The organism is Acaryochloris thomasi RCC1774 (assembly GCF_003231495.1).
Taxonomy (GTDB): Bacteria; Cyanobacteriota; Cyanobacteriia; order Thermosynechococcales; family Thermosynechococcaceae; genus RCC1774.
This window is the reverse complement of the sequence record NZ_PQWO01000001.1, coordinates 281741-512426: the sequence shown is the minus strand read 5'-3', so window position 1 is coordinate 512426 and position 230686 is coordinate 281741. Positions and strand designations below refer to the sequence as shown.

At 50.6% G+C, this 230686-nt stretch carries 205 protein-coding genes, 4 pseudogenes and 1 riboswitch (2 of these 210 cut by a window edge); of the genes and pseudogenes, 102 read left to right on the top strand and 107 right to left on the bottom strand.

All coding sequences use genetic code 11. The features are described 5' to 3' along the window. Positions 1-637 carry the 3' portion of a glycine oxidase ThiO gene (gene thiO, locus C1752_RS02465; RefSeq protein WP_110984451.1) on the top strand. 470 nt of this gene lie to the left of the window's left edge, so the window shows 637 of its 1107 coding nt (coding positions 471-1107); its start codon lies beyond the left edge, outside the window; it ends in the stop codon at positions 635-637. Here thiO and C1752_RS02460 read toward each other — a convergent pair. Beyond that, positions 630-1466 carry a prephenate/arogenate dehydrogenase gene (locus C1752_RS02460; RefSeq protein ID WP_110984450.1) on the bottom strand — a complete coding sequence of 279 codons (837 nt, stop codon included), beginning with the start codon at positions 1464-1466 and terminating at the stop codon, positions 630-632. The genes thiO and C1752_RS02460 overlap by 8 nt on opposite strands. A gap of 127 nt (positions 1467-1593) precedes the next feature. Continuing rightward, positions 1594-2589 (bottom strand): M14 family zinc carboxypeptidase, encoded by a 996-nt coding sequence (locus C1752_RS02455; RefSeq protein WP_110984449.1) that lies wholly within the window; start codon positions 2587-2589, stop codon positions 1594-1596. Between C1752_RS02455 and C1752_RS02450 the strand changes: the two genes are divergently transcribed. Continuing rightward, positions 2588-3241 (top strand): YqiA/YcfP family alpha/beta fold hydrolase, encoded by a 654-nt coding sequence (locus tag C1752_RS02450; RefSeq protein ID WP_110984448.1) that lies wholly within the window; start codon positions 2588-2590, stop codon positions 3239-3241. The two genes, C1752_RS02455 and C1752_RS02450, sit on opposite strands and share 2 nt — an antisense overlap. A 17-nt stretch (positions 3242-3258) precedes the next feature. Here the strand turns inward: C1752_RS02450 and C1752_RS02445 are convergent, their stop codons facing one another. Further along, a complete protein-coding gene (locus tag C1752_RS02445) occupies positions 3259-4689 on the bottom strand; it encodes a transporter (protein WP_110984447.1) in 1431 nt (476 codons plus the stop codon). Positions 4690-5154: 465 nt separating this feature from the next. Here C1752_RS02445 and C1752_RS02440 point away from each other — a divergent pair, with 465 nt between their 5' ends. Together C1752_RS02440 and C1752_RS02435 are read left to right on the top strand one after the other, a co-directional pair. Next, positions 5155-5613, top strand: coding sequence for a PPC domain-containing DNA-binding protein (locus tag C1752_RS02440; RefSeq protein ID WP_488656247.1), 459 nt, complete (start codon positions 5155-5157; stop codon positions 5611-5613). Between the two features lie 407 nt (positions 5614-6020). Further along, positions 6021-6425 carry a hypothetical protein gene (locus C1752_RS02435; protein ID WP_146242258.1) on the top strand — a complete coding sequence of 135 codons (405 nt, stop codon included), beginning with the start codon at positions 6021-6023 and terminating at the stop codon, positions 6423-6425. A 113-nt stretch (positions 6426-6538) separates the two neighbouring features. Here C1752_RS02435 and rppA read toward each other — a convergent pair whose 3' ends face one another. Further along, complete coding sequence (gene rppA / locus C1752_RS02430) at positions 6539-7255, bottom strand: two-component system response regulator RppA (protein ID WP_110984444.1); 717 nt, start codon at positions 7253-7255, stop codon at positions 6539-6541. Positions 7256-7348: 93 nt separating this feature from the next. On the opposite strand from rppA, the gene C1752_RS02425 reads away from it, so the two are divergent. After that, positions 7349-7546 (top strand): hypothetical protein, encoded by a 198-nt coding sequence (locus tag C1752_RS02425; protein WP_110984443.1) that lies wholly within the window; start codon positions 7349-7351, stop codon positions 7544-7546. On the opposite strand, the gene C1752_RS02420 is transcribed toward C1752_RS02425, so the two are convergent. The 3 genes from C1752_RS02420 to C1752_RS02410 all read right to left on the bottom strand — a co-directional run bounded on the left by C1752_RS02420 (position 7533) and on the right by C1752_RS02410 (position 10026). Next, positions 7533-8246, bottom strand: coding sequence for an HAD-IA family hydrolase (locus C1752_RS02420; RefSeq protein WP_110984442.1), 714 nt, complete (start codon positions 8244-8246; stop codon positions 7533-7535). The two genes, C1752_RS02425 and C1752_RS02420, sit on opposite strands and share 14 nt — an antisense overlap. 78 nt (positions 8247-8324) lie before the next feature. After that, positions 8325-9260, bottom strand: coding sequence for a DUF1350 family protein (locus C1752_RS02415; protein WP_110984441.1), 936 nt, complete (start codon positions 9258-9260; stop codon positions 8325-8327). Positions 9261-9282: 22 nt separating this feature from the next. Continuing rightward, positions 9283-10026, bottom strand: a complete 744-nt coding sequence (locus tag C1752_RS02410) for a hypothetical protein (protein WP_146242257.1) — start codon at positions 10024-10026, stop codon at positions 9283-9285. Positions 10027-10181: 155 nt separating this feature from the next. On the opposite strand from C1752_RS02410, the gene thrS reads away from it, so the two are divergent. Then, a complete protein-coding gene (gene thrS / locus C1752_RS02405; RefSeq protein ID WP_110984439.1) occupies positions 10182-12002 on the top strand; it encodes a threonine--tRNA ligase in 1821 nt (606 codons plus the stop codon). A gap of 23 nt (positions 12003-12025) precedes the next feature. On the opposite strand, the gene C1752_RS02400 is transcribed toward thrS, so the two are convergent. From C1752_RS02400 to C1752_RS02390, 3 genes are read right to left on the bottom strand one after another with little or no spacing between them, the layout of a single operon-like run. Then, on the bottom strand, positions 12026-12364 hold the full coding sequence (locus tag C1752_RS02400) for a HepT-like ribonuclease domain-containing protein (protein WP_110984438.1): 339 nt from the start codon (positions 12362-12364) through the stop codon (positions 12026-12028). Next, a complete protein-coding gene (locus C1752_RS02395) occupies positions 12354-12644 on the bottom strand; it encodes a nucleotidyltransferase family protein (protein WP_110984437.1) in 291 nt (96 codons plus the stop codon). Before C1752_RS02395 ends, C1752_RS02400 begins: the two co-directional genes overlap by 11 nt. A 22-nt stretch (positions 12645-12666) precedes the next feature. Beyond that, positions 12667-15066: an NACHT C-terminal helical domain 2-containing protein gene (locus tag C1752_RS02390; protein WP_110984436.1), complete on the bottom strand. Its 2400-nt coding sequence runs from the start codon at positions 15064-15066 to the stop codon at positions 12667-12669. Positions 15067-15710: 644 nt separating this feature from the next. Here C1752_RS02390 and C1752_RS02385 point away from each other — a divergent pair. After that, positions 15711-15917 (top strand): annotated as a pseudogene (locus tag C1752_RS02385) (His/Gly/Thr/Pro-type tRNA ligase C-terminal domain-containing protein); the annotation flags it as partial. Positions 15918-16135: 218 nt separating this feature from the next. Here the strand turns inward: C1752_RS02385 and C1752_RS02380 are convergent. The 3 genes from C1752_RS02380 to C1752_RS02370 all read right to left on the bottom strand — a co-directional run bounded on the left by C1752_RS02380 (position 16136) and on the right by C1752_RS02370 (position 21255). After that, positions 16136-16960, bottom strand: coding sequence for a WecB/TagA/CpsF family glycosyltransferase (locus C1752_RS02380; RefSeq protein ID WP_110984556.1), 825 nt, complete (start codon positions 16958-16960; stop codon positions 16136-16138). A gap of 714 nt (positions 16961-17674) precedes the next feature. Next, positions 17675-19132 (bottom strand): mechanosensitive ion channel family protein, encoded by a 1458-nt coding sequence (locus tag C1752_RS02375; protein ID WP_110984435.1) that lies wholly within the window; start codon positions 19130-19132, stop codon positions 17675-17677. A gap of 65 nt (positions 19133-19197) precedes the next feature. Continuing rightward, positions 19198-21255, bottom strand: coding sequence for an adenylate/guanylate cyclase domain-containing protein (locus tag C1752_RS02370; protein WP_233501269.1), 2058 nt, complete (start codon positions 21253-21255; stop codon positions 19198-19200). 243 nt (positions 21256-21498) lie between these two features. Between C1752_RS02370 and C1752_RS02365 the strand changes: the two genes are divergently transcribed. The 6 genes from C1752_RS02365 (at position 21499) to C1752_RS02340 (ending at position 27102) form a co-directional block, all read left to right on the top strand. Further along, entirely contained in the window at positions 21499-21894 is a 396-nt protein-coding gene (locus tag C1752_RS02365; protein ID WP_110984433.1) for a VanZ family protein, read from the top strand. Continuing rightward, positions 21891-22553 (top strand): HAD hydrolase-like protein, encoded by a 663-nt coding sequence (locus C1752_RS02360; protein WP_158534991.1) that lies wholly within the window; start codon positions 21891-21893, stop codon positions 22551-22553. The genes C1752_RS02365 and C1752_RS02360 overlap by 4 nt, the downstream gene beginning before the upstream one ends. Positions 22554-22820: 267 nt before the next feature. Further along, positions 22821-23600 (top strand): CsgG/HfaB family protein, encoded by a 780-nt coding sequence (locus C1752_RS02355; RefSeq protein WP_110984431.1) that lies wholly within the window; start codon positions 22821-22823, stop codon positions 23598-23600. Between the two features lie 150 nt (positions 23601-23750). Beyond that, a complete protein-coding gene (locus C1752_RS02350) occupies positions 23751-25190 on the top strand; it encodes a TldD/PmbA family protein (RefSeq protein WP_110984430.1) in 1440 nt (479 codons plus the stop codon). Continuing rightward, on the top strand, positions 25187-26524 hold the full coding sequence (locus tag C1752_RS02345) for a TldD/PmbA family protein (RefSeq protein WP_233501268.1): 1338 nt from the start codon (positions 25187-25189) through the stop codon (positions 26522-26524). Before C1752_RS02350 ends, C1752_RS02345 begins: the two co-directional genes overlap by 4 nt. 68 nt (positions 26525-26592) lie before the next feature. Beyond that, positions 26593-27102 (top strand): type IV pilin-like G/H family protein, encoded by a 510-nt coding sequence (locus tag C1752_RS02340; protein WP_158534990.1) that lies wholly within the window; start codon positions 26593-26595, stop codon positions 27100-27102. A gap of 71 nt (positions 27103-27173) precedes the next feature. On the opposite strand, the pseudogene C1752_RS28260 reads toward C1752_RS02340, so the two are convergent. Further along, a pseudogene (locus C1752_RS28260) lies at positions 27174-27317 on the bottom strand (IS630-like element ISAcma28 family transposase); the annotation flags it as partial. A 136-nt stretch (positions 27318-27453) separates the two neighbouring features. Here C1752_RS28260 and C1752_RS02335 point away from each other — a divergent pair. After that, on the top strand, positions 27454-28170 hold the full coding sequence (locus C1752_RS02335; protein WP_158534988.1) for a hypothetical protein: 717 nt from the start codon (positions 27454-27456) through the stop codon (positions 28168-28170). An 80-nt stretch (positions 28171-28250) separates the two neighbouring features. Here C1752_RS02335 and C1752_RS02330 read toward each other — a convergent pair whose 3' ends face one another. The 4 genes from C1752_RS02330 to C1752_RS02320 all read right to left on the bottom strand — a co-directional run bounded on the left by C1752_RS02330 (position 28251) and on the right by C1752_RS02320 (position 32107). Then, positions 28251-29750 carry a high affinity choline transporter 1 gene (locus C1752_RS02330; RefSeq protein WP_110984427.1) on the bottom strand — a complete coding sequence of 500 codons (1500 nt, stop codon included), beginning with the start codon at positions 29748-29750 and terminating at the stop codon, positions 28251-28253. 88 nt (positions 29751-29838) lie between these two features. Then, positions 29839-29958: riboswitch (guanidine-I (ykkC/yxkD leader) on the bottom strand. Positions 29959-30499: 541 nt separating this feature from the next. Then, positions 30500-31567: a DUF3326 domain-containing protein gene (locus tag C1752_RS02325; RefSeq protein WP_315865233.1), complete on the bottom strand. Its 1068-nt coding sequence runs from the start codon at positions 31565-31567 to the stop codon at positions 30500-30502. Beyond that, positions 31564-31728, bottom strand: a complete 165-nt coding sequence (locus C1752_RS28850) for a DUF8621 family protein (RefSeq protein ID WP_199464252.1) — start codon at positions 31726-31728, stop codon at positions 31564-31566. The genes C1752_RS02325 and C1752_RS28850 overlap by 4 nt, the downstream gene beginning before the upstream one ends. A gap of 52 nt (positions 31729-31780) precedes the next feature. Then, positions 31781-32107 (bottom strand): 2Fe-2S iron-sulfur cluster-binding protein, encoded by a 327-nt coding sequence (locus C1752_RS02320; RefSeq protein ID WP_110984553.1) that lies wholly within the window; start codon positions 32105-32107, stop codon positions 31781-31783. Positions 32108-32371: 264 nt separating this feature from the next. Between C1752_RS02320 and C1752_RS02315 the strand changes: the two genes are divergently transcribed. Beyond that, complete coding sequence (locus C1752_RS02315) at positions 32372-33121, top strand: FHA domain-containing protein (protein ID WP_233501266.1); 750 nt, start codon at positions 32372-32374, stop codon at positions 33119-33121. Positions 33122-33156: 35 nt separating this feature from the next. Here C1752_RS02315 and C1752_RS02310 read toward each other — a convergent pair whose 3' ends face one another. From C1752_RS02310 to C1752_RS02295, 4 genes are all read right to left on the bottom strand, one after another. After that, a complete protein-coding gene (locus tag C1752_RS02310; RefSeq protein ID WP_110984426.1) occupies positions 33157-33645 on the bottom strand; it encodes a hypothetical protein in 489 nt (162 codons plus the stop codon). Positions 33646-33670: 25 nt separating this feature from the next. Continuing rightward, positions 33671-34951 (bottom strand): ATP-binding protein, encoded by a 1281-nt coding sequence (locus tag C1752_RS02305; protein ID WP_110984425.1) that lies wholly within the window; start codon positions 34949-34951, stop codon positions 33671-33673. A gap of 146 nt (positions 34952-35097) precedes the next feature. Beyond that, positions 35098-35472: a late competence development ComFB family protein gene (locus tag C1752_RS02300; RefSeq protein WP_110984424.1), complete on the bottom strand. Its 375-nt coding sequence runs from the start codon at positions 35470-35472 to the stop codon at positions 35098-35100. A 507-nt stretch (positions 35473-35979) separates the two neighbouring features. Next, on the bottom strand, positions 35980-37554 hold the full coding sequence (locus tag C1752_RS02295; protein ID WP_110984423.1) for a peptide ligase PGM1-related protein: 1575 nt from the start codon (positions 37552-37554) through the stop codon (positions 35980-35982). A 294-nt stretch (positions 37555-37848) separates the two neighbouring features. Here C1752_RS02295 and C1752_RS28845 point away from each other — a divergent pair, with 294 nt between their 5' ends. Then, positions 37849-38016 carry a hypothetical protein gene (locus tag C1752_RS28845; protein ID WP_199464251.1) on the top strand — a complete coding sequence of 56 codons (168 nt, stop codon included), beginning with the start codon at positions 37849-37851 and terminating at the stop codon, positions 38014-38016. Positions 38017-38032: 16 nt separating this feature from the next. Here the strand turns inward: C1752_RS28845 and C1752_RS02290 are convergent, their stop codons facing one another. From C1752_RS02290 to gloA, 4 genes are all read right to left on the bottom strand, one after another. Further along, a complete protein-coding gene (locus tag C1752_RS02290) occupies positions 38033-38401 on the bottom strand; it encodes a DUF4870 domain-containing protein (RefSeq protein WP_110984422.1) in 369 nt (122 codons plus the stop codon). Positions 38402-38520: 119 nt separating this feature from the next. After that, positions 38521-39411: an ATP adenylyltransferase family protein gene (locus C1752_RS02285; RefSeq protein ID WP_110984421.1), complete on the bottom strand. Its 891-nt coding sequence runs from the start codon at positions 39409-39411 to the stop codon at positions 38521-38523. A 290-nt stretch (positions 39412-39701) separates the two neighbouring features. Continuing rightward, on the bottom strand, positions 39702-41360 hold the full coding sequence (locus C1752_RS02280; protein ID WP_110984420.1) for an iron uptake porin: 1659 nt from the start codon (positions 41358-41360) through the stop codon (positions 39702-39704). A gap of 297 nt (positions 41361-41657) precedes the next feature. Then, a complete protein-coding gene (gloA, locus tag C1752_RS02275) occupies positions 41658-42080 on the bottom strand; it encodes a lactoylglutathione lyase (protein ID WP_110984419.1) in 423 nt (140 codons plus the stop codon). Between the two features lie 171 nt (positions 42081-42251). On the opposite strand from gloA, the gene eno reads away from it, so the two are divergent. After that, positions 42252-43532: a phosphopyruvate hydratase gene (eno, locus tag C1752_RS02270; RefSeq protein ID WP_110984418.1), complete on the top strand. Its 1281-nt coding sequence runs from the start codon at positions 42252-42254 to the stop codon at positions 43530-43532. A gap of 21 nt (positions 43533-43553) precedes the next feature. Here the strand turns inward: eno and C1752_RS02265 are convergent, their stop codons facing one another. Then, on the bottom strand, positions 43554-43769 hold the full coding sequence (locus tag C1752_RS02265) for a hypothetical protein (RefSeq protein ID WP_199464250.1): 216 nt from the start codon (positions 43767-43769) through the stop codon (positions 43554-43556). Positions 43770-44476: 707 nt separating this feature from the next. Here C1752_RS02265 and C1752_RS02260 point away from each other — a divergent pair. Genes C1752_RS02260 through C1752_RS02245 form a run of 4 tightly spaced genes read left to right on the top strand, consistent with a single transcriptional unit; the run spans position 44477 to position 49633 of the window. Further along, positions 44477-45739: a DUF3747 domain-containing protein gene (locus tag C1752_RS02260; protein WP_110984416.1), complete on the top strand. Its 1263-nt coding sequence runs from the start codon at positions 44477-44479 to the stop codon at positions 45737-45739. 56 nt (positions 45740-45795) lie between these two features. Beyond that, on the top strand, positions 45796-47442 hold the full coding sequence (locus C1752_RS02255) for a M16 family metallopeptidase (RefSeq protein WP_110984415.1): 1647 nt from the start codon (positions 45796-45798) through the stop codon (positions 47440-47442). 21 nt (positions 47443-47463) lie between these two features. Next, complete coding sequence (locus C1752_RS02250) at positions 47464-48972, top strand: M16 family metallopeptidase (RefSeq protein WP_110984414.1); 1509 nt, start codon at positions 47464-47466, stop codon at positions 48970-48972. Next, complete coding sequence (locus tag C1752_RS02245) at positions 48920-49633, top strand: CPBP family intramembrane glutamic endopeptidase (RefSeq protein WP_110984413.1); 714 nt, start codon at positions 48920-48922, stop codon at positions 49631-49633. Before C1752_RS02250 ends, C1752_RS02245 begins: the two co-directional genes overlap by 53 nt. A gap of 171 nt (positions 49634-49804) precedes the next feature. On the opposite strand, the gene leuB is transcribed toward C1752_RS02245, so the two are convergent. Together leuB and C1752_RS02235 are read right to left on the bottom strand one after the other, a co-directional pair. Next, the gene (leuB, locus tag C1752_RS02240; RefSeq protein WP_110984412.1) at positions 49805-50896 is read right to left on the bottom strand and encodes a 3-isopropylmalate dehydrogenase; all 1092 of its coding nucleotides are present in this window, start codon (positions 50894-50896) and stop codon (positions 49805-49807) included. 48 nt (positions 50897-50944) lie between these two features. Beyond that, positions 50945-51610: an SCO family protein gene (locus C1752_RS02235; RefSeq protein ID WP_233501262.1), complete on the bottom strand. Its 666-nt coding sequence runs from the start codon at positions 51608-51610 to the stop codon at positions 50945-50947. Positions 51611-51784: 174 nt separating this feature from the next. On the opposite strand from C1752_RS02235, the gene C1752_RS02230 reads away from it, so the two are divergent. Beyond that, positions 51785-52255 carry a DUF2141 domain-containing protein gene (locus tag C1752_RS02230; RefSeq protein ID WP_110984410.1) on the top strand — a complete coding sequence of 157 codons (471 nt, stop codon included), beginning with the start codon at positions 51785-51787 and terminating at the stop codon, positions 52253-52255. A gap of 52 nt (positions 52256-52307) precedes the next feature. On the opposite strand, the gene rfbC is transcribed toward C1752_RS02230, so the two are convergent. Further along, positions 52308-52871: a dTDP-4-dehydrorhamnose 3,5-epimerase gene (gene rfbC, locus C1752_RS02225; RefSeq protein ID WP_110984409.1), complete on the bottom strand. Its 564-nt coding sequence runs from the start codon at positions 52869-52871 to the stop codon at positions 52308-52310. Positions 52872-53019: 148 nt separating this feature from the next. Here rfbC and C1752_RS02220 point away from each other — a divergent pair, with 148 nt between their 5' ends. Further along, positions 53020-54546: a YifB family Mg chelatase-like AAA ATPase gene (locus tag C1752_RS02220; RefSeq protein WP_110984408.1), complete on the top strand. Its 1527-nt coding sequence runs from the start codon at positions 53020-53022 to the stop codon at positions 54544-54546. A 47-nt stretch (positions 54547-54593) separates the two neighbouring features. Here C1752_RS02220 and C1752_RS02215 read toward each other — a convergent pair whose 3' ends face one another. Genes C1752_RS02215 through folB form a run of 3 tightly spaced genes read right to left on the bottom strand, consistent with a single transcriptional unit; the run spans position 54594 to position 57868 of the window. Beyond that, positions 54594-55001: a Nif11-like leader peptide family natural product precursor gene (locus C1752_RS02215; RefSeq protein ID WP_146242256.1), complete on the bottom strand. Its 408-nt coding sequence runs from the start codon at positions 54999-55001 to the stop codon at positions 54594-54596. Between the two features lie 17 nt (positions 55002-55018). After that, the gene (gene priA / locus C1752_RS02210; RefSeq protein ID WP_110984406.1) at positions 55019-57496 is read right to left on the bottom strand and encodes a primosomal protein N'; all 2478 of its coding nucleotides are present in this window, start codon (positions 57494-57496) and stop codon (positions 55019-55021) included. Between the two features lie 3 nt (positions 57497-57499). Further along, positions 57500-57868, bottom strand: coding sequence for a dihydroneopterin aldolase (gene folB, locus C1752_RS02205; RefSeq protein WP_110984405.1), 369 nt, complete (start codon positions 57866-57868; stop codon positions 57500-57502). Between the two features lie 162 nt (positions 57869-58030). On the opposite strand from folB, the gene C1752_RS02200 reads away from it, so the two are divergent. Next, a complete protein-coding gene (locus C1752_RS02200) occupies positions 58031-58762 on the top strand; it encodes a metallophosphoesterase (RefSeq protein WP_110984404.1) in 732 nt (243 codons plus the stop codon). 35 nt (positions 58763-58797) lie between these two features. Here the strand turns inward: C1752_RS02200 and C1752_RS02195 are convergent, their stop codons facing one another. From C1752_RS02195 to C1752_RS02175, 5 genes are all read right to left on the bottom strand, one after another. After that, on the bottom strand, positions 58798-59802 hold the full coding sequence (locus C1752_RS02195) for a phosphoribulokinase (protein ID WP_110984403.1): 1005 nt from the start codon (positions 59800-59802) through the stop codon (positions 58798-58800). A gap of 283 nt (positions 59803-60085) precedes the next feature. Further along, entirely contained in the window at positions 60086-60409 is a 324-nt protein-coding gene (locus C1752_RS02190) for a DUF3082 domain-containing protein (protein WP_110984402.1), read from the bottom strand. Between the two features lie 100 nt (positions 60410-60509). Beyond that, positions 60510-62729, bottom strand: a complete 2220-nt coding sequence (locus C1752_RS02185) for a GGDEF/EAL domain-containing response regulator (protein WP_110984401.1) — start codon at positions 62727-62729, stop codon at positions 60510-60512. Positions 62730-62792: 63 nt separating this feature from the next. Beyond that, the gene (locus C1752_RS02180) at positions 62793-65114 is read right to left on the bottom strand and encodes an ATP-binding protein (protein ID WP_110984400.1); all 2322 of its coding nucleotides are present in this window, start codon (positions 65112-65114) and stop codon (positions 62793-62795) included. After that, positions 65114-65527, bottom strand: coding sequence for a response regulator (locus tag C1752_RS02175; RefSeq protein ID WP_110984399.1), 414 nt, complete (start codon positions 65525-65527; stop codon positions 65114-65116). Before C1752_RS02175 ends, C1752_RS02180 begins: the two co-directional genes overlap by 1 nt. 297 nt (positions 65528-65824) lie before the next feature. On the opposite strand from C1752_RS02175, the gene sds reads away from it, so the two are divergent. From sds to bchI, 3 genes are all read left to right on the top strand, one after another. After that, positions 65825-66793, top strand: coding sequence for a solanesyl diphosphate synthase (gene sds, locus C1752_RS02170; RefSeq protein WP_110984398.1), 969 nt, complete (start codon positions 65825-65827; stop codon positions 66791-66793). Between the two features lie 49 nt (positions 66794-66842). After that, positions 66843-67481 (top strand): signal peptidase I, encoded by a 639-nt coding sequence (lepB, locus tag C1752_RS02165; protein WP_110984397.1) that lies wholly within the window; start codon positions 66843-66845, stop codon positions 67479-67481. Positions 67482-67556: 75 nt separating this feature from the next. Continuing rightward, the gene (gene bchI / locus C1752_RS02160) at positions 67557-68660 is read left to right on the top strand and encodes a magnesium chelatase ATPase subunit I (RefSeq protein WP_110984396.1); all 1104 of its coding nucleotides are present in this window, start codon (positions 67557-67559) and stop codon (positions 68658-68660) included. Between the two features lie 3 nt (positions 68661-68663). Here bchI and C1752_RS02155 read toward each other — a convergent pair. Then, a pseudogene (locus C1752_RS02155) lies at positions 68664-69665 on the bottom strand (ABC transporter ATP-binding protein); the annotation flags it as partial. A gap of 421 nt (positions 69666-70086) precedes the next feature. Here C1752_RS02155 and C1752_RS02150 point away from each other — a divergent pair. Then, positions 70087-71226: a response regulator gene (locus tag C1752_RS02150; protein WP_110984394.1), complete on the top strand. Its 1140-nt coding sequence runs from the start codon at positions 70087-70089 to the stop codon at positions 71224-71226. On the opposite strand, the gene C1752_RS02145 is transcribed toward C1752_RS02150, so the two are convergent. Continuing rightward, the gene (locus C1752_RS02145; protein ID WP_110984393.1) at positions 71227-71967 is read right to left on the bottom strand and encodes an amino acid ABC transporter ATP-binding protein; all 741 of its coding nucleotides are present in this window, start codon (positions 71965-71967) and stop codon (positions 71227-71229) included. It lies immediately after the preceding gene. Between the two features lie 67 nt (positions 71968-72034). Here C1752_RS02145 and C1752_RS02140 point away from each other — a divergent pair, with 67 nt between their 5' ends. Continuing rightward, the gene (locus tag C1752_RS02140) at positions 72035-72994 is read left to right on the top strand and encodes a serine hydrolase (protein ID WP_233501261.1); all 960 of its coding nucleotides are present in this window, start codon (positions 72035-72037) and stop codon (positions 72992-72994) included. On the opposite strand, the gene C1752_RS02135 is transcribed toward C1752_RS02140, so the two are convergent. Beyond that, entirely contained in the window at positions 72978-73865 is an 888-nt protein-coding gene (locus C1752_RS02135) for an alpha/beta fold hydrolase (RefSeq protein ID WP_110984392.1), read from the bottom strand. The two genes, C1752_RS02140 and C1752_RS02135, sit on opposite strands and share 17 nt — an antisense overlap. Positions 73866-74234: 369 nt before the next feature. Between C1752_RS02135 and C1752_RS02130 the strand changes: the two genes are divergently transcribed. The 6 genes from C1752_RS02130 to C1752_RS02105 all read left to right on the top strand — a co-directional run bounded on the left by C1752_RS02130 (position 74235) and on the right by C1752_RS02105 (position 77497). Then, complete coding sequence (locus C1752_RS02130; RefSeq protein WP_110984391.1) at positions 74235-74522, top strand: hypothetical protein; 288 nt, start codon at positions 74235-74237, stop codon at positions 74520-74522. A gap of 72 nt (positions 74523-74594) precedes the next feature. Continuing rightward, entirely contained in the window at positions 74595-74786 is a 192-nt protein-coding gene (locus C1752_RS02125) for a hypothetical protein (RefSeq protein ID WP_110984390.1), read from the top strand. Positions 74787-74877: 91 nt separating this feature from the next. Next, positions 74878-75192 (top strand): carbon dioxide-concentrating mechanism protein CcmK, encoded by a 315-nt coding sequence (locus C1752_RS02120; RefSeq protein ID WP_110984389.1) that lies wholly within the window; start codon positions 74878-74880, stop codon positions 75190-75192. A 118-nt stretch (positions 75193-75310) separates the two neighbouring features. Further along, complete coding sequence (locus C1752_RS02115; protein ID WP_110984388.1) at positions 75311-75661, top strand: carbon dioxide-concentrating mechanism protein CcmK; 351 nt, start codon at positions 75311-75313, stop codon at positions 75659-75661. Positions 75662-75673: 12 nt separating this feature from the next. Then, positions 75674-76750: a RuBisCO accumulation factor 1 gene (locus C1752_RS02110; protein WP_110984387.1), complete on the top strand. Its 1077-nt coding sequence runs from the start codon at positions 75674-75676 to the stop codon at positions 76748-76750. Positions 76751-76918: 168 nt separating this feature from the next. After that, on the top strand, positions 76919-77497 hold the full coding sequence (locus tag C1752_RS02105) for a Uma2 family endonuclease (RefSeq protein WP_110984386.1): 579 nt from the start codon (positions 76919-76921) through the stop codon (positions 77495-77497). Positions 77498-77504: 7 nt separating this feature from the next. Here the strand turns inward: C1752_RS02105 and C1752_RS02100 are convergent, their stop codons facing one another. Further along, positions 77505-78797, bottom strand: a complete 1293-nt coding sequence (locus C1752_RS02100) for an AAA family ATPase (protein ID WP_110984385.1) — start codon at positions 78795-78797, stop codon at positions 77505-77507. 357 nt (positions 78798-79154) lie between these two features. Between C1752_RS02100 and C1752_RS02095 the strand changes: the two genes are divergently transcribed. The 4 genes from C1752_RS02095 (at position 79155) to C1752_RS02080 (ending at position 81912) form a co-directional block, all read left to right on the top strand. After that, entirely contained in the window at positions 79155-79688 is a 534-nt protein-coding gene (locus tag C1752_RS02095) for a hypothetical protein (RefSeq protein WP_110984384.1), read from the top strand. Positions 79689-79823: 135 nt separating this feature from the next. Beyond that, entirely contained in the window at positions 79824-80279 is a 456-nt protein-coding gene (locus C1752_RS02090; protein ID WP_110984383.1) for a HugZ family pyridoxamine 5'-phosphate oxidase, read from the top strand. A 136-nt stretch (positions 80280-80415) separates the two neighbouring features. Next, a complete protein-coding gene (gene ccmP, locus C1752_RS02085) occupies positions 80416-81057 on the top strand; it encodes a beta-carboxysome protein CcmP (protein WP_110984382.1) in 642 nt (213 codons plus the stop codon). Between the two features lie 6 nt (positions 81058-81063). Beyond that, positions 81064-81912, top strand: coding sequence for a pentapeptide repeat-containing protein (locus tag C1752_RS02080; RefSeq protein ID WP_110984381.1), 849 nt, complete (start codon positions 81064-81066; stop codon positions 81910-81912). On the opposite strand, the gene C1752_RS02075 is transcribed toward C1752_RS02080, so the two are convergent. Both C1752_RS02075 and C1752_RS02065 read right to left on the bottom strand, forming a co-directional pair. Next, entirely contained in the window at positions 81909-82196 is a 288-nt protein-coding gene (locus tag C1752_RS02075) for a hypothetical protein (RefSeq protein ID WP_110984380.1), read from the bottom strand. The two genes, C1752_RS02080 and C1752_RS02075, sit on opposite strands and share 4 nt — an antisense overlap. Before the next feature lie 124 nt (positions 82197-82320). After that, the gene (locus C1752_RS02065; RefSeq protein ID WP_110984378.1) at positions 82321-82761 is read right to left on the bottom strand and encodes a thiol-disulfide oxidoreductase DCC family protein; all 441 of its coding nucleotides are present in this window, start codon (positions 82759-82761) and stop codon (positions 82321-82323) included. A gap of 349 nt (positions 82762-83110) precedes the next feature. On the opposite strand from C1752_RS02065, the gene C1752_RS02060 reads away from it, so the two are divergent. Further along, positions 83111-83509 (top strand): hypothetical protein, encoded by a 399-nt coding sequence (locus C1752_RS02060; RefSeq protein WP_110984377.1) that lies wholly within the window; start codon positions 83111-83113, stop codon positions 83507-83509. On the opposite strand, the gene C1752_RS02055 is transcribed toward C1752_RS02060, so the two are convergent. From C1752_RS02055 to C1752_RS02045, 3 genes are all read right to left on the bottom strand, one after another. Continuing rightward, positions 83484-84125: a CAP domain-containing protein gene (locus C1752_RS02055; protein ID WP_146242255.1), complete on the bottom strand. Its 642-nt coding sequence runs from the start codon at positions 84123-84125 to the stop codon at positions 83484-83486. The two genes, C1752_RS02060 and C1752_RS02055, sit on opposite strands and share 26 nt — an antisense overlap. Positions 84126-84309: 184 nt before the next feature. Continuing rightward, positions 84310-85134 carry a Tab2/Atab2 family RNA-binding protein gene (locus C1752_RS02050; protein ID WP_110984375.1) on the bottom strand — a complete coding sequence of 275 codons (825 nt, stop codon included), beginning with the start codon at positions 85132-85134 and terminating at the stop codon, positions 84310-84312. Then, on the bottom strand, positions 85134-85946 hold the full coding sequence (locus tag C1752_RS02045) for a mechanosensitive ion channel family protein (RefSeq protein ID WP_110984374.1): 813 nt from the start codon (positions 85944-85946) through the stop codon (positions 85134-85136). The genes C1752_RS02050 and C1752_RS02045 overlap by 1 nt, the downstream gene beginning before the upstream one ends. Positions 85947-86194: 248 nt before the next feature. Here C1752_RS02045 and C1752_RS02040 point away from each other — a divergent pair, with 248 nt between their 5' ends. Further along, positions 86195-86521 (top strand): hypothetical protein, encoded by a 327-nt coding sequence (locus C1752_RS02040; RefSeq protein WP_110984373.1) that lies wholly within the window; start codon positions 86195-86197, stop codon positions 86519-86521. Here the strand turns inward: C1752_RS02040 and C1752_RS02035 are convergent. Beyond that, entirely contained in the window at positions 86518-88692 is a 2175-nt protein-coding gene (locus tag C1752_RS02035) for a hybrid sensor histidine kinase/response regulator (RefSeq protein ID WP_110984372.1), read from the bottom strand. The genes C1752_RS02040 and C1752_RS02035 overlap by 4 nt on opposite strands. A 187-nt stretch (positions 88693-88879) precedes the next feature. Between C1752_RS02035 and C1752_RS02030 the strand changes: the two genes are divergently transcribed. The 3 genes and pseudogenes from C1752_RS02030 (at position 88880) to C1752_RS02025 (ending at position 94891) form a co-directional block, all read left to right on the top strand. After that, positions 88880-93205 carry a cobaltochelatase subunit CobN gene (locus tag C1752_RS02030; protein WP_110984371.1) on the top strand — a complete coding sequence of 1442 codons (4326 nt, stop codon included), beginning with the start codon at positions 88880-88882 and terminating at the stop codon, positions 93203-93205. A gap of 168 nt (positions 93206-93373) precedes the next feature. Further along, a pseudogene (locus tag C1752_RS30445) lies at positions 93374-93748 on the top strand (VanZ family protein); the annotation flags it as partial. A gap of 147 nt (positions 93749-93895) precedes the next feature. Beyond that, positions 93896-94891, top strand: coding sequence for a hypothetical protein (locus C1752_RS02025; protein ID WP_233501258.1), 996 nt, complete (start codon positions 93896-93898; stop codon positions 94889-94891). 58 nt (positions 94892-94949) lie between these two features. On the opposite strand, the gene C1752_RS02020 is transcribed toward C1752_RS02025, so the two are convergent. Next, a complete protein-coding gene (locus C1752_RS02020) occupies positions 94950-95171 on the bottom strand; it encodes a hypothetical protein (RefSeq protein WP_110984369.1) in 222 nt (73 codons plus the stop codon). 384 nt (positions 95172-95555) lie between these two features. On the opposite strand from C1752_RS02020, the gene ggt reads away from it, so the two are divergent. Together ggt and C1752_RS02010 are read left to right on the top strand one after the other, a co-directional pair. After that, the gene (gene ggt / locus C1752_RS02015; RefSeq protein WP_199464248.1) at positions 95556-97340 is read left to right on the top strand and encodes a gamma-glutamyltransferase; all 1785 of its coding nucleotides are present in this window, start codon (positions 95556-95558) and stop codon (positions 97338-97340) included. A gap of 108 nt (positions 97341-97448) precedes the next feature. Then, positions 97449-99035, top strand: coding sequence for a glycosyltransferase family 39 protein (locus C1752_RS02010; protein ID WP_233501256.1), 1587 nt, complete (start codon positions 97449-97451; stop codon positions 99033-99035). A 30-nt stretch (positions 99036-99065) separates the two neighbouring features. Here C1752_RS02010 and C1752_RS02005 read toward each other — a convergent pair whose 3' ends face one another. The 3 genes from C1752_RS02005 to C1752_RS01995 form a co-directional block, all read right to left on the bottom strand. Then, the gene (locus C1752_RS02005) at positions 99066-100073 is read right to left on the bottom strand and encodes an NAD-dependent epimerase (protein WP_110984366.1); all 1008 of its coding nucleotides are present in this window, start codon (positions 100071-100073) and stop codon (positions 99066-99068) included. Positions 100074-100394: 321 nt separating this feature from the next. After that, positions 100395-101699, bottom strand: a complete 1305-nt coding sequence (locus C1752_RS02000) for a DUF3747 domain-containing protein (protein ID WP_110984365.1) — start codon at positions 101697-101699, stop codon at positions 100395-100397. Between the two features lie 154 nt (positions 101700-101853). Then, positions 101854-103125, bottom strand: coding sequence for a metallophosphoesterase family protein (locus C1752_RS01995; protein WP_110984550.1), 1272 nt, complete (start codon positions 103123-103125; stop codon positions 101854-101856). Positions 103126-103230: 105 nt separating this feature from the next. Here C1752_RS01995 and C1752_RS01990 point away from each other — a divergent pair, with 105 nt between their 5' ends. The 3 genes from C1752_RS01990 to C1752_RS01980 all read left to right on the top strand — a co-directional run bounded on the left by C1752_RS01990 (position 103231) and on the right by C1752_RS01980 (position 105733). Then, positions 103231-104247: a hypothetical protein gene (locus C1752_RS01990; protein ID WP_110984364.1), complete on the top strand. Its 1017-nt coding sequence runs from the start codon at positions 103231-103233 to the stop codon at positions 104245-104247. A gap of 52 nt (positions 104248-104299) precedes the next feature. Further along, on the top strand, positions 104300-104917 hold the full coding sequence (locus C1752_RS01985; RefSeq protein ID WP_110984363.1) for an HAD family hydrolase: 618 nt from the start codon (positions 104300-104302) through the stop codon (positions 104915-104917). 303 nt (positions 104918-105220) lie between these two features. Further along, positions 105221-105733, top strand: a complete 513-nt coding sequence (locus C1752_RS01980; RefSeq protein WP_110984362.1) for a DUF1993 domain-containing protein — start codon at positions 105221-105223, stop codon at positions 105731-105733. A gap of 72 nt (positions 105734-105805) precedes the next feature. Here C1752_RS01980 and C1752_RS01975 read toward each other — a convergent pair whose 3' ends face one another. The 5 genes from C1752_RS01975 to msrA form a co-directional block, all read right to left on the bottom strand. After that, complete coding sequence (locus C1752_RS01975; protein ID WP_110984361.1) at positions 105806-106411, bottom strand: hypothetical protein; 606 nt, start codon at positions 106409-106411, stop codon at positions 105806-105808. 249 nt (positions 106412-106660) lie between these two features. Next, the gene (locus C1752_RS01970) at positions 106661-107557 is read right to left on the bottom strand and encodes an RluA family pseudouridine synthase (RefSeq protein WP_110984360.1); all 897 of its coding nucleotides are present in this window, start codon (positions 107555-107557) and stop codon (positions 106661-106663) included. A gap of 8 nt (positions 107558-107565) precedes the next feature. After that, complete coding sequence (locus C1752_RS01965) at positions 107566-109008, bottom strand: carotenoid oxygenase family protein (protein ID WP_110984359.1); 1443 nt, start codon at positions 109006-109008, stop codon at positions 107566-107568. Between the two features lie 72 nt (positions 109009-109080). Beyond that, a complete protein-coding gene (locus tag C1752_RS01960; RefSeq protein WP_110984358.1) occupies positions 109081-109614 on the bottom strand; it encodes a pentapeptide repeat-containing protein in 534 nt (177 codons plus the stop codon). Between the two features lie 394 nt (positions 109615-110008). Further along, positions 110009-110662 carry a peptide-methionine (S)-S-oxide reductase MsrA gene (msrA, locus tag C1752_RS01955; RefSeq protein ID WP_110984357.1) on the bottom strand — a complete coding sequence of 218 codons (654 nt, stop codon included), beginning with the start codon at positions 110660-110662 and terminating at the stop codon, positions 110009-110011. 203 nt (positions 110663-110865) lie between these two features. Between msrA and smc the strand changes: the two genes are divergently transcribed. From smc to C1752_RS30165, 4 genes are all read left to right on the top strand, one after another. After that, the gene (smc, locus tag C1752_RS01950; RefSeq protein WP_110984356.1) at positions 110866-114525 is read left to right on the top strand and encodes a chromosome segregation protein SMC; all 3660 of its coding nucleotides are present in this window, start codon (positions 110866-110868) and stop codon (positions 114523-114525) included. 396 nt (positions 114526-114921) lie between these two features. After that, a complete protein-coding gene (locus C1752_RS29175; protein ID WP_315865232.1) occupies positions 114922-115569 on the top strand; it encodes a M23 family metallopeptidase in 648 nt (215 codons plus the stop codon). Between the two features lie 434 nt (positions 115570-116003). Next, positions 116004-117962 (top strand): molecular chaperone HtpG, encoded by a 1959-nt coding sequence (gene htpG / locus C1752_RS01940; RefSeq protein ID WP_110984354.1) that lies wholly within the window; start codon positions 116004-116006, stop codon positions 117960-117962. Between the two features lie 130 nt (positions 117963-118092). Beyond that, positions 118093-118257 carry a type II toxin-antitoxin system HicB family antitoxin gene (locus C1752_RS30165; protein ID WP_146242262.1) on the top strand — a complete coding sequence of 55 codons (165 nt, stop codon included), beginning with the start codon at positions 118093-118095 and terminating at the stop codon, positions 118255-118257. A 4-nt stretch (positions 118258-118261) separates the two neighbouring features. Here the strand turns inward: C1752_RS30165 and C1752_RS01935 are convergent, their stop codons facing one another. Together C1752_RS01935 and C1752_RS01930 are read right to left on the bottom strand one after the other, a co-directional pair. Further along, entirely contained in the window at positions 118262-119125 is an 864-nt protein-coding gene (locus C1752_RS01935) for an NAD(P)-dependent oxidoreductase (protein WP_110984353.1), read from the bottom strand. A gap of 65 nt (positions 119126-119190) precedes the next feature. Further along, positions 119191-119565: a YybH family protein gene (locus C1752_RS01930; RefSeq protein WP_110984352.1), complete on the bottom strand. Its 375-nt coding sequence runs from the start codon at positions 119563-119565 to the stop codon at positions 119191-119193. A gap of 130 nt (positions 119566-119695) precedes the next feature. Here C1752_RS01930 and C1752_RS01925 point away from each other — a divergent pair, with 130 nt between their 5' ends. From C1752_RS01925 to C1752_RS01910, 4 genes are all read left to right on the top strand, one after another. After that, positions 119696-120592 carry a LysR family transcriptional regulator gene (locus C1752_RS01925; protein ID WP_110984351.1) on the top strand — a complete coding sequence of 299 codons (897 nt, stop codon included), beginning with the start codon at positions 119696-119698 and terminating at the stop codon, positions 120590-120592. A gap of 98 nt (positions 120593-120690) precedes the next feature. Continuing rightward, the gene (locus tag C1752_RS01920; protein ID WP_199464247.1) at positions 120691-121194 is read left to right on the top strand and encodes a DM13 domain-containing protein; all 504 of its coding nucleotides are present in this window, start codon (positions 120691-120693) and stop codon (positions 121192-121194) included. Between the two features lie 158 nt (positions 121195-121352). Continuing rightward, the gene (locus C1752_RS30440) at positions 121353-121433 is read left to right on the top strand and encodes a hypothetical protein (RefSeq protein WP_353962722.1); all 81 of its coding nucleotides are present in this window, start codon (positions 121353-121355) and stop codon (positions 121431-121433) included. Beyond that, entirely contained in the window at positions 121402-121725 is a 324-nt protein-coding gene (locus C1752_RS01910) for an acyl-CoA thioesterase (RefSeq protein ID WP_353962721.1), read from the top strand. The genes C1752_RS30440 and C1752_RS01910 overlap by 32 nt, the downstream gene beginning before the upstream one ends. Before the next feature lie 51 nt (positions 121726-121776). Here C1752_RS01910 and acsF read toward each other — a convergent pair whose 3' ends face one another. Further along, complete coding sequence (acsF, locus tag C1752_RS01905) at positions 121777-122811, bottom strand: magnesium-protoporphyrin IX monomethyl ester (oxidative) cyclase (protein ID WP_110984348.1); 1035 nt, start codon at positions 122809-122811, stop codon at positions 121777-121779. A 273-nt stretch (positions 122812-123084) separates the two neighbouring features. Between acsF and C1752_RS01900 the strand changes: the two genes are divergently transcribed. From C1752_RS01900 to C1752_RS01880, 6 genes are all read left to right on the top strand, one after another. Beyond that, complete coding sequence (locus C1752_RS01900; protein ID WP_110984347.1) at positions 123085-124263, top strand: sensor histidine kinase; 1179 nt, start codon at positions 123085-123087, stop codon at positions 124261-124263. Further along, positions 124260-124904: a response regulator transcription factor gene (locus C1752_RS01895; protein WP_110984346.1), complete on the top strand. Its 645-nt coding sequence runs from the start codon at positions 124260-124262 to the stop codon at positions 124902-124904. The genes C1752_RS01900 and C1752_RS01895 overlap by 4 nt, the downstream gene beginning before the upstream one ends. A 172-nt stretch (positions 124905-125076) precedes the next feature. Beyond that, positions 125077-125250: a hypothetical protein gene (locus C1752_RS28255; RefSeq protein WP_158534985.1), complete on the top strand. Its 174-nt coding sequence runs from the start codon at positions 125077-125079 to the stop codon at positions 125248-125250. Between the two features lie 91 nt (positions 125251-125341). Then, positions 125342-126253: a GNAT family N-acetyltransferase gene (locus C1752_RS01890; protein ID WP_110984345.1), complete on the top strand. Its 912-nt coding sequence runs from the start codon at positions 125342-125344 to the stop codon at positions 126251-126253. Positions 126254-126284: 31 nt separating this feature from the next. Beyond that, positions 126285-127907 (top strand): cyclic peptide export ABC transporter, encoded by a 1623-nt coding sequence (locus C1752_RS01885; RefSeq protein ID WP_110984344.1) that lies wholly within the window; start codon positions 126285-126287, stop codon positions 127905-127907. 338 nt (positions 127908-128245) lie between these two features. Continuing rightward, positions 128246-128881 (top strand): vWA domain-containing protein, encoded by a 636-nt coding sequence (locus tag C1752_RS01880; RefSeq protein ID WP_110984343.1) that lies wholly within the window; start codon positions 128246-128248, stop codon positions 128879-128881. A 58-nt stretch (positions 128882-128939) separates the two neighbouring features. Here C1752_RS01880 and tsaE read toward each other — a convergent pair whose 3' ends face one another. The 3 genes from tsaE to C1752_RS01865 are packed head-to-tail and all read right to left on the bottom strand — an operon-like array spanning position 128940 to position 130752. Then, positions 128940-129404, bottom strand: a complete 465-nt coding sequence (gene tsaE, locus C1752_RS01875) for a tRNA (adenosine(37)-N6)-threonylcarbamoyltransferase complex ATPase subunit type 1 TsaE (RefSeq protein ID WP_110984342.1) — start codon at positions 129402-129404, stop codon at positions 128940-128942. A 3-nt stretch (positions 129405-129407) separates the two neighbouring features. Then, complete coding sequence (locus tag C1752_RS01870; protein WP_110984341.1) at positions 129408-130091, bottom strand: SDR family oxidoreductase; 684 nt, start codon at positions 130089-130091, stop codon at positions 129408-129410. Then, positions 130084-130752 (bottom strand): HEAT repeat domain-containing protein, encoded by a 669-nt coding sequence (locus C1752_RS01865; protein WP_110984340.1) that lies wholly within the window; start codon positions 130750-130752, stop codon positions 130084-130086. Before C1752_RS01865 ends, C1752_RS01870 begins: the two co-directional genes overlap by 8 nt. 424 nt (positions 130753-131176) lie before the next feature. On the opposite strand from C1752_RS01865, the gene C1752_RS01860 reads away from it, so the two are divergent. Next, positions 131177-132988 (top strand): iron uptake porin, encoded by a 1812-nt coding sequence (locus tag C1752_RS01860; protein ID WP_110984339.1) that lies wholly within the window; start codon positions 131177-131179, stop codon positions 132986-132988. Between the two features lie 398 nt (positions 132989-133386). Here C1752_RS01860 and C1752_RS01855 read toward each other — a convergent pair whose 3' ends face one another. Further along, entirely contained in the window at positions 133387-134472 is a 1086-nt protein-coding gene (locus C1752_RS01855; protein WP_110984338.1) for a metallophosphoesterase family protein, read from the bottom strand. A 49-nt stretch (positions 134473-134521) separates the two neighbouring features. After that, the gene (locus C1752_RS01850; protein WP_233501255.1) at positions 134522-135805 is read right to left on the bottom strand and encodes a site-2 protease family protein; all 1284 of its coding nucleotides are present in this window, start codon (positions 135803-135805) and stop codon (positions 134522-134524) included. Between the two features lie 223 nt (positions 135806-136028). On the opposite strand from C1752_RS01850, the gene C1752_RS01845 reads away from it, so the two are divergent. Beyond that, a complete protein-coding gene (locus C1752_RS01845; protein WP_110984336.1) occupies positions 136029-136313 on the top strand; it encodes a hypothetical protein in 285 nt (94 codons plus the stop codon). A gap of 149 nt (positions 136314-136462) precedes the next feature. Further along, positions 136463-136705, top strand: coding sequence for a hypothetical protein (locus tag C1752_RS01840; protein WP_110984335.1), 243 nt, complete (start codon positions 136463-136465; stop codon positions 136703-136705). A 51-nt stretch (positions 136706-136756) separates the two neighbouring features. Here the strand turns inward: C1752_RS01840 and rph are convergent, their stop codons facing one another. Continuing rightward, positions 136757-137476, bottom strand: a complete 720-nt coding sequence (rph, locus tag C1752_RS01835) for a ribonuclease PH (RefSeq protein WP_110984334.1) — start codon at positions 137474-137476, stop codon at positions 136757-136759. 371 nt (positions 137477-137847) lie between these two features. Between rph and C1752_RS01830 the strand changes: the two genes are divergently transcribed. The 5 genes from C1752_RS01830 (at position 137848) to gntT (ending at position 143202) form a co-directional block, all read left to right on the top strand. After that, a complete protein-coding gene (locus C1752_RS01830; RefSeq protein ID WP_110984333.1) occupies positions 137848-138384 on the top strand; it encodes a P-loop NTPase family protein in 537 nt (178 codons plus the stop codon). A 46-nt stretch (positions 138385-138430) separates the two neighbouring features. After that, the gene (gene dcd / locus C1752_RS01825; RefSeq protein ID WP_110984332.1) at positions 138431-139030 is read left to right on the top strand and encodes a dCTP deaminase; all 600 of its coding nucleotides are present in this window, start codon (positions 138431-138433) and stop codon (positions 139028-139030) included. 89 nt (positions 139031-139119) lie between these two features. After that, positions 139120-139491: a hypothetical protein gene (locus C1752_RS01820; protein ID WP_110984331.1), complete on the top strand. Its 372-nt coding sequence runs from the start codon at positions 139120-139122 to the stop codon at positions 139489-139491. Positions 139492-139651: 160 nt separating this feature from the next. Continuing rightward, a complete protein-coding gene (locus C1752_RS01815) occupies positions 139652-141820 on the top strand; it encodes a PhoX family protein (protein ID WP_110984330.1) in 2169 nt (722 codons plus the stop codon). Positions 141821-141849: 29 nt separating this feature from the next. Further along, positions 141850-143202, top strand: coding sequence for a guanitoxin biosynthesis MATE family efflux transporter GntT (gene gntT, locus C1752_RS01810; protein WP_110984329.1), 1353 nt, complete (start codon positions 141850-141852; stop codon positions 143200-143202). A 7-nt stretch (positions 143203-143209) separates the two neighbouring features. Here the strand turns inward: gntT and C1752_RS01805 are convergent, their stop codons facing one another. The 9 genes from C1752_RS01805 to C1752_RS01765 form a co-directional block, all read right to left on the bottom strand. Beyond that, positions 143210-144172 (bottom strand): DnaJ C-terminal domain-containing protein, encoded by a 963-nt coding sequence (locus C1752_RS01805; RefSeq protein ID WP_110984328.1) that lies wholly within the window; start codon positions 144170-144172, stop codon positions 143210-143212. A 123-nt stretch (positions 144173-144295) separates the two neighbouring features. Continuing rightward, positions 144296-146305 (bottom strand): molecular chaperone DnaK, encoded by a 2010-nt coding sequence (gene dnaK / locus C1752_RS01800; RefSeq protein ID WP_110984327.1) that lies wholly within the window; start codon positions 146303-146305, stop codon positions 144296-144298. Positions 146306-146451: 146 nt separating this feature from the next. Continuing rightward, positions 146452-147024, bottom strand: coding sequence for a plasmid pRiA4b ORF-3 family protein (locus tag C1752_RS01795; RefSeq protein ID WP_110984548.1), 573 nt, complete (start codon positions 147022-147024; stop codon positions 146452-146454). A gap of 46 nt (positions 147025-147070) precedes the next feature. After that, positions 147071-148153, bottom strand: a complete 1083-nt coding sequence (egtD, locus tag C1752_RS01790) for an L-histidine N(alpha)-methyltransferase (protein WP_110984326.1) — start codon at positions 148151-148153, stop codon at positions 147071-147073. 374 nt (positions 148154-148527) lie between these two features. After that, positions 148528-149811: an SUMF1/EgtB/PvdO family nonheme iron enzyme gene (locus C1752_RS01785; RefSeq protein WP_110984325.1), complete on the bottom strand. Its 1284-nt coding sequence runs from the start codon at positions 149809-149811 to the stop codon at positions 148528-148530. Positions 149812-150001: 190 nt separating this feature from the next. Further along, positions 150002-150328 (bottom strand): HesB/IscA family protein, encoded by a 327-nt coding sequence (locus C1752_RS01780; protein WP_110984324.1) that lies wholly within the window; start codon positions 150326-150328, stop codon positions 150002-150004. 15 nt (positions 150329-150343) lie between these two features. After that, a complete protein-coding gene (locus tag C1752_RS01775; RefSeq protein WP_110984323.1) occupies positions 150344-150751 on the bottom strand; it encodes a phosphomannose isomerase type II C-terminal cupin domain in 408 nt (135 codons plus the stop codon). A gap of 192 nt (positions 150752-150943) precedes the next feature. Continuing rightward, entirely contained in the window at positions 150944-152704 is a 1761-nt protein-coding gene (locus C1752_RS01770) for a phosphodiester glycosidase family protein (protein ID WP_233501254.1), read from the bottom strand. Between the two features lie 235 nt (positions 152705-152939). Beyond that, positions 152940-153707, bottom strand: coding sequence for an ABC transporter permease (locus C1752_RS01765; RefSeq protein ID WP_233501253.1), 768 nt, complete (start codon positions 153705-153707; stop codon positions 152940-152942). Between the two features lie 214 nt (positions 153708-153921). On the opposite strand from C1752_RS01765, the gene C1752_RS01760 reads away from it, so the two are divergent. Continuing rightward, a complete protein-coding gene (locus tag C1752_RS01760; protein WP_110984321.1) occupies positions 153922-154521 on the top strand; it encodes a hypothetical protein in 600 nt (199 codons plus the stop codon). Between the two features lie 81 nt (positions 154522-154602). On the opposite strand, the gene C1752_RS01755 is transcribed toward C1752_RS01760, so the two are convergent. After that, on the bottom strand, positions 154603-156189 hold the full coding sequence (locus C1752_RS01755) for a glucose-6-phosphate isomerase (RefSeq protein WP_110984320.1): 1587 nt from the start codon (positions 156187-156189) through the stop codon (positions 154603-154605). A gap of 147 nt (positions 156190-156336) precedes the next feature. Between C1752_RS01755 and proB the strand changes: the two genes are divergently transcribed. The 4 genes from proB (at position 156337) to C1752_RS01735 (ending at position 161155) form a co-directional block, all read left to right on the top strand. Continuing rightward, entirely contained in the window at positions 156337-157455 is a 1119-nt protein-coding gene (gene proB / locus C1752_RS01750) for a glutamate 5-kinase (protein WP_110984319.1), read from the top strand. Positions 157456-157579: 124 nt separating this feature from the next. Further along, complete coding sequence (locus C1752_RS01745) at positions 157580-158512, top strand: bifunctional riboflavin kinase/FAD synthetase (protein WP_110984318.1); 933 nt, start codon at positions 157580-157582, stop codon at positions 158510-158512. A gap of 63 nt (positions 158513-158575) precedes the next feature. Continuing rightward, positions 158576-159484, top strand: coding sequence for an AAA family ATPase (locus C1752_RS01740; RefSeq protein WP_110984546.1), 909 nt, complete (start codon positions 158576-158578; stop codon positions 159482-159484). Positions 159485-160069: 585 nt separating this feature from the next. Continuing rightward, a complete protein-coding gene (locus tag C1752_RS01735; RefSeq protein WP_146242254.1) occupies positions 160070-161155 on the top strand; it encodes an NADH-quinone oxidoreductase subunit E in 1086 nt (361 codons plus the stop codon). A gap of 143 nt (positions 161156-161298) precedes the next feature. On the opposite strand, the gene C1752_RS01730 is transcribed toward C1752_RS01735, so the two are convergent. After that, a complete protein-coding gene (locus C1752_RS01730; protein ID WP_158534984.1) occupies positions 161299-162060 on the bottom strand; it encodes a sulfotransferase domain-containing protein in 762 nt (253 codons plus the stop codon). A 715-nt stretch (positions 162061-162775) separates the two neighbouring features. Here C1752_RS01730 and C1752_RS01725 point away from each other — a divergent pair. Further along, a complete protein-coding gene (locus tag C1752_RS01725; RefSeq protein WP_110984315.1) occupies positions 162776-164302 on the top strand; it encodes a glycoside hydrolase family protein in 1527 nt (508 codons plus the stop codon). Between the two features lie 78 nt (positions 164303-164380). Continuing rightward, on the top strand, positions 164381-165772 hold the full coding sequence (gene trmFO, locus C1752_RS01720) for an FADH(2)-oxidizing methylenetetrahydrofolate--tRNA-(uracil(54)-C(5))-methyltransferase TrmFO (RefSeq protein WP_110984314.1): 1392 nt from the start codon (positions 164381-164383) through the stop codon (positions 165770-165772). Between the two features lie 79 nt (positions 165773-165851). Here trmFO and C1752_RS01715 read toward each other — a convergent pair whose 3' ends face one another. Next, the gene (locus C1752_RS01715; RefSeq protein ID WP_110984313.1) at positions 165852-166670 is read right to left on the bottom strand and encodes an alpha/beta hydrolase; all 819 of its coding nucleotides are present in this window, start codon (positions 166668-166670) and stop codon (positions 165852-165854) included. Positions 166671-166775: 105 nt separating this feature from the next. Here C1752_RS01715 and ruvB point away from each other — a divergent pair, with 105 nt between their 5' ends. Further along, a complete protein-coding gene (gene ruvB / locus C1752_RS01710; protein WP_110984312.1) occupies positions 166776-167885 on the top strand; it encodes a Holliday junction branch migration DNA helicase RuvB in 1110 nt (369 codons plus the stop codon). A gap of 16 nt (positions 167886-167901) precedes the next feature. On the opposite strand, the gene C1752_RS01705 is transcribed toward ruvB, so the two are convergent. Both C1752_RS01705 and C1752_RS01700 read right to left on the bottom strand, forming a co-directional pair. Then, positions 167902-168339: a DUF6918 family protein gene (locus C1752_RS01705; protein ID WP_110984311.1), complete on the bottom strand. Its 438-nt coding sequence runs from the start codon at positions 168337-168339 to the stop codon at positions 167902-167904. A gap of 128 nt (positions 168340-168467) precedes the next feature. Further along, entirely contained in the window at positions 168468-168803 is a 336-nt protein-coding gene (locus C1752_RS01700) for a thioredoxin family protein (RefSeq protein WP_110984310.1), read from the bottom strand. Between the two features lie 380 nt (positions 168804-169183). Here C1752_RS01700 and C1752_RS01695 point away from each other — a divergent pair, with 380 nt between their 5' ends. The 7 genes from C1752_RS01695 (at position 169184) to C1752_RS01665 (ending at position 175818) form a co-directional block, all read left to right on the top strand. Beyond that, a complete protein-coding gene (locus C1752_RS01695; protein WP_110984309.1) occupies positions 169184-169615 on the top strand; it encodes a response regulator in 432 nt (143 codons plus the stop codon). Between the two features lie 14 nt (positions 169616-169629). Continuing rightward, positions 169630-170898 (top strand): ATP-binding response regulator, encoded by a 1269-nt coding sequence (locus tag C1752_RS01690; RefSeq protein ID WP_233501252.1) that lies wholly within the window; start codon positions 169630-169632, stop codon positions 170896-170898. 20 nt (positions 170899-170918) lie between these two features. Next, a complete protein-coding gene (locus C1752_RS01685) occupies positions 170919-172004 on the top strand; it encodes a hybrid sensor histidine kinase/response regulator (RefSeq protein WP_110984308.1) in 1086 nt (361 codons plus the stop codon). Positions 172005-172530: 526 nt separating this feature from the next. Continuing rightward, a complete protein-coding gene (locus C1752_RS01680) occupies positions 172531-173577 on the top strand; it encodes a hypothetical protein (protein WP_110984307.1) in 1047 nt (348 codons plus the stop codon). Positions 173578-173809: 232 nt separating this feature from the next. After that, a complete protein-coding gene (locus tag C1752_RS01675) occupies positions 173810-175066 on the top strand; it encodes an S-layer homology domain-containing protein (RefSeq protein WP_110984306.1) in 1257 nt (418 codons plus the stop codon). A gap of 246 nt (positions 175067-175312) precedes the next feature. Then, positions 175313-175582 (top strand): hypothetical protein, encoded by a 270-nt coding sequence (locus C1752_RS01670; RefSeq protein ID WP_110984305.1) that lies wholly within the window; start codon positions 175313-175315, stop codon positions 175580-175582. Beyond that, positions 175579-175818, top strand: a complete 240-nt coding sequence (locus C1752_RS01665) for a DUF1830 domain-containing protein (RefSeq protein ID WP_110984304.1) — start codon at positions 175579-175581, stop codon at positions 175816-175818. Before C1752_RS01670 ends, C1752_RS01665 begins: the two co-directional genes overlap by 4 nt. 153 nt (positions 175819-175971) lie before the next feature. Here the strand turns inward: C1752_RS01665 and C1752_RS01660 are convergent, their stop codons facing one another. Both C1752_RS01660 and C1752_RS01655 read right to left on the bottom strand, forming a co-directional pair. Then, positions 175972-176904, bottom strand: coding sequence for a bestrophin family protein (locus C1752_RS01660; protein WP_110984303.1), 933 nt, complete (start codon positions 176902-176904; stop codon positions 175972-175974). 67 nt (positions 176905-176971) lie between these two features. Next, positions 176972-177883 (bottom strand): mechanosensitive ion channel family protein, encoded by a 912-nt coding sequence (locus tag C1752_RS01655; protein ID WP_110984302.1) that lies wholly within the window; start codon positions 177881-177883, stop codon positions 176972-176974. A gap of 441 nt (positions 177884-178324) precedes the next feature. Between C1752_RS01655 and C1752_RS01650 the strand changes: the two genes are divergently transcribed. Continuing rightward, on the top strand, positions 178325-178825 hold the full coding sequence (locus tag C1752_RS01650; RefSeq protein ID WP_110984301.1) for a response regulator: 501 nt from the start codon (positions 178325-178327) through the stop codon (positions 178823-178825). Here C1752_RS01650 and C1752_RS01645 read toward each other — a convergent pair. Together C1752_RS01645 and C1752_RS01640 are read right to left on the bottom strand one after the other, a co-directional pair. Next, entirely contained in the window at positions 178755-179147 is a 393-nt protein-coding gene (locus C1752_RS01645; RefSeq protein ID WP_110984300.1) for a Na-translocating system protein MpsC family protein, read from the bottom strand. The two genes, C1752_RS01650 and C1752_RS01645, sit on opposite strands and share 71 nt — an antisense overlap. 51 nt (positions 179148-179198) lie before the next feature. Continuing rightward, entirely contained in the window at positions 179199-179606 is a 408-nt protein-coding gene (locus C1752_RS01640) for a Na-translocating system protein MpsC family protein (protein WP_110984299.1), read from the bottom strand. Between the two features lie 413 nt (positions 179607-180019). Between C1752_RS01640 and C1752_RS01635 the strand changes: the two genes are divergently transcribed. From C1752_RS01635 to C1752_RS01615, 5 genes are all read left to right on the top strand, one after another. Beyond that, on the top strand, positions 180020-181498 hold the full coding sequence (locus C1752_RS01635; RefSeq protein ID WP_110984298.1) for an alpha-amylase: 1479 nt from the start codon (positions 180020-180022) through the stop codon (positions 181496-181498). 414 nt (positions 181499-181912) lie between these two features. After that, positions 181913-182338 carry a CsbD family protein gene (locus tag C1752_RS01630; RefSeq protein WP_110984297.1) on the top strand — a complete coding sequence of 142 codons (426 nt, stop codon included), beginning with the start codon at positions 181913-181915 and terminating at the stop codon, positions 182336-182338. A 48-nt stretch (positions 182339-182386) separates the two neighbouring features. After that, positions 182387-182749, top strand: coding sequence for a hypothetical protein (locus C1752_RS01625; RefSeq protein ID WP_110984296.1), 363 nt, complete (start codon positions 182387-182389; stop codon positions 182747-182749). Positions 182750-182800: 51 nt separating this feature from the next. After that, the gene (locus C1752_RS01620) at positions 182801-182983 is read left to right on the top strand and encodes a CsbD family protein (RefSeq protein WP_110984544.1); all 183 of its coding nucleotides are present in this window, start codon (positions 182801-182803) and stop codon (positions 182981-182983) included. A gap of 159 nt (positions 182984-183142) precedes the next feature. Beyond that, complete coding sequence (locus C1752_RS01615) at positions 183143-184423, top strand: mechanosensitive ion channel family protein (protein WP_110984543.1); 1281 nt, start codon at positions 183143-183145, stop codon at positions 184421-184423. A gap of 308 nt (positions 184424-184731) precedes the next feature. Here the strand turns inward: C1752_RS01615 and C1752_RS01610 are convergent, their stop codons facing one another. Next, a complete protein-coding gene (locus C1752_RS01610; protein WP_110984295.1) occupies positions 184732-185616 on the bottom strand; it encodes a mechanosensitive ion channel family protein in 885 nt (294 codons plus the stop codon). After that, positions 185616-186752 (bottom strand): ArsR family transcriptional regulator, encoded by a 1137-nt coding sequence (locus C1752_RS01605; protein WP_110984294.1) that lies wholly within the window; start codon positions 186750-186752, stop codon positions 185616-185618. Before C1752_RS01605 ends, C1752_RS01610 begins: the two co-directional genes overlap by 1 nt. A 275-nt stretch (positions 186753-187027) precedes the next feature. Here C1752_RS01605 and C1752_RS01600 point away from each other — a divergent pair, with 275 nt between their 5' ends. The 3 genes from C1752_RS01600 (at position 187028) to C1752_RS01590 (ending at position 190392) form a co-directional block, all read left to right on the top strand. Further along, the gene (locus C1752_RS01600) at positions 187028-188200 is read left to right on the top strand and encodes a mechanosensitive ion channel family protein (protein ID WP_233501250.1); all 1173 of its coding nucleotides are present in this window, start codon (positions 187028-187030) and stop codon (positions 188198-188200) included. Beyond that, positions 188197-189345, top strand: a complete 1149-nt coding sequence (locus C1752_RS01595; RefSeq protein WP_110984293.1) for a mechanosensitive ion channel family protein — start codon at positions 188197-188199, stop codon at positions 189343-189345. The genes C1752_RS01600 and C1752_RS01595 overlap by 4 nt, the downstream gene beginning before the upstream one ends. Before the next feature lie 72 nt (positions 189346-189417). Beyond that, entirely contained in the window at positions 189418-190392 is a 975-nt protein-coding gene (locus C1752_RS01590; protein ID WP_110984292.1) for an RpoD/SigA family RNA polymerase sigma factor, read from the top strand. 24 nt (positions 190393-190416) lie between these two features. On the opposite strand, the gene C1752_RS01585 is transcribed toward C1752_RS01590, so the two are convergent. The 6 genes from C1752_RS01585 to C1752_RS01560 all read right to left on the bottom strand — a co-directional run bounded on the left by C1752_RS01585 (position 190417) and on the right by C1752_RS01560 (position 198718). Next, the gene (locus tag C1752_RS01585) at positions 190417-192348 is read right to left on the bottom strand and encodes a hybrid sensor histidine kinase/response regulator (RefSeq protein WP_110984291.1); all 1932 of its coding nucleotides are present in this window, start codon (positions 192346-192348) and stop codon (positions 190417-190419) included. 22 nt (positions 192349-192370) lie between these two features. Next, complete coding sequence (locus C1752_RS01580) at positions 192371-192826, bottom strand: response regulator (protein ID WP_110984290.1); 456 nt, start codon at positions 192824-192826, stop codon at positions 192371-192373. A 176-nt stretch (positions 192827-193002) separates the two neighbouring features. Continuing rightward, positions 193003-194118 carry a sensor histidine kinase gene (locus C1752_RS01575; protein ID WP_110984289.1) on the bottom strand — a complete coding sequence of 372 codons (1116 nt, stop codon included), beginning with the start codon at positions 194116-194118 and terminating at the stop codon, positions 193003-193005. Between the two features lie 338 nt (positions 194119-194456). Further along, positions 194457-195671 (bottom strand): sensor histidine kinase, encoded by a 1215-nt coding sequence (locus C1752_RS01570; RefSeq protein ID WP_110984288.1) that lies wholly within the window; start codon positions 195669-195671, stop codon positions 194457-194459. Between the two features lie 4 nt (positions 195672-195675). Continuing rightward, on the bottom strand, positions 195676-196137 hold the full coding sequence (locus C1752_RS01565; protein WP_199464246.1) for a response regulator: 462 nt from the start codon (positions 196135-196137) through the stop codon (positions 195676-195678). Then, a complete protein-coding gene (locus C1752_RS01560; protein ID WP_110984286.1) occupies positions 196127-198718 on the bottom strand; it encodes a hybrid sensor histidine kinase/response regulator in 2592 nt (863 codons plus the stop codon). Before C1752_RS01560 ends, C1752_RS01565 begins: the two co-directional genes overlap by 11 nt. A 399-nt stretch (positions 198719-199117) precedes the next feature. Here C1752_RS01560 and C1752_RS01555 point away from each other — a divergent pair, with 399 nt between their 5' ends. Beyond that, entirely contained in the window at positions 199118-200248 is a 1131-nt protein-coding gene (locus C1752_RS01555) for a baeRF3 domain-containing protein (RefSeq protein ID WP_158534981.1), read from the top strand. 131 nt (positions 200249-200379) lie between these two features. Here the strand turns inward: C1752_RS01555 and C1752_RS01550 are convergent, their stop codons facing one another. Then, positions 200380-201102, bottom strand: a complete 723-nt coding sequence (locus tag C1752_RS01550; RefSeq protein WP_233501249.1) for a DsbA family protein — start codon at positions 201100-201102, stop codon at positions 200380-200382. A 401-nt stretch (positions 201103-201503) separates the two neighbouring features. On the opposite strand from C1752_RS01550, the gene C1752_RS01545 reads away from it, so the two are divergent. From C1752_RS01545 to C1752_RS01530, 5 genes are all read left to right on the top strand, one after another. Next, positions 201504-209990, top strand: coding sequence for a GAF domain-containing protein (locus C1752_RS01545; protein WP_110984283.1), 8487 nt, complete (start codon positions 201504-201506; stop codon positions 209988-209990). A 17-nt stretch (positions 209991-210007) separates the two neighbouring features. Further along, complete coding sequence (locus C1752_RS01540) at positions 210008-210646, top strand: response regulator (RefSeq protein WP_110984282.1); 639 nt, start codon at positions 210008-210010, stop codon at positions 210644-210646. A 184-nt stretch (positions 210647-210830) separates the two neighbouring features. Further along, positions 210831-211736, top strand: a complete 906-nt coding sequence (locus C1752_RS01535; protein ID WP_110984281.1) for a helix-turn-helix domain-containing protein — start codon at positions 210831-210833, stop codon at positions 211734-211736. Positions 211737-211839: 103 nt separating this feature from the next. Continuing rightward, complete coding sequence (locus C1752_RS28245; protein WP_158534980.1) at positions 211840-211983, top strand: hypothetical protein; 144 nt, start codon at positions 211840-211842, stop codon at positions 211981-211983. Positions 211984-212013: 30 nt separating this feature from the next. After that, positions 212014-212757 (top strand): sensor histidine kinase, encoded by a 744-nt coding sequence (locus C1752_RS01530; protein ID WP_110984280.1) that lies wholly within the window; start codon positions 212014-212016, stop codon positions 212755-212757. Positions 212758-212785: 28 nt separating this feature from the next. Here C1752_RS01530 and psbQ read toward each other — a convergent pair whose 3' ends face one another. From psbQ to C1752_RS01465, 13 genes are all read right to left on the bottom strand, one after another. After that, the gene (psbQ, locus tag C1752_RS01525; RefSeq protein ID WP_110984279.1) at positions 212786-213844 is read right to left on the bottom strand and encodes a photosystem II protein PsbQ; all 1059 of its coding nucleotides are present in this window, start codon (positions 213842-213844) and stop codon (positions 212786-212788) included. A gap of 505 nt (positions 213845-214349) precedes the next feature. Then, positions 214350-215711 carry a cytochrome P450 gene (locus tag C1752_RS01520; protein ID WP_110984278.1) on the bottom strand — a complete coding sequence of 454 codons (1362 nt, stop codon included), beginning with the start codon at positions 215709-215711 and terminating at the stop codon, positions 214350-214352. A gap of 85 nt (positions 215712-215796) precedes the next feature. Next, positions 215797-216867: a VOC family protein gene (locus tag C1752_RS01515; RefSeq protein WP_110984277.1), complete on the bottom strand. Its 1071-nt coding sequence runs from the start codon at positions 216865-216867 to the stop codon at positions 215797-215799. Positions 216868-217325: 458 nt separating this feature from the next. After that, positions 217326-217769 carry a PIN domain-containing protein gene (locus C1752_RS01510; protein ID WP_110984276.1) on the bottom strand — a complete coding sequence of 148 codons (444 nt, stop codon included), beginning with the start codon at positions 217767-217769 and terminating at the stop codon, positions 217326-217328. Further along, positions 217766-217999, bottom strand: coding sequence for a hypothetical protein (locus tag C1752_RS01505; RefSeq protein WP_110984275.1), 234 nt, complete (start codon positions 217997-217999; stop codon positions 217766-217768). The genes C1752_RS01510 and C1752_RS01505 overlap by 4 nt, the downstream gene beginning before the upstream one ends. Before the next feature lie 96 nt (positions 218000-218095). Then, positions 218096-219631 (bottom strand): GMC family oxidoreductase, encoded by a 1536-nt coding sequence (locus C1752_RS01500; RefSeq protein WP_110984274.1) that lies wholly within the window; start codon positions 219629-219631, stop codon positions 218096-218098. A gap of 31 nt (positions 219632-219662) precedes the next feature. Further along, the gene (locus C1752_RS01495) at positions 219663-220979 is read right to left on the bottom strand and encodes a 2Fe-2S iron-sulfur cluster-binding protein (protein ID WP_110984273.1); all 1317 of its coding nucleotides are present in this window, start codon (positions 220977-220979) and stop codon (positions 219663-219665) included. Positions 220980-221092: 113 nt separating this feature from the next. Continuing rightward, positions 221093-221926: an MIP/aquaporin family protein gene (locus tag C1752_RS01490; RefSeq protein WP_110984272.1), complete on the bottom strand. Its 834-nt coding sequence runs from the start codon at positions 221924-221926 to the stop codon at positions 221093-221095. A 23-nt stretch (positions 221927-221949) separates the two neighbouring features. After that, positions 221950-222207, bottom strand: coding sequence for a hypothetical protein (locus C1752_RS01485; protein ID WP_110984271.1), 258 nt, complete (start codon positions 222205-222207; stop codon positions 221950-221952). A gap of 78 nt (positions 222208-222285) precedes the next feature. Then, complete coding sequence (locus tag C1752_RS01480) at positions 222286-224949, bottom strand: MGH1-like glycoside hydrolase domain-containing protein (protein ID WP_110984270.1); 2664 nt, start codon at positions 224947-224949, stop codon at positions 222286-222288. A 128-nt stretch (positions 224950-225077) separates the two neighbouring features. Next, on the bottom strand, positions 225078-227102 hold the full coding sequence (glgX, locus tag C1752_RS01475) for a glycogen debranching enzyme GlgX (RefSeq protein WP_110984269.1): 2025 nt from the start codon (positions 227100-227102) through the stop codon (positions 225078-225080). Positions 227103-227140: 38 nt separating this feature from the next. Next, on the bottom strand, positions 227141-227941 hold the full coding sequence (locus tag C1752_RS01470) for an SDR family oxidoreductase (protein WP_110984268.1): 801 nt from the start codon (positions 227939-227941) through the stop codon (positions 227141-227143). A gap of 142 nt (positions 227942-228083) precedes the next feature. Next, on the bottom strand, positions 228084-228977 hold the full coding sequence (locus C1752_RS01465; protein WP_110984267.1) for an alpha/beta fold hydrolase: 894 nt from the start codon (positions 228975-228977) through the stop codon (positions 228084-228086). A 92-nt stretch (positions 228978-229069) separates the two neighbouring features. Here C1752_RS01465 and tsaB point away from each other — a divergent pair, with 92 nt between their 5' ends. Beyond that, positions 229070-229711, top strand: a complete 642-nt coding sequence (tsaB, locus tag C1752_RS01460; protein ID WP_158534979.1) for a tRNA (adenosine(37)-N6)-threonylcarbamoyltransferase complex dimerization subunit type 1 TsaB — start codon at positions 229070-229072, stop codon at positions 229709-229711. An 83-nt stretch (positions 229712-229794) separates the two neighbouring features. On the opposite strand, the gene hmpF is transcribed toward tsaB, so the two are convergent. Further along, positions 229795-230686: the 3' portion of a pilus motility taxis protein HmpF gene (gene hmpF / locus C1752_RS01455; RefSeq protein WP_110984265.1), read on the bottom strand. The gene runs 803 nt beyond the window's last position; only the last 892 of its 1695 coding nucleotides appear in the window; its start codon lies off the right edge, out of view; the stop codon is at positions 229795-229797.

Below are 230686 nucleotides of genomic sequence, written 5' to 3'. Positions count from 1 at the left end.
TGGAGTTCAGCTTTTTGATGGCATAACGGTGAAAAAGATTCAGCATGATGCCCACCGGATTACGCAGGTTGAGACAACGGCTGGCGATTGGCAGGCCCAGACCTATGTGCTGACTACCGGGGCTTGGTCTGCAGATCTGCTGCCGGTACCGGTTTTTCCGCGTAAGGGGCAGTTGCTCTCTGTCAAGGCACAACCCCATGCCGTTCGGCTCAATCAGGTCTTGTTCGGTTCCGAAATCTACCTGGTGCCGCGCCAGGGGGGCCAGATTGTGGTGGGGGCCACGAGTGAAGATGTGGGTTTCGCGCCCCACAATACCCCTGCGGGTATTCAGCAGCTTTTGACGGCGGCGACTCGTCTATTCCCGGGTTTTGCCGACTACGTGATGGAAGAATTTTGGTGGGGCTTCCGACCCACGACACCGGATGAGCTGCCGATTCTAGGGGCGAGTCCCTATGAGAATTTAGTGCTTGCAACCGGACATTATCGCAACGGCATTTTACTCACTCCAATTACTGCTGCGCTGATTGCTGAATTGGTTCTAACGCAAACGACAGATCCTTTGCTGGAATCCTTTAGCTGGGAGCGCTTCGGCTCCTTGGGATGTCAGCATGATGCTCTAACCGCGACGGCTACATGAATTGAGGGCGAATCTTTTGTGTTTGGATGCACTGGGCTTCTAGCGTGTCCCAGTCGCCTTGCTCAATGAGCTGGGTCAACTGGTCTAGGGTCTGGCGATAGGCTCTTAAGGATTGCAGCAGTGCATCCGGGTTGTGTTCGGCCATCATGCGGGTGAGTTCGGGGTTGCCGCCTCCGACTCGGCTGGTGTCGCGGAAGCCCGAGCTGGCGAGATCTTGAGCGAGTTTGAACACGTCTGAGTCAGTCTCTTGGAGGCAGGCTGCGATCAGGGTTGTGCTTGCGATCGCAGGTAAATGAGAAATCCAGGCCACCGCGCGATCATGTTCTGCGGGGGCACATTTATACACCGTTCCCCCGAGGCTTTGGACAAGGGGTTCAACAATGGGGATAATCTCTGCTGGTGTTTCATCAACGGGTGTCAGCACATAGGAATTACCCTGAAATAAGTTTGACTGCGCGGCTTCAATGCCTGCCGCCTCAGTCCCAGACATGGGATGGCCTCCTAAAAAACGAGGCCATAGGGGATGAAGAGCATCGACGACAGAGGCTTTCACCGACCCAACATCGGTAACAATAGCATCGGTGTATAAATAGGGAATAAGCCGCTCAACAACGTTTCGCATCGATCCCAACGGTGTACAAATAAAAACAACGTCTGCTGTTGACAACAGCGACAGATCGTCGCTAGCTTGATCGACCGCTCCCCGCTGCAGCGCCAGCTCACAGGTCTGAGGCTTCCGGCTGACGCCTAAAACCTGGTGGCCTAGAGCACGGAAATCAAGTCCGAGGGAACCACCGATGAGACCTAAACCAACAATGCCAATTTTCATACAGGGAGAGAATGGGGCGTGGGACATGGGCAATAGCTACTCTATACACGCTTCTATTGACCGAAGCTGATCTAGCCCTGCCCTCCGCCCGAGCAAGAGAGATGACATTGACTGACCATTCGTGAGCTTATGCGGTAACGATATACTGAGCAACAGATTCAATAAAAGTTTTTATGATGAACAATTGGGTATCCAAGCTAATTTCTTGAAATGCATGGTCGATATGGCCTGTCCGACTGAATCGACGATTGCATTGATCAATTTCAGATAGTGAAACGTTACTTAGCGCAGGACAGACGGCCAAGGGTATCTCCGAGACTCCAATGAACTGAGGCTGAAAGTGATGCGCGATGAAGGCAAGAGAATTGCTAGGCTTTTCTGGATCTAGCTCTTCGACATTAGGAATAGCCACTTCTAGAAATCCTGGAGACAAAACTGTTTGAGTTTCTCCGGTCGGATCATGAGTCAAGAGTGGAATGTAGTCGGGCGTCGCAGCAGCAACGCAATCTGCTACATGACCAACACAGCGCGTCTCAGTACCACTGCCCACGTAGAAAAACAGTCCTGGCGAAATTAAACCTGCTGAGTGCAAGGAAAAGTAAGCGTCAATCTGAGCAGATCGTTGAATCCACTGACGAATAGCGACGCATTCAGGGTAAGTTTTGTCAGTAAAGTGCCCTTCTAGATCACGGTTTTGATTCACGCTGAGCAAATCGTGCAAAGTAGGGGTTACTGGTAATGCTTCTGCGTTTCGATGTAGAAAATCTGGATCAACAACTGGTACGATCTTAAATTTCACACCTAGAAGAGGCTGTCGTACCAGGTCTTGAATCATAGATACAGCAGCAAGTGGGCCAATAATCTCATCAGCATGACAGCCTGCAATGATAACGATTGTACGGGTAGCAGGTTTATCGCCTACTGTCACTCCATAGAGTGATCTTCCCTCACCTGAAACACCAATTTCTTCGATCTGTGTGCCTAGAGCTTTGGTTCCCAAAATAAGGTTATCAAGTTGCTTTAGATCAGTCCACTCCATTGCAACACCAACACATTTGCTTCTTAAAGATAGCAATCTCAAAGGCCAATATGACTTTACTGACCCTTTCTGGGCTGTTCCCATGAATTATCTGTACTTGCACGGCTTTGCTTCGGGGCCGCAGTCTCAGAAAGCGCAATATCTTTGTGATCGCATCCAATCCCTCGGCTTCAGCCTTCAGATCCCTGACCTAAATCAGGATGATTTTTTACACCTGACCCTTTCCCGCCAGATCCAGCAAGTTCATCAGATTTTGGATACAGCAACCCCCTGGACAATCATCGGCTCTAGCTTTGGCGGACTAACGGCAGCATGGGTGGCTCAGCGACAGCCTGCTGTGCAGCAGCTTATTCTATTGGCTCCCGCCTTCGGCTTTCTCAATCACTGGCTCCCGATTCTGGGCGAAGCTCAGCGGCAGCAGTGGCAGGAGCAGGGAACCTTAGCGGTCTATCATCACAGCGCTCAGCAAGCCTTGCCGCTGAGCTACCGATTTTTTGAAGACCTCTCAACCTATCGAGATGACGAGCTACAGCGCCCTGTCCCCACCCTGATTCTGCATGGAACCCAAGACACCACGATTCCAATCACCGCAAGTGAGAAATATGCCGTTCAGCGATCTGGAACCAGACTCATCCCCCTTGAAACTGACCACGCCATGACCGATGCCCTCGAACAGATCTGGACTGAGATGAAGCCCCTGATCAAGGATGACAACCACCTGTCGGGCAACGGCTAGACAAAGGCTTCCCATGTCTAGGGCTTAAAAGCCTTTTGCCAGCCCACCGTAATCGTAAAATCATTCTCAAGCTGAGGCCCAGAGAGAGACTGGAAGATAGGCAGTCCTGCTTCCAGAGCAAAGCGATGCCCCTTGAGAAATCCCTTTTGAGCAAGAAAATTGAGTCCCACACTCAGATCAACCCGAGAACCACCCCGCAACTCTGGATCAATAGTAGGAATCAGCGGTGGCTCTAATAGGTTCCCCGGCGCTAAACGGGGATCTTCGCCGACGTTATTGCCTAAGATTCGTCCCTTCAGCCGTAATGATGTACTGATAGACTTTGACCATTTGCGGGCACCCCAAGCGGTCAAGCTAAGCTGGTTCCCGAGTCGGTACTCTTGGACATTGCGGCCCAGACGAATCGTGCCCATTCCCTGACCACCCCAAGACCAACTGCCAGCTTGACCGAGATAAGTGATACCAGGCATCAAATTAAACGTGCCAGACCCGGTCTGCATCGGGTAGGGCAAGACCTGATTTGGGCCAGCAGGCGTTGCATCTTTCTCACTAATGGAGCCAGTCGGGAAGCTAATGCCAGCGTTGAAATGTATTCGTTGATTACTGCGATCAAAGACTTTGTATAGCCCCGACAAACGAATATCACCAAACCCTTCAGAGTTAGTAGTAAAGTTCGTGCCCATCCGCGTGAGGTGATCCATGCTTTTGATCACGTAGGGAGCCATCACCATCAGCGTCAGCTCATCCGTTGGCGCATACATGGCCCCGAACATATGCATCTCAGTGGTCATCCGGAGCGGAGTGATCTGAAAGTCGGCCAAAACTTCCTCGGGAGTGAGATTATTCCTGCCGTCTAGATTCCCGCTCATCCCCATCCGCATATAGCGATAGGACAGCATAACTTCGCTTTTGCTGTGGGTATGGTCGCCCATCACCCCGATAGGAGCGTGACTGTCAGGACGGCCTGGATCCCATTTGTTGCTGCGAGTTCCGGCTTCGTCTCCTTCCGGATCGTTAGGGGCATCCGCTAGCAGGGTTGCGTTTTGGAACCCTGCGGCCAACACTTCAGAAAGTCGGCGTTCTGATGAAGCGTCACTGAAGGGATGCTCCGTCCCTGACATTGTTAGGGGCGAGAAGCTAACCTCTGGAGATATTGCCGGAGTCTCTATCGCATTGATTTCTTCAGCATGAATCTGAGGATTGATTGCTTGAGGAGCAGAGCCGAAGAGGTGAGCAGCATCGGCGATATTCTCCACCGAACGCACTTCTAGATTGGCTGGCTGTAAATCCTGCACATTCTGCGAGGCTGAGTTAGGACTTGTTGAGGTAACCGTCTCAGCTGTAGAAGTTAGCGTCGGCTCTGGTGAAGTTGAGCGAGGCTGAGGAAAGGACGGTGTTTCAGCCCAACTCAATTTGGGAAACACTAGGGTAATTAAACCACCACTCACTAATGTTAGAAAGAACCTGCTGAGTCGAATGTTATTTTGTCTCAAAGAATGAACCACTAAACCGATGAAGTCATGATAAGTGAAAGACTTCTCTCCTCGGCTTTGTATGACTGACCGTCAAACGAAAAACAATCTTAAATCTTAAATACTTAGATCAAGAAAGCGACTAGAAAATGAAATTCTGTCTGGCTATAAGCCCCTCTCCATAAGAGAATCATGAAGTATTTAGTGTTCGACGACTTGTCGTAGAATATTAAATCTGTAAAGTAGGTTTTTGGCAACTGAGTGACGCGAGAAACTCTGCCTAAATTTCAAAAAAAGAGTAGATAGTAGTACGACGACTGACCGAGGAAGCGGCCTTTCTTTCTGTCAAGGATCAAGAGGACTAGAATGATTGTTGAACGGCTCTGTTCGTAGTCACCAACCCTTAGGCCGTAAATGCTTGCACACAGATAAGCCCTATTGATGAGGCAGAGAATGATACATTCGCCGAGAGTGAGTTGCCTTGCAAGAAATCAAGCCTCTCTGGAAACTGTTGCGTTGCGGCTTGCTCCTGGGGCAGATGTTCGCCGTGAGCTGCTTGAAATCGCAAAGCAAGAAAAAATCAGTGCCGGTACCGTATTGAGTGCCGTTGGCAGTTTATCCCACGTCTACTTGCGTTTTGCTGACGCCAAGACGCCTACAAAATTGCCCGGTAAGCACGAAGTCTTGACTCTATCAGGAACGATAGGAGTAGACGGCGTACATTTACATATGATGGTTGCCAATCAACAGGGCGAGTGCAAAGGCGGTCATCTTGTTGAAGGCTGTCTTGTTTATACAACGTTAGAGTTAGTGATTGCCTTGATGCCCGAAGTCAGATTCCGGCGACAAGTCGATCCAGACACCGGTTTTCGAGAACTGGATATATCCACGAACCTATAATCGTCTTAATTTAGCTGTTCTGCATCTCGGGAAAGCTGATCGCTTGTCGAAAGATTTAGCGATCGCCCTGCTGCACTTCTAAGGAAAAATAGCAGCCAAAGGCGCAGCAAATAACCCAAAAGCTGAACAACTGAGTCACAAAAGATTCCCACATTGTTCATTCTCCAAAATGTCTGGATCTGCCGATGACACAGCAGATCCATCTGTCGCAGTGTACCCCTGACCTAATTATCGCTAGAGACTCTAGCTTTTACGCAGAATATTCAGATTTTATTTACTAAAAGAAAAAATGAGTTAGGGTTGGGAGCTCCATTAGGACTCTGAGCTTTTGTCCATATTGATGGGCACACTTGTTTAGAAGGCTTCAGAGCAGCACTAGAAGGTTCATCATTGGTGGAGTGGGAGTAATGAGTCTCGGGTCACGCATTGTAATCGCAGCCGTATCCTTAGTTTGTGCCTTGATGTTTTTTCTGACAGCCCTTGACCCCAGTGGCTTACCGTCAGGAGCCTTGGTTTTTTATGGAATGGCCGCGGTTTATGTGATTATCACCGTTGCTTGTCTTTTCCCAAAAAGTCATCCTGTTACTCTGCGTCTTATTGGCGGATTGATTTTGAGCGCCTACGTTATTTATGTGTTTGATAGTTTTCAAACTCAAAATTTTACTCGAGCAGTGATGGGCTTTTTAGTCTGGGGGCTGCCCTCTGGCTATTTGGCGGTTACAGGAAAGTATCCTTCACGGGGTAAAGGAGCGGCAGGGTTTAATGGTGCAGAGAAAAATACTCCCCGAAAGAGGCGGTCTATCTCTTCATAAGGCTGTATCACTAAGATATTAACGACTCCAGCACTGCACGAGATGCTCAGTATAAACAGCACTCGGTTCTGTTGCCGCTTTTGCTTTCGCCGATGATCGTTGCTATTAATCCGTTAGGGGGCTGCGGCGCTAAACCAATATCCTTTGCCATAGATGGTGTGGATCAGGGCTGAGGCTTTAGGGCTTCCAAGTTTGCGACGCAGCAATCTGATTTGCGCGGCTAAGACGTTGCTGTTGGGGGTCTCTCCTGCAGGCCAGAGCTGTTGGTAGATCTCTTCATGGGTCAAAAGCTGCTGGGGATGCTCCATTAGATAGGCCAGCAACCGGCTTTCTTTATCTGAAAGTGCGATCGCAAGTCCCCCTCGATAGGCAACCTGACTCTCTAAATCTAGCTCTAAGCCTTCGCTCTCAATCCGCTGAGTTGTTGAGTCTTCCTCAATGGATTTTGCTAGCTGTTCGGTGCGCCGGATCAGTGCCCTCACTCTAGCGAGGAGTTCCCGTAGCTCAAAGGGTTTGACGAGATAGTCATCAGCCCCCGCATCAAGACCCTGGACGCGATCGTCTAGGGTATCTTTTGCAGTCAAGAACAGGACTGGGGTTGTAATGGCTTGCGATCGCAACTGCTGGCAAATCTCTAAACCACTCTGGTGAGGTAGCATCCAGTCGAGAATGAGTAGCTGGTAAGGGCTGCCCTGCTGTTCATGGTCTTGGATCAGCTTTAGGGCCGTCTCACCATTATCGGCAATCTCAACGCTATAGCCCTCCCGCTTCAGGAGGCGGCTGAGGGGTTTCGTCAGCTCTACTTCATCATCGACAAGCAGAATGTGCATAGTTTGCGGATCGGCCCAGGCGACTACAATGATTTTAGGGTTTTCTGCCCCGGTCCCGATCCCCTGTGGGGGATTCAGTCAAGAACGTAAATTATGACGACTAACGCCACCGCTAATCTTTGGATTTTTCTGGTCAAGATTTTGGTTCTGTCAGCCGTAATTTCAGTGGCGATTAGGTATCTGGGACCGCTGCTGCCTCTTCCGGCAACCAGTAGCGTGGCTTTGGCGCTTGTGCTGAGTCCTACCGTGATTATGTCTGTGGCTTTAGCTTGGCGGGCTAATCAGAGCTAAACTGCAGTTCCGCTAGACTTTTGATGCTGTCTGCCGATGACCGCTCAGGCTCAATGGAGTCTTCTTTACGGTAGAGCCAAACGGCCTGCAGACCCGCAGCTTTGGCCCCTTGATAGTCTTCTGACCAACTATCGCCAATGTGGATGGCTTGTTCAGGGCTGCATTTGTGTTTTGCGATCGCAACTTCAAAAATATCCGCCTGAGGTTTTGCTGCTCCCACCGCCGTAGAGATCGTCACAGACGTGAAGAACTGAGCCAAGCCTAGGACGTCTAGAACGGAATGCAGCCGAGTATCGAAATTAGAAATGACGCCCAGCTCAATCCCCTGCCGCTTCCACTGCTGCAGCGTTTGCAGAACTTCGGGATAAACAATCCAGGGATCGGGCTTAGCAAAGTGATCAAATAGAACTTTGAAGAAATCATCAAAGTTAGCAAACTGATCAATGACACCCACCTTCGTAAAGCTTTGATCTGCGACTGCCTGCCACCAAGCAAACTCACGAGCCGGAATCTCTGCTGGCTTTACTCCAGGGAATGCGGCTCGCGGTGCGGCTAAGAAGCTCTCGATAAAAGCCTGATTGAGTTGTTGTGCATTGACCTGCACTCCGGCCTCAGCAGCAAATCGACCATAGATTTCACCAACGGTCCCTCGGATGCCAAATAGCGTACCAACGGCATCAAGAAAAATGGTGTGAGGCATTGAGCTGGGAGATGAGAGCACAGTTATTCACTATTAGAGAATTCCTGGGCGATTGTAACGGAATACAAGGGGGTGAGTCTAAGGTGCCGAGGAAGTGAGTACCTCTTTAGCTTCAGCTTTGGCACGGAGTGTTTGAATTTGAGCGACAACAATTTCAGCAATCTCCTTTGTTTTAGGCGACCAAGGCCGACCGTGCCCTCCTGCAAGAACGTTTTTTGATGTTAACGGTTTGTTATCTTGCAGAATCGAAAGTAGAGCAGGTACCGTTTTTGGATTCTTGTCTTTGCTGTTACGATTGCCTGCACAAGTATCGGCCTGAAAATCAATCAATCCAGTGAGGTTGAATAAGCTGTTGTCGCCAATCAGTTTTAGGGTCTCTTCTTGAGTGGGTGTAGCCCCCAATCCAAGCCCATCAATAAGTTGAGGTAGAAAGGGAAGCGGAATCGCATCTTTCGTGTCACTGATGACTGGAGCCAGCAGTATAGAAACTTGATCGATAATTGTCTCTACAGGTTGATCATCGGCTTGAGCCGCTGATTCAATCAAAGAGCGGTAGCCTGTCTTAATTTGTGCGATCTGAGAACCCGGATTTGCTGTGAGTTTATTGATGCATTTTTGGAGATGTTGGGGATCGCGTTGCCACTCAATGAGCAATTCTAGTAGTGCAATATACTTGCATCCTAAGCTGTGGCCGACCCAACTATATTGGGTCCGGTCTTGATATAGCTCGATTGTCTGATCAGAGACTCCAGCAGATTGACTGATTTTGCAGAGTTCTTGACGTATTGCTTGCTGCTCTTTGAGTAAGCTTAAGGCAACCGACCAGTGTCGAAAGGTAAAGCGAAATGGTAGGGCAACGATTGTATATTCCTGGTCAAATAAATCCTGCAGTAAGCTCTTATAGAACCAAGTAGGGTAACTCCCAACCAGTGTTCCTCCAATAAATTGAATGACCCCTTTAGGGCTGGGGTGTCGTGCAACCCAGCTATTAGAAATTGGGCGAAAGTTAGGCATGAGAGTTCCCCTGAGCTTGTTTTTACTGAGTCTTGAGAGTTAAAAGGCCACTATTCTGCACGGCTAAACCGTAGGAAAGTTGACCAATATCAAGATCTTTCCCGTCTTCTAGACTTCTGAAAAATGTTCCTCGATGCTCGGCAGAGACCAAAACATCAGCCCTCCCTGTAGGAGTATTATCAGATGCAAGACGCAGCTCTGCGTAGCCTCTTGCCTCGAAGTTAGCTTTAGTAAGAAGATCCATATCCTTGATAAAATCAGGCTGCAAGATAAGAAGAATAGTGTCTCCCGAGGCTAGGGATAACTTATCAGTTTTATAGCGATCTTTTTCGTTCTGTATAGGAGCTATCCTTCCTGCCATATCTTTGCTGTTTCCAACAGGATCGACAAAGGTGATAAATTTTTCGATTCCTAATCCTTTTGGCAGTTTAAGAGTAAAGATGACTTCTAGCTCGATCTTGAAACTATTCGTATTTGCTAATGTGAGAAAATAACCCTGGATTATCTTTCTTCCTAGCTTTTCTAGTTTTGGATCGATTGGAACACCCTTAGGAGGTTCAGGTAATTGAGATTTGAGCAGTAGTTCAAATGTGGAAATAAGCATATGAAACTCCCATTGACGATCACGTACGAGTACACATTGCTCTGGTTGTTCAGAAGATATGCAACGCATGGCTAAGATTTTGTGCTGTGGACATTGCTTATCCAATACCGGCTTTATCGAGACAGGATTAGTAAGGGAAAGGTGTTGAGCTGAGTTGTACACACGCCAATGATTCTCTGCGAGACCCGTCAGCCTTGAAACAATTTTCTAAGTTGTTCCACCCAGGTGGAGGTACTGATAAATGTTCGTAGGTATAAAGCTCAGCAGGTTCGATAAGATAGAACGGTTCCCTGAGATAGGTCTAAGTGACGCCGCCCATGTCCGCTGCAGAGCAAACCGAGCAACAGCCTGAAAAAATCCATCTGCCTCGCACCAGTGAGTCAGACGATCTCAAAAAGATCCGCCATACGACCTCGCACGTGATGGCGATGGCGGTGCAAAAGCTGTTCCCCGGGACGCAGGTGACGATTGGCCCCTGGATCGAGAATGGTTTTTACTACGACTTCGATACCTCTGCAGCCTTTACCGAAAAAGATCTCAAGGCGATCAAGAAAGAGATGGTGAAGATCATCAAGAAGAAGCTGCCGGTGATTCGAGAAGAGGTGAGCCGCGAAGAAGCTGAGACCCGCATCAAGGCTCTAGAGGAACCTTACAAACTAGAAATCCTCGCTGATTTACAGGAACCGATCACGCTCTATCATCTGGGCGATCAGTGGTGGGATTTGTGTGCCGGTCCCCATGTGGAAAGTACAGGCGATCTCAACCCAAGGGCGATCGCTCTCGAAAGTGTAGCGGGAGCCTACTGGAGAGGTGATGAAACCAAGGCTCAACTGCAGCGCATCTATGGCACAGCTTGGGAAACACCTGAGCAGTTAACCGAGCACAAGCGGCGTAAAGAAGAAGCAGCCCGCCGCGATCACCGCAAGGTGGGTAAAGAGCTAGGGCTGTTTATCTTTTCTGATTTAGTGGGGGCAGGACTACCGCTGTGGACTCCGAAGGGGACTGTGTTGCGATCGCAACTCGAAGACTTTCTCAAGGGCGAACAAACAAAACGCGGCTACCTCCCGGTGGTGACGCCCCATATTGCCCGCGTGGACCTGTTCAAAATCTCGGGTCACTGGCAAAACTATCAAGAAGATATGTTCCCGCTCATGAGCGAGAACGACGAGGATCGCGCCTCAGAACATGGCTTTGTCATGAAGCCCATGAACTGCCCATTCCACATTCAAATCTATAAAAATGAACTGCGTTCCTATCGAGATCTGCCGATTCGGCTGGCAGAATTCGGCACGGTCTATCGCTATGAGCAGTCCGGTGAGCTGGGCGGCCTCACGAGAGTGCGCGGCTTCACCGTTGATGACTCGCACCTCTTTGTCACGCCCGATCAGCTGGATGATGAATTTCTCAAAGTCGTTGATCTAATTCTGTCGGTGTTCGATAAGCTGCAGCTTAAGAACTTTAAGGCCCGACTGAGCTTTCGAGATCCAGAGTCAGACAAATATATTGGCTCCGATGAAGCCTGGGAGAAGTCTCAAAATGCGATCCGCCGCGCAGTAGAAACGCTGGGGATGGATTACTTTGAGGGCATTGGTGAAGCCGCTTTCTACGGCCCCAAGCTGGACTTTATCTTCCAGGATGTTTTGGATCGCGAGTGGCAGCTCGGTACCGTGCAGGTGGACTATAACCTACCGGAGCGGTTTGAGCTGGAGTACGTGAATGCAGAGGGCGATCGCAGCCGTCCGATCATGATTCATCGTGCGCCTTTCGGTTCTTTAGAGCGTTTAATCGGCATTCTGATTGAAGAGTATGCTGGGGACTTTCCGCTGTGGCTAGCGCCTGAGCAGGTACGTTTGCTAACGGTGAGTGAGGTTCACTTGCCCTTTGCTCAGAAAGCTGTGGAGCAAATGCAGGCGCAGGGGATTCGAGCGCAGGTGGATACGTCCGGCGAACGCTTGGGCAAGAAGATCCGTAATGCGGAGAAAGCGAAGATTCCGGTGATGTCGGTGATTGGCGACAAGGAGGTGGAAGCCGACAGCCTTAATATTCGGACTCGAGTGTCGGGTGAGTTAGGGGCGATGCCGATGGCTGAAGTGCTGGAGAAACTGGGGGATGCGATCTCAACCTATTCGGCGTTTTAGATCACCTCAAGATTATCTGTTGTTTAATTTTCTTGGATAACGAGCTGAATTTGCTCGAATAGTTCTGGTACTTTATTCAGCACAACATCCCAAAGTGTCTCGTCTTCAAGACTAAAGTAGGCATGGGCTAAAATATCGCGAAGACCAGCAATCTTCCTCCACTCCACGGTTGGATACTGTTCGCGAATATCAGGAGGAATTTTCTTGACGGCTTCGCCGATAATTTGTAAGTTGCGAACAACTGCATCATAAGTCCGTTCGTCTTCTATAAAGCCTTCAAAAGTCATATTTAGAGTGTAGCGCTGTACTTTAGTGCAACTTGCGCAAATATCTTCAAGGTAAAGCTGAACACTACGCGACACGAATGGCTTCCTTCTCGACAGCTTGCCGAATTTGAGGCTTCAGCATTTTGTAGCTCACTAAGTCAACACTTTGTCCAAAGCAGTCTTCGAGGTAAAACTTAAGATCCATATAGCGATCAAAGGTAGGTGCTTCTAAAAAGTCAACAAGGATATCAATATCACTATCTAGATGAGCTTCATCGCGGGCTACCGAACCGAAAACAGAAACAGATCTAATGCCGAAGTCCTTGATATTCTGTTCATATTGCTTCAGGATGTTAATGACTTGTTCTCTTCTCATGATTTTATAGATTTTAATGAGCTTACTGTTTTATATCTTTCTTCTTGAATGATTTATAGCTTTTAATCTCGATAATAGGTAGCAGCAGTGTATTTTCAATTTCTTCTCGAACTGTAGAATTAGTATCGGACGATTTTTTTAAACAAGCAACAAGGATCGCATTAGCCTCCAAGTATTTAATTATGGAATTTGTTTGGGCATTATTAAAACCACTATGAATTCCATAGATATCAGCTTCAAGATATGAAGTCAGAGCTACATTCAATTTAGATACCCAACTCGAACCATTGCTTTGCCACCACTCATCCCATACTGTATCGCTATCTGACGATTCAAATTCAGTTAGATTTTCTCTAAGTTTTTGCAAAGCACTCCATACAGAATAATCAAGGTCATACAAAAGTGAAAGGGCTACATCAATAGCTTGAATTAACTCCCTGGACCAAGCAGCACGGTTATAATCGAAAAGGTTAGTTTCAGCCCAAAGATCCCACAAGCCCTGAGTATCTAAACTTTTTGAACGAAGCAGTAAGAAGATCAGTATGCTGTCTAAATTAGAAAAACTAGAATAATTTAGTTCAAAAGCATGAGCTATTTCTTCTGCGTAACAGCAACCATAACCTACCGTTCCCCAGTAGAAAGCCCGGATCGCTGCTTTCTTATATAAATCACTTTCATGACTTGCTCTTTTATATATCCATTTAACAAACTTCTGTATATCCTGATCCTCTGATATTGAGTTATCAATTACATGCTTAATATTCAGTAAAAAAGTGTCTATCTCTGGGATCATTTCAGAAACGAGCAAAATAACTTCTTTCCAACGACTCTCTAAGATTTTTCGAGATAGATTAAGTAATAATAATTCTCTGTGAGTGCTTTCGACGATTTCTCTTGAGACAAAATACTCATGAAAAGTCAGATGGGAAAATGAATATACTTCATGTGCGCGTTCTACAATTAACCCATTCTGAGCTTGGATATAATTCATAAACCTATCGATATCTAGTCTGTCTAAATTTGGCACAGATGATTCTATGAGGAATTTTTTAATTATTTTTTTTGCATAGTCAACGTCAAAAAAATATTTTTCTTCCACGAATGATACGTAGGCAATATAGCTAAATAATTTTTCTTTCTGTCCTATTGAAAGCTCTGTATAAAGTGTGCTGCCATTTTTTTCCCTTTTCTCTTGCTTAACTAGGGTTTTGACAGCATCACGGTATAGTCTTGAGCGATCATGTGGGAATTTGCCTAGATCTTCAAAAATCAAGCATAGCAATGCTAATAGTTTGGGAGTTTTCGCAAGCTCTAGAATTTGCGAGTTACTCTTTAATTGCTTCAGAAAATCGTCTGCATTGATTTTGCTCTTATTCCTGCAAAACCACTTCGTGGCAAAAGCTTTAATCTCTGGATCTTCCAAATCATCAATTTCTATATCTATAAAGTTTAGGTTGTGTTCTTCTGCTGCAATACGGCAGGTAACTATGCAACTATTCTCGATGTATTTTTCTGAGAATTTCTTTATCTCTGTCGTCACTCTAGATATATCAGAAACATAAACCTCATCTAATCCATCTAATAGAATCAATATATTCCCGTTGATTAGAAGCTTTTCGAGATATTTTCTCTCTTTATCTAGAAAATCTTGGCGTATATATTCTAATAAGCTAGGCTGACCCTTGGCTTCAGAAAATTCTTTTAAAGTTATGAGTATGGGAATGCATTGAGATTTAATTCCTGCTCTAATACACTGAACTGCAAGATACTTCAGTAAAGTTGTTTTTCCAGATCCAGGCTTTCCCAGAACTAATAGATTCTTGTAATCTCTAACTGCATCTAAAATTGGTACGTGTTTCTCCTTAATTGGGCCACGACTGAAACGATCGACATCATCAGGATATATTGGCTGTCGAATCATAACTTCGACGTTTTCGTATGTTAGATTGACTTCGTCGTATGGCTTTCTCCTCATTATTTCGATGAATTCTAGTTGTTTACGTCTAGTTACCTTTTCCAGGATATTAATGCTGATATAGATATCATCTAAGTCAATAGGCTTTTCAAGATTTAAAACTTTTATTTTCCCGTGATTTCTTGTGATTCTTGGCCGAATATCATCTCGAATATTCTGAATAATCTTCTCAAGTGAATCTTCATCTTTAGGAGCTTGAGCTGCTTGATCAGTAACTGTCTCAATCTGTTGCAGACCGCACACGATCCGCCAGTCAAGCCCTAATGTCTTGCAAATCGTCACAAAGTTCTCATTTCTAATCGTCTTGCCATTGAAAAACTTGCTTATTGGTGGACGAGTTAATCCCAGTCGCTCTGCCAACTTGGTCTTAGTTAACTGCATCTCTATCAGGGCAATCTCAGCCCGCCGAATTCCTTCAGGCGTAGCGATAAGGTTGAGATCGTTCATGATTTTGTTTCAATCAGCACCAATAGACTTAATTTAACGTTCTCAAAGCCAGATATCTTAATCTCGTACAAAACTATTACGGTACGTTTACACAAGTTGTACAGTGCAGAAGCCCTGGGTTTACGTCATATCAGCGATTCTCAAAGGGTCGTTTTGAATCCTGATGACTCATGCTCTACCTACTGCTCGACATTATTCTTGGACTACTCGAATTTATACTGCTGACTCTAGCAACCTTACTCAGCCCAGACAATGCGCTTCTTCCTTGTCTGCTTCGGTTATTCTTTCAGATCTTGGAAATCTGCTTCCACCACCTGCTCAAATAAGCCATCCATGAGCCGTTATCGCTTTTGCCTATCCCAAAAGCTTTTTCTTGCAACTCCTGAGCAGGCATCACAGCACCAACGTGAGCTTGATCGTTCTGCACTGCAAGCTTGAGGGGAAAGAAATACCAGGCTCATACTGACAATCTTCCTACGAGAGCAGACTGCAACACACGACTTGGAAGGTTAGCGTTCAATCATAAGGCTGAAATCCAGCATTCTCGTTGAAACTATGAAAATGTCTGTACTCTGAAGCCTATATTTGGCAAGGCTTTTAAAACAACCTTCCAAGTTGTGTGCAACAACCAAAACACACCACAGGTGAATACCTCCGGTGAGCGCTTGGGTAAAAAGATTCGCAATGCGGAGAAGGCGAAAATACCGGTGATGTCGGTGATTGGTGATAAGGAAGTTGAAGCCGAAAGCCTTAATATTCGGACCCGTGTGTCAGGCGAGCTGGGAGCGACGCCCATTGCTGAAGTGCTGGAGAAATTGGGAGATGCGATCGCAACCTATTCTGCGTTTTAAATTGTCTGATGGCTCTATACAAGAAAACCCCCTCATCAAAATCTTGATGAGGGGATGAATACCCAAATGATTCCTTGTTAGCCTAACCGCTACCTTTCTCGTTCATTCAGAGTGAATTTACGGAATATGAGCTGAAATCGACCAGATTTTAGATTTAAATTAGGAATAATTGAGCCTAGGTCCGTGCCGTTAATGATGCATTGCAGTTGCGGAGTTACTTAGACTTGCGATCGCTTTAGATATCCATTGGCAACCTTATGCTGCAGTGCCTGCTTCAGTGCTAGGTATACAAACAAAGGAATCGTTGTTCCATAGCGCTTCCATAGGCGCGTTGGCTCCTGCACTAAGCGATATAGCCACTCTAAGCCAGACTCACGAATCCAGCGGGGCGCTCTTTTTTGGATGCCAGCATAGACCGGAAATACGCCGCCGACGCCCAGCATGACGGCCCGAATACGGCCCTTATGTTGAGCAATCCACGCCTCTTGTTTGGGACAGCCGAGCGCCAAAAATACGAGACCTGCTCCACTAGCATTGATGCGTTGAATCAGCTCATCATCCTCTAGAGTCGTGAGTGGTCGAAACGGTAGAGGTTCCATGCCCGCAATCTGCAAATCAGGGAACTCATCCTCTAGCTTGATCTGCATCTGCCGAAGTACAGCGGACTGAGAACCTAACAAAAAGATACTGGTCTCTTGACGTGGTGCTGCCTCACAAAGAGACAAGAAAATATCCATCCCCGCCACCCGGTTTTGCCTGAGCGCCCCCATCACCTTCATCATCCAGACCAGAGGCATACCATCCGGTGTGACCAAATCAGATCTTCTTAAAACTGCCCGAAATTTAGGGCGTCGGTAAGCTTCAACCAGCATATGAGTGTTGGCAACGCAGACCGTCTTACTCAAGCGAGACTTTGCCCAATGCAGAATCACTTTCATCTGGTCGTCAAAGGGCAAAGCTGTGACGGGCGAACCAATGACGTTGATCTTTGGCAAAGTGCCTGCCTTTGTTCCTAAAGCTTGATGTTTTAGTTGATGAAGCATCGGACTATTAAAATAACGGCTTAGCTCAAATGTTGCAGCGTTAGACTCAAGCATAGTCTTAGAGTCTGCGACCATCGATGATTTAAATCACTATAAAACTGGAAATACTCAGAATAATCTCTTGCAGTCTTGTCAGAAAGACCGCACTCTAAAATTTAGATATTTATGACGCTTCGTAGCACGCGTAAACAGCATCAAAGCTTTTGCTTTCTACAGTGCTGCTTCCGACCTTGAAGATCCAACAACAAAACAAGAGTTTTGATCCGCGATATTAATAAACCCAGTAGAACTAAATTGATCTACTGTTTTCCCCCTACAGCAATATATTGCTGCCAATACCGAATCGCAACTGTGTTCATTTACACGTTAGTCAACACCACTAATGATGCTTCCTGATGTAAAAAGAACTCATTCCCCCCTAAAAAGCTGACATTCAACGGATTAATATCATCCCGAGCGTCAACAATTGATTCATACCTTAGTGGTTAGAGTCAAATATATTAAGGTATTTATTTTTCTACCCTGCCCCAATATAACTCCCCTCTTCCCCAACGGCAACATTGCTGGCATGGTGGCTCGCGGGCAAGCTTTTTCTCCTCTTGTTTGCGAGATAGAGTGAGGTTGATGACGCGCAAATGAGACGATTCAATCTGTTAGAACGCTCTTAGCAAGAGGGATGGAGTTGTCGTTGAGTAATGTGTCAAATCACGCTCGTTAACCCACTCGGGATGAGGGCTGCCGGACTAACTCAATGGCGCTACGACGAGCTTCAATGACAGCTCCCATTTCTTGGGCGAGGCGGGGCGTACGAGCCAACATAATATGAAGTGCCTCGGTTTCGAACACCACAACTTCCAGATCATCTAAGGCAATGACAGTGTTAGGCGTGGGTTCGTTGCTCAGGAGCGTGAGGGTGCCAAAAAATTCGCCCCGCGCAAAGCGATCGATTTCCGTTTCAAGGCCCCGATTGTTGACGCTAACCTTAACTTGACCTTTGAGAATGAGGTGAAGTTTAACGCCAGTATCGCCTTGGCGGATGATTGTTTCTCCTTGACCAAAGCTTTTGACTTCCAGATCGGGCAGCAAATCAGTCAAGGTATCTGACTCGACTATGGCAAAGGAAGGAAGCGATCGCAACTCCTCCAGCATCCTTGTGCGTTCCGTTTCGAGATTTGCAGGCTCCATTTGCTGATGAAACACAGTCCGAATCGGGAACGGAATATTCAAGCCATAGCGGTTGGCGGCATACCAAACCCTTGTCATAAATTCATCGCGAATCTGCGGCACTTTTGAATAGTCAGCCAAGAATAATCGCACCCGATAATCGATCGAAGAATCGTTATAGTTAATCGTCTGAATCACAGGGGGAGGCTTCTCTAGCACGCCCTTCGTCGCCAGTGCCACCTCCAACATCACCCGCTTAACCTTATTGGGCGGATCGTTGTATGAAAAACCGACATCTACGGGTTCCACATGCATTTTGATCGGTTGATTGTAGTTTTTAAAGATTTCCTTCGCCAGTACAGAGTTTGGAATAATCAGCATCTCCTGTTCGCGCGTCATCAGATGCACCGCTCGCCAGTTCACCTCATTGACCTTACCCACCGTCTCGCCAAGCTGCAGCCAGTCCCCCACCTTAAAGGGACGACCAAACAGCAGCGCAATCCCAGAAAATAAGTTGCCCAGCGTGTCCTGAAGGGCCAGACCGATAACGATCGAGCTGACGCCTAAAGCCGTGATCAAGCCCCCTAGATCGGTCTTCCAGACAAGAGAAAGGACCAGGGCTGTCCCCATCAAAATCAGGAAAAAGCGCACCAGATCCCGCAGCAGCTTGGGCACCTGAGCCTGCCATGTGTTGGACCCCGCCTCCACAAACAGCATGATGTTGACGAACGATAGGCCCATATTCATGGTGGCTAACAGCAGCAGCGTCTGCACCAGGCGAATGGGGGTTAAATCGGGATCTAATCCCATCACCTGAGTGACGAATAAGAACAGGACGAGGGTCGGCATCACCCAGTTACGGATAATCTTGAGCGTATTAGCGAGCGCTTTGCGCTGCCGCTGCAGCTTTAAAATCCCCTCGTTGAGACCCACCATCGCTAGCGGGAAACCCACCATCAACCCAATGCTCCACAGAAGCCAGGGTTGCTGAAGAATTGCTTCAATCATTGTTCTTGTTTTGAATCGGTTTAGAGTATTCTTCCGAATGCATTGCAGATGGACGATTTAGCTTGTTATACCTTGATTAGCCAAGTCTCTAATCCCTCTTTCTTGCCCAGAGAAGTCTCGTTGACATGACGGAACTCATAAAAATCTTTGAGCTGATCATGAATGCTGGCCGTGACCTGAATCGAGTCGCCCTGGCCCTCCGTCTGCATATGATGGGCGATGTTGACTGTATCGCCCCATAAATCATAGATAAACTTGCTGCGTCCCACGATTCCAGCGACCACGGGGCCAGAATTAACGCCAATCCGGGCCTGCAACTGAGTTTGACGGGTTTGATTAAATCGCTGGACGATCTGCACCATTTCCGTGGCAAAATCGACAACGCGCTTGGTGTGATCAAGCCTCGGGACAGAGAGGCCGCTCACGGCCATATAGCCACTGCCAATGGTCTTCACTTTCTCAACACCGTGCCGGTCAGCCGCCTCATCAAAGGCACTCACCAATTCATTGAGCAAAGCCACCGTCTCATCCGCAGAGACGGTTTCTGCGAAGTCAGAGAAGCCGAGGAGGTCAGCAAACAGAACCGTCACGTTGGGGAAGCTATCGGCAATCTTATCTTCTCCCTTCTTAATGCGTTGAGCCACCGGCCCCGGCAGGATGCTAAGCAATAATTCCTCGTTTTCTTGACTGGTTTCCTGCAGTTGCTGCGTTTTTTTCTGCAGAACCTGCACCATTTGATTGAAAGACTGCGCCAGCTCGTGGAACTCATCCTTAGAGTCAATTTCGACCTTGACGTCAGTGTTGCCCTTGCTGAACCGATCAAAGCCCTGGTTTAAGAGGCGGATGGGCCGCACGAACAGATGAGAAAGCAGCAAAGCCGCTAGCGTCACGACCAGAACAATCAGAACGGTCGTAATTAAGACCCGCCTTTGGAAGGCTTGGATCGGGGCAAATGCTTCTGATTCGTCAATTTCAGCCAGCAAGACCCAGTTATGATCCCCCTCAAGTGGCCCATAGGCACTAAGGACCGGAATGCCGCGATAATCATCAACGATGCGAGTGCCTCGCTGACCCTGCAGGGCCGCCTCTACAGCTTCGGTCTTAACTTCCTGATTTAAGATCGTTGATTCCAGCTCTCGAATACGCTCAATTTCAGACTTAGGTACTCCCTGTGTTTCCAAAGCTGCGAAATATTTTTCAGGCTCCTCTGTCAAAAAGCGCGAGTCAGAACGCATAAAATAATCAGGCCCGACAACATAGGTCTCACCTGAATCGCCCAATCCTACCTCCTTCCAGCGGGCGCGACTGGTCATAATGTTATTCAACTCCACAGAAGACGCCTGAAGAGCAAGCACTGCAATCATTTTACCGTCCTTAAAAACCGGCGTCGCCTGAATCGCGGCTGGATCATTATGAGAGGGGCGATAGGGTTCAAAATCGACAAACGCAACGAACTGATCTTCACCTTCTTCGACCACCTTACGAAAGGCCTTTGCAAGTACGCTCTCGGAGAATGGGCCGGTCTTCAGATTGGTCGCAAAATCAGTTCCCTTATAGGTGGTGTAGACCACATTGCCTGTCTCTGGATCGATAATAAATAAGTCTTCTAGCTCATAGGTTTCAACATATTCCCGTAAAAAAGGATGGAATTGCTGATGTACCTTGCTAAAGGTGCTGCCGTCTTGGGGATTATCAATTAATACCTTTTCCTCAAAGTCAGAGGACTTAATCGTGTACTGGTACTGCAGATATCGATCCTGTGGGGTAGAGGGTTGATAGGTTGCAGCGTTGGGTTCGCCCTGAGAATTTTCTGCGAGCTTGGGGATGAACTCTTTTTCGTAGTACTGGCTAATGGCTATATTCCACTGAGGCGGGATGGATGCCTTCGTCAGCTCGTTATAGCTGCCTTTAAAGGCCTGGGCAGCCTGAATCAGTGTAGGGTTTATGCTCAGAACGTGAATCTGCCGATCCGTCCGTTGACTGAGATCTTGCAGTTCCTGGATTTTAGCTTCTCGTAGGCTAGTGAGCTGATTAAAGATGCTGCGCCTGAGCGCTGTTTTGCCGCTCTCATAACCGATGAGGGCAATCACCAAAATCGAGCTGATGCTCACGGCCAACAACATAAGAGTCGTCTTGGACTGAATGCTGAGATTCCTGAGCACTAGTGAATTTCCCTTTTTACAGATAATGAAGGAGCCTTACTGGATAGTTAAGCACAAAGCCAATGTTATCAAGCCTTTCCCGCGAAGAACATGCCATATCAGTAGCAGAGTGGCTTTTTCTGCGGTATTCCATCTCAGGCTAACTTTTGTCGCATCTCGGTAAGGGCACAAAAGTAGAGGAAGAGGGGTCTCAATGGATGGTATTTGCGATCGCAAGCTTCAAAGAGGAATTCAGGCCCAGTGTCAACGCTGTTGAAATTTATTTTTGGGCTGCTGTTAGCAGTCGCAACTCACCAAACTCTAACGCCCAAAGCGATTGACGCATTCGATTCCCCTCCAGATAAGCTGGTGCATTTCCTGTGCTGGGCTGTCTTATCTGCGGCGCTATATTTGGCATTTCATCAAGCGGGTCGCTACAGAACTCTACTCATGGCTTTATTTGGATATTCTGTCATCTTAGAGATTGGGCAACATTGGGTGCCCGGTCGGCATTTCTCTGGCGAAGATATGATTGCCAACGGCATCGGCTGTTTGTTCATGTATGCCATTGTCAAACTCATTGAATGGCGGTGGCCTGCCGTCAAAGCAAAAGAGACATGAAACTCCTTATTTTCGACTTCGACGGCACCCTCGTCGATTCCCTTGAAATTTTTATTGAAGCCACTAATTGTCTTGCCAAAAAGTATGGGTATTCTCCCATTGAGACCAGCCAGATTCCTCAGATTCGTGCGCTCAGTTCGCGAGCGCTCATTCAACAAATACCGGTGGCCCGCTGGCGACTACCCTTTTTTCTGCAAGGTCTGCGCCAAGAAGTCAGTAAGCTAGCGACTCAGATTCAGTTATTTGACGGCGCGAAAGAAGCACTCACTGACCTTAAAAACGAAGGCTACTGCCTCGGAATTGTGACGTCTAACGCTCAATCAACCGTGGAAAACTTCTTGGTAACCCAAGATCTCAATACTCTATTTGACTTTGTTCACGCAGGACGTGGCCTTCTGGGTAAAGCAGGCACTCTGCGGCGTCTGGTCAAACGATATCGTCTCCAGCCATCTCAAGTCATCTATATCGGAGATGAGACACGAGATATAGAAGCTGCACAGCAGGTCCAGATTCCCTCAATTGCAGTTAGCTGGGGCTTCAATAGCCGAGTTGTTTTAGAACAGCAACAGCCGGATATGATCATTGACACCCCTGATGACTTACTTCTGGCCGTTCAATCTTGTCTTGTAGAAAACGCTTCACATTTCTCACATCAATAATTTTATATGCTAGGCTTGTGTCCTAAATCTAGGATTTTGGGGTTATTGGGGTCTTTTTTTCATTTATTTCAAAGCTAACGGCTTAATGTAGAGCGATTCTGAGCTATCTGAAAAATGGCTCAATTTCTGGTGCTCTTAAACTAGTCGCTTGCTTAAGGGGTTCTATAAGCAGATTCACTCTAATGGATTGCTTGAAAGAGAGATTAGAAATAGATCCCGGCGTTGCAATACTCTCGCTCTCCAGTCTTTATTATTAGCAGAATCACTATGCAACTATTTTCTACATTCAAATCTGCCGCCGTACAGGGGGCTGTTGCGCTTGTTGTTATAGGCGCTGGGTTCACTGGGACAGCAGCTATCGCCCAGACTAAACCCACTATCTCAGTGCCAGAATTTAAGAATGAGACTACTTGGTGGTGGTGGAGAGGGGGCACCTCAAGGGAACTTGCAGATGCATTGAGTAACGAACTATCTGCAACAGGCAGCTTCAAAGTTGTTGAGCGTCAAAAGCTGGATGCAGTCCTTGATGAACAGGAGCTGGCTGAATTAGGTCTTGTGCGTCAAGGGACCAGAGCTAAGACGGGACAACTGACAGGCGCACAGTATGTTGTGCTTGGCAAAGTAACTTCTTACGAAGAAGGGGTCAACAAAAAGTCGCAGGGTGCCAACGTCGGCGGTATTAATCTGGGCGGGATTCGCCTAGGCGGTGGTGGACGCAAGAAAAAGCAGCAGGCGTATGTTGCAATTGATTTGAGAGTTGTTGATACGACAACGGGTGAAGTGACTCACTCACGGACCGTTGAGGGACGGGCAACCTCAAAATCTAAGGGCGTTAGCGGTGGCGTCAGTCTGCTCGGCGTCAACGTTGGTGGTGATGACTCTGAAGAGAGTCGGGCTCCTGTCGGTAAGGCGCTGCGCGCTGCATTAATTGAATCAACCGACTATCTTTCTTGTGTCATGTATGAAAAAAATGGTTGTGAAAGCGACTACCGGGCAAAAGATAGAGGCCGTCGGGAAAGAACAAAGGGCGTCCTTGACCTTGATTAGAAGGCAAGACAAAGTATGGCTTTTGAGTTGAGTCTTTATTCCGTAGAGGCTCAACTCTTCTCAAACTTCCTTGAGCCGTAGCCATCAGCAACGCATTACAGCCTTGAGACACGTTAAACTAGCCGAACGTTCTGTCTCAAGGCTGCAGCTATGGAGTTTGATTTACACACAGCCCTCAACGCGCTCGATCTTGATGCTGATTGGGTAGGGCTTCGTCAGGTTTCAGAAACGACCCATACTCATTTCGTCCGTGATGCAAAACCTCAGGCAAATGGGCGTAGCCAGACAAAAGGTTTGATGGTTGAAGTGTTGGCCCAGGGGCAATTTGGCTACGCTGCTACGAACCATCTCGATTCGGCTAGCATTCAGGCGGCTGCAGACCGAGCGCTTCAGCAGGCCACTGCCACCGCCCAGTGGGGAGTGCATGAATTTACTGCAGACGTACGACCCGCCACTACAGGGACGTATCAATCGCCTGTGCAAAAGCCCTATGATCATTTGAAGGTTGCAGACCTCACGGATTTGCTAACTCAGGTCTGCCAAACGCTAAAGGTTTCTGACAAGATTGTCCGCACCAGCGCTTTTGCTCAAGTTTTAGAAACCGAGCAAAAATTCGTCAGCAGCAACGGGGCTGATATTGAGCAAACCCTTTGGATCGTGATTACTGATTACGGCGTTACGGCCCAGGATGGCGGCATCACCCAGAAGCGGACAGATAACGGCTGGTTTGCCCGCTGCTATCAAGGCGGGGTTGAGGTGATGGACTCTCAAGCGATTTTGAGTCGCTGTCAAAACATCGGTGAGCAAGCCGTCGAACTCCTGACGGCGGAGGAATGCCCTACGACCACAACGACGCTGGTGCTGGCACCCGACCAAATGATGCTGCAGATTCATGAGAGCGTCGGTCACCCATTAGAGCTAGACCGGATTCTAGGAGATGAGCGCAACTACGCAGGGTCGAGTTTTGTAAACTTGGCGGACTTTGGCGATTTGGTCTATGGCTCTCCGCTGATGAATATTACCTTTGACCCCACAGTTTCAGAAGAATTGGGTAGCTATGCTTTTGACGATAGCGGCCTTGAAGCCAAGCGGGAGTATCTGATCCGCAACGGCAAACTGATTCGTGGGTTGGGGAGCTTAGAAAGTCAGGTCCGCACCAATACGCCGGGGGTTGCTAACTCCAGGGCTTCTTCCTGGAACCGTGCCCCTATTGATCGAATGGCGAACCTTAATTTGGAGCCGGGGCACAGCACCTTTGATGAGATGATCGAGTCTATCGAACACGGCGTGTATATGGAGTCCAATCGGTCTTGGTCGATTGATGACTATCGCAATAAGTTTCAGTTTGGCTGTGAGTACGGTCGCCTAATTGAAAATGGCAAGTTTACGAAAACGCTGCGGAACCCGAACTATCGCGGGATTACCAATGATTTTTGGGGCAATCTGGATCAGGTGGGAGATCGCAGCACCCTGCAGATCTACGGCACGCCAGCCTGTGGGAAAGGCGAACCGAATCAGGTGATCCGAGTGGGGCATGCCTCGCCGGTCTGTGCCTTCAAAGAGATTGAGGTATTTGGAGGTGTGGCGTGAATTTGCTAGAAACGTGGGAATCGACCTTTAATCAACTGGGCGATATTTTGCTTGAGAATCTCATAAGCGATGAGCAGCTCGTGATTGAAATGGGTGGCGAGCAGAGTCACTTCATGCGCTTCAACAAGGCTCAGGTGCGCCAGTCAGGTATTGTTACTGACGCTACCGTAAAACTGCGGTTGATTACTGAACAGCGGACGGCCTATGCCTCATTCCCGTTTACAGGCGATTTGGCAATTGATAGTGCTGCCGGTCTAGACAATCTGAGCTATCTGCGTGAGATTATTCCTCAGTTGCCCGAAGATCCCTATGTGATTTTGCCTCAGAATCAAGGCTCTAGTCATGAGGTGTATGCAGGGCAGCTTTTACCGCCTGAGCAAGCGGCCACTGCCATTCTAGAGAATATGGGGAATGTTGATTTTACGGGGCTATATACATCGGGACCGGTGGTGCGAGCAAACCGCAATTCTGCGGGACAAAAGCATTGGTTTGCGACAGAAACCTTTGTGCTGGACTACTCGATGATTACACCGACTGAGAAAGCGGTGAAATCTATCTATGCAGGTGCGAACTGGCAGCAAAAGCAGTACAAAGAACACATTGCCCAATCGAAAAAGCAGCTCGTCGTTATGGAACGGCCAGTCAAAACGGTGCCGCCGGGTAAATATCGGACTTACTTTGCACCTGAGGCTGTGGCAGAGATGATTTCAATGCTGTCTTGGGGGGCTGTCAGTGAGGCTTCCATGCGCCAAGGCGGGAGTGCTCTAGCGAAGCTGCGAGAAGGAAAGTCACTCTCATCAAAACTATCTTTGAGAGAGAACTTCCATTTGGGTACGGTGCCTCGCTTCAATGATCTGGGAGAAGTTGCACCGGAGGATGTACCGATTGTGACGGCAGGCCAGCTTACAAATACGCTAGTGAGTTCCCGGACGGCGAAGGAATATGGGGTATCAAGTAATGCGGCTGCGGGTTCCGAGGGAATGAGATCGGCAGAGATGCTGCCAGGGAAGCTGGCTTCGGAAGATATTGTGACGCAGTTAGATACGGGGCTGTATCTGTCGAATTTACATTATCTGAACTGGAGCGATCGCAACGGTGGTCGCATCACAGGCATGACCCGCTTTGCCTGCTTCTGGGTAGAAAAAGGCGAAATTAAGCAGCCGATTAAAGACTTGCGATTTGATGAGAGTCTCTATTCTTTTTGGGGCGAAAATCTAGAGGCGATTACCGACTTTCAAGAGCTAGTTCCTGAGGTGGATACCTATGAGGCGCGATCGTTAGGTGGTGCAAAAGTGCCTGGAATGCTGGTACAAGATTTTACCTTTACGCTTTAAATTAGAATCGAAGTCTGGTGCATTATTCGATGCAGATTGAGGAATGTTTATGCCCGTCTAAATCGAGAATGTGTGATGACTCAAATGCCGGACTCAATGCCCCAACGCCACAAAAGAAAGGTAATTTTCCAGTCCTTGTCTGGATTTTAGGCGGGTGTGTTTGTCTCACTTTGGGTGGTTCCTTTGCGATGATTTTACTTGCGATCGCACTTCCTTTTTCCCTCAATCAGATTGATATTGCTAGGGATGAAGCTGATGCTGCTAGAAATGAAGTCAATACAGAAAAAGAATCTGAAGCTAAATCAAATTTGGGCACCTTGAATCGGGCACAGCAAGCCTTTCACTTAGAAAACAGTATTTTTGCTCAAGAACTCGAGACCCTGGATGCTCGGCCCAGTGGTCAATACTTTACTCATCAAGTTGTCCCTCAAACAAATTCAAAAAGTGCGATCGCAACAGCAACTCCCGTACGATCTGTGTTGAAGAGCTACACAGGCTTTGCATTCATCTTGGGTTCTACTTCTGCTGAATATAAATTCGTTTCAGGGATCTGTGATACCAATTTCCCTATCAGATGACCCGCATGGCTAAGGCATCCAAGATGTAGGAATATCCCGCCAGCGAGGTAATAGTCTCCCTGGAGAGTCTATTGATAGCGTGTTGTGACTTGACCACTTTTGAGCCAGTAGAGTGCATGAGTCTGTTCTTGGTGACGGGCTGATGCTTGTTGATGAAGAAGCGACTTGAGGGTGTCTTCGCTTTCGGTAATCTCAATTTTCAATACGCCGGCCATCAGAACAATACTCTCTCAATAGAGACCCTTCCAATGTAGGTCATACATATTTGGTATTAGATATCAGAACTTTTGTCTCAATGCCCATAAGATTGAAGAGTTGTCAGCTCCAACCGGTTATATCTCTCCAGCCCCTATGAGAATGTTCAAGCTAAAGGTCATCCTATCTTTGACGTTGATCAGTGCCTTAAATGCACACCGCCCAGCAGCGAGCAATGAGCCACCCGGTCGATGGACGAAAGTAAATGAGCAGACCCTCCGGTTTGTCGGCCAAATAGATAAGCGAACAGCAGCCAGCTTCAAGCAAATCGTCACCCCTGAGATCACAACGGTTGTTGTCCAGTCGGGGGGGGGAGACACTGACACGGCTCTCCAGGTCGGTCAAGAGATTCACAGACGCCGGCTCAATATTATTGTCGATGGCAGATGTGGCTCATCGTGCGCAAACTATTGGTTTGTAGCAGCAGCTCATAAAACCGTTACTAAAGGCTCTTGGGTCGGTTTTCATGGCAATCCGTCCTCATCACTGCTTTACTATGACCGCCGCCAGTTTGATCAAGCCTTTCTCGACTCCTTAGCTGCATTTGCCCAGCAAGAAAGCATTTTCTTCAAAAACCTCGGCGTTGATATTGAGCTTGTGCAGCGTTCCTCTACGATTACCGTGGCTTTCAATCGTCCCGCCTATCTCCCTTCCCCTCAGCAGCTCGATTGCTTCGGTGTCTCAAATCTAAACATGTGGTATCCAAGCAGTACGGCAGAGAAAAACTTGCTTTGGGGAGCAGGGGGGAATGTTGTGATCACACAAGAAGTTGAGGCCAGTCCAAAGCTTTCAGATATGTTGTGTCATGACTGATAACCCCTCAAGAAGGGTTATCAGTCATCGTTTCGTCTTGAAGTATTTTCCTTTCAGATGGCTCGTCTTAACAACCTGATCTACAGAGCACGTGCTTTCTCTCGGAGTTTTGCCTGCGGCTGTTCAACTGTCAGTGGCTTGTAGGTTTGTCTAGATACGACAACAAAAGCAACTAAACCCACAATTGGGCTGATTAGGGTGGGAAAACCGTCGAAATCAGTAGTAAAGAGAGCATTGGGGATATGAAATAGCGTATTATCAATCCCAAACATAGTCGGCACTAGCGCAAACAGAGTCAGCCGGGTAATTGACCCAGCAATGATGCAGGCCAACGCTCCTTGGCGGGTAGATCGCTCCCAGAACAGCCCACCCAGAAGTGGGACGACCAGCCCCGCAAAGCCTAGGTCAAACCCCAGCAGCAGCAGTACGCCCGTCTGAGGGACCCGCAGACCTAAAAATACTCCCAGCAAGGTGATCACGATAGCTACCAAGCGAGTCACAATGAGCAACCGATCCCCCCCTCCTCCGTGAGTCGCTCCATGACGAATACCGAAGACATTATGAGCCAATACCGAAGAAGTCCCTAAAATAGCTCCATCGGCTGTGGAGAGAGAGGCCGACAAAATAGCTGCCAATACTAATAGGCCCAGTACAGGCGGCACAACGTTTTGCAGTAGGGCAAACAGGACTGGCCCCTCGGCGACTACACCGGCCTGTTCGAGGATGCTGTTTGCAGACAGAGCAATGATCGAAAAGGGAATCCCCACAATTAAGGTGCCAGCAGAGGCTACATAACAGGCTTTTTGTGCAGTTTCTGGGCTTTCTGCTGCAAAAATTCGAGCCATGAAGTCAATCGCGACCATATTGCCAAATCCCAATGCCAGCAGGCTGGCCCAATTAACCGCAGCGCCTGAACTGACTAGCGTCAACTGCTCGAAAGCTAGAGGACCAGTGCCAGGCGCAATGTCTAGGCCAAAATTAACCAGTACGTAAACGAGCAAACCCAAGGTACCGACTAGAGCAATCAAAATTTGGATCGCATCGGTATAAGCCACTGCAAAGAGACCACCCGACACAGTGTAAGCAAACACCAGGGTCGCCAGCAACGTAATGCCACCGACGTAGCTCATCCCTAAAAACGTCTGGAACATAAAGCCCCCCGCAACGAGGTTCCCCGCCAGCAGGAACGAAAAGCTGACCGACATAATGCAGGCCGCGATCAGCTCGACGGTACGACCGTACTTAACCCGATAAAAATCGGGGATAGTAATTAGCCCCATGCGATTCATGGGCTTAGCTAAAAAAGTTGCCGTTAAAAATAAGCACAAAGATAATCCAATCGGTAATGCAGCTCCCGCCCAAAAACCAAATTCTGCAGATAAGTCTGTATTCCCCAAGGTAGCGTTGGAGTCAATCGACTGGGCCATTAGCGTAGCAGCAGCCAATGGCAAAGCTAGTCCTCGGCCAGCCACTAAAAAATTGACGCTATCGCCTTTAATTTGCTTAGAAGCCCAAACTCCGATGCCTAATGTTCCCAAAAGAAAAGTAACAATTCCCCAGGAAAAAACTGTATGTTCCATTTACTTGTCTCCAAATATTGAAAATTCATACTGATAGCTACAACAAAGCCCGGAAAAAACCGGCGACCTCAATGAAAGGTCAACAGGCTTCTCCCGGGCTTTTATCCCTCCGTGAACCAGACTAGGCAATATATAGGCCCTGCTGGCTGTATCTCTTGGACCAAACACTCAATCCACAGATTAAGCTGGAACCCTAGACACAAAATTCTATTTTTATTTTGCTCAAGTTCAATGATTAAAAGCTCTGCAAAACAAACAGAGAATCACCATTTCTTTCTTAAGTCCTTTGCACTTTATATCAGTGGGACATAGAGGAATAAGTGTTTATTTATACTAATAGACCTCGATTAGTGTCAGCAGATCTTGACTTTTGTGACTAGCCAATTAGAACTTACCAAAAAGTCTATAGATTGAATTCTGGAATCCACTAGTTGTCAGAATCGAAGAGATTCATCACTGGTTTCTAAAGCAGTTTAAAGATGCTTCAAGACAGCGTTCAGTATGAATGTTGCATATATGCGGCAGTCTCCTTGGGACAAGTGACTCTGAGCTGAAATCACCTTGCATTAAGCACTCATACGAACTCGAGTTCGTCATCCGTTGAGGCCGACAGCAACACATTATCAAAATTGGGAAATATCAGGAAATTGCCGCCTATGCCTTTTAATGGGGATTTTATCTCGTCAGAGCTGTCTATTTCGTTGTTTTACAGCTCAAAAGGAGGAGATAGCCAAGATACCGCTATGTACCTAATTATTCGAGGTAAGGCACGCAACTTTACCCAATGCAGGCGTCAAGGCTGAGATATCTAGCCCTGCTCGCTGGGCAGCTAAAACGCCCATCGCTTCTAAATATGAACGCACCTTGGTCACTTCAATTCCCAATTCATCTGGCGTGACCTGCAACGCAGTCGGGTTGTTCACGGCAATGATGCGAGTCGGTTTCTGACTAAGGCTGAGTATGGCACTCCCTCCGCAAGCAGTCTCAGGTACCACGATCGCATCCAATCCTTCCGCCCACAGGTCCGCTGCTCCTCGCTGCTGAACAAACTGCGGTGCACGGCTCAGGCCCACCAGAACCGATGACAGAAACGTATAGCCTAGTTCCTCCGCTGCTGAACGCGGACTCACCTGTGGATCCACAGGCAATGGCTCTAGTGCTGGAGCATGGGCACAGGGAATTTGAAAGGTTCGCACAACTAAATGACTAATGACGGCTTCTGCACCCGCAAGAGGGTCAACCCCTTGACCCTGACGATAGCTCTGGAGTGCTTCGGCTTCAATGTCGTCGGGGAAGCGAGCGACCACGGCGATCGCATCTGCCCCCAGTTCATTAATCGATCGCTCCACCGCCCGCAGTAGGCTATCCGGATTTTCAATGGTTCCCCAGGTTGCTCCCGAAGCCGCTGTCTTCAGGGTCACGTTGAGGGGCGCATCGGTGAGAATTGCATCGGTCAACTGTAGCCCTAGAGTAGCGCGGGCGGCGTCGGCAACCTGAAGATGGCGTAAACGCAAGTCAGGTTCAATGCCTTGGTCGAGTACTAGGCCCACGCGGTTGCTGCGTACAGGTCTCAATCCCCAGTTGCCCGCAGCATATTGATCGAGGCCATAGCCTTCGACGTAAAGTGCGTTTTCGATGGGCCAATAAAGCTGCGCCCCGTTCATGACATTGGGATGGGTGATGATGCGATCGCAAACCGAAGCAATCCCACGCGCCACCGGTAGGGCATCCCCAGCATAGCCCCCAATCTCAGCCCCAATCCCCGTTGGGACGACTAGGGCAACAGTGAACGGTTGCTCAGTCCGTCGGCTAATCAATCAGCTAAAACAACCGCTTCAACTTGGGCCTTCTCGTCCTTGACCGCCGTGACCGCCCATCGGAGAGGCTCTCCCTGCTCCTTGAGTTGGGCTTCAATCGCTTCTGGTAGCGCTTGAGTGGCCTGCAGATCAACTTCAGCCGTAATAAAATGCGTGGTCATTGGACCTCCAAACTCAATAAGTATTCTTTTACTGCGAACCCGATACAGATTGCTAAGATTGCGTTTGCCCGAACTGGCGCTCGTAAACCTCAGCTTCCTTACCTGTCTCAACTTTTAGGTCAGACCGAGGATACGCCACACAGAGCAGCGCATATCCATCTTCCAGTAATTCGGGTCCCAAACCCATGGCATCATCTTGGGCAACCTTGCCATCGCCCAGGATCAAAGCCGCACAGGTTGTACAAACCCCCGCGCAGCAAGAGCTAGGCAGGTCAACATCTGCAGCATAGGCCGCTCTCAAAATCGTTTGGTCCTCTGGGACAGCTAGCGTATGCACCTCACCGTCATGATGAAGTTCTACCGTGTACGTATTGGGCATAGCGTAGAAGCAGGGCAAAAGAAGTTCGGATATATTATTTCACATTCTCGGCAGACTCATCTTTGCCAATCTCTTCGGGGTATCGCAGTATCCGTATTGAGTCAAAATCGTAAAACGGCTAAGATCCATGCCTGCCTTGGGAAATATCTCTTAGCTCAACCCTATCCGGCTGCAGCAAAGCTGAGTCTTGTGACTTGTGATCGACATCACGCTCACGCCTAATTTTTAATGCCTCAATAGAAGAGAACCCTTGGTATATATCCCGTGACTGTATCTCCGTCTTCTACTGCAAAAAAAAGCAAAAAAATTGCGCCTGAACGGCATGTTCTGGTGATCGATAACGGTAACCGACGCGCCATTTCACTAGATGCAGCTGCCTATTCCATTGGTCGAGATCCCTCTAACGCCATCGTACTGGACACCGTCACCGTCTCTCGTAAGCACGCGATTCTCCTTCGCTTACCGATTCCCGGAGAGAATCGCTATCGCTATCGCCTCATTGATGGCGACTCTAACGGACAGCCAAGTGCCAACGGCGTGTTTGTTAATCAACAGCGCTGTAATTCGCACGAGCTTGTCAACGGAGACATCATCGGCCTAGGCCGCAAAATCCAGGCATCTTACTTAACAGTGACCATGGAAGAAGCGGAATTTGCGCAGTACTTAGAATCGATCGAATTTCACAGCCTCAAAAAGTCGAACTTAGTCGACAGTCGCGCGACACTGGTTGCCGATATAGATGCTGACTCCACAGGCTTATCTGATGCGCCACACAACTCATCATCCCCTGAACCAGACTTTAAGAGTACGATGATCGAAGAAGAGCCTGACTTGAATCCTATCGAGCCGAAGAAAGGCAACCTTCAAGACTTCATTGCTCACCACCGGCTTAAGATTTTGCTCGTATCGGTTCTCATTACAACGGCATTAGGTCTGGCCGGGAAAATGGCAAGCACCCAGTCTCAAGAACAGCAGAAATCCAGCACTCTTTCGACATCTGTTCTCTATGCCTAATCTTCCGCTGGATGGACACCCAAGCGTTTCTACCGTCAGGGGTGACCAAAGAAGAATGGGAGACGAGTTGCAATCGGATCGGTCACATCTTCCTTTGCAACATAGGCCCAGTACTCACTGAGAAAATGGATTTGTCTCAGGCCCACCAGTAAATTTAGGCCCGGAACGAACAGCCACCATATCCGCAACGGCGGCTGTAGCTCAGCCTGTGCATAAAGCTTATTGATGGTGCGATAAAGCCGAAACTGCACAATATAGATCCACACAACTCCCAGAAGTGAGAACCATCCAAACCACCCCGGCACGTCTGGATCCCAGAGCCGCAGAGCTTGGGGCAGCAGTACACCAATGCCAAAGGGGGCGAGACACCGCGCCCCAGACCAGCCTTCTCCCTGATACTGTCGCAGCTCTTCTTGAATAGTCCACTTGTAGTATCCGTAGTAGGCAAGGCCAGTGGTGATCGAAAAAAGGATAACTTTCCACAGGGGGCGCGGCTTGCCGGGATACGCTTCTAAGCTTGGCATGAACAATCGAGTTGCTAAGGGGTCTTCATGATAAATCAATCGTCTGGAGAAAATCGACAAATTGGCGGGCGGTTCTACCTGATCGCCCATTTTGGCGGGTGGCCCACTGCAGTGCCCGGAAGTCTAAATCATCGCTTGCTAAGTTCAAGTCTGCCTGCTGAGCTAAGTGATGGACAATTTGAAGATAGGTCTCTTGGTCTGCAGGTTCAAAAGTGAGGGTCAAGCCAAAGCGATCGCAAAGCGACAGTTTTTCCTGCACCGTATCCCAGTTATGAATTTCATCAGCATCACTGGGACGAGGGCGATCGCCAAAGAATTCCCGAATCAGGTGGCGACGATTTGAGGTGGCATAAACCACAACATTGGTGGGCCGAGCCGTCAGGTTCCCTTCTAAGACAACCTTGAGGGCTTTGTAGATTCTTTCATCGGCCTCAAAGGACAGATCATCAACAAAAATAATGAACTTCTGGGGCCGTGACCGAATCTGGTGCAGAATCTGGGGCAAAGATGGCAGATCAGACTTTCCTAGCTCGATGAGTCGCAGATTGCGGTCTCCATACTCCGTTAACAGAGACTTGATTAGGGCCGACTTACCCGAGCCTCGACTACCGTAAAGCAAAACATTGAGAGCGGGTTTGCCCGCCAGTAGCGCCTCTGTATTCTGCACTAGCCGATCGCGCTGGGTTTCATAACCCACCAACTGCGTCATAGACACTGCATCAGGCTCCGTTAGCCCCACTAACTGCTGCCCTCGCCACTGAAAAGCTCGATACTGGGCAAACAGTCCTGTACCGTACCGTCGGTAGTGCTGTGCGAGCGTGGGCAGTGCCTCTGCCCAATCTGTCACCGTCTCAAAGGGTGTTTCAGCGCCAAGATTGCCCCAAGGCACCATTGGCACCAGATTCCCCAATTGTTTTTCGAGTGCTTGCTGAAGTTGCTGTTCTGGATCTGCAAATAACTGCTGCAGCAGACGCAAATCATGCTGAGCTGCGGTGATTAAAGCCGAAGGAAGCTGGGTCAAATCGGCAGCCTGCATCTGCAGCGTTAGGGGATTTTCGGCCCAGAGAATCTGTTGAAGACCGTAGTTCAGCCATCCAGGATAGTCTTTGACGACGGCATAGTACCAGTCACAGTAGGCACGCAGACAGATTTCCTGTGTGGAGATTCCTCCCACTTCTTGCTGCTCTAAGGCTGAAAGTAATTCGATAAAGGCTAACCCTGGCCCCGTCTGTAAAATGGCCTGATAGAGCAATAGTGAAGCGGCTTTTTGCTTAATCTGGGCAAAGGGGCTGATGGGTTCAATCATTCGTCTACATCTAAACGCTAATCTGCTGACGCTGCTGAATCGAGCAGGCCATGATCACAAACTAGCCTATAAACTGCAGTTTCAGGGCTGAGGCTAGCAGCGACTGCATTGCGATAGATGCAGTTAAGACACGTTGCAAGAAAGACTTAGAAGAGTTCACCTTCCATTGGTAGTCTTTCTAAAGCCATGCGCGCCAATTGTGCTTCGGCCTCTAGATCTTCTTCGGGCAACAAGGGCGTTGTGAGTCTCAGGGGCTTGCTCGTCACAATTTCTAAGCCTTTGTGGACTGCAGCTTTTAAGTGCTGACCAAATTCTTTCTGTGCCCGTTGTTTCTGGCGATAAAGACCTTCTTGACTCGAAGCGTAGAGGGGGGGCACTCGATTAAGAGCGTAGGTTGCAACCTCAGTGATGTTGATTTTCTGAGATCGATAGGCCGGATTTTGATTAAGCTGGCTCTTGATTTCTTCCGCGACTAGCGCTTCCATTACATTCTTGTAGATTTGTGCTTGATAAAAAGACATAGCCGCTAGCCTCGGTTTAGGTAGGAGTTAGATCAGGTTCAGACTCAGAGAGTAAATATCCGTTGCGACGCAAGCTCATCTTGTAGAAGGAGTCTTGCACAGCAATTAGAACTACCGTCTTTTACGTGAACCTCACTCAGCTAAAGATGGGAATCTAGTGAGAAGAGATATTGAGCGTAAAAAGGCTGAATTAACGAATCTTTCCATATTTAGAATGGACCAAAAGAACCGATGAACTATCAGTGGTTCTACTGAGTTTTCTATTCAAATTTTTTTGAGCCAGAAATCTAGTCTCTCTCTGGCCCGTATATTTACATAGGAGAACTAATTTTGCTGTTTTTCCAGGCATATGCCCCAAAATGGAGCTATGGCAGTATTCAGCTGAGTTAGGACAGCTCTGCTACATCGTGTCTCGGTTTCAGGCATCACAGTGTTCTGATCAATCTGTATGGCACTATATATTTTTAGTCAAGCATCAAGAGTGTTCGAGCTTCCGAAGCATTTTGTTCAATGGCTCCAGCCAATTGGCAAAGTGGGCGATCGCCTCGCACTATTCAATGCTGGAGTGGCGGTCTCAAGATCTAAAACGTCAATAACCTGACGATATATAGCATCAGCTTGCTCTGGAGTATTCCCAATGCTGGTTAAACCTAGCTTGCCAAACTCGGATAAGCAGCCCATAAGATGAAAGACGGTCCCCGTTTCGCTACCGGTTTCAAAATGCAAGTGATGGTCAGCAATAATATCCATCAGGTCGTTGGGCAATAAGCCTTGATAGAGATCTTTGCAGAGATTATCGGTGGCGACGTAGCATTTTGGTAAACCCTGTTGACCAAAAAATTCACCCGTTTGATGATCATAGGTCCCGTTGGTAAGCAATTTCAGGGTCATAAAGGGGTGGGTGGTCCCCCCCTTGCGTAGATTGATCTCAATGGCATGCAGATCCCAACAGGTTTCACCTGTGTCAGATTGATGGGGCACTGCAACGAAATCAACGCTATAGCGCTCCAAAACCCCTTTTTGGGCGAGGTACTGTCCTATCTTTAGGCCTAGATCTTGAAGCTGGAGGCGATAGGCTGCATCGGCAGGAAAACGACAGCCAAGGTATATTTGTCCACTGGGTCCGCCAAGGATTTGATCGTGGGTAGACAAGATCTCGACGCTGCCAGCAGGGGTTACACGACCCTGAACGCTAGGTGAACGTTTATTTTCACCTTCGACAAATGCTTCGACAATTGCGCCGAGCTTCAGGATGCGATCGCAAAAATGGGGCCAAGTTTCGCCCTCTGCTTCAAAGGCAAGCTGAGGCATGCGATCGCCAATAATAGCTAGCCGATCGGCAAACGTTAGATCAGACTGCGGCACATCCTGGAGGTTAAGCAACGCATTCCCCTCGCCCGAGAATCCCTGATTGAGCTTCACCACCATCCGTTTCAGGTGCGGCTGACGCGACCATAATTCCGCTGCCGCCTTCACCAAATCCTCCGGCGTTTGCATCAACAAACTGCCATCCGGGTGGGGCACCATGCAGTCTGCAAAAGCTTCCCGGCTGCCGCTCTTGGTTCCCCAGTGCAGCAAATCAGGATTCGCTGCGAGGAGTGGAATATCAAGCTGAAGCGATAATTCCCGCTCCAGCTCTGTCGAGTTGAAGCAAACCATGTAGGAGCGATGAGGCCGAAGAGACTGACGAATGCGATCTAGTAGACGCGGCCGATCTAACAGCTTCTGGCTCAAAGACTTAGCCGACTGATCATAAATCGGCAATAGTAACAGGCGATCACGCGCATGGGAAAACGGAATGCCGGGTAAAAGCTGCAGATAATAATCAATTACGATCGGCGGCAGTGGCTGAGACGTGACATAAATTAGCCGCGTCTGTGGATGACGCAGGCGAATGAGCGAAAACAGCAGTCGCTCTTCATAATGCAAAAAACCATCAATTTTTTGTAGCTCCTGCTGATCCAAACTAAAAGAAGGAATCACCAAAATATCGGCATCTTCCTGCTCTAGTTCCTCAATCGACTGCCAGCGTTCGGCCAGTTGGGCCTGCAGTTGCTTGAACTGCTCAGATCGATCCTGCATTCCACTCCTCTCTCACATACCCAGCTTCAGCTTATCGGTTTACCCGTCACAACTGAGGACAACAGCGGCTACAGACATCGCCATTACCACAGAAAGAGCTGTTTCAGTTCCGTAGTTTCCCAGAGGTTAAAGGCAAAATAGATCTGCCACATTAGAGAAAGAGCGCTGAAGTGAACCGGAAAACAGTACTGGATCTCTTACCTTCACCCAGTTTCACTCATCAGCAAAGGTTAGGCTGCCCAACTTGTTATTTTGTCGATTACAAACTACTCTGATCCCTGCACTTCCATGTATGTGTCATCTCAACAAAATCAATATCTCAAGCAAATTCGTCAAGTCATGACCCACCCTTTTTTCACGGGGCAATGTCCTGAGTGCGAGCAGAAACTGCAGCTTGTGGACCGAGTCATCGGCCAGAGCCACTGCTCAAGCTGTGGCTGGACTGATGAAGCTGAGAGCTAACAACACAGCCCTCTCTTTATAGAAGCCGGAAAATAAAAGGATATCGGTAGCTCTCGTCAGGATTACTCCAGCAGCTTGCGATCGCAACAATCGGCACAATCCAGGTCATAAACAGCAAGAATGCAGCCACTAGCCAAATCAGGGGAAGCAAAATAATGGTCCACCAGAAAAAACTAATAATTCCTGCAATCAGACCGTAGAACCAGATATTGAAGTGATAATTCAGAGATTCCTTAGCGCTTTCTTTGACGACCGGGTCATCAGAAACCGTCAAAATGGCAAAGGGAATCCCCGCCGACAGGACAAGAGGGCTGAAAAAAATAGCCCCGTGGCAAAGAGAAGACAAGAGCCTGCGCTTATCTGAATCGTAGGTGTTAAGGACCATCAACGCGATCTCCGTAAGGTAGCTGATCCTTTATAAAGGTCTAGACGACTTTGGATAAAGCATCGGCAACGACAGCCTTATAATATCGTTTTCAACTCAGCCCTCATAGTGGGGAAAACCTACCTGGGGTATGTAACCTTCTGGAGCAGGGACATCGGGCCTATCTGCTTAAGCCGCTCAAGCTGGTCATAATCTCGAACAAACAGCGAACCGGCAAACCCCAAAGCATTGACAGAAATGTGAGCGTGAGATTCTTGCGATCGGGGAACCAGCAACATCCAACGACGAGTCACCAGAAGACTGTAGGGCTGGGGATGATCTTCTGCGGACAACTCGGCGGCTTCGTATAGGCTGCGATAGCTTTGTATCAGCTCCGTTGCGACGGCCTGAGATGATGCCGTCCAGTCCACAGACAGGGGCGCAATACCGTGCAAGAACGGCAACTCTAGCATCCCTTGAGTGATAGAAGGAGTCATTGTCAGCGCCTCAAGCGGCGTCGCGAAGATGTCGTTCTCGATGAGGGGCAGCGGCACAATCTGAAGATGTTTATGGCCTTGACTGGCTCCAGCAGTCCGACCTCCGTTGTAGAACGCAAGACCATCCACTTCGGCGAGACAGCTCGCCAGTGCCTTAAAGTCTGGCAGCGTTAACCAGCTCTCTTGTGGCTCAAAGTGACGGGTAATAATTAGCAGATGATGGTCAACAACATTGAATTTATTCAAGAGTGCCACATGCGTAGAGGACACATCCGCAACAAATAATTCTTCTTCGTAGGGCAAAAAAGGATTACGCTTGTTCTTCGACTTTTTGGCGACCGACACTTTACGAGCAATGTTATCGGACACCCGAACAATAAAATTTAGACCCTGCTGCTCAATTCTTTCAGTAGTGGTGGAAATAGACTGCAGTGCCCCACAGGTTATCGCCTGCTGAGTTCGATAAACAATCTGATTCCAAAGTCTTCCTGGCACTAGCGTACTGGATCGCCTTTCCGATTCTGCTGAGGTCATCCTTCTCTCCTCATCTGCCTGGACAGTTTAACCTGCTGCTGTTGTCAAAAAGAATTCATTTGCCCCAGCCCAGTCTATCGATAAGGCTATCCCTTACCCACAAGGCTTGAAATCTACTATCTGGCTTATATTCTCCCCCTTTTTCAAGGGGGGCTGGGGGGGATCTAGCTCATCGCTGTGTAACAATCGTCATCCAGCCACTAACCTATAGAAAAAGCGCTTCCAACGGAGTGGAAGCGCTTTTTCTATTGAACGTCAGTTGAACATCAACTGAAGATCACATTGAGGTTTTAGAAAGAGAAGGTAGCTCGAACTAAGCCCTGAATGATATCCGCACCAGTGACGCCACCGGGGTTGCCGATGTACTGCACTGAAGGAGTGATAGAAATATTATCGTTAACAGGCACGCGGTAGAAGCTCTCAACGTTGAATTGAGTGAATGGTGAGCCACCGTTTGCAACACTAGGGTCAAGGAAAGGCTGACCGAAGGCGGCAGCTAGCAAGGAACCAGGGATGAGTAAATCTTTGACACCCGCACCAACCTGATAAGACTGAACGAGGTTGTCGCCACCGAACAGATCTTGGTTAACAGCAACGGCCTCATTCTGAGGATCGATGGAGATACCGTAGCGGCCAAAGAGGCCGATGCGGCCAAAGCTCACTTCAGCGTTCACACCAGCGACCTGCTGCTGAATGCTGTTGACTTCAGAGAAAGTACCCTGTAGACGAATTGCATAGCTGTTGGCACCATCAGCGCCAAAGGCATTCGCGAACTCAACTTCAGCAGAGGCTTGGTGATCGCCGAAGCCTAATCCGCCGCCACCGACACCGGTTGCCTGGTCGCCATCAGCGGCAACATACACACCACGAACGCTCAGAGGTCCGCCGTTGAAGTTGTAGTCAAAGGCTGCACCCGCACCACCATTCAAATCAACGCCGTCGTTGATAATCAACGGGTTGTTAATGAAGAAGCCAGAGGCGAAATCTTGAGCTGAGTTGTTGGCGTAGCTGTTGAAGTCGATGAAGTCACTGGGGAAGATGTTGGTACCCACTGTCACAGTGAGGTCGTCTCCAATCGGCTTAAAGGAGTAAGCCAAGCGCCGCAAAGTGACGTTAGTGCCAATGCCAGCAAAGTCAGCGGCACCTAGGTCGATTTGTCCACCTAGACCGTTGGCGGGCAATGCAGGGTTACCATTCAGACCAGCGGCGGTGAAGAAGTCTTGACCGCCGTTACCGACTTCTAACTGTGTTTGTAAGAGGTCATCACCAGAAAAACTAGTGTTGAAGTTGAGACGAACTCGTGACAGGGCAGAAGCTCGTGAGTTGTTGAAGGGGTCAACACCGTCGATGACATCGCCAAACTGAGCAGCCAAGACGGCTTCACCCTGAAGTTTGGTAGTGGTTGAAAATTGCTGTGCTTCAACAGTATCGACGCGGGCCTCAAGACCATCAACGCGGCCTCGGAGAGTAGCTAGTTCAGCAGCAAACTCATCCTGTAGCGCTTTAACGGCATCGAGATCAGCTTTGGAAGCAAAGCGATCGCTAATTTGGTCTAGGCAAGCATTTAGAGCTGCAGCCATTTCGTAACGAGTGGCAGAGCGGTTGCCGCGGAATGTTCCGTTGGGGTAACCCGCGATACAGCCGTAGCGCTCAACCAAAGACTGAAGTGCCTGGAAGGCCCAGTCTGTAGGCTGCACATCGGATAGCTGGGATACAGAAGTTACCTGGCCAACAGAGTCAGAACCACTGTCTTCCATCAAATCAGAGACGGAAGTTGTTGCAGACTGGTCAGCGAGCAGAAGAGGCTGATCAACAGCGCCTTCAGCAATGGCAGATACTTCGTTCGTGGATGCTTCGTTAACGGAAGTGTCGGCAGCATTAGCAGGGACAGCTTGCGCTGCGAACCCTAATAAGCTGAGACTTCCTGCAATTAGATATGTCTTTTTCATGAAATTTACTCCTCACTCATCTATTTAGTCAGAGGCTTACTAGTTCCCCTGATTTGGCTACTAGATACTTTCAACGCGGACCAGAACGGTATTGAGCTGAAAGAAACTGCACCAAGAAAAGCTTACGTTGCGATCGCAAACACACTATTTTGCGATGGAAGGAAATAATGAATCCTTCGATACAAAGCTTTTCTCCTTACATAAGGTAAGTTAAACGATTTTGATAGCGAAGCCAAGAGCGTATATGACAATTTATTTTTTGGCTTGACGTTCCCCCCTCAGTAGAGCAGTGAACCTTTAAGTACGAGCAGCGGCCATTGTTGGTTCTTCTACCTTTGACTTCGTTTGGATCAGCTCTACTTTATAGCCGTCTGGATCCTCAACAAAGGCAATGACGGTTGAACCATGTTTCATCGGCCCCGGCTCGCGAGCAACCTTACCCCCTAGACCCTTAATAGCGTCACAGGTCGTGTAAATATCATCAACTCCTAACGCGACATGGCCGTAAGCATCCCCGAGATTATAACTATCGACCCCCCAGTTGTAGGTTAGCTCCAAGACAGCTTCCTCTGATTCCTTGCCATAACCGACAAAAGCCAAGGTAAATTCACCGCCGGGGTAATCCTTGCGGCGCAGCAGATCCATGCCCAAAACATCGCAGTAGAAAGCGAGAGACTTGTCTAGATCGCTGACTCTCAGCATTGTGTGTAAGATTCTCATAAAACCCTCAGTTTTTTTATTTGTTAATTGCGTTTTCAGGCAGTTACATTCTGGCGTAATGCCCCTACCATGTTTTAAGGTATCTCTTCTTGATTTTGCTGGTGATCTGTTGGTCTCGCCAAAATCAGCGAGTTAGAGTGTGCCGCCCGTGATCGGATAAACAATAAATTTATGCAAGAAACAGACATCGCCGCCATTGATGCCCGCGAAATTCTAGACTCGCGGGGCCGTCCAACTGTAGAAGCAGAGGTTGTCCTGAGCTGCGGAGCCTATGGTCTCGCCCAGGTTCCCAGCGGTGCCTCCACCGGCAGTTTCGAAGCGCACGAGCTGCGCGATGGTGATGCCAGTCGCTACGGTGGCAAAGGTGTACTGCAGGCTGTTGAAAATATTCGGGACACTATCGAGCCCGAACTCTTGGGATTAGATGCCCTCAATCAGGCAGAAATTGATCAAACCATGATCGCCCTAGATGCCTCAGCCAATAAGTCCAGTTTGGGTGCCAATGCAATTTTGGCGGTGTCTTTAGCGACAGCCAAAGCTGCAGCAGACGTCATGGATCTACCGCTCTATCGCTATCTAGGTGGTCCTTTGGCTCACGTCCTGCCCATTCCATTGATGAACGTGATTAATGGGGGGGCCCACGCCAACAACAACGTGGACATTCAGGAATTCATGATTGTTCCCCACGGTGCCCCGACCTTTAAGGAAGCATTGCGCTGGGGCGCTGAAGTTTTTGCCACCCTCAGTCAGGTTTTAGCCAGCCAAGATCTGCTCACAGGCGTCGGGGATGAGGGTGGATATGCACCCAATCTCAGTTCAAACCAAGCCGCTCTAGACCTGCTCATGAGCGCCATCGAAAAAGCAGGCTATCAACCCGGGAAGCAGATTTCTCTAGCTCTTGACGTCGCAGCCAGTGAATTCTACAAAGACGGCCAGTACACCTATGACGGGGCAACCCACACCCCTGCAGAACTAATTGATTATCTAGCAGGGCTGGCTTCAGCGTATCCAATTGTCTCCATCGAAGATGCCCTCCACGAAGATGACTGGGCTTCGTGGAAACAGCTGACCACGACATTAGGTGATCGCGTACAGCTAGTGGGAGACGATCTATTCGTTACCAATCCAACCCGTTTGCAGCAGGGCATTGATGAGCAGGCCGCCAACGCCATTTTGATTAAGCTCAACCAGATTGGCTCTCTTACAGAAACATTAGAAACAATAGATCTAGCGACTCGCAATGCATTCCGGTCAGTGATCAGCCATCGATCAGGAGAAACGGAAGACACCACGATTGCAGATCTCGCCGTAGCGACTCGCGCAGGTCAGATTAAAACAGGTTCGCTCTGTCGGAGTGAGCGCGTAGCCAAGTACAATCGCTTGCTACGTATTGAGGACGAGCTGGGCAACTTAGCCCAATATGCAGGAACAATGAGCCTGGGTCTAGCCTAGGCAGCCCCAACTCAAGACGACTCAAGACTGATCGTTGAAGAGCTGTCCTAATTGTTGGGGCAGCTCTGCGATGGCCTGCCAAAGTTGATCGGGGCCAACGCCAATGGTAATCTGCAAAATCATCACAATGGCCGCAACTAAAAATGCAGTTTTGAGAGTGGTCTTAACAACTCGAAGCAGCCAAGTAAAGACTAACCACGACACCACCCCTGCAGCGATGAAAATCACAAGCTCCACGCCATGCTCCATTCTATAAAATGCAGTTCCTGCATCAGATTCTAGCAAGTTAACAAACAGCCCTATCGAAAAGCGGTGATTGATGCTGCTGGCGCTTATTGGACAACGCTAAAGACTTCGTTAAGAGACAGCCGAGTCTGTCGAAGTATCGCTACGGTAGGGGCAAGATACCTCCTAACTGCGTCTATGGCTCTAGTGTTGATGCGTAAAGTCAGTGCTAGAGCCTCTCTTTATAGGGGTAAGGATATTCTCACAAATTTAGATCCAGTCTTCGGCTGAAGTGGTTCTCCAAGAAAAACTTGGTTGTCTTGGGTTAAGGGATATCTTTACCAGTATGGATGAGTCCTTGGAAGACGTTCAACGAGGAACCTATTTGGGCAAACCAGCGACAACATTAAAGAACCAACAATTTGGGGTAGACAGATCATCGCTGATCTAAGTTGACAGTTATAGCATTACCCGGCTGAGTGAGGACAGCCCTTCCTTAGTACAGATGGGTCTCAGCCATTGTTATGTCCTAATCAATATATGTACTGCCATAACACCGGATAAGGCCAAGATTGTGCAGAGACTCCACAGGTGCATCATGTTCTTTGGATATCTGTTGTTATGAGATAGGTTATTGCTAATTTGCAAGATATTTAAAGTGGTAAGGCTTCGCTAGTACCATTAAATCCATTGAACAAGGGGGCACACAGGAAGGGTTCATGAATGACTTGAAGTCTGTTGGATGGCTGTTGACGCTGACAGCCACATCTTGGATGATCGCCCCTACCGCCTTAGCGGCAACATTTGGGCAGCAAGAAGTCAGCCAAGGCGAGTTTGTGGTTGTTGCCGTTCCTCGCCAGGATGACTACTACAGCTTGCTATTAATCGAGCAGTTGTCTAGCAGCAAAGACTGCTGGCAAGAAAGTGGTTCATCCCCTACCCAAATTGAACCTTTACTGTTGAATTTTGACTTCTCTGGTATTTGCGGACGGAGTACTGATAGCAACGGGTATTCCATGCGTCAGTCTGGTCAAGATTTAGGTCTTAAGTATCGGCTCAGCGTTCAAAAGCAACAAGATGACGTGGTTCTGCTGGGGATTCCTAGTGTGGGTCAGCCGGGAGAGACAGTAGAAATGGGTCGAACCCGTGGAGTGGAGCCAGGCTTTCTCAAGATCCATCTCCATTCAGGGTGGCGATTGACGAAGCGAACCTACGACGGAAAGATGTTGGGGCATATCTATCTCACAACGGACCAGCCCTTTGATTCTGCACCTGTTGCCAACGTTGCCAAGGCCAGATCTTCTTCATCCAAGCGTTCAAGCCGTCTTCCTCGCCCAAGCGGCTCTGGGCGTTTGATTCAAGCGTCATCTTCCAGATCGCGCCCTCTCTCTATAGGACCGAGCCGGTCAGACTCGGTCTATCGGATCATGGTAAAAACCCGCGATTCCCAAGAGCAGGCTCTGGTGCGACGCTTAGTCCCGGATGCCTTTCGCTCATCCTATGAGGGCCGCTCTGTTATGCAGGTGGGTCTACTGGATGAGAAGAAAACAGCAGTCCGACTCAAGCGAAGGCTAGAAGATCGCGATCTCGATGTGTTTTACGTGAAAGAGGAGAGACGTCAAGCACCGATCGCCCGCACGATTCCTCAGACGGCGGTGAGTAGTGCAGGGCTTTTGCCGGTTCCCGGCAGCAGCGCACCGTTGGGTAATGCCAGCGGCAATCGACGCGTCGCAACAGTCCTTCCACCGCCGCCGCCAGCTTCTTCAATTCTATGGGGACCGCGCTATCGAGTTGTGGTTACCCCCCGTCGCGATAAGGACCGCCGCAAAATCCTCAAGCTTGTCCCTGATGCGTTTCGGTCATCCTATCGAGGACAATCAGTGCTGCAGGTGGGATCGTTTAAAACCCAAGGAGAAGCGGATGATCGGATTCAACTCCTGGAACGCAAGGGCTTTGACCCGATTCTAGAGAAAACACAGTAGGATCTTCAATATCAACAAAGTGATTAAGGAGGTAAAGGGTGCGAGAACAGAACGCGATGGTCTCCAGCCGGTTTTCAGCCATCGCAACCACATTGGCACTCGTGCTCATCGGTATTACGTCGCTTGCACAACCCGTCTGGGCCAGAGAGACATTGCCTAGCGCCCAACAGCCAGAACAGTCGATTCAGCCTTACCTTGAACGTTTTTCTAAGGGCATCACTGAATTCACTCTGGAAAACGGCTTGAAGTTTATCGTTCTAGAACGCCACCAGTCTCCGACTATTGCGTTTCATACCTATGCCGATGTCGGTGGGGTCGACGAACCCGATGGCCAAACAGGAGTCGCTCATTACCTTGAGCACCTAGCATTTAAAGGCACCGAACGGATTGGGACAACTGACTATACTGCAGAGAAGCCTCTCCTTGAGAAACTCGATCAGCTCTTTGATCAAATTCAGGTTGCTAAAGCAAAGGGCGAGACTGAAACCGCAGCACAGTTACAAGCTGAATTTAATCAGGTTTCTGAACAGGCTGCTGGCTATGTTAAGCAGAATGAGATGGGTCAGTTGGTCAATCAATTTGGCGGCGTTGGCCTAAATGCCACCACCTCTTCAGACGCGACCCGCTACTTCTATAGCCTGCCTTCGAACAAGCTAGAGCTATGGATGTCGATGGAGTCTGAGCGTTTTTTGCAGCCGGTGTTTCGAGAGTTTTATAAAGAGAAAGAAGTGATTCTCGAAGAGCGGCGGTTGCGAACGGACAACTCACCCATCGGTCAAATGATCGAGGCATTTCTAGATACGGCATTTACCACTCATCCCTATCGTCGCCCCGTCATTGGCTACGCGAAGGATCTGCGCACTCTCACACGGCAAAACGTCCAGGACTTCTACGACACCCACTACGGTCCTAGCAACTTGACCATTGCCATTGTCGGTGACGTAAAGCCTAAGCAGGTGAAGCGTTTGGCAAAAGCTTATTTTGGTCAATATACGGCCAAAGCTAAGCCACCGAGGGTAACCACAGTAGAGCCAAAACAAACGGAACCTCGCTCCGTCACTCGATACTTAGATACTCAGCCTTGGTACCTAGAAGGCTTTCATCGCCCTGACATTACGGACCCTGACAATGCGGTCTACGACATGATCGGCAGCCTGCTCAGTCGTGGCCGAACCTCTCGTCTCTACAAGTCTTTGGTTGAGACCCAGCAGGTGGCCCTGAGTGCCCAGGGTGGCGGTAGTTTCCCTAATGATAAGTATCCAAACCTAATGTTGTTTTATGCTCTGACGGCCCCTGGACATACAGTGGATGACGTCGGCACAGCTCTAGAGCAAGAAATCAATCGATTGAAGACAGAGCAGGTGACAGCAGCAGAACTAGAGCGGGTGAAAACGCAAGCGAGAGCTGGCCTGTTGCGATCGCTACGGTCAAATGGCGGCATGGCAAGTCTTTTAACCTCTTACGAAGTGAAGACGGGTAGCTGGCAGAACCTGTTTGCAGAGCTAGATAAGATTGCCGCTGTCACAACCGAAGATGTTCAACGCGTGGCCCAGGCAACCTTTACGCCCGAGAATCGTACTGTAGGCCGCTTGCTTTCTACTGCCCAGAAGCCTCAAGCAAAAAGTGATGAGACGCAGAAAGAAGGCGATAAAGGCGAGACCGTTCAAGGCGAGATTCCAAGCCCGAATCAACCGACTAAGTAACTTCGATGCGATAGATTATTGATGAACTACCGTAAGCCATTGAGGCCCAAATTGCTGAAGAGAGTCCTAGCTTTTCTGACGATCCCGTTATTGTTACTGGGCCTGTCCTTTTTCACCAGTCCGGCAGCAGCAAAAGTGACGCCAAAGCACTATACCGACCTCACTTTTTCTGAGTTACCTGAGATTCAACTCCCAGATTATCAGCGGGTCGAGCTAGACAATGGCATGATTGTTTATCTCATGGAAGATCACGAACTTCCCCTCGTCAGTGGTCGATTGATGACTCGTACTGGCGAACGCTTAGAACCAAGCGAACAAACCGGTCTTGCCAGCATCGTGGGCGAAGTCATGCGGACAGGGGGAACGCAAACCCATGACTCTGACACGCTCAATCAGATGCTAGAGCAGCGGGCAGCATCGGTGGAAGTCAGTATTGACAAGGCCTTTAGCAACGCTAGTTTTTCAACCTTGAGCGAAGATCTAACAGACGTATTTGGTTTATTCGCTGAGGTTTTGCGAGAGCCAGCCTTTGCCCAAGAAAAAGTTGACTTTGCGAAAAAACAACGAGCCGGTGGCATTGCCCGCCGCAATGATTCTCCTGACTCGATTGGGGGACGAGAGTTTCGCAAACTGATGTACGGCGATGAGAGTCCCTATGCTCGGATTCAGGAGTACAGCACGCTTGCGAACATTGAACGTGATGATGTGCTGGATTTCTATAAGCAATACTTTCATCCCAACTGCATGATTTTAGGGGTGGTAGGTGACTTTGATTCGGCTGCAATGCTGGAGCTGATCAAGGCTAAGTTCGGAGACTGGCCAATGAAGCCGGGTGCCGTTGTGCCTGAAGCGCCAGGAGCATCTCAGGCAAAAGCCTCTGGAATTTTTTTGGTGGATCAGCCACAGCTCACGCAAAGCACGGTGCAGATTGGTCATGTCGGCGGGCAGTTGGATGACCCTGATATTTTTGCGCTGTTCGTGATGAATGAAGCGCTCAATAGCTTCGGCGGAAGGTTATTTAATGAGGTGAGATCGCGTCAAGGTTTAGCTTATTCGGTCTTCGCGGTTTGGAGCGCTAGGTACGACTATCCAGGCTTGTTTGTCTCAGGAGGGCAAACACGCTCTGAGACGACGGCAGCTTTTATTAAAGCAGTCAAAGCGGAACTGAATAAGGTGCGCCAAGCACCCCTCACGGAGACAGAAATTCAGCGGGCGAAGGATGCCATTCTCAACTCCTTTGTCTTCAATTTTGATGACCCTTCTGATACACTCACTCGCCTAATGCGATATGAGTACTATGGCTACCCGGAAGACTATATTTTTCGATATCAAAACGCTGTGAAAGAGATGACAGCCGAGAAGGTCCAGGCGGCGGCGCAAAGGCATCTACAGCCCGATCAGCTCGTCACAATTGTGGTGGGCAATGCCAAAGCAGTGCAGCCTGCACTCGAAGAGCTGGGGCCGGTGACGTCGGTAGATGTCACAATTCCGCCTCCACCGGCAGCGATACCAGTCCCTCCGGTTTCGTAGAAGACAAGAGCTAGCGTTGATTGGCCTGGTCGCGCTGGCTCAAAAATCTCTCATGACGCCAAACTATCAATCGAAGTCGTTCCTCCAGCTCGTTGCAGTTGTCCTGGTCGTATATATCGCACCAATTGTACTGATGCTGGTGGATATCATTCCCTCTGAGTTCAAGTACCACGTTCTCATTGGGATGAGTGCCTTACTGTTGCTCTATGGCATGGTTAATGGCGCTTCTCTCAGCAGCTTCGGCTTTACCCGCAGGAATTTAAAGCCTGCCCTCACTAGGGTTGTACCTGTCAGCGTTCTGGTGGCGGTTGTTATCTTAGCTCTTTATTTTCTGAGGCTGTTTAGATCGGATAGCCCATCGGCTCACTGGTCGTTCTATATTTTTTATATCTTTGTCTCGGCGTCGCTTCAGGAGTTTGTCTACAGAGGATTTTTATTTCATCTGCTGAAGAAAGCCCACGTTAGCAAAGTTTGGACGATCGTGGTTTCCTCGGCTCTGTATGGATTTATGCATATTATCTTTGATATTCCAGCAGTGTTTTTCACCTTTCTGATTGGCCTGTTCTGGGGGTGGGCTTACGAGAAGGATCGGAATATCTACGGCGTGATGATTAGTCACTCTATTTTGGGGTCTTTGTCTTTGCTGGCGAACTTTTCTTGATGGATGGGGTTTCTAAAGTGGGTTTGCATAAATAAAGCATCCACGCTCTGCATTGGCTCCCCCGGCCCCCAATTCTGGGGGAGATAGCACATTGTTCCATAAATTTTCGAGCGCCATGTTTTTGCGATTTCCGTAGGGCCGGCAAGATCTGAACAGGATTGATTCTGTCGGTCAAGCGATTGAATCGAGTTGCTGCATGAGTGCATCTCCCATTTCCTTGCATCCCACCAAAGTTGTACCGGGGGACTGAATGTCGCCTGTGCGATAGCCCTGCTCTAGAACTCCTAGCACGGCCTGCTCAAGCCGATCGGCAGCGGTGGGCTGATTGAGGCCGTATCGAAGCATCATCGCGGCGCTCAGGACTTGAGCTAGGGGATTTGCTAAGTCTTGACCAGCAATGTCTGGGGCAGAACCATGAACAGGTTCAAAGACACCGGGACCGGAGGCTCCGAGGCTGGCAGAAGGCAACATGCCAATGCTGCCGGTGAGCATGGCGGCAATGTCTGAGAGGATGTCACCAAATAGGTTGCTAGTGACGATGGTGTCGAACTGTTTGGGGGCGCGCACAAGCTGCATTGCGGCGTTATCGACGTATAGGTGAGACAGCTCTACGTCGGGATAGTCTTCGGCGAGGGCGGAGATGCGATCTCGCCACAGCTGCGACACTTCTAGTACGTTTGCCTTATCCACTGAACAGAGTCTGCCACCGCGTTTTTGCGCAGTTTCGAAGGCGACTCGACCAATGCGATCAATTTCGGGTTCGGTGTAAGCAATCGTGTTGACGCCCCGCTTGACGCCGGTTTCCGTTTCGAATATACCCTTGGGCTGACCGAAGTAGGCTCCACCCGTCAGCTCCCGCACCACCATGATATCGACGCCTTCTACTAGTTCTCGCTTGAGACTGGAGGCGTCAATGAGCTGCGGCAGTATCTGGGCGGGTCGCAGGTTAGCAAACAGCTCTAGCCCCGCTCTCAGACCCAGCAGGCCCGTTTCAGGGCGGAGGTTGCGCGGTAGTGAATCCCACTTGTAGCCACCGATGGCCGCAAGGAGAACTGCGTCGCTATCTCGGCAGGTTTGTAGCGTTTCTTCGGGGAGTGGGTTGCCTGTGGCCTCAATGGCGGCTCCGCCAATCAGGGCTTCTTGGAACTCAAAGGTGAGATCGAGTTGAGCACCCACTGTCTTAAGGGACTGGGTTGCGATCGCAATTATTTCAGGTCCAATGCCATCGCCAGGAAGCAGTGTAATTCGGTACTGTTGGGTCATAGCCACTCTAGATAACTCGCCCTTATCTTACTGGGAATTGGCCCCCCCTTAGCCAACGGTCGCCGCGCAATCGCTGGCTTCTTGCACCACAGAATTGAGATCCGTCACCAGTTGGCGAAAGCGCTCGGGATCCAATACCGGATGAATCGCCCTCACCTGTCCGCAGCGGTCAATTACCATTGCCCGGTTAGAGTGGGCAATTTCGTCCGTTGCGGCACTATGAGTTTGGGATTGCTCACCTGACACAGCCTGGACGTTCGGCTCCACAATTAGGTGGAACCCCTCTGTTAAGAGTTGGAGCATTTGAGCGGGTTTCCCAGTTACGAACGACCACTCCTGCACGTTCTCCGCATCAAAATCTTGAGCATAACGGCGCAGCACTGATGGGGTGTCTCGCCTAGGATCGACCGAGAAAGAAACCAAGCGCACAGAATCTCCGAGCAAATTAGAGGTCGCCAGCGCGTCTCTCAGCGCCGCCATTTGCCGAGTAATCAGAGGACAGACATCAGGACAACTCGTGTAGATGAAGCTAGCCACCCACACCTGCCCCAACAGATCTTTTTGTCGCAGAGTGTGCTGATCTTGATCTTGCAGACTGAACGCGGGAACAGCCCAGAACAACTGAGGTTTTGAGATCTGTGATGTCACAGGCTGTGAAGAGAGCATGGACTGCGCTGATGCAGCAGGCGCATGAATCCCCACGGAAAAAAGCAAAAGGCTTGCCAGTAGGGAACTTATGCACCGAAGCCATGTCTTGTTATTCATTGATCTTATAAATAGATTGCTCTAGATTAATGTGGGCATCATTGGTAGCGATACCAAGGGTCTAATGTTGTGGCCTTTGGATGTTTCACTTCGTCGTTGTTTTTTCAAAGTATGAGGTTGTTTATGTGGGGCCAATCGTGCCACCCGTTTGGGCATGTCGTTCGTGCTTGCCTATTGACCAGCGCTCTTTGCATCTCAGGATCGCTACCGATAGCGTCGGCATCTAGTACAAGCTTAACGGTTCGAGTCAATGGCTTTCGCAGCCAGAGCGGTCAGCTTTGCTTAAGTCTTTATTCCAAAGCCAAGGACTTTCCGAGTAGTACCTCGGGGGCGATGCAAGCACAATGTCTCAACGCAGAGACACCGACAATCACTTTTCAGAACCTCAGCTCAGGCAGCTACGCTGTGGCGGTGTTCCATGATGCCAATGGCGACGGCACCCTCAACCGGAACCCCATTGGTATTCCCACCGAAGGGTTTGGCTTTTCTCGCAATCCTCGTATTTTGACAGGCCCTCCCGCCTTCTCTGACTCAGCCGTGTTTGTCGCCGGCCCAGGGCAAAATATCGATATCAAGCTGAACTATATGCTGTAGCATCGACAACTGGTTAACCCCAGAGACCCGTACCTCTTGCTGCAGGTCTAATTCAAGTGTCATTGGACCTCCAGCTTGGTAACTGCGCCTTAGCTTCATGGAGCAAGGGAGCTTCGGCATCCTTGCCAGACAGCAGGGGGACATCAAGAGGCCAATCAATGCCAATGGTTGGGTCATCCCAGCGAATGCTGTACTCGTCGCCGGGCGCATAGAAGTTCGTACACTTATAGGTGAACATCGCTGTCTCGCTGGTGACGCAAAATCCGTGGGCAAAGCCGGCGGGAACAAACATTTGCCAATGGTTTTGAGCCGATAAGATTTGGCTGAACCATCGACCGAAGGTGGGCGATCCCTGGCGAATATCAACGCAGACATCAAACACTTCGCCAGCAGCAACGCTCACCAGCTTGCCTTGAGGATGCAAAAGCTGATAATGCAGGCCTCGCAGCACACCTTTGTCAGAATGAGAAACATTGTCCTGTACAAAAGATGCACGCAAGCCCGCCTCACGGTACCGCTCCTGGTGATAAGACTCGAAAAATAAACCTCGCGAATCTTTGTAGATCTGGGGTTCAATCACGAGTACGCCCGGTAGAGCCGTCTTTCTAATCTTCACTGAAAAGTCATTGCCTCTTGCTAACGTTCAAGTGAATCGAGGAGAGGAGATGCCGACGTTGATTTTACAGTATCTCTCAAGCCAGTCTGATCGGTGACGCAGGAGACAGAAGGGTATGATTGGGCTGTCGTTGTGAGAATGCCGCTCAATGCTAGCTCGGGTGTGGAGTGCAGCTCTAATTGGAATAGATGCGATCGCAGTTGGCGTCGAAGTTGATGTCGCCGGTGGACTACCGGGTACCGTCATTGTCGGTCTGCCCGATGCCGCCGTCCAGGAATCTCGGGAACGAGTCAGAGCTGCACTCCGCAACTCTGAATTTGTCTTCCCCATGCGGCGAATCGTGATCAACCTAACCCCTGCCGATCTGCGAAAAGAAGGCCCCAGCTTTGACCTGCCCATTAGCATCGGCATTCTAGCCGCTTCTGATCAGATTGACCCACAGCTTTTGGGGGATGTGCTGTTTTTAGGTGAAGTCTCGTTAGATGGCGCACTGCGGCCAGTCACGGGCGTCTTGCCCATTGCAGCGGCAGCAAAACGGATGGGCTACGCCGGTCTAGTGGTGCCCTTGGCAAATGCTAATGAAGCTGCCGTTGTCGAGGGTTTAGACGTTTATGGCTTTGAGACCCTGGCCGAAGTCAGTGCTTTTTTGAATCAACCCGATGCCTCTACGCCCGCACAAGTTCAAAGCAACGATGCACAATACTTTCATAGACCTCAGCTCGACCTTAAAGATGTTAAAGGCCAAGCCCATGCCCGCCGAGCTTTAGAAATTGCCGCAGCAGGAGGTCATAATCTTGTCTTCGTTGGCCCCCCCGGCAGCGGTAAGACAATGCTGGCTCGACGGCTACCTGGCATTTTGCCTCCGCTTGCCTTCGATGAAGCTTTAGAAGTCTCTAAAGTCCACTCTGTTGCTGGTCTGCTTAGAGATCGCGGAACCTTAGTACGAGACCGTCCTTTTCGTAGCCCCCACCACTCCGCATCAGGCCCCGCATTGGTAGGGGGTGGCAGCTATCCACGGCCCGGAGAAATCTCCTTGGCGCACCGAGGTATCCTTTTTTTGGATGAGCTAACGGAATTTAAACGAGATGTTTTAGAGTTCCTACGGCAGCCACTAGAAGATGGGTTTGTCAGTATTTCTAGGGCCAGACAGTCGGTCACCTTCCCGGCTGAGTTTACACTGGTGGCCAGCACCAATCCATGCCCCTGTGGCTACTATGCCGATCCAATTCAGACCTGTACCTGTACGCCACGACAGCGCGAGAACTACTGGGCTAAGCTATCAGGCCCGCTGATGGACCGGATCGATCTGCAAGTTGCGGTCAGTCGATTGAAACCAACTGAAATTACACAGCAGGCGATGGGGGAAGCCACTGAACCCGTGCGGATGAGAGTACAGAAAGCCTGCGATCTCGCCCAAGCCCGATTCCAAGACGAGCCGACTCTACACTGCAATGCCCAAATGCAAAGCACTCATTTACGGAAGTGGTGCGTCCTAGACGACGCAACCCGCCAACTACTAGAAGCAGCCATTGGACGCCTGGGACTATCGGCACGGGCCACTGACAGAATCCTCAAAGTTGCTCGCACCATTGCTGACCTCGCAGAATCTACTGACGTGCAAACGGCTCATGTGGCCGAGGCCATTCAGTACCGAACCATTGACCGACTGCAGTAGCCTTGTGAACCTAGCTCTGCTCACGATCAAGAGAGTTCAAGGATCTGCTAAATCATTCCAAGGTTTTTGAACCAGAGTTTTTCAAAGCTAAAGCCATCTTGAGATGCTGCCGCTTGAGCTGCTTGTTGCAGGTCCGCCTCTGTGAGGTCAAAGTCATATTCTGCTGCCAGGGCAATCACATCATCTGGTGAATGGCAGTCTTGATGTCGCTTCGTTAATGGCTCATCAGCATGAAGGCGTTCGAAAAATGGACGACTCCGGGGTTGAAGATCACTCAGCCACTGTTGATAGGCCTGCTGGGCCAAGCTTTTCAGGTCATCACCGGTAAACTGAAAGCCCAGTTCACGAGTTAAAGCCATCAATTCACCCACAGAGGTCATTGATCGAATTCTGGCCTGAAGCTCAGCAGAGTCAGCAATTGCTTGACTAAATGCCTGTGCCGTCTGGGTTTGCATCACGATGTCCTCATCAATCACAGTAGGGTCAGGGGATCTACATCTATGGCTAGTCTGACATCCTTGGGGCAACGGGCCTGTAGTTCTGAGGTAGGCAAGGTCCAGGCAGGCATGCCGTCAACGATGGCTGGCAGCTTCAGCAAGACTTGCCAGCGATATCGACGCGCGACACGCAGAATATTGGCAGGTGCAGGCCCTAAAACGGCGGCTTCTAGGCCAAGCGCTTCGATTTGTTTGACCAGATAGGTGGCGATGGCCTGTGCTGTTTGTTCAACGCGTTCTTCACTAGGGCTGCTGAGGCGCAGCACAATGAGCTGTCCGTAGGGAGGGTACTGTAAGGCTGCGCGCTGCTGAAGTTCTGAGTCTACGGTGGTTTCATAGGCATAGCGCTGCACGGCCTGAATAACAGGATGGTCAGGATTGTAGGTTTGCATGATCACCTGTCCCGGATGCTCACCGCGTCCGGCTCGCCCTGCTACCTGCAGCAGCGTTTGGAAGGTGCGCTCGCTGGCCCGGAAGTCGGGCAGATTTAGGAGACTATCTGCGGCTAAAACGCCGACAAACCGAACTTGGGGTAAATCAATGCCCTTCGTGAGCATTTGAGTTCCGACCATCAGATCGGCTTCTCCGGCAGCAAATCGATCTAATAACTGACGGTGGGCACCTTTGCGGCGAGTGGTATCGCTATCAAATCGTAAAACCCGTAGGTCCGGGAACTGGCGATTGAGATCTTCAATGACCCGCTGCGTTCCACTACCGAAAAAGCGGAAGTAGGGAGAGCTGCAGTCAGGACATTGGGCAGGCTGAGTCTGGGTAAAGTTGCAGTAGTGACAGCGCAGCAGGGGCTGCTTGATGTCAGCATTATGGTGGTAGGTCAGCGATACGCTGCAGTGCGGACACTCAACCACGTAGCCACAGCTCCGACAGGAGACAAAGGTACTGTGCCCCCGCCGATGAATAAACAGGAGCCCCTGCTGCCCACTGTGGAGCTGTTGTAAACCGGCCTGGAGCTTACGGCTGAACAGGGAACGATTGCCCTGCTCTAGTTCCTGCCGCATATCCACAATGGAGATGGGTGGCATGGGACGAGCGTGGACGCGCTGGGGCAGCGACAGATAGTGATGATTGGATGGCTCAGATTTTGTGTGGGGCAAGAGATGTTGTGATGTGGCCCAGCTTTCGAGGGAGGGGGTCGCAGAACCAAGAATGAGCGGGCAGTCTTCGGCTTCTGCTCGCCAGCGGGCAACGGTTCGGGCGTGGTAGCAGGGAGCAGGGCGATCTTGCTTGTAGCCAGTATCATGTTCTTCATCAAGGATCACCATGCCCAAATTAGGCAAGGGTGAAAAGATTGCGGAGCGGGTACCAATGACAACTTGAGCGGTCTCGGTTAGCATCTGTCGCCAAGTGTCATAGCGTTCGCCATCAGAGAGGGCGCTGTGGTAGACACAGACACGATCGCCAAACCTAGCCCGAAAGCGATCGGTTAACTGGGGCGTCAATCCTATCTCAGGCACTAGCACCAGCACGGATTGTCCCCGCTTTAAGGTAGGGGCAATGGCCTGTAGATAGACTTCTGTTTTTCCTGAGCCAGTGACACCGTGCAGCAGGACTTGATGATAGCCCTGCAAGTCCTGGATGACGGCCAATGCCTGCTCTTGATCAGGGGTTAAGGTCTGAGCTTGGTCAGACTCAAAGGGACTCTGCTCCAGGCGTAAGCGCTCTTGGAGGGTGATGGCAACGCAGCCCTTTTCTTCAAGGGTCTTCAGCGTTTTCGGGGTTGTATGGCACAGCTCGGTAAAGGGCTGCAGCCACATTTCTCCGCCCTGCTGTTGCAAAACGACTAGGACTTCTTGTTGCCTTGAGGTCAGATCAGGTGCGGCGCTGCTCAATAAGGTGACAACCTGTTGACGCTTGGGTTGGGCATGGGACTGGGGTTGCACATAGCTTTCGACATAGCCCCGCTGACGCAGTTCGCGTAGACCTTGGTTGGCACCTTTAACCTGACGCTGTAGATAGGTCCAGGTGTAGTCTTGGTTGGGACTGTTCTGTAGAACTTCGATCAGCTTTTGAGCGGTGGGCGTTAGGGTCTGAGTCTCTATGGAGCGTTGGCTTAAACGGATTCGACGTTGCGATCGCATCAGCAATCCCGGCGGCAGCGCTACGCGAATCACTGCCATCAGCGGCGCATGATAGTACTGTGCCACCCGCTCTAAGAGCGACCAGTAATTGTCTGGGAAAAGACTGGGACTGACGAGATCGACGACCTCTCGAATCTGGGCCGTGGCAAGCGCCTCTGGCAGATCAGCAAAGCAGCGAATGGCAATGCCGCCAACTGTTTGCGGTCCGAAGGGAACACTGAGAATATCGCCGGTCTGGATCGTTAGGCCCGGCGGCAGCCGATAGGTGAACAGCTTCTCAGCACCAGGACAGTCCACCAGTACCTCTACGAAGGGGCCACGGCTGTTAGAAAAAGGTTGGGGGTCAGTCAAAGCCACGGACTAGAGAGCATCCGGTTGCGATCTCATCAGCTCCACCGTAATGTTGCCCGTATAGTTTGGGATCGGTGGGGTTACTTTCGTGAGTCTAACCTGGACCTGCTGAATTTTTTTGTGGGTGAGGGTTTGAGTTGCGATCGCATCTGCCAAACGCTCAATTAAATTAAATTTCTCCGTTTGGATGAGGATCTGGACCTCATTAATCACCTCACGGTAATCCAGCGTATCGGCCAAGCTGTCACTAGCGCCTGCCAGAGCGAGATCTAGCCACAGCTTTAGGTCAACCTCGAACCACTGACCCAGAACCTGTTCCTCTGGCAAAGCGCCAGTGTAGCCATAGCAGCGCAGGCCGCCAAGGTGCAAGCAATCCATACAACATAAACAACATGAGACAAATGCCAATTAGGCAGAGCATCTATCATGCGCGATCTTGGAGCACGACACAACCGATCAGACTGGTGACACCTCAAGGGATCGGGCATACTGGAAACACCCTGTATTGTGCAATACAGCAAACCGGAGCGAAGGCAAAATATGGCGGAGTCGCAACGCAGAATTATGATTGGCGATGTCCACGGCCATTATCGCGGCCTGATGGAGTTGTTAGACCTGCTCACTCTGCAGGAAACTGACCAAGTTTATTTCCTCGGCGATCTCATTGATCGAGGCCCCGATAGCGCTCAGATTGTTGACTTCGTTAAAAATAGCGGTCATACCTGTTTGCTGGGCAACCATGAACACCTGATGGTGATGGCCTTCCCCGGCGAAGAGCCAGACTTCATGGCCCTGCAGTCCTGGATCCACTGTGGAGGACAGCCAACCCTCGATAGCTACACCAGCATCGACGACCTGAAAACCGACGCTGAGTGGATGAGAACACTGCCCACGCATCTCGACCTCGGCGACCTGTGGCTGGTGCATGCGGGCGTCAATCCCCGCTTACCCCTCAAATCGCAAACTGAGCAAGAGTTTTGCTGGATTCGTTCAGACTTCCACAGTGCCAAAAAACGCTATTTCCCTGACAAGCTGATCATCACCGGGCATACCATTACCTTTACCTTGCCAGGCATCGATCCAGGCCAGATTGCCCAAGGCCCTGGTTGGCTCAACATTGAGACAGGTGCCTACCACCCTAACAGTGGCTGGCTGACGGCCCTTGACTTTGATCAGCAGTACGTCTTTCAGGTCAACGTCTTTAGCCAAGAGACCCGCATTCGGACCCTTGATGAATCGGTTATGACGATGCAAAAACTGCAGAGACGATGAGGCAAAGACAGCGATGGAGCAGGATGCTCTTTTGCTTAGACCGCCGCTTTCTCCTGAGACTTATCTGAGATCAAACGCTCGTAAGTTGACCGCATCTTCAGACCCGTTAGCACCTGGAACAGACCTGAACCGTTGTTTGATCCTGGATAGTCACGATGCTTGAGCAGTAGCTCAGTCATCTCGCCATAGTGCTTAGCAGAAGTATTACTCAAATGGCTCTCAATATAAATGACCTCATCCAGCTTCTCAAATTGGCCATCCACCTCTAGGACCGAGACGCTGTTGCCATAGTAGTCATCGGGACCGTAGAACATGCGGATACCGGGATAGGAGCAGGTGAGCTTCCGGCCGCAGGGCACCCAATTAATCGTAGAGCCTTCATCAAATAGGTAGACGGGGTCAAAGTCTTTGACATCTTCCTTCTGAATGAGCCGCACTCGCAGGATTTCTCCGGGCTTTTCTTCTTCTAGGAGCTGAGTGGGCAAAATCTGAATCACAACGTCAGCATGTTGCTTCTGAGGGTCAATATAAGCGTCAAAGTCAGGACGACGGGCGTTGATGGAGGCCAAAATGTCGTCATAGGTATGGCCTCGCTCAGCCATATCCCGCTGAATCTTCCATGAAATTTTGACTTCGTCACTGATGTCGAGGTAGACGCTGAAGTCGATGAGGCCGCGTACGCGTTCATCGTGGAGTGGATGCAGCCCCTCAATCACCACAATATGATTTGGGTCAATCCGTTCAGGAGGATCAAGCTCGCCTGTTTCGTGGTTATAAATCGGCTTATCGATGGCTTGATTATTTTTCAGCGCCTTGATCTGCTCATACATGAGATCAAAGTTATTGGCCCGAGGATCGAGGGCGGTAATACCGGTCTCTTTGCGCTGTTTACGATCGAGGCTATGGTAATCGTCTAGGCAAATCACGGTCATGAATTCTGCACCGAAGAGATCTTCAAGCCGTTGCAGAAAGGTAGATTTACCACATCCCGAATCTCCGGCAACGCCGATGAGAACCACACGTTCTGGCTTGCTGATCATATCGATGACTTCCTTCTGCTTCAATGTCGCTACAAGTGGCTCTAGGCATAAACCCTAATCGTCTGCAATCTCAAACGACCTGCCCCTTAATGATATTACTAGGGGATTGCCCCCTCTGGATAGGGTCCGCTGCAATCCTTTTTATAAAACAGTCTTGATTGCGGTAATCCACGGGCCTCTGCAGCACCCAGTGAAAGTATGCAATAGATAGAGGGCAGGCGAGCTCCGAACTATGGCTTCTCGGCCCGCTTCCTGCCGCGAGGTTCAGGGATTGCGTTCCAACTTAAACCGAAGATTTTGGGGCAAGGATACGCTGCCAAATGAGCTGAAGACCCAAACCCAGGAGCCCTAGAGCCGCTAGGGCAAAAATAGAAGTTGCTAAGGTGCTCATGCCAACGACCAAGGTCCGTACCGCCACAGAGAGGCTTGCAGCTGTTTGATTGTTAACGCTCAGAGGGTGAGCCGCGAAGGACGTTGCAATGTTGCGGGTTAACCGGTAGAGAAGCAGGGCAAAAATACTAGCGACCATGGCTCCAGTCAGGCATTGAAGCGGATGGACAGTCGCGGACTGTCCATTGGTCGGCTTGGGTACATCACTCTCAGACATAGTTCTGGCTCTCACGGCAGCTAACGAGCCGCAACTCATTGCTCCTCTACTGTACTGGATTTGTGAGGGATGCGATAACGCATGATGCAGGTTGGAACCTTTAAGCAGGGGCAGCAAATTGCAACGCCATTGCATCTGCAGTGAGCGGTTTAGAAAACAAGTACCCTTGGCCTTGGTCACAGCTCAGGGCAGCAAGCTGATTTTTTTGTTCGATGGACTCAATGCCTTCGGCAACAACGTTCATGCCGAGGGTGTGGGCCAAGGTGATGATGGTGCGAATGATCTCAAAATCTTCAGGACTGGTCTGCATCCGACTGACAAAGGAGCGGTCAATTTTCAGGGTATCGAGGGGAAAGCGGTGTAGATAGCTAAGAGAGGAGTACCCGGTGCCAAAATCGTCGAGGCTCAGCTGAATGTTGCGATCGCGAATCTGCTTTAGCATATCAATAGTGGCATCGGCATGATCCATCAACATGCTTTCCGTCAGCTCTAGCTTTAGATAGCGGCCTTCGATCTGAGTGAGGGTCAAAATGTGATCGAGGTCTTCAAGGAACCGGGGATCCTGGAGTTGCTGACTGGCAAGATTGACGCTAACGCTGAAGGGCGGCAGCTCTGGATATTGATCTAAAAGACATCGAATCTGCCGACAGGCCGTCAGTAAAACCCAATGTCCGAGTGGGACAATGAGTCCTGTATCTTCTGCCAGCGGTATAAAATCCGCCGGGGACACCAAACCTCGCTGAGGATGCTGCCATCGGACTAAGGCTTCAAAGCTCGTGGGCTGATCGGTCGTAAGCGAAACAATCGGCTGATACTGTAGCCTAAACTCGCTGCTGACAGTACTCTGCCCCTGGGAGTCGGCCACGCGGAGACCATCACAGGCTAACCGCAAATCACGCTCAAGCTGCTGCAGCTCACGGGTTTGATCATACATTTGTGAATTGAAGACCACATAACGCGCCTTCCCCAAAGCTTTGGCACGATACATGGCAATATCAGCATCACGCAGCAACGCAGCACTATCTCGATAATCGATAGACGACAGTACAATGCCAATACTGGCCCCCGTGAACACCGTATGCCCCTCTAGCTGAATGGGAGCTGTGAGTTCTAACAGAATGCGCCCCGCCGCATCCGTCGAATCAGTTGGATCGACTAAGCCATCCAGCAAAATAGTGAACTCATCTCCCCCGAGACGCGCGACTGTATCCGTGCGCCGCACACAATTTTGTAGCAGCTGTGAGATAAAAATCAGCAGCTGATCGCCCAGAGCATGTCCCAGACTATCGTTGACAACCTTAAAGCGATCTAAGTCAATAAATAAGAGCGAAAATTTGTAGTTGGGTTCTCGCTGGTGGCGCTTGAAAGCTTGATCAATGCGGTCTAGCAGTAGGGTGCGATTCGGAAGCCCCGTCAATCCATCATGCAGTGCATCGTACTGGATCTGAGACTGGGCTAGCTTTTGCTCTGTGATGTCATAGGTAATGCCATCGAGCCGCAGCGGAATTCCGCTGTTGTCGACAATGACGCGACCGCGATCTCTGAGCCAGCGGATGTCACCGTTGGGCCGAATAATTCGGTACTCTAAGTTTAGGCTACCTACCTCAAACCAAGACTGGCGCGTATGCTGAACGCGAAGCTGATCGTCAGGGTGGACCACTTCTAGCCAGAGAGTAGGGTTTTGAAAGAATTCAGCAGCGGTGCGACCATACACCTTCTCAACGGCGGGATTGAGGTACTCTAGCTCGCGGGTTTCCACAGACACTGACCAAACAATGTCTTCGAGCGAACCAAGGATGCTTTCTAGGCGCTGCTCACTTTTGAGCAGTTGCTGCTGCATCTGCTGTCGTTCATTTATTTCTTGCTGAAGCCGTTGATTAACCTGACGAAGAGCCTTGTTTTGATCGAGGAGCTGCTGGTCTTGCTGAAAGCTCTGGAGTGCGCCTTTGACGGTCAGCCCTAAATCTGTCTCATCCCAGGGTTTAGCAATGTATCGATAGAGACTGGCTGAGTTAATGGCTCTGACAATGGCATCTAGATTTGCCTCCCCGGTCAAGAGGATTTTACGCGTTGCTGGGTGGCTGATTTGCAAACGGCCGAGGAGCTGATCGCCGTAAATATCTGGCAGGTTTTGATCGCAGATAATCAGGGGGACTGAGATCTGTTCCTGGTCTAGTTCTGAAAAAAGTTCGAGAACTTCTTCGCCACTTTCTGCTAGCTCAATGTCATAGCCTTTGTCCATAATTCGGCTGAGCTGATCTCGCAGACTATTCAGAATTAGTGGATCATCATCAACGCAAATAATGGTGCCAGTATTCATGAAGCTAAAGCGACGGGATAAGAATTTAGAATAGTAGATTAACCGAAGGGATAATGGCGATATCTAAGCATCTAGTACAATCGGCAAGTAGATACTGAATTTAGTATGCCCTGGCTGGCTTTCAACATCGACTCGCCCCTCATGCTTATCAAGGATTTTACGGACAATGTCTAAACCAAGACCACTCCCTTCTCCCATGGGCTTGGTCGTAAAAAATGGTTTAAAGATCTGCTCTTGAATCTCAGGCGGAATACCGCTGCCAGAATCAGTAATGCCAATGACGATCTGTTGATTGTCTTCAAAGATCTCGATTCCTAGACTGCCTTTGTAGTCCATGGCCTGTAGACCATTATGAATAAGATTTGTCCAGACCTGCGCGAGTTCTTCTGGATAACAGTAAATATCAGGGACTGGCTGATAGTTTTTGCTGATTTCAGTGCCTTGTTTAATCTGATTGTGATAGAGCGTGAGCACTGTTTCTATTGTGTCTGGAATGGAGGCTTTAACCTTTTGAATTGCTACGTCTTGACGCACGTAGCTTTTGAGGGCAAAAACAATTTTTGCGGCGCGTTCAACAGCTAGATTGATATTGCTAGCATTGTTTCTAATTACGGATAGATCATAGGCAACCTCTAAGATGCGATCGCAATTCGGGGCAGCAAAGATTTCGCGGAAGGTTTCTAAATCAGCCTTAATCCCCATCTTGCTCAGGGTGCTGGCAATAGGTGTGGGGGATTCAATGCCCAGCGCTTCGAGATCGTTTTTGAGCTGACGCTTGAGCTGGCGCTCTTCTCGAGAGGACAGAATTGCCCGCTGATGGTGGGCGTCTTCTAGCAGCTTGAGAAATGCGGTCAGTTGCGGTTCGGATAGCGTCTGCAGGAGCGTGGGTAAGAGAAGCAGCGTTTGTTCTAGAGCCGCCGTAATATTTGTCTCGGCGGCTCGAATCGCTCCGAGTGGGGTATTAATTTCATGGGCAACGCCAGCCGTGAGCTGACCGAGAGCGGCCATTTTTTCTGCCTGCACCAGTTCTTGTGTGCGCTGCTGAACCTGTTGCTCTAGGGTTCGATTGTACTCAGCCAGCTCCTGCTCATTTTTAGCTAAAGAGGTAAGCATCACGTGCTGCTCTTCAAAGGCAGTCTGCAGCTCCATCGCCATAGAGTTGAAGGAGCGGGCTAGCTCTCCCAGTTCGTCTGATCTTTTCAGGTCTACCTGCTGCTCAAAGTCCCCAGCAGCTAGCTTTTGAGCAGCCGTGTTTAACCGCAGAATGGGACTGACGACCCATCGCGCTCTAAGGGTACCGACTAGAATTGCGATCGCAACCACTACAAAAGTCAGTACAAGCGTTGTTCGTGTATTGGCATGCGTTTGAGCCATGAAATTAGATTCCGGCACAACAACAACGCTGAGCCAATCTAGTCCATGCTCATCCTGTAGAGGATCTACATGAAGAAAAAACTTCTCCCCAGAAACTTTGAACATCAACTGCTGGGTTTCTTTAATCGTATTAAGACGACCAAAATGCTCAAGCAAATGCTGCATTGTCTTCTGAGTCAGAGCATCTTGACTGTCGAGGGCCGCTAGACGTTTGGGTTTCCCGCTCTGAAGCAAGAAGGGTTTTTCGTCAGCAGAGGTCGCCACCAGTTCACCTGAGCGCTCTACAATCAGCAGCCGACTTGATTCTCCCAGCTTGAGGGTGCGTAAAAACTCACTGATCTGGGCAATGGTCAAATCTGTGGCGAGAATGCCTTGAAACTGGTCAACTGAGTCATAGAAGGGCTGACCTAGCGTGATAGCAAGCGTGGGGGGATTGACCCAAGCATAAATTTCAGTCCAGGCAGGTTTCCTCGCTTTTGCAGGTGTAACGTACCAAGGACGATTTCGAGGGTCAAAGTCAGGGGACGTCTCTAGAAGTGACTTTCGGTTCCCTTGGTCATTAATGCCGTAGGTCTGCAGCGCTCCCGTCCCCTCCGTGACCTGATAGGTAAAGCTACCGTCATCATTGATGGCAAGCCCAATAAATTCACCGTTACGACCGCCAAACTGGATATAGCTGACGAGGTCAAAGACTTGACTCTGTCGCCAAAAATGGCGCTCCATGCTCTGGAGATTGTTGGCATCGAGCTGCCCTAAATCAAGGGCGGCCTGATTGATCTGATTGATCTGATGCGGTGCCTCAAAATAAGTCTCAAGACGCTGCGAGATACGGCCTTCGACCTCCTGCATACGCTTGTTCGCCAGTTCTTGAACCGCAAGCTGCCCATTCCTAAATGAGAAGTACCCCACAAGGCCCACGGCACCAAAGACCTGCAGGACAAAAGGCACCACCAGAACAGTCCGGAGTTTGTGGCGACCTATCCAGCCTGACAACTTGCCGTTGAGCGGCATTACAGATGCTCCACGCCATCGAATTTCTGGAGGCCCGATTGAATCTCGCCCATTAATATCTCTTCGGCCCAGGGTTTCGTAATATAGGCATGAAGGTTTGCGTGTTGGCGAACGCGCTCTATTGCCGATTCATCCGCTTGCCCCGTCAGCATCATGGTTACAATACAGGGGAATTTCTGATGCAGCTCAACGAGAAACTCATCCCCTTTCACACCGGGCATTAACCAGTCAGAGATAATCACCAAAATCGTGATTTTGTCTTCGTTAAGCTCGTCGATGACTTCCCAGGCTTCGTCAACGCTCTCAGCAATTTCACACTGGTGGCGATCGCCAAAATTCTTGCTAATTTGATCGCGTAAGCTTCTGAGCACAATAGGCTCATCATCAACGCAGATAATGGCAGAGTGAGGCATAGATCGGACCTTGGAGAACAAATGGCTCATGGTAACTCGTACCGACACCTTGACTCAAGATGCCCCGATAGTGACTAGAATCTGCCGAATTCAGCCGATATCAGATCTCAGTCCGGAAAGTTGCCCCTCTTGTGAACCCGCTCCCTATTCTCTTGGTTAATTCTGGGTTGCCAGCACAGCGAAAAAGGTTGAGACGCGCAGCCCATGAAACCCTAGTTAGCGAAGAAGGTTACAATATGAGAACGATATGTAAAATTTTGTAATCATCGTCTCCATGTTGGCAGAGATAGATAAATCATGACCTCAGTAACATCCCTTTTTGCCCCAGTTGACGCGGATCTGGTGGTGCTAGTTGAGAATCTCAAAAATCTTGTTAGTGCCCGTCATCCCGTTCTCTATGCGGCTGCAGAACACCTGTTTCAAGCTGGGGGAAAGCGGGTCCGCCCAGCAATTGTTCTGCTCTTGTCTCGGGCGTTGGAACAGCAAGAGCCAACAGCGCGCCACCGACGGCTAGCAGAAATTACAGAGATGATTCATACGGCCAGCCTCTTGCACGACGATGTCGTTGATTCTTCTGATGTCCGGCGTGGGGTGCCAACGGTCCATAGTCTGTTCGGCAATCGCATCGCTATTCAGGCGGGCGATTTTTTGTTTGCTCAGGCTTCTTGGTACCTAGCAAACCTCGACAATCTAGAAGTTGTCAAGCTGCTTTCTGAAGTCATCAAAGATTTTGCAGAGGGCGAAATTCAGCAGGGGCTCAACTGCTTCGATACCCATCAATCTCTAGAGACCTATTTGGAGAAGTCTTACTATAAGACGGCTTCACTGATGGCAAATAGCGCCAAAGCAACAGGAGTGTTGAGCGGTGCCTCGCCACAGCTTAATCAAGAGCTTTATTGCTACGGTCGCTGTGTGGGGCTCGCGTTTCAGATTGTAGACGACATTTTAGATTTCACGGGGTCTACTGATGATTTAGGCAAACCTGCGGGTTCGGACTTAAAGAGCGGCAATCTGACGGCTCCGGTCCTGTTCGCAATGGAAGAGACGCCCTATCTGAAGGTGCTGATTGAGCGTCAGCTCCAAGAGTCCGGTGATCTGGAAGAGGCATTGATGCTCATCCACAACAGCAAAGGTATAGAGCGATCTCGGCAGCTTGCTGAGCAGTATGCTCAGCAAGCACGAGAGCATTTGACTGAGGTGCCTGCTTCAGAGTCGCGCCAAGCTCTAGTAGAAGTGACGGACTATACACTGAAGCGTCTGCACTAGCGGGGGAGGTGACACGGTATTCTGTGGTTTAGCGTTTCTTCGATCCAGTATGACCCCAGAGCCTGTGCCCACTCCTGATTCAGATACCGTGCCGCGCTGGCGACGGATGTTGCGTTGGTTGAAAACCGGCCTTTGGCCTTCGCAAAAAGGCAACTTACTCACCGTCACCTTCGCCTTGTTCCTAGCGCTATTTGTGCGTCTCTTTATCGCCGAATCTCGCTATATCCCCTCAGAGTCAATGGTGCCAACACTTGTGCCAGGGGACCGGCTCGTCATCGAGAAAGTATCCTACCGACTCCACCCACCCGTGGATGGAGACATCGTCGTTTTTCACCCTCCCCTGGCGCTGCAGGCCATTGGGTATGACCCCGCGCAAGCCTTCATCAAGCGCGTTGTCGCCACGGCAGGGCAAGTGGTCGCGGTCCATGACGGCCAAGTCTACGTTGATCAGCGCCCCATCTCTGAAACCTATATTGCCGAACCCCCAGCCTATGAGATGCCCCCAGTCACAGTGCCTGAGGACAGGCTGTTTGTTATGGGAGATAACCGCAACAACAGCAATGACTCACACATTTGGGGATTTGTGCCGCAAGAGAACCTCATTGGACGGGCAAATTTTCGCTTTTGGCCGCCACGGCAAATTCAACTCTTTCGCAATCCGTTTGCCTCATTAAACACTGACGCTTAAAAGCGGATCTCTGTGGGGAACCGCTCATATGGCACAATGGAAATCACTCGGTAATTCGACCTGTCAGGTAATTTTGTGAGCTCTATTGCAACCACCGCTCGCGCGGTCTATCCCTTCACGGCAATTGTAGGCCAAGACGAAATGAAGTTGGCCCTTCTTTTAAACGTCATCGACCCCAGAATTGGGGGCGTCATGATTATGGGCGATCGCGGCACCGGGAAATCAACAACCATTCGTGCCCTTGCCGATCTGCTGCCTGAAGTGAGCGTCGTCGCAGGCGACCCCTTCAACAGCGACCCCAGCGATCCAGAGTTGATGAGCGATGAAGTTAAGACCGCCGTTGCGGCTGGCGAGTCTATTGAAATGTCGACCATGCAGGTACCGATGGTGGACCTGCCCCTAGGAGCGACGGAAGATCGGGTTTGCGGCACCATTGATATTGAGAAGGCGCTTTCAGAAGGTGTTAAAGCCTTCGAACCGGGGCTGTTGGCCAAAGCTAATCGCGGCATCTTATACGTCGATGAAGTCAACCTGCTCGACGATCACCTTGTGGATGTTCTTTTAGACTCTGCGGCTTCTGGCTGGAACACTGTAGAACGGGAAGGAATTTCCATTCGTCACCCGGCACGTTTTGTACTGGTTGGTTCAGGCAACCCTGAAGAGGGAGAACTCCGACCCCAGCTTTTAGACCGCTTTGGGATGCATGCCGAAATCCGTACCGTGAAGGAACCGGCCCTGCGCGTAGAAATTGTGGAACAGCGCTCGCAATTCGATCAAGATCCCCACGGCTTCCTCGACGGTCACCAATCCGATCAGGCAGCCCAGCAGCAGGAACTGATCAAAGCCCAGAATCTTTTGCCCCAAGTCAAAATTGATCACGATTTGCGGGTACAGATTTCTCAGGTTTGCTCTGAGCTAGACGTAGACGGCCTGCGGGGCGATATTGTCACGAATCGGGCAGCGAAAGCAATTGCAGCTCTCGAAGGACGCACCGAAGTCACCGTAGATGACATCAAGCGCGTGATTACGTTATGTCTGCGCCACCGACTCCGCAAGGATCCGTTGGAGTCGATTGATTCTGGCTACAAAGTCTCAAAGGTCTTCAATCAGGTTTTCGGCCTTGTTGATGAAGCGGAAGAAGCCTCAGTGAATGGTCAGCCCGTCGGTGCCGGTCGCTAGAGACTACTGCAGGGCCAGAGCTACTCCAGAATCGGAATCAAACAGGTGAATGTTATCAAGCTGGGGGGCAAGAAATAGAGTATCCCCTGCCTGCACCTGCTGATCGGGTGCAATTCGGGCCTGAAACAGTGCCTCATTTTTCTGAACATCACCTTCTAAAACACAGGACAGGTAAGTCTCAGCGCCCAGCGCTTCGACCAGTTCCACCTGTAAAGGAATTCCTCCCGCGTTGGGGACTATATTCAAGTGTTCGGGGCGAATGCCCAACGTTAACGACTGATTCTGATAGGGCTGCAGCACTTTACCCCAAACTTCTGGTAGCGTGAGCTGAAACAGAGGGTGCTGCAGCAAGAGCGGGCCACTCACCTGAACAGGCAGAAAGTTCATGGGGGGTGAGCCAATAAACCCAGCAACAAACCGATTGGCAGGTGAGCGATATAGCTCTAGGGGTGGCGCAATCTGCTGAATAACACCACCGTCCATCACGGCGATGCGGTCTCCCATCGTCATTGCTTCTGTTTGGTCGTGGGTCACATAAATAGTGGTGGTCTGTAGCTGGCGCTGCAGCTTCACGATCTGGGCGCGGGTTTGGGCCCGCAGCTTGGCGTCCAAGTTGGAGAGCGGTTCGTCCATCAGGAAAACCTGCGGATCCCGAGCCATCGCCCGTCCCAGGGCCACGCGCTGCTTTTGTCCGCCCGAAAGCTGCTTGGGCTTGCGATCGAGGAGTGCTTCGATCTGGAGGCTTTCGGCAACTTCTCTCACTTTACGGTCTACGTTTTTGGTGCGTTTAAAGCGAGTCCGGCGCAGCCCAAAGGCAAGGTTTTTATAGACTGACATATGTGGATAAAGGGCATAGCTTTGAAACACCATTGCAATGTCGCGGTCCTTGGGCGGAAGCGCATTGATCTTGCGATCTCCTACCCAGATATTCCCTGCAGTCACGTCCTCTAGCCCCGCAATCAGGCGCAACAAAGTACTCTTGCCACAGCCTGACGGACCCACCAGCACCATGAATTCGCTGTCGGCCACAGTCAGGTTGATACGACGCAGAACGTTGGTGGCCTGAGCATCATCACCTTGAGGCGTATTCTCAACGGTCGCTGATGGCTCTGCTGTTTTCTGCTTCCTGTTCCGAGCTGGAAAACTTTTGTAAATATCCTCTAAGACAACGTTTGCCACCGTACTCAGCCTGGAAACTTCCAGCCTATTGTACGCCTAGCTCAGATAATTGACCTTCTCGGTCAGCAATATTCCGACGGCATAGGTCGTAAAGTTTTGACTTGTTTTGCGAGCGATGATGAAAACGCCTGCACTGAGGGGCAACCTTACAATGAGCCTTCTGAATAAGCTGTATCGGTTCAGACAATCCTTTACTTAGGTTTGTCACGCTTCTGAAATCCTCAACGGCCAGGTTACGATCCCACTAATGTTGCCTAACCCAACCCATCAGACTCTAGGAACAAATGTTGAGACTGCTCCAGCCGGAGCACTGCGACGGGTTCTCCCCCTCAATATTTCGGGGCGATTAATCGCTCAGGATCCTAATAACCCAGCGATTTTCTGGCGCGTTTATCTCAGTCGCGGGGATGTTCACTTTGCCCATAGTACAGTCGGCCATCGCGAACGCCTCAGCTATGCCCTGAATCGATCGCGTCTGGGCTTGAACCTAGCGGATTTGACGCGCTTTCCTTCCGATTATGAATTTCTGTGCTATTGCTGGCAGTCAGGACAGATCTCAGTGACCCAGCTACGGCAGTTGCTGCTCTATTTGACCCAAGAAGCTTTGGTTCAGGTACTGGCTTTGCCGATCACCCAAGTTAAGTTTGAGAACTTAGTCAAGCTCGATCCCCTGTTGATCTCAATGCCGTTTGAGCGAGCAATCCTGCCCATTCGCACGCTGATGACGCAATGGAAAGACCTGTGGACACATCTGGGCACGCCGTTTCAGCGGCCTTACATCCATGACTCGCACCACTTAGCGATGGCGGTGGCTGAGACTCACTCCTTAGAGGTATTTCATCGTCTCAAACATACGCTAAGTCAAAACCTCTGCCTCTACCAAATTGCTCCTCACCTGGATATGAGCCTGACGGATGCGGCCAAGTTGTTGAGTCCTTTCGTGCAGAAGGGCCTTTTGGGCCTCAATCCTTATCAACATCAGCCACAGGCTACTGCAGCCCCGACAGTAGTTTGTATTGATGCCGATAAAACTGCACAGGCGCAGGTTCAAGAGGCTTTGAGAGTTCTCAATCATGATGTTTTGGGCATCTCAGAACCCAAACAGGCTTTAGAGTGGTTAGCTGATCACCCAGCAGATTTGATTTTGGTTAACGTCAATTTGCCCCAGATAGATGGGTATGAATTCTGCCGGGCGCTTCGCCAGATGCCCAGTCTCAAAGAAACGCCCATTGTCATTTTTTCAAATCCGTCCCACAGTCTAGATCGATCCCTGGCCCGCCTCTCCGGCGCTACGGATTGCCTGGAACAGTCGTTTCAGTCCAAAGCATTCATTCATTTGGTTAATTACTTGACCCAGCCGTCTGGTTTGCCGGTCAGCACTCGTTAGCTACAGAATCTGGGAGAGAAATTGCTGGCTACGCTCGGCCTGTGGGTGATTGAAAAAGGTCTGAGGTTCGGCAATTTCCACAATTTCACCCTGGTCCATCAAAATGATGCGATTTGCCACCTCGCGGGCAAAGCCAACTTCGTGAGTGACGACCACCATAGTCATGCCTGATTCAGCGAGAGAACGCATCACGTCTAAGACTTCTTTGATCATTTCGGGGTCCAGAGCAGAGGTCGGTTCGTCAAAAAGCATGATTTTGGGCTGCATGGCTAAGGCACGTGCGATCGCAACTCTCTGCTGCTGCCCCCCCGAAAGCTGTCCGGGGAATTTTTTCGCCTGCTCTAGAATCCCCACCCGCTCTAAAAGCTGCATGGCCATCTCTTCAGCCTGAGCGCGAGGAAACTTGCGGACCCAAATCGGAGCCAGCGTAATATTCTGCAGCACCGTCAAATGAGGAAACAAATTAAACTGCTGGAATACCATCCCCACTTCACGACGAATCGCGTCTACATTGCGTAAGTCAGCCGACAGTTCAATGCCATCAACCTCAATGCGCCCTTGCTGATAGTCCTCCAAAGCATTGAGAGTCCGAATAAAAGTGGACTTCCCCGAGCCAGACGGCCCCATCAGCACCACCACCTCTTGACGTTCCACCGCCAAGCTCACCCCCCGCAAAGCGTGGAACTTGCCGTACCACTTGTGAATATCTTCGGCAACAATAATCGGCGTTTGCTGGGTCATTGAGGGTTACTCGCTTGGAAATTGCCCGTAATATCATGAGAGTCTCCGTAGCAAGTATCGCGCAAACATGGTTAGACTGCTGATTCTCTCTGTACTGCTTGTGGGGTTGATGATGGCTCCGGCCTCTGCCCAAGATAGGTCCGACCATTTGCTGCAGCCCTTTACCCGTCTGGAAGGTCAGGTCAGCATTCTGGTTTTGAGAAAGGAAATTGTGCTCTCCGATAACCGACCTTCAGGTCATCCACAAGATGCAGCCGCTTCAGAGACAGACGAACCGGAGACAATTGCACAGCTCAATGCAGACTCTTCACTCGCCGTTGCCTCGACCTTTAAGCTCTCAGTATTAGCCGCCTTGCAAGCGCAAATAAATGCAGGCACTCACAACTGGGATGAAGTACTTTACCTCTCACCCCAAGCTAAAAGCTTACCCAGCGGTATTCTGCAGGCGTGGCCCGATCAGACGCCCATGACGTTACAGACACTTGCAACGCTAATGATTTCAATCAGTGACAACACCGCCGCCGATGCCCTAATACAGCTTCTAGGACCGGCTACGCTGCAGCGCGAGCATGAGCCACTGCTGACTACTCGCCAAGCCTTCACGCTTAAAAACCCTGACAATCAGGCTTTGCTGGCAACCTATCGCCAGTCGGAGGATCATATGGACCTGCTGCCTGAGATCGATCAAGCTCCGCTCCCTGGGGTTGAGCTAGTGGATACAGTGCCCCTTGCAAAGGACATCGAATGGTTTTTCAGTACGCGGGAGCTATGTGGATATATGGAGCAGGTCGCTGATCTTCCGCTCATGCAGATCAACACAGGTATCATCGACTCGGCCTCCTGGCAGCAGGTCGCCTTCAAAGGCGGCTCGGAACCGGGTGTTCTCAACCTAACTGCGGCATTGACCTCAGATAGCGGCCACCAGTACTGTGTTTCCGCCACCTGGAATGACGATCAGCCCCTGGCTGAATATCAGTTTTTTCAAGCCTACAGCGATCTGATTAAGACCCTTAGCACTGCTGAGTGATCCATTGGTCAATGGCCGCATTGACCAGTTCTGGCCGTTCGTCATGGGGACAGTGGCCAGCATCCAGTAGCTCTAACGCTGCGGCTGGGTAAAACTCCCGAAAAGTGTCTGTCTTCGCAGACGTCATCCAAGGATCAGCAGCACCCCACAGTAAAAAGAGAGGACGCTCTAAGTCTTGAAGCAAGATATCAAGCGTGCGACCCGGAGGCGATTTAAAAACAGCGGAGAAAACCTGCAGCGCTCCCTTATCTAAAGACGGTCTGCGAATATCTTCAACAAGCTGATCTGTGATAGCGGCTTTATCCTTATAAACCTGCTGCAGGACTTTACGGATTTGAGATCGCCGTCTGGCATTAAAAAACAGAAACAAGCTCATCGTATCAATCACAAGCCCCGAGCGCAGAACTCGCTGCCGAGCATTTCCCATCCGCTGCTTCCAAACAGGCTGTGGTCGTTCAGGAGCGGTAAATCGACCGGCACAGTTGAGCAAAATTACGCCCCGCACCCATTCAGGACAGTCCACCGCAAAGCAAAGCGAAGCATAGCCACCCAGTGAATTGCCAGCAATAAAAACTGGCTCTTGAATCACCTCTTCACAAAAAGCCTTGAACTGGTCACGCCATAGTTCACCCGTGTAAATTGTGTTGGGTTTTTGCGATCGTCCAAACCCCAACAAATCAATGGCCCATACTCGATAACTTTGCGATAGAATCTCAATATTTTTGCGCCAGTGATCGGTAGAAGCACCAAAGCCATGAACTAACAATAAGCAAGGTCCCTTTTGTCCTTTTTGCACATAATGGATGCGCCAATCTCGCCAAGTCCAGTAGGTCTGTTTTGAGGATGGAGAAGGGGTAAAAGTAGCAGTCACAGCGCGTTCCTTACGCAAGGTTTTCTTCTTTTATGGATACAACATCTGAGCTCACTTTTCAGAGAACATAGGTGAATTAAATAGACGACACAACCTATTCAGAAGCTGAGATCAACGACCGGCCAAGCATCTTACTGTGTCTTAAAGACGAGGCCGTTACCCGTAAATCTGGATTTAAGAAGCAGTCTTGTGAACCGTAAATACCGTATTTTACAATCGGGGATCACACCGTTATCTCAGAGCTTGAGAATGCTATAAAAGATACAGACTCTCCTTCTATAGCTGCTAGACCCGCTCACAAAAGGCTATACTTACCTCTAAGTAAGGAGGAACTCTGACATTGGAAGCGCGAGTAAGTGAGGTGCAACGATGCTCTCTCCAGATGAATTAATTGGACAAAAAGTTTGGCTCACGGTTGAGCGAGATACTGACTATCCCGATCTTGATCCCTATCGAGTCAAAGCAGTCCTCACCCAGCCAACCTCTCCACCGTGGTTTTTTGCACGGTATGAAGAGCCACCGGTTAGAGTACGAGAGCCTGGAAAGTGGCTATCGCTCTACGAGGCACAACAGGCCGTACTCATTGATCCCGTCATCGATTATGGCGACGATGACTACGATGATGAGTTCTCTAACGAGCTAGAGCTGTCAGAGTAAGAGGGGTAACCACAGCAGTGAAAGTGGTTGAGTCTGACATCAAGTACCCATTGAGAAACAGCAAACCGTGCCATGATTCAAGACAAATGTATCGATCATGGAGAATCCTCGGTGTCTGAAGAGCAAGGTCAGTTATCCGAAGCGCAATCAAACGCATCAGAAAATCCGCTGGATCTAGCGGTTCGTACACCACTGCCGAACAACCGTCCCATTGCCTCGAATCGTGACGAGGACTTTGAGGATTTTGTGGGGTATATGGATTAGTCTTCACCTCTACAACTCGGCGCTGCCCGCATCGAACTGCAGCGCAATCAGGGTATAGTCTGTACTGCGGACTTAATACCGGAGAACAAGAATGCCAGCCGCTGTTGGAATGATTGAGACCTATGGTTACCCTGCTGTTTTAGTGGCGGCCGATGCCATGGTTAAGGCTGGACGAGTCACGCTGGCTAAATATGAAAGCTGCGCCAGTGGTCGCTATCTGATTTCGATTCGCGGGCCGGTCTCTGAAGTGAAGCAGGCGATGGCTGCGGGGATTGAGGCAGTGGAAAAGCTACCGCTGTCAGCCAAGGTGGAATCCTACACAATTATTCCTAACCCAACTGAAAATATTGAAGCGGTTTTGCCAATCAACTATACCGAAGAGGCAGAACCCTATCGGGTGCTTTAATGAACTGGCCCGTCTGGTCGCAATTGGAACAGTGTTTTTTTGAGGCTCTAGCCGCGTAGAATGGTCGAGGGGCTGATATCAGACAATTGTTTTCAGGATTAATTTTAGGAGTTCAGGAATGCCGCAGGCCGTTGGTTCACTCGAGACGAAAGGATTTCCCCCAGTGTTGGCTGCTGCCGATGCCATGGTTAAGGCTGGGCGAGTGACGCTGGTCAGCTATGTGCGAGCCGGAAGTGCCCGATTTACGATTAACATCCGCGGCGATGTCCAAGAAGTCAAAATGGCTATGGAAGCTGGGGTTGAAGCGGCAAAGAAAACGCCCGGTGGTGTCTTAGAAACCTGGGTTGTGATTCCACGTCCCCACGAGAATGTTGAAGCTGTGATGGATATTCACTACACCGAAGAGGTCGAAGACTTTCGGCAGGCCGTCAATGGATATGGTGCTCTACCGCCTAGCCGTAGAGCTTAGGGAGCTGTCTCTATGCCGGATTACTCTCCAGAGTCTGCTGAGCAAAATTCTGAATTTGAAGCACTGCTGCTTTCTCTGCGTCGCAAACAAGGAACGTGGGTTGAGTGGGGGCAGGCTTGCCAACGCTTACAAAAGGGAGGATACAAGCCTCAGGCCATCTTTGAGGCGACTGGATTTGAACCCATTCATCAAAATCAGATTATTGTCGGTGCCCAGGTCTATCAAACGCTGCTAGATATTCCAGCCTCTGATCCAGTGATCAGCTATTTCGAGCAGCGAGGCAGTGATTGCCTTTATGAGTTTCGGATTCTGAGTCCTGCAGCTCGGGTAGAGGCAGCAACGCTGACGCTAGAGAAGAAACTGGATGCAGATGATGCAAAGGCTGCAGCGAAGGCGGTCAAGGACTTTGCGCTGGTGCGTCAGCCACCTGAGGCTTTCACAAAGAATCCAGGTGATGCGGTGGCTTACCAGTGTTGGCGGGTGGCACGCCTGGAGAGCGATCTACAGGTGCGATCGCGTCTAATTGCCAAAGGCTTAAAGTTTGCCCACAGCGACACTGCACGTAAGGCGATTGAGCAGCTCTTAACGGACTTTACTGTGACACAAGAGTTGCAGGCTGCACCGTTGCCGGTCTATCGGCTAGAGTCAGAGACCGAAATGCCGCGCATTTTGCCTTTGCTAGGCCAGCTCCCTTTACCTGCAACCGAGCTAGAAGCCGATTCATCAGTAGAGGCTATGGGCGCGTTTGGTATCCTGGAATCGAAGGGCGATCGCACTTGGCTAGCGCTCCCTGGATGGCAGGTGCTATTGAAAGCAACGCAGCCGATTGCTTTGAGATGCCAGAGCGATGCCCTGTCAGCGCCACTGCCGAACAAAACGGTAGAAGAGGTGATTGTGGTCGTGGATCGCGATCAGCAGCAGTGGGATGCGAATAGCCATTTCCTAGTGGAACAGGACGGACAGGTTATAACCCAATGGTTTGCAGAAGCACCCGAGCAAACGCTACTGGGCCGCGTAATTTTGGTGGTTAGGCCGAAGAAAATCTTGGATGAAGGCTATACGAAAGAGCTATGGCAAATTGACGAGTAGTTGTGTGTCGTCAACATCCTCTTTGTATTTCGCAATCAACTCTATCGATTCCTTGAGACTATCGCTGAGATAGCGCTCTACGTTAGCGATTGCCCAATACATACGGACGAGCAGCAGCGAAAACTATAAATCCTGGGTCCGTTAGGATGGTTTGAGGAGGAACGCTGCATGACGATATCACCCCCGGCATCATCAACCTTATCGCTGGAAGAGTTCTTGAAGTTGCCAGAGACTAAACCTGCTAGCGAGTTTTTTGACGGTCGAATTTATCAAAAAACTATGCCTCAGGGAAAACATAGTCTGATTCAAACCGTCTTCACCTCTGCCATTAATCAGGTGGCTGTTCCGAAACGCATTGCTCATGCCTTTACAGAATTACGCTGTACCTTCGATGGACGCTCTATTGTTCCAGATATTACAGTCTTTGAATGGAGCAGGATTCCAGTAGGCGCAGCTGGAGAAGTCGAGAATGTGTTTCCGATTTATCCTGACTGGACCATTGGAATTCTGTCACCAGATCAGCGTCCTACACGAGTGATTAATAATATTCTGTTTTGCCTCAACAACGGTACTCAGCTAGGGTGGCTGATTGATCCTGCAGAAAAAACAGTGATTATCTTCCAACCCAATCAACAACCCATTGCCCTAGAAGATCAGTCTGATATTTTGCCAGTACTCTCACGCTTGGGTGACTGGCCGCTAACAATAGGTGAGTTATTTGGTTGGCTCAGTTTTGTCAAACATTAAGGGATTTCTAAGGCCGCACGATTAACTCTTCGAGTAGCCGAGTTTGTGTTTGAGGGTTGTAGCCGATCAGTCGAATAAAGCTGTTGGGATGCTCTTGCAAGCAGGTTTTAATCCCTGCTAAGGCATGGGTGGCATTTTTAGGCGGCTGGGGCCACGGCCAGGTGCGCCAGACGTTGTTAGATTTTTCGCGGGGACGAGCGACCTCTAACGTTAGCCGTCCGCCTTGCAGAATCGCTCGCTGCAGGAGCTGCTCAATTTTGGCGACAGCGACTTTCTCCGGCCAGTCGTCTTGTGGGAAAGTACCGTTGCTGTCGCTGACATAGCTGGATTCAGTGCGTACTGGCTCTGGAGCTTGAGTTAGCGGTACGGATGGCTTGGGCTTGGGCTGTAGATTTCTAGAACGCCCCGATTTAGAGGATTTGGCCCCGGCAAAATATTCTCCGGCAAGGCGGGTTTCTTGAAGCTGGGTTTGTTCTTGTTGTAGATGTTGCCCAATTTCGATCAGGTGAGTCAAGCCCACTTTGGTTTGATCGAACTGGAGTCGCTGACCCGGGTTGTTGACGAGATGGGTTGAGACTTGGCCTAGGCCAACTTTGTTGATGAACTCGCGGACTTGGTTGTTATAGAGTTGCGATCGCAACGCCCCAAAAAAATCCAAGGACTGCCTCGGGAAAGTTTCTACTAATCGCTCAACATCAGTCGCCGAGAGCCGATCAGGGGCAAAAATACCCGCCACCACGCCAATGCGATCTTCATGGCTAGGCTGCCAGTAAAACTTCTCCATCCGGCCATCGCGGACTAACGGCGCATACAACGTTGAGAAATCATTACCTGTCGCAATAATCGGTACTCGATGGATTGGCTCCGTCTCATAGCTACCCGGAAGCTGCACATCTGTTGGATTATCGGCAATATTCATTAGCGTACCGTTCACCAACTGCGTATTGACCGTGTACTGCGTCATCCGGTCCACGCGGCCTGCCCCAGCATCTAAATCATTGATGAGCAGGACACACATCTTGCCCCGCACCCGAATTAGCTCTGCCGCCTCTCGATAGCGCATCCGAATCAAGCGCACCGGATCACCTGCATCAGGGCTTTCTAACTCTCCAGCAGACATGCGAACGGGAATAATCCCCATCTTTTCAAAAACTAGCTCGCATTGAAAAGATTTTCCTTCTCCTTTACGACCATGAACCCCAAGAATGAGCGGAACCTTCACCCCTGGCAGATTCATGAAATTTTTGGTGATGTGGACCGCCAGTTTGTCGAGAAAACGTGGAGAAATGTAGTAGCTCATGAAGATGAAGGCACTATTGGGGTGATGGTCTTGAGCCTCGACGGTTACATCCTACAGTGACGTCGGTAGACAGATACAATTATCATCCATCTGGATTTCGGCTTTGACTAGCACTCCACTCTCAGTCTGGCCTGCAATTTACATAATTGGTCGAATCCAAAATTTAGCTAATTGAGCGGCTTGTCTTGAGCAATACCAAAGGGGATTAAAAACGGCAGCAGGCTTGATGTTTCATGTACTCTACTTAGCAGCTTCCGATTGATGAATACCTCAAAACTCTTGGCTATAGCTGTAATCCTGAAGTCTCAAGCCACAAATGATGATCTAGAGTGAGGTTAGTCTTTCAAGTCTTGAGCTATGCGAACCTTGAACACAGCTTGCTGGATAACGCTACTTCTCACTTCAGCCTCGCCAGGTCTCGCTCAGCCCGTAGCCTCTCTTGTAGGTATTCAGTACAAACAAATCCATGAAGTAGGACAAGACATTCGCACTGCCGTTTTCATTGGCCTACCAGAGGGCCTCACGAACGAAGGTGGATTCTTGGTCGGCGATGCTCTAGCCGAACAACCCTATTCAGTCTCAATTTTCAAGCAGGGTAATCGAAAAATTTGGCTATTTGAACAGATACTTTCTCGCAACAATAGTCAGCAAACTAGACAAGTATTTGACGCGGTTGAAACGGCCAGTGATGTTTCTCTGTTAGTAGGTTGTGAACTCAACAGTAGACAGGATTTAGAACTCTTTGCATTGATTGACAGTTCTAGTGAGCAACCGTCGTCTCAGTGGATTACTCAGTTTAGTCATGCCTGGAGAGCTAATCGTAAAACCAAGAATCTAGAAGCCATTCAGCCAGAAGGCATGCGGTGTCCAGATCCGACTTGGGGCGTGTAAGTTCAGAGAAGCCCCTGTACCTTTTGAAGATCCATGACATCGGCAAATGCGGTGTAGCTTTATCGATTAGACGGCATAGAGCCTTGAAACAAGCCATCATATGGTGGACAACGACAGTAGCAAGTAATTGATCCTATGTCCTCAGAAGCCAACGCAGTCAAGAAGCTGATTGAGCAGCAAAACTTTGGCGTTCTTTCCACATACTCGGTCGCAGTGGAAGGATTCCCTTTCGGCTCAGTCACCCCCTACAGCCTGACAGACAGATATCACCCACTCATTTTTATTAGCAATTTAGCTCAACACACAAAGAATATAGCCAACGACAGTCGAGTTTCGATCACGATCTTAGAAAATGTGCAGGGTGGAACCCAAGATCCTCAAAAGCATGGGCGAGCCAGTATTCTCGGGCGAGCAGTGCCTTTGGACTTTGCTAGAGATGAAGCTAAATATCAAAAGTACTTCCAGGACTTTCCTGAATCGGAGGGCTATCAGAACACCCACGGATTTCAGCTCTATGAGATTGAGCCGGTTCGGATTCGCTACATTGGTGGGTTCGGCAAAATCTTCTGGGTGGAACCGGAACAGCTATAGCCTCTCCATATACGGTGACTTAGAATCAAGCCTATTTCTATGATTTGGTGCATGAGTGGCAGTAAGCTGGATCTGCCACACTTGGAGTTTAGGCATAGCCTCGCCTCCTTCTCATCGATCATAGGAGCGCAAACCCTTGGGTGTTGAACTACGTAGCTATGTTTATCTCGACAGTCTCCAGTCTCAACATGCCGCCTACATGGGAACAGTCTCGCTAGGTTTTCTACCCATACCCGGTGACACTTCTCTTTGGATCGAGATTTCGCCCGGTGTAGAAATCAATCGGCTGATGGATGTCGCTCTCAAAGCGGCGGTGGTGCGACCCGGCATCCAAATGGTTGAGCGCCTGTATGGGCTGCTTGAAGTTCATGCTAGCCAGCAAGCCGAGGTGAACGCGGCTGGACGCGCCATGCTAGATATGCTGGGGGCACGCCGAGAGGACCGTCTCAAACCCCAGGTTGTCTCTAGTCAGATCATCCGCAATATTGATGCTCACCAGTGTCAACTCATCAACCGAACCCGTCGCGGCCAAATGATTATGGCCGGTCAAACGCTTTATGTGATGGAGGTGCAGCCCGCTGCCTATGCCGCTTTGGCTGCGAATGAAGCTGAGAAGTCGGCGCTGATCAATATTTTGCAGGTGAATGCGGTGGGCAGCTTCGGACGTCTCTATCTTGGCGGCGCGGAACGCGATATTAAGGCGGCTGCACAGGGGGTTCTGGCGGCGATGGAAAGCATCACGGGTCGAGAGTATCCGAATAGTCGGGGAAAAGAATAGGGGAGCATGGCGAATCCTGAACATATTGACATTCTGAAGCAGGGTGCTGCAGCTTGGAACCGCTGGCGCTCAGAGCACCCTGGCCTGAAACCCGATCTTGCCTATGCCAATTTGAAAGGGATTCATCTCATTGGGGCTGACTTGAGATATGCCAATCTCAGCAGCGCAGATTTACAGGAGACTTATCTCCAGGGCGTCAATTTTGAAGAGGCCAACCTTCGGGAGGCCAATCTTTTGTCAGCCGATTTGATTGAGGCTCGATTATATAAGGCTTCGTTAATGGCGGCTCAGCTCCAGGATGCGAACCTATGTGGTGCTGATCTCAGGCAGGCGGATCTGACAGAGGTAGAAGCAACCATCAGTTTGTTCCGGGAGGCGGATCTCAGTGATGCTAATTTGACGAGATCGCAACTCCAAGATGCAGACCTGCGCTCGGCGCTGCTGTGTCGAACACAGCTACGGCAGGCAGATCTAGAGAGGGCAATACTAACCGAAGCCCAGTTGAATGGGGCAAGTTGCGATCGCATCAATCTCGCCCAGGCGATCCTTAACGGAGCCAGCATGATCGGGGCCAACCTGCAGCAGGCCAATCTAAAGGGCGCTAGGCTCTGCCAAGCGAATCTGTTAGAAGCCAATTTGACAGATGCAGACTGTACAGAAGCTGATTTCTCCTGGGCCATTTTGAGTAAAGCGATCTTGCAGAATACGCAGCTACAGAGGGCGAGTCTGCGGGGGGTGAACTGTTTGCGATCGCATCTCTCCCAAGCCCAGTTTAGCGAGACTGACTTGAACCTAGCGCAGCTCAAATACACCGACTTGACCGATGGTCTTGAATTGGGCTCTTACCTAAGCTAACTGCGCGTGCGACTCAGTTCCAGGGCATTACAAAAGTTGTTAAGGCTATCGAGCAAAGCATTGTAATGGGGAGAGGCATCTTCCCGTTCGCGCTGGAGATGGTTGTACAAGGTGAGTTCAGGTTCTGGCATTAGATGGGCTTTGGGAAAGTTTAACCCTGTGTTGGTTAGGCGGGTGGATGCGATCGCAACCAACAATGCCCCCATCGTATTGGAATTGCCATTATGAAGATCTTCCAGTCCAGGCAATATCAATTCCGACCCTGGCAGTTCATCAAGGTTCATGATTGCGCTTCGCATCGTTCAATGAAGTTATAGACCTTATTCCCTAAAATCTCAGGATCAAGGGAAGGGAAACGGATTAAGTCAGGTTCAATGGCTATAACTCCAAGTGAGGAGGGTAGAAATTTCAGGGTAAAAAACGCTGTTGCTCTTCCTGAGTAGGGATGCGACAGGTAGAGCGCTGACCAAACCATCGATACCGATTGCGGGCAATGAATCGATAGACTGTATTCCGAATCGGAGCTGGGATAATCCGAATTGCGCTCAGAATAGCCCAGACGCCGCCGATGCGATCGCAAAGCCGCACAAAGGCATCTGACTGATCAGAAAACCCCGCTTGGTCCAAGTAGAAGAAGGACCATTCTTCCCGATTTTCGGGTAATGGTGGCAGATAGCGCTGAGCCGTCTCACCCTGGAGCGCCGCAATCAACACCTTACCTGTGGTATCAATTTGGAGCAGTTGATTCACAAAGGCATTGCACATCATGCATTCCCCATCGAAGAATACGATAGGTCGGTCTCCGCAATAGGGCACCTTTGCACCGGGCCTTGTTTTCGTACTTTCCATAACGCTTGAATGAATCAGGTGGTTAGATGAGCTGGGAGCCACGACATAAAGGCAATCACCAGAAATAAACTAGAAGATAGCGTCTCTAGTCTAACGATATTCAGAATGACTGCCGTTTGGTATTAGTGCTTATCATTAATGGCTTGCATTAGCTCATCATCTCAAAATCCTTTAAACTGCTGCTCCAATATTCAAACCGTAACCAAGGGGTAAACCTGTGGCTTGCAAGTCAATACAGGTCTCGAGCTTGATCACCCGTTATCGCCCATACCCTCTCAGCACTTCCGCCACTCTGACTAATTCTCGCTAGGATAGATAACAAGACTCTAGGGGTAAAAGGAGCCGTCAGATGAAAGGAAAGTGGACAGCCGCATGGATATCAGCAGCACTGATTGCTAGCCCGTCGCCTGTGCTGGCCGCCGAATATCAGGGCCAAAATATAGACGGTGAGACCTTCGAGGCCACGGCTTATTCCTACGAAACAGGCGGGCTGTTTGATATTCAAGTTCGGTTTAAGAAGCGGCGGGCGACGATGTATTTTGTCAACGGCGGGCGACAAACGATTCGCCTCAATCAGCCTGTCATTACCAACCCCGATCATATTGACGGCTGGCACCGGGGCTTCTTGACCATTGGGGGGCTATTCAGCATCGGGGTAACCGACAATAATGACAACAATCTACAGCCCCCGCGTCCCAGGCCCCTAGAAGGATTCTGGCGTATTAGTTTAAAGGACGATCCGGTGTAGTCACAGTCGTTGCCCTAGGCTGAACTAAAAGCTGGGTCACGTAGTAGGTTCCATTTTGCTTCCAAATGCCAATCCCTGTTTCAGCCATTTGCGACATTAGGATATTGCGGCGATGTCCCGCACTCCCCATCCAGCCCTGCACGGCCACCGTTACCGGATTACCCCGTTGAGGGAACTGGAAAAGATTTTCTCCCACAAGCTGTGCACTGACGCCCTGTGCTTCAACCCGCTGTCGGGGTGTGTCGCCACGTACACCTGTGTGACTGTAGAAGTTATAGTCAGCCATTTGCTTGCTGTAGGCGCGCGCCGCTTGGGTGAGTTGCTCGTTGACCCGCAGCGGTGAGAGACCGTGGCGCTGGCGGTGCTGATTAATTCGATGCCAAATTTCGGCTTCAACCTGCAGCATCTCTACTGATTGCGGTGATAGATTCGGCGTCTGGGATTGTTGATAAGCCTGTCGCACGGGTAAGGCCTGCGCCTCTGCCGCAATGCCAACGCAGCTCACTAGTAGGCTACTGAGAATCAGCAGAGCATGTGTAAAAAAATTGGATCGCTGTTTGTCTGCAGCTTGATTTGTGACCACCGCTTGCCGCGATGATCTCTGTTGAGTTGTCATGAGTTGTAAATCCCCCCAGCAAAAGATGTCCCAACCGGGACCTGTTCTTCGCTGCTCCCCCTGACTTAGGGTGGGCACTCACAGCTCAAAATTCAACATTTTGGTAATTTCTCAGCGTATGAAGGGCGAAAACCAGGATTTAAACGGTATGAGCCAGGGGCAGGCCTGTGAATTTTCCCTGAGGCTACAGCAGCAGCCACAGGCCCGTGTAGGTGACACCGGAGTTATCTGGCTGCACGAGTAAAAAATGGATGCCTTGGCTCTCTTGCTGACGTTGGGTAAAGAGCTGGGCCGCAGCCGCCATGCCTGGATCATCGTAGGTGAAGAGGACTTTGCGATCGCAAATCCCCACTTCCAGCACCACACCCGTAGCCTGAGCCTGCAAGAACACGGGCTGCTGCTCCCGCAGCCATCGCGCTAGCTGCATCGATCTCCGTCCGCTATCAATCACGAGTCCTGGAATGAGAGCTGACTCTGCCAGTCCCTGCTGGCTAGGCAACAGCTCCTGCGATATCTCTTGAATGGGCATAGGGCGCTGCACCAGCACCTCTTCGAGATCAGAAGCTGACAGCGCCACAAACCGCCACTGCTCTCCCAATAGATCCTCTGGGAGCGGCTGAGGCGGCGGTCGTTCAATCAACAGCGGATCATAGGATTCGCCCGTATAACCCGGCATCTGGCTATATTGACGTGCTCGAACCTGTAATTCTGACTTAAGAGCCAAGGTCCGTCGCGTGGCCTCCACAGGTACCGCCAGCGCTTGCCCCGCAGCCTCCACCAGATTGAGGGACGCAGGCCGAAAGACCTGCAGCCGCTCCGGCTTTCCACCCGTTTCACTGATCACTCTTTCTAACTGGCGCTGCAGCCAGTCCGCCGTCACCTCTGCCTGGGGACAGAAAACAGAAACCTGACAGCTGGCGTCCTGCGGATCGCAGATGACCAGCTCCCAGAGCGGCTGACCCGCATCATCTTGAAGCGGACGCCGGTAGCAGTCAACCTGCCAGGGCACTAAGCGGCCTGAGTGTGAATGGCATAGTGCTGCGTCGGCGCAGGGAAACCCGCAGCACTTCCGGCTTCACTAATGACCTTGTTCGTATCGAAGTACACCTGCCAATAGTGATCGTTATGGCAGTACGGGCGCACCGATAAAACTGGACCCGCCAGCGTGAATTCTAGAATATCCACCTCTGGCACAGGCTCCGTCAACACGTTAGGAATCTGGCTGAGGCGCTGCTGCAGGGCAGCAATCGCAACCTTCGGATCAACGGTGTTATCCAGCTGGGCAACTAGCTCTACCCGGCGATGGGGGTTGGCGGTGAAGTTCTGAATCGTGTCGGCGAAAATGGCATTATTGCCGATAATCGTCTTCACATTATCCATTGTGTTGATGCTGGTCACAAATAGACCGATCTCGTCCACCGTACCTGTGACACCTGCAGCAGTGATAAAGTCACCCACCTGGAAAGGGCGAAAGATAATTAGAAATGCGCCAGCCGCGAAGTGAGCGAGCAAACCACTCCAGGCAGCACCAATCGCGATGCCTGCCGCCGCCAGTAGCGCTGCAAAGGAAGAAGTCTCAATCCCTAAAAATCCGAGGATGGCAACGATTAAGACAATATTGAGCAGCACACCCAAGGTTGACTTGATATAAACCAAGAGCGTGGCGTCAATATTGCTTCTTTTAAAGGCGCGGGTCAGCAGGCTCATGCCAAATTTAATCAGCCATCGGCCCACAATCCAGAGCAGAATTGCTCCAACGAGCTGCAGACCCACAGCAACGACAATGGAGCTGGCATTCGTCAACAGAAGATTAATATCCATGATTACTCTCCATTACTGGCAAAAATATTAAGGTCATCTCTTTTAAAGCTGGCTATGCCAGATCGTATTGAGCGGTCGGTAGCCCCATAATTGATTACATTTGCCAGAATCTTGGGCACCTTAAGCTTTTTTATAGCTATTTAACTCTCATGATAGAGATACGTTAAGATGCCAAAGCTCAGGGCCAAGACACCCCACAGTTAACTAAAATCTGATCATAAAGCCCGTATCCGTGCTATGCATTACCCATGACTAGTCGTGACTTCAGCTCTTCTGCCTTGTCCCCTAACGAAACGCCAGAAATACAGCACATTGCTGACCTCGTCAACGCCCAGGCCCAGAAAGCCAGCGGCAATATGGAAGAGCTTTTAGCCCTACTCCGGTCTCTAGAGCTACTGCATCGAGAGATTCGCGATGGCTTATTTCAAGAATCACTCCCCGGCAACCGGCAGGCGCTGCATCGGCTGCTGCGCGAGATGGAGTCCGAAGGTGGCTGGCCCTACATTCCGAGAATGCGGCTGCAGGCGTTTCTCAAGTATTTAGAAGCCGCCGATCCGCCGCAGAAGACACCTTAAACAAGGGCATTGGTAGGCTGCAGCAACCGATCAATACGATGCACTAAGTACTGTGGATCAACAGGCTTACTGAGATAGGCGTCTACGTGAGCGGCGGCAGTCCCCAATGCATCATGCTCCGCAGCGACCATGACGAGAATTTTAATAGGCTGGTCTGTGTTCAAACGTTTCCGCAATTGACGAATCATCTCCAGACGATTCTGAACGGGCTGGTCGATATCAATAATGACAACTTCGGGCTGCAGAAGGCGAGCCTGCTCGATTGCAGTTGAGACTTCTACGGTCCAGATCACCTGATAGCCTGCAGCGGTCAGCATATCGCACATCAGGTTTGCAGTATCTTCGTCGTCTTCAACCAAGATAATGCGGCCACTGGAGGCAATGGAGTTCACGACTGCTTCTGCTTCTGGGGGCGGCTGTAGCTTTTGGTTAGGTAGCTCAACGGTAAAAACCGAGCCTTTACCTTCGACAGAACTCACTTCAATCCAGCCGCGATGGAGGTCGATAAACTTCTTTGCCATTGCTAGGCCTAGGCCTGCTCCTTCATGGGTGCGATTGTAGGCCGGATCAAGCTGATGAAAGGTCTGAAACAGCTGGGACTGCTGATCGATGGGGATGCCGGTGCCCGTATCTTCGACCTGAAAAACGGCGGTTTGAGATTCAACCCAAACTCTGAGGCTGACCTCTCCACCAGAAGGCGTAAATTTGATGGCGTTGTCGAGCAGCACAAATAGAACCTGCTTGATACGGCGAGAGTCTGCCGTGAACCGATCAAGTTCTGGTGCGACCTCTACCTCTACACTGAGATGGACTTCATGGGTTTGGGCCTCTGCTCGCACCATATGCAGACTTTGCTGCGTGAGTGAGGCCAGCGAGAACTCGCTGAGTTCGAGGGTCGCTTTCCCGGATTCAGCATGGGAGAAGTCGAGGATGTCGTTGATGAGTTCTAGGAGCTGTTCGCCGCTGTCATGAATGCGCTGAATGTAGCTTTTTTGCTTGTCTGATAATGGACCTAAGGACCAGCGAAGCAAAGTCGCAGACATGCCAATGACGCAGGTCAGAGGGGTTCGGAGTTCGTGGCTCATGGTGGCCACGAATTCGCCTTTGGCTTGGTTAGCGGCCTGTAGCTCAACGAAGGCTCGCTGGAGCTCTTGTGTGCGCTGGGTGACCTGCTCTTCGAGGGTGTGCTTTTGCTGCTGGAGCTGCCGATAGAGCCGGGCTTGGTAGATGGCAATTTCGAGATTGTCGCTGATCCGTCTCAGTAAAACCTTTTCATGGTCTTGCCAGTGGCGCGGCCCAGAGCATTGATGGGCAATGAGTAGCCCCCAGACCTGAGACTTCACAACAATGGGAGTAATCAATTTCGCTCGGATCTCAAGATCTCGGAGATACTCCAGCAAACAGTTATCCGTGTAGTGGGTTTCGACGTCTTCAATGGCGATAGTTTGTCCCTGACAATACTTCGTGCGGCAGGTGCTGGCGTTATCCCAGCAATATTCGTCATTGGTACTCAGAACAGAGGAAATTTGCTCAGTGGCTAAGGCTTCATAGGTGACGGTAGGAGTACTCTCAATGCCGCCGATCCCTGCAACAGCCGGATCAATATCTACGAATTGATAAATCGTCAGCCGATCGGCTTGCAGAAAGGTGCGCACCTGTTCCACTGCAGTTTGAAGGATGATCGATAGCTCTAAACCCTGCCGAATCTGACTCGTTACTTGACGTAATAGACGTTCTTGGGCCAACTGCTGATGGAGTGCGGCGTCTACCATCGGTTGACAGGTGGCTGTGCCTGGAGAGGGATTTAAGTCTGTCACTAGGGTCTGCAGAACGCGGGTCGAGAACTGACTTTGAAGCTTGGCCCGGTTGGCGCGACGGTTCTGCAGCGTCAATAGTCGTTCGACGTTGGGCTGAGGGGGAAGGGTTTTGAGAAAGGTTGCGATCGCAACCGGTTTTACAATCAATTGCGTCTGATAGCCGTCCGCAACAGCAGTGCCCTTGAGCAGCGCACTGAAGCCTAAAGAGACCAGGACCGAGAAGCGAGCAGTCCCTGGCGTGATCACATCAGCATCCGTCACCAAGGCATAGGGATCAAGCAGAGACGTGGTCATCTCTGCCAATACTGCTTGAATGCGCTCGAAGGTCACGCACGACAGTTGTTGATCAAACATTAGGTCGCTTTAGTGAGGCATGTAGATCTGTTCTACCCTACAGATGAACAGAATGACCGCACTTCTAGATTCTTTAAAGCTTGTGCGAATCACTTAACAAAGTGCGCTCTGGGATTCGTGCATGAGTGGACAAGAACGAATTAAGATACGGCAGCAACTCAGATCCAAAATCAATCAGGAAAATACCATGCATCGTCTGGCGGCTATGCCCGGCGGTTGGGAAGCAGGGGCTGAAGGAGTGATCTTTATTGAGCAAACTCCTGCTCCTGTGGTCATTCTCACCGCCGCCGATACCGATATTCAAGTTTTGGCAAAAGCGATTACGCAGCTCCCCGATGATGCTCCTGAGCTGCGGGTTGCTAACCTCTTACAGCTTCAGCAACAGCTCACCATTGACACCTACGCGGAAGATGTCTTGAGCAAGGCACAGGTGATTGTGCTGCGGCTGCTGGGGGGACGCTCCTACTGGTCCTATGGCTTGGAGGTGGTTCAAGAAACGGTGGCTAAAACCGAGGCTGCTCTGCTCGTCTTGCCAGGAGATGATCGCCCTGATCCTGATTTGATGAGCCAGTCTACCGTTCCGCTGGCACAGGTGAATCAGCTCTGGCGGTATTTCACCGAAGGTGGGATCAAGAACAGCATTGCGGCCCTTCAGTTTTTATCGCATTCCTATTTAGAGTGCGAGGTTGAACCGCCACTGCCTCAATCGATTGCTCGGGTTGCGCGCTACCCTTGGCAGGCTGTAGACCATGAGTTATCTGGGGAAATATCTGAGAAAGATGCGGTAGCGCTGCATTCGCCCCCCCGGCCCCCCAATTCTGGGGGGAGAGAGCCGAAGGTTCAGTTCAATCCGGTGGACGACCTGTCCGTACCTTCAAGCTCCTCTGCTGAGGCTCAGCGTTCCCTGCGGTTTGATGAGACCTTTGAGGCACAACACAAACGCCTTGCTGAAACGGCTCCCAAACCCGTTCGCAACGCCAAAGTCGGCATTCTGTTTTATCGCGCTCATTATCTGGCGGGCAACACCGATGTGATTGACGCGCTTTGCAGTGCCCTGAGTGAGCAGGGGCTAGACTCCGTGCCGGTGTTTGTACAGTCCTTACAGGCAGCAGAGAACCAAGCGGAGCTATTAGACATTCTGCAGGCGGACGGCATTGATTTACTGATCAATACCACTAGCTTCTCACTGGCTAAGCTATCGGCAGAGACGCTGAATCTACAGCTTTGGGAGCAGCTCAATGTGCCAGTGCTGCAGGCCATCTGTAGTGGCGGCACTGAAGAAAACTGGCGGGCGCAGCTTAGAGGTCTCTCACCCCGTGATATGGCGATGAATGTGGCGCTCCCTGAGGTGGATGGGCGCATTATCAGCCGCACGATTTCGTTCAAGGCGGTGCAGGCTCGACACGCAGCTTTAGAAACCGATGTGATTAGCTATCGACCGGTTTGCGATCGCATCCACTTCGTCACCCAACTGGCAGCCAATTGGATCAAACTCCGGCGCACGCCAGCCGCAGAGCGCAAGATTGCGCTCATCCTTGCCAACTACCCCAACCGAGACGGCAGGCTCGCCAATGGTGTGGGTCTTGACACCCCTGCAAGCTGCATTGAGATTCTTAAGGCGATGGCCGCAGAGGGTTATGACCTAAAGGATATCCCGACTGATGGCGATCAGCTCATTGAGCGGCTGACAACGGGCATCACCAATGACCCAGAAGCTCAAGATCTGCGCGTTCGCTATCAATATCTTTCCCTGGCCGACTACCGGCAATATTTTGCTGAACTGCCGGAAATAGTGCAGCAGCAAATACACGACCGCTGGGGCAGTCCAGATCAATATATAGAAGTGGATGGATTTGCGATCGCAGGTCTTCAACTTGGTCAAACCTTTATCGGCATCCAGCCGTCTCGTGGTTACGATTTAGACCCCAGCCTCAACTACCACGCCCCCGACCTAGAACCCACCCACGCCTATCTCGCTTTTTACTTTTGGCTACGGCATCACTTCAACGCCCACGCCATCATTCACGTTGGCAAGCACGGCAATCTCGAATGGCTGCCGGGTAAAAGCGTGGCTCTATCCGAGTCCTGCTACCCCGAGGTTGCCCTCGGTCCCATGCCCCATCTGTATCCGTTTATCGTTAACGATCCGGGGGAAGGCTCTCAGGCCAAGCGTCGTGCCCAGGCGGTGATTCTTGATCATTTGACGCCGCCGCTGACTCGGGCCGAGCTGTACGGTCCACTGCTGCAGCTTGAGGCGCTGATTGATGAGTATTACGAGGCACAGAGTTTGGATCCTTCGCGGGTGGGCGTGATTTGCGATCGCATCGTCACCCTCATCAAGCAGGAAAACCTCCATCAAGATCTCGGTATTGATGCCCCGAATCCTAAAGATAAAGCTGATCAGATTCTCGATAACTTTTTGAGTACTGCTGATGGCTACCTGTGTGAACTCAAAGAAGCGCAGATCAGAGACGGCCTCCACATATTTGGTCAATGTCCTGAAGGTGAACAGCTTCGGGATCTGATTGTTGCCTTGGCCCGCCATCCTAGCCCTGGCCATGTGGGGATTACACGAGCTATTGCTCAAGACTGGAATCTAGATTTAGACCCACTGACGGCTGATCCTGCTGAACGACTAACGGATCAGCAGCGAGCCTGTTTGCAAGATGGTGTTGATCAGAGCATTGCGTTTTGCGCTGGCCCCCCCGGCCCCCCAATTCTGGGGGGAGAGCAGCGAGAGATAGGGGTGTTCCCTTCTCAATCTGGGGAACTTGAGACGCGAGAGGACAGAGACGTAGTGCAAGGCGTTGCTAAAATTTCGCTCATTGTTGGAGATGCGATCACAATTCTAGAACAAGAGGCAACGACCCTCGTTGAGAAGCTGCTCGGCGCGACCACACACATAACGGTAGACACACAAGTCTTAAAAACATCTAAAGAATCTATCAGCCCTAACCCCCTAAAGGAAAGCAATACAGCCATCGAGACTCTCCCCCCAGAATTGGGGGGCCGGGGGGGCAACGCAGCACCCAACGAAACTACTCAGGCAAGGCATAGACAAGACAAACCTCCATTGCCCCTTCCCCATCCCCCATCATCCATCACCCAATCCGAACTCATCTGGATTCAGAACACTCTCCTTCCCAACCTACAAAAAACGCCCCAAGAAATAACCAACCTCCTGCGCGGCTTAGACGGCCAGTACGTCCCCAGCGGTGCCTCCGGCGCACCCACCCGAGGCCGACCCGATGTCCTGCCCACAGGCCGAAACTTCTACTCCGTTGATATTCGGTCCCTTCCCACCGAAAGCGCCTGGGATGTTGGCCGCAAAGCGGCTGAGACGCTAATCGAACGCTACTGCCAAGAACAGGGCGACTATCCCCGCACCTTGGGCCTATCAATGTGGGGCACTGCTACCATGCGAACCGGCGGAGATGACATGGCCGAAGCCCTTGCTTTACTGGGCGTTCAGCCAATGTGGGAAGGGGCCTCGCGACGGGTGATTGATTTTGAGATCATTCCGCTGACAATTTTGGGGCGTCCCCGCATAGATGTGACGCTCAGGATTTCGGGGTTCTTTCGAGATGCTTTTCCTAACTTGATTGATCTCTTCGATCGGGCCGTGAATGCGGTAGCGAATCTACAGGAGCCTGCCGATCAAAATCCGTTAGCGGCACAGGCTCACAAAGAAGCATCAGACTGGCGAGAACAGGGACTCTCAGAGGAAGAGGCGGAGTTGCGATCGCGTTTCAGAATCTTTGGCTCTAAACCCGGAGCCTACGGCGCGGGCCTGCAGGGACTGATCGAATCTCAAAACTGGCAGGACGACGAAGATCTTGCCCGTGCCTACATCAACTGGAGCAGCTACGCCTACACCGCCCAACCCAACGAAGATCTGACGCAACCCAACCCATCAACCGATATCGCCGCCGAACACTCAGCCCCAGAAGCTTTTCGCCAGCGCTTAGGGCAGCTCCAGATTGTGTTGCATAACCAAGATAACCGTGAACACGATCTGCTCGACTCCGATGATTACTACCAGTTTCAGGGAGGACTCACCGCCGCAGTGCGATCTATCCAGGGACAAAACCCTGAGGTGTACTTCGGTGACAACGCCATTCCTGCGAACCCCAAAGTGCGGAAGCTAGAAGAAGAACTTGCTCGCGTTTATCGCTCCCGCGTGATCAATCCTAAATGGATTAAAGGTGCGATGCGCCACGGCTATAAAGGCGCTTTTGAAATGGCGGCAACTGTAGACTATCTATTTGCCTATGACGCCACCACCCACTGCGTCGCTGATCATATGTATCGAGGCGTTGCGGAAGCCTATTTACTCGATCCTGAAGTCCAAGATTTTATACAACGAAAGAATCCCTGGTCACTGCGGGATATGTCGGAGCGACTGCTAGAGGCCCACCAGCGCGGGCTTTGGGATGCTGACGAAACGATGGTGGAGAGGTTGCGATCGCTTGTTCACCAAGCAGAGGGCGAGATCGAGGCAAAAACGCTTTAGAGCGATCAACATTAGAATGCTCGATAAGCAGAGATATCAATCTATCTCCTCTACAATGCAGCCGAAAAACGAGATTCTAACCCACTGAGCGTTCAATACCCTGATGCTGGCTACTCAGAATGAGTGACTATAATGTAGGCTTCGGCAATCGTTCTAAATCAGAACAGTATGGGAACAGTAAAGAACACAAATAGCTGGCCTCAAGGGCTGGTTGTTATTAGCATTTTCGTCATTGCAGTCTGCACTTTATTCCCTTTCTCATTCTCTTTTTCTGATTCTCAAACAGCCACAGAAATATTTAAAAATTTTAGCTATGAGATTGGCCTCAAAGATATAGCGGGCAATCTCCTTCTATTCTTACCTCTGGGATTTGGCTGGGCAGGCATTATCAATGCAGGTCACAAAAAATATAGGTCTCTGCTCTCTTCACTATTTCTATGTGGTGGCCTGTCTACATCTGTTGAATGTTTGCAACTATTTCTTCCAGAGAGAACATCTTCCTTTACTGATATCTTCATCAATACGTTGGGAGGTCTGTTAGGAGTACTCTGCTTTCAAAAAGTGGGCACCCGATTTATAGATAAAATTATCGTTTTATTTAAAAGAAATCTTTCAGTTAAAAGCCTTGCGATCGCATTTATTATTTATACGCTGTTGGCCCTATCATTTTCAGCCTATGGCTTGAAGAAAATGTCGATTACAAACTGGAAGCAGAAATTCCCGATCACGTTAGGAAACGAACAGACAGGAGAGCGGCCCTGGCTAGGATCGATCGCAGAACTTTGGGTTACAGATTATGCACTCAAGTTCAAGGAAACCAAAGCTATCCTTGATGGACAGTCCCCCAATCTTCTGCAGCAAGATCATCTTGTTGCGTTTTATCAGTTGGGGGATCAAGGAAGTGGCAAAGATCAGTCAGGAAATCTGTCCGATCTGATTTGGCAAGGACCCACATCAGGTGATCAAACGGCGCTGGGCTCATTCTCTCGCTCGGATTCGTGGCTGCAGACAGCTCAACCCGCCACGCGTCTGATTAAAAAACTAAAGCAAGAGAACCAGTTTTCTTTCGGGGTAAAGTTTCAGGCCCGTAGCTTAGAGCAAGATGGCCCCGCTCGTTTAGTCTCACTGGCAAAGGACACTTCAGACTGGAACTTTATGCTCGGGCAAGAGAACAAGAGCTTAGTCTTTCGCCTGCACATGCTGTTTACTGAGAATGGTAACTATGTTGACCCTCAGGTCAGATTTCCGAGAGTTTTTGTTGATACTCTGCCCCATCAGGTTGTGATTACCTATACAGGTGAACTGATTCAGATTTATGTTGATAGCGCTAGAAGACGGCGATCATTTGAACTGACGCCTATCTTTGTGATGTCCAAGCTCCAAAACCTATGGTTTTCTGATATTGACTCTTCAAATATTAGGCTCTATAGATATCTATATTACTTTACATTTTTCGCGCCACTCGCTGCAATCTTGGGGGTTTTTACCGTTCTTTGCAAAAAAAATATTCAGACGTTTTTGCTGGCCAGTATCGGCTTCATTCTGCCTCCAGTAGCGCTGCAGTATGCTTTTATGGGCAATGAATGGCAGCGTTCTAATCAAGATAATTTAAGACTCAGTCTTTTGATGATGGTTATAATCATCATTGCAATTAATGTGTTCTCTAGACTCAGAAAGAAGCGATAAGCCGCAGCGCTTAAGTCTCTTTTTCTTTAGAAATATCAACAAGAACAAGCGTTAAGTCTCATGACTTATTTTGTGCTTGCCGGTCATCAATCCATCGTTTAGCCAGTCTAATCGCCTCTTGCCGAGATGATGCGTAGGGCACGGCTACTGCACATCCTAGGTCGTAGTTCACCCAAACGGAATACGTCGTACAGCCCTTTAGTTCGCTTTGCTCAACTTCAACTCTCCAGCCTTTGTGATCAAAAGCAAGAACAATGTGTGGGTAATCAGGGTCAATCATAATGGTGATTATCCTGGAATGAGACGCCTAAGACAGTATTCCCTTATTCTGAAGACTTGAGTTCATCAGATGTGCTATTAAAGCATCAATACAGTCAGGGAGCTGCTGCCAACCGTGAGAGAACGGTTAACTTCTCAGCCAAAATCCTCTGTATTCATATCTCTGATCGCTTGTTATAGCATTGCCGAAAAGGTCTGTAGATCAAACTCTGAACGGCTATGCTGTATGACAAATTAAAGCGTAAAATGCATCTTGCTCTAGTTGTAAACCGGTGGTCGATCTTCACAAATATCTACTTTTAGTAGGCTTAAATCTGCAGAGAGCTTGCAGAGGTTAATACTGCACCGACCTGAGAGGAGAGAGGCTCTGAAACGAAACATACTATTGAGGGTTGCGATCGCAACGCCCACACTCGTCCTCATGATCATCGGAGCTGACATTCTGCTCTCCGGCAGCCTATATCATCCGCTGACCTACCTTCATCAACTGACCGATCAGTGGAACTGTCGCCAGCATTTCTTCAATGCTTGCCAAAGCCAGAAGATCCAAAAGGAGACAGTAACAGGGCAAAAAGGCGTCGTTGTGACAGCCCAAGCAGAGGCATCAGAAGTCGGGCTGCAGGTCCTGCAGCAGGGCGGGAATGCTATAGATGCAGCAGTTGCCGTAGGCTATGCTCTGGCGGTCACCCATCCCTGCTGCGGCAATTTGGGGGGCGGCGGGTTTATGCTCATTCGCCTTGCCGATGGGCGGCAGACCTTCATCAACTTTAGAGAGCGGGCACCGCTAGCCGCGACCCCCGATATGTATCTTGACCCTAAGGGCAAAGTCCGTGACGGTCTGAGCACAAAGGGCTACTTGGCAGTTGGCGTTCCGGGAACAGTAAAGGGCCTAGAAGCGGCCCGAGAGAGATATGGAACCTGGCCGCGTCAAAGGATCTTGGCCCCCGCTATTTCGTTAGCTAAACAGGGGTTTGTTCTCTCACAGGGTGATGTCGACATCTTGAATAAGGGGATTCCAAAAATCAAGCGAGATCATCAGGCTGCTGACATTTTTATGGATGTTAAGGGTCGAAGGTATCGAATGGGCAATCGCCTGGTTCAAAAAGATCTGAGTCAAACCCTGCAGAAAATCTCAACCGAGGGCGAAGCCGCATTCTATCGCGGCCCCATTGCGCAACAGCTCGTTAACGCCAGCCAACAACAGGGGGGACTGTTGACGCTCAAAGATTTGCAGGAATACGAAGTGACGGAGAACCCGCCCCTGCAGTGTCGGTATCGCTCCTATGACATCGTGACAGCACCGCTGCCGGGTGGAGGCATCACCCTTTGTCAGATGCTGAATATTGTGGAGGGCTATGAATTCGATACATCTGGCCCCAAGACAAGTCAGACTCTTCATCCAATGCTTTCTGCAATGCTGTTTGCCTTTGCCGACCGCAACACCCACCTCGGCGATCCTAGATTCCATAACAGTCCCGTCGAGCGCCTGCTTAGCAAAGACTATGCTGCAGCTTTGAGAGCGAAAATCCCTGAGCAGCGTGCCGTCCCTCCGGCTTCTCTCTATGAAGGTATCACTGCGGCAACGGAAGGGACCCATACAACCCACTACTCTGTCATTGACTCTTGGGGCAATGCTGTGGCTGTGACTTACACGATTAACTCTTACTTTGGGGCTGGCGTTATCCCCAATGGGACAGGTTTCTTTCTCAACAATGAGATGGATGACTTCACACTTAAGCCCGGTACCCCCAATAGCTTTGGTCTCGTGCAGGGTCTGCCCAATCAGATTCAGCCGGGTAAACAGCCGCTAAGCTCGATGTCTCCCACGATGGTTCTAAAGAACAATCAGCTCAAATTCGTCACCGGTAGTCCGGGCGGCTCGACAATCCCGACGACAGTGCTGCAAACGATCACAAACTATATTGATTTCAAGATGGACTTGGCCGATGCCGTCAATGCGCCCAAGGTGCACTATCAAGGGCGACCTAACTTTGTGTTTGCTGAGCCTTACGCCCTTGAGTCCCGCACGATTCAAGACCTTTGGGAAATGGGGTATCGTGTTGTGCCCTTTCCACCTTGGGGAGCTGCTGAGACAGCGGGGAATAAAGCATCAGGTTTGCAGGGAATCCATGACCATCGTCGCCCTGCCGGTAAGGCTTTAGCTTACTAAAAAGATGTTTCTAGAGGCTCAAGTTGCTCTGTACTCGTTCGACTAAGGCATCTGGCAACCAAAGTCAGCATTCGGATTATGATTACCTCAAGCATGAGTCAGTAGGAGGTGCTTCTGAAGAGAATCGACCGGGTGCGGTGGCTGATTATCGCATTGCTGCTGGGAGTCTGCCTTCGCTTCAGTGCCCTGGGCCATAAGGTCTACTGGCACGATGAAGTGTTTACTTCTATCCGAGCGACGGGGCACAGTCCCAGCGAAGTTGTCTCAGATCTATCTGATGGCAGAATTGTGCAACCGGCTGAGCTAATGGCGTATCGACAATTCGACGCCACTAAGGGTTTACAGGATGCGACGAATGCTCTCCTGCGCCATCCAGAGCATCCCCCGCTTTACTATTTCTTAGTGCGATTCTGGATGCAGTGGGTTGGCGATTCTACAGCAGCAGTGCGCAGTTTATCGGCAGTTTTGAGCCTGTTGATATTTCCAGCTCTTTACTGGCTGTGTTGGGAATTGTTTGGCGACACAACCGTTGGGACTGTTGCGATCGCGCTGCTAGCCGTTTCTCCATTCCATCTGCTCTACGCCCAAGAAGCTCGAGAATATAGCCTCTGGACCTTTACCGTTGTGATGTCTTCAGCATCTTTGCTACGGGCTTTACGCTGGAACCAGCCCAAAGATTGGGGACTTTATACACTCACCATTATTATGGGGCTTTACACCTCTTTGTTTGCGGTACTGCCCACCTTGAGCCAAGGGCTATACGTCTTGATCCGAGAAGGGGGACGTTGGACTCGGAGGACAAAAGTGATGCTGCTGGTGATGGCCACGGCGGGAGTCGCCTATATTCCCTGGATCGTGACGTTTGCAACCCAGCTTGATATTGTTCATGCCCAAACCAATTGGCTCAATGTGGATGAACCGCTACTGAGTCTCGCTATCTTCTGGGGACTTCATATTAGTAGCCCCTTCGTCGATTTGGGACTCGACATGACCGACCTACGGATCTTTATTCGTCTCGCTTGTGCGCTCACGTTCTTAGGTACTGCGCTAGTGGTCCTTGTGCGCCACAGTCCACCTCGAGCATGGCTCTTTGTTCTGTTGCTCATTGGGGTCACCCTGATCGCATTGATTGTGCCGGACTTGCTGCTAGGAGGACAGCGTTCCAGCAATAGTCGCTATTTTGTTCCAACATTGATCGGGTTGCAAATCGCCGTATCATTTTGCCTTGCACACTGGCTTAAGCACCCTCACTCTCGACAACGCTTGCTGGGCAAAAGTCTGTTGATGGGCCTATTTGGCCTAGGTCTGGTGTCTTGCCTGCTGATTCTAAAATCGCCAACTTGGTGGACGAAGTGGTTCGCGCCTGAAACGATTGCTACTGCAAACTTTCTTAATCAGCAAGAGCGTCCACTGCTCATGAGCGATCTAGCTGGAAATCGTCTGGGATTGCTGCTCTCCATGAGCGATCGTCTCAACGATACTGTGCGATTTCAACTGGCTGTTCCATCTCATTTTCCGAGCATTCCTGAGCAAGGCTCTATCTTTGTCTTTGGTCCCCACGATTCGTTCCACGATGTGTTTCGGGAGCAACAGTTCACCCTTGAGCAAGTTCAGCAACCTGGAGTACAGCTCAGCACGCTCCAGGTTCAGTCAGCTCCTGCGTTGGCCCCTAAGGCCCAGACAAAAGTCGAGTGAATCTCTAAAGACATCCCGACCGACATGGCTCTATCTCGGGATGATGGGCACTGCAGACGTTGCTTGTGCTGCAGCGTAGGTGTGATACCACTGCACAAACTGTTCCATCCCTTCCTCAAGAGGGGTTTGAGGCGCAAAGCCTACGTCTCGGCTCAGCTCTGTAATGTCAGCGAAGGTGGCGTGAACGTCTCCGGGCTGCATCGGGAGCCAGTTTTTCTGAGCGGTTTTACCCAGCTTGGCTTCGATCACTTCAATGAAGTGCATGAGGCTGACGGGGCTGTGGTTGCCGATGTTATAGATTTTGTAGGGGGCGTGGCTGGAGTCCATCTGAGGCGGACGATTGAGAACGCGCACCACTCCTTCGATCACGTCGTCAATGTAGGTAAAGTCGCGCTGCATCTGGCCGTGATTGTAGACATCGATGGGGCGATTAGATGCGATCGCATCTACAAACTTAAAGTAGGCCATATCGGGCCGGCCCCAGGGACCATAGACCGTAAAAAAGCGCAGCCCCGTCACCGGTAGGCCGTAGAGATGACTATAGGAATGGGCCATCAGCTCATTCGCTTTCTTGGTGGCCGCATAGAGCGAAATGGGGTGGTCTACATTGTCTGCTGTCGAAAATGGAACCTTGCGGTTGGTGCCGTAGACCGAGCTAGAGGAGGCAAAGACAAGATGGTTGATGTGACTGTGACGGCAGCCCTCTAACACATTCATGAAGCCGACCAGATTGCTATCGACATAGGCATCAGGATTGTCGATCGAATAGCGAACCCCAGCCTGAGCCGCAAGATGGACGACACCATCGAAGGTTTGATCTGCAAAAAGTCGGGCCGTTGACTTGCGATCGCTAACGTCAAGGTATCCAAACGTAAACTGAGGATGCGAGGTAATCTGCTCTAAGCGGGCTTTCTTCAGTCGGACATCATAATAGTCGTTGAGATTATCAACGCCGACGACCTCTACACCATCTAGCAGCAGTCGTTGGGCCAGATGGAAGCCAATGAAACCAGCAGCACCCGTTACTAAGACACGCATGGCAAATATCCTTTAGCCGTAACGGCTGAGCCGCATTCATGACGATACAATCGAATCGAGTTCCACAGAGTAGCTCTGACAGAGCCAGGTAAAAGGTGCGTGATCCTACAGCGATCGGCCTGAGCCATGCAATATACCGCAGCGTCTGCCCGTATTGATATCTCTAGTGGTGATTCTATATCCAATACATCGCATCTCACAATCAACCACTGGCGAGCAAAGAGCATTGCCTGAAGGTCCAGAATTATCCCCCATCACTTTGACCCGCTTTGAACAGAGAGAAAGAGATGGGGGAATAGAGATGCTACAGCAAAGGGAAGCCTATGGTGTGGGAACCGCTTCTGGCTCAGGGTCTGGAGCTGTTTCCTCAGGCGTTGGACTTGCACTAGGTGCAGGAACCGTCAGCGTTGTTCCCCCAGGGATGGGGATGGTTATTGAACCATCTCCTGGCGCAGGTGCAGCAGGGGCTGCTCCACTGGCTTCACTCTTGAGACAGTTCAACGTTCTCAACGTCGCGGCAGCGGCATAGTTTCGCTGGGATGCTTCGTCAGGGTTGAAGGCTCGCCCCTGCTCATTCTCGGGAGAAGCAACCCCACAATAGGAAGACATTTGGCTAATCAACGACGAGGCCCAAGGGTGATTGGCGACATCCGTGAAATTAAAGGGCGACTGCTTGGCCTGCAGATCAGTTGGCAACCCCTTGAGGTTTTTGGCATACTCTGCCGCGCGGCGCAGGACCGCCATCATTTCCGCTCGGGTCACCGTCCGCGTAGGCCGGAACTCGCCGTTGGGGTAGCCTTCAACAATCTTGTTCTCCTTAGCAAAGGCAATCTTTGCAGCGCTCCAGCGAGAGGCAACAACGTCAGGGTAGGGGTCCTGAGCTGTGCTCGTGGGCACATTGAGCGTGACGTCGGGCACGTTCTTCAGAGATTCAAGCACCAGTGAGACGAGCTGTTCACGGGTCAAAGGCGTGTTGGGCCGGAACGTATTGTCTTCTTCAAAGCCAGAGACGAATTTGAGAGCAACGGCATCTCGAATCTCTTTAAGGTAAATGTCGTTCTCAACGTCTGGGAACGGAATCTGGGAAACGCCCTTCGTCAGATAGACATGGCCGAGGGTCTTTTTCTCAAACGTGCGCTTGGTAAATCGCCATTCTGGATCCAGCTGAATCTTAGCAAAGCCATCTGTCACCCCGTTAGCGCGACCCAGCTCGATTTCTTGCCCTTGGCTATTAGGCGGTGGTGAACCGACAAGGACAAGGTCTCCCCCACGCTGACGAATTCTCAGGCTGTAGTTTTGAGCCTGATCTTCGCCTTCAATGCGAATGGAATAGCCGTTGGCGTCAGTTTTGCGATCGCAAATCCCTGAAAAGTCAAAGTTCACCAGCAGCGGATCGACAATCACAGGGTTGCTGCCGCTTTCACTCCAGCATTCTTTTTCATCAGTGACTTGGCCAATGATTAAAAGCTGATGCAGTCCGTCACCATAGGGCGCTGCGACGGCAATATATTCACTTTGATCGATTTCTATTTCACCAAAGGTTGCTGCCTGTACGTGGGGAGTAGCGGCGGTCAAGGCTGTGGCAGCAGCCAAAATACTAAAAAGGCGGGGGATCGGCAGTTTCATAATTGCTCTTGGTAATGCGATAGGGAACAGGCACAAATGGTTTGAAGTAGTCGCTGGCGAGGCTACCATGATTTCTTTAAAATTGGCGTTAAGAATTATGGCACCCCTCAACCATCAGCAACCCTAGACCACACTACCGACGCCGTATGCTAGATCAATTGTTCCGATCGGCAGCGGCTGGCTCAATCAGTTGAGAGGCAAACGTATATAAGTCTTCGTCAGACTGCTGCTGCAGAACCCGATCTTTGAGGTCAATCAAGCCTTCCGAGAGTTCCTCGGCCTGGTCTCGGTAGCGAGTGTTTTCAGATAGCATGTCGGCAAAAATGCTGCGTTCAATCTCTTTGCGCGAGGGGGGCTGTTGATCATCAATCGCTAAGGTGTGATACTCCCGGCCCGTAACGTCGTACTTGAGCAAAAAGACGAGGGCTTCACTGATCTCCTGGAGCTGATTCCGCAGTGCTCGAACATCTACGTCGGAGCGGTTAAAACCAATGCTGCCCTGAATCCGCAGTTCGGTAATGGTATCTGCAGTTTGCCCCTGCTTAGCGGCGTGGGTTACTTCGTTAATAGCAAGCTGCTCAACCTCTTCAGGCGTTTGATGTGGCTTCACCTTACAGGTCAGGCGCACGATGGAGCGCTGGCGGTAGTCGCGTTTCAGGTCGGCCTCAATACCGTCAGCAGACAGCTCCACTAGATAGACACCGCGTGGATTCTGCTCTTGATTTTCGATCACGCTGTTGGCTTCTGTAGAACCAGGATTGAAAATCCAGCCTTCCACAGCGTAATTCTGATGGATATGACCCAGGGCTAAATAATCGACTCCAGCTTCTTTGAGGGGAGCAAAGTCTTGATATCTCAATGAGCCTTTGTAGCGAGCCACATAGTTCTCTAGGCCGTGATGGAACATCATGACGGTGGTATCTGGTCCGGGCGGGAGCTGCTCAATGCTGGCGGCTAGCTTTGCGATCGCAAGTGGAGCCGTTGCCCCGTACCAGCGAGACCCAACCACTCGCACACCGCAGTCCAGATCGATGTAGCTGCCGCGTTTGTTGTCAAAATCCCAAGGCTCTAGCGTTTCTTCATTGTCGGGCTTGAGTAGAATCAGTTTTTCCCAGCTTGAGAGATACCGCAGCCAGCTTGTCCGTGAGCCATAGGGTTCATAGTCATGATTGCCCTCAATTGCCAGCACCGGAATATTGGCTTCGGCCAGTTGATTAAGGCAAATCTGGGCCTGATTGAGGACGGCGGGTAAAATCTGGCGTTGCTCGAAGAGATCACCGGCAATCAGAACAAAATCGACCTGCTCTTGAATCGCATATCGGTCAAGAGCATCTTGAAAGGCATAGAAGAAGTCTTTAGTGCGCTCGGGGTTATCGTATTTGCTGTAGCCGAGGTGAACGTCAGCAAGGTGAAGAAATCGCGCCATAATCATTCAGCGGTTCAAATTGTCCTCAGTGTAGCGAATCAGGTGGTTCCGTTCGTGTCTATGGGGTTGCTCCAAGTTGTAGAGATGATCAAGAGGGGGAAAAGAATGAAGGCAACTGTGACAAAACCACTGCTGCAAAGGTTTGGGCTATCGCTCCTGTTGTGGGTCGTCCTGCTGCCGACACGCATCCAGGCTCAGAGCTTCCGGTTTATTGCAGTGGGCGATATGCCCTACTCACCTCAGGAACAACAAGTATTGGATAGGGAGATTAAGGATGCGATCTCATCTTCCCAAGCTCCCTTCGTTGTACATTATGGTGATTTCAAGGGCGGCGGCGAGACCTGCTCAGAGGCGCTGTTTACGGCTCGCCGCAATCAGATGTACGGTTTGCTGCCGGGGCGCGTTTTCTATACCCCCGGTGACAACGACTGGACCGATTGCGATCGCCCTTTTCTCAAAGCGCCTATCTCAGAGCTAGACCAGCTCGATCTGATGCGTCGTCTATTTTTTCATGAGCCACTGGATCTACCCGAAAGCTGGGCCTATGCTCGACAGCCCAACTTCCCTGAGAATGGTCGGTGGCAGCAAAATGACGTTGTGTTTACCACCCTTCACATTGTGGGGACGAATAACGGGCGGCAAGAGATTTTACTTGACGATCCTGAACTGGCACTCTCTCTCGTGGAAGCCCGCGATCAGGCCAACCGCGTTTGGCTACAGGCTGCGTTTGATGAGGCCGAAGACGCTCAAGCTCTGGTCGTGATTGTGCAAGCAGACGTGACCGATCCTGATGGCAGCGGTGCCTGTACCGCGTTCCATCGAATGAACTGTGATGCCTTTGCTAACTTCCGCGATCAGTTAATGCGATTGGCTGCCAACTTTCGTGAACAGGGCAAGCCTGCTAAGCCTGTGCTGCTGGTGCATGGGGATACAAATCCCTTTTGCTTAGACAAAAACTTTGGCGGTGAGATGGCTCCAAATCTCTGGCGACTGAATGCCTGGGGAGATTTTCAATCGCCACCTGATGCCACCGAAATTACGGTGCAACCCTCTATTGTGGATGAACCCTTTACTGTGAAAACTTTGTTGAGGCAAAATGCTCCTACACCAAATTGTCATTAGGGTTTCGTTGCGACCTAACTGCTAGCACAAATGGATTTAGGAAGATAGCAATATGGAAAGTGAAGTGAGGACTTTGTTATTCGATTTGGGTGGTGTCATCGTGGAATTGGAAGGCCAGCCTATCAAAAATAATTGGATTGGCAGCAACGATAGTCCTAAAGCTAGCTGGGAGAAATGGCTGACCTCCGATGCACCCCGAGCATTCGAAACAGGCAAGATCTCTGCAGACGAGTTCGCAAATAGAATGATCTCTGATCTGAAAATGTCCATTTCAGCAGCAGACTTTAAAGAGTATTTTACAAACTGGCCAATTGGCCCATACCCTGGTGCGATTGAATTTCTCAAGTCACTCAAGTCACGATTTACAGTAGCTTTATTCTCAAACTCAAACGAATTGCACTGGGAACGAAAAATGAACGAAATGGCTTTAGACGGCGTGTTTCATCAATCGTTTGCCTCACATCTAATGGGTTTGGCAAAGCCTGACCCTGAGGCATTCAGATATGTTATTGAGGCTTTAGAATCTGAACCCGCTGAGATCCTGTTTTTAGATGACAACCGCTTAAATGTCGAAGCAGCAAGAATTCAAGGATTACAAGCAGAGGAAGTACACGGCCTCAGCGAAGCAAAAAGATGTTTGTACAGGCGAAGACTTTATTTGAATCCTTGATCACGTGACTTTGTGAGATAAGCTCGTCGGAGTCTGTGGGAGGTAGAAAGTTTCATTCCATCACAGCTCCTCTCAGAACAGTATGAAGTGGATGATGTTACTGAATATATATTTCGCCAGCGGTATCAATTCTAGAGGGAGAATAGTGAAATAGATTTCAGAAAACTTGCAGGAAGCTGTATTTCATAACCCTTTGAATTCGTTGGAGGATTCTTGTCTAGCAAGGATTTCACGAGTTGTAGATAAATCATAGATCCTTGATACACACAAACTTTATGAAATTTAGTCTTGAGGAACCATAAAATGCCAAGTCAGAATATAGATTCAATCAAAACCCGCTTCGACAGCCGCTTAACGACGCTTGAGCACCTGCTGAAGACAGCTCAAGCTCATTTCTCTGATAGCGAGTCGTTTCTTCAGGAGCGCATTGTGGCTGATATGCTTCCCTTCGGCACACAGATCGCTTTCACGTGTAATCAACCCCGCAACTTTGCGCTGTGGTGTGACAACAAACCAGCGAATAATTTAGATCCAGAGGTCAACTCTCTCTCTCAGGCGTACGAGCATATCGCGAACACCAAGGAGCGGTTGGAGGGAATTAACGTTGAAGACGCAAAACTGGATGAGGTTTCACGAATAGATTTAGGTCAGAGTCTTTACTTCGAGCTATCAGGTAGCGCCTATTTGGATGACTTTCTGATTCCAAATTTCTATTTCCATATGGTCACGGCTTACGACATTCTTCGCAAGTTGGGTGTACCCATTGGTAAAAAAGATTACATGCTGCACTTGATGCCATTCGTCAAAAAAGCATGAAACTCAATAGCTCAAGTGCAGTAGACAGTTGAAAGTCACCAGTCCCAGATACGCGGTCATCAATAACAGAAATCAGGAACACCGATAGCGAACAAAGGAATTGTCATCCATGATTTGAGTTAAGGCACTTTTATCTTCAGAGAGCTGTAGCTCCAATTCAGTCTGCCAAGTCTCGCCTTCACCGGATAGCTCAACTGTTCCAGTTAGGTTGCGATCTCCATCACTCGTAATATCTTGAATAGGCCCGCTGCTTTCATAAAACAGAACCTGTTTGGCCTTGATCTCAAGCCTGCCATCACTGCCTTCAGAACCACACTGCGCTAAGTCAGCGTTCCATTCACCTTGAAACTGCTTAGGAATTTCCTGCACTGACTCTGCTTTAGCAACTACAGTACTGTCAGCCGGTTTATAAATAGGCTTTGTCTCTTGAGTTACTACGCTACCAGGGGTCGCTGGTGTCTTTTCGATGACTATTTCAACAGGGGGCGGTGGTGTTTCTTCAGTTACTCCACCATTAGAAACCGGTGACGTTTCTTCAATTGCTACGTTACTAATGGCTGATGATGAAGCCTCGGGGGTCTTAGCCGTAGAACACCCTCCAATAGCCACTAGCAGGAAAGTTGTGCAGACAACGGTGCTAGCGCCGAGGCGTTGAGTGAAGCTTTCTGAGTTCAGCATTAGCAAAAGATCTGTAACTGTACATTGGTATTACACAAATCAGTATTCCCAATCTAGAGGCTTCCTGGACAATGCTTTGATTCTCAATCCCTCCAAAGCAGTGTTGTTGAACCAAGCCGATTAGCAAGTAGTCTACCTAGATATTATCGAAGGTCTCTCAATAGCTGACGATTGGCTCGAAGACGATGAGTAACGCCCGGTGCAGTATCGGAGAACATCCTGGAACAAGATCACTGATTTGCGAAAAGTCTAATCCATGCATAGTAAATCAGGTGGCAAGCACTCTATTGCAACAGACTCTTGGGTTCTTGGGTGTACAAATCCCAATCGAGAAGCATGGAGATGGTAGCCACAGTCTCCCGGTACTGCCTGCGTCTCTAGCGACGGCACACCTCCAATACCGTAGAGCGGATCGCCCAAAAGCGGGAATCCGACAGCCGCCAAATGAATCCGAATCTGATGGGGACGTCCGGTGAGGATTGAGACCTCTACCAGTGTAGATTGGTCTGTCCGCTGCAGCACCTGCACATCGCTACGGGAGTATTTACCGCTGGGGGTGGCGCTGTAGATATGTCCCAAAAATGGGTGAGGAATTTTGTCGATGGGTTGTTCGATGGTGAGCTGCTCCGGTAGGTCACAAGGGCCGATCAAAGCGCGATAGATTTTTTGGAGTTTGCGATCGCGAATCTCTCGACTCAATTCCGATCGTGCTAAGGCCGACCGAGCCAACAACACCAGTCCCGACGTGCCCCGACCCAAGCGATGCACCGGCACAGGAGTCTCTTTGGGATAGCGTTTGCGCAGTAAATGCAGCAGCGTATGCTCGAGAAAGCCACCGCCGGGGAGGACGGGAAGGCCAGAGGGTTTTGCGATCGCAAGTAAATCTTCATCCTCGTATAAAACCTCAAACGACAGCGGAGCCTCTGGTTCCTGCCACGGCGGACGGTGATAGGTCAGTTTCTGTCCTGCTTGCACAACCGTATCCACCGTTCCTGGATTCCCCTCCACGCAAACCTGACCGTTTTCGATTCGCGATCGCCAGTCCTGAGCGCTAAAGCGCCGATATCGCTGGGCGTAATAATCGAGCAGCGTCACCCCACTCGCCGCCCGATTCACACAGTCGTGATAAACCCACCCCTGATTCATTCCCGGAGTCACTGAGGTCGCCAGGTTCCATGAAACCCGATGGGAACCACCTCGGGCAGCTCCAAAATGCAGAGCGGTCCCGCATCTAGACACTGAGCATTGAAAATCTGCACCGTACTTTGGTCCCGATTCCCATCAAACACAACCGTCAGCATCCAGCTCTGGCTTGGGTCATCAGGGTGGCTCACATGAATGGGTTCAATCGGGTAGCAACCGCTTGCGAACGTCGCCAGCGTCAATTGCCCCGTCTCTAAATTGAAATGGGCAACGCTATCAAAATTTTCTTCCACCTTGGCCAGTCGCTGAGACTGACAGGAGAGATACAGCGATGGATGCTGCCGTCCGACCTCAGCCATAGGCGTAATCGGAAACTCGCACTCAAGATCGAGCTGCTGTTCATTAGCAACCACCTTCCCCGCCACCGGATCAAGACGTAGCCGCCATAGATGCCCTGCCGCAGGCGTCGTCGGACATCCACTCACCACTTCCTTAAGCCACTGATTCGTATCGAAATTCGGGTAGCGAACATAGTCAATCACCACCGAACCATCATTCGCCTGAAAACCATTGCCGATATGCCACTGGAACCAGGGATCGGCTTCAATGCGGGTCACTTCTTTTAGCGTTTTACGATCCACCACCACAATTTGTGTGCCGTACTGGGGCTGCCACTGCAGGGCATCACTAAAGCTCTGGGTACCAAACACAATGGGTATCAGCTTCAGCACCACCGGAGGCATCAGAAAGACCAGATACGGCCCCGATAACACAAAGTCATGAATCAAAGAAACCCGATCAAGCGCAACCTTCCCTTGCTGCAGAATCTGGCCAGAAGCATCACTGCGATAGAGCTGAATATAGCTACGAGGCCCATAGATAATGCCAAAGTTATACAGATCGCTCGTTTGCGGATCGCGTTTTGGATGCGCTGAATAAGTCTGAGTCGCCTTCAGACTCCCCAAATCATCTAAGCCATGAGTCTCAAGAGTTTCGAGATCCAAAGCATAGGGATTTCCCCCTTCCCAGAGCGCCAGCAGCTTATCTGGCAGAGCGAGGACAGAGGTATTCGCCGCATTCTTAGGCTGACTACCCCAGCGCTTCCAGAACGGACCAGGGGCTAGTTGGCCATAGCCAGAATAAAGATACTGATTGGCCTGCTCTTCGGTCTGAAACTCCTGAGTTTGCACATAGCGATAGAGACCTATCGCCCCTGCTTCAGTGAAATGCACTGCCAGAATCGCGCCATCCCCGTCAAACCAGTGATCGACGTATTGACCCGAGCGCTGCAGCCGCCCCGGACCATTGCGATAGAGCGTCCCCCGCAGCCCCGCCGGGATCTGCCCCTCAATAACCCGCAACGGTGTCGGACCAAACTCAACAGCAGGCTGAGCCATCGCCCGAGACCAGAGGGGCCGATCTTGGCAAGAGACATCACGGGACTGAACTTGCATCGCAAAAGCTGACAGAGACCACCTCTTCAGGATTACACAGTCGATTGCGATCTCTGCCAGAGAATCTGCAAGTTAATGGAGTCCCCAAGATCGCCAGCGGTGATTTGTACCGGTGTCTGCCCCTTGGGTACAGGATGCGAGCTGATCAAGGTTAATGCCTTCACGTTGAGCATCTTCAAGATCTGTTTTATCAATGCAGGCTCCCTCTAGATTGACCTGACAGAGGTTCGCACCACTCAGTTCAACCTCACTCAAGTTGGCACCGCTCAGGTCTGCGCCCTCTAGGTCCGCGCCACGTAAATCAGCCTGCGATAAATCAACACCGACTAAGCTTGCCAGCCGTAGGTCTGCGCCAATTAAGTTCACATCACGCAAGTTGGCACCGCTTAGATCGGCACCTTTAAGATCGGCATCGGTTAAATTTGCTTGGCTCAAATTCGCTCGACTCAAATCAGTACCGCTCAGATTGGTACTGCTCAAATCCGCACGGCTGAAGTCAATGCCGCTGAGACTCAAAGAGCCTAAATTGCCACCATGGAACCGAATCGCGGAAAAATCTCGATAGCCTTGATTGTATTCGTGCAGTAGCTCTTGAATAGTGTTCATCACTGTTCTCCTAGCTTGTAGAGATACAGCCACACTGAGAATTTTTACTATTGGTAGACAATGCTGAATATTGGGGAGTTCGCTTCAGTTGCTGTCGAAAAATTTGATAGGCTAACGGTCATGCACTCTCGTCAATTTCAGCCTGCAATTAATATGAGTTTGATGCTGGTCTCTCAGCGCAGCATACCTTCTCATTATGACCTGCAATTTTCTGTCCTATACGATTGATTCACAGAACGAAATATTATTGCGCAATAATTTAGCACTTTAACTAAGCCTGTTTTTCACCGCAAAAGAGGTCAAAAAACTGAGAAAGACGACGTTATAGTCAGTCTCAAAACGTAGGCAGCAGAGTCCAGTGTGCATCGACAACTCTGCTGCTAATTTCTTGGAATTACACCTCAACTGGGGTTGGGCAAGAGACATTTGTTCCGCCTAGGCCACAGTATCCACGAGGATTTTTGGCGAGATACTGCTGATGATAATCTTCAGCATAGTAAAACGCAGGAGCATCCAGAATCTCAGTGGTAATCTCTCCATAACCGGCTTTAGTCAGGGCCGGTTGATAGGCATCACGAGAGGCTTCTGCTAATCGCTTCTGCTCGTCAGAGAACGCATAAATACCGGAGCGATATTGCGTGCCGGTGTCGTTGCCCTGCTGCATTCCTTGAGTGGGATTGTGGCTTTCCCAAAAGACCTTGAGGAGATCAGAGTAAGAAATTACGCTAGGGTCAAACACAACCAGCACCACTTCGTTGTGGCCCGTCATTCCTGAACAGACTTCTTCGTAGGTGGGGTTAGGGGTTTGTCCTGCCGCGTAGCCCACAGCCGTACTGTAGACGCCCTCCTGCTGCCAAAACTTGCGCTCGGCTCCCCAGAAACACCCAAGGCCAAAGATGGCTGTCTCCATACCATCAGGGAAGGGCGGCTTGAGCGGATGGCCGTTGACGTAATGCTGAGCGGGGATGGGCATCGTTGCTGACCGTCCTGCTAACGCTTCCTCAGAGGTGGGAAGAGTGAGTTTTTTGCCGAATCCAAATAAACCCATAATTTTCTGTCTGGTTAAGAGTACTGACTGTTCCTTTTAGCGTAGCGAATGTTAAGGGCTGACAGGTATCAAAAACGGTAATTTTCTGGGTTCAGGCATCAAAGTAGAACAGACATGCTACCCTGTTGGCAATTCGCGTATTTGGCTATATATAGTCAATGTTAGAGACCTGTGTAATGATGGCTTAACTTAACTGGCAATTTGTGTACGTAAAGCAGCTCGAACTTTCTAACTTCAAGTCTTTTGGTGGCACGACGAAGATCCCGATGCTGCCTGGGTTTACCGTCGTCTCGGGGCCTAACGGTTCCGGTAAGTCTAATCTGTTAGATGCGCTGCTGTTTGCATTGGGTCTCTCTAGCTCTAAGGGGATGCGGGCTGAGCGACTGCCCGATTTGGTCAATCACTCTCAAGTAAAGCGGGGCCACGCCATTATTGAAACGCGGGTTTCAGTCACGTTTCAGCTTGATGAGGCAGAGGTTGAAGAACTCGCTGAACAGGAATCTACCTTGGCTGCACACGAAGCGGCGGTCAGTGAGGCAGAGACACCTGCTTCGAAGAATGGAGCCGCACCTATTCAGATAGAAGACTCAGAAGAGCCTGGGCTTGCACCGGATGAATGGAAGGTAACCCGTAAGCTGCGCGTCACGAAACAAGGCACATATACATCGTCCTACGCCATTAATGATGAGCCTTGTACCCTTTCAAAGCTGCATGAAGAACTGAATCGTCGCCGCGTTTATCCTGAAGGCTACAACGTGGTTTTGCAGGGAGACGTCACCAGTATTGTTTCGATGAACGCGCGGCAGCGGCGGGAGATTATTGACGAACTTGCCGGAGTCGCCAACTTTGATCGCAAAATCGGACAGGCGAGGGGCAAGCTTGATGCTGTTAAAGACCAAGAAGATCGGTTCCGGATTGTTGAAACAGAGCTAGTTGAGCAGCGAGACCGTTTAGATCGCGATCGCATCAAGGCCCAGAAGTATAAAGCCCTCCGTGCTGAACTCCAAAACAAGAAAACCTGGGAAGGCGTTCTGATCTGGCAGGATCTGCAAAGACAGATTGAGAAACTACAGAAGCAGCTCGTTGCGGATACCGAGGCTCAAGAGCAGCTTGCTGCTAAGATTACGGCGGCTAATGCTGAAATTCAGACCGTCACCGTCAAGCTAGAAGAACTCAATGCCCAGGTGAGAGCCTTGGGGGAAGAGGAACATCTGGCAGTGCAGTCCCAGATTGCCAATCAAGAGGCAGAACTGCGGCAGCTTCAGCGCCAGCAGGAAGAGCTTGTGACCGCTCAAGATGCGACCGTTGAGGCCATCGCGCAGACCCAAACGCAGATCAGAAGCTACCAGCAGGGGCTGACGGATCTAGAGCAAAAGCGTCAAGCATTAGAATCTGAACAAATTGCGGCCTTAACCCAGCAGCGCGATCAGGCTCAGGCAGGGTTGGAAGAGGTGCGATCGCAATCCCAAGAAACCGCGCAATCTGCCGATGCTTGGATGCTGCAGCAGACTCAGCTCAATGAACAGCGCAACACATTGCTACAGAGCCTAGAGCCACAGCGGGCGGAGCAGGCCCAATTGCGAGAGCGAGTGCAGCAGCTTGAGCGACAAACGCAGCTTCAGGACCGCTCAGTCCAGCAGATCGATCAAGAAATCTCTGAGGTGCAGGCCCAGCTAAAGCAGGCAGAGGTGACGGTATCAGAGCAGGAAACTAAGGTGCAGGAACTGGCTTCGGCAGTTGCCAACTCTGATGAGTCCATCCATACCCAAGATGAAACGCAAAAGCGTCTGCTGCGAGAGCAGCAGGAGAAACAGCGACAGCTCGATAAGTTAGAGGCACAGGAGCAGGCCCAGCAAGAGGCCCAAGGCACCCACGCCACCCGCATTATCCGTAAAGCGAGGTTAGAGGGTGTACTGGGTTTAGTCGCTCAGCTCGGTCAGGTGGATGCTCGCTACCAAGTGGCTTTAGAGGTCGCCGCCGGTGGCCGCATGGGGCAGCTCGTGGTCGAAGATGATCAGGTCGCCGCCGCTGGGATTGAAATTCTCAAGCAAGAGCGCGGCGGACGCGCAACATTTTTGCCCCTCAACAAAATCCGCCGTCCCAAAGGACTGCCGCCCCTGAGAGAGGCGGGGGCCATTGACTATGCGCTGCGGCTAATTGACTTTGATCCTGAATATGAGCCCATTTTTGCCTACGTATTCGGCGGCACGGTGGTTTTCCCTTCCTTAGCAGAGGCACGGCAGCACATCGGTCGGCATCGCATGGTCACTCTAGATGGAGAGCTGCTAGAGGCCACAGGTGCGATGACTGGCGGTAGCCGCAGCAATCAGCGGACGCTTCACTTTGGTACGGGCGAAGCCGGAGAATCAGCGGCTATTGTCACCCTCCGGCGCAGGCTACAGGAAATCGAAGACCTTCTGAATCCCTTAGCTCAGCGACTCGGATCCGCGCAGGAGGGTTTAGCCCAGGCCACTCGTGACTTAATTCAGGGACGACAGGCGCACAGAGAGGCTCAGCTTCGGGCAGAGCAGCTAAGCCGGGAGGTGCAAACCCTCAACGCGAGGCGTCAGCATTTAACGACTCAGGGCGAAGCCTATACCCAGGAGTTCGCCACTGCGAAGGAACGGCTGCAGGCACTGGAAGTTGGCCTCCCTCAGCAGGAAGCGCAACTGGAAGAGATCCGGCAGGCGCTGATGACACTAGAGCAATCTCAGGCGCATGGTGAGTGGCAGGCGCTACAGCAAACGATTCAAGCAAGCGAGGTGGCCCTACGGGAGCGAGAGCAGGCTTTGCAGGCGGCTCAGAAGAGTCTAGGCGAATTTGACCTTGAGCAGCAGCGACTACAGGAACGACAGCAGCAGGGAGAGCAGCAGCTTAAGAGCTATGCCCAGCAGCAGGAAACGCAGGCGAAGCAACAGGAAGAGAATAAAGCAAAGCAAGCAGAAATGGGGGTTGCGATCGCATCTCTAAAAACCAACCTTGCCGAACTAGAGAAAAAGCTCGGGAGCGGCAAACAAGAACGAGACCGCGTCGAGCAGCAGCTCAAAGCACTCAACCAAGGCCATCAACAACTACTGTGGCAGCTCGAAAAGCTCCAGGCGACTGAACAAGAGCATAAAGATCAGCTCCAGCAGGTGCAAGCGCAGCTCGCCACCCAAGCCGCAGAGCTACCGGATCCACTCCCAGAACTACCAGAGGAGCTCACTCTAGAGCAGCTCCAGCAACAGCTCAAATCTCTCCAGCGTCGCCTAGAGGCGATGGAACCAGTCAATATGCTGGCCATTGAAGAGTACGACCGCACCCAGGCCCGCTTAGAAGAACTTACCGAAAAGCTAGAAACGCTGCTAGAAGAGCGCACAGAACTGCTCCTGCGGATCGAGAACTTCACCACATTGCGGCTCAAAGCCTTCAGCGAAGCCTTTAATGCCGTCAACGACAACTTTCAGAAAATATTTGCTGAACTATCAGATGGGGATGGGCATCTGCAGCTCGAAAATGCCGAGGATCCGTTTCAGGGCGGTCTGAACATGATCGCCCACCCCAAGGGCAAGCCCGTTCAGCGCCTCGCCTCCATGTCGGGGGGAGAGCGTTCTTTAACAGCCCTCAGCTTTATCTTTTCGCTGCAGAGCTATCGTCCGTCACCGTTTTACGCTTTTGATGAAGTAGACATGAACCTTGACGGCGCAAATGTTGAACGCCTTTCAAAAATGATTCGGCAGCAAGCAATGAAAACACAGTTCATGGTCATTAGTCTGCGCCGCCCGATGATTGAAGCCGCAGATCGAACGATCGGGGTCACCCAGGCCCGAGGTACCCACACGCAGGTCATCGGACTGCAGCTCCGCTCCGCCGCCCAGGCTTAGTCGGGATCCCCAAACCGAAGAGTTCTACTAATTTCTACAAAGAAACTCAGGGCGATACGATCTTAAGTGATTGATCGCCTGACCCCTTGCCGTATCTGGTGATCGGAATATCAAATTTATTTTTTGAGAGAGATAAAGCTACTTTGACTAAAAACGCTGTATCAAATCATACAGAGAAGACAGCGTTTAAGTATTTATTCTAACTTTACATTCCTTGACGAGTCCCCCGCCTGCATGAAAAACAAGCCGTCACGCCACAGGAAAAACCCTCTTTTATCGCACCACATTCTCAGAAAGCGCTCCTGGTGGAATTTCCCCAAGACTCAGGCTCGCTCAGACCTTACATCCAAGCGCTTCTTGTGCCGAAAACGATGCACAACAATCCTACTGACTGGTTTGTCCGTCATCACGCTCCTTTGCCTCCCCCAAGATGGGCGTAGCGTTTTGCAGGCAGGTCTTGGGGGCACTGGCTCTGCAGATTTTTACCCTCCTCAAAAGCACCAGGCTTCCAGAAATTACCGCAGCCCGACGCCTGTTGCTCAGCTCGAGCCAACGATGGCGTCCCCTCTCCAGGGCTTTTGTCATCCGCTTAAGGGGAGTGGCTATCTCTCTCAAGGGATTCGCAGCGGTACTCATAGAGGTCGTACTGAGTTTGCCTATGATCTTGCGATCGCAATTGGTTCTCCGGTCTACGCAATGAATCGGGGGCGCGTGATTGCCCGAGAGGATCGCTACCCTGACGACGGCGGCGGCAGAAGCAAGATCAGCAAGTTTAACTATATTTGGATTGAGCATGCAGATGGTCATCGCTCTGCCTATCTCCATTTGCAGCAGGGCTTTGGCCGCAAAGTTGCTCTTAGGGAGGGGAGCTGGGTCAAGGCCGGCCAGCTAATCGGCTATAGCGGCAACTCAGGCTTTAGTACAGCCCCTCATTTACACATCGAAGTTCAAGAACCAGGGAGTCTTGGTAAATTCACCAAGACCGTTCCTTTCTCAATTGCTGAGAACTGCAGTGGTGGACAAATTTCTAGGAGCGCAGGCTAAGTTTGAAAGCCTTCACATACCTCAGTGTTAGAAGTTCGTGCGGCCCTCTCATCAAGCAATCTTGGAAAATACGGCTCTCCCATCGAACGACTATTGTGGCTGAATCACCCCTATGCGTGTGTCCAAGACGGAGGCATAGAAGGCTGAGCGTTCAATAAACCCAGCGTGGCTATAGAGACAAAACCAGCGTGAGAGTCTACGCATGTCTGTCAATCGCAGTCCTGAGTTTTCAAGGGAGTAGATCTGACTTGCACGGCACAAGTACAGACTGCTTGCTCAACTGCCACAGGATGCAGCAGCAAAGTTCATCTCGTCCTAGAGTGAGGAAAACCGAATCGGATTGTGACGGCTATTTCACCTCAGTTGGCGCTAGCTGAATAGCCGAAAACATCGCATGATCTTAAGTAACTGAGCTTGAAACTAACATTACCGCTATGACAACGCTGGAACAGGGCAAAATCTCGATCCATACCGAGAATATCTTCCCGATTATCAAGAAGTGGCTGTACTCGGATCACGAGATCTTCCTGCGGGAGCTTATCTCTAATGGGGTAGACGCGATCCAGAAGATGAGAATGGTCTCAATGTCGGATGAGTTTTCCGGCAATTTGGAAGAGCCTGAGATCGTCTTAGCGATTGATAAAGACAAGAAGCAAATTTCGATTACCGATAACGGAATCGGCATGACCGCTGATGAAGTTAAGAAGTACATCAACCAAGTGGCCTTCTCCAGTGCTGAGGAGTTCGTCGAGAAATATAAGTCCGCTGGTGATCAGGCGATCATTGGTCACTTCGGCTTAGGCTTTTACTCCTCATTTATGGTGGCGTCTCAGGTCGAGATTGAAACCCTTTCCTACAAGGAAGGCGCTGAAGCTGTTCACTGGTCTTGCGACGGCAGCACTGAGTTTCAGATCGACAGCAGTGAAAAGACAGAGCGCGGCACCACTATTCGACTCACGCTCCAGGAAGAAGAGGCTGAATACCTCGAAGAGGCGCGGGTCAAGCAACTGATCAAGACCTACTGCGACTTTTTGCCTGTCCCTATTAAGCTGGGTGATGAGCAAATCAATCAGCAAAAGGCTCCCTGGAAGGAGTCGCCTAGCAACCTCACAAAAGAGGATTACCTTGAGTTCTACAAATACCTCTACCCTTTTGAAGAAGAGCCGCTGCTTTGGGTTCACCTCAATACTGACTATCCCTTCATCGTCAACGGGATTCTCTACTTCCCGAAGCTAAAGCCAGACATTGATGTCACGAAGGGCCAGATCAAGCTGTTCTGCAATCAGGTTTTCGTTAGCGACAACTGTGAAGAGGTGATTCCTCAGTTTTTGATGCCGCTGCGGGGCGTGATTGACAGCAGCGATATTCCGCTGAATGTGTCGCGGAGCTTCTTGCAGAATGACCGCACCGTTCGTCGGATCTCGGACTACATTGCCAAAAAGGTGGGCGATCGCCTCAAGGAACTCTACCGCGACGATCGCAAGCAGTACATCAGCAGTTGGCAAGATGTCGGCACCTTCGTTAAGTTCGGCGCGATTAACAACGACAAGTTTAAGCAACAGGTTGAAGACATTCTCGTCTACCGAACCACGGCTGAGTTAGCCCCAGCGGCCCCTGCAACGTCTGAGAGTGAAGGCGAAGATGATGCCTGGAAAGAAGAGGCATCTGGTGGTCCTTCCTACACAACGCTCAAAGAATATTTAGAGCGCAATAAAGAGCGTCATGAGAACCGAGTCTATTACTGCAACGATGAGGCGAATCAGGCCACTTACGTTGAACTGCACAAGAGTCAGGGCTTAGAGGTGCTGTTCCTGGATGCCTTTATTGATACTCACTTCACCTCATTCCTGGAAAAGGAATATACGGATGTGAAGTTCCTGCGGGTGGATTCTGAGCTAGACGAAACGCTGATCGATAAGAGTACTGAAGCTGAAATTGTTGATCCGACCACCAATCAAACTCGGACAGATACGATTAAATCGCTGTTTGAGACGTGCTTAGAGAAGCCCAGTCTAACGATTCGAACGGAGGCATTGAAGTCAACCGATCAGCAGAGTGCTCCCCCTGCAATGGTTCTGCTGCCTGAATCAGCTCGCCGAATGCAGGAGATGATGGCGATGATGCAGCAGCAAAATGTTCAGTTCCCGACGGAGCATACGCTGTTGGTGAATACGGCCCACCCACTAATTCAGAATTTGGCTTCGCTCAGCCAGGGCAGCATTGTTCAGGCCGATGGTCAGTCTCAATCGGGTGAGTTGGCAAATGATATTTGTCAGCATGTTTATGACTTGGCGCTGATGGCTCAGCGGGGCTTTGATGCTGAGGGCATGAAGTCATTTACAGAGCGATCGAATAAGGTGCTGACGCGCTTGACGGAGCTAGCGGCTCACTAAGATCGTCTGCTGTATATTTGGGAAATAATTGAATACCGAGTTGATAAGCCTTCTGGACAATACAACTCGGTATTTTTCTGTTTCGCTAGAGTTGCTCGCATGAAGGTCGAATGATCACTTCGAGAACTTCATAAAGATCAATGCAGTTATTCATCCAGCGGAAGAAAGTGGTGTCTGGGCAAAGGTACCTGCCCTCCCTGGCTGCATCACGGAGGGAGACACGATGGAAGAAGTTCAAGCTAACTTGAAGGATGGCTCTCTGAAAAAGATCTGCGGTGAGGATGTATCAGCATAGATATCTAAACGAAAAGCTGAACAACGCCCGTAATATTTTTGTCACCGTGCCCCTTTGCGATCGCATCCCCATAAACCTCACGCACCGCCGTCACCACTGGACTGGCACCCTCTACAGCCTGAGCCATCTCCAGAACATATTGAAAATCCTTCTCTACTAGCTCAATTGGGAACATCGGTGCATGTTGATTGGCAACCATTAAGCATCCTGCTCCCCTGGCCGCTGGGCTAGTAATTGGTAGCTCACCTATGCACTCCATTGCCTTTGCCGTTGTCAGGCCATGCTTACTGAGTATTCCGATGACTTCCGCGAAGGCTGCGACTTGAATCCCGAAGAGTGCATTCACGGCCAGCTTCATCGCCATACCCTGACCGATCTCACCGACATGATGAATCGCGCTACTGGTAGATTCTAGAATATCTCGAACCTTTGCTAGCGTAGCTGTCTCACCCCCGACTAGAGAGATGAGCTTCCCAGCTTCTGCCTGAGGTCGAGAGCCAACGACAGGTGCATCAAGGAATGTGGCTCCGCGATGCGCTACTTCTGTGGCTAATTCTTTGGTCCAGTTAACGGTGAGGGTGCTAGATGCGATCGCAACCCCATCCTTCTTCAATCCCATTACTGCGCCTGTGTCGGGACTGAGCCAAACAGCACGAGATGCTTCGTCATCTCTCACCATACTGATGACAACATCAGACTGCCCCGCTGCTTCCCGAGGTGTTGAGGCAGAAACGGCCCCTAGGTTCAGTAAGGGCTGCACCTTCTCTGCGGTGCGGTTGTAGACGACAACCTGATGTCCAGCCTTAAGTAAATTTTGGGCAATGCGAGAACCCATTGCTCCTAACCCCAAAACAGCAATCGTTTTCATATTTGATCTCCAATTACAAAATTCAAGGTCTGCGATGTTCTGGCCATGTGCCGGATAACTCTTGGCTAATTGATGGCTTCAAATTCATCCGTCCGTAATTTTGCTGTTCCGTCTGCTTTCAAAACCCACAGCTCTTTATGAATTACACCGCTGGCTTTATTCATTTGCCAACGCGAGGTCAAGATGGCGCTGCTTTGATCAACAACCGTTATCTGAGGATTTAGGTACTCGACATTTGTAAAGCCATCATCAATTAGCTTTTGCCAAAAGGCTTGAATCTCAGCCGTTCCTGTAAAAGTTCCGAAGGGTTTCGCCTGCATCACCGCATTATTCTCATACTGGGCTGCACACCCTGCGGCATCGCCAGCATTAAATGCCCCTTTCCATTGTTCGCTGGCTTGCTTCGCAGCTTTGAGAATCGTGGCTTCTTGTTCTTGCATGTGCGTATCTCCTTGTACTCAGTTGTCGCTCAATGACATGAGCATACTTGCTGCGATATAGGGAATAAATAGATTCTGATGAACAACACTCATGCGTTAACTGCACGAATAGAGCTTCTATAATTCAGCCATGGACTTATCCGTGCTGCAGCTATTTATAGAGGTGATGCGACAGGGCAGTTTTGCTGCGGTTGCTCGTGATCGCAATATTGACCCGTCTTCGGTTTCACGTGCGATCGCAACTCTAGAAAAAGAGCTAGGCATTCGACTGTTTCAGCGGACAACTCGCAAGCTTTCCCCGACCGAAGCTGGAACAATGTATTTTGTACAAATTGAGCCTCTTGTTGAGGAAATCCAGCGGGCAAAAGATATTGCTACGGACGTGTCGGGCCAGCTTCGAGGCACACTCAGAGTGACGGCTTCAGTGCCATTTGGTCTCAAGTGTATTGTGCCGCTGCTGCCTGATTTTGCCGCCCTGTATCCTGATCTCACTATCGATCTGATGCTCACTGATGCGATTGTAGATTTGATCGCTGAACGCATAGATCTCGCAGTGCGCTTGGGAATTTTGGAGGACTCGACTTTAATCGCCCAGCACCTGATGCAAACTCACTATCGGGTTTGCGCTAGTCCTGACTATTTGAGACAGTCTACCCCTCTCAAGCTGCCCAAAGACGTAAAGGAGCACAACTGTCTGCGGTTCCCATTGGCAGGATTTCAAACTCGATGGATTTTCAAAGATCAGGCCCGTAATCTCAGCGAAATTCCAGTGAATGGTACCCTCACGATTTCCAATATGACTGCGCTTCAGCAATGTGCTCTCTCTGGGATGGGACTTGCCCTGCTTCCAAATTGGCTTATTGACGAAGACTTCCGATCAGGAACGCTGATCGATGTATTTCCAGACTATGAGGTGACTGCAACAGACTTTAGGACTGCTGCTTGGCTGGTCTATCCTTCTCGTACTTATGTGCCGCTGAAGGTAAAGGTGTTTATTGAGTTTCTGCAGCAGTCTATTACTACCTGATTCATTTCTATTTCTTTACGGATGTTTTGCAAGCTGGGTTCATGACACTATGGTTGAGTCACGGTTTTAGGCATATAAATATCAGAGGAGTATTGATAATGGCCCAACATCTTATGCGTAAAGGATTTATTGGGTTTGCGATCGCAACTTCCCTCCTGATGATGGCCTGTACTTCTGAGCAGGTATCCAGCGTGCCAGCTCCTGAGACCAGCCCGACCGAACAGCCTGCTGCAGATGCCCCTGCCGCTGAAGAGGAAAAAACAGGAACGTTTGTGTCGGCAGAAGCCCCTACCGCAGGGACAGTCAAGCTAGTGACGCAAGAGGGCCAAACAACGATAGAACTAGGTGAAGAATTCAAAACCTCTGAACAGGGGCCAGACTTGGTGGTGGTTCTTCACAAATCAGCCGATGTTGTCGGTGAGACCACACCCCCTACCTATCCTCTCAAAGAGGGCGACTATGTATATGTTGCTGATTTAGAAGCCTTTAGTGGTGCCCAAAGCTACCCTGTTCCTCAAGAAATCGATGCTTCAGAATATCAATCTGTAACGATCTGGTGCCGAAAATTCAATGCCACATTCGGGTCTGCTGCGCTGCAGTAACGCTCGGGAAGACTTCGCTAGCGTGCTAATAATGACCTCACTAGATAGCATCTGTTTTAAGGGAGAAAGCTGTTAAGATGCCGGGGTTTTGTAAAATCACCTCCATCAGCTTTTTGAGGACAGTCTGAACGTCAGCTATCTTTCGTTACGACATTACGGTGCCGGCCTCAGCCATTGATGAGAATAGTCATCTCAATAATGTTGAGTATGTGCAATGGCTGTGCCCAGGCCACGGCTGAAGTGAGTGCGACCTGGGTGGCAAGATCCCATCGAATTGAATATCTGCGGCCCGCTTATGAAGGTGAGCAGCTTACGATCTTGACTTGGTGTGCAGAGATAAGAAAGGTCCGAGCCCAGCGGAAATATCGATTCTTTCGCCTTGCCGACCAAGCCATTTTGGCAACAGGAGAAACAGATTGGGTCTTTGCCGATGCTCAAACGGGCCGACCTCGTGCCATGCCGACTGCCGTCGTGACTGCTTTCGAGATTATGGCTGATGTTACAGCCGCAGAAACGCTACTTTTGGCCTAGATGCCTTGGAGCAGCGCCGCAAAAGTCAGTCTTGTGAGAAAACGGCTTCTCCTAGCAGACGGTTCCCGTCGGCAAGGACTCCTTGATCGGAATGAAATACATACGCAAGATATTGAAGCAGTTCAAAATATAAAACGGCAGCTTGCCAATCAGTTTTTTCTTACTTCTTAGCTTTTTGTTGTTTGTTACGCAAGCATCTAAAAGCATCACAAACTGAGGGTGCTCTAAATCAAGATAAATAGGGAAAACTTTGGAAGCCTCTTTATTCGTTTTTTTGAGAACGCTTAGATCAAATTCCTTTACGTCCATTCCTATCATATTGTAGAAGTCGCTGCTCTTTTGTCCGCTAAAGTATGTTGTCAAGACAAATAAGAGCAAGAATAGGCGAATCTGCAAGCGACTGATCGTTCCATTGAGCCAATCGGCCTGAGATTTTATAACTAAGCCCATGAAGTCTCCATGCCGACTTTCATCCTGACACCAGTTGTCAAAATAGTTAAACAGAGGATGAATAATGAATTCAGGACTATCTTCAAGGTGCTGGAAAATAAGAATATACTTCCAATAGCCAATTTTTTCTGACAAGTAAGTCGCATAGAATAAAAACTTTGGTTTTATCAATGTATACTTTCTAAATTTCGTGAGGTGAGGAAGATCCAGAGACAAGCCAGAGTCTGCCATTGCTCGGTTAATGAAACCTGCATGACGAGCCTCGTCCCGGCTCAAGTATTTGAAGCCTTCAGCAAGAAGAGGATTGTTCTTGCGAAGACGAAGTGATGCTTCCTTATAGAGTAGAAAACCAGAAAACTCTGAGGTGCAGGATCTCTCTAGAAATGCCAGGAAAAGCTTTCTCTCTTCTTCACTCAGCTTCTCAAAGCTATGATCAAATCGATCATCCCTGACGAAATGCTTGCGGTTATAATCTGCAATAAATTCCTGAATAACTGCTTTGATGGCTGGCTCCTGAACGCTGGTATCTAGTAATTCTAATTCCTGAAAATCAGTGGTCCAGAATCTAGGAGTCAAGAGCGTATCTCTAATGTCTGGCTTCATTTTACTGCGGATTTCTGGAGCAGTACTTATCATCGTTTTACCCTTTAAGACAATGAGAAAATCGGAACAAAAGGTTGAGAGTTGGTCTGTAGAACTAAGCCGTTTGCCTAGATTTACTAGGTATTGCTTTTTTGTAAGGTGTTTTATAATTGATTCGTAAAGGCTGACATGTCTCAACCTAGCAAAGCCTGCATGTCTGTGTCTCATTGCAAAAGTCAAGATAATTAGTGACTTTAGTCATCATTTATTCCCTGCACTATATTGCAGGATGAAAACAGCTCTGCTGACCTTATCTCGTGCGACACGATGAGTTTAGTCTCCACACCATCCATTCTGTCCCGCCGGACGATGCGCCATATTGACTGGCTATTAATCGTAATGAGTCTAGTGCTGGGGAGTCTTGAGGGGCGCTACACACTATCAGCACAGATCACGCTGCAGCTTCTGACCTTCTATGGCGTGTTTTTCCTGTTGAGCTTTATCACCCCGTTGAATCGCCAGCGTGGGCCAAGACTAGCTTATGTAGGTTTCAACGTGCTGGTATTCACAATGGCTGCGAGCGCTAGCCTATCGTTTCCATTGCAGATGTACTGGTTTCTCGCCAAGAGCTGTTTCTCGCTGGGGCGTCGAGATGCAATCATGACAACCGTTCTCACTGGCGCGAGTTTCCTGCTTGCTTACCGCTGGAACTTGCCTAATGCGCTAGCACTGCTTGCAGAGAGAGGCATTGAACGGTGGCTAGATCCAAACTATATTTTCTTCAATCAATTAAGTTTCTATATGGGTGCAAGCAGCTTCACTCTAGTATTTGTGCACATTGTCATTGCTGAACAAAAAAGTCGTTACGAGGCGGAAGCCTTGACACAGCAGGTCAAAACACTGGCAGCAACTCTGGAACGTACGCGCATTGCTCGCGACATTCATGATTCGCTAGGACATTCCCTCACGACCTTGGATGTGCAACTGGAGCTTGCCCAGCAGCTCTATCAGAGAGATTCAGTTAAAACCGAAGAGTCGTTAAACAAAGCGAAACGTTTGACCAGCCAGTGTTTAGACGAGGTGCGCCGCTCCGTCCAAACGATGCGTGCGGAAAAGTTTGATCTCAATGACGCCATTGCGGCTCTTACAGACTCCATACACGAGAAACAATCCTTGACCCTTCATCAAGATCTCTGCTTGCCACCCCTACCGTCTCAAGTGGGTCATCAGCTCTACTGCATTATCCAAGAAGGACTGACCAATATACAGAAACATGCAGGAGCCACCGCTGTTACGCTTAAAGGTAATCAGGATACCAACGGTATTACTGTCGTGCTGCACGATAACGGTCAAGGCTTCAATCCTAGTACCCCTCATGAAGGTTTTGGGATTAGGGGAATGCGAGAGCGGACTCAGCTTCTGGAGGGAGACTTTACGGTCCAGAGCACTGTCGGAGAAGGGACGTTCCTGAAAGTTGTCATTCCTTATCCGACTGAGCCTGCATGATTCGACTTCTTTTAGCTGATGATCAGGGCCAGTTCCGGCAAGCCCTAGCCTCATTGCTAGATCTAGAGCAAGACTTGGAGATCGTGGGTCAGGCTCAGGATGGACGAGAGGCAATCTCACTGACAGCGAAACTCCACCCAGACATCATTCTCATGGATATCCGTATGCCTATTTGTGATGGGGTTGAAGCCACCCAAGAGATTCACCGCCGCTTCCCTTGGATTCGGATTTTAGTTTTGACCACTTTTGATGAAGATGAATATATCTGGAAATCTTTGCAGGCTGGGGCACTTGGCTATCTGCTAAAGAGTACACCAGCTAGCCAGTTAGCCGCAGCGGTACGGATGTTACACAATGGGCACTTTCAGTTGGGACCGACTATTGCCCCAAAGGTGATTGCCCAACTGCGCCCGCCACTTCTTAAAAACAATCCGGAACGTCTGAAACGGCTGAGCGATCGAGAGTTGGAGATCTTAAATCTGATTGGTCAGGGCAAGAGCAATCGAGAAATCTCTGAGAATCTGCATTTGACAGAAGGGACAATCAAAAATTACGTGAGCCAGTTGCTGAATCATCTAGGGGTGCGAGATCGCACACAGGCAGCCTTATGGGCACAACAACATTTGGATCGACCCAACTGAACTCATTATTGTTTCTCCGTTAACGATGAAGGGGAGCTTCTATTGGCATTTCAAGAATCGGGCGGAGCTTGTCAGCGTGATCTACTGTCTCATGCCACATTTGCTCAACGCTCTTCACAGTTACTTTTCTATTTTCATCTAGAGTGATGAAACTGTCCTAAGCTAGTGCTCAATGTCTGAAAATTTAGAGATTAAGGTTAGTACGACTGCGAAACTGATGGCTGCAGCTCGTGCCGTCGAGTCACAATGGTCTGACGCTTTGTTCGCAGATCCTTTGGCGGAGAAACTAGCGGGTACAGAAGCGATGCGGTCTGCCCGGCCACGGCTAGAAGAGGCAGAAAAATAGGCTCATTAACAGTATCGAGGCTCCTGTCATCCCTGGTCTCAGTTTTCGTCAGTTCTGCAACAAATATGATTTTCTAAACATTGTTTCGGTGATGACTGTTAGCTGTGATGCCGATAACGTCGAGTACTCCGCGACCGCTGAAGATGTTGCTAATGCTTGTCTCTCTCTGGCTAACTGTGATCTTGAGCAAGACGTGATTTTTGCTGAGGTCAATGGCGAATTCATCGGCTATGGGCGATGTTTCTGGTATTTAGAGGCCAATGATGGCCCTTATCTTTATGATTTTTTAGTTGCTGTAGTGCCAGAGTGGCGACGGCAGGGCATCGGGCAAGTCCTACTGCGGTGGCTAGAAAGTCGCCTGCGTACGATTGCAGCAGAACATCCTGGTGAACATTCCAAGTTCCTTCAGAGCTGCACCGCACACGGACACGTAGGAACCGAGACAATGCTGGAAGAGGAGGGCTATAAACCCGTTCGATATTCCAATGAAATGCATCGTGAGACGCTAGATGACATTCCAAACTTTCCCATGCCCGCAGGATTAGAAGTCCGGCCTGTGTTGCCCGAACATTACCGGGCGATCTGGGGAACCGCCGAGGAAGCCTCTCAGGACCATTGGGGATATACGCCCAGCACTGAAGAACAGTACCAGGCGTGGTTGATCCATAAGACAGTTTTCCAGCCCCACCTCTGGCAGATTGCTTGGGATGTTGAAACAGATCAAATTGCGGGTCAGGTCAGAACCTTCATCAACCACGCTCAGAATGAAAAATACGATTGCAAACGTGGTTTCACTGAGTTTATTTGTGTCCGCCGTCCTTGGCGCAGGCGGGGTCTGGCAAGGGCTTTGATTTCTCTCAGCCTAAAGGTACAAAAGGAACAAGGAATGACCGAATCTGTTTTAGGCGTCGACAGCGAGAATATAAGCGGTGCGAATCGTTTGTACGAAGACTGTGGCTTTCGGGTGGTCAAGCGTCACTCAGTTTATCGGAAACTACTGTAGTCATCCCAAATGTGTATGAGGGGCACTCATCATGAAACTCATTCACCTGCTGCTTAAAAACTCATGGAGAGCAGTGACGCTCTCAACCCTAACCGGCATTCTTGGTGGAGGAAGCACCGCCGGACTTGTTGCGGCTATCAACTTCACATTACAAAGACTCGATCAAATTCCTGGCTGGCTGCCCTGGGTGTTTTTAGGGCTGTGTCTCATGCTCTTGGTGAGCGGAGCATATTCTCAAATCTATATCGCCAAGCTCTCTCAGGATATTATTTACCAGCTTCGCCTTGAGCTGGCCCAAAGCGTTCTTGATTGTCCACTGCAGCATCTTGAACAACTGGGTGCCCCTAAGTTACTGGCCACCCTCACCGACGATATCGGTCAGATCGCCAATGCTTCTGCTTTCACCGCTCAACTTTCCCTCAACTTAGCTTGGCTGCTGGGTAGCCTTTTCTACCTGTGCTGGCTCTCGCCGAGCCTCTTTATGATGTTCTTGATTTTCATGGTTGTCAGCATTACGATTTATCAAAAGCTGCTCGACTTGGCTCAGGCATCCCTTAAATCGGCCTTCCAAGTTCGAGATCATCTGTTCGAAAACTTTGAAACTCTAACCACCGGGACCAAAGAACTCAAGCTGCATCAGCAACGGCGCCGGGACTTCTTCCAGTCGGATCTCGAACCCACAGCTAGCAAACTGGGACACCACTGGATCCAAGCCCTGACAATCTATTCCTGGACCGGGAGCTTGGGGCTGGTCCTGTTTTTGATTCCCATCGGTTTCTTAATGTACGTTTTGCCCTACTGGATCACCCTTGATCAGAGGACGCTGGCAGGCTATGCCTTGACTATTTTGTTCATGCTCTCTCCGATCCGAGCGATACTCAATATTTTGCCTGAGATCGCCAAAGCCAATGTAGCTCTAGCGAAGGTGGACTCCCTTGGTCTTGCCCTAGCGACACCCAGCACTGAAAACCAACTCACAAAAGCAACCCCTAAACCAGGCTGGACCTCTCTCAAATTCGTTGATCTAGAGCATACTTACCCCAGCGATCGTGAAGATCATCGTTTCACTCTCGGGCCTCTGAATCTAAAATTCACCCCCGGTGAAATTGTGTTTATTGTGGGAGGTAACGGCAGTGGGAAATCCACTTTGGTGAAACTCATCACGGGGCTTTATCAGCCAGAAGCAGGCCACATCGAATGGGATGGAGAGCCGGTTGATGATCGCAACCGCGAGCAATACCGACAGCAGTTTTCAGCCATCTTTGCTGATTTCTATCTTTTTGATCGCCTGCTGGGTATCGAAACAGAGGCGCTCAAGGACCAGGCCCAGAGTTATCTGACTCAGCTAGAGCTAGACCACAAGGTCACTATTGAGGGCAATACTTTATCTACCCTCAATCTATCTCAAGGACAGCGCAAGCGTCTGGCCTTGTTGACGGCTTATCTTGAAGATCGCCCCATATACGTCTTTGATGAATGGGCTTCTGATCAAGATCCGGTGTTTAAGAAGGTCTTTTATACACAGTTGGTGCCTGCCCTAAAACAGCGCGGCAAGACAGTCCTAGTGGTGAGTCATGATGATCGGTACTTTGAGAGTTGCGATCGCACCATAAAACTAGACTACGGCCAAGTGGTCAGCGTTCAAGAATCATAGGAAATCACTGATTTCCGCTCGTCCTCCTGTCCATTTTCCCTATTTCGCACAGGCTATCTGCCCTTGAGACGATGAAGATATCCTCGCCTCGGGTCGCTTGATCCATATGCTCAGCTTTAGCAGGTTGATTGCGGTGCCTTGCTCTTTCGTCTGAGCAAAGGCTAAACAAGCTTTTATGATACTCCGGTGAACAGAATATCAAAATTTAATGGCTATACTGGATGTCCCTTCGTTGAGTAACGCGTAGCGGTCAAGTCCAGAGAAAAAATTATGGTCTCAATCTTGAACGCATGGGGAATGGGTTGCTCACTCACTGAGAAAAATCACACCTTACTGCCATGAAACAAGACTATACCCACATTGTTCTGATTGCCGATCGCTCAGGATCGATGTCTGCCTCTCAAGGTGAAGCTCAAGCCGCCATCAACACATTTATCAAAGATCAGGCTGCCCAGCCAGGAAACTGCACGCTATCGCTGGCCCAGTTCGACAACGAATATGACTTGATTCACGACTTTGCCATCATCAATGATGTGCCTAAATATCAGCTAGAACCTCGTGGCATGACGGCCCTCTATGACGCGGTTGGTTTGACCATCGCTAGCGTTGGCTTGAAGCTGGCTCAGATGCAGGAGTCAGATCGACCTGCACTTGTTACCGTTGTCATCTGTACCGACGGAGCCGAAAACGCGAGTAAAGAATACAGCCAGCAACAGATCGCCGCCATGATTAAAGAGCAGCGCGAGCTTTATAGCTGGAAATTTGTTTTCCTTGGTGTCGATATTGAAGCGGAACAGGTGGCTGAATCGATTCAAATTCCGGTTGCCAGCGCTGTCAAAGTGAGCCGTCGTAAAGGAGCCGCAGCCTACCAGGTCACCAGCCGCAAGATTGCTGCAGCCCGCTCTGCTCTGGCCACAGGAAAACCCGCTGCCGACATCGCCTACAGCGCCGATGAAAAAGAGGAGCTAGGGTAAACTTCCGAACGACTCAGGCAGCATCACTGGAACCATCAGGTCAATACTGCGAGACGATTCAACTTGTCCAGCCTACAAACATTTCTTCTATCTGCGCGGATCCCTGAGTGGTTAAAGTCGCCTGTCGCCCCTCGCCTTGGTACTGGAGCTTGACGTGGATGTAGCTCTCAGGCCAATCAGACAGACGTTCGGGCCACTCGATTGCCACAATACCTAACGGGAAATCAATGCCCTCCCAATAAGTATCTAAATAGAGATTAGAGACCTCTGCTGGTGGTAGACGATAGAGATCGAGGTGATAGAGCGGCAGCCGTCCGGTGTGATATTCATTAATCAAGGTAAAGGTTGGACTAACAATCATATCTGTAATGCCCAGTCCCTGCCCGATACTTTGAACCAAGCTTGTTTTGCCGCTGCCTAAGTCTCCGTCCAGTAATAAAATACTGCCCGTCGGTAGCGACTGTCCCAGCTTCAGTCCTAGAGCCTGGGTCGCAGCAGAATCTGGCAGCGATAGGGTCAGCATGACTTAGCTCGGTACGGTTAGCGATTGACCATTGTGCTGAGCAGAGAGGCGCAGAATGAAGGGCACAGCGGCACGGCCCCATTGTTCCGTCGTAGGGTAAGCTGCCGCATGATTACCAAAGCAGGTTTGCAACATCTCGGTGTTGATAATGCCAGGGTTGAGCGCGACTGTAGCCAGTCCTTTTGGCAGTTCCTGAGCCAGCGCCTGAGTTAACCCCTCAATGGCCCACTTTGTTGCACAGTAGGGAGTCACATCAGGAGAAGTGGACCGCCCCCAGCCAGAGCTGAAGTTGACGATCACGCCTTGCCCTCGATCAATCATGGCTGGGACGAAACTGCGAATGGTATTGGCTACGCCCCGCAGATTAACGTCCGTTACCTGAGTGAACTCCGAGTCTGAGATTTCCCATAGGGGAGCGGGCGAATTGACGAGACCTGCATTATTGAGGAGTAAATCAGGGGCTTCACTCTGGCCAAGTAGCTCGTTTGCCCAAGTGACGACCTGATCTGCTTGGGCGACATCAACCACTGTAAACTGATGCGGTGCAGGATACTGCTGCGATAGATGAGCGATGGCTTCTGCCGATCGTCCGCAGCCGAGAAGGGTGTGACCGGCATCAATCAGGCCATCGGTTAATGCTTGGCCTAGCCCTTTGGTGACTCCTGTGAGCACGATCCGCTTAGCCATGCTGCAGCCGCTGCAAAGATCGCTGAGCGGCCAGAGCCACTTGGGGGTGTTCGTCTTTACTGAGATAGCTGAGGGCTGACTGACTTTTAGGGGTCGGTAGATTCCCAAGGGCTTCAGCTAAACGTTGGCGAGAGAGCCAGTCCTCAGCTTGAACAAAATGGAGCAGATCATCTACAGCGCTCAGATCTTGTATTTCACCCAGAGCTGCGATGGCTGCTTGTTGAATCACAGATTCATCTCGACGAAGGGCGTGGATCAAGACTTCGTGGGCGCGTGGGTCTTGAAGTTGACCAAGGGCAACAGCTGCGCTGAAGCGCACAACCCAGGATGTATCTTCAAAGAAAGCTCTCACTAAGGCTTGGAAGGCTTTTGTATTTTTCAAATCACCCAGAGCCGCGGCTGCGTCAGCGCGAATCTCATAATCAGGGTCTTCTCCCAGCAGGCGGATTAAGATTTCATCGGCGTCAGCTGAGGGCTTGCTTCCCAATGCCCGCACTGCCATCGATCTCACCCGTAGACTTTCGTCTGATAGTGCTCCTTTGATTAAGGGGGCTGCCTCTACAGCTGAAACCTGCCGTAGGGCAACGAGAGCCAATATGCGATCGCAAGTATCAGAGCTATCCAATTGAGCTGCGATTTGACTGAGCCGAGAGTTCACCATAATCCTGAGCTAGACAGATAACCTGACGTCAGACTGCATCTAAGCGAAGCCTGCGCACAACCAAGGTGCTGAACGTCCTCTTAATAATAGCGACATCAGCCATCACATCTCATCCACACTTATGTGAGCCACGCGCACAAAGCCCTCTGCCTTAACCTTATCTTGGTTGAATCGTGCTTTTGACAGATGGTATTACTCTTAGGGCTTACGAATCCGCTGATCACTTAGAGCAAGTCCATCTCCTGCACTTTTATAGTGTGCGAGCCACTTGTCAAAGACTTGACTTCGCTATATATATAAATGATCAGAGTCAATCCTTGAGAATTATTCGCAACTTCCTGAGCAGGCGGTTGGCGAATAGAATTCATCAAATTTGGCTGACGGTGTGAATGACCCGATCGTTGTGTGTGAGGAAATACTTGATATGTTGAATTTTCTAAAGAAGTCGCTGCTTTTGAAGCCAGCCCTTCTCGGCCTTATGATTCTGTCACCCTCGGCTGCAGTTGCCGCAGCAACCCAGAGCGAAACTATTCATCAAGATGCCGTTGAGAATCTGACCGCTGGTCTTACTGAACAAGACTTGTCTGTTGAGAATTTGTTCCCAATGACAGTGGCAGATGCATCCATCACCGAGCCAAGTGCAACCGAGCCAGTTGCGATTGAACCCAACCTCAACGTGACCAGCGTGGATGAACTTTCCGCGAATGCCGACAGTCTGGGGCAGGTTACATCTGTCTCACAGCTTTCTGACGTGCAGCCCACTGACTGGGCTTTTCAGGCGCTGCAGTCCCTCGTTGAACGCTACGGCTGTATTGCGGGTTACCCCAACGGTACCTTCCGGGGCAATCGTTCTGCGACTCGTTATGAAATGGCCGCAGCCCTCAATGCTTGCCTAGATCAAATTAGCGATCGCTTTGCTTCCAAAGCTGATCTAGACGCCGTCAAAGCCCTACAGGATGAGTTTGCTGCTGAACTCGCCACTCTGCGTGGTCGCGTTGATGGTCTAGAAGCTCGCGTTGATACAGTTGAGGCTCAGCAATTCTCTACGACCACCAAGCTCAACGGTGAAGTTGTCTTTGGTTCTGCCTTCGTATTTGATGAAGACGAAGCCCTCGACAGCGTGCTTGGCGTTGGTACAGACGACGGCAATACGGGTGAAGATCGACTCTTCTTGGGCTACCGTGCTCGCCTTAATTTCGACACTAGCTTTTCTGGTTCAGACCGTCTTCGAATTCGTCTAGAGGCTGCTGATATTCCCGAGCTAGACGAAGATGGTTCTGCTGGAACCAGCTTGGCTCGCTTCGGCTTTGACGAGAATGATCCAGAAGGTAATCTGGTCATTCTTGACGAACTCAACTATCGGTTTAAGCCTTTAGAAGGGCTTACCCTGAAAATTGCACTGCAGGGTGGAGACTACAAAGATGACGTTGAGACCTTTAACCCTTACCTAAAGAGCAGCGGTAGTGGTGCCCTTTCACGATTCTTCCGCTTCAACCCCGTCACTCACCGCGCTCCTGGCGACACGACTGTCAGTGCCGTTTACGAACTCAATGACGCAATCGAGCTATCTTTCGCGGCGGCGGCTGACGATGCGGAGCTAGCCACTGCAGATGGTGATAACAACGGTGGTCTGTTTGGTGGTGGTCAGTTTGGTGTATTTGGCCAAATTGGCGTTACCTTGTCTGAGAAACTACGCTTTGGTGCACAGTACGCACGCAGCGAATTCAGAGGCGGTGCCGATATCACCAATGATACGGGCGATGCGCCTACCACGGGTGGTGGCTTAGGCCCAGGGGGAGATACATCTGATCCCTTTGACGGTCTGGACACAACTACGGATAACTTTGGTTTCAACGTTGATGCTGAAATTGCCAAGTTCCTCCATTTTTCTGGCTGGGCAGGTGTGACACTCGCTCGCAGTCCAGAGTTAGAGGATTCGCAGGTCACGCTCCTCAACTGGGCTGCCAACTTTATCTTCCCAGACCTCTTTGCCGAAGGGAATCGCGGCTCAATTTCAGTCGGTCAGCAGCCGTTCATCATTGATACAGGTAATCTTAACGGTACTGGCATCACTGATGGCGCTCAGGATAACATCACTGCAGAAGCTCAATATCAGTTCAAGGTTAATGACAATATCAAGATCTCTCCTGGAGTGATCGTTATTTTCCAGGCCAACAATACAGACTCTAATGACCCCATTTTTGTACCCGTCATTAGAACAACGTTTAAGTTCTAGTTTCGGTTCCTGAAGCAAAAATTTAGCGCCGGGGTTAAACTCAACCCCGGCGCTTTTTGTATTCATTTTTGTAAGGGACACGTTCACTCAACGATGTTGTCATTCCCTTGGGTATAGCAGTACTCGGCTGAGTTTAGAACAGCCCTTCTTTAGCAGGCATAGCTCTCAACCACTTTAATGTCTTAATCAATACGCGTGCCGCTATATCACTCGGTATTAAGATTGTGAGAACTGCTGATAGGCTATGAAGCGATTAAGGGGAAGCGAGATTCACGCAATCGTCATAGCAGTACCCGACTGAGTTGGGACAGCCCTTCCTTGGCACAGATAGATTTCAGCCATTTTTATGTCCTAATCAATACGTGCATCGCTATACCTGGCGGTTCTAATCGGGTTGATTAAGTCTGTAATGAAATAATGAGCTGATTGTCTGCGACACCGCTGTGACTAAAAGCCTCAAAGTACTGCTGCACAGGTTCCGGTAGCTCTGGATAAGACAAGACCGGATCACCATCGGCAACGGTAGCCCAAAAATCGCTGAGCTGCGGAGCAAGTGTTGTAGCTTTCTCTACGGGCAGATTTAGCGGTGGCTGAGTTAAAAAATGCGTCATAAATCGAGTGCTACGTTGACCCATCATCTGCCGCGAGGTGGTTTGTAAGTCAGGCCAGTCAGGAAGCGATCGCAACCGATGAGACTCAATCTCAACCTGTGTTTGCTCTGCTTGCTGCTGCACCTGAATCACCCGATAGGGATGAGGGTAGCTGACCAATGAGCCGGTGGTGACGTCGTAGAGTCCATTCTGGTGGGCAATGTTCTGAACATGCAGATGCCCTGTGAACACAAGCTGAACATTATGCGCCTGTAGTAGGTTTATTAGCTTGGGTGCATTGTCGAGCATGTAGCGCTTGCCCACTGGGTTCTGGGTCTGATCGGGCAAATGTTCTAGAACGTTGTGATGCACCATCACTAGAACTAGCTCATCCACCGTCTCTTCTAAGACCGTCTGCAGCCACGCAAGCTGTTGGTCATCTAAGATTCCAAGCTGATAGCCTGCTAAATCAAACTGGTTAGAGTTGAGGGCAATCAGCCGTACTCCGGGCAGCAGCGCACAGGTGTAGTAGAGCTGCTCTGGATTTTGGTAGCCAAACTTTGGGTAGTAGCCCGGAAACTCCTGCAGTCCAATGCAGGTATCTGTGGGAATCGGTGAGATCACGTCATGGTTGCCCGGGATGACGTAGCTAGGGAAAGGAAGCTGAGCCAAGCGCTGACTCAGCCAAGTATGGTTGTCCGGCTCACCGTCTTGGGTTAAATCCCCCGGAATCAGCAAAAAATCGAGATCGAGCTGACTTAGGTGCGTCAGTGCTGACTCTAGGGCCGAGACGCTCAATTCAACTAAATGAAAGCGATGGGGACTGTCTTCAATGGTTTGGGGTAAACCGATATGCAGGTCGCTGATCACACCAAAGCGAAAGTTTAAAGACATAGCTAAGCTCTCTCCGGTCGCTGTTGTCAGAACGTTGAATACTCTTGCCTCAGGGGGTTGTCTCCGTTGACTGTGGCGGTGTGGCGTCTGACAAAATGCTACGTGCGATCGCATCTAGCTTGAGATTGGGCGGGTAGCTGCCTTCGTCCTTGATGCGCTGGATATCAGCATCCGCAATCATCAGATTCATTTTCTTCGCCAGTGCTCGCACCACGTCCCCCCGGTCAATGACGCCAGCCACCGCCCCCGCTGGAGATAGAACCGTGACGCGCTGTAGCACTTCAGCATCTAATTGGTCAATGACCTCCACCATAGAAGTCGTCTCCTTGACCGAGGGAATCTCCTGTAGGGGCTGTACGAGGTCTTGCACCTGAAGATCATCCCAGAGGCTACGCTCGGTGATATTGAGCTGATCGGCATCAATGAGCCCCCGGTAGCGGCCATCTGAGGCTGCAAAGTAAGTAGAGGCGCGATTGAGAGATAGCACGTAGTCGTCGGCAAACTCTCGTAGTGTTTTGGTGACTTTGACGACGCGGAAATCCCGGGTCATGGCATCTTGGGCCTTGAGTTCTAGCAGCGCCTCCTGCAGGTCAGCAAAGCGATTGTATGAATAGGCATTCCGCAGCCCAAACCAGCCTAGTAGCGCGATCCAGATGCCGCCGAAGCTGCCAAATAACAAGATGGTGATCAGGCCCAGAGTCACTGCAACCCAACCTAGCGTTTGTCCAGCTTTAGCTGCCCAGCGCACGCCTTTGAAGCGGTTGCCCGTGGCTTTCCAGACCGCTGCCTTGAGAATCTGGCCGCCGTCGAGGGGTAAGCCCGGAATTAGATTAAAGAGCGCTAGCACGAGATTGATGCGGGCAAGGCTGCCTGTTAGAACCCCAATGGGGTGATCCGCTGCAAAAAGCCGCGCCGTTAGGCTCAGCAAGACAAAGAGCAGCAGGCTGACGAGGGGACCTGCGATCGCAACTTGAAAGGCCTTCTCCGGTGTCTTTGCCTCTTCGTCGATGGACGCCAATCCACCGAAAATAAACAGCGTGATTGAGTTGACCTTTGTGCCCTGGGACTGAGCGATTAAACTATGGCCGAGTTCATGACAGAGCACCGAGCCAAACAAAAGCAGCGCCATCGCAAATCCTGCTGCCCAAGCAAGACCTGTCCCCCACATGGGGTATTCGGTCTGCCACTCTAGCCCATCGACAAAGGTGATCAGCGCCACGATTACGAGCCAGGATGAATCAATAAAAAGCGGGATGTCAAAGACCGTCCCGACCTGCCAATTGGGTCTTGTGCCCTGCTGCATAACGCTGTTCCAAACCAGTACCACTTTCATGGTAGCCGTCAAATCCACTGCGGATCATTCTGTTACTTCTTCTAAAGATTAGACGGCTGTTGCCTGAGACACTGCACAGCCCATCTCAAAATTTAGGCACTCAGTTTTCTCAGGCAATGCGACTGAAACTCTCAGCGAGTTTGCTATTTGCGCATATAAACAGATCATTTGGGTCTCAGACAACCCTTCTAGATTGAAGTCATAGAGGTTAGAGGACTCAATCATGAATAACAAAAACCATCTGATTAACGCCACTCTTATTGGACTAGGTGCTGTAATCCTGGGGTTAACAACTGTTGTTGGTACTGCTGAAGCTAAGACGCTCGAGCAGACAGCAGTGGGTCAACCTGAGACAGAATTAGTGGCTCTCAAGTTCAAGAAGTTTAAGAAGGGCCATCATCACGCCCCTAAGAAATTCAAGAAGACCAAAAAGATTCATCACGGGCACGGTCGGTTTCATGGCAAGCAGAAGTTCATCGGCCACAAGAAATTCTTCGGTCATCAGTAATTCCACCACGGTCACCATTTTCGCTAATCCTGCGCCTTTCCCTGTAGACCCACAATGCTGTTCGCAGACGCAAGCATCGCTTTCAGTCAATCTCACCGCTCATAATCAAGCGATTGGCGGCGGAACTTCTTCCTTCAGGAGCTAACGCAATGTCTTTGCTCAGAAAATCTCTAACGACTGTAGCCGCGCTGTATCTTCTCTACGTACTGAAATGGGCGATCGGAATTGATCTCTTTTCCAATTTTCACGCCCCTAGATTCGTCAAGCTACCGGCTGAAATCGCGGTCGTCGGTATTCAGAAGCTGGGCATTGAAGTTGCTCTACCGGGACAGCCTCTGCTCGATCAGCCCTATGAAGATATGGCGACTCTAAGTGAAAAGCCGGTCTCGTAAACTGGTATTGAGAAGCCTACGGAGGGTCTCTGTCCCGCTGGTGTATCAATCTTATCCATTGAGGGCTTGTCGTTGGGCTGCCACAAGCGTTTGGATCCCAGATTCAGCGTAGTCGAGCATGTGATTGAGTTGCGATCGCGTAAATTCGCCCTCTTCTGCTGTGCCCTGCACCTCTAGCAGTGTTTGATGCTCTGTCATCACCACATTGAGATCAACATCTGCCGCCACATCTTCCTTGTAATTGAGATCCAGCAGTGGCTCTCCAGCCTTTAAGCCGACTGAAACAGCCGCAACATAGTGGCGAATGGGAGAGGTTTCTAACTCTCCCTTGGTAATCAAATCTTGAATCGCATCGGCAAGGGCAACGAAACCGCCCGTAATGGCTGTCGTTCGGGTGCCTGCATCCGCCTGCAGCACATCTGCATCCACAATCAAGGTACGCTCCCCGAGGGCCTGGAGGTCCAGTGCTGCCCGTAGGCTACGGCCAATTAATCGCTGAATTTCTTGCGTGCGTCCCGATAGCTTCAGGATCTCCCGAGCCTTCCGCTGAGGTGTCGACCCTGGCAGCATCCGATACTCTGCCGTGAGCCATCCCTGCCCTGTTCCTTCGAGAAATCTGGGTACCCCTGACTGTACTGAAACAGTACACAGGACCTTTGTCTCTCCCCACTGCGCGAGCACAGAACCCGGCACAGAACCCGTGAATCTCCGCTGAAACTGAATGGGCCGAAGTTGGTCAGGCTGACGACCATCGGGGCGCTGCTGTGGCATAAATGCGATTTCCTAAACTAAAACTGCAGAACGACAGAGATTGAGAAGGCTAGTGTGAGACCCCTTAAACGGTCTAATGACGTTTCCTTATAGTGCAAGCCAAACCCAAAGACTACCTCTTAGAGGGACAGGACGCTATGAACTTAAAGATTCAACGTAAACTATTGACGAATACATACATATGGTGTTGACTATGTGAGAACGTTGCAGCTAAGCGCTATATCTGTGCATTGCCTCCTTCAATTCAGCCACCCTGCCACTATGGGTTGTGTCCTCACTATTGAGGATCTTCTAATTGAGTCGTAGATGTTTCTGATCAGGCAGATTACCGCAAAAATACAACATTTCTCGAAGCACTACTGGAATCATTTATGGTTGCTCAGATTGAAGCCACAACACTAGATCTTGACCGCCGCGTTTTTCATGCCGTCGAGGGACTTGTGCAAATCGTGACGGCTCCCCACCGCAACTTTTTCACCAACGTTATGGCTCAAGCGCTCAGGGCTGCGGGTCAAGGAACCTCAGTGTTGGTGGTGCAGTTCCTTAAGGGTGGCATCAATATGGGGCATCAGCATCCCATTCATCTGTGTCAGCATCTGGATTGGTTTCGGTGTAATTTGCCCCGCTGTATCGGTGATGCCCAGCTTGATGATTCAGAGCAAGAGGCTCTGTCTGACCTTTGGAATCACACACAGTCGGCGGTGCTAGAGGGCAACTACTCACTGGTGGTACTGGATGAATTGAGCTTAGCCATTCATTTGGGGCTGATTCCTGAAGCCGACGTTCTCAATCTTCTCCAGCAGCGGCCCCGCCATATTGATATGATCCTCACGGGACCCAACATGCCACCCGCCATAGTGAATGAGGCCGATCAGGTGACTGAACTACGCCGAAGTCCCCGTCTATAAAATCAGTCGAGCGAGAGCTTGACCGGGCAAGCGAAAAGGTAGCGCCGTGATCAAGAATGATGTGTGGATTCAAGAGATGGCTCAGCAGGGGATGATTACCCCCTTTGAGTCAGAGCTGGTCCGTCAAATTGAGGCTCAGGAGTCCCAGCCACTGCATCGTGTGATCAGCTATGGCCTGTCTTCCTATGGGTACGATCTACGGCTTAGCCCCAACGAGTTTCGGGTCTTTCGCCACATCCCTGGCACCATTGTTGATCCCAAAAACTTTAATCCCGATAACCTAGAGCCGGTGGCGCTGCATACCGATCCTCAGGGCAGTTATTTTATTTTGCCTGCCCACTCCTACGGCTTGGGGGTAGCGATGGAGCGACTGGCTATCCCAGAAAACGTCAGCGTGATTTGCATTGGTAAAAGCACCTATGCCCGCTGTGGCATTATCGCAAACCTAACGCCTGCTGAAGCAGGTTGGCAGGGACACCTGACGCTGGAGTTCTCTAATTCATCCAGTGCAGACTGCCGTATTTACGCCCGAGAAGGAATTGTGCAGCTTTTGTTCTTTGAAGGCGAACGCTGCTCTGTTAGCTACCAGGCGCGGCAGGGAAAATATCAAAATCAAGATGAAGTGGTGACGCTTGCCAGACTCTAGATCGCTGCGCAGAATCAGATCAATTCATCATTATTCAACAGGTCTCTTATCTGGCTCTGCTCTGTTCCAAGAGTGTTTCGTGAGGCAACATGTCATATCAAAAGAGGATTAGGGAGCTGCAAGCTGAGTTCCCATTCGACCGATGGCGCAGCTATCTCGAAGAAGACGACCTAACGCAATATACGCAAGAGAATTGCTCTAGAGCCTTCACAATTTTGAAAAATCAACTATCCTCCCTGATTGCTCTGGGTGAGGATGCGTCAGAGTCGGAAAAGCTTGCTACCTTTCAAATTGCTGTAGAGGCGCTAAATGATCTGAATAGTGAAGTTGGTAGCTTCATCGAGACTGGAGAACGTGAAGATCTCTGCGAGTTGTTCAACAAAATTGCAACAGCCGCAGGTCTAGAAGTATCGAAGTACGGAAATGGGGAAGGTCCAGCCAGTGAATGGCGTGATTGGTGAATGCTAGTCAAAATCATGAAGCAGAGTGGGCATTTTCTTAAATGCTGATCAAGAAAGAGTTCAACTATTTCTTAGTCAAGCCATTACAAGCTCTTAACCTTGGCGCTGTAGCGTCATAGTCAGGTTCTAAACCCAGGCTAGATGGGCTTGCTATAAGTTTATGACGATCACCCGTAGGCAATTTTTAGTATTTATGGGAGGGGCTGCAGGAACGGTTGCCTGTAGCTCACTTGTAGGCAAACGAGCCAAGACACTTGCCTTTCAGCCGGTCCAGCTACCGCTGCCGCTTAACATTGGCGATACCGCTAGTGACCAGATGCAGGTCTACAGCACCTATGAGGTCATCGATGATCTGGTGGTGCCGGAGGGGTATCGCTACAGCGTGATTTCGGCCTGGGGGGATTCTGTCGGTGACTCCCGATTTGGCTACAACAATGATTTTGTTGCCTTAATCGAAGCAGAGATGATGAGCTTCCTTGCCGTTAACTTTGAGTACATCAGTGGCAAAACCTGGATGCAAACCTATCCTGAAGTAATCGGTCAGTCTCTTCCCTTCGCTGAGGTGAAAACGGCACTGGCAAGCCGTGGAGGGGAGATCAATGCCTTTGCACTCCCTAAAAACAATCCGCTCAAGCAACAGATTGAGGCGATCGCAAAGGAAGGGCTGATCGATCAAGGCATTGGCGTGATTTCGGTCAGCAAAAACAACGATAGCTGGGAACGTACTCCTTTGGCCCAGGATCGGCGGATTACTGGTATCTCTGGCCTAGAAGATGGGCGCTATCTGCAAGCCACGGGGGCTGCTGTTGCTATCTTTGAAAAAGTCGACAAACTGGGCTATGACGATCAGCTCCAGGTTCGCATTATTGGGACGTTTCAGAACTGTGCAGGGGGCACAACACCGTGGGGGACGATCCTAAGTGCGGAGGAGAATTTTCAAGCTCAGGTACCGGAGCCAGTTATGGCTGACGGGTCATCGATGGATCCCTCTCAACAGCCTTTTGTATTAACGGATAAAAAGGTCGATGGACGCGGCAATCCGTTTGGTTTGGCGGGCAACAAATATGGCTGGATGGTGGAGGTAGACCCCGCCAATGCTCAAGACTACGGCACTAAGCATACGTGGCTGGGGCGCTATCGCCATGAAGCCGTGGCGGTTAGGGCTGTGAAGGGGAAGCCGTTAGCGGTCTACTCGGGTTGCGATCGCAGAGGCGGACATCTATACAAGTTTGTCAGTCAAGACAATGTATACAAGGTTGCCGACAAAGCGAACTCTGGTTTGCTAGAGCAGGGGATGCTCTACGGTGCCAAGCTTAACTCTGACGGCACCGGTCAGTGGATCGCCCTCAACCCTGACACCGCGGTGGATCCGGTTTTGCCCAGTCAGGTAGTTGAAGACGAGGGGCAAGGGCTGGTGACGCTGCCGAACCCCGATCGACAAGCGGGCGGGATTGTTAAGGTGACGCAGGATGCAGATGCGATCGCGCTGAAAAAGTTCAAAACCCTTGGCGATTTATACATCGGTAACGCCATCGAAAAGCAGGGCGCAATTTTAATCGACGCTCACTTTGCCGCCAATGCCGCCGGAGTGACCTGCATGGCTCGCCCTGAAGACACCACCGTCAATGATCAGGGAGCATTATTTGTCGCCTTTACTTCCGGTTCCCCCGGCGGTGATGGCGGACCCGACAAACAGATCTTTACCGGACCTGAGGGTGAAACGCCTTACGAATACGGCTGGATCATGAAATTAGAGGAAGACAAACGCGATCCAGGATCCATGACCTTCCGCTGGGCAATGATTGCCCTTGGGGGCGAACCAGCAGATGGCGGCCTCGGTTTTTCAAACCCTGACAACTTAGAGATGGATAGCAACGGCAATCTGTGGATGGTTACCGACATGTCTACCAGCAAGCATAATCAAGAGATTCCTAGCCGTACTGAGGACGGTGAACAGGTTAGCCAATCAAATCTACGGGGGCTGTTTGGCAATAACTCAGCCTGGGTGATTCCTCTCAGTGGACCTGATTCAGGCAAAGCTGTACCCTTTGCCATCGGTCCTATGGAGTGTGAACTCTGTGGTTTATCTCTCTCCTCAGATCAGAAGTCACTCTTCTTGGCGATTCAGCATCCTGGAGAGACGGGGGGGATGCGGCAAGATATGGCTGTAGAAACCCGCCAACTGGTCATGCGGACCACCGACGGTCAAGAATTTACGCAGCAGCGTCAGGTTCCTCTGGGGTCGAACTGGCCGGGGAAGACCGCGCAAGATTTGCCCAAGCCTGCCCTAGTGGTGGTGCAGCGGGAGGATGGTCAAAACCTCGCATAGCCGCACTAGACCTTTGAGAGCAATACGACATGGCACTTTCGCTTCCTGCTCAGTACCAAGCCTTTTTACCTCGTTTTTATCAGCTTGCGGTGGTGAGTGCCCTGTCGAATATGATGGTGCCGCTGGCGGGAATTTTTGATACGGCCTTTCTCGGGCACTTAAAGGATATCCGCTACCTGGCGGGCGTAATTTTAGGCAGCATTCTGTTTGACTATCTCTATCGCGTTCTCAAGTTTCTGCGCAACAGCACCAATGCGATCACGGCTCAGGCAGCAGGCCAAGGTGATCAAAACGAGGTACTTTTGGCCGGTTTGAGGAGTGGGGTGATAGCGGTTGCGATCGCAACTCTAATTCTCTTGCTCCAGTGGCCCATCGCCCACTTTGGCTTCATGTTCTTAGCCGGTTCCCCTGATATTGAAGCCGCAGGGCTAAACTACTTCAACGCCCGCATCTGGGGTGCGCCAGCAGTATTACTTAACTTCGTTTTCATCGGCTGGTTTCTAGGCCGAGAAATGAAAGGTGCCGTTCTGGTGCTGTCTTTGGTTGGCAACGGCTCCAACGTGCTGCTGGACTACCTGATGATTCAGCAGTGGGGATGGGCCAGCACCGGGGCCGGACTCGCCACCGCCCTTAGCCAATATCTAGCCTTACTGGTGGCGCTGATTTACGCAGGCTTCAGTATTAAACGGAGTGCCTTCACAACCGCGCTGCAGAACCTGTGGGACTGGACGGCCCTCAAGGCCACAGTGGCTCTCAAAAGCAATATCTTGATTCGTTTTGTGGCCCTGATTTCGGCCTATGCTTTGTTTACTAACTTCAGCGCCACGTTGGGCACCACCGTGCTAGCGGAGAATGGCCTCTTACTGCAAATCGCACTGCTGAGTCAGTTTACGGTCAACGGCCTTGGCCTCACCACCCAAACGCTGATTGGTAATGCGAAGGGACAAGAGGCAACAGAGCAAATGATGCCGATTCTGCTCACCGCGATCGGAAACGCGATTCTGCTGGCGCTGATCTTTGCCTTCGTCTCCGTCAGCTTCCCGCAGACCATTTTTGGATTGTTCACCAATCACACCGAAGTAAGTCAGGCAATGCGTGACTACACCGCTTGGCTGGTGCCGCTGCTGAGTCTAACGGCGGTGGCGTTCATGCTCGAAGGGTTCTTCATTGGCCTCAAAGAAGGGGCGATTCTGCGGAATGCGGCTCTGATTGCTTTTGGGATAGGGTTTTTGCCAGTTGCGATCGCGGGTCTCCATTTCCAAAGCAATCATCTCCTGTGGGGTGCCCTTACGAGCTACATGACCGCTATCATTCTGTTCTTATCGATCCAGTTGCCCAAACGACTTCCCATCACCAAGCCTGCAGCTCTATCCACGGAGTAGATCGTTTCTACACAGGCAAACTTTTACGCGGCTTGTAGGTTTCAATTTGCCGCAGCCGTTCATAGAGATCTTGTTCTTCATCACTGATGGACTGGGGTACCTCGATCCGGATCTCGACGAGCTGATCGCCTCGCGTCTTGTTATTTGTAGGATAGCCTTTGCCACCCAATCGCAGCCGTTGACCGGTTCGTACCCCGCTGGGTAGATTCATGGTTACCCAGCCATCCAGGGTTGGGGTCTCAACTTGACCTCCTAAAATCGCCTCAACTGGCGTGATCGGTAGTTCACAGATAACATCCGATCCTTCAATCTTAAAGAAGGGATGGGGTTTTACCTCAATGCGCAGATATAGATCGCCGCCACTGGTTCCCTGACCCGTCACTCGAATGCGCTGATCAGAGACCATGCCCTCCGGCATATTCACCTCTAAAGAGCGTCCGTCCTCAAGACGAATGCGTTCCCAGCCGCCCTGATAGGCCTTCTCTAAAGGAATCACGAGCCGAGCTTCAGCATCTCGGCGGCCGCTACCACGAGCGGTGTAGGTGGTCTTAGTCTTACCCGGACGGAACGGATCGCGTTCAGCCGTGGCGGTGCTGGTACCTTTCTTAAATCGCTGGCCCAAGAGCTGATCAAGAAAATCCTGAAAGTCAGCATACTCACTGAAGTCTAAATCCTCAGTGGAAAAGGGACGATTGCCCCAGCTCCGCTTCGATTGCTCTTTGTTACCGCCCTGAAACCCGCTCTGGTTCCAGAATTGTCCGAAGCGGTCATATTGCGATCGCTTCTCGGCATCCGACAAGACATCGTAGGCTTCGCTAATATCTTTGAAGCGTTCTTCTGCTGCCTTATCGCCAGGGTTCAGGTCAGGGTGAAACTTCCGCGCCAATTGACGATAAGACTTTTTAATCTCATCATTGGACGAATCTCTAGGAACGCTGAGGATATCGTAATAGTTACGGAAATTGCGCATCAAATTTTAGTTCAAACGATGAATGAACACCCTGGGCTTAGCCCCGCGAAACAGACTTGGCTAAGGCACTGATGTAAGTCACTCCCTTATCATGCCGCCACAGCAGCCAAAAATTAAACATCCCTACCAGTCATCGTCATCCCAGTCATCAAACGTGTTGTCATCATAGCGGGTGGCTGGGCGACGGGTTGTCGTGGTATTGGAAGATCGACCTGTGACCGCTTCAACTCCCTTTGAGATACCCTTTGACACCGTATCTTTAATTGAGTTGAGGGAGGGTAGCTCTAGAAAATCATCGTCATCATAAAACTCATCTCTCGCCGCTGCGACTTCTCGGTTGAGGTCGTAGAGAGCATCCTGTAGGTTAGCAAAGTCGAGATCAATCTGACGATCATCATCGCGGGCGACACTATCTCGCAGGTCTCGGGTGAGCTGTTCAATCTCTTGCCGCAGATCGCGGGCAAACTGCGGACCGTAGTCTAAGGTAACCTCCCGTAATCTGCGATCGCACTTTGTAATCAAATCCTGGGCCTGATTGCGCTTATCGATGCGCTGGCGACGATTGCGATCGGTATCGGCAAACTGCTCCGCATCCCGAATCATCTTGTTCACTTCAGCTTCAGAGATGCTAGCTGCTCCCTGAACGGTGATGCTCTGCTCGCGTCCGGTGTACTTGTCAACCGCCGTCACCTGTAAAATGCCGTTGGCATCGACATCGAAGGCCACTTGAATCTGGGGCACCCCACGCGGTGCGGGCGGAATACCTCGAAGCTGAAAACGCCCCAGAGATTTATTGTGCTCCGCCAACTGCCGCTCGCCCTGCAGCACATGCACTTCTACCTGACTTTGATTGCTGTCTGAAGTTGAAAAAATATCAGAGCGGCGTACCGGAATCGTCGTATTGCGGGGGATTACGGGCTTCATCACACCGCCAATCGTTTCTAGGCCCACAGTCAACGGCGTCACGTCTAAGAGCAGTAAATCCGTCACTTCTCCCGCCGAGATACCGGCCTGGACTGCCGCACCCACAGCCACCACTTCATCAGGGTTAACGTTTTGGTTCGGTTCTTTATCAATGAGCTGTCGAACAACTCTCTGAACTAAAGGGATCCGCGTGGAGCCACCCACCAAGACCACTTCATCAATGTCGTAGGATCGCAGTCCGGCATCGCGCATCGCCTGCTCCACGGGGCCGCGCAGGCGATTGACCAAAGACTGACACAGGCTCTCAAACTCACCGCGACTGAGATTGGCGTCTAAATGCTTAGGACCGTCTTCAGTAGCCGTGATGAAGGGCAAGCTAATATTCGTATCCGGCAGCCCTGATAGCTCAATTTTGGCCTTTTCTGCGGCTTCGTTGAGACGCTGCAATGATTGGCGGTCGCGCCTTAGATCGATCTTTTCATCGTCGAAAAAGCGATCGGCGAGCCAGTCTACAATCACGCTGTCGAAGTCATTACCGCCCAACTGGGTATCACCGCTAGTCGCCTGGACTTCAAAGACGCCATTGCCAATTTTGAGAATGGAAACGTCAAAGGTGCCGCCACCGAGGTCAAAGACCATTACCATCTGCGGGCCTCGATTTTCTAGACCATAGGCTAGGGAAGCTGCGGTTGGCTCATTTAAAACGCGCTTGATCTCTAAACCAGCAATCCGTCCCGCATCTCGAGTGGCCTGTCGTTGGGCGTCGTTGAAGTAGGCCGGTACGGTCAGCACTGCTCCTGTAACCGTTTCGCCGAGGTAGCGGCTGGCTTCTTCTGCCAGCTTGCGCAAAATCATGGCCGAGATCTCTTCCGGCGCGAACTCTCGATCTTCTAGGCGAGGACATTTGATTCGGACGTTATCGTCTTGGCCGCGACGAATCGTATAGGGCACCCGCTTTGACTCTGGCGTTAGTTCGCTATACTTGCGTCCCACATAGCGCTTGATGGAGAAAAACGTATTTTGAGGGTTCAAGACGGCCTGCCGCCGTGCAAACTCGCCGATTAATCGCTCACTGTCTTTGCCAAAGGCAACCATCGAGGGAGTGGTGCGGCTGCCCTCTACGTTGGCAATCACCACCGGCTTGCCCCCTTCCATCACTGCGACCACTGAATTGGTGGTGCCTAGGTCAATGCCGACAATTTTCCCCATGAAGTGCGCTTCTCCTGCAAGCCCATTGAGATTTGTAAATTTATTCGCGGATTTTTTATTGTATCTTGCCCAAGCTCATCCCATAAGGTGTTCATAACCGAATCTAGATAGATGGGGCAAGGCTAGCGCTCTGACGTCTAGGCATTTTACCCAGGAACATCGAGGGTATTGAGTTCTTTATTCACCGTTTCTAGATCAAACGCTTCAGGATCGATGGGACCTGCCCACTCCAGCCGATCTTCATATTCAGGGTTTTGCGGATCTTTCAGGACTTCAAGGAGTTCCGTATAGCCCCAAGTGCCACCGCAGTCCTCCGGTGGACAGGCTCGCTGCCCTTCTACGCAGAGTGGGTAGGGTGCCTCGGCATCGTAGGAAAGCACCTTCTCCACTAAGATTTCGTGTTGCCAGTCATCTCCAAAATCATAGGTATAGGTAAACTTCAGCGTTGAACCTGAAATAACCTGACGTAGCTCAATTTGATCGCTTTCCAAATCATCTAATTTATCTAGCTCCGTCTGTCCATAGGAAGTCCCCGCCACTTCAAACGCGTGGAGATGAGCGCCATCCCATCCCATAACGGCTTGGATAATACTGTGGAGCTGAGCCAGTGTCGTATCACTGGTAACCTGAATCTTTCGCCAGATTAAAGGTTCAAGGCCCTGCAGCGTTATTCTGAGCTGATAGACCGGTAGTTTTTTGGATGACTTACGGACTGCCATGACTCTATCGGGGGGATGAGACAACAACATCGAAAAGATGATGAGCCTATTCTAGGGCAGCTTGACACAAAGCTAGACCAAACCATCCCTGAGAATCTGTCCAAGTTTGTACCGATTTAAGCCATTTAGCCCCAGGCTTGGGTTCCAGAAGATTTGGCAATTGTGCTAGATCGAACTTACGAGAAATTTCTGTGCGGATAGTTTCCCCTGCCATCAAAGAGACAGAAAAATCGAGGGCCGCTAACTCCACTGTTTGGTCCCGCAGACTGCGCAAATGCATTTCAATTTGCTGCTGCTGCTCGTTATAGAACGCATAGTGTTGGAACTGGTCCAGATCGAAATTGGCCTGGAAACGCCAGTTCAGGTGTCGCAGCATATTGAGATTGAAGGCTGCTGTAATGCCTTGACTGTCGTTATAGGCTGCTTCTAGCACTTTGGCTGATTTCTGCAGGTCGATCCCGAGCAAGAAATAGTCTCCAGGCTGCAGAGCGCCCCGGACCTGATCAAAGAATTGCTGACACTCTGCTGGGCTGAGGTTGCCTAAGGTGCTGCCCAAAAAACAGATTAGGCGATGGGGGGTAATGGCGGGCGGAAGGTTCTGGAGTCCTTGCTCATAGGTTCCAATTAGCCCCCGAACTTGTAGAGAGGGGTACTGCTTGAGCAGGTCAATCGCGCTTTCTTTAAGGATGCCGCCGCTGACGTCAATGGGTAGGTAAGATAACGTGTTAGGTGCATCATTGGGGCTGCTCAGATTGCGATAGGCATCTAACAAAATCCGAGTCTTGGTAGAGCTGCCGCTCCCCAGCTCTACTAGCTCACAGGGACCGGTAATCTCTGAAATTTGGGTGGCTGCCTTCTGCAAAATATGAGTTTCTGTTCGGGTGACGTAGTACTCGGGTAGGGCACAAATCTGCTCAAACAGTGCAGAGCCGCGATCATCATAGAAGTACTTCGGTGGTAGGGTTTTGGTTGTCTGTTGCGCCAACCCAGTGAGGACATCAGCACCATCAGCGACATCGGTGGGGTTAATGGACTTCAACTGTTGTAGAGAGAGGCGGGAGTCAAAATCTGGGATGGGTGCCGTGGATGAAGTAAGCTGGCTGCCTGAGGCCGGCTGAGGCGTTGACATGAACTGTGCTCCAGAGTACTTAAGGGAAACCTCAGCGACGGGGAATTGAGGTTGACGAGGACGAACCTCAAACACTTTAAACGATTGTGCCTCTTGATTGAGAAGGCTCGCTGCAAATATTTTGTCCTCCTTAGCGGTATGACGGTCTGTCGAAGAAGGGATGACCCGGTCGGCTCTAGATCATCATAATTGCCAAAACGCTTCTGGCTCATTCTAGAAGTCTGGTGCTGGATGCCACCACTGAAAAGATTGAGACCTCCGAATAAATGTGTGAGTTGCGATCGCAACTCACATATTTCAAGGCTATCGACTTCCCCCATGCTGGCCGAGCAAGTGCCCCAGTTCCATGCGTCTATTCCTGACCTCAAGTATGCCTACGAATAGGCGCACCGAAACCCAGCAAAATGCTCACGGGTCGCAGGATAGTACCAGTTGCGAAACGCACACCGCAAAACTGGAGCCTGAACCGCCCAGCTTCCACCCTTGAGCACCCGATGCTGATTGTCAAAATAAGCCTTCGAATAGCCCTCATAGGGGAAACTTACATAGCCCTCATAGGGATGAAACCAAGTATCCGTCCATTCCCACACATTGCCGAGCATATCGTAACAGCCGTAGGCACTTCGCCCCTGAGGATATTGGGTAACCGGCGTTGTCTGGCCTTGCCGACCCCCAAAATTACAGCGTTGGTGATTCGGATCCTCTGCTCCCCAAGGATAGGCCTGACGAGCAGCCAGTTCCGGATGCCAGCTTGCGGCCTTCTCCCACTCTGCTTCTGTGGGTAGGCGTTTGCCCACAAACCGAGCGTAGGCGTCAGCCTCAAACCAACTCACGCCGCAGACAGGATGATTCTCCATCCCGGCCAAGTTCCAGTAGCGGGGGTGTGTCACAGGATTGTCCTGTAGCCATGCCCAGCCTGCCGCAGACCACCACTGTCGCTCGGTGTAACCGCCTGCATCTATGAACCGGGCATAGTCACCACAGGTGACAGGGGTTGGATCGATCCAGTACGTCTCTAAAGAAACCAAATGCTCAGGCTTTTCATTATCTAGCGCTTCAATGCCGTCATTACCACAGCGAAATAAGCCACCCTCAATGCGGATCGTCTCAGCGAACGAGACCGGTGCAGAGAACTTCCCACGTATTTTCGGCTCCTGTAGAGGCGTAGGCTGAATCGCGATATAAGTCTGACGAGATGCCTGTCGCTGATGCAGATGGAATACCCAGGTAATCGTCTCGCAGTGCTGACTTTCATGCTGAATCAGCCACAGCCACAGCCAACTCTGCTCCTCTAGTGGCGCATGGGCTAGATATTCAAAAATTTGACGACGAATATCCGCGAGATAATCACAAACCTCTGTAAAGGAGGGAAGTTGCTCTCGCTGTGCCTTTGGAAGGCCATCCGCAGCAAAAAGCTGGCGATAGTCAGGGAACAGCGGCTTTTGCCCAGCCCCTTGCTCTAGCAGCCATAGCCCCTCCGTGAAGCCAATGTGCCCCAAGTGCCAGCCCATGGGGCTAAAGTCTGGGTGGGCCTGTCGATAGAAGAACGTTGAATCTAGGTTTTCAAAAAGAGAAAGAGTATTGGCTCTAGCCTGCTGATATCTTTGCCTAATCTCATCTCTAAGATCGGTCGAGGGGAGAGCTAGCGAAGGATGCATAGAAACCAGTGTTGTGGAAGCAGACAATCACTCTGTCAGATCTACCATATTGATAGCGCAGTTTTAATCAGGCTCACAAATTGTCCTGCATCAACCAACAAGTTGGAAAGGCGTTGGCGGTTTCCTGTGCTCCACGCGTGATAGTGAAATTTTAAAGTGCTGTCCTTACAAGCAAGTGCAGCACTATAGTTCAGAGGCCAAAGGAATGGCCGCAGCTACAGGTTTGACGTGCATTGGGATTATCGAACCGGAAGCTACCGCCCATCAGATCTTCTGTGTAATCCAGCGTTAGACCGTTCAAGTAGGGCCAACTTTTCGGATCGACGGCCACTTGAATCGGGCCACAGTCAAATATCTGATCGACAGGCTGAGCCGAAGCCTCAAAGGACATCTGGTAAGACCAACCAGAACAGCCGCTTTCATGAACAGCGATTCTTAAAACGTTGGTGTCGCTATAGATTGGCTTCGACTTCAGCCGCGTCACTTCATCAAGGGCGGTAGCACTCAGCTGCACCATATAAGAATCTAGGGATTAATTGTTTTCACGCGCATAATCATCATCAAAGCGCACAATATCATCCTCTCCTAAATACTCTCCGTTTTGAACCTCAATTAAGACCAATGGAACCATGCCTGGGTTCTCAAGGCGGTGAGATGTAAATCGAGGCACGTAGGTTGATTCATTTGTACTGAGCATTGTCTCTTCTTCGTTGCGCTGCACCTTGGCAATGCCCGCAATCACGATCCAGTGTTCGCTGCGGTGGTGGTGCATTTGTAAGCTGAGGCGATGCCCAGGCTTGACCTCAATGCGCTTAATCTTATAGCCGTGCCCTTCTTCTAAGATGGTGAAAGATCCCCAGGGCCGCAGCTCGGTAGCCGCAAGACCATTGTGATCAGGGACAGTTAGCGCTAAATTCTTAGATTGAGTAGCTTGAGTCACAACAATTCCTCAGATTACGTGCAAATGGATGAAAAAGCTTTGATTTGAAGCAGATGCTGAATCTACCCCTCAGATCGCATCTACTGCTATCCCAAGTATACTCAGCCGATCTGAAATCATCTACATTAAGGTCTCTACAGTTCATATCTTTAGGATTTAACACCTTTACGCAGGAACAGGAAGTAATCTAAGCTACGGCGACTGAGAAAGCGACACGCCGATGGCATTCTGAACGCGGGCAGCGGTCCCTGGATGACGATCTAAAAGCTGCCCACCTAAATAGAGGGCCGTGGAACTGCCACCGTCAAGGTTGAGAGCCTGCGTTGCCCCCATCTTTCGCAAAATCTCAGCCCATTCCCTGAGGTTGGGGCCGGGGCCATTGATGCGGTTGTGGGCCGCCGCCAGCAGAATCGTACCGTCGGCCTGCTGAGCGATCGCGCTGCGGGGGGCGGACTGGGTATCAAAGGGCGGACGGAACTGCTCGGTGGCGGCATTCAAAACGATCTGGCTGTTCTGAACCAGGAGTGGACCGGCCCCGACAATATTAGGGAACTGATTAAATTGAGTTGGGAGAGCCGTTGTTTGAATTGACAGTGAATTGCCCGATGCTAGAGCGGTGCCCGCATCAAAGGAGCGCAGCACCAATAGGTAGCCATTTCTAGGGATTGGGAAAGAAGCTGCACTTTTACTGTCTTTCTGATCAACGACGCGATCGTTGACCACTGAAATAATTTTCTCAGTTTCTAAAATCGGCGTATAGCTAGCCCCCCAAACAGGAGAATAGAGAGCAATGCCGCGCTGTGGATAGCCGCTATCTCGGGAGACGATCGGTAGTTGACCACTGGGCGTCACCAGCGTTTCCCGTAGGGCAAGACGGCCCATCGCCAACTGCCCCTGATCGCTCCAGGCCACGACCCCACGACCGAGAACAGGGCTAGAAATCCACTGCCCTGCCCGCCGAAGTGCCCCTAGCGTGGTTTGATTGTTACGATTGAAATAACCACCGTTGATGGCTGCTGCGACTTGCGATCGCTCAGCAATCGAGAGCAGCGGGTTAATGCCCACCAGCGCGTTGGGATTGCCCCAAATTGGCTGCATTTTTAGCCCCTGCTGCGCATCAAGCGCCAGCCACACCACCGGAAACTGCCGATTGCCCAGCGTCACGGATTGTTCTTGCCACCGCAGACCCGGCGCCCAGAGAATGCTGCGGGGCTGCGGAGCACTGGCCAAAATATCAATCACCAACCGATTGGGGTTAGGGACCATTGAAATCTGAGGCCGCATATTGCCCGCAATTTCCCCTGTAATAACGGTTTGCCCTGCCTGAGGCTTAACTTCAAGATTTCTTAAGGCTTCAGTGCTAGAGCCTTTCCAGCGCTGCAGCGCTGCAGAAGCCGCGGCGGCATCAAGGGTCAAGCTGAAGGTTCGTGGCTTCACCGCATCTCGGCTCACGGTGAGGTCGGTCATTCGCCAAGCAGCGGGGCGATCTAGATCTACCACCACGCGATGCCCCCATGTCTGTCGCCCAAGACGAACAGACTGAGCCTGGGCGGCAGGGGCCTGGATTCGCAGCACATTACCCTGGGGCTGCATCTGCCAGCCGAAGGTCTGAGCAAAGGAGGTCACGTCTAAATATCGATAGGCACCCGAGGGAGCATGTCGGGCGGCCAGTACGGTGGGTTGACTTGTAAACCAGTTGATGGGCTGCCGCTCAGGGGTGTTGGTGCTGAGTAAGTCAGCGCCGATGCGCTGCCGCAGGCCACTGTCGCTGATGCCGATGGTTTGCCCCGAGCCAGAAGCCCAAGCACCCCAGGCGGCATTAAAGGTTTTGCCATTGAGCTGAATTTGAGTCCCTTGTTGCGTGACGGCTTGGGCAAAAATAGGGGCGCTCGGGACACTGGCGGCCAGACTCATGCCAGCAATAATGGGGAGCGGAAGCAAGTAGCGATTCATCAATTGTTATCCATCACATACGGTCGGTCGCCAACATTCACTCAGGGACCGGTCCTGCCGTCAAGGCTTCATGAGAGTTCCTGAGGGAGTATGGGAACTTCCGACGCGCAGTTTTAATCAGCAGTTCCTGGCCACAGGTTATCAGGCTTGGGACTGCCGTTAGTATTACACCTGTATTAGTAGGTGGAGAAGGACAGCAACCGAACGCTGTAAGCCTGTGCCTGCCATCGCGGTTTTAGGTTTTGGGATCGAGGCGATCTCGTAGTCCGTCTCCCAGAAGCGTAAATGATAAAACCAGCAACATAATCACTAGCCCAGGGCTAAGAATGGTCCAAGGGGCGGAAAGGGCATATCCGTTTCTAAAGGCGTCGGCCACCATTGTTCCCAGTTCAGGGGTTGGTGGCTGGGCACTGAGTCCTAAAAAACCTAAGCCTGCAGCTTCTAAGGTGGCGGTGCCCATTGCTAGGGTGGCCTGTACGATTAGGGGCGGTAGGCTGAAGGGCAAGATGTGGGTCCACAAAATACGCAGTGGTGATGCGCCCAAGGCTCTTACTGCGTCTACAAAAGGCTGATCGCGTGCTGAAAGAGTGACGCTGCGGCTCAGTCGCGCAAAGGTCGGGATCTGGACAATGGCAACGGCTAGGGCGGTACTCACCAGTCCTGGTTCTCTGAAGGTGGCAATTGCGATCGCAAGCAAAATAGACGGAAAAGCCAGCAAAATATCAGTGATCCAGCCCACCAGCAAATCCAGCCCACCCCGCGCATATCCCGCCATTAACCCTAGGCTGGTGCCAATGACAAAGCCTGACCCCACTGCCGCTAGGCTGAGTCCTAAAGAAATACGCAGCCCGTGAAACAATAGCGGCAAGATATCGCGGCCCAAGCCATCGGTACCCAAACAATGGCGAAAACTCGGAGGCTGCAAACGAGAGGTGTAGTTGGCCACCGGCTCTATCGGCAGGAGTATGGGGCTCAGGATCGCAAGTAAAACCAGAAAAAGCACTAAAGCAACCCCTGAATATTGGGGATGATATAATCGAACAACTTTTTTAAGGACTAGGGATAACGAATTGCTACGCGATTTCAAAAAATCCATAGAACCATGAAAATAAACATCGTTACCCCTTACCAATTCCTAAGATTCTATGCATAATAGAGCAATAGATACTGGGGGGTATTGTATGGACGTTATATTGAGGTGTTGCAAGGGAATCCCCATGAAAAAACTATTTACAGGCGCTGGGGTCGCGCTACTCGTTAGTGCCGCAGCTTTAGCACCTAAAGCCGCACAAGCACAAGAGATTACCCCTGATTCAGCCCCTAAAGGCAATAATTACGGCCTCGTTCAGTCCATTGACAGTCAGGCCCTTCAGGTAAGGCAAGCGGATGGGACAACGCAGGTCTACCCCCTAGGTGAAGGAGTAACAGCACCTGAAAATGTTGGTCCTGGTGATTTGATCGTTTTTGACACCAATCGTAAGGGCGTCGTTAAAAGCCTACAGCCGCCTGTTGAAGATCAGGTCGTCGAGGGTACAGTTGAGCGAATCGAAGGCGATCAGGTGACCTTCCTTCCTGATGGAGGGACGGCTCCCTTAAGTACAACCGTTGCGCCTGAGACTGCTTCTCGACTCGGTATCGCTGAAGGCGAGCGTGTTCGCGTCACTCAGTATGCAGGTATCGGTACAACTAGAGTGTGTGCTCTGCCCGCTCCCGTCGTTGAAGCTCCCCCACCAGAGGTTGCACCTGTACCTTTCGGTGGTGCTGCACCGCCTCCCGTTGATCCTCCTGCACCTGTGCCCATCCCTGCACTTTGGTAGGATTGCGTTTAGCTAAATATTAAAACAAAAAAAGAACTGCACCTTGATTGAGGTGCAGTTCTTTTTTGCTAGGCAAGCTCTCTACTTCAAAAGCACTTGCAGAGAGGCTGGGCGCTTTAGATCGCCTTTAAGGCTGAGCCCCTGAATATTGGCATTCAGGTGTCGCACAATTCGATAGACCGTTTCGGTTCGATCCTGAGCGCCTGCTTTTTCGGCTAGTGTTTGCAATGTGACGGGGGCGTCAGTGTTTTGCAGCACCTGCATGACCTGCTTCTGCAGTGCTAGGTTGGCGGATGCGGCTTTTTTGCCCGCTTCAACGCCAGGTTGATGGTATGCGTTAACGTGAATCAAAGAGGCATACAGCGTCACGGTTCGCTCATATAGTGCAATCAGTGCACCCACCGTTTTTGCTGTAACTTCTGGTAAGGTGACGGTGATCGAACCCCGCTGGTTTTCATAGAGTGCCTGCTGTGTCCCCAGCAAGAAGCCGGTCAGATAGTCGCCGGAAGTGACCCCTGGCTCTAGCTCTAGAGACGGGCCTTGACGATCTTTGAGAACTTCAACAAAGGTCATAAAGAAGTTGGGAATGCCTTCCCGGAGTTGCTGAACATAGGCGTGCTGGTCAGTGGACCCTTTATTGCCGTAGACTGCAATACCTTGGTGGACGACGTTGCCGTCGAGGTCCTTTTCTTTACCCAGAGACTCCATCACGAGCTGCTGCAGATAGCGACTAAAAAGCATGAGGCTATCTTTGTAGGGCAGCACCACCATGTCTTTTTTGCCTCGCCCCTCTCCTGCGGCATACCACGCTAGGGCCAACAGGGCGGCGGGATTTGCCTTGAGATCCGGTACTCGGGTCGCGCTATCCATCTCCTTTGCTCCGGCCAGCATCTCGCGGATGTTGATCCCTTGCAAGGCGGCGGGGACTAAGCCGACAGCGGAGAGTTCTGAGGTACGGCCTCCCACCCAGTCATGCATGGGAAATGTGGTGATCCAGCCGTCAGTATGGGCGATTTTGTCGAGGGCGCTTTCGTATCCGGTGATGGCGACGGCGTGCTGGGCAAAGTTGAGTCCCTGAGCAGTGAACCGCTGTTTCACCTCTAACATGCCGTTGCGGGCCTCGGGTGTGCCGCCAGATTTTGAGATCGTTAAGACGAGAGTGGTGGCCAGTCGACCGCGCAGTTCGTCGAGGGTGCGGTCAATACCTGCGGGGTCGGCGTTGTCGATGAAGTATAGATTGAGCGGAGCCTCTAGCGGGGCCAGTGCCTGTGACACGAACTGCGGGCCGAGGGCTGAGCCGCCAATGCCAATGGAAATAATATCGGTGAATTTAGCCGCGTTGGGAGGATGAATGGTGCCGCTGTGAATGTCGGCGGCAAAGGCTTCAATTTTATCGACGGTTTTGATGATTTCGTTTCTGAATTCGCCATTAGGAGCCAGTTCAGGCGCTCGAAGCCAATAATGACCGACCATGCGGCCTTCGTCTGGATTTGCGATCGCACCTCCTTCGAGCGCTTTCAGCTCAGCAAAGGCTTGTTGAAATTTAGGCTGCAGAGTGGTCACCAACGCATCATCAAATGGGATGCGGCTAACATCGACATAAATCCCTAAACCATCGTGGTAGTAGAGCCAATCCTGATACCGTTGCCAGAGTTGCGCTGCATCCATGGGCCTTATTCACCGTATGTATCGGGTAGTCACTATGCTGAGCGTATAGCTCGGTTGTAATCTAACGCAAGGGCCGGGTACAAAGGTGCCTTTTACTATCTTTCTTTGGGCTTTCTTTGGGATTGTTAATTGAGGGTCATCAACACTATGTCCGCAACGCTCGTTATCAAGGTTGGAACCTCTAGTCTCACCAACCCTGAGACAGGGCAGCTTGCGCTGGCGACGATTGCGGCTCTTGTCGAGGTGATCTGCCAGCTTCGCCAGCAGGGGCACCCCGTGGTGCTGGTTTCCTCGGGGGCGGTGGGGGTTGGCTGCACCCGACTGCGTTTGGGCGAACGTCCGCGGAAGGTGGCGCTTAAGCAGGCTGTGGCTGCCGTGGGTCAGGGTCGCTTAATGCGGATCTATGATGATTTTTTTTCGAGTCTGCAGCAGCCCATTGCCCAAGTGCTGCTGACAAGGGGAGATCTTTGCGATCGCAACCGCTACATCAACGCCTCTAATACCTTTCAAGAGCTGTTCAACCTTGGCGTCGTCCCCATCGTCAACGAAAACGACACCATCGCCGTGGACGAACTTAAGTTTGGCGATAACGACACCCTCTCGGCCCTCGTGGCCGGTCTCGTCGAAGCCGACTGGCTGTTCCTGCTCACCGACGTCGATCGCCTGTATTCAGCCGATCCCCGGACCCAACCCGATGCTCAGCCCATCACCCATGTCGCGAATCTCGAAGAACTGGCGCAGGTACAGGCCGGTACCCAGTCACGGTGGGGGACCGGCGGTATGGCCACTAAAATCATTGCCGCAGAGATCGCAACAGGGGCCGGGATTCGCACCGTGATTACCCAAGGGAAGACGGCCAGCAATATTACCCGTATTTTGGCTGGGGAAGAGATTGGGACGCAGTTCAGTCCCCAGGAGCAGCCCATTAATGCCCGCAAACGCTGGATTGCCCATGCACTGATTCCTTCGGGGATGCTATGCCTAGATGCAGGAGCGGCACAGGCCATTATCCAATCTGGCAAATCCCTTTTGGCAGCGGGGATTGTGACGACTCAGGGAGACTTCAATAGCCAAGCATCCGTTCAGATTTGTGATGTGGAGGGCCGAGAAATCGCACGGGGTTTGGTCAACTACAGCAGCGCTGAGCTGCAGCAGATTCAGGGCAAACGCTCAGATGAGATTCCCAATATCTTGGGCTATGCCGGGGCAGAGACGGTCATTCATCGAGATAACTTAGTGGTTACCGCAGTTAATCCATCCGCATGAGAGAGGCTAAAATCATTGTCCTAGTGCGTTTTTGCCATCGTGCCTAGAAAAAACGGGAATTCTGCCGTGCAAACCGTTAGGAACGCGGTACGCTGGAATCAATCATTGTGTCAAAATGTAAACTGTGCGGGTCACTTCGTCTTTAAGCCAAGCTTTAACACCCTCAGCGGTTGCCCTTGGTAACTTTGATGGTTTGCATCGAGGTCACTGTAAGGTAATTGCGGCACTCCGTGAGTTCTCTCTTGAGCGTTCTGCCCACTTAACCGTCGTCGCCTTTGATCCGCACCCTCAGGCTTTTTTCTCAGGTCAGCCGCAGCTGCTGCTGACCCCTCTAGAAGAGAAGGCTGCACTTCTTGAGCAGTTGGGAATTGAACAGTTGGTGCTGCTGACCTTTGATGAGGCGCTGGCTCAGCTTTCGCCCCCGGAGTTTGTGGAGCAGATTTTAGTACAGCAGCTGGCCGCTCGCTGCATCAGCGTGGGCTTTAACTTTGGGTTTGGTCGCCAACGCTCGGGGACAACGGCAGACTTAGATGCGATCGCAAGTCAATACAAGATCCCCGTCAACATTGCCACCCCTCAAACCGCAGCAGCTGCACCTATCAGTAGTTCTGCTATCCGTGCCGCTCTCCAAGACGGACAGCTCGACCAGGCCCAGCAAATGTTAGGTCGTCCCTATACCCTCACAGGGACCGTTGTTGAAGGGCAACATCTAGGTGCAACCTTGGGTTTCCCCACAGCTAATCTCAAGCTGCCAGAGGATAAATTTTTACCGCGTCAAGGTGTCTACAGCGTCGGCGTCACCGGTCCCTCATTGCCCCAGGCTCAAAAAGGTGTCATGAACCTCGGCTGTCGCCCCACGGTTGACGGCACCCATCAAGTCCCTGAAGTTCACCTATTAGATTGGTCTAGCGATCTCTATGGGCACACTATCACTGTCTCCCTGGAGCAATTTCTGCGACCCGAGCAAAAATTTGACTCTTTAGATGCGCTCAAGGCACAAATTCAGCAAGACTGTAAAGCTGCTCGTGCACATCAATCCTCCGTTATGCAGACTTGATGCCAGAGAGACTCACGTTCTACCTTTACGAGCCTGCGTCCGATGATTGCTTCAGAAATCAACATGCAAACCCCTATTGAGCGCTTAACGACTAATCTAAACCGCGCCATCGTCGGTAAACAAGATGCCATTCGTCTCGTCTTGGTGGCCCTACTCTCAGGCGGGCATGCCCTCCTCGAAGATGTACCAGGGGTCGGTAAAACGCTCCTCGCCAAAGCCCTTGCTAAATCGATTGACGGCCAGTTTCAACGGATCCAATGCACCCCCGATCTGTTAGCGAGTGATTTGACCGGCACTAATATTTGGAACCCCCGAGAAGGCAAATTTGAATTTTTAGCCGGTCCCGTCTTCGCCAACATTCTCTTAGCCGATGAAATCAATCGGTCCACCCCCCGCACGCAATCGGCTCTACTAGAGGTGATGGAAGAAGCCCAAGTCACGATTGATGGTGCTTGTCACGTTGTTGCCCAACCTTTCTTTGTCATTGCGACTCAAAACCCCGTTGAGTATCAGGGAACGTTTCCCCTACCTGAAGCCCAGCTCGATCGCTTTGCCCTGTCCTTCAGCCTTGGCTATCCGTCTATGGATGAAGAACTGCAGATGTTGCAGCGTTTACAGGCCGGTAGTCCCTTAGAACAGCTGCAGCCCTGCCTCTCGCTCAGTGAGGTCAAAGCACTGCAGCAGAAATGTACCGAAGTCCAGGTAGAAATACCGCTACAGCAGTACATGCTAGCCCTAGTGCGTGCGACACGAGAGCATCATGACATCAGTTTAGGCGTGAGTCCCCGAGGAAGCGTGACGTTACAGAGAGCCGTTCAAGCCTTTGCCTTTTTAGAGGGGCGTGATTACGCGATTCCTGATGATGTTAAAGCTCTGGCCCCTGCTGTGTTGGGGCATCGCATGATTTCTACGGGTGGACACAATGCGAGAGCTGTGGTGGAGAATCTGCTACAAACGATTGCGATTCCGTAAGCAATGGGAGCGCTGATGAAGCAGCTTCATGGGCATTCCTCGCCACCATGCTACGTCAGAGGTTTCTCATAGTTTTTTAAGAAAGTCTTCCGTAGTTGTCACTAAATCAAGTCGATTAGGGAAAAATAGGTGCAAGTTGAGCGGAACGTTCTGCAAGACGATTGATTTTGACGGGGGATTGAACAAATGATCATGATGATGAACGGCGCTCTCTGGCGTCACCTGTGTTTACCTATATTGAAGTCGTTAGCGGTTACGACTGACACCCGCGAGTATCGATATACTCTCAGTTTGTTGAGTACAGCCGTGCATCCCCACAAAACCTGCACGACAAAATAGCTTCCTAAACAACCTTCGACTTAATTTCAAACCAGTTAACTCTGTAGCAGACCGTTGCTTGGGTTTGCCCAAGTAACTGCTGGCGATTAGCGTTTTGTGAGATGCTTTCGCCGCCGCTATCTTTACCTTCATGGTGCTTTATTTGCGACCGGCTGGCCCTGTCGCTTATGAAGTAACTTGCTGCGGCACCAATAGATGCTGGAACTCCGGCTTCTTTGAAATCTCTTCTCTAGATGGTGACTCCTAATGAATAAGAAACAAAGAATGGCATGGCTGTTCCTGCCATGTTTTTGGGGATTATTGACCCTCAGCAATACTGCATTAGCTCAAGCTGAATCAACTGCATCAGCTCAAGTTGAATCAGAGGTTCAGGCCGCTCGAGCGCGAATCATGAATTCAGCGGCAGTCTCGGGTGACTCCGAGACCGTATTACCGCCCCAAGCGCTAGACGCAATACCAGCAGACGCAGACGATTCAGCGTCTATAGATGGAAACAGTGAAGCGCCAGCCGATGAGGCTAAGTCAATTTCTGGAAATGAAGATCACTCGATGTCAACGGAGCCAGAGACGGCTTCTCCCTATAATGATGCCGCCACAACGCCTGCTGAAACAGATGAGACGGAACTAATTTCCAATGATCGCCCTCGCCCTGAGCCGAAAATCATCAGCACGAGGCTACCAGTATCCACGGCTGTTGTGGTGACCTTTTGCTCGCCGGTCAGATTTGATAGCAAGCAGAAGGAGCCTTTTCCCGTGACGGCTGTGCTCTCACATCCCATTACAGATCGGGCAGGGACTGTAGTGGCGCCGATGCGCTCATTGGCTAACCTACAAATCCAGCCAAAGCGTCGCATGGTCAAGATGCAGGTTAGTTCGCTGATTGTTAATGGTCGTCTGGTCCCGATTCAAACGTCCCCACTGGCGATTCCGGTGCTATCACGAGCGCATCCTGATTCACAAAATTCTTTTTTTGACAGTAGCAGTGTGCCGACAGAGGGTGCTGCCCTTAATGTGGTCAATAACCTGCAGGGCTGGGTCAGCGATCAAGGCCTCATCTCTGGTGGTGTCAGTGATTTGCTGGGGGTTGGTTTATCTGTTGCCTCTGGCATCACTTCAGCCTTTCATTCGCCCCAAGGTAAAAAGATTAGCGAGCTGCCGTCGGGCGTCTCTTTGATCTTTGCACTCGATACTCCTGTGATGTTGTCGTCTGTTCGTGTTGATTCGTCCTATCCTGTACCACAATCGGGAACGGATCCCTGCCAAGCCCTTTCTGGCGAGGATGATGATGGCTTTTCAGGCAGCTCTAGTTTTGACAGTGATGAGTCGTATTAAGGTCGAGATTTAGCGATATATGGAACTGGGTGAACTCAAATCAGAGGTCTGATTTCTAGCGCTCAAGCCTGCCCCTGCCGGGATGCTTTCTGGGTGTCACCGTTAACACGGCAGATCTCCACTACCGCTCAAATATCACTTTTCTATGAAAGATAGTTACACTCCTGTAAAATCTCTGCAAACATTTCATTGAGTTTCTCGATTGTCTCTGGTTTTAATTTGTTTTTGTGGTCGCCAGGGGTAATCTTTCTTTTATGAGCTTGTTTTTCAGTCTTTGGAGGGTTGAAAGAATTTCGGTGTTTAAACAGATATTTTGTTAGCAAAATCTTCGATTGTATTGGATTGAAATTGAAGACGTCTATAATGCTTGGCAACCAACGATTGAAGTTCGTCACCATGTCTTCATATTTGACGATTATAGTGTCAGGATTTTTGGATCTTGCTATCTCTAAGATAGGAGTATATCTCTCTAGCAAGTTGTGAAAAGTTGAGTCGGTCGTTGCCTGTAAGACGTATTCATCAATAGACATTGACTGTATGAGTTCTCGCTCAGTCTTCTCGTCACTAGGCTTGAGATTATGTATCCATCCAAAGGAGAAATATTGCGATACTAGGATATCTCTAGGGTCTCGAACCTGAAGAATATGGATAGTTTTGTTGAGCCGATTGAACTCATATTCATTAATATTGAAGTTTCGCTCTGGACATAAGCAGAAACTATCGTCCATGTCAGCGCTTACTTCTTCTCTATCGCTAGGCTTGTTGTTAGCAGAATAGAAAGAGATACCTTTTTCTTTTGATAAATCTTGAAATAGGCGATATAAAAACATTGAAGCACTTTTATGAAGCGCATGTACAATAATGCCTTGATTCTTAGACTGCACTTTGACTAAATCTTGGTTCATGATCATCTCAACTTCGAAGTACAGCAGGCATAAGACTTAGGAGAAATTTACTTCGTACGGGGTTTAGGAGTCAAGTTGTTTTTTTGAATTTGTGAATGAAACAGTCGACTGCGTTGTTTAAGTCAAAGAGGTTAGTCTCTGGTTCCCTCAGATTTTTGTCAGCGTCTGAAGATGCAGGAAGAATTAAGACTCTTGTCGGCTTGCAGCCATTCTGCAAGCCCTACCAGCAGAAGATTAGATGAAGGCACTGGGCCACCTCCGAGGATTATTTGGCTATGACTTGAAATACTTGCAGACTTCTTCTCTTTAAGAGGCTGCCTGCACGCATGGCAGAGAGAGTGATTGGATATGGAGCGACCTTGGTCATCAATGAAGGCTGATGAGACACAGAAGCTCTGACTTCTCCCCAGATTTTCTTGGAATCATTCGTAATGTTTCCTAAGGACTTGACGGAACTCGAGCAAAAGCTTCTGCGTCTAGCTTCTAGGCTCGTTATTGTGGGGCAGTGTTAGGCAATGAGCCTAAATACTTAAGCAGTTAAGGGGTTATTGGTACATACATCTTTTATTAACCTCTGCTTGACGGCAAGATAGTGGTTAAGACTCAACTTCCTGATGCTCAATCTGTTGAAGGACAGGTTAGGGTTCTGTTGCTCAGCCCTGAGCAATAACGATCATGATAATCCTGAACACAATCTCTCAAGACCTTCTGATTTATGACTATGCGTTGCTCTTGGCTGCGACTCCCTTTACTCTCGCTTTCTCTGACGAGCCTTATTGCAGCTAGCGGTGTTCTCTGGGGAAACACGACGGCTCAAGCCCAAATCCCTGGATATTGCCAGTCATCGAAGGAGGCGGCGATTCAAAAAGAGGAGGCGCTTAAGAAGTCTGTCGGGGGGGATCAGGCGGCAAAGCAACGCTATCAGGTGATGGTCAAGCGCAGTTCGGATCAGCTTCGTGCCTGTCGTGCTCAGAGCTGGCCTCAGACTCAAGCGATCTGGCTACGACTCTATGAATGTGATCTAAAGCCCGGTGTGCTGGATAGCCTCATGGATCGACTCGTTAATCGAGGCTATAACCGCGTCAATATTGAAGTTTTCTATAGCGGACAGGTCCTGCTGCCCACCAGCGAGAATCCCACACTATGGCCGTCAATTGTTCGTAAACCTGAGTATGCCCAGCGAGACCTACTGGCAGAGGCGATGCAAAAGGCTCGGGAGCGAGGGCTGCAGCCCTATGCCTGGACCTTCAGCCTGAACTATGGTTATGAGTACGGTAATCGCCCAGATCGTCAGGGGGCTTTGGCGCGTAACGGTAGCGGTAAACCTAGCTCTACGCTAATTAGCTCTGCAGACCCCAATATTGATATTACGGGGGATACCGACAAGGTTTTTGTGGATCCCTATAGTCCGCAGGCGAGGCAGGATTTTCGCCTGATGTTAGATGCGATCGCAAAGCGCAAACCCAACGGCATCTTGTTTGACTATATCCGCTACCCTCGGCAAACCGGCGGTGCATCCGTGGCCAGCAAAACCAGCGATCTCTGGATCTTTGGGCGCGCCTCTCAGAACGTATTTCTCTCTCGAGCCACAAACTCTAAAGGGCAAGCGGTGCTGAAGCACTATATGGCTCAGGGGGCGCTCTCTGCTAGTACACTGGCCGCCTTTGATCAACGCTATTCCAGCGACGGAGCCGCAATGTGGCAGGGACGGCGGGTGCCGACCCATACCACCCTGCCTTCAGCAGCATCCCGCATCGTCCGCCTAAATCATGACCTGTGGCTGCTCAGCGTAGCCCACGCCTATCAAGGCGTCGTCGATTTTCTGACAGCAGCAGCCAACCCCGTACAGCAGCAGGGGATCAAGGCGGGAGCCGTCTTTTTCCCGGGTGCCAATCGTCGAGTCGGGCGGGGGTTTGATTCACGGATGCAGCCGTGGGATCAGTTCCCTACCAACATTGAATGGACTCCGATGGCCTATGCCGTGTGTGGCAACAGCACCGACTGCATTGCCAAACAGGTTCAGCAAGTCTTAGCAACAGCCCCCAGCGGCACCCAGGTCAGTCCGGCCATTGCAGGTGCCTGGGGTGGTTTTTCCCATAACCGACCTTCTTTAGAGGCACAGATGCAGGCTATTCGCCAGGTTGCACCTCAGGTCAAAACGGTTAGCCACTTTGACTTTTCTTGGCAAGATCCAGCATTTTCCAATGCCCGACGCTCTTGCCGCGTTGACTATGGGGCTTAAAGCTCTCTAGAGGCGTTAGTCGATAAGATAGAGCAGGACTTATGAGCTAGTCCTGCTCTATCTGCGACAACGTTTTCTATGGCTGAAGTTGATTCATTGCTGACCCCAGACCCCATCCACGTCATTGGAGGCGGTCTAGCTGGGACTGAAGCGGCATGGCAAATTGCCCGTGCTGGATTGCCCGTCATTTTGCACGAGATGCGGCCTTTAGAGAAAAGTCCGGCCCACCATACTGAGCATTTGGCCGAGCTGGTGTGCAGTAATTCCTTTGGGGCCAAGTCGAGCGATCGCGCCGCAGGCTTACTCCATACTGAGCTACGCCAGCTCGGTTCTATCATTATTGAAAAAGCTGACGAACATGAAGTACCGGCCGGGGGAGCCTTAGCTGTCGATCGAGCGGTGTTCAGTGAAAATCTGACGCAGACTTTAGCGCAGCATCCTCTCATTGAACTGCGTCGAGATGAAGTGCGAGAGATCCCGAAAGATGGCATTGCTGTCTTGACGACGGGACCGTTGACGAGTGCCGCACTAGAGGTAGATCTGCGGCAGTTCACGGGGCAGGACTATCTCAGCTTTTTTGACGCTGCCAGCCCCATTATCGTGGGCGAGTCGATTAACCGTGACGTCGCCTTTTTAGCCTCTCGCTACGATCGGGGTGAGGCCGCGTATCTTAATTGTCCCTTTAATAGAGAACAGTATTTGACGTTTTGGCAGGCCCTTTGTGAGGCAGAACAAGCAGAACTCAAAGACTTCGAGCGAGAGACGGCTAAGTTTTTCGAAGCCTGCTTACCCGTGGAAGAAATGGCGCAGCGCGGTGAAGATACGCTGCGCTACGGCCCGATGAAGCCTGTGGGGTTATTCGATGTGCGCCTCGGTGATTTCAAAGCACCTGAAAATCAGCAGCATCGCCCCTATGCCATTGTTCAGCTCCGTCAAGAAGATAAAGCTGGCAAGCTATGGAACATGGTGGGCTTCCAGACAAACCTGCGCTGGGGTGAGCAAAAGCGAGTTTTCCGGATGATTCCGGGGCTAGAGCAGGCGGAGTTTGTACGCATGGGTGTGATGCATCGCAATACGTTTTTGAATGCGCCGGAACTGCTACACCCCAGCCTCCAGTTCAAGCAGCGTCCAACGCTACTGGCGGCGGGGCAACTGGTGGGCACTGAAGGCTACACGGCGGCGGCGGCAGGTGGCTGGCTAGCGGGAACCAATGCAGCTCGGATTGCCCGAGGGTTAGAGCCAGTGGTACTACCTCCCACAACTATGAACGGTGCCTTGTTTGAGTTCATTAGTTCAGCATCGCCCAAGCACTTTCAGCCGATGCCGCCCAACTTTGGGATTATTCCTGAACTGGCCCAGCGGGTGAAAAAGAAAAAAGATCGGTATGGGGCCTATCGCGATCGCGCTCTAACCGACTTGACTGCCTGGATTGCTGAACCGCAACCGTTGACGCAGCGGGTTCTGGCCTAAAGCAACATAGAGTCGATATTTTTGTTGCCAATACTGGAGCCGCTTAATGCTCCAACCCCCTAGAGTGTCTTTTTGTTCACTACATCTTGCGTAGGAACTTATTGCTGGCGCTGATGACAGAGGGGGGAATGGTATGCCCGCCATCAAAGGGGAACCAAGTCACGTCGTAGCCTTTAGACTGGAGAGTCTGCCGCATTTTCTCACTCTCAGAGAACGCCAGCACCTTGTCAGACCGTCCATGTGCCAAGAATACCTTCGGTAAGGATTCTCCCGTATGAGGAGGTCGAGCCAAGGCCAGGTAAGGAGAGTAAAGTAGCATCCCCTCTATCTGCAGGCTCTCCTCGGCTAATAAATTGCTGGCCATCATGGCCCCTTGTGAAAAGCCACCTACAGTAATCGAGCGATCTGGATATTTGTTGTGCAGATCGTTCATGAACGATAGAAGCTGTTGATAAGACGATTCGAACCCATTGCCATTGAATTGAGTCCAAGCCAAGCCACCTGATTTAAGCGCGAGGGGCGCAGCAGGATAAATAAAAGCGGCTCTCTCACCGGCCTCAAGCTCCTTTTCTAAGCCAACCAGATCATCACCCTGCGCACCGTATCCATGTAATAAAACGATGATGCGCTCGGCTTGTTCCAAAGGGACACCGGCAAATTCAACATTCAGCCCGCCCCAAGACGTATCGTCTATCTGACGCTCTGATTTAGTGGCGGAATCTTGATGCGAAGGATTGGGAGGAGCAGGCAAAGGGGAAGCCACATCCCTGGAGGGAAGCACATTGGCATCGCATCCAACACTGCAGATCAGAAGAATAGCAATGAGAAGCACAAACCGATGGGGTATCTTAAATCGGCTTTGCACTGACTTGTTATAGAACACATGCATCTTTTGCATCTTGAGTCTATGTTGATCTCAGTCATAGAGAGAACACCTGTATCATAGCGATTACCCAAGGGGAAAATTTTCGCTCTGACAAATGCCCGCTATGATGGGGCCATTATGGCTATTGTCTCTTCCAAACAATCTTCCCAGCCGGATAAGTCGCCGAAGCGATCGCAAGTCAAGGAGCCGAAAGCATCTGCTGTAGATGCACCGATTCTGCAACCGGAAGCAGATCCCGCAGAGCGCCAGGTCAAGCAGGATGAAAAGCTTCGACCTCAGCAGCTCGGAGAGTACTTGGGACAGCAGGAACTCAAAGATGTACTCAAAATTGCGATTCAAGCTTCTCAATCTCGAAAAGAAGCCTTAGATCATCTATTACTCTACGGTCCACCTGGCTTAGGTAAAACGACGATCGCACTCATTTTGGCCTCGGAAATGGGAGTGACCTGTAAGGTAACCAGCGCCCCTGCCTTAGAACGTCCCCGCGACATTGTCGGTTTACTCGTCAATCTGCAGGCGGGCGATATTCTGTTTATCGATGAAATCCATCGTCTCTCGCGGATGACAGAGGAGCTGCTGTATCCAGCGATGGAGGATTTTCGGTTAGATATCACGATTGGCAAGGGGCAATCAGCCCGGATTCGGAGTCTGCCGCTGCCGCCCTTTACGCTGGTGGGGGCCACAACGCGGGTGGGGGCACTCAGTTCCCCCCTGCGCGATCGCTTCGGTTTTGTCCAGCGATTACGCTTTTATGAACCCGATGAGCTGAGTCAAATTGTATTGCGAACTGCCGATATTCTGAAAACACAGGTGACGGACCAGGCGGCGTTAGAAATTGCCCGCCGCGCCAGGGGAACGCCGCGCATTGCCAATCGATTGCTGAAGCGAGTCCGGGACTATGCAGAGGTCAAGAAAAAACTCATTATTGACCCACAGGTTGCAACTGAAGCGCTGGAGCTATTCAATGTTGATCCCTGTGGTCTGGACTGGACCGACCGACGATTATTGACGGTGATGATTGAGCATTACAACGGGGGACCGGTTGGCGTGGATGCAATAGCCGCCGCCACGGGCGAAGATTCCCAAACGATTGAAGAGGTCTACGAACCCTATCTATTACAGATTGGCTATCTCAACCGGACGCCTCGTGGGCGCGTGGCTACACCTGCTGCTTGGAAGCATTTAGGGTATCAACCCCCAGAACAGCAAATGTCTTTATTGAGGTAGCTCTCGTGCTAGGCGTTTAATTATTGGTGTGATTGTTGATAATCTTAGCCAGCCCTGGCACGGCCTCTTCCACGTCGCCCTTTACTGACTTGCGGACCTTTTTATAGGCCGCGATCACGATTTTGTTTTGCGCCTTGCTGATTTTTGTATCCGTCACCCCGAGCAGAACCTCTGCTGTTTGCTCACGATTCTGGCTGAGGTGCTCCACCGGATCCCCTGCGCGAAGGCCCTCATCCCACATGGGTTCGACGGCTCTCAAGGCAGGTGGTAACAAGCCCTGCAGTGCTCTGGGAACGTAGCCAGGGCCAAGACCTTTGAGGGCGCGATAGGCGGTTTTTATGGCTAGACCTGAGATGCCCTTCTTGGTCGCAACTTGTTCGTCCATGAGCTGGGCACACTCTTCTGCGATTTTGGCCTGGGTCTCTCGATCTTGAATGCTGTTGCTCAACCCCATCTGTTTATCTCCTAGCAGTACACCACGCGCGACTGAAGCTCCTGCACTGGGCAAAGAAGCTTCAGCAAGAACTTTTTCTGATCGGATCAGAACACTAAATCCGAATTATTTTAGCTAAATTCACGACATTACAGATGCTTGGTCACGGCCTCTGCAAATGTGCTTTGGGGCTTGGCACCGAGAATGCGCTCGACTAGCTCTCCATTCTTGAACAGAAGAACCTCCGGCAGACGAGAAACCTCAAACTGCTGCGGGATTTCTCGATTCTTTTCGGTATCTATTTTAACGATCGTGATTTTCCCATCGAAGGTCTCTGCCAGTTTTTCCATGAAGCGACTGACTTTTCGGCAGGGACCACACCACGAAACCATAAAGTCAACGAGGACGAGAGTGTTGCTGTTTAGCAGTGCTTCGAAGTCGCTATCTTGAATCTCTGGAACTCGAGTTTCTGGTGCTGTGTTCATGGGCTAAGGGGATGAAGGACAGGTCTCTATTGTAGAACTGCGTTGTTTGAAAGTCTGGGGTTGCGATCGCACCCCTACCCTTTTCGCCAGCACTCATCTTCTCTATGGCTGAAATAGCTCTCAAATCGTTGTTTGACGGCTGCCGTCTCGCGGTGATAGGTCATTGAGAGATCATCCAAAAGCTGTGCCAAGCGCCTAAAAATTAGCTTAGATGACTTCAACATTGCTTAAGCAATGGGTCGTAATTTCAGACTGTTAACAGCCAAGGCGAGTCGCTTTTAGTTTCTACCAAACGGTAGAGCTGTTTCGCGTAGACACCCGCTAATATAAGGCATGCCAATTGAAAGCTTGGCGATTACCTTGGGAATTTAGAGAAGAGCATGGAAGATAAAACCGTCAATCTGCTGCTGGTTGAGGATGATGCTGTTGATGTCATGAATGTTCAACGAGCATTTAAGAAAAACAACATCACCAATCCTCTCTGCGTTGCGGAAAACGGTCTAGAAGCCTTGCAGATGCTGCGGGGGGAAGAGGGGCAGCCTCCCGTGGTCCCAGGTCATCGGCGTTTGGTGCTGCTGGACCTCAATATGCCAAAAATGAATGGTATTGAATTTCTGCAGGAGCTGCGTGCTGATCCTGAGCTTCAGATGACACCTGTGATTGTTCTCACGACGTCTGATGATGATCGAGATCGTGTGGAAGCCTATCGCCTCAATGTTGCCGGTTACATTCTCAAGCCCGTTACCTTTAGTAACTTTGTCGAGGTTATGGCTGCATTGAATAAGTTTTGGACTCTTTGTGAAATGCCGTAGGTTTGTGGTCAGCAGTGTCTTTAGAAACGCATTTAAATCTATTAATTGTTGACGATGACGACGTTGATCGCATGGCTGTGCGACGGGCGCTGAAGAATGCTGACTTCCCTTTTCGCATCACCGAAGCCTGCGACTGTTCTAGTGCGACCGAAGCGTTAGAGCAGCAGACCTTTCACTGCATGCTGCTGGACTATCTGCTGCCAGATGGCAACGCACTCTCACTGATTCAGACTTTGCGCAAGGAAGGTCAAAACCTGCCGATTGTTGTGTTAACAGGGCAGGGAGATGAGCAGGTTGCAGTGGAGGTGATGAAGGCGGGAGCTTCGGACTATCTCGCGAAGGCAAAGGTTTCACCCACGCAGCTCTCTAAAATTATCCAGGGGGCGATCCGGCTCTATGAAGCTGAGATTCAGGTCGTACAGACGAACCGGCTACTGCGGGAAACAAACGAGCGCCTGAAGGTTAAGACGAGGCAGCTTGAGCAGCAGCGCCAGCAGATTCATTCACAAAACCTACAGTTGATGAAGGCGTCTCAGCTTAAGTCGCAGTTTTTAGCCACCATGTCCCATGAGATTCGGACGCCGATGAATGCGATCATGGGGTTCTCGCAAATCCTGATGCAGGGGAACAAGGGAAAACTAACAGACTCGCAGCACAGCATGGCGCAGCGTATCTTTGACAACAGCAGCAATTTGCTGGGGCTGCTCAATAAGCTTTTAGATTTTTCAAAACTTGAGTCTGGCCGATCTGAGGTCATGTCTGCGCCGGTAAACGTGGCAAAGCTGGTGCTAGCGACGACAGAAGAACTGCGTTCCTTGGCCGATCAGAAGCATCTAAAGCTGATCACTAAGATTCAGCTTGAGGATAAAAAAATAGAGACTGATGCCGATCGCTTAAGGCAAATTCTGGTAAATTTGGTTTCGAACGCCATCAAGTTTACTGAATCCGGTCAAATTGAGGTCCAACTCTCGGAAGAGACTGAGGATCGAGTTGCGATCGCAATTCAAGATACGGGCATTGGTATTGCGCCCCAGCACCGCGATCATATCTTTGAAGCCTTCTGTCAGGTCGACCAGACCACCACTCGCCAGCAAGCCGGTACCGGTTTAGGGTTGGCGATTACCCGGTCGTTAGTCGAGTTACTGCAGGGAGAGATTCAGGTTGAGAGCACATTAGGATCTGGCTCTACCTTTCTCGTGATTTTGCCCCGCTATCTTGATCTCGCCACTGATCAAGACTTCAAGGAAGCTGCCGTATCGGCAATTCCTTCATCTTTTATATGATGCTTATTTGATAAATTGCTATGCTCCCTGCCCGAATCTTGGCCGTTGACGATTCTCCCGATAATCTACTGCTGCTGGAAACCTTACTCGAAGACCTTGATGAATATGAGTTAACCTGTGTCGAAAATGGTTTAAAAGCGCTGGAGTTTATCCATCATTCGCCGCCCGACTTGATTCTGTTAGACGTGATGATGCCGGGCATAGATGGATACGAAGTGGCTCAGAGAATCCGCAGTAATGAGCAACTGCCCTTCATTCCCATTTTGTTGCTGACGGCTCATGAACAATCGAGCGTCGTCACCGGATTGGATGCCGGAGCCGACGATTTCATTCGTAAGCCCTTTCAGATCGGTGAGCTGATGGCTCGGATTCGGGCCTTACTGCGTCTTAAGTATAGTATTGACGAACAGCAGAAAATGCTGCGCCAGCGGGATGATTTTGTTGCCCGTATGACCCACGATCTGCGAACCCCTCTGATTGCCGCGAACCGAATGCTGCAGTTTTGTCTCAAGGGCAGCTTCGGCCAGTCACTCGCCGACATTAGCCCCGCCCTGAGCAATATTGTTGACAGCAATGACAACCTTTTGCAGATGGTGAACACGCTGCTAGAGGTCTATCGCCACGAAGCAGGTCGTAAGCAGTTAACCCTGAGTCAGGTGAATTTATATGAGCTGTGCCAAGAGGTGATGCAAACGCTGCAGGCATTAGCTGATGAAAAGCAGTTAACCCTTGCGATCCAGGCTGACGAAGATGATTTCTGCATCCAGGGGGACTGTATGGAACTGCGTCGCGTGATCACTAATCTCGTTGGCAATGCGATCAAGTTTACGCAAAAGGGTTCCGTTGCCCTGCACCTAGATTGTGAGACTACCCCACAGAGAAGGGTCGTTCTGCAGGTGCAAGATACAGGTGCTGGAATAGAGCCCGAGATGCAGCACGTTGTTTTTGAATGGTTCCGTCAGGGAGCGCACGTCAAAGGGGGGAGTGGTCTAGGGCTGCATCTTGTACACCGGATTGTTGCTCTCCATCATGGGACCGTCAGCGTTCAGTCTCAAGTGGGTGAGGGCAGTACGTTTACGGTGTCGCTACCCAGTCAGCAAGTTTAATCTCGATTGCCGCATTTGGCTGAGTCAGAAGTGATGTTATGTCGTTCTCTTGGCGTCTCCATTGACAGACTTCATTCAGAGGCCTCATGCATGTGTCGCTACACAGCGAGACCTGGTTAAGTTAGGACAGCCTGTTGCCGGTGAACATGGTGTGCAGCCGAGTACTGTCCTAGGCGTACCGCTCCATAGCAGTATTCGGCTGAGTTAAGACAGCCTTTCTTTAGCAGACATAGCTTGCAACCGTTTCAATGTCCTAATCAATGCGCGTACCCCTATATCTCTGGGTTGAGGTGGGCAATCTCTGATGTCCACACTGCGTTAGATGTGCCCGCCTCAGGGATTAAGTTTAATGACTAGTGCTAATAGCTGAAACGTTGATGAATTTAAGACAGTTCTAATTCCTATCGCTGGCGTTTACCTTCTCTGATGAGACTGATGGCCTTAGCCGGTAGGGTAAGTTAATAGAACATTCCGATGGGGAGCAGAGCTTCTTGCTGCTCCCTTTGCTGTACTCTGTGTGAGACCTATGGCTCAGACCGTCACACCCACTGCTAAGCCGCGTCCATCGTCCTGGGCCGTAACGATGGGAGCGAGAGGCGTCGCCCTGGTGATGGTTGTTAATGTTGCTCTAGTGCTGTTTCAGGCCAGCTATCAGGCGCTACGGCCTCTCTACTTCCGATTCTTGCCTGCCATTGCCCTCCGTTACGATCAGGTGCAGTCGTTTTGGCAAATTGACCAGTATTTTGCCGCCTTTTTTGGCCTTGCCTTTTTGGTTCGGACCCTTGCCCTCAGCCGTCGCCACCCCCGCATTTCTTGGGGAAGCGCGATGCTGAGACGATCCTATGAGCTGCTGCTGCTGCTGCCCTTCTGGCAGTGGATGCGAATGGTACCGATGCTGATGCAGGTACATCGGTCGGGGTTGATCAATCTTGAACGCCCTCTGGCGCAACTCACGCATGAACCCACGGCCTATCTTGCGGACCGCGTTTCCATGTTTATGCTGGTGCGGCTCGTCAATCAGACTCAAGAGTCGGTGGAGCGAGGCGAAGCGGCTCAGCTATTGCTCAATACGGACAACTATATCCAAGTGGGGGACTCCAACACGCTAGATCGCCTCGTGGATCGCCTGCTGTCGCTGACGATCTATCAAGTGATTCCTCAGGTGCAGCCCAACTTGGAGGCACTGCTGCGTCAGAGTTTAGAAAACACCTTCAAGCGTAGCGATGTCTATCAGGGCCTCAAGGGCATCCCGGGGATGAATGTGCTGCCTGCAGGGGCCATTGAGCAACTCTCAGACTACCTGGCCCAGTCAACCTATGAAGTACTGGTGTCGTCCTACTCTGATCCGCGTAACCGTGTCGTCTTTGAGGAGCTTTCAGAAGATTTTAAGCAGGCCCTGCGCCGCAGTCTGCAGGAGAAGGCGACGCAGCAAGAGCTTCAGGCACTGTTGTCTGATCTGTTAGAGGAAATGAAGCTTAACTATATCCAGCGAGCTGTCCAGCGCGATCCTGAGGCAACCCTAACAGAGGTCAATCGTCTTCAGGAAGGGGCGATACCACCGCCTGCGCCCTGATCTCTATCGAGCGATTGAGAGATGAAATTTGAGGGTTCTACCTCAGGGGAGACGCATTCTGGGTTCAAATTAATCAGACTTAAGAGGATGCAGGAACGTTAATATCCGACGTTCCATTAAGAGCGCACTCGAATCAAGCTTAATCAGCCATAGGGGTATGGTTGCTGTTCGCCGATTCTGTAGACGAATTTCAGTGCTCTTGATGTGCCTGCTATGACTTTTAGGAGATTTTATGAGTTCTTTGTTTCGACGATCTGCAGCACTTGTGGGAGGAGCTTTAGTTGCGATCGCAACACCCGCATCGGCTCAAGACGCATCTTTTTCTGATGTGAACTTCAGCTACTGGGCGAGACCCTTTATTGAGGAGCTGGCCTCCAAAGATATTATTAAGGGGTTTCCTGACGGCAGCTTTAAGCCCAACGAACCTGTGACGCGCGCGCAGTTCGCAGCCATTGTCCGCCAAGCCTTTGATCAAAAGGCTGTCCGCCGGTACACAGCCTTTAATGACGTGCCGTCCGACTTCTGGGCCGCACCAGCTGTCAGGAAAGCCTACACCACCGGCTTCATGAGTGGCTATCCGGGCGGCAAGTTTGAGCCGACGCAGCGCATTCCCCGCGTTCAAGCCCTCGTTTCTCTTTCCAGTGGTTTAGAGCTAGAGTCACCCGCCAATACGGATAAGATGTTGGGCATGTATCAAGATGCCGCAGATATTCCTGACTATGCCAATCAGGGCATTAGTGCGGCGACGGCCAAGGGATTAGTGGTTAACCACCCAAACGTCAAATACCTCAACCCCAATCAGTCGGCAACGCGAGCCGATGTGGCGGCCTTTGTCTATCAGGCACTGGTGAAGCAGGGGCAACTGCAGCCGATTGCGGCAGGCAGTAAAACGGCGAACTATATCGTACAGGCCACGGCTCCCTCGCAGGCTGCGGCTCAACCCGAAAAGCCAGCGGCCAATCAGCCCGCAGGTTTGCTAGTAGCTCAAGGGACAGATATTGCGCTCAAGTACCCCGGTAATGCAGGCACCAAGATTGTGGTGGCTCCTGGCGAAACCTATGAAACCTCTTTATTGGTGGCGCAAGATATCACCAATGCCAACGGTCGGGTCTTGATCCCAGCCGACAGTCGAATCATGGGTCGGTTTGTGCCACAGAACATTAATGGCACGACTCCTGCAACCCAGTTTGTCGCCGATAAACTGATGGTAGGCAACAAGTCCTATCCGCTGAACGCGACTTCTAATCCTCAAGTTGCCGTCAATGAAACTGAGTTAAAGTCCACTGATCTGCGAACAGCGGTCACCAGCGCTGCGGCTCGAACGGCTGTGGAATCAGCTTTAGGGCGTCCAGTCAGTGTCGGCAATGTTCTTCAGAATGCTTTGGGCACTCAATCGCCTAGTACGGCCAACAACTCGGTCATTGTCATCGATCCAAATCAGTTGACGCTGACGACCCGCGCTGGGTTGCGAGTTACAGCTCAAAAGTAAATGACGGCGTGATTTGGCTCCTCCTGTTCGATCCTTCGGACAGGAGGAGCTGCTTGTATTGGAGTCTCCTGTACATCAATTCATTCAATAGCGGAAAGCAACCCCTATCTTTTGAGGGATGCTGTAACTGCTGAAATATTTAATAATGAAGAAGGCGGCCGATAGCCGCCATCTTTATACGTTGCGTTCGCTGGCGGTCCAGCGCTTTCCGCAATATAGATTCAAGTTAAAAGGACAGATTAAAGTATGGCACCGTTAACAGGGCTCAATCTCATTGATTGCGCAAAGGCAAACTCAAAGCAGGGACTTGAGGTGGCTGCAAAGCAGTGTGGATATGGTGAAGATACTGAAAACTTCATTGAACAGTTGCAGGCTGCTTGCCAAGAGATCGGTGTTGATGTTCAGGAGCTGTCGGACTTGATCACTGAACGGCAGCGAGCCACTAAGATACCAGGCGTGACCATTGCACCGGACTCAGCATCTGATTTGGGTACGGTACGCAAGCCAAATGCATGATCAAGCTCAACGCTGAATTTACTTATTCCTACAAAAATAAGGGCGATCTCATTCAAGTGATCCGCCTTTGTGGCAATCCTGGGGCTGAGTTTGAGCGAACGCTGGCTCCAGGACAGTCCTTTGTCTTTGAGGCTGCACCTCAGGCAAAGCTAGAGGTTTGTACACATCACAATGCTGCGTCTATTGTTTGCGATCGCATCCCTTGTCAGCAGTTGAGTCGAATAGAAGCCGTTTGATTTCAGATGCGCATATACGGCAGCATATAGATATAGAAACGGTGGCTAGTTCAACGCAGGGACTGCCACCGTTTTTGCTGTCGTTTGTCGTCGCGCCTATTCTCAGGCGCTGACGCAGTTGTTCCTGCCTGCCGTGAGGGCCTGGAAGTGGCTCTATGAGGAGAGAGCCTGAAGTTCTTTTTCTGGCAAGACTGGCTTTCCGAGAGAAAGCGTGTTTTCGATAGTGTTTACAATCGCGCCACAGATAGTGTCTAGGGGCAAGTCGTTAGCGCCATAGCCAAAGGGGTTCTCAAGCTCTCGGCCAACCTCTTCAACGCCCAGCAGCAAAAAGCTGACAATTGCCATGACTGGGATTGACCACCAGGTTATTTCAGGCACGACCCGGAAGGGGAGGCCAATGCAGTAAATCAAAATCAGGCGCTTGAGAAAAATCCGGTAGGCAACGGGGATGGGTGTTGTCACAATCCGTTCACAACCACTAATGCCTTCGACTAAGCTATTGAGCATGACATTGGCGGATGCAACCTGGGCTTCAATAATGTTGCCCTCTTTCATCTGCTGTTGCAGATAGCTGCGGATCCAGAAAACAATGATCAGGGGACGATGCTTGGCTGTTTCAAGCTGCTGGAGTTGGGCAGGTGTTACTTGCTCCTTGAGTTCATCGTTAATGTCTTCGTCGCGGAGGTGGAGCTTGGTTGCGATCGCAAAGGCCGACAGCAATCGAATGGCGTCTTGTTTCTCTTGTTCATTGCCTGAGAGTGCAACCTGCAGTTCTTGGGCTAGGTTGCGGGTGTTGACCACTAAAGATCCCCACGCTTTGCGCCCTTCCCAGAAACGGTCGTAGGAGGTATTGGTGCGAAATACAATCAGCAAGCCGAGGATGAGGTTATAGATAACGTTCGTGGTGAGTTCACCCAGCTTTTCTAAATAGATCGGTAGGTCAGAGGTATACAGCAGCGAGACACCGGCAGCCAAACCGCAGAACAAAAGAACGCGCGGGAAAATCATCGGGACAATCGAGCCTTGAAGCTTGAAGGTCGTCGTAAACCAGTTAGGCTTCTCAAGCTTCTCTGCCGTAATCACCATTGATGGGTCTCCATGCTTCAACAAATACTAAATCTGGGTTCGAGTTCAGAATGCCTTCAAGACGATTCTAGTCTGCACTCGAAGGGGTCGATTGGGGTTGCTCACGACCGTTGCTGCTGGCGGTGTGATCGTCAAACTTTTCTTGATCAAACATATACACCGTCCGAATAGGATAGGGGATAGAAATATCTTTGCGATCGCAAGCTTGCTTGAGCGCAATCATCACCTGAGTCATCGTCCGTCGCACCTTCGCTTTTTGCGGTGCTGTCCAGTAGCGAACCACCAAATTAATCGAGCTATCTCCGAAACCCACAATATCAACCTCAGGCCGCGGGTCGAGCTGGACCCCGTCGATGTCGTTGAGTGCGTTTAAAAGTGTGTCTCTTGCCATCGGTAGTGGCGTATTGTAGTCCACGCCAATTTCTAGATCCGTTCGGCGATGCGGTTTCTTCGTCAGCACCTGTACCGGACTCGTGAACACAATTGAATTCGGCATCACAATTAGCTCACCCTGATAGGTGCGAATCTGAGTCGAGCGCAGGGCAATGCTGTCCACGGTGCCTTCGTAGTCTGCAACGATAATCTGGTCGCCTAGAGAAAACGGCTCCTGTAGTAGCAGTAAAATCCCAGCCAAAAAGTTTTTAAAAATATCCTGGAAGGCAAAACCAACAGCAACGGAACCTAGCCCTAAGAGGGCGATGATATCCCCTAGCTCCAAACCAGGAAAGGCAGAAATACAGGCAACCAGAATGCCTGCAGTCCAGGTCAAGACATAGCTGGTTTGCGCGATCAGTGTCTGTAGAGACCGACTCTTGAGCGCTTTCCGAGCAACCCGAGAGGATAGCCGCTTCACGAAACCTGCGACGTAGCGAACCACTAATAAAACGAAAATAGCAAAAAGGATGCCGGGCAGAGAGGCAATACTTTTACCGACTAGCTCCAGCAGCGTTTCCTTTATTTCCTGTAAAAAGTCACTCATAGCAGGCTAAATATAGTGTTAAAGGATCTGGTTTTCCCTTGAGGCATCCTCAAGGTTACCTCAGCTTAATCAATATCAGGTGCCACCCAATTAAAAGATAAAGTTGGACGATGCACCTCTAGCAAAAGATAGAGACTTACGCTTAAATTTCTTGGCTCTGCGATAGAAATTCTAAGCGTCATGGCTGCTGAAAAAGCCGAAAAGCACACAGGAAGTCGAAGAGTTGGTAAGCCAAGTTTTGATTTGCTACAATGGCTCTAAGCGGTTCTCGAACAGTGGTTTGGCATTCCGCTTAATATTAATATTTAGCTTGTTTTTCTTCGCTCCGCTAAAAACCGAGTAAAAAGACAACCTGAGTCCTTTCAATAGCCATCCTTTCTCAGAAATTAGACTCTGCAAAAGGACTGCCTACGCACGCTGACTGTAAGGTAGATCCAGTCCATGATTCCAAGCTTGAGTTTGCGGGTTGGGCAAACATGCATTATCCCGAGTCACTTGGCCGCATCGACCCAGCCTATCGCCCTGATTATTGACGACAGTGAAGACTGTCGGCAGATCGCTGTTTATGTTCTAGAGCAGTTGGGCTGCCGATGTTTGACTGCTGCAACAGCCGTGGAAGGGCTGCGGGTTGCGATCGCATCTGCCCCAGATATCGTTCTTTTGGATGCTGTTCTGCCTGACTTCTCGGGCCTAGAGCTACTGGATCAGTTTAAGCAATATGAACAGTCGGCCCTAGCCACAGTAGTAGCGGTCACGGCATTGTCTAGCGCTATCGATCGACAGCGGCTTCTCGATGCGGGCTGTGCTCATTGCTTGAGCAAACCATATTTGCTTGAAGATCTCGCCAATATACTCTGTCCTTACTTGGCCCTTATCCCCCTGCAGCATTCTCAAACAGGTCGTTTTGTACCTTATTCGATGGCTCTGTCAGAACCAAAATAAAGCTCATGCGGTCTGACTCAAACTTGACGTCGTTGGGTGAATCGATCACCCCTCTTTGCAGAACAGCTTCCACCTCAGCAACGATGCGGGGCCGAATGATGTCATTGAGGCGCTGCCGAATAACCTGTACCAGCTCGCCATAGCCGCTACTGAGCAGAAGCTTCTCTGGCTGTGTGATCGCACCCTCTAAAAGGATAGCAATGGCGTGGGTGCTCAAGAAATGGCAGGAGACCTGTTTTAAGGGGTGCCCCATCAGCATTTGATACGTTGAAGTGACTCGGGCAGCCAAGAGCTGTTCAACGGTTTGAGAATCGGTAGACATTGCTTGCTCTCTCTAAGACAGAAACACTTGACGGGATCTTTCAAGTACCCCTTAACCCGCCTTCGATTTGGCCTTCGGAATCGATGCAGGGTTCCGCACTTCAGGTGTCTTGTCTAGAACTGCGATCAGCCCGGTGCGCCCTGTCGAGAGCGTTGCGTCACTGAGGACATCTAAAACCTGAACCCCTAAAATATCCTCAATCACAGTCTTGAGCTGAGGCTGAATGGCATCGTCCAGATCGCTGCGGACCTGCGTTGCTAAATCTTTTTGTCCTTCTTCCACTAACAGCTTCTCGGGCTGAGTGAGCGAATCTTCGATCACGACCGCCAGCTTCTCACCGAAGATCTGGCAGGTGACTTTACTGGGTAAATGCCCTAGCTGTTCTCGGTACAGAGCCTGAATCTTTTGAGATAGCGATCGTTCTAACTGACCAATCGTGGGCTTTGATGCTGCGGGCACAGTGACTTCTCCTTCATTTAAGACCGTTACCGACAAGCCGAGAGCCTACAAACACTCATAAGTTGGCAATGGTAGGAGGCTCTGCCGAAGCAAGGCCGATACAACCAAAGGCAAATTGAGAGAATTAAAACACCTCAAGTTGCCAATAACGGTGCGATGGATTTTCAAACCGGGTTGTCAACCAATAAGGTTGGTTAACATCACAGCAATAATGTATTGCAATCTACATAAAGAGTAACACCCCTAGAGAATGAGATTTCTAAAACTTGACTCTGCTAAAAGATAGAGATCCGTCAGTGCGATCTATCTTGGGATGGAGGCTCCATTCGTATTCAGAGCGCTACACTTCCCCACCATGAGCATCCTGTACGGACAGCCGTACTCCTAACCCCTCTCAATAGAAGGCCACTGTAATGTCGAATCCTAATGGCGTCATGATGCAGTACTTTCACTGGTACTCTCCCCCTGGCGGTAGCCTCTGGCAAGAAGTGAAAAAACAGGCGCAGTTTCTCGCTGACAGGGGCATTACGTCACTCTGGCTGCCCCCCGCCTATAAAGGACAAGGAGGCGGCTACGATGTCGGCTACGGCGTTTATGATATCTACGACCTCGGTGAATTCGACCAAAAAGGCTCTATCCCCACGAAGTACGGCACCAAGGACGAATATCTTGCGGCTATTGATGCTGCCCATGACGCTGGCATTCGCGTCTATGCTGATGTCGTGCTTAATCACAAGCTAGGGGCTGATCATGAAGAAGAAGCCAAAGCCACGCCTCTTAACCCCCACGATCGCAACCAGCCCATCGGCGCGCCGCAAACCGTTAAGGTTTGGACCCACTATACGTTTCCAGGGCGGCAGGGCAAATACTCCGAAATGGAATGGCACTGGTGGCACTTCGATGCAGTAGACTACAACGCCTACAACGATGAACAACAGGCAGTCTACCTGTTTGAAGGCAAAGCCTTTGACAACAATGTCGATCTAGAAAAAGGTGTTTTTGACTACCTCATGGGCTGTGATCTAGACATGGAGCATCCTGAGGTTCGAGATGAACTCATGCGCTGGGGAGCTTGGTATGTAGACACTACCCAAGTTGACGGATTCCGGTTCGATGCCGTTAAGCATGTAAAGGCTAATTTCTTTCCCGATTGGCTTAACCACTGTCGTCAGGTGTCAGGGAAAAAGTTATTTGCCGTGGGAGAGTATTGGTCTGACGAGATTGAAGCCCTCCACCACTTTGTCTCAGTTACGGGGGGTGATGTCATGCTCTTTGATGCACCGCTGCACTACAACTTCACCGAAGCGGGCAAGCAGGGGCAAAATTATGACCTGCGACAAATCTTCGACGGCACCCTCGTCAAGCAGCAGCCCGCTCTGGCCGTCACCTTGGTTGAAAACCATGACTCGCAACCGCTGCAGGCTCTTGAATCAGTTGTAGAGTCTTGGTTTAAGCCTCTAGCCTACGGGCTGATTCTGCTGCGCCGAGATGGGTACCCCTGCGTCTTTTATGCAGACTATTACGGTGCTCACTATACAGACTATGGCAAAGACGGCAATGAATACGAAATCTGGTTAGACAGTCACCAATGGCTGATTGATAAGTTCCTTTCTGCCCGCCAAGCCTACGCATATGGCGACCAATATGACTACTTTGATCACGCCAACTGCCTTGGCTGGACAAGGCTAGGTAATGATGAACATCCTGGCGGTGTGGCGGTGGTGATCAGCAACGGCGATGACGGCACCAAATGGATGGAGATCGGTCAGCCCCATCGCACCTATATCGATCTCACCGAGCATGTTGATGAGCCCGTCACAACCAATGCAGAAGGCTGGGCTGAGTTCCGTTGTCAGGGCGGCTCTATTTCAGTCTGGGTGCCTCAGCCCTAACAACCGTTGTGCAGCAGCCTGTTTTGCAAAGATCCGGTTTGTGTGATGTGCGCCTCTTCCCTACACTTTCGAGGGACTATGTTTTCGGATTGAGGCGATGTAAGGCCACGGTCTATCCCAAGGCTTCTTAGAGATCCATCTCAGGGTAGAGGTGTGGCTTCAGCCGAACAGGATAACTTGATGTCAGCTCAAAGAAAGGCAGCTATGCAGCGGATGTAATGAGGTCTGCCTCAAGCTTGGTTCGCTGTCTTGTTTCAACAGCATTTTCAGATTGAGCTGGCAATCTCTGTTTCACTCTGAAGCAGTCATCTGTTCTATTTCGCAAGAACTGTATTGAAGAACGATACGGTCTATTGCTGAGCCGACCCGGCTGTCGGGTGATTCGTCGTCCAACCTATATTTTGGGAGCAAGTTATGCAACCTATAAGCAAAAAAATTCGATCGTTAGCCGCCAAGGCTTTGACAGGATTGTTCCTAGTCGCCACAGTAATCACTGTCAGTCTGGGTACACCACTCGATGGTGGAGTTGCGATCGCATCACCCACGCAGCCCATGGCAGCCCTCTTTGGCAGAGCAGACAGCAAGGCCAAGTCAGATCTCGACGCCACCGTCGGTGCCGGTACTAGCAACAAACTAGAAGGTGCTGTACAAGGTGCTGCTGGCGAGGTTCAAAGTCGAGTAGGCAATACGCAGAATAAAGCTGAAGGCGTCGCTAAGAAGTTGGATGGCAAAGCCAAGCGAGATGTAGGCCGTGTTCAGGGAACAGCTGGCGATATCGGTTCTGAAGTTCAGGATGCTGCTGAAGGCATTACCGATAGCGTCAAAGGGCTACTCAACTAGAGGGCCGAAAGTTTTATTTCAAGTACATTGATTGGAGAATATTTAACTATGCAGTTCATTTTTACTAAGCTTACGTCTTTACTCCGCGTCGCTAAGCTGGTGGCCGTAATGCTGGTCTGCACCTTGTACATTGCCGCTAACACCTCTCCTGCTCTAGCCTTTGGTGGTGCTAGCAGTAAGCCCTCAGATGGTGCGGCTCAGTTAGACAGCATTTATCAAGAGAGTAAAGAGTCCGCAAACCCTGATGCTGATCCGAAGTCTATGAAGGCAGTGCAGGCAAAGGCTAAGAAGGGACTCAACGAAGTTCAGGGCCGAGCAGACATGGGTAAGATGTACAACCCTAGCAATTCTGAGGGTTCAACTGTAGCAGACGACATTCAGGAAACTGCTAAGTCTGCAATGGGCAAGTAAAAGTTGTTTCGGGCCAGACAAACCTGTTTCAGAGACAAAGAGGTAAAGATCATGAGTATAGAAGACAGAGCCAAAGCTACGGCTCAGAACATCGAAGGAAAAGTCCAAGAGGCCGTTGGTGAAGTAACCGGCAACCCTAAAGACGTAAGCGAAGGACAAGCTAAGCAGGAAGGAGCCGCAGCGCGCCACTCTGTAGAAAACGTCAAGGACGAAATTAAGAAAGCGATAGATTAGGTCGCGCTTCTACACAGTTTAAGAAGTATCCAGCCCAGGCAGCACCGTTGCCTGGGCTTTTTGCAGTCAATCATTGCGTTTGTTGATATGGTAAAACACCGATTTTTGGGCGTTGCGGTAGCTTATCACCTACCCATTGCCAGAGGAGGCGCAGCGCTGATGGTCGTTGCAGCGCTACTCGTCGGAGCGCCTGCTCCACCAACGCTGGGTCAAGAGCCTCCACCCATAACCGCGCCTGCCTCAGAACCTGATACGACTGAATACTTTGCCGATGTGGTGGTTAAGGGACGCTCAGTGTTCCAGGTGGGAAGCCTCTCTGAGTTGGAGGCCAGCAAGCGGGCTGCGATTATCAATCGCCGAATTGCCAGCGTTCTTTCTCGTGACGAGATTGGGGATGTCACTATCCAGGCCGTGCGAGAGGTGACGACGCTACAGCTCAATAACCGTGTTCTGATGACGGTGACTGGCCAAGATGCAGAAGACTATGGTCTATCGGTCGAAGATCTAGCCCAAAACTGGACTGAACGCTTGAATCAGTCTCTGGAAGCTCCTCCCCTAGCAATAGATGTGGTTCAGCGGCTGAACACAACCGTGCGTCAACTGAGTCGAAACGCAATCGAGAGCTTGCCTGCATTTGTGGGGGCGTTATTGGTAGTCCTCGTGACTTGGGGGGCAGCTACCGGTGTCCGTTATATTGCCTTTCGCTGGGCACAGCAGACAGAGGGCGATCGCAGCACCGAAGTTTTGATCGGACGGCTAGGATATGGCGGTGTTTGGATTGTTGGCTTAGTCATCGCTCTGGGGGTTCTGGGCCTAGATTTTGGAGCGCTTCTAGGAGCGCTGGGCCTGACCAGCGTTGCCATTGGTTTTAGCCTCAAGGATGTACTGAGCAACTATATCTCAGGCGTCATTTTGCTGGCAGCTCGTCCGTTCCGCCTGGGCGATCAGGTGGTGATTTCAGACTATGAAGGCACGATCACGCAGATTCAACTGCGGGCCACCACTATGAAAACCTACGATGGCCGAATGGTCTACATTCCCAATCAAGAGGTTTTTGGGGCTAGCATCATCAATAATACAGCCTCAAATATTCGCCGCAGCTCAGTGATGGTGGGCATTGATTATGACGCTGATATTTCTGAAGCCGTTCAGGTGATTCAAGCTGCCGTGAGTCAAGAAGAGCTGGTTGAGAGCAGCCCTGTACCGGAGGTGCTGGTGCGAGAGCTAGCGGCGAGTACCGTCAACTTAGAGGTTCGTTTCTGGGTCAACTCGCAGCGGGGTGAGTTTTTAGCGATGACGTCGGATGTCGCTCAAACGGTCAAGGAGTCGCTAGAAAAGGCTGATATAGAGATGCCAACAGATATCTACACGCTGGTCTTCAGAAATCCACCGGCCCTCTTGAAGAATACGCTAGGTGCAGAGATCGCTGAACAGATGTAGCAGCAATCGGCTGAGCTAAAGAGGTCTGCCCAATTAGCTTTAAGATCTCTGATTGAATTCAAGGTCGCTCACCTAGCCCTCCCCACTAGCCTCCCTCTCCTAATACCGGACGAAGGGGGAGAAAAGCAGATAACGCAGGGATCTTGTTCCTCTCTCCAAATATTGGGAGAGGGGCTGGAGGTGAGGACCACATAGAGCAGGATCTTTGCCTTGATTATGCCGGTCTACTTGGAATCTCTAAGCCACAAAAGGATGTCAACCGTTTAAGTACCCTGATCAATACGCGCGCCGCCATATGGGAGAACCTTTCAGTTTGAGGTTGAGGTGTGCTGGGCGCGAGATTCTAGATCGAGCAGACGAGGATAGGGAAGCTGATGACGGGCAAAAGCCTGTTTGGCCCGGCTGATTAGGTCTGTTTTATACACAAACTCGTTGCGGGCATCGATGGGATAGCACTTAAGCTTGAATAGTGTTCCCCAGGACTTTTCCTGCATAATCACCTGAACCGGCAGCTTGAGTTGGGTGTACTTGCTGGTGTAGGCCACTTTGTATAAAATTTTCTTCGCCAGCACTACATCTACCTCATGGGCAAAGTAAAATTCCGTGACCACCTGCGCCTCCAGGTTTCCCATGTTGCTGTTGACAACGGCGCTGGTCCAAATCTGGCCGTGGGGAATAGTGACGACGCTGTCGTCGGGGGTCTGCAGGCGAATACCCCGGAGGCCGTAGCCAATCACTTCGCCATAGTGGTCGCCGATCTGGACCCGGTCTCCAATCCGATAGGGCGCTTCAAATAATCCGAATACGCCGGCAATTACCGAGCTGACTAAATCTTTGAATGCAAAGCCCAAGGCCACTGCTGCAGTTCCGGTGATCGCTAGTAGGTTCTCGCGGTTGATGTTCAGAAATAGATCAATCAGGGACGCCGTTGCTACCAAGATCACGACTAAGCGCACAAAGGGCAAGAATTGCTTGACACGCAGTCGCCATTCTCGGGGCACTCGCTCCGATAGCCAAATGATTAGCTTGTCGAAGATTTGAATGGCTAAGTAAGCCGCCAGCACGATCAACAGGGCACGAGTGACCTTGCCTGCTGTAATCTGTGCCAGGATATCTTTTGCTTTTTCAGCGGTTTGGTTCGCTGTATTGCTGGTGGACTGGGCTAGCGGTAAAGAATATATAAAAATTGACATCAATCTCGGGAATCAATAACAAAATTATTAAGTGCTAAACTCTGCCGGAGTTCGGGGTCATAAGTAGGGTTGATGCTTAGCCGGTCTTCACGCAGCAGTATGACTTCAGACTGCTGTAAAGCCTGTGCTTGGTAGCGAAGTGTGGGGACGGCCTCCCCCAGACTATCGGCGAGGGCTGAGAGCGTCATCTCGCCATGTAAGAGTAGGGAGTAGAGCAGATAGTTATCACTTTCTTGAAGGGAGGGGAGGTTCGGTAACTTGGGTACTCCTAGCTCTAATGCTTCAGGACGATCATTAGCGGAGTGAATGGACTGGAGGAAGAGCTGCTCTGCTACGACGCGATTACCGTTTGAAAGAGCAGCCAGCTCCTTGAAGTAGCGGCTCTCAGGGGAGTCATTGGTCGCCTTCTGCAGCGCTGAGTGACGGCTGAACTGGAGCTGAAATTGGTCGATCACTGGCTTCAGCCAATCCTGTAGTTGATCGGCCTCTAGCTTGGGCAACGATAGCTCTTGACTACAGTAGGTTGCAAGGTGACTCACAACCCCTAGGTAGTGCCAAGCAACCGGATCGAGGCCCATAATCGTAAACCGACAGGGATTCTGCAAAAGCGTCTCTTGCAAAAAATCTAGGCTAGAGAGTCCATCGACGCTCCGCAGGAAGCATTGACTCAGGTCAGGGATAACGACGATGCATCGATCTTGATCAGCACCTGTCTGCTGGATACGCTGCTCTAACAGAGATTCGATCTGATGGGATTCTCTAGCACGATCAGCGGTTGCTAGAACAAGGACGGGCGGCTCGTGTCCAGCTAGCTGCTGTTCTAGGTCATGGGCCAGGATATTTGCGATCGCAACACCAGGGCTGCTCAAAATTGCCAATGAATTGTTAGACGATTGGGGATTAGCCTGCCATTGCTCTAGTGCTGCTTTTATATCTGAGTAGATGGCTTCTGGGTTGACGGGGTGGTTGGGGAGGGATTGAATGGCCTCAGACAGCTGTTCAATTTGCTCGGGTGTTAAATCGGCACAGTTTTCCTCTGGTTGCTCGGCAGCTTCATCACTGTTCGCTAGACGATCTAGGAACTGTTTTAGTCCGGTGGGCAACCAGCGCTGTAGCTGTTGATTAAGAAGGGCCATGGGTCAATGAAAGCACAAGCTGCCTGTAGCGCCAAAAGCAGCCGACGACTCCAGCGCTGTAAACAGCAGTGCAATCCTATGATGTGACCGTCATCTTTGTCTTCTACCCCAGGACAGAGTAGCTATCCTGAGTTAGGTTCCCAGCGGTAGTATCTGAGCTGCAGGCTTTGTGTATAGAATGCTAAAGATTGATCTCCATCTGCTCACGGGTATTTGGCCATCCTGATTTAATGCGGGGAATAGCAAATGAGACCGTGCCCGTTTAGAGTTAGGCCGTGATAGATTACGCCTTATTGACCCTTCTTGCGACCTTTGCCCAAGCAACGCCTCAGCGATTGACGCGGGTATTTGGCGTCTCTCAAACCCTAGATGCGGGCCTCACGGTGCTGCTGGGTTTGGTTGCTGCCATCGCGCTATTTCTGGTTGTCGGCCTGTCCTACCTCAAAATTCCAACGGTGTTTCGCCTGCTGGTGGACCGGTTCTCTTCGGCGGAGTTTCAAGAGATCTATCGCACGGTTGTGCGGCCCTATCAGGACTGGGTGATCTGGACGGTGCTGCTAACGGTGGCGGACCTGAGTATCTTAATTGTGGTCAATCGCTATGGCCTGCCGCTGCTGGAGTTCCCGTTGGGGCTGCTGGTGGCGATTAGCATTATCTTTCTTGGCTTTGCGCTGTTCAAGACTCTGTTTGATAACTACCTGCTAGAGGTGGCCCTTGAAGATCAGACCAAGATCAATAGTGAGCTTTTGGTGCTGGCAAAGTTCATCTCTAACGCCGTCATTGTCCTGATTGTGATCTTTTTGTTTGCCGAAACCCACCGGATTAATGTATTTGGTTTGACGGCTAGTTTGGGGGTGGGAAGTGTTGCGATCGCATTTGCGTCCCAAAAAGTTCTAGAGCAAATACTGTGGAGCATCACTTTATACATCGACCGGCCCTTCGTGGTGGGCGACTATATCCACCTTCCCGATCGCACCTTAGGGCGGGTGGAATCGATTGGCTGGCGCTCCACAAAAGTGAGGCTGTCCGGCAAAAATACCTTAGTGATTATCCCCAACAGCAACCTGGCCCAAACCAGCATCGAAAATCTAACGCGGGCACGGCGCGTGATCTCAATTGTGGAGCTAACCTTTTTTCGGGTGATTCCTGACGAAGAACGAGCCTTAGTGCAGCAGCTAATCATCGGCAGCACCCGCGATATTCTAGGCATTGATCATCGCCTCACGCAGGTTACCTTTGAAGAAGTGATTATGAGCAAAGGGATTACGCAAGCACAAATCGTTTTCTTCATTCTCGGGGCCGCCGAAAACTCTATGGAACTGCGTAAAAGCCTGCTAGAGATTGCCCAAGAGAATATCGTCGAGCGCCTCCATGAATACGGCATTGCCTTCCGGTTAGAGGAGAAAACCACCGACATTTCTCAGCCCATGAACATCGATGCTTCATGACCGATCTCCTTAGAATTCTGCTGGACACGTTTCAGATCAACGGCGACATTCGTGAATTTCTCGTTGAACTCAGTATCCGGTTAGGGCTATTTTTGCTAGGCGCTGTCCTTTCGCCCCTTGTCGGTCGGGCGTTCCCGCGACTGCTATGGGGACTGCTGAGATTAGCTAACCGTTTAGTGCCCCTCGGGATTCCGCCGATCTACCGCGATTTCATTCGTCCCGTTCGTAATGCACTGATTACCACCGGTACCTTTGCTTTCATCACCCTCTGTTCAAATCTGATGCGGCGGTATGAAAACTTTTATCGGTTTTTAGGGTTCTTTGTGTACTTGGCCTTGGCCATCAGTATGGGGTGGCTGGCCTCCCGGCTGGCCCAGCGCGTGATTCGTTTCTACGTTGTCAATTTGGTGCAGCGACTGGGGGGTGAAGTCAATGAACTGGTGCTGATTTTCGAGACGCTGATCAATTTTGTGATTATTCTATTCACGATCGTAATCTTTGCCCGAGGGCTGCAGCTCAACTTAGTCGCGCTCTCTGCCAGCATCGGCATCGGCGGCGTGGGCGTCGCCTTCGCCGCGAAACAGGGCTTAGAGCAGCTTGTCGGCACCATCGAACTTTACCTGGACCGTCCCTACCTACCTGGAGAATACGTGCGCGTAAACTTCAACCCCCACAACGATGATGTTTATGGGCGCATTGAGTCAATTGGCATTCGCTCTACCAAGATTCGCACCGTTGCCAGAAACACGGTTTACATCGTGCCGAACTCTGTGATGGCCAGTAAGGCGATTGAGAATATCACACGGGGCAAAAAGGTAATGGCGATGCTGTTTCTTGATTTTTCGCAGTCGTTAGAACAGGCGGAAGAGGCTTTGGTTCAGCAGACCATTCTAGAAAGTGTTGATGGCTTTGGGGGTATCGATAAAGCCAGTACCCGCGTTCGCTTTGTCCCTTTAGAAGACCGGCCTGGAACCCGAGCTAGGGTAAATTTCTTCATTATGGGTTCGAGTGAAGACTCGCTGAGCTTGCGGAAGCTGTTGCTCGATTTAGCGAATGAGGAAGTGGCAAAACGCCTGATGACCTACAATCTGCGCTTCACCATGCCAGAGCCGATGGTATACATCGATTCACCGATGACCATCTAACTCTATCTCTAGACAGAGGTACCTCATTCGTAGATCCGATATCGTAGAAGTAGTACTCCTTTATCCTTTTTTATGCCTAAGACTAATCTCAGCCAAAGATCATCAAAAGCTTCAACGGACTCTGTACGCGTTTATTTACGCGAGATTGGCCGAGTTCCGCTTTTGACGCACGATCAAGAAATTATCTACGGCAAGCAGGTCCAGCAAATGATGTCTGTGTTGGCTAAGAAAGAGGAGCTAGAGGCAGAGGGGCCGGTGACGCATGCCGCATGGGCAAAAGCTGTGGACCTCGAAGAAGCAGAACTCACGCAGATCATGAAGCAAGGGCAGCGGGCCAGGGAAAAAATGGTCAGGGCGAACCTACGTCTAGTGGTTTCCATTGCCAAGAAGTATCTCAATCGCAATCTAGACATGATGGACCTGGTTCAAGAAGGCAGTGTAGGTCTGCACCGAGGCGTTGAGAAGTTTGACCCCATGCAGGGTTATCGGTTCTCAACCTATGCCTACTGGTGGATTCGGCAGGCCATGACCCGGGCGATCGCCCAGCAGGCCCGCACAATCCGTTTACCGATTCACATCGTTGAGAAGCTCAACAAGATCAAGAAAACGCAGCGCAATCTGACCCAAAGCCTGGGTCGCAAGGCTACGACAGAAGAAGTCGCCACCGCACTCGATCTGGAACCGGCTAAAGTCCGTAAGTTTCTAAAGGTTGCTCGACCGACCCTATCTTTAGACATGCGCGTCGGCACCGAGCAGAATACCGATTTAATTGAACTGCTTGAAGATGAGGGAGACTCTCCCGACGATTACGTGAGCAAAGCCTCACTTTCGCGGGACATGCAGACGGCAATGGAAAAATTAACGCCCCGCGCTCAAGCTGTTTTAGAGATGCGGTTTGGGCTCGGCGGAACACCCCCCATGACCCTCGCCGCTATCGGTGATCAGCTTGATATTAGCCGTGAGCGAGTCCGTCAGCTTCAGCGTCAGGCGATCACCTATCTGCGCAAAAACCATCGATCAGATTTGCAGGCGTACTTAGTGAGCTAGGTTAGATGTTGGGAGACGCTCCCTTCAAATCTCTCCCGCCTGCCGAAGATTGGCGATCAGCTGAACAAGCTGGTTTGGGTCCACAGGCTTAGGTAGATGATGATTAAAACCTGCCTGGAGGGCTGCCGTTTTGTCCTGTTCTCTGGCGTAGGCCGTTAATGCGATTGCAACTATCTGTCTGCCCTCCGCTCGCAACTGCCGGATCAGCGTGTAGCCATCTTCGACCGGCATAGCGATGTCAGAAATAATGAGGTGCGGGGTGTGATGCGCCAAATGCGCCATCGCTGCTGAGACTGAACCCACGGCTGAAATCTGAGCGCCACATTGCTCTAGCAACAGCGTCAGCATCTCACGGGCATCGTCTTCGTCTTCCACCACCAAGAGCTGCAGGTTCTTTAAAGAAGGAAGAGACTGATCGGCCGGCAAAGAAATTTGGGCTAGGGGCTGAACGGTATCGAACAGCGGTAGCTGAACCATAAAGGTAGAGCCTTGACCGGTTCCAGCACTCTCTGCTGTGACAACACCACCGTGCAGCTCGACCAAGTGGCGGACAATTGCTAATCCCAGCCCCAATCCCCCCTTTTGGCGTGTCGAGGACTCATCGGCCTGCCGGAAGCGTTCAAACATATAGGGCAGGTGCCCTGGCTCAATGCCTTGGCCAGTGTCAACGATCTGAACCTGAGCACAATTTGGCTTACTCTCAACACGGATCGTAATTTTGCCCCCTTCTGGCGTGAACTTCACCGCATTGGTGAGTAGGTTCCAGAACACCTGCTGCAGGCGCTCCTGATCGCCATTGACTAAGGTGACGGAGGGAGCGAAGTCGGTTTCTAGCTGAATCTGCTTATTTTCAACGGCGTGACGGACCGTATCTAAGGCGGCATTGACAATGTTTCGCAGTGGAATAGCCTTCACTTTCAGCTTGAGTTTGCCGCGAATGATCCGAGAGACATCCAGCAGGTCGTCGATTAGCTGATTTTGTGCGATCGCATTGCGCTCAATAATCTCGATTGCTTTTGCAGACTTCTCCTCACTCAATTGGCCGCCCCGTAAAAGCTGCACCCAGCCCAGCATGGCATTGAGGGGGGTGCGTAGCTCATGGGAAACCGTGGCTAAAAATTCGTCCTTAACCCGGTTTGCCGTTTCGGCCTCGGCACGGGCCTTACGTTCGCTGATCAGAAGCTGATTACGCTCTAATTCAGTACGACGGTAGGCCGTAATATCTTCAATCGCGCCTTCGTAATACTGTGTGTTCCCCTGCGGATTGCGAACTAAACGGACGTAGTGGCGAACCCAAATTTCATCTCCGCTGCGGTGACGGAGATGAGTCGAAACGCTCTGGGTTGCGTCTGTGACATCGAGTTGAGCCGTCCACAGACCGCTTGCCGCCGTTGCAATGCAATCATTGACGACGTCTGTGGCTAAAACCTCATCTTTGCTCTCGTAACCTAGTATTTCTAGGAAGCGGCGGTTGGCGTCTAATAGCTTCCCCTCTCGGGTGAGTCGATATAAACCAATGGGGACTTCTTCAAATAAACGCTGATAACGCTCTTCAGCCTCCTTGAGGGCCTGCTGCTGTTGGGTGCGCTCCCAAGCGATCTGAGTGGCTTTAGCTAGCCGCACGTAGTGCTGGGGCGACTTAACCACGTAGTCGTCTAGGCCCGCCTTCATGGCGGTGACGGCAATCTCTTCCGAGCCTGTCCCGGTGAACATCACGACCGGACAGTCTGGACGGCGCTGCTTGATTTCTTCGAGAACGTCAAGTCCCGTGGTCCAGCGCAGTTGATAGTCGGTAATCACGATGTCAAAGCGGTTTTCGTTCAGCGCTTGGGTCAGCCCCTCTGCATCGCAGACTTCTAATGGCTGTAGCTCTGAGAACTCTTGCTTTAGCTGCCGGACAGCCAGTAGGCGGTCGTTGGGGCTATCATCAATTAAAAGCAACCGCACTGGGGCCATACTGCTGTCTGAGATAGAGAGATTAAGTCAAGGACAACTGAGGATGCTCGTTGAGACTGAGCCAGTAATTATGGAGGGTCTTCATTAGGTCGACGAGGTCCGCAAAAATGCCAGGCTTCACTAAGTATGAGTTTACGCCCAGATCATAGGCTTTTTCAAGGTCGGGTTGCTCCTTGGACCCTGTCAGAATGATCACCAGCAGACGCTTGAGCTGAGGCTGCTGTCGAATCCATTCAAGCACCTCTAGCCCTGAACGGCAGGGCAGCTTAATATCAAGCAATAGCAGGGTGGGCAGCGGGTGTTTGTCCTGATCGTTGTAAGGTGCCTGCTGAGAGAGATAGGCAATCGCCGCATCTCCGTCACTCACTGTCTTTAAATCAACTGAACCGAGCTGAGCTTTCGCAAGGGCACGCCGCAGCAGCAGAACATCATTTGCATCATCTTCGACCAGTAAAACGGTAGGGCGATGCTGACTCATAAGACTTTAAATTCCTAGAAAGAGAGTAAGACCGAGCAAGTAATTGGTTAATCACCGCACAGCAGAGGACGATACCTCTAAGCGCTGTTTCTAATGTTTTCTAGATTGTAACACTTTGTTAAGAGAGGTATTGGATGAGCGTTGCGGTTGTCTGGACTAATTTGTGCCGGATTTCTCTACTGAGATTTTGGTAGCTCAATCCAAAACTGACTGCCCTGACCGAGCTGGGATTCGACGGCCGCTCTACCGCCTAAATGCTCAATACATTTTTTGACAATGGCGAGACCAATGCCGGTGCCTGCATAGCTTTCTTGACCGTGGAGGCGCTCAAATACGCCAAAAATTCGCTCCTGGTGTTGAGGGGCGATGCCGATACCGTTGTCTTCTATCCAAAGTCGGACCCAGGTATCACGACTGGACTGGGAGCGCTGCGGGGGTGAGTCGACTTGCTCTGCGTGGAGGTAAATATGGGGCTGGGTGGCTTTGGGAACAAACTTAATGGCGTTAGAGAGCAGGTTGCTGATCACCTGCACTAGCGTCTGTTGGTTCCCCTTCACAGAGGGCAGGGATGGCTCGACTTTAATCTCGGCTTGCTGCTGCTCAATGTCTGTCTCAATTAGCGTTAGGGCATCTGCGATCGCAACATTTAAATCCACCGTACCCACCGATAGCTCCGCTTTCCCGAGGCCGCTATAGGTCAACAAATCTTCAATGAGGCGAGAGAGTCGAGTGGTGCTATCGATAATCCGATCGGTGTAGTCGATCCCCCGCTCGTCTAAGACATCGGCATAGTCTTCTTTGAGCGCCTGACTGATGCCTTCGATGGCCCGCAGGGGCGATCTCAAGTCGTGGGCCACTGAGTAGCTAAACGAAGCCAGTTCTGCGTTGGCTTCCCGTAGTTGGCGCACCAGTCGTTCTCGCTCAATACCGTGCTGGATGGCCCGCACCAGAAGCGCTGAGGTAATTTCGCCTTTAACCAGATAATCCTGTGCGCCTTGGTGGATGGCATCGAGCGCCAGTTGTTCGTCATCGGCAATGGTGAGCACCACGATGGGGAGCTTGGGTACCCTCTCGACAAAGGTACTGACCGTCTCTAGTCCCTCAGAGTCAGGCAGAGAAAGATCGAGCAAGACGACGTCAAAGTAAGACTGCTGAGCAATTTCAAGACCTTCGCTAAGACGTTCTGCCGTCGTCAGGGACCAGTCTACCCGCCCTGTGCGGATAAAAATTTGGCGCAGTAGATTTGTGTCGCTAGGACTGTCTTCAACGACCAAGATTGAGAGGGCTGGCATAGATTCATCACTCGGATGCGATCGTTTTCGACAGGCATATCAAGCCCATCTTAACAATATTACAGAATTGTAAAGATAGTATTAGAGATATATACTTGCGTCAAAGTTCGTCCCCGATAAAATTCTGTGCAGGCTGTCCTGCCTATTGCCCAGCGATCGCTAGAAGTTTGCAGGATTTCTCCGGCTGGTTAGGTTGTCGAAGCGGATCATGCCTCAAAAGGAGCGCAACTCACAAACACCTTTTTGCAGCAATTGGGCTAACGCCAGTTGCTGTGGCTTTAACAAAGGAGACCTCCTATTAAAAGCGGATCTCTTGCACAACTCGTGCTCCGAAGGCATCACGCATCTAACGTCGGTGGGTTGGGCAACGGGGGGTCAATTCGCTCTGGGGGATTCTGCGGCAAAATGAACCAAAAGGTCGCTCCTGCCCCTGGCTGAGACTCGGCCCAAATTTTGCCGCCGTGTCGATCTACGATTTTTTCGCAGACGGTCAGACCCATGCCGGTACCGGCGAACTCTTGCTGCGTATGTAGCCGCTTAAAAATTTTAAAGATGCGATCGCACTCTTCAAGGTCAATGCCAATGCCGTTATCGGTGATGCTAAAGCGCCACTGCGCGGCCGGAATGGGGTCTGCCTGAATTGTGATGTGGGGTGGGGTGTCAGGATGCCGAAACTTGATGGCGTTGCTGATTAGATTTTGAAACAACTGCATCATCTGAGTGGCGTCGGCCCGCAAATGAGGCAAATCATCGTAAATAATCTCGGCTTTAGCTTCAGTAATGGCGATGTGGAGGTTTGCGATCGCATCTTCCACGCTTTCGCCACAGTCTACGTCTTTGAGCACCAGATCCCGCGTCCCGACCCGAGAATAGACCAGCAGATCGTGAACCAGCGTCTGCATCCGCCGCGTCCCGGCAGCGATGAAGCCGAAATACTCTTGAACCTCAGCATCCTGCGTCAAAACAGAGCGATCGTCGAACAGCTTGTCCTGCAGGAGTGAAATATGTCCAGAGACCGCCCGCAGGGGTTCCTGCAAATCATGGGAGGCCGTATGGGCAAAATCCTTTAGCTCCGTGTTGGCTCGTGCAAGCTCACTGCGCAGTAATTTCTCCTGCTGATAGAGGTCCCGATATCTTTTTTCGCTCTCCTGCAGCGCCAGTTGAGCGCGATTCCGTTCAATGGAGGCTCGAATGTAATGCTCTAGCAGTGATGCCTGTAGGTCTGCTTTATCTAAGTAGTCGGCAGCGCCAGATTTGAGAGCGGTAATATCTAAGTTGCGATCGCCCTGACCGCTGAGAATAATCTCCGGGGCCGGAGCATCCTGCTGATTGACCAACGCCATCAGTTCCAGGCCGTTTTGTTCACCCAGCCGATAGTCCACCAGATAAACGCTGTAGGGCTGTCGCTGAATCTGATCGGCGGCCTCGGAAAATGTCTTTACCCAGTCAAGCTGGAACCGCTGTTCTGGCACTTCAGAGAGCAAATCACGAATTAACAAATAATCATCTTCGTCATCTTCAACCAGCAGTACCTGAATAGCCTGATCCACCATATTGTCAGCTTTCTCCCGACGGTAGGGTTACAATCTCAAACCAGTAGCGACCCAGCCCCTGAATCACTTCAACAAGTTGCTCAAAAGTGATCGGCTTGATGATGAATGAACTCACGCCCAACGAATAGGAGCGCACTACGTCCTCTTCTGCTTTCGAAGTGGTCATTACCACCACCGGGATGTGTCGCAAACTCTTATCTGCCTTGATCTCGATTAGCGCCTCACGACCATCTTTCTTGGGCATGTTTAAGTCTAACAAGATCAGCCCCGGACGCGGAGATTGGGTCGCGTCGGTATAGCGGCCTCGCTGGTGCAGGTAGTCAAGAAGTTCTTCGCCATCTTCAACGAAGTGTAGCGGGTTGATTAGACTGCTTTCAACGAATGCTTCTTGGGTGAGGAGGCGATCGTCCTCGTCATCCTCTGCCATCAGAATGGGAACAGATTGGCTTTGTGGACTACTGCTCATGATCGTGGGGCTGGGTATAGGGCAGGGTAATGATGAACGTTGCACCTTCGCCATCAGCGCTGATCGCAGTGAGCTGACCGCCATGGCGCTCAACGATTTTACGACAGATCGCCAGTCCCATGCCGGTGCCCTCGTAAGCAGACCGACTGTGGAGACGCTCAAAGGGGGTAAAGATGCGGTCTAGATATTTGGTGTTGAACCCAATACCGTTGTCTTGAATCTGCAGCTCTACTTCTTGCTCTGCAGCAGCAGACTGAGAAACGACGATCTGAGGCGGGATGCCTGGCTGATGGAATTTGAGGGCATTACCAATCAAATTTTGGAACAGTTGTCGCATCTGCACTGGATCCGCTTCAAGTGTGGGCAGCGCGTTGACCTGAACCTGACCCTGCGTTTTTTCGAGGCGGGCTTCAAGATCCGAGAGCACGCCGCGCACAATGTCGTCAAGATTGACGGCTTCGAAGGGCTGAACCCGGGTGCTAATGCGGGAGTAAGCGAGCAAATCATCGATTAAGATCTGCATCCGCTGGGCCGCACTCTGCATCCGCCGCAGGTAGTCCCGTCCTTGGTCCCCAAGTTGTGGAGCATACTTCACTGTGAGGCGATCGCCAAAAGCCTGAATTTTACGCAGTGGCTCCTGCAGATCATGGGAGGCCACATAAGCGAAGTCCTGTAGTGCTCGATTAGAGGTGCTCAGCTGTTCAGCGGTCTGCCTCAGTTGACGCTCACTGCCCAGTCGTTCCACCACTTCTGCTTTCAGGTCTGCATTTGATGCCGTCAGCTCCGCCGTCCGATCTTCGACCCGTTGCTCTAGTTCTGTATTAATGGTCTGCAGCTCTCGTTCGGCTCGTTTGCGCTCGGTAATGTCGAGAATAAAAGCCGCAGACTGGGTACGAGTCTCTCCCATCAAGATATAGCCAATCAAGACCGGAATGCGGCTGCCGTCTTTGCGAACATATTCTTTCTCGTAAGGTGTACAGCTTCCCCGTTTCTGCGCTTCGGCGATCCTAGCCTGGTCCAGCGGCAGGTACTCCGGTGGCGTCAGGTCATCCCAGCGGACCTGATTGTTTTTGAGTTCCTGGCGACTGTAGCCGACAATGCGCAAAAACTCGTCGTTGGCCTCCTGAATTCCCCCCTTGGTATCGCCAAAAAGAATGCCGATCAAATCGGACTCCGTAAAGCGGTGCATCCGTTCCTGATAGGTTCTGAGTGCCTGCTCCATTTGCTTGCGCTCAGTGATATCGGTGGCAATGCCGCCGATCTGAACGACCTGCCCCTCAGCGTCGAAAATCGGAAACTTAATCGATAGGTAGGTATGCCATTCATCATCGGTCTGCCGAACAACCTCTTCTGTAAATAGGGGCTGGCCCGAAGCAACAACCTGGCGATCATTGATCCCGAATTCAGCAGCGACCTCTGGAGGAAATAGCTCAGCATCGGTTTTGCCAATTGCCTCTGCTTCCGAGAGACCAAAGATCGTTTGAAATTCCTGATTGATGAGCTGAAGACGCCCTTCCGGTTCCTTGAGGTAAATCACCGACGGGGCGTTATCTAAGATCGCCTGCAGTTGGGTCTGATTTTGCTGCAGCGCTTGTTCTGTCTTTTGCTGTTTTTCCAGGCTGATCTTCAAGCTTGTGGTCAGTGCGGCCTGCTGTGTTGCGATCGCAACCTGCACCGAGATTTCACCCAACAAATTCAGTTCTTCCGCAGTCCAGTTGTGTATCGTCTGGCAATGGTGAGCAATCAGCAATCCCCACAGCCTGGTCGTACCCGTTACGTTTGCTGTATCGATAATCGGAACCACAAGACTGGCCTTGACCTGAAACCGCTGCAGCATCTTGATATGACAGACAGACAGATGGCTCTCGGCAATGTTTGCGATCGCCATCTTATGGCCCTGCAGATATTTCTCAGCTTGATAGCTTTGGGCCCCCTGGAAGCAATTGTCCTCTAGCTGGTAGCCGAGGGTTGCGCTCCATTCTGGTAAGACTGACTCAGCTACTGTGGTCCCGCTCATGTCGGGTTCGAACTGGTAAATAAGGGTGCGATCGCACCTCAGCAATCGACGAACGCCATCCACCGCAGCCTGCAATATTTGTGAGAGTTCAACCGCACGATTGATACCCGAGGCCAGATCGGCAAACAGCGCGTTTTGCTGCCGCTGGCGCTGAATCTGTGACTGCAGGGTTTGCTCCGCTAGGGCACGGGCAATGGACCTTTCTAGTTTTTCTGGCGTGAGCTGCCCTTTGATGAGGTAATCCTTGGCACCATTTTTTATGACTGCTACAGCAATTTCTTCATCCTCTTGGCTGGTGAGCACAATCACAATGGGCGGTATCTCTAGTTGTACGATCAGATCTTGCAGAAGTTTTAGGCCATTGGTGTCCGGCAATCGGTAGTCGAGCAGTACGATATCAGGCTGCTCTTGCTTGCAGAGTGCCAGAGCCTCGGCTCCTAACTCACATTCCAAGATGTCGTAATTCCAAGTTCTCGACGCTTTTAAGTACCGACGACAAATCGCCCGATCACTCTCCGAATCATCCACGATTAAAATTCTACTGCTGAGTAGGGAATCGGTCATGCTGGCATTCTTTCGCTCGACTTACATCGACAGGGCACGGTAGTCACAGTATACGGTCCATAACTTTGTAAAGCAGGCGGTGCTGGTAAACATGCGCAAAAGTTATGGTGATTAATCGAGAAGCGAGCTGAGCTGCTCGAAAGCCCGCTTGCTCAGAAACATAAGAAATATGGATTCTAAGTATTAGTTCTATTTATAACCAATGGTGGATGCTTGCTCAGGCATTGTTCTCCTAGATTGTATATAGATACATTCACAGCTTCGGCAACTCGGTGAGGCTATGGATCTCTAGTTGGCAGGATTTTGAGGTTTACAGCGCTGCGGCAGCTTCAGAGAGTATTGCAGAGTCGGTCCCCGGTGCCAGTATGACTTGCGTGAGTGCCGTGGCAATCTACATCAATGACATTTCTACATGAGACCCAACTAAAGGAATTGATGGAGTCAACGGGTAGACCCCGGGTCTCGATCTATATGCCCACTGACTTGACAGAACAGCAGGCTCCCTCTGCTCCTATCCGTTTGAGGCGTCTACTCAACGAGGTTCAGGTCCAGCTCGCAACCGGAAAATGGTTCCCATTCGATGCCGTGGCGCTGCTTAGATCATTGAAGGCACTGATTGAGCAGCATGACTTTGGGCAGCAGCGGCAGGGGCTGGCAATTTTCTGTAGTCCAGAGATATTTCGCACCTACTCACTGCCCATCCGTTTCCGAACCTTGGCCATTGTTACCCATCGCTTTCATCTCAAACCTTTGCTGCCACTGCTCACGGAGAACACGAAATTTTTAATTCTGGCGGTGCACCAAAATCAGCCCCGACTCTTTCGGGCAACTCAACACTCCATTGAACCCCTTAATCTAGCGGACGTGCCTCAAAGTCTTGCGAAAGTCTTACTCCGCGACAATTTTGAAGAACAACTTCAACGTTACGATCGCAGTACCATCAGCCATTCTCCTGTTGATCAGAGACAAGGGCTTGACCGCGCAGATAGTGAAATTTTTCGCCGCTTTCAAAAGATCAATGAGCGAGTGATGTCTTGGCGGCATGATCCGCAGATACCTTTGCTCTTGATGGGGACGGAAGCTCTGTGTTCTATTTATCAGCGTGCTAATCCCTGTACGTCTATACTTCATACATGCAGAGCAGATAATCAAGAATTGCTCAGTTCTGAATCACTGCATCAGTACGCTTGGCAGACGGTTGCCCCCCATTTTCAGCACGTGAAGCAACAGGCGATCTCACAATACCGATATTTATCTTCAACAGAGCAAACCCATACCGATTTACAGGGTATTGTTCGAGCGGCTCACAATGGCCAAGTTGAGACTTTATTCGTGGCTGCTGGGAGACAGATCTGGGGTCGCTTCAATCCACAGACTGACAAGATTGAGTTGCAAAAAAGTAGGGTCGAGGAGCTAGACGATCTATTAAATTTTGCCGCAGTACAGACCTGGCTGCGGGGCGGGCAGGTTCATATTTTGGAGCAGATGCCTTTTGATAACGTTCCTATAGCCGCGATTCTCCGTCGGTAGTTCGTCTGTGGAAGCAATGCTGTAAAAAGAGATTGACATGGTGGCAGCCCCTAGCGCTGTCCTTGTTGATAAGTAGACCGCATCTCGCGAGGCTGTCATTGACTTATAACTCATCCGCCCTAGGCTTGTTGTTATGACCGATCTACTGCTGATGCTCTGATAACGGACGTGCAGTCACCACTCTGATCGATGACATCCAAAAATTGTTGGATAAAGGGCTCGATGTTTACCGCACCTTTCTGGCGGATGTTGATAAACACAGTGGGTGTCTCCTGAACGCCTTGCTGTTGACCACTTTCCACATTGGCTTGGATCTGTGAGTGGTGGGCGTGCCCGCCGATCTCTTGCAAAAATTGACAGATATTCAGTCCTAGTTCATCGGCATATGCGACGAGAGAGGCATCATCGAGGGCCTGTTGATTTTCAAATAGCTTGTCGTGCATTTCCCAGAACTTACCCTGGCTTCCGGCAGCCTCAGCGATGGCTGCTGCTTTCTGAGATTGAGCATGAATTTCGGGTCTTGGGAAATGGCGGAAAATAAAGCATAGCTGATTACCGAGGACGTGGCGTAGTCTTTCTACCGCTTGATGGGCTTTTCCAGACTGGGGACATTGATAATCACCATAGGTCATCATTAATAGAGCTGCCGATAACGAGCCTCGGGTGTGGTCAACATCTTTGATGGTTGGCATCGTTTCCTGGAGTGGCATGTCGATATTCCCATCGGGGTTGGGGGTATTACTTCTACCATCGTCAGAGATAGCTCTAGAAAACACGACTACCGCAAACGCAGGATGTTTGCTGAGCGATCGCAAGGCTTGTTTCCCTATCGATCGGCTAGGGTCGCTAATCACCGATAGCTATCTCATATTTGCGTTTTCTGCAGTTTTACCCTCTAAGACAGAGATAAAATCTGAATATAACTTTCTGATGGCTATAGGTCCGCGATTTGATCTAATTGTGGGTGTATAGCTGGGATTACAGCTTTAAAAACAAAATGATGCTGCGCTTCACGTCTCTCTCGGTGGCTGTATGACGGAATACGTGTGGAGCGATTTCGCAAGAATATAATAGAGGACAACAAGAATTAGGTAGACTGCTTTGCCGTAATGGGCAAGATTAACATATACGCCGTGGGTCATTAGAATAAGTCTACTGTCACTGGCTTTCAGGACGTGCAAGCAAGATAAGGAAAGCCACTGCATGAGAAAATCGAGTCACTGATTGACTGTCTCTATTGCTGGCAAGCGCGACTATGACTGCGACGGCGAACGGACATTTACCCTCTCCACCCGATGAGCCGCAGCGACGAGATGCGCTGCTGAGTGGGGTCGCCGAAGCAGCACGGCGGCTCTTAGTTGTCGCAGATTTTGATGCGGCAGTGAACGGGGCGTTGGATGCGATCGCAACCTCCGCTGGCATAGATCGCATCTTCATCTACCAAAACCACGTTGATCCTCAAACCCAAAGAGAATTTGCGACCTGCCCCTATGAGTGGACCGTCCCAGAGGTCGTGAAAAGTCGTGAAATATCGGGCCAATACCCGATGTTGTATAGCGAAATTGACGGCTATCGCGATTGGCTCAATGAGCTAAAGGCTGGTCGCTCAGTACAAAAGCTGGCCCAGGAAATGTCAGCAGCCGGCCAAGCGAAACAGAAACAAGAACAGGCGCTGTCAGTATTGACGGTGCCGATTTTTATACAAGGTATATATTGGGGCAATTTTGGCTTTGATGACTGCACCACTGCACGAGTGTGGAGCGAGGCAGAGATTGCGGTACTTGAGACGGCGGCAGCCAACTTTGCAGGAGCGCTGCAGCGGCGAGCAAGTCTGGCTGATTTGGAGAGCTTTAACCAGCAGCTACAGCAGCGGGATGCATTACTCAACAGCGTCAATGCGGCAGCACAATGTTTGGTGGCCAGTGAGGATTTTGCTCAGACCATTCATGAAGCACTCAAGATTTTAGGGGAAGGAACTCAGCAAGACCGAGTTTATGTGTTTGAGAATCTTCTCGATCCTGAAACAAAAGAGATTCTTTGGGCTCTCCCTTACGAGTGGACAACACCCGGCATTCCTGCCTCGACGGTGGTTGCCGATGCGTTACCTCTTGCAATGAATGCCTTCCCATCACATCTTGTCGAGTCAATGTCGCAAGGGCAAGTGGTCAAGCTTCTAACTCGCGACCTTGATGGTGTTGCACGAGATGTAAATGTAGCGGGCCAAACTCAATCCTTAGTCGCGGTTCCAATTTCGGTGGCAGGTCAGTGGTGGGGCGTACTGGGTTTTGATGACTGCACTACAGAGCGAGTTTGGTCTGATGCTGAAATTGCAGTTTTAGAGACGGCGGCGACCTGTATCGGGAATGCGATTGAACGCGATCGCAATCTAAAACAAAAGGAAGCCACTGCCTTGGCCCGTGCGACTGAGCTAGAAGCCCACAATCAGGTTTTAGAAGGGCGCGATCGCATCTTAGAAGCCACAGCAGCGGCGGCAAATATTCTGCTCACGATTGAAGACTTTGATCAGGCTGTCAACACAGCCCTGCAAATTGTTGGGGAAGCCGTTGACACCGATCGGGTGGGCATCGTTGAACATCTTGAAAATCCGTCAGAGACATCTTTTGGGCTGTGGCAGGTTGTCTATGAATGGAACTCTCCCCACACCGCCTTGGTTGCACATAGACATCATCCTGAACTGATGCAGGGTTCCTATGAAGGCGTTGCAGAACACTATGCACAGTTTATTCGGGGCGAAGGATTTAGTTTCTTGATCGATGATCTATCCGGACCCTTGCACAATATTCAACAAAAGATTGGCGTACAGTCAATGCACGTGGTTCCTATCCTGCTGCAGGGGCGCTACTGGGGCATTATTTACTTTGACGATTGTCGCGTATCACGACAGCGAAGCGATGCTGAACTAGCGGTTTTAAAAACTGTTGCCGACTGTATTGGAAGTGCTATTGAACGCGAACGACTTCGTGATGCAGAGCTACAAAATCGCGAAGCCCGCGAAGCTGCCGAGCGCAATGTGTTGTTAGAGCGCGAACAGGCAGCCCGAGACCGAGTGACAGAACTTGTCAAAGCTAATGATGTCATCAAAGAAACCTTAGACACATTGGCAACTGAGCCAGAGCTGGAACGTTTTTTGGGCTACGTATTGCAAGCCATTGCGCAGCAATTCAATGCACCTCTTTTAGAATACTGGCGGCATGAAGATAAAACTGCATACCTAGAGCTGGCTGTTGTAAATGGAGAAATCTTAGTCAGTGAAAAGCTTGTAGGGCATCACGGCGTTGAGGGTTTTCCGGTGCCGCCGCCATTAATCCATAACGAAAAACTTTTGCATCGTACTCAGCATATTGAGGCAGATTTTTCTCTCAACAATCCATTTGCTTCTCCTATTGTGCAAAACGTATGGACTTGGTGTGAACAGCATGGCGTAACTCACCCCGTAGATAAAGCAATTAACTTTCCGGTTATCCTTGGCGATCGGTCCTATGGGTCAATCGCTGTTTTATTACCTGAAGGACAAACATTCTCAGAGCATGCAGTACAGCTAGGCTATGCCCTCACCAATCAGGTCGCTTTAGCTGTTCAGCTCACTCACTTAGCTGAACAGAGTCGACAGTCTGCAATTGTTCAGGAGCGGGAACAGGCGGCCCAAAATCGGGTTGCAGAACTGGCCAAAGCAAACGATGTTCTCAAAGAGACATTAGATACATTGGCTGCTGAGCCAGAGTTAGAGCGTTTCATCGGCTATGTATTGCAGGCAGCATCGCAGCAGTTTAATGCGCCCTTAGTTGAATATTGGCATCATAGTGAACAAAGTGTGGCCTACATAGAGCAGGCTGCAGTTCAGGGAGAAATTGCAACTGCTGAGCAACTGGCTGGGCACCCTGGCCTTGAAGGGTTTGCCGTGCTGTCAGAACTGGTCAATGAGGAGCAACTTCAGGAACGGCTCACTCATTTCTTAATTGATGATTTGGCGGCTGATCCCTTAGTTGCTGAGGTATATCCAAGGTTGTTGCGCTGGTGCGAACGTCAGGGAGTACGGCCCCATCGGGAGGTCAATATTCCGGTGACTTTGGGAGGAACGTCCTTTGGGTCACTGGTGATTTATCTGCCCCAGTCGCAGCAGTTCAGCGATGAACAAATTGAGCTGGGCTACGCGCTGGCCCACCAAATGAGTTTGGCCATCCAGCTAACCCAGTTGTCAGAAGAAACTAAACGGGTAGCGTTGCTTGAAGAACGCGATCGCATCTCCCAGCAACGGGCCATTGAGCTATCTCAGGTCAGCAACGTTCTCAAAGACAGCCTCAATCGGTTAGCCAGTGAACATGATTTGGATGTGTTCTTGGGCCATGTCGTCGATACGATTAACCAGCAAGTTGGCGCAGCAGCAGGCCATATTTTTCTCCACGATCCAAAGACAGATACTTTGTCTCAGCGACTATCCGTCAGATTTGGCCAAATGACAACTGGCTCTGCTGAACATGACCCTCCAATTTTTCATGCTCCTGTGCCTGCAAACATCACACCTGCATACGCCCTAATGTGTGAGTCAAGGGAAATCATCCTAGCTAGCATGAATAGTGATGAGCCACTCTTCTGGCCAGGAACCTTGGAATGGCATCGTCAGATGGGGCATCAAGAGGCGGCAGCACTGGCCCTTAGAGCAGGCGATCGAGCGATCGGCTGGCTAGGTTTAGCTTTCACGGATAAAAACAGTCTTACCCCTGAAGAGAAAGAACTGATCTTCGCTCTTGCAGATCAAGCTGGTCTTGCCATTCAAATGGCTCAGCTTGCTGAAGAAACGAAACAAACAGCAGTGATCAAAGAGCGTGAACAGTTCGCTCAAACGCGCGCCACTGAGCTAGAAACACACAATCAGGTTTTAGAGAAACGCGATCGCATCCTTGAAGCGACAGCAACGGCCTCAAATATCTTGCTCAGTGATGGCGATTTTGATACGGCAGTCAGTTCAGCATTGCAAGTCTTAGGCGAAAGTGTAGGATGCGATCGCGCTTTCGTTGCTCAACAATTCAATGATCCAGTCGGTGAAACCCTCGGGTTCTTGCGAATTCTGTACGAATGGGATTCACCGGGTATTAGTTCACAAACGTCTGACTATGAAGGTCTACAGGATATCAGCTGGCAAGATTGGAGCATAGAAGATTGGTATTATCGCAACCTTAATGGGAAGGCATTTGGGCAGACAATCGATAACTTCTCTGAACGTTTCCGACAGCTGCAGCAAGAAGTTGGCTCCCAGGCCGTACACAATATTCCTATTTTTGTAGAAGGTAGCTTTTGGGGGGTCGTTGGAACTGATCACTGCTGCGAAAAGAGACTTCTAACAGATGCGGAGCTAGCGGTATTCAAGACGGCAGCAAGCTGTATTGGTAACGCGATTGAACGCGAACAGATCCGCAAAGCTCGCGAAGCCGCCGAACGGAATGTATTACTTGAGCGAGAACAATTTGCCCAAACTCGTGCTGTTGAGTTGGAAAACCACAATTTAGTTTTAGAGAAACGCGATCGCATCCTAGAGGCGACAGCCGCCGCTGCTAACGTGATGTTGACAGCCATTGACTTTGACAGCGCCATCCATACCGCCCTCCAAATTGTCGGTGAAGGTCTAGAGGTTGATCGCATCAACTTGGGAGAGCATTTTGAAGCAATCTCTCAGCAAGAGTCCGGCTATCACCAATTCTTGTATGAATGGAATACCCACAACACACCCAGACAAATGGATCTGCCTGCATTCGCACGGATCAGCGACAGCGGTATGGAATTTGCGGTTGATGCTCTGCGAAGAGGAGATGCCTTTGGCGGCATCGTTGATGAACTACCTGAACCCTTTCGCAGCGAGCAATTGGGGCTGGGCGTTATGTCTACCTACGCTATTCCCATCCACGTGGACAACAATTTTTGGGGAGTAATTGCCTTTGATGACTGTCACCAGTTAACTCGCCGCAGTGAAGCTGAACTCGAAGCTCTCAAAACCCTCGCCAACTGTATTGGTAATGCTATTGATCGCGATCGCATTCGTAAAGAACGTGAGGCCGCTATTCTAATCCGAGCAACAGAGTTAGAGGCGTACAATCAAGCCTTAGAAGAGCGTGATCTAATTCTGGAAGCCACTGCAGCAGTCTCAAATGTCCTGCTCACCGACATAGACTTCGATACAGCGTTCAATGAAGCCATGCAAATCATTGGTGAAGCCGTGGGCACCGATCGCGTTGGCATTGCTGAAAATCTTGCAGATCTCACTGAGACAGAACCAGGACACTGGCGCGTCATTAATGAATGGACAGCCCCTGGAATTACACCCGTTGCTCAGATCCACGATCCTGAGCCGATGCAGGGCAGCTATGCCGGAGCCGAACAGCTCTATGCCCTGCATCAAAGGGGAGACGGATTTAGCCTGTTAACTGAGCAGATGACAGAACCCTTCCGCAGCAGCATGACCTTTGTGGGTGTGCAAACCTTACACTCCGTTCCGATTATCCTGCGCGGCAACTATTGGGGAACGATCGTGTTTGGGGACTGCCGCCAACAACGACTGCGAAGTAGCGCTGAACTCGCTGCCCTGCAAACGGTGGCAGACTGCATCGGTAACGCCATTGACCGCGATCGCATTCGCAAAGAACGTGAAGCTGCTGCCCAAGCCCGCACGACTGAACTGGAAACCTTTAATCAGCAGCTACAGCTGCGAGACAGTCTCCTCAACAGCGTTAACGCTGCTGCCCAGTGCCTAGTTGCCACCGAAGATCTCTCCACCGCTCTTCCCGCGATGCTGCAAATCTTAGGGGAAGGGACAAGGCAATGCCGCGCCTATATCTTACAAAACTCACAAGATGAGCAAACCCACGAACTGATCTTCAACCTCACCCTCGAATGGAATGCTCCAGGCATTCCCACAAAACGGGAGGCGGGTGGCCGATTCCCAGTCCCCATCAACGCATTCCCTGACCACCTAACCGCCCCACTCAAAGCAGGGCGCTCTACCCAATTTCTAGCCAGCGAACTTGATGGATTAGATAAACGAGACCAGGGCCAAGCGCTTTCCTTGGTCGGAGTCCCCATCACTGTCGAAGGGGAATGGTGGGGCTTACTAGGACTCGATGACTGCATCTATGAGCGAGTTTGGAGCGAGGCCGAAATTGCTGTTTTAGAGACGGCGGCTACCTCAATCGGCAACGCTCTTGAGCGTGATCTGACCCGTAAAGAACGTGAAGCGGCAGCCAACCTGCGCGCCACTGAACTCGAAAATCATAATTTGGTGCTCAAGAAGCGAGATCGCATTTTAGCGGCTACGGCATCAGCGGCCAGTTCTCTGCTCGCCAGTGAAGACTTTGAGCAAGCCGTGAGCTTAGTGTTGCAAACCGTTGGTGAAGCCCTCAACACCAATGAATTTGGCATTGTACAAACGACAGGTGATCCTGAGGATCCGGCCTCTCTCCGCTGGGCTGTTTTGTACAAGTGGGACGTTGAGCAAGGGGGCTCTCGAGCGACCCCAGAGCAACCTTTGGAGCAGGGACCTTGTCTTCAGGCTTGGGAATGGCACCAACTGCTTTGCCGAGGACATAACTTCAGTGCCACGCTAGATGAAATGCCTGAGGCTTTCCGTCAACTTTCAGTTCAGTCGGGCATTCAGGTTAGGCATGGTATTCCTATCTTTGTCGCAGGGCAGTACTGGGGAATGCTAGGATTTTCTGATCGACAGGGAAGCCCGCAACGAATATCTGCTGAATTTGCAGCTCTAGAAACGGCAGCTGCTTGCATTGGCGGTGCTATTGAACGCGAGCAGCTGCGTCAAGCAGAACTCCTGACCCGAAAGGCCCACGAAGCAGCTGAACGTGAAGTTTTGCTCGCCCATGAACGTGCGGCCCGTGCGGTTGAACTTGAAACTGCCAACCAAATTCTTTCGACCCGAGAGCGTTGGCTAGACGCCACTGCTGCGGCTGCCAGCGAGTTGCTTGCTAATGCTGATGTGGGTGCCAGCGTTGATGCTGCGCTTAAGACCATTGGGGTGAACTTGGGTTGCGATCGCATCGGCATCATGCAGCACTTCTCAGAACCTACTGGCTTAGGATACTTTCGCATTCTCTACGAATGGGACTCCCCCAACACTCTCCCTCAAATTGTTGACCCCGAGATCAATCAGCTTCCCGCCAACCTGTTTGAAAACTGGTCTAGACAACTCATGGCAGACCACTGGGTCGGGGGGCTCGTCGCTGAGTTAGACGAACCCTTCCGCAGCACCATGCAAGAACTCAATACCCTCTCAACCTATGCTGTACCCATGTTTGTTGAGGCTGAGTTTTGGGGCCTCATGTTCATGGATCACTGTAAAGAAGTGAGGCAGTTGACCCCAGCAGAACTCGCCGTATTCAACACCGCCGCCACCTGCATCGGCAGCGCTATCTATCGAGATCAGATGAGGGCCGAACGAGAACAGGCTGAGCGCGATGTTCTACTGCAGCAAGAACGAGAACAAGCAGCCCAACAACAGGCTACCGAACTCGCTAAAGCCAACGAATCCCTGAATCGAACCATTGGGGCCTTAGCGGAAAATCCTGAATTACATGAATTTCTAGGATTGCTTTTGGCAGAACTTGCCCAGCAAACCAGCGCTTGTGAGACGCACCTTTTTCTCTATGATGCTGAAACCCATACGCTTAAACAGCATTGTGCAGTTAAGGACGGTCATATTTATATGGGGGCTACTCCCACCGACCCTGATATGTTTCGACATCCCTTCCCGGCAGATCTGACCGGAGCATGGCAGGCCATATTGGATGCTCCAAATCCCTTAACCTTCGATGACTTAGGCTCTTGGGACGAGAGCGAGCTTAGCCTTTGGTGGCCAGAGAGCATACCCTGGCATCGTAGAGAGGGGCATCGTGATGTGGCTTGCGCCCGCATGAAAGCCGGTAATCAACCCATTGGATTCATCGGCTTCGCCTTCCGAGATCGCACCAGTCTCACCGATGGTCAGCTTGAGTTTATTCAAGCCCTCACCAACCAAGCCACCCTTGCGATTCAGCTCACCCGTTTGGCAGAGCAAAACCAAAGTGCGGCCCTTGTCAACGAACGGAACCGTCTCGCTCGCGAAATTCACGACACTCTGGCTCAAACCTTTACTGGTGTTTCCTTGCAGCTCGAAGCTGTGCGTGGCATCACCACCCCCGCAAACGGAGCAGAACCCACCCTCGAAGACTTCAATGAAGCCCAAACCTATATCCGGCGCGCTCGTGACCTTGCCCGTGCCGGACTCTCTGAAGCGCGCCGCTCCGTCCGTTCTCTTCGCTCCGCCGCCCTAGAAACCGATGCCCTTCCCGATGCCCTCCGCAAAACCCTAACCCAAACGACCCGTGACACGGGCCTCGAAACCCATTTTTATCTCGAAGGTGATCCCATTCCCCTTCCGGATGATATTCAACTCAACCTGCTACGTATCAGCCAAGAAGCCGTTACCAATACCCTACGCTACGCCCAAGCCACTCAGCTTGACCTTACCCTGAGTTTCACCTCACAACCCAATCAACAACAAGTTCAGCTCCGCGTCATAGACAATGGCAAGGGCTTCGACACTACCCAACTTTCCCAAAAAGGTGGCTTTGGTCTCTTGGGTATTCGTGAACGTACCGCCCACTTTGAGGGCACTTTTGAACTACTCAGCACCCCAAATATTGGTACCACCCTCGATATTGTTATCCCTCTATCCCCGTAACCTAGAGCTTTGCCCCTATGACGACTGCCGCAACTCCCATCACGATTATGGTCACTGAAGATCATGGCATCGTTCGTCAAGGCATCATCTCCATCCTGGAGCGCCAGCCCGACTTTACCATTGTTGCCGAAGCCAAGGATGGCCTCGAAGCCGTCGCCCTCTATGCCACCCATCAGCCCGACATCACCCTCATGGATCTTCGGATGCCCAACCTAGAAGGGGTCGAAGCCATTACCCGTATTCGGGAATACAGCCCCGACGCTCGCATTATTATTCTCACCACTTACGACACCGACGAAGATATCTACCGAGGGCTGCAGGCCGGAGCCAGAGGCTACATTCTTAAGGATGCTGATTTTGAAGATCTCGTCGATGCCGTTCGTACAGTTCACAAAGGCAAACGCTACCTGCCTCCAAACGTCGCTCTCAAACTGGCTGAGCGAATGGATACCGAAGAGTTAACTGAACGAGAACAGGACGTTCTCAATCTGATGGTGTTAGGCACCAGCACCCCCGCCCTTGCCAAAGCTCTCAACATCTCTGAGGGAACCGTCAAGTTTCACATCAACCATATTTTTCAGAAGCTGGGCGTCAACGACCGTACCCAAGCTGTGATTGCCGCACTGCGCCGGGGCCTTGTGCGTCTAGATGACTAGCAGTCAACGCCTGTCAACCTAGCCGATCGGTTAGGGTGCCTCCCCACCCATCGCTATGGATGCCACCCGCTTACCCAGTAGAGATAGCTCCCTACTGGTGACTGTGTAAAAAGTCAGGCTTCTGGCTAGTCGTGGCCGGAGAGCAATATCTCTAGGATAGGTTCATTGCTTCATCTGGCTAGCCATGACTGACACCCCTCCACCACAGTCTTCAGAGACCTATGAATTTGACGGCTACAGTATTTTTTACTGTGCCGCAGCACCGACAGACTGGCCGCAAGAGTGTCATGAGCAGGTCGAAATCTTAGTGCCTTTCGGCAGGACTGTCGCAAACCTGACGTGGCAGGAGGCCCAAGATCAGCAACAAGAAATGCTTTGTCCTGAGCAAGTATGTATCATTCCGGCTCAGCAGTCCCATGCCCTTCAGCTTGCTGAACCGAGTGAACTGATGCAGATTTTTTTAGACCCTCAGTTCATCGTCCGTACAACCCATGAGGTGCTGCGCAGCCCTCACTGGAGTCTCACCGGTCACTATGCTCTCGAAGATGAAACAATCCGCTCTGTCGCTCAGATGCTCCGGCCTTGGCTGACTGAGCGTTGCTCGGTCTCTAATCTATATCGCACGATGCTGGTCAAGCTACTCGCGGTTCACTTGATTGCCAAATATGCCCAGGCTGATATTGTACCCATTGGATCTGAGGGAGGGGTTGCGATTTCAAAGCTAGCTCCTGTTCTCAACCATATTCATCGATGCATTGACGAAAACCTCAAAATTGCCGATCTTGCCGATATCTATGGCGTGAGCCCCTCTCATTTTTCCCGCGTCTTCAAAGATGCCGTGGGCCAATCGCCCCATCAATACATTCTCTCGCAGCGGATCAACTTAGCAAAGCAGCTGTTAGCTGAAACGGATCTATCCATTGCCGACATTACCTTAGAGTGCGGCTTCTATGATCAAAGTCACTTCATCGTTCAGTTCCGTCGGTTCACCGGCACCACCCCCAAGACCTATCGCAACAAGTGTTCTATCCCGCCATTATCAGTCCATAGTGTAGGGATCCCCCCTCAGCTTCACAGCCAATGGGTCTAATTTTCTGTTCCTCGCAGATTTTTCAGAGAGTGCGAAGGCCAATTTTGTAGGATTGACGCAAGCATTTCTTTTCGTCCACCCACCCACACGGAGCTGACTTCCTATGCATCGCTTCTTCTCTCCAGGCATTGCTGCTCTATTGATGATCACAACGGGGCCAACCGCCGCTGCAGAACCAGCCGCCATTGCAGCCAAAGCATCTGCTTCAGCTCCCAATATGAACTTCAGCCTCCTCGCTCCCGCTTGAATATTTATTTGGATCCTAGTGAGAGAAATTATGTCTAGCATAAAACCCTCTATTGCCCCTCAGCTTGCGACGAGACAGCAGGTGATGGATCCAGAGCAGGTCTATCATCATCAGCGACTGGCCGATCTGGGTGCATTCTCAGCCATGATGGTGCATGAGCTGCGCAATCCGCTCACCACACTGATGATGGCGCTAGACCATTTTCAGTCTCTAGAACTGCAGCCCAGCTCTCAAGAGCGATTGGATTTAGCGATCTCAGAGGTCGATCACCTTGGAGAGCTACTTAATAGCATCCTCAACTACTCAAAATATCAGTCACTCAACCGACAGCTGCTGGAACTCAATGACTTTGTCCAAACTGTTCTGGATGAATGGGACGTGACACCAGCGGCTGCGACTCGAAAGCTCAGCTTTACCCGTGCAGACGAAAATTTGACTGTTCTCATTGATCCAGCAAAGTTCAAGCAAGTGCTCATCAACTTGGTTCGTAATGCGGTGGAAGCAACCCAGCCTGGGGAAAGTATCTGTTGCACGGTCTTTAAGACAGATGCGAAGGCGTATATTCAAATTCAGAATCCGGCTCCATTGATCCCTCCGAGTGAGATTGAGAAGCTAGCCAACCCCTTTTTCTCAACAAAGCAGAGTGGAACGGGGTTGGGGCTGGCGATTGTTAAGCAGCTGGTCGAAGCCCATCAGGGTGATTTTATTGTGGAATCAGATGTTCAAAACGGTGTGTGCGTTTGTATTGGGTTGTCTTTCGAAGCAGCATTCTAATATCGTGGACTTACGACCAAAGAATTTATTATCCTTCCACGTGACGTTCTTCAGGTGAAACGGTCTCTTGGACTTGTTGCAGTAAGGCTTGCACAAATGAATCATTCTCTTGCATCAGTTCTTCCTGTTCTTCTACCGTGATCGTTCGTTGCTGAAGTAATTTTGCGACAGGCTTTGTCTCCTCTAGGTCCATGAACATGGTGACAAGCCGACCTTGCGTTTGTTCTAAAGCACTCCCAAGATTGGCTTTGTCCTGATTTAATGCTTCAATTTTTCCTTCAAGTTCTGAAACTTTATCCTGATTGGCTTGGTGTTTACGCTGGTAGCGTATTTGCAAGTAAATCGTCAGGGGAATTAAGACGAGCAGCGCGATGTATGTGAGGTCCGGCGATAAGTTTGTGTCCATAGTATTTTGGCTTGTGGATAGTGTGTCATCTATTGCTTTGTTGCCCAAAGGAGAAGAGCTAAGTTCCGCTTCCAAGTTATTGTTTGGAGGCCTTGCCTCTAAAATCGTTCCCGTCTTAGGAGATTGCTTGTTAGTCTCTGAAGAGGGGGTCAGGAATGTCTCTATTGGTATGCTGCTTGTTTTTTGAGTCAGTGCATTAGCAGGTTCTCCCGTGAGAGAGCTTTGTGAATAAACGCTTTGGGATGGGTTTGTGTGACTAGCTCCGGCTAAACTCAAAACTTCATCGAACGTAGTCGTCAAAGCATAGGCTGCTTCCAGCGACTGTCGCTGATTACCCGCGACAGCAGATGCATCAAGCTGAGTTAAATACTTCGATATATTCTGTATTTTTGTACTGGCCTCGCCTTTTTGAGATAAAGATAAAGATTTCTCGAGAAATCTCAAACGGATCTCAAAATCACCCAATGGCCCTCTCAGAAATGATTTCACCTCGCTCCAGTTTTCGTCCTTGATTAGCGACTCAAGCTCTAGAAGTCGAGTCTGCAATGGCGTCAATCTCATTGCGTATTGTTGGACGTGACTAACGTTAGGATCAAGCGGATTGCTCTCTAATGCTGATGCTTCAAATAACCCTAGGCTTGAAATAAGCCAAGCTGCTATGGCTACAAGAATGACCAACATTGACCTATAGAATTTCACGCTTTTCCTCCTTGAGAGGGCAAGAAACTTATTTAGGGCCATCAAGCACGACGCTGTATCAAGAACTAAAACCTGCGATAGCGCATGTCTAATTCGGATAAGCAATTCGTGGGATATGGGACAGAATTATGCGTCAACTAGACCATCAGTACTTGCTAATGTCTGCTTCGGATTCTGATATAGCCGTACTCGGCTGAGTTAGGACAACCCTTCTTTAACAGATATGGTATTCAGCCATTTTGACGCCCTAATCGATACGCGCACTGCTATAGATATGGATTTGTGCAAATGCAGTACAGACAGAGATCTCTAATTATTTCGCGGATAATCAGAGATCTGTCTGTGAACAGAATAAGTAATTTTGTTGACTTAAACCTGATTTAGGCAGGAAAGTTATAAAAATTAAATCATAAGTGAAACCAATGAATGAATCCCTCGGCCTGAGTCAGCCGTCTAAACTCTCTTGTGAATAGAGGTCGCCCTGTCTTCAATGTCGAATGTTGGGAGACTCCAAACTCATCTTGATGCCTTGTTTTGGGCGTAAGGTAATCGACGGTAGTAGCTCAATGGCCTGATCTGGAACCAGCGTGAAGTGAAATTGCTTGGCAAGCATCGCCAAGCTTAAGGTTGCTTCCATCATTGAGAAGGCTTTGCCAATGCAAACCCTCGGCCCCGCACCGAATGGAAAATAAGCGCAGCGAGGAAGTTTGTTCTCCAAGTTATCTTGCCAGCGTTCGGGTAAAAACTGCTCTGGATTTTTGAAGAAGCGAGCATCCCGATGGACGACCCACTGGCTAAAGTAAACAGCCGTTCCTTTTTTTAGTGAATAGGGGCCTATCTGGCAGTCTTGCGCGACTTCTCGACTTAATGCCCAGGCTGGTGGATATAATCGCATCGATTCTTTGAGAACCATTTCTGTGTAAGGCAATTGGGGTAGGTCGGTGACATCTGGATCTCTTCCCTTCAAGATTGATTGGGTCTCTCTTGTTAGATTTGTCGCAGCTTCAGGGTTTTGGGCCAGTAGCATCAAGGTCCAAGTCAGGGCGTTGGCCGTGGTTTCATGCCCCGCTAACAATAGCGTCATGACTTCATCCCGCAGCTCATTGATCGAGAGCTGGCTGCCATCTTCATCTTGGGCTGAGAGTAAATTAGACAGTAAGTCATCTTGGGGAGAATGACGACGCTGTTCAATGATGTTGTCTACGATTTTGTTGAGGTGCTTGATGGCTTGATTCCCCCGAAGATTGCTGGGCGTAGGCATCCAAGAGGGGAACAGAAAGCCGGTCTGGGTTTTGTGATAGTACTGGAGCATAATCGCCTCTAGGGCTTCCCCAGTCTCTAGGGCTGTTTGGGTGATATCAACTCCGAACAGTGCTCTGGTGATCACCTTGACGGTGAGCTGACTCATCTCCTGATGGATATCGCGGACTTCTCCGGCCTTCCAGGTGCTAAGCATTTGAGCGGTGTCTTCTACCGCCGTTGCCGCGTAGGCCGCAATCCGTTCCTGGGTAAAAGCGGGCTGCATGAGGCGTCGATGCCGCTGCCATAAATCTCCATCGCTGAGTAGTAGGCCGTTGCCGAAGATTCCGGCTAGAGAGCGATAGCTAATGTCTTTGATAAAGTGCTGGTTTTGCTTGCTGAGAATTTCGGCAATCAGGTCAGGATGGTGGAACAAATAAACTTGAGTTGAACCGATGCTAATCTTGGCGACGTCTCCGTATTCTTGAACACATTGCTCTGAGAATTTGATGGGTTCTCGGGAAAACTTTAGGAGTTGTCGGATGGCAGAGAGTCCCTTGATTGTGGGGACTTTGGTGGAGTAGGAGGACGAGGAGGGTGCTGCTGTCATAATTCACTGTGCTCCTTGATTATTTAGAGGAGGGTTGCTAGGATTTGCGATCGCATCTCACCCCTCCCAGACGAAAAAGATATAGCTAAGGTTGAACAATGCGTAACACATGCCCATCTGGATCCTGAACTAGAAATCCCTTACTAAAGCCCAAGGAGCGATTGGGTAATTCAACGACCCCTGGAGACACAAAGGTGGCACCCCCAGTACGAAGCTGGTTGGCAACAGCATCAACATTATTCACTTCAAGAGTGGTTTGCCAATGCAAGAGATCGTTTGCGCGAGAATCCTGGGGTTTGGGGCGGCCTCCGGTGGGCGCTAAATAATTGAGAAACTCGATGCCGGGTCCGCTAGAGGCTTTTAAGCCGCTAATTAAAAGTCTGGCTCCAAACACGTTATTCAGGTGCTCTTGCTCGGTGCCGAAGTTCTCGCTTTGACCGGCTAGCTCAAGACCCAGCAGATCTTGGTAAAACTTGAGGCTGGCAGGGGTACTGGAAGTTGCGATCGCAGTGTGGTCAATTCCTAAAAACAGCTCATCCGTCGGCTTCTGCCAGCGCGGATCGCCTTTATCCACTGGGAAGAAAATCACCTCTAAATTGTGACCGTCAGGATCTTGAAAATAAAATGCCTCAATCCCCGCTGCTGCCGGAATCGTTTCGGGTAGCTTCTGAGGCTCTGTCGAAACATGCTGCACTTTGTATTGGCGCAGGTGCTGATAGGCCTTATCCATATCGCGCACCACGATCGCAATATGCTGGAACCATAAATCATTGCTGCGAGAATCAACCGGGATTGGTTTACCCTTAGGCGTCAGATATTCCGTCAGTTCAATCGTTTCTTGCCCAAGCTGCATTTTGACCACCCGCATCCGCAGGCCAAATACACCTTGAAGTCTCTCGTATTCGGTGCCAAAGACCTCAACATCAGAGATGGACTTGAAAGACAAAACATCTCGATAGAACGCAATGGACTGATCCATATCCGAAACCGTCATACCAATGGATGTAACATCAACGGCTTGAGATATCTTCTGAGCGACCTGAACAACTTTGGGTCGAGCTGGAGGTTTTGGGATTTGAGAAGTTGCTGGAAGGCCAGTTGCGATCGTTCCCAGCAGGCTGAGCAGGACTATCAAAGGAAACGATTTGGGTCTCATAGTTCAGTTTTGTTGGTGATATCGGCTGTCCGGCAGCTTGGCTTCTTCCGTATGCCCATTCAATATTTCTCTCATCGAGCATGACGAGATGTTGTGCTGCATTGAATAGATTGTTCAAACTCAGTGGCCCATTATACAAGTGCTCTTTGAGGATCAGATAATGGGATGCTGAACGCAAAAATAGATGTTGCTGAGAAGTTTAAATTTTAGAGTCCAATGATTCTCTCTAAAGCGTTTGGCACAGTTACACGCGAGGAATTTATACCGAAAAGTCAGCTTTCTCATAGGCTTGGCATCCGGCTCTGGTCGCAACCGGTGGCGACCGTGGCAACTTGCATGTCTGTTGTTTTTATTTGTGCGATGGTCTCCGACCGGCCTTCGGCCATCGCAAACCCATACGTAACAGATTCTTGCCAACCCAGACTTAAAGTCGGAGTATGAGGTACTTGAAGATGAGTTTACTCTTGTTCACCAAACGATTGAAGTCTACTCTCTAGCTGTTTTACTATCTGATCGGCAGATAGCACAGGGATGTGAGCTGTTTTGAAGTCTTGGGGATTGCGGGTAATGATCGCCTCTAAATTCTGTGTTTCAGCGCAGGCGATTTGTACGGCATCCTCAAAGTCAGCCAAGCCAGATTTGAGGGCTGTTTCGAGTATGAAGCCATCGACAGGACAAATGCTCAGAAGGGCAAGGGTTGTGATCAAGATTTGCCTTGCTTCTTCACGACTCTGAGATTGACGTCTGCAAATGTAGAAGATGTCAGTGATACTGGATGCTGTAACAAAGCCTTCTACTTTTGTATCTGCGATCGCATCAAACAGCTTTGACGCACTCTGAAAAAATGGCTCTCGCTCTAGAAAGAAGTCAAGAATGATGTTTGTGTCCAGCAGCACCCTCACGCAAGATATTTCTCCACAAGGCGTTCTTCCCGCATTGATTCGAGATCGGCATCTGAGGGGGCAGGCTGACCGGGTTGCTTGAGACAGCCTCGTAGTTGACTAACTAGAGCCTGACGGTCAACGGGGTCTTGTCGCTTAGCTTTCAGGGCCTGAACTAGACTTTCTAGAAGTACAAACTGCTCTTCAGATGACAATTGGTAGACTGCTTGCTGTAGTTCCTGTAGGGTCATGGCAGTTACACCGTGGGAAATATATATCACAATTTTAGTTGATGCATATGCGACTGATCTCTATCGGTTGAAAACAAAATCGTATCAGCAGCGAATCTAAAGTTTTTTCAGTAGGTGATCGCCAACCCGCATTGCATTCGCCATAATCGTTAGGGAAGGATTGACCGCTCCGCTAGACGGGAAAAAGCTGCCATCAACAACATAGAGGTTGTCTACTTCATGAGCACGACAGTTGAGATCCAAAACAGAAGTCTTAGGATCTGTGCCAAATCGACAGGTTCCAACCTGGTGCGCCACCCCTTGCAAAGGAATACGCTTCCGGAAATAAAGTGAACAGGGCATGATCGTGTCGCCACATTCAATCGATTTCAGTACATGCGTCCAGCGGTTAGAAAGACGATTAAATGCCTCTGTATTGTTATCGGTGTACTCCAGCGTAATCTTGTCATCCTGGAGTCGAACTCGATTGGTTGCTTCCGGCAAGTCTTCTGCGGTCAACCACCAATCAACAGAGTGCTTTGCTGCCTCATCTAGCGCCATCCCTGGAGACAACTTCGGCGCATCTAAGACCATCATGTCTTTGTTGACTTTGCCCAAAAGCTGCACGTGGCCCATTGGGTAGTCAAAGCCCTCTTCGCCCCAGTAGTAGTCGTTAATCGCCAGCGTTTTTTGGAAGACTGACGGATTGGGCTTGCGGCTGATGCCCACAATCGCCCCGTTCTGGTGCTTCATGAAGTTGCGCCCCACCTGATCGGAGCCGTTGGCGAGGCCGTTGGGATGTTGGTCGGTTTGCGATCGCAACAACAAAACTGCCGAATTGATTGCTCCGCAAGCCACCACCACAATATTGGCCGAGAACGTTTCTAGTTCCCCCTCAATTTCAACCTCGACACCCGTAACCTCTTTACCTGAGGCACTCGTCTTAAGCCGCCGCACCATCGCCCCTGTGAGCAGCGTCAGATTATCAGCATTCATCGCAGGCTGAATACAGGTGATATCAGAATCAGATTTCCCTTTAACCATGCAGGGGAAGCCATCACAGGTATTACACCGAATACAGTCGCTCATGAGCTGATTGACCTCATTGAGCCGAATCGCCAGTGGTAAATAAAAGGGGTTTAGTCCCTTATCCGCCAGCCGATAGTGAATGTCTTGAATGCGAGGTTCATGGCTGATGGGAGGGAAAGTATAGTCCGCTTTCCGAGCCGGTTCAGTGGGGTCGAGTCCCTGCTGCCCATGCACTTGATAGAGCTGTTCAGCCTGATCATAATAGGGTTCAAAATCTCGATACTTCAGCGGCCACTCAGGCGAAATACCGCCGTGGTGAGTAATTTGCTCAAAGTCGCGCTCCCGCAGGCGAAACAGGGCACCGCCGTAGACCTTGGTATTGCCACCGACGTTATAGCCCGTACCGGGGTGCAGCACTCTGCGATCTTTGTCCTGCCAGATCTCATCGGTGTGATAGCGCTCCTTTTGGAACACCTCCACCGCATCCCAGTTTGCTTTTTCGCGGGGCAAAAATTCACCCCGTTCGAGGACGAGTATTTTCTTACCGCTGGGTGCTAGGCGATGGGCGAGGGTTCCGCCCCCTGCACCAGTCCCGACGATGATGATGTCGTAATGCTCACTCATCCAGTTCTCCTCAGTTGCAATAGGTAGGAACTTAAAGGTCTAGTACGACCCGCTCCGTTCCTGGCTTAGAAATACAGATCAGCACCGAGCCTTCGTCTGGCGTTCCGGTCGGCTCTTCGTCGTAGGCCACCTCCCCTTCCTGGATTGAGCACATGCAGGTGAGGCAGATGCCCGCGCGGCAGCTATAGGGCGGATCGATGTTGTTGGCTTCCGCGAACTCCAGCAGGGTGCCGTCGCTGGGTTTCCAGGTCAGGGTTTTACCTGAGGTTGCGAATACAACTTCTGCCGTTGCTACTGCACCCTCTGGCTCCTCTGAGGTCTCGACCTTCGCTTTGGGTTTGCTAAAGGATTCAAAGTAAACGTTTTCATCCGGTACGCCTAGGTCTCGTAGCCCCGCTCGAATGCCATCCATAAAGGGTGGTGAACCACACAAAAAGTATTCTGCCGTGGCTAAAGATGCGTTTTGGAGAGCCGGTGAGACCTCCGTTTTAATCAGGTCTGCATCGATATAGCCCGTGCTTTGATATTGGCCTTCATCTTCAGGGCGAGGGCGACTGTAGCGATAGTGAACGTTGACGCCAATATTATTTACCTCTTCGCGTAGGGCATGGAACTGACCGTTTCTCGCGCCGTGTAAAAACCAGACGGGCCGATCTCCGCCCTGAAGTTTGCAGGCCTTTGCCATGCTGATCATGGGCGTGATGCCAACGCCATTGCTGATTAAGACGGCGGGTGCGTTTTTGTTGAGGTCAAGGAAGAATTTCCCATTGGGGGGCTTGGCAGGTAGAACGGTTCCTTCATGGACCTGATCATGCATGAAGTTAGAGGCCAAGCCGGGTGGCACGTCTAGATCTTTGGGGGCTGGTTCTCGCTTAATCGAGAGTCGGTAATATTTGGGTGTCTGGGCATAGTCTGAGAGTGAATAAGTTCGAATCACAGGCCGAGGCTGTCTGGGGATGTCGAGCTGGATCGTTAGGAACTGTCCGGGTTTGAAGCCTGGGAGGGGGCCACCATCTTGAGGTTCCAGATAGAACGAAGTGATCTCTTCGCTTTCTTTGACTTTGCGACGGACGACGAAGGGCCGCCAATCTTTCCAGCCGTCCTCTGCAACGTTTGGCTGTGGTCGGGATGTTTTCGACTTTGTTTTTGTGGGGGCAACGACGGCACCTGCGATCGCACCCACTCCTCCTCCTGCCGCTGCTCCTAAGACCGCTATTTTGTGGGTCTCTTTAAGCTTAAAAAATCCAAGTCCCAATACACCGGCAATCAGGATAAAGGACGATACGGTAATACCTGCTGTCGCACTGCGAGCAATCGGATTCTGAATTTGTTTGAGATCTTGGAGCATTCGTCGTTTCCTCACGTATACACATATACACAGATGATGGCTCTAACGTCTTATATACAACGTTTTGTCCTGGCCCCCTGGCTCCATAATTCTGGGAGGAAAGCCGATAGCCGTCAGGAGATAGCATCAACTTTCTCTTTCTGCCGCCAGGGCCGGATAACCTGATCACATGCACTACAGCAGATCGGGCTGATACAAGGCGTTTCACCGTTGGGACAAAGTTTGCTGCAGATGGAGTGCGATCTCATCTTCGTAATCCGCTGATACAGGTCTGCCGCCAACAGCATTGCTAGCGGCGGTGCAAAGTAGTAAATCCAAAACGCCGTCCAGGTCTGAGCGGGTAAAGCTGAGCCAAAGGTGCGAGCTGGGTTCATGCCAAAGCCAGAAATAGGCGCAGAGAAGACAACGTAAAGCGTTACAAGTATCCCTGAGAAAAGTCCCGTTAGCCTAGCAATCTGGGGTGTGTTGCTGACCCAGAGCACCATCGTCATCAGGACAAAAGAAATCGTAAACTCTGCCACTAGGGCTGCAGGCCATCCCCACTGCCCCGGTACGGTCACTACGTAATTCACGGGAGCCTCCTGGAATGGAGAGCCGAGAGCAACCGCGACGAGCAAAACACCGGCTAATGCTCCGATGAACTGAAATAGGATATAGAAAAATGCATCCCAGGCTGCGATTTTATTGAGATGAAAGAAGGTTAGGGTCACGGCGGGATTGATGTGTGCGCCAGAGCGCTTGCCCCAGGGGGAATAGATAATTGCGATCGCGGTTCCTCCCATACCCAACCCCATCACCAGATCCCGCAACAGCGGATGGGGAAAGGACAAGGGCGAATTTTCTGCGTATAAGAGCGTTGCAAAAACACCGGCTGACACCATAAAGGTGCCTAGTCCCCAGGCTTCAATTAGATAGTTGGGCCAATGGTCTCGAAAGATTTGGAACATGCTGGTTCTCGTGCGTTTAATCGCTATCTTTGCTTGTCGATGAAGAAGCCTGGATGATTTTTAGTCGAAGAGTAGTGATGTGTAAACTGGTCTCGGAAAGCGCCGAGCAATATTTCACTGGCCCCCCTAGCCCCCCAATTCTGGGGGGGACGGCCTAACGCCGCAGATTCTTCCGTCAGACTTTTGCTGTTGCCAATAATTTCGACGACAGCATCAACTTTCAGGGAAATAGCCCAGCCGTTGAGACTCTCCCCCCAGAGTTGGGGGGCCGGGGGGGCCAATGCAGAGTTGAACGAGTCTCATCGACAAGCCTGTATAAATAGCAGCTTTTCAAAGAATGAAATCGCAACGCCATTCCCTTAAAGATCCTCACCCATCGTTTCTCCGTTTTGCTGAATCAACTTAGCAATCAATCCAGTCCAGCCCGTTTGATGACTTGCCCCAATGCCCGCTCCATTATCGCCGTGGAAATATTCATGGAACTGGATATAGTCTTTCCAATCGAGATTGTTTTGAAAGGTATCAATCGCGCCATACACCGGACGCTGACCGGCTTTATCTTGGGTAAAAATCCGCATCAATCGCCGGGAAATTTCAGCCGCAACCTCCCAGAGCGTCATCATGTGACCGGACCCTGTAGGACATTCCACCTTAAAGTCATCGCCAACGTAGTGATGAAACTTTTGCAGCGATTCAATCAGCAAATAGTTGACCGGGAACCACACGGGGCCGCGCCAATTCGAATTGCCGCCAAACAAGCCGCTACTAGATTCTGCCGGTTCGTAATCCACTCGATGCTCTTCACCATCCACCTCAAAAATGTAGGGATGTTCAGCGTGGTGGCGAGACAGTGCCCGAATGCCGTAGTCACCGAAGAACTCGGTCTCGTCCAAAAGCTTCTCCAAAATGCGGCGGAAGCGATCTTCTGAAACCACTTTGTTGGGCGTGAGGTAGCACAGCGCCAGCAGTCTACGTGCCTCCATGCCCTGAGTTTCCATGCAGGCGACGTTCGTTTTCAGATCGGGCCGGTGCTGAATAAACCATTCCAGTCGCTTCTTGAACGCAGGCACCTTCTCCAACATTTCGGGTTCTAGAACCGTCACTGCAAACAGCGGAATCAGGCCCACCATCGATCGCACCTTGAGAGGAAGCCGGTCGTTATTGGGTAGGTGCAAAACATCATAAAAAAAGCCATCTTCTTCATCCCAGAGTTGGGTGCCGTCGCCACCAACGTGGTTCATGGCCTCGGCAATGTACAAGAAATGCTCAAAGAATTTGGTCGCCATGTCCTCGTAGACCGAATTCTCTACGGCAAGCTCTAGCGCGATCGCCAGCATATTCAAGCAGTACATCCCCATCCAGCTCGTGCCGTCGGCCTGCTCGATAAATCCGCCGGTTGGCAACGGGGAACTGCGGTCGAAGACGCCAATATTATCGAGTCCTAGAAAGCCGCCCTCAAAGACGTTGTTGCCTTCGACATCCTTGCGGTTCACCCACCAGGTGAAGTTAAGCAATAGTTTCTGAAAGACGCGCTCTAGGAACTTGCGATCGCCTTTCCCTTTTCGTTTCTGTTCAATCTTGTATATGCGCCAAGTGGCCCAGGCATGAACCGGCGGATTCACGTCGCTGAAGGCCCATTCATAGGCAGGAAGCTGACCGTTGGGATGCATATACCATTCCCGCGTCATCAGATCGAGCTGCTTTTTGGCAAACTCAGCATCTACTAAAGCTAAAGGAATGGCATGGAAGGCTGAGTCCCAGGCGGCAAACCAAGGGTACTCCCACTTGTCAGGCATCGAAATAATGTCGTCGGCGTGGAGATGTTTCCACTGACTGTTGCGTCCTTTTTGGTGACCTTCCGGCGGCTCAGGGTTGTTGGGGTCACCCTGGAGCCAGTCCTCGACAATGAAATGGTAGTACTGCTTCGTCCACAGCAGTCCTGCAAAGGCTTGGCGCTGGATATTGCAGAGATCTTTCGTGCAGCTTGGGGTGACGGTGGCGTAGAACTCGTCGGCTTCAGAGATGCGATCGCAAAACACCGCCTCAAAATCACTTCCTCCACTATCATCCCGGTCACTCAACCGCAGCTCTACCACTTGAGTCTCCCCAGCCCCAATCGTCAGCGGATAATACGCCGCAGCCTTCGTCCCCACCCGCTCAGGATTAACGGCTTCCTTTTGCCCCTGAACAACGTAGTTATGAATGCCATCTTTCACATAGGGGCTGGCATTCTCCGTCTGGAATAGACGCTCAAAATTGGTCTCATTATTTGTAAACAGTAGATCGGCTGCTTTTGAGCAGGTCCACCAGCGTTCGCCTAAATCAGGGTGAGACACCTGAACCGTCTGCGGATCCTTAGCTTTCAAAAACGGTTCCGAGGTTGTTTCGTCCCAGGCCCAAGTATTGCGGAACCACAGCGTCGGCAACAGGTGCAGCGTTTTCGTCTCCGGGCCGCGATTGGTAACGCTAATTCGCATCAAAATATCTTCAGAGGATGCTTTTGCGTACTCCACCATCACATCAAAGTAGCGATCTTCGTTGAATATCCCTGTATCCAACAGCTCAAACTCCATCCCATCGCGTCCGCGCTGGCGGTTCTCCTCCTCAAGCCATTGATAGGGAAATGCGGCCTGCGGATACTTGTACAACCCCTTCATGTAGGAATGGGTCGGCGTGCTGTCGAGGTAAAAGTAGTATTCTTTAACATCTTCGCCGTGGTTGCCTTGGCTGCCGGTTAGGCCATAAAGACGCTCTTTTAAGATGGGGTCTTCCCCATTCCACAGCGCTAAGGCAAAACAGAGGCGTTGATGATTGTCAGAGATGCCCAGCAAGCCATCCTCGCCCCAGCGATAGGCTCTTGAGCGGGCCTGATCGTGAGAGAAATAATCCCAGGCTTCGCCGTAGGCGCTGTAGTCTTCGCGCACCGTGCCCCACTGGCGTTCGCTGAGATAGGGGCCCCAGCGCTTCCAATAGGAGATGCGATCGCGGTTTTCTGTCAGACGTTGTTCTTCGGGAGTGGTCATGGTGGCATCTCTATCTAAAACAACGAAAAAAAGTGGATATGTTCAAGTGTTCAGCTTTATTCCATCAGACGTCGGTTACGGTGCATACAAAAGCCTCTGTAGGATCTGGCAGAATTGCACGCGCTTCTTCATCTGTCTTGCTCTGCTCCATTCGCAAAACGCTCCACAGCCACCCACGCTCGCAAAGTCTCCGCCACTGACCAAGCCTGAGCAAAACAGCCTCGGGGAACAAACGGCGCATCTCCATCAAAGATTTCGCTAATGCTTCCGAGACCGTGAGCCGATAGATGATCCGCCATTGGCTCTAAGAGCGATCGCGCCTGCTCTGCATCTTTGTATACCTGTATATGAGCCTGTACATAAGGCCCCAACAGCCAGCCCCACGTCGTGCCCTGGTGATATACACCATCGCGACTGAGCTGATCCCCTCCGTAATGCCCTGTATAGTCTGGGTGAGCTGGAGAAAGCGATCTCAACCCCACAGAAGTCAGCAGTGACCGCCCGCAAATATCCACCACCGCCCGCTGTTGATCAGGAGAGAGTAGCGGAGTACTCCCAATTTGCCCCGACGCCATTGGCAAAGAAACCGCAAAAATCTGATTCGGACGTAGGGCCTCATCATTACCCTCGGGTCCATCCAACACGTCATAGCAGTAGCCCAGATCAGCCGACCAAAACCGCTGAAAGCCAGATCGGGTCTGCTCAGCCATATCCTGAAACGATTGGTGGGGCTTACCCAACCGTTGCGCCAACTGCGCCATCATTCGCAGAGCGCTGTACCAAAGAGCATTAATCTCAATTGGCTTACCCACGCGAGGCGTCACCACCCAATCGCCAACCTTGGCATCCATCCAGGTGAGCTGAACGCCTGCTTCCCCGGCATAGATCAAGCCATCGTCATCCAAGTGAATGGCGTAGCGAGTCCCCTTTTGATGCCAAGCAATCACCTCTGTTAAGGCTGGATAGATTTCTTCGAGTAGCGCATCATCTCTGGTTGCCGCATAGTATTCACGGATCGCCTCGAAGTACCAAAGAATCGCATCGACGGTGTTGTAACCGGGTTCCTCTCCCACTTCAGGGAAAACATTGGGCAGCATTCCCTGATCGAGGTATTGGGCAAAGGTGTGAATAATGGTGCGAGCAATCTCAGCGCGCCCCGTCGTCAGCGTCAGCCCCGATAGGCTAATCATCGTGTCGCGTCCCCAATCGCCAAACCAGGGATATCCGGCAATGATGGTTTTACCCTCTGGTGCTTCTGGCAATGGACGATCCACAACAAACTGATCCGCAGCCAAAATGAGCTGATCAATCCAAGGGGCTGTTGCTTTAGTGGGAGAGACCACCTTCCAACTTGCTAACAGCCTTTGCTCGTGGGCACGACGCTCTGAGAGAGCCACTTTGCCATCTAACTTCGGATCGCTCTCAGTGCTGGCCACAATCGTCAGTGTCTCCCCAGGCTGAAGCGTAATCGCAATCGTTGTGGAGTGAAGGTTGTCATCGCGATCGCCCAGCCCTCGGTATCGTTCTAGGGACATATCGAAACCGCTGTGCCATAGATGTTCAGCTTTCACCTCGCCTCGATCACAGAGCAGTGAGAAAGAGGTTGCCTCCTCAAACGGAGACACACGAACGCCATGAGGCACAGGCGCGATTTGCATCTGCCAGTCTTGCCCCCGCGTTTCATGGTGATGATCGCGGGTGTTGACGAACGCTTTAATCGTCAGGGTGAGCGGCGCACTGGCCCGTTTGAGACAATAGTGAATATAGGTCGTATTAGCTCCCGGCTGCATCCAGACTCGCTTCTCTAGCAGTGCCTCCCCGCAGGCATACTTCCATAACGGGATGCTGCCTTCTAGCTGGAACTGCTCAATATTCTGATAGCCCTGCGGTGCAACCGTGCCGTCTGCCCAGCGGTTTGTCGCCAGTTCGTAGACTTTCCCTTGATAATCAACGCTCTCATCGAGCTTAGTCAGCAGTAACGTGCGCTCCAGCGGCGGCTTCAGGGCTGCAACCAATAGACCGTGATAGCGTCGGGTCAACAGCCCAGCGACGGTGCCTGCTCCATATCCACCCATGCCGTTGGTGATCAGCCATTCTCTTTTCTCTGCAGTCGGCAGATCTCCACAAATGTCTCGACCTAACTGAACAACCATGCCGTCACCGCTCTTGAATACTTCAGTGGGAACAGGGACTATCCTCCCGTCGCGAACCCTGGATAAAGTGTCATGCCGCCATCGACGAAGAGCGTGATGCCGTGAACATACTCGGACTCATCGGATGCTAGCCAAACAGCAGCTTTACCAATATCAGTCGGTTCACCGACACGGTTGTAAGGAATCAGATTGAGCAAACTTTCTTCAGCCTCCGGCGTGTCCCAGGCATCTTTATTGATGGGCGTCTTGATCGCGCCTGGACCGATGCTGTTGACTCGTATTTTGTGGGGCGCTAGCTCTTGGGCCATGCTTTTCATCAGCAGCATAACGCCGCCCTTAGAAGCGGCATAGTTACAGTGTCCCGCCCAGGGAATCACCTCGTGGACTGAACTCATGCAGATGATTTTGCCTGCTGAACAGGATTTCTCAGGCACAACGCCACGGCGAATGAACTCCTTAGCCGCTTCCCGCGCACAGAGGAACTGTCCGGTGAGATTGACGCTGATTACCTTATTCCAGGCATCTAAGGTCATTTCGGTAAAGGGCTGATCTTTCTGTAGACCTGCGTTGTTGACCAGAACATCGAGGGTGCCAAAGGCTTCATAGGTTTTGGCGAATAGATTCAAGACCTGATCTTCTTGGCTGACATCGGCTTGAATTGCGATCGCATCTCCCCCCTGTTCTTTAACCTCATCAACCACAGCCTCAGCGCCCTTCGGACTGCTGGCGTAGTTTACAACGACCTTGGCTCCTGCCTGCGCCATGGAGAGCGCGACACCAGAGCCGATACCGGAGCTTGCCCCAGTGACGAGCGCAACTTGGCCTTGCAAACGCTGCATGTTGAACCTCTACTAAAAGAGAAGGATGCCTACGAAATAGACGGTAGAACCTCTCTATGAACATTGAGCGGTCTTAATAAGCAGATTATGCCAGGAATATTAGAACTTGATGATAGAAATTCTAGAAATCTCTGAAGTCTCTTCAGCTTTTTGCTGCCGTAAATTCTAGAATATGGTGAGCCGTGATCTGCGGCTGCTCTAGATGCGGGACGTGCCCACAGTTTTGAACCCAAACAAGCTGACTATCGGCGATCGCCTGTTCAAATTTGGGCGCATCTTTGCGGTTCATAATGCGGTCCTGCTCGCCCCAAAGAATCAGCGTCGGCTGCGAGATTTGGTCAATCTTGTCCGCTAAAAAGTTATAGCCGCCACTTTTCGCAAAAGCGATTAGAGCTTCCTGCCAGCGAGGATGCTGCAGATGCAAAGAAGCACAGATCTCGGCATCGGGTGTGACACAGTTGCGATCGCAATAGGCCTGCACACTGATTCGTCGTCGCACTCCCGGATTCCGCAAAAAAGCCGTCGCCCAGCCATCAATCGGTGGTCGCATCAGCTTTGTCGGTACTGCCGAGGTCGCAAAACCAGCGCTATCCAACAGCACTAGCCGGTCCACACAGTCAGGATGTGTCAGGCAAAAATCCAGCGCCAGCGCCCCTCCCATCGACGCTCCCACCAGCACCACAGGCCGATCAATCAGGGTTTTCCAGAAATGATAGAGATGTAGCTTCAGCTCTGCAGGGCTAAACGTAATATCCAGCGGACGATCTGTGAATCCAAATCCCAGCAAGTCCACCGCCCAAGTCGATCGCTGTCCTGCGACAAGCGGCAAGAATCGCCGGAACTCTAGGAGCGAGCTGTCAAAACCGTGCAGCAGCAGTAGAGGAACGCCATCTGTCCCCTGCTGCAGATAGGTCGTCAAAATTGGATCAGCACTAAAGCAGGTCTGAATCGGGTGCTGCTGAATCATCTGTGCGGCATTGATAGACGCGGCCTCAGTGAGCTGAGCCGTATCAGCAGGCAAAAAGCTAGGGAACATAGCGAAAGCATCAACATTTTCTCAAGCGTACCCCACCTGCCGATCCGTCAAGTGCAACAATGTGAAAGATTCTCCTGACAGGTTTTCCCTCTGTGCAGCCCTCTTTCCCTTCCTCCTCAGCTCAGTCTGTTTTGGGTATTGACACCACCGGTCCCACCCTGCGCTTGGGACTGAGTAACTTTGCTGACGTTAACCGCAATCAGTCCTGGGAGCTGGGCCGTGATCTATCCATGTATCTCCATCAGTCGCTGGCAACCTTTATGCCGCCCTGTGGTTGGCCTGACCTAGCTTGGATTGTCGTTGCTAAGGGGCCAGGGGGCTACACCGGCACTCGCCTCGGAGTCGTCACAGCTCGCACCCTAGCGCAACAGCTCAATCTACCTCTCTACGGCGTTTCGACCCTAGCAATGTTTGCCTGGGTCTACATCACAGGAGAACATTGCCAGCCCGATGTTCCGCTTGCCGTAGACATGCCCGGTCAAAAGGGACACGTTCACGGCGGCATCTATCAGCTGATGGCCGATCAAACTTTGGAAGTTAGGAGTTGCGATCGCCACCTTACCCACTCTGAATGGGACGTGGCTCTTGCTCAGCAAAACATCGAACATAGACTTTCACTACCCACTGCAGTCCTCAGCGATCGCTCCCTCAGCCAAGCTCTCCTGACCCTAGGTCAGCAGCAGCAAGTGAAAGGATATTCTGCCTGGGATTCAGTTCTGCCCCACTACCGCTAACGCAGCGGCCCTCGCGCTCGCTTCAGCTTTAGGAAGCCTACAGACAGCAAGACGAGAAGAACTTTAAAACCTGGGCCAGTCAATTAGGCCACTGGTGTTAGATCGGGCACCTTACCCAGAGCCATCAAGACCTGCTTTAACTCCGCAACGGCCTCGTGAGGGGGACCACCCGACGAACCATTCTCGCTTCCCTGACCACGCATGGCATCAAGCGCGTTCTGCATCGGCTGTAAGACATCTTCAAGGGTTTTGACCCGTCCCCAGCGCTGCGCGACCGTCGCCCGCTGTTCGTTCAGCTCCTGCTCCTGAGCCTCAATTTGACTGCGCTTGTTTTGTTGTGCAGCGATCTGCGGCTGCAGCGTTCCCTCCGCATTTTGAATAGAGACCTGAATGCGCGCAATCTCATTTTTGAGCACTTGTACTTGCTGATCTCCCTCCTCTTGCTCAGCCTCTAGCTGCTGCAGAATCGGCTCTAGCTTCACCTCAATAGATTGGCGCGTGCGGCTGTCTTTGCCCTTCTGACGTTGTCGCAAAATATCTTGATGCAAATGGAGGACGCCTTCGCGTTCCTGTAGCGTCTTTCTTTGGCCCTCAAGAGTCTCATTCAACAGCTTATACTGCTGCTGTTCCTGCTCGAGGTCACCGGTGAGACTCAGACGCTCATACTCACTCGCCTGCTCGACCTGAGACTCTAGCTCGTTAATCGTCTGTTGCTGCAGTTCTAGCTCCTCTTCTTGGTCATTGACAAAGCTTGAAAGCTTGTCTAGCTCTTTTTGCAGGCGGCTAACCGTTTCTTCAAGGTCTTCAACAGACATAGATCTGAGAGCCTGCAAATTTACCGTCGCGTTACCGGTAAAGCCATCTCGGACCTGATTGAGGGCTTGAGCAATATCTGCCTGCGCCTGCAGCTGCGTGATTAAGAAGCTGAGGCTCTCTGACTTCACCGTCAATATCTTTTCCTGTAGCTTTAGCTCT

What these genes read in the sequence shown, in the direction of transcription:
- C1752_RS02415 (WP_110984441.1), bottom strand. Translation starts at nt 9,260, where the DNA reads ATGCCTAACTTTCGCCCAATTTCTAATAGCTGGGTTGCACGACACCCC.
- glgX (WP_110984269.1), bottom strand. Translation starts at nt 227,102, where the DNA reads ATGGTTGTTCAGTTAGGTCGAGACATTTGTGGAGATCTGCCGACTGCA.
- leuB (WP_110984412.1), bottom strand. Translation starts at nt 50,896, where the DNA reads ATGACCCAACAGTACCGAATTACACTGCTTCCTGGCGATGGCATTGGA.
- C1752_RS01900 (WP_110984347.1), top strand. Translation starts at nt 123,085, where the DNA reads ATGAGTTTAGTCTCCACACCATCCATTCTGTCCCGCCGGACGATGCGC.
- C1752_RS02250 (WP_110984414.1), top strand. Translation starts at nt 47,464, where the DNA reads ATGAACTACCGTAAGCCATTGAGGCCCAAATTGCTGAAGAGAGTCCTA.
- ruvB (WP_110984312.1), top strand. Translation starts at nt 166,776, where the DNA reads ATGGCTATTGTCTCTTCCAAACAATCTTCCCAGCCGGATAAGTCGCCG.
- dnaK (WP_110984327.1), bottom strand. Translation starts at nt 146,305, where the DNA reads ATGGGGAAAATTGTCGGCATTGACCTAGGCACCACCAATTCAGTGGTC.
- C1752_RS02290 (WP_110984422.1), bottom strand. Translation starts at nt 38,401, where the DNA reads ATGGTCCTTAACACCTACGATTCAGATAAGCGCAGGCTCTTGTCTTCT.
- C1752_RS02350 (WP_110984430.1), top strand. Translation starts at nt 23,751, where the DNA reads ATGGAGTTTGATTTACACACAGCCCTCAACGCGCTCGATCTTGATGCT.
- C1752_RS02390 (WP_110984436.1), bottom strand. Translation starts at nt 15,066, where the DNA reads ATGAACGATCTCAACCTTATCGCTACGCCTGAAGGAATTCGGCGGGCT.
- trmFO (WP_110984314.1), top strand. Translation starts at nt 164,381, where the DNA reads ATGGCTGAAGTTGATTCATTGCTGACCCCAGACCCCATCCACGTCATT.
- C1752_RS01990 (WP_110984364.1), top strand. Translation starts at nt 103,231, where the DNA reads ATGAAGGCAACTGTGACAAAACCACTGCTGCAAAGGTTTGGGCTATCG.
- C1752_RS01760 (WP_110984321.1), top strand. Translation starts at nt 153,922, where the DNA reads ATGAAAAAACTATTTACAGGCGCTGGGGTCGCGCTACTCGTTAGTGCC.
- C1752_RS01730 (WP_158534984.1), bottom strand. Translation starts at nt 162,060, where the DNA reads ATGAACCAAGATTTAGTCAAAGTGCAGTCTAAGAATCAAGGCATTATT.
- C1752_RS01560 (WP_110984286.1), bottom strand. Translation starts at nt 198,718, where the DNA reads ATGACCGATTCCCTACTCAGCAGTAGAATTTTAATCGTGGATGATTCG.
- C1752_RS02375 (WP_110984435.1), bottom strand. Translation starts at nt 19,132, where the DNA reads ATGATTGAAGCAATTCTTCAGCAACCCTGGCTTCTGTGGAGCATTGGG.
- C1752_RS02045 (WP_110984374.1), bottom strand. Translation starts at nt 85,946, where the DNA reads ATGGATATTAATCTTCTGTTGACGAATGCCAGCTCCATTGTCGTTGCT.
- C1752_RS01540 (WP_110984282.1), top strand. Translation starts at nt 210,008, where the DNA reads ATGACGACTGCCGCAACTCCCATCACGATTATGGTCACTGAAGATCAT.
- C1752_RS02180 (WP_110984400.1), bottom strand. Translation starts at nt 65,114, where the DNA reads ATGCCGCTCAACGGCAAGTTGTCAGGCTGGATAGGTCGCCACAAACTC.
- C1752_RS01565 (WP_199464246.1), bottom strand. Translation starts at nt 196,137, where the DNA reads ATGAGCAGTAGTCCACAAAGCCAATCTGTTCCCATTCTGATGGCAGAG.
- C1752_RS01655 (WP_110984302.1), bottom strand. Translation starts at nt 177,883, where the DNA reads ATGAGTGACTTTTTACAGGAAATAAAGGAAACGCTGCTGGAGCTAGTC.
- C1752_RS02395 (WP_110984437.1), bottom strand. Translation starts at nt 12,644, where the DNA reads ATGAGAAGAGAACAAGTCATTAACATCCTGAAGCAATATGAACAGAAT.
- C1752_RS01660 (WP_110984303.1), bottom strand. Translation starts at nt 176,904, where the DNA reads ATGGTGATTACGGCAGAGAAGCTTGAGAAGCCTAACTGGTTTACGACG.
- C1752_RS02145 (WP_110984393.1), bottom strand. Translation starts at nt 71,967, where the DNA reads ATGACCCAGCAAACGCCGATTATTGTTGCCGAAGATATTCACAAGTGG.
- C1752_RS02380 (WP_110984556.1), bottom strand. Translation starts at nt 16,960, where the DNA reads ATGCTTCATCAACTAAAACATCAAGCTTTAGGAACAAAGGCAGGCACT.
- C1752_RS02300 (WP_110984424.1), bottom strand. Translation starts at nt 35,472, where the DNA reads ATGTCTTTTTATCAAGCACAAATCTACAAGAATGTAATGGAAGCGCTA.
- C1752_RS01865 (WP_110984340.1), bottom strand. Translation starts at nt 130,752, where the DNA reads ATGGTGAACTCTCGGCTCAGTCAAATCGCAGCTCAATTGGATAGCTCT.
- C1752_RS02030 (WP_110984371.1), top strand. Translation starts at nt 88,880, where the DNA reads ATGCATCGTCTGGCGGCTATGCCCGGCGGTTGGGAAGCAGGGGCTGAA.
- C1752_RS01845 (WP_110984336.1), top strand. Translation starts at nt 136,029, where the DNA reads ATGAATAACAAAAACCATCTGATTAACGCCACTCTTATTGGACTAGGT.
- C1752_RS01770 (WP_233501254.1), bottom strand. Translation starts at nt 152,704, where the DNA reads ATGAATCGCTACTTGCTTCCGCTCCCCATTATTGCTGGCATGAGTCTG.
- C1752_RS01840 (WP_110984335.1), top strand. Translation starts at nt 136,463, where the DNA reads ATGTCTTTGCTCAGAAAATCTCTAACGACTGTAGCCGCGCTGTATCTT.
- C1752_RS02185 (WP_110984401.1), bottom strand. Translation starts at nt 62,729, where the DNA reads ATGAATACTGGCACCATTATTTGCGTTGATGATGATCCACTAATTCTG.
- C1752_RS01605 (WP_110984294.1), bottom strand. Translation starts at nt 186,752, where the DNA reads ATGGCCCTTCTTAATCAACAGCTACAGCGCTGGTTGCCCACCGGACTA.
- C1752_RS02245 (WP_110984413.1), top strand. Translation starts at nt 48,920, where the DNA reads ATGTCACAATTCCGCCTCCACCGGCAGCGATACCAGTCCCTCCGGTTT.
- C1752_RS01805 (WP_110984328.1), bottom strand. Translation starts at nt 144,172, where the DNA reads ATGCGCAATTTCCGTAACTATTACGATATCCTCAGCGTTCCTAGAGAT.
- folB (WP_110984405.1), bottom strand. Translation starts at nt 57,868, where the DNA reads ATGGATTGCTTGCACCTTGGCGGCCTGCGCTGCTATGGCTACACTGGC.
- C1752_RS02105 (WP_110984386.1), top strand. Translation starts at nt 76,919, where the DNA reads ATGACGATATCACCCCCGGCATCATCAACCTTATCGCTGGAAGAGTTC.
- C1752_RS01645 (WP_110984300.1), bottom strand. Translation starts at nt 179,147, where the DNA reads ATGTCTACCGATTCTCAAACCGTTGAACAGCTCTTGGCTGCCCGAGTC.
- C1752_RS01890 (WP_110984345.1), top strand. Translation starts at nt 125,342, where the DNA reads ATGACTGTTAGCTGTGATGCCGATAACGTCGAGTACTCCGCGACCGCT.
- C1752_RS02455 (WP_110984449.1), bottom strand. Translation starts at nt 2,589, where the DNA reads ATGGGAACAGCCCAGAAAGGGTCAGTAAAGTCATATTGGCCTTTGAGA.
- C1752_RS02260 (WP_110984416.1), top strand. Translation starts at nt 44,477, where the DNA reads ATGAATGACTTGAAGTCTGTTGGATGGCTGTTGACGCTGACAGCCACA.
- C1752_RS02110 (WP_110984387.1), top strand. Translation starts at nt 75,674, where the DNA reads ATGCCGGATTACTCTCCAGAGTCTGCTGAGCAAAATTCTGAATTTGAA.
- C1752_RS01725 (WP_110984315.1), top strand. Translation starts at nt 162,776, where the DNA reads ATGACTATGCGTTGCTCTTGGCTGCGACTCCCTTTACTCTCGCTTTCT.
- C1752_RS02215 (WP_146242256.1), bottom strand. Translation starts at nt 55,001, where the DNA reads ATGCAAACCCAGACGGCACAGGCATTTAGTCAAGCAATTGCTGACTCT.
- C1752_RS01920 (WP_199464247.1), top strand. Translation starts at nt 120,691, where the DNA reads ATGGCCCAACATCTTATGCGTAAAGGATTTATTGGGTTTGCGATCGCA.
- C1752_RS01975 (WP_110984361.1), bottom strand. Translation starts at nt 106,411, where the DNA reads ATGCTGAACTCAGAAAGCTTCACTCAACGCCTCGGCGCTAGCACCGTT.
- C1752_RS01515 (WP_110984277.1), bottom strand. Translation starts at nt 216,867, where the DNA reads ATGAGACCCAAATCGTTTCCTTTGATAGTCCTGCTCAGCCTGCTGGGA.
- C1752_RS02100 (WP_110984385.1), bottom strand. Translation starts at nt 78,797, where the DNA reads ATGAGCTACTACATTTCTCCACGTTTTCTCGACAAACTGGCGGTCCAC.
- C1752_RS02255 (WP_110984415.1), top strand. Translation starts at nt 45,796, where the DNA reads ATGGTCTCCAGCCGGTTTTCAGCCATCGCAACCACATTGGCACTCGTG.
- C1752_RS02440 (WP_488656247.1), top strand. Translation starts at nt 5,155, where the DNA reads ATGAGGCAGAGAATGATACATTCGCCGAGAGTGAGTTGCCTTGCAAGA.
- C1752_RS01650 (WP_110984301.1), top strand. Translation starts at nt 178,325, where the DNA reads ATGATTCCAAGCTTGAGTTTGCGGGTTGGGCAAACATGCATTATCCCG.
- C1752_RS02320 (WP_110984553.1), bottom strand. Translation starts at nt 32,107, where the DNA reads ATGCCCAATACGTACACGGTAGAACTTCATCATGACGGTGAGGTGCAT.
- C1752_RS01860 (WP_110984339.1), top strand. Translation starts at nt 131,177, where the DNA reads ATGTTGAATTTTCTAAAGAAGTCGCTGCTTTTGAAGCCAGCCCTTCTC.
- C1752_RS02020 (WP_110984369.1), bottom strand. Translation starts at nt 95,171, where the DNA reads ATGATTGACCCTGATTACCCACACATTGTTCTTGCTTTTGATCACAAA.
- C1752_RS01970 (WP_110984360.1), bottom strand. Translation starts at nt 107,557, where the DNA reads ATGAATCAGGGGTGGGTTTATCACGACTGTGTGAATCGGGCGGCGAGT.
- C1752_RS01755 (WP_110984320.1), bottom strand. Translation starts at nt 156,189, where the DNA reads ATGGATGCAGCGCAACTCTGGCAACGGTATCAGGATTGGCTCTACTAC.
- acsF (WP_110984348.1), bottom strand. Translation starts at nt 122,811, where the DNA reads ATGATAAGTACTGCTCCAGAAATCCGCAGTAAAATGAAGCCAGACATT.
- C1752_RS02190 (WP_110984402.1), bottom strand. Translation starts at nt 60,409, where the DNA reads ATGTCTGAGAGTGATGTACCCAAGCCGACCAATGGACAGTCCGCGACT.
- C1752_RS02425 (WP_110984443.1), top strand. Translation starts at nt 7,349, where the DNA reads ATGACGACTAACGCCACCGCTAATCTTTGGATTTTTCTGGTCAAGATT.
- C1752_RS01465 (WP_110984267.1), bottom strand. Translation starts at nt 228,977, where the DNA reads ATGTTCCCTAGCTTTTTGCCTGCTGATACGGCTCAGCTCACTGAGGCC.
- C1752_RS02450 (WP_110984448.1), top strand. Translation starts at nt 2,588, where the DNA reads ATGAATTATCTGTACTTGCACGGCTTTGCTTCGGGGCCGCAGTCTCAG.
- thrS (WP_110984439.1), top strand. Translation starts at nt 10,182, where the DNA reads ATGTCCGCTGCAGAGCAAACCGAGCAACAGCCTGAAAAAATCCATCTG.
- C1752_RS02435 (WP_146242258.1), top strand. Translation starts at nt 6,021, where the DNA reads ATGAGTCTCGGGTCACGCATTGTAATCGCAGCCGTATCCTTAGTTTGT.
- eno (WP_110984418.1), top strand. Translation starts at nt 42,252, where the DNA reads ATGCAAGAAACAGACATCGCCGCCATTGATGCCCGCGAAATTCTAGAC.
- C1752_RS02220 (WP_110984408.1), top strand. Translation starts at nt 53,020, where the DNA reads ATGCTAGCTCGGGTGTGGAGTGCAGCTCTAATTGGAATAGATGCGATC.
- rph (WP_110984334.1), bottom strand. Translation starts at nt 137,476, where the DNA reads ATGCCACAGCAGCGCCCCGATGGTCGTCAGCCTGACCAACTTCGGCCC.
- psbQ (WP_110984279.1), bottom strand. Translation starts at nt 213,844, where the DNA reads ATGTTGGTCATTCTTGTAGCCATAGCAGCTTGGCTTATTTCAAGCCTA.
- C1752_RS28245 (WP_158534980.1), top strand. Translation starts at nt 211,840, where the DNA reads ATGCATCGCTTCTTCTCTCCAGGCATTGCTGCTCTATTGATGATCACA.
- C1752_RS02305 (WP_110984425.1), bottom strand. Translation starts at nt 34,951, where the DNA reads ATGATTGAACCCATCAGCCCCTTTGCCCAGATTAAGCAAAAAGCCGCT.
- C1752_RS02420 (WP_110984442.1), bottom strand. Translation starts at nt 8,246, where the DNA reads ATGCCTCACACCATTTTTCTTGATGCCGTTGGTACGCTATTTGGCATC.
- egtD (WP_110984326.1), bottom strand. Translation starts at nt 148,153, where the DNA reads ATGTCAACGCCTCAGCCGGCCTCAGGCAGCCAGCTTACTTCATCCACG.
- C1752_RS02230 (WP_110984410.1), top strand. Translation starts at nt 51,785, where the DNA reads ATGTGGGGCCAATCGTGCCACCCGTTTGGGCATGTCGTTCGTGCTTGC.
- C1752_RS02460 (WP_110984450.1), bottom strand. Translation starts at nt 1,466, where the DNA reads ATGAAAATTGGCATTGTTGGTTTAGGTCTCATCGGTGGTTCCCTCGGA.
- C1752_RS02340 (WP_158534990.1), top strand. Translation starts at nt 26,593, where the DNA reads ATGTGTGATGACTCAAATGCCGGACTCAATGCCCCAACGCCACAAAAG.
- C1752_RS28850 (WP_199464252.1), bottom strand. Translation starts at nt 31,728, where the DNA reads ATGACCACGCATTTTATTACGGCTGAAGTTGATCTGCAGGCCACTCAA.
- C1752_RS01735 (WP_146242254.1), top strand. Translation starts at nt 160,070, where the DNA reads ATGAATAAGAAACAAAGAATGGCATGGCTGTTCCTGCCATGTTTTTGG.
- C1752_RS01530 (WP_110984280.1), top strand. Translation starts at nt 212,014, where the DNA reads ATGTCTAGCATAAAACCCTCTATTGCCCCTCAGCTTGCGACGAGACAG.
- rppA (WP_110984444.1), bottom strand. Translation starts at nt 7,255, where the DNA reads ATGCACATTCTGCTTGTCGATGATGAAGTAGAGCTGACGAAACCCCTC.
- C1752_RS01615 (WP_110984543.1), top strand. Translation starts at nt 183,143, where the DNA reads ATGGTCGTTGCAGCGCTACTCGTCGGAGCGCCTGCTCCACCAACGCTG.
- C1752_RS01585 (WP_110984291.1), bottom strand. Translation starts at nt 192,348, where the DNA reads ATGGCCCCAGTGCGGTTGCTTTTAATTGATGATAGCCCCAACGACCGC.
- C1752_RS01535 (WP_110984281.1), top strand. Translation starts at nt 210,831, where the DNA reads ATGACTGACACCCCTCCACCACAGTCTTCAGAGACCTATGAATTTGAC.
- C1752_RS02355 (WP_110984431.1), top strand. Translation starts at nt 22,821, where the DNA reads ATGCAACTATTTTCTACATTCAAATCTGCCGCCGTACAGGGGGCTGTT.
- C1752_RS01910 (WP_353962721.1), top strand. Translation starts at nt 121,402, where the DNA reads ATGTGCAATGGCTGTGCCCAGGCCACGGCTGAAGTGAGTGCGACCTGG.
- C1752_RS01780 (WP_110984324.1), bottom strand. Translation starts at nt 150,328, where the DNA reads ATGGTGCAGCTGAGTGCTACCGCCCTTGATGAAGTGACGCGGCTGAAG.
- C1752_RS02280 (WP_110984420.1), bottom strand. Translation starts at nt 41,360, where the DNA reads ATGAAAAAGACATATCTAATTGCAGGAAGTCTCAGCTTATTAGGGTTC.
- proB (WP_110984319.1), top strand. Translation starts at nt 156,337, where the DNA reads ATGTCCGCAACGCTCGTTATCAAGGTTGGAACCTCTAGTCTCACCAAC.
- C1752_RS28255 (WP_158534985.1), top strand. Translation starts at nt 125,077, where the DNA reads ATGTCTGAAAATTTAGAGATTAAGGTTAGTACGACTGCGAAACTGATG.
- htpG (WP_110984354.1), top strand. Translation starts at nt 116,004, where the DNA reads ATGACAACGCTGGAACAGGGCAAAATCTCGATCCATACCGAGAATATC.
- C1752_RS02175 (WP_110984399.1), bottom strand. Translation starts at nt 65,527, where the DNA reads ATGCCTCACTCTGCCATTATCTGCGTTGATGATGAGCCTATTGTGCTC.
- C1752_RS01830 (WP_110984333.1), top strand. Translation starts at nt 137,848, where the DNA reads ATGGTTGCTCAGATTGAAGCCACAACACTAGATCTTGACCGCCGCGTT.
- C1752_RS01880 (WP_110984343.1), top strand. Translation starts at nt 128,246, where the DNA reads ATGAAACAAGACTATACCCACATTGTTCTGATTGCCGATCGCTCAGGA.
- C1752_RS01715 (WP_110984313.1), bottom strand. Translation starts at nt 166,670, where the DNA reads ATGCAAAAGATGCATGTGTTCTATAACAAGTCAGTGCAAAGCCGATTT.
- C1752_RS02000 (WP_110984365.1), bottom strand. Translation starts at nt 101,699, where the DNA reads ATGAAACTGCCGATCCCCCGCCTTTTTAGTATTTTGGCTGCTGCCACA.
- C1752_RS01850 (WP_233501255.1), bottom strand. Translation starts at nt 135,805, where the DNA reads ATGAAAGTGGTACTGGTTTGGAACAGCGTTATGCAGCAGGGCACAAGA.
- C1752_RS01700 (WP_110984310.1), bottom strand. Translation starts at nt 168,803, where the DNA reads ATGAACACAGCACCAGAAACTCGAGTTCCAGAGATTCAAGATAGCGAC.
- C1752_RS01680 (WP_110984307.1), top strand. Translation starts at nt 172,531, where the DNA reads ATGGCTCAGACCGTCACACCCACTGCTAAGCCGCGTCCATCGTCCTGG.
- C1752_RS01490 (WP_110984272.1), bottom strand. Translation starts at nt 221,926, where the DNA reads ATGTTCCAAATCTTTCGAGACCATTGGCCCAACTATCTAATTGAAGCC.
- C1752_RS02150 (WP_110984394.1), top strand. Translation starts at nt 70,087, where the DNA reads ATGTTGCCTAACCCAACCCATCAGACTCTAGGAACAAATGTTGAGACT.
- C1752_RS01795 (WP_110984548.1), bottom strand. Translation starts at nt 147,024, where the DNA reads ATGGCAGTCCGTAAGTCATCCAAAAAACTACCGGTCTATCAGCTCAGA.
- C1752_RS02130 (WP_110984391.1), top strand. Translation starts at nt 74,235, where the DNA reads ATGCTCTCTCCAGATGAATTAATTGGACAAAAAGTTTGGCTCACGGTT.
- C1752_RS01670 (WP_110984305.1), top strand. Translation starts at nt 175,313, where the DNA reads ATGGCACCGTTAACAGGGCTCAATCTCATTGATTGCGCAAAGGCAAAC.
- C1752_RS02060 (WP_110984377.1), top strand. Translation starts at nt 83,111, where the DNA reads ATGAAAGGAAAGTGGACAGCCGCATGGATATCAGCAGCACTGATTGCT.
- C1752_RS02035 (WP_110984372.1), bottom strand. Translation starts at nt 88,692, where the DNA reads ATGTTTGATCAACAACTGTCGTGCGTGACCTTCGAGCGCATTCAAGCA.
- C1752_RS02360 (WP_158534991.1), top strand. Translation starts at nt 21,891, where the DNA reads ATGAAACTCCTTATTTTCGACTTCGACGGCACCCTCGTCGATTCCCTT.
- C1752_RS01555 (WP_158534981.1), top strand. Translation starts at nt 199,118, where the DNA reads ATGACATTTCTACATGAGACCCAACTAAAGGAATTGATGGAGTCAACG.
- C1752_RS01635 (WP_110984298.1), top strand. Translation starts at nt 180,020, where the DNA reads ATGTCGAATCCTAATGGCGTCATGATGCAGTACTTTCACTGGTACTCT.
- C1752_RS01785 (WP_110984325.1), bottom strand. Translation starts at nt 149,811, where the DNA reads ATGCATCCTTCGCTAGCTCTCCCCTCGACCGATCTTAGAGATGAGATT.
- C1752_RS01855 (WP_110984338.1), bottom strand. Translation starts at nt 134,472, where the DNA reads ATGTCTTTAAACTTTCGCTTTGGTGTGATCAGCGACCTGCATATCGGT.
- tsaE (WP_110984342.1), bottom strand. Translation starts at nt 129,404, where the DNA reads ATGCTGACCCTATCGCTGCCAGATTCTGCTGCGACCCAGGCTCTAGGA.
- C1752_RS01985 (WP_110984363.1), top strand. Translation starts at nt 104,300, where the DNA reads ATGGAAAGTGAAGTGAGGACTTTGTTATTCGATTTGGGTGGTGTCATC.
- C1752_RS01500 (WP_110984274.1), bottom strand. Translation starts at nt 219,631, where the DNA reads ATGAGTGAGCATTACGACATCATCATCGTCGGGACTGGTGCAGGGGGC.
- C1752_RS01575 (WP_110984289.1), bottom strand. Translation starts at nt 194,118, where the DNA reads ATGCCAGCCCTCTCAATCTTGGTCGTTGAAGACAGTCCTAGCGACACA.
- C1752_RS01925 (WP_110984351.1), top strand. Translation starts at nt 119,696, where the DNA reads ATGGACTTATCCGTGCTGCAGCTATTTATAGAGGTGATGCGACAGGGC.
- C1752_RS01870 (WP_110984341.1), bottom strand. Translation starts at nt 130,091, where the DNA reads ATGGCTAAGCGGATCGTGCTCACAGGAGTCACCAAAGGGCTAGGCCAA.
- C1752_RS01885 (WP_110984344.1), top strand. Translation starts at nt 126,285, where the DNA reads ATGAAACTCATTCACCTGCTGCTTAAAAACTCATGGAGAGCAGTGACG.
- C1752_RS01665 (WP_110984304.1), top strand. Translation starts at nt 175,579, where the DNA reads ATGATCAAGCTCAACGCTGAATTTACTTATTCCTACAAAAATAAGGGC.
- C1752_RS02335 (WP_158534988.1), top strand. Translation starts at nt 27,454, where the DNA reads ATGAGAATGTTCAAGCTAAAGGTCATCCTATCTTTGACGTTGATCAGT.
- C1752_RS01590 (WP_110984292.1), top strand. Translation starts at nt 189,418, where the DNA reads ATGCCTAAGACTAATCTCAGCCAAAGATCATCAAAAGCTTCAACGGAC.
- C1752_RS01740 (WP_110984546.1), top strand. Translation starts at nt 158,576, where the DNA reads ATGCAAACCCCTATTGAGCGCTTAACGACTAATCTAAACCGCGCCATC.
- C1752_RS02285 (WP_110984421.1), bottom strand. Translation starts at nt 39,411, where the DNA reads ATGACCTCAGCAGAATCGGAAAGGCGATCCAGTACGCTAGTGCCAGGA.
- C1752_RS02295 (WP_110984423.1), bottom strand. Translation starts at nt 37,554, where the DNA reads ATGCAGGATCGATCTGAGCAGTTCAAGCAACTGCAGGCCCAACTGGCC.
- C1752_RS01620 (WP_110984544.1), top strand. Translation starts at nt 182,801, where the DNA reads ATGAGTATAGAAGACAGAGCCAAAGCTACGGCTCAGAACATCGAAGGA.
- C1752_RS02095 (WP_110984384.1), top strand. Translation starts at nt 79,155, where the DNA reads ATGCGAACCTTGAACACAGCTTGCTGGATAACGCTACTTCTCACTTCA.
- C1752_RS01570 (WP_110984288.1), bottom strand. Translation starts at nt 195,671, where the DNA reads ATGGTGGATCAGGCTATTCAGGTACTGCTGGTTGAAGATGACGAAGAT.
- C1752_RS02040 (WP_110984373.1), top strand. Translation starts at nt 86,195, where the DNA reads ATGACTAGTCGTGACTTCAGCTCTTCTGCCTTGTCCCCTAACGAAACG.
- C1752_RS02370 (WP_233501269.1), bottom strand. Translation starts at nt 21,255, where the DNA reads ATGTTGTTGGCCGTGAGCATCAGCTCGATTTTGGTGATTGCCCTCATC.
- C1752_RS01580 (WP_110984290.1), bottom strand. Translation starts at nt 192,826, where the DNA reads ATGAGTCAGCATCGCCCTACCGTTTTACTGGTCGAAGATGATGCAAAT.
- C1752_RS01495 (WP_110984273.1), bottom strand. Translation starts at nt 220,979, where the DNA reads ATGCTCCAAGATCTCAAACAAATTCAGAATCCGATTGCTCGCAGTGCG.
- C1752_RS01935 (WP_110984353.1), bottom strand. Translation starts at nt 119,125, where the DNA reads ATGAAAACGATTGCTGTTTTGGGGTTAGGAGCAATGGGTTCTCGCATT.
- C1752_RS02330 (WP_110984427.1), bottom strand. Translation starts at nt 29,750, where the DNA reads ATGGAACATACAGTTTTTTCCTGGGGAATTGTTACTTTTCTTTTGGGA.
- C1752_RS01610 (WP_110984295.1), bottom strand. Translation starts at nt 185,616, where the DNA reads ATGTCAATTTTTATATATTCTTTACCGCTAGCCCAGTCCACCAGCAAT.
- C1752_RS01685 (WP_110984308.1), top strand. Translation starts at nt 170,919, where the DNA reads ATGCTCCCTGCCCGAATCTTGGCCGTTGACGATTCTCCCGATAATCTA.
- C1752_RS01980 (WP_110984362.1), top strand. Translation starts at nt 105,221, where the DNA reads ATGCCAAGTCAGAATATAGATTCAATCAAAACCCGCTTCGACAGCCGC.
- C1752_RS02115 (WP_110984388.1), top strand. Translation starts at nt 75,311, where the DNA reads ATGCCGCAGGCCGTTGGTTCACTCGAGACGAAAGGATTTCCCCCAGTG.
- C1752_RS01470 (WP_110984268.1), bottom strand. Translation starts at nt 227,941, where the DNA reads ATGCAGCGTTTGCAAGGCCAAGTTGCGCTCGTCACTGGGGCAAGCTCC.
- C1752_RS02080 (WP_110984381.1), top strand. Translation starts at nt 81,064, where the DNA reads ATGGCGAATCCTGAACATATTGACATTCTGAAGCAGGGTGCTGCAGCT.
- C1752_RS01625 (WP_110984296.1), top strand. Translation starts at nt 182,387, where the DNA reads ATGCAGTTCATTTTTACTAAGCTTACGTCTTTACTCCGCGTCGCTAAG.
- C1752_RS02065 (WP_110984378.1), bottom strand. Translation starts at nt 82,761, where the DNA reads ATGGAAAGTACGAAAACAAGGCCCGGTGCAAAGGTGCCCTATTGCGGA.
- C1752_RS02025 (WP_233501258.1), top strand. Translation starts at nt 93,896, where the DNA reads ATGTCGATTACAAACTGGAAGCAGAAATTCCCGATCACGTTAGGAAAC.
- C1752_RS01480 (WP_110984270.1), bottom strand. Translation starts at nt 224,949, where the DNA reads ATGACCACTCCCGAAGAACAACGTCTGACAGAAAACCGCGATCGCATC.
- C1752_RS01995 (WP_110984550.1), bottom strand. Translation starts at nt 103,125, where the DNA reads ATGGCGCGATTTCTTCACCTTGCTGACGTTCACCTCGGCTACAGCAAA.
- C1752_RS01505 (WP_110984275.1), bottom strand. Translation starts at nt 217,999, where the DNA reads ATGACCCTACAGGAACTACAGCAAGCAGTCTACCAATTGTCATCTGAA.
- C1752_RS01960 (WP_110984358.1), bottom strand. Translation starts at nt 109,614, where the DNA reads ATGAACACTATTCAAGAGCTACTGCACGAATACAATCAAGGCTATCGA.
- C1752_RS02125 (WP_110984390.1), top strand. Translation starts at nt 74,595, where the DNA reads ATGATTCAAGACAAATGTATCGATCATGGAGAATCCTCGGTGTCTGAA.
- C1752_RS01630 (WP_110984297.1), top strand. Translation starts at nt 181,913, where the DNA reads ATGCAACCTATAAGCAAAAAAATTCGATCGTTAGCCGCCAAGGCTTTG.
- C1752_RS01545 (WP_110984283.1), top strand. Translation starts at nt 201,504, where the DNA reads ATGACTGCGACGGCGAACGGACATTTACCCTCTCCACCCGATGAGCCG.
- C1752_RS01815 (WP_110984330.1), top strand. Translation starts at nt 139,652, where the DNA reads ATGACGATCACCCGTAGGCAATTTTTAGTATTTATGGGAGGGGCTGCA.
- msrA (WP_110984357.1), bottom strand. Translation starts at nt 110,662, where the DNA reads ATGGGTTTATTTGGATTCGGCAAAAAACTCACTCTTCCCACCTCTGAG.
- C1752_RS02120 (WP_110984389.1), top strand. Translation starts at nt 74,878, where the DNA reads ATGCCAGCCGCTGTTGGAATGATTGAGACCTATGGTTACCCTGCTGTT.
- C1752_RS02090 (WP_110984383.1), top strand. Translation starts at nt 79,824, where the DNA reads ATGTCCTCAGAAGCCAACGCAGTCAAGAAGCTGATTGAGCAGCAAAAC.
- C1752_RS02140 (WP_233501261.1), top strand. Translation starts at nt 72,035, where the DNA reads ATGGTTAGACTGCTGATTCTCTCTGTACTGCTTGTGGGGTTGATGATG.
- C1752_RS02075 (WP_110984380.1), bottom strand. Translation starts at nt 82,196, where the DNA reads ATGAACCTTGATGAACTGCCAGGGTCGGAATTGATATTGCCTGGACTG.
- sds (WP_110984398.1), top strand. Translation starts at nt 65,825, where the DNA reads ATGACCTCAGTAACATCCCTTTTTGCCCCAGTTGACGCGGATCTGGTG.
- gloA (WP_110984419.1), bottom strand. Translation starts at nt 42,080, where the DNA reads ATGAGAATCTTACACACAATGCTGAGAGTCAGCGATCTAGACAAGTCT.
- C1752_RS01930 (WP_110984352.1), bottom strand. Translation starts at nt 119,565, where the DNA reads ATGCAAGAACAAGAAGCCACGATTCTCAAAGCTGCGAAGCAAGCCAGC.
- C1752_RS01895 (WP_110984346.1), top strand. Translation starts at nt 124,260, where the DNA reads ATGATTCGACTTCTTTTAGCTGATGATCAGGGCCAGTTCCGGCAAGCC.
- gntT (WP_110984329.1), top strand. Translation starts at nt 141,850, where the DNA reads ATGGCACTTTCGCTTCCTGCTCAGTACCAAGCCTTTTTACCTCGTTTT.
- C1752_RS01695 (WP_110984309.1), top strand. Translation starts at nt 169,184, where the DNA reads ATGGAAGATAAAACCGTCAATCTGCTGCTGGTTGAGGATGATGCTGTT.
- lepB (WP_110984397.1), top strand. Translation starts at nt 66,843, where the DNA reads ATGACCCCAGAGCCTGTGCCCACTCCTGATTCAGATACCGTGCCGCGC.
- C1752_RS02200 (WP_110984404.1), top strand. Translation starts at nt 58,031, where the DNA reads ATGGCGGAGTCGCAACGCAGAATTATGATTGGCGATGTCCACGGCCAT.
- C1752_RS01820 (WP_110984331.1), top strand. Translation starts at nt 139,120, where the DNA reads ATGTCATATCAAAAGAGGATTAGGGAGCTGCAAGCTGAGTTCCCATTC.
- C1752_RS01595 (WP_110984293.1), top strand. Translation starts at nt 188,197, where the DNA reads ATGACCGATCTCCTTAGAATTCTGCTGGACACGTTTCAGATCAACGGC.
- C1752_RS02195 (WP_110984403.1), bottom strand. Translation starts at nt 59,802, where the DNA reads ATGATCAGCAAGCCAGAACGTGTGGTTCTCATCGGCGTTGCCGGAGAT.
- C1752_RS01705 (WP_110984311.1), bottom strand. Translation starts at nt 168,339, where the DNA reads ATGGGGTTGAGCAACAGCATTCAAGATCGAGAGACCCAGGCCAAAATC.
- C1752_RS01675 (WP_110984306.1), top strand. Translation starts at nt 173,810, where the DNA reads ATGAGTTCTTTGTTTCGACGATCTGCAGCACTTGTGGGAGGAGCTTTA.
- C1752_RS02055 (WP_146242255.1), bottom strand. Translation starts at nt 84,125, where the DNA reads ATGACAACTCAACAGAGATCATCGCGGCAAGCGGTGGTCACAAATCAA.
- C1752_RS01520 (WP_110984278.1), bottom strand. Translation starts at nt 215,711, where the DNA reads ATGACAGCAGCACCCTCCTCGTCCTCCTACTCCACCAAAGTCCCCACA.
- C1752_RS01965 (WP_110984359.1), bottom strand. Translation starts at nt 109,008, where the DNA reads ATGCAAGTTCAGTCCCGTGATGTCTCTTGCCAAGATCGGCCCCTCTGG.
- C1752_RS02005 (WP_110984366.1), bottom strand. Translation starts at nt 100,073, where the DNA reads ATGCGTGTCTTAGTAACGGGTGCTGCTGGTTTCATTGGCTTCCATCTG.
- C1752_RS02310 (WP_110984426.1), bottom strand. Translation starts at nt 33,645, where the DNA reads ATGCCAAGCTTAGAAGCGTATCCCGGCAAGCCGCGCCCCCTGTGGAAA.